Origin of the sequence: Pseudomonas sp. RV120224-01b, from assembly GCF_003208145.1 — a bacterium.
Lineage (GTDB): Bacteria > Pseudomonadota > Gammaproteobacteria > Pseudomonadales > Pseudomonadaceae > Aquipseudomonas > Aquipseudomonas monteilii.
The window spans coordinates 1-185070 of sequence record NZ_QKMQ01000008.1; the positions used below are offsets into that span (position 1 = coordinate 1).

The window sequence follows — 185070 nt, forward strand, 5'->3', positions numbered from 1 at the left end:
GCTGTTTGGCGCAGCGAGAGTCGATGCTCAAGCATGTGCTTGAGTACCTGCCGTTTGAAGTCCTCAGTGTAGCGCTGGCCATGTGGGCGGGGACTGAGGCTGGCGGTGGATCGGTAACTGGCAACCCAGCGCCGAAGCAAACTGAAATCGATGCCCAAGTGTCGGGCCACTTTGCGAAAGCCGTTGCTGCCTTCCAGATAGGCCGTGATCGCCGTGAGCTTGAACTGCTCTGAGTATTTGCCCATAAATCCCCCAAGGGTTGGATTGGTGTCCAACTTCTTGGGGGCAGTCCAGGTATTGCACAGCTTTCGAAGACTGTGAAAGACCTGTGGGAGCGGGTTCACCCGCGAAGAACCCAGCACCGCAACTAAATGTTACTCAGCAGCCGGCTTGCGCTTCTTCAGCGGCGCCAGGCCATCAGCGCTGGCCAGCGGTGCATTTGGCCGCGGTTTGGCGGTCGGCTTGCGCTTGGCGGCAGCTTTCTTGTCGCCGCCCTTCTTGTCGACCTTCTTCTTCTTGGCACCAGCCGCCTTGCCCGATGCCTTGACCTTCTTCGGCCCGCTGTAAGTACCCTTCACTTCCTTGATCACCCGGCGCTCGAACTGCTGCTTGAGGTAGCGCTCGATGCTCGACATCAGGTTCCAGTCGTTGTGGGTGATCAGCGAGATCGCCAGGCCTTCGCCACCGGCACGACCGGTACGGCCCACGCGGTGCACGTATTCATCACCGCTGCGTGGCATGTCGAAGTTGATCACCAGGTCCAGGCCGTCGATATCCAGGCCCCGGGCTGCGACGTCGGTGGCCACCAGCACCTTGGAGCTGCCTTGCTTGAAGCGCTCGATGGCCAGCTTGCGGTCCTTCTGGTCCTTTTCGCCGTGCAGCACGAACGCCTTCACGTCCTTGGCCACCAGGTGGCCGTAGATACGGTCAGCCAGGGCGCGGGTGTTGGTGAAGATGATCGCCTTGTCGAAGGTTTCGTTGGCCAGCAGCCACTGCACGATCGCCTCTTTGTGCTGGTCGTGGTCGGCGGTGATGATTTGCTGGCGGGTGCCTTCGGCCAGCTGCGACACGCTGTTGAGCATCAGGTGCTCAGGGTCTTTCAGCACCTTGCCGATGATGTCGCGCAGGGCCGCGCCGCCGGTGGTGGCCGAGAACAGCAGGGTTTGCTCGCGGTTCTCGCACTCCTTGCACAGGCGCTCCATGTCTTCGGCGAAGCCCATGTCGAGCATGCGGTCGGCTTCGTCGAGGATCATCACCTGCACGTGGGACAGGTCCAGGTTGCCGGCATTGAGGTGCTCCAACAGGCGGCCCGGGGTGCCGATCAGCACGTCCGGCACCTTGCGCAGCATGGCGGCCTGTTCCTTGAAGTCTTCACCGCCGGTGACCAGGCCCGCCTTGATGTAGGTGAACTGCGAGAACAGCTGCACTTGCTTGAGGGTCTGCTGGGCCAGCTCGCGGGTCGGCAGCAGGATCAGCGAGCGGATCTCTACCCGTCCACCTTTCAGGTCGACCAGGCGGTTGAGCAGCGGCAGCACGAAGGCTGCCGTTTTACCGCTACCGGTCTGCGCAGTCACGCGCAGGTCACGCCCTTGCAGGGCCAGGGGGATGGCCGCGGCCTGCACCGGGGTTGGCTCGACAAATTTAAGCTCGGCCACGGCTTTAAGCAGGCGTTCATGCAGGGCGAATTGGGAGAACACGGAGGTAACCTCGGGCAAGTGCGGGAAATTCAGTTGCATAGGGTAACGTTTTCTGCCGGCTTAGCCGAATTTCTTTTGGCAACTTTGCCGCCATCCGCGCTCTAATGGCACTTCGTTTCGCAACAAGACTGTACGCAAGCCCATGGATATCCAACGAATCTGGCGTGACTCCCTCGACCTGTGGGGCACCCTCGACCAACACCCCATGCTGCACGCGGCCATTGGCCTGGCGGTGCTGCTGCTGATTTCCCTGGTCATCGGCCGGCTGGCACGCTTCCTGGTACTGCACAGCGCCCGCCTGCTGGCACGCCAACCGGCGCTGAAGTGGCTGGACGACCTGCGCCACAACAAGGTGTTCCACCGCCTGGCTCAAACCACGCCGTCGCTGGTGCTGCAGTTTGGCCTGAAGCTGGTGCCAGAGCTTTCCGACACCGCCCAGCACTTCCTCGGCAATGTCGCCCTGGCCTTCACCCTGCTGTTCATGACCATGGCCCTGTCGTGCCTGCTGGATGCCCTGCTCGACATCTACGCCCGCACCGAGCACGCCCGCACTCGCTCGATCAAGGGCTACGTGCAACTGGCCAAGATGATGCTGTGGATTTTCGCCGCCATCGTCATCATCGCCACCCTGATCGACCGCTCGCCGCTGTTGCTGCTGTCGGGCCTGGGTGCCATGTCGGCGGTGCTGCTGTTGGTGTACAAGGACACCCTGCTGTCGTTTGTCGCTAGCGTGCAGCTGACCAGCAACGACATGCTGCATGTGGGCGACTGGATCGAAATGCCGCAGGTGGGTGCCGACGGCGATGTGGTGGACATCACCCTTCACACCGTCAAGGTACAGAACTTCGACAAGACCATCGTCTCCATCCCCACCTGGCGCCTGATGAGCGAGTCGTTCCGCAACTACCGCGGCATGCAGCAGTCCGGTGGCCGGCGGATCAAGCGCAGCCTGTTCATCGATGCGGCTGGGGTACGCTTCCTCACCCGTGAAGAAGAGCAGCGCCTAAGCCAGGTGCAGCTGCTGGGCGACTACCTGGCCGGCAAGCGCCAGGAGCTGCAAAACTGGAACGAGGCCCTGGGCCCGGTGGCGGAGCTGTCGGCCAACCGCCGCAAACTGACCAACATCGGCACCTTCCGCGCCTTTGCCCTGGCCTACCTGAAAAACCACCCCAACGTGCACCCGAACATGACCTGCATGGTGCGGCAGATGCAGACCACCGCCGAAGGTGTGCCGCTGGAGATCTACTGCTTTACCACCACCACGGTGTGGGCGGACTACGAGCGGATTCAGGGGGATATTTTCGACTACCTGCTGGCGGTATTACCGGAGTTCGGGTTGAGCCTGTATCAGCAGCCGAGTGGTAATGACATGCGGGCCGGATTGGCGGGGCGTGCGGCGCAAGAGCCTGTGTCGCGTCGGCTGGAAGAAATGAGCGAGGCTTGAGATTGCCGGGGCTGCTTTGCAGCCCATCGCCGGCAAGCCAGCTCCCACAGGTTCCGCACACAATTCAAGGCCTGTGCAGTACCTGTGGGAGCTGGCTTGCCGACGATAGGGCCATAACAGGCAGTACAAGCCTCAAGTCATGTGCAGTACTTCTGGAAGAGGCCAGCCGCTACCCCGCGTACCCCAGCAAGTACAACAGCCCGGTCAAGGTCACCAGCGAAGCCACGGTCGATAACAGGATCGTCCGCGATATCAGCCCCGCCTCGCGGTTGTAATACTCCGCCAGCATGAACGGCCCGGTCCCGGTCGGCAGCGCCGCCAACAGCACCGCCGAAGCCGCCCACATGCTCGGCAGGCTGAACACCTTGTATGCCAGCACCCAGGTCAGCGCCGGCTGCCCTACCAGCTTCAACCCCACCAACGGCCACGGGCTGGCCTGTGCTCCGGTACGCTTCTCCGCCAGGAACGCGCCCAGCGATATCAAGGCGCACGGCGTGGTCGCCAACGCCAGCATGTCGAGAAAGTGCATTACCGGCTCGGCCAGCCCCAACCCGGTCATGGCCCAGCCAGCGCCGGCCAGCGGCGAAATCACCAACGGGTTCTTCGCCAGCGCCTTGCCCACCACCACGATGGCGCGGCCAATATGCCGCTCTTCCTGCAAACCGATCTCGATCAGTGTCAGCGAAATGGCAAACACCAGGCACACGACGATCAACGACGAGATCAGGGCCGGCTGCAAGCCCGCCTGACCGAACAGCAACAGACACAACGGGATGCCGATATAGCCGGTATTGGCATAGCCCGCACTGAGCCCGTCGATGCTCGATGCCACCAGGCCATGGCCGCTGTACAGCCGCCACGCCAGCGTGACCACGAACATGGCCAGGGCACCTGCACCAAAAGCCACGATGAACCCAGGGTGCCAGATCTCGCTCCAGGTGGCGGTGGCGGTGACCTTGAACAGCAACGCCGGCAGGCACAGCCAGACCACCATCTTGTTGATTTCGGCAGCCGCCTTGTCGCCCAGCTTGTTGGTCTTGCGGCACAGGTAGCCGACCAGGATCAGAGCGAAGATCGGCGCAACAATGACGAAGATGGTGTGCATGTCAGGCCTTGCCGGCCAGCGGTGCCTGGGTCCGTGCACCCAGACGGCTCAACCACACCGACGCCAGGATGATCCCACCGCCGATGAACAGCCGCCCCAGCGGCTCGTGCTGGTTCCAGATCAACAGGTTCAGCAGCAGCCCTACCGGTACATGCAGGTTGTTCATCACCGCCAACGTACCGCCAGACACCAGGCACGCGCCCTTGTTCCACCAGTACAGGCCAAGCGCCGTGGGGCACAGACCCAGGAACAGCAGCACCAGCCATTGCACATCGGTGCTCGGCAGGTGCTGGGCGTTACCGAACAGCAGGAAGGCCGGCAACACCACCAGCAAGGCGCCCAGGTAGAAGTAGCCGAAGCGCGCGTAATGCGGCAGGTCGCTGGGGTGCCGCGCGACCAGGTGACGGTACAGCACCTGGCCAGCGGCATAGGTGAAGTTGGCCAGTTGCAGCAGCAGGAAGCCGATGAAGAACTCGCCGCTGATGCTGTCGAAGCGGATCACCGCCGCACCGGCCACGGCAACCAGCGCGGCCAGCAGCGCCCACGGGTTGAAACGCCGGTTCATGGCGTCTTCGATCAGCGTCACATGCAGCGGCGTGAGGATGGTGAACAGTAACACCTCCGGCACGGTCAGCACGCGGAAGCTCAGGTACAGGCAGACGTAGGTGATGCCGTACTGCAGCGCGCCGATCAACAGCATCGAGCGCATGAAGCGCGGCTCGACCTGGCGCCAGCGGGTCAATGGCAGGAACACCAGGCCTGCCAGCACCACCCGTGCGAGCACGGCAAAATAGCTGTCGACGTGCCCGGCCAGGTACTCGCCGATCAGGCTGAAGGAAAACGCCTGGATCAGCGCGACGATTATCAGATAGCCCATGGTTGCCTCTTGTGAATCAAGGCCGCGACCTTAGCGGGTTGCGGCGAATGAGTTCAACCATGAGGAATGTAAGGGCTGAACCGGCCCCCACAGAAGCCCAGGCATAAAAAAGCCCGGCCATTGGCCGGGCAGGTACACCCAAAGGAGCAACAAACAGGTGTCAGGGTTGGGAATTCGTTAAGCCTCAGGCCACCGCCGCCAGCTTGGCCTTGGCCTGGTTGACGCCCTTCTCATGGAACTCGCCGCTCATGTTCAGGCCTTCGGCATGGATGAAATCGACATCGTGAATACCGATGAAGGCCATCACCTGACGCAGGTACGGTTCCTGGTGGTCGCTGCTGGCACCGGCGTGAATGCCGCCACGGGCGGTCAGCACGATGGCGCGCTTGCCGGTCAGCAGGCCCTGCGGGCCGGTCGGGGTGTACTTGAAGGTGATGCCGGCGCGCAGTACGTGGTCCAGCCAGGCCTTGAGGGTGCTGGGGATGGTGAAGTTGTACATCGGCGCGGCCATTACCAGCACATCAGCCGCCAGCACTTCATCGGTCAATTCGTTGGAACGGGCCAGGGCCTCCAGTTCGGCGGCACTGCGCTGCTCTTCGGGCTTCATCCAGCCACCCAGCAGGTTGGCGTCCAGGTGCGGCACCGGGTTCACCGCCAGGTCGCGCACCGTGATCTGATCGGCCGGGTGGGCGGCCTGCCATTGCTGGATGAAATCACGGGTCAGCTGACGGGAAACGGAATCCTGCTGGCGGGCGCTGCTTTCGATGATCAGTACGCGGGACATGGGGTGCCTCCATCGACGAAAAGGGTTGCGATTCGATGGAGGTGAGATTAAGGCTTGACCTATCGATAAAAAAGCGTAAAAAGTGGGTTCAATCAATCGATTAATCAGTTTATTCCGCGCTACAGCTCAAGGCGATACGCAGTTTGATGATCTGCCGGTTGAATTTGGCGGTGACATCGACGCTTTTACCGGCCGGTACGTTCACCCGGCGAACCCTGGGGGCTTCGGGGCCATTGCGGAAGGTCACCTTGCAGGCCGCCGGTACCTGCCCATAGTTGTTGAGGGTAATGGCGCCAATGTCGTAGGCCGTGTCATAGGCGGTGTAGTCAAGCTTTACCCCGGTCAGTTCCTTCTCCACATCGATGGGGTAGGCCATGGCCCCGAGGGGCAGGCACATCAGTATTGCCGCACAACATTTCTTCATGGGCCGCTCTCCTTGAAAGAGGGCAGCTTAGGACAACAGGAGCGAAAGATGAAAGCGCCGCGCGTAACCCTTGACCAGTGGCGAACCCTGCAAGCAGTGGTCGATCACGGCGGGTTTGCCCAGGCCGCCGAGGCACTGCATCGCTCGCAGTCCTCGGTCAGCTACACCGTGGCCCGCATGCAAGAGCAACTGGGCGTGCCACTGCTGCGTATCGACGGCCGCAAGGCGGTGCTTACCGACGCCGGCAACGTGCTACTGCGCCGCTCGCGCCACCTGGTGAAGCAGGCCAGCCAGCTGGAGGACCTCGCCCACCACATGGAACAAGGCTGGGAAGCCGAGGTACGCCTGGTGGTCGATGCCGCCTACCCCAGCGCCCGCCTGGTACGTGCCCTGGCCGCGTTCATGCCGCAAAGCCGTGGCTGCCGGGTGCGCCTGCGTGAAGAAGTGCTGTCTGGCGTGGAAGAAGTCATGCATGAAGGCATCGCCGACCTGGCCATCAGCAGCTACAGCATCGGCGGCTACCTGGGCGCCGAACTGAGTGCAGTGGAGTTCGTCGCCGTCGCCCACCCTGAGCACAGCCTGCACCGCCTGGGCCGTGAACTCACCTTCCAGGACCTGGAAAGCCAGTTGCAGGTGGTGATCCGCGACTCCGGCCGCGCGCAGCCGCGCGACGTCGGCTGGCTGGGTGCCGAGCAGCGCTGGACCGTCGGCAGCCTGGGCACCGCCGCCACCTTCGTCAGCAGCGGCCTGGGCTTTGCCTGGCTGCCCCGGCACATGATCGAGCGTGAGCTGCGCGAAGGCGTGCTCAAGCCGTTGCCACTGGACCAGGGTGGCAGCCGCCACCCACTGTTCTACCTTTATTCGAGCAAAGAGAAGACCCTGGGCCCGGCCACGCAGATTCTCATCGACCTGCTGCGCAACTTCGACACCGCGCCACTGGACGTGCCCTTCGCAGCCCCCCCACAAGCCTGAGAGGACCGCGCCCATGGCCTATTTCGAACACGAAGGATGCGCACTGCATTACGAGGAATATGGCCAGGGCGAACCACTGGTACTGCTGCACGGCCTGGGCTCCAGTTGCCAGGACTGGGAACTGGAGGTGCCGGCACTCAGCCGCCACTACCGGGTGATCCTCATGGATATTCGCGGCCACGGCCGCTCCGACAAACCCCGCGACGGCTACCAGATCGCCACCTTCAGTGCCGACCTGCTCGCCCTGCTCGAACACCTGCACACGGGCCCCGTGCACTTCGTCGGCCTGTCCATGGGCGGCATGGTCGGCTTCCAGTTTGCCGTCGACCATCCGCAATGGCTGCGCAGCCTGTGCATTGTCAACAGCGCCCCCGAGGTCAAGCGCCGCACCCGCAGTGACTGGATATGGTGGCTAAAGCGCTGGGGCCTGGCGCGGCTGCTCAGTGTCGAAACCGTCGGCAAGGGCCTGGCTGAACGCCTGTTCCCCAAACCTCATCAAGCCGAACTGCGACAGAAGATGGCCCAACGCTGGGCCCGTAACGACAAACGCGCCTACCTCAAGAGCTTCGACGCCATCGTCGACTGGGGCGTGCAGGAACGCATCGGGCAGATCCACTGCCCTACCCTGATCATTGCCGCCGACCACGATTACACCCCGATACAACTGAAACAACGCTACGTCGCGCTGATGCCCAACGCCAGGCTGGTCGTCGTCGACGATTCCCGGCACGCTACGCCCCTCGATCAACCCGAGGTCTTCAACCAGACCCTGCTGCAGTTCCTCGCAGCCGCTTCCACCTCTCAAGGATCTTTGAGCCCATGCTGAAAAAACTCCTGCTCACCGCCTGCTCGGTCGCCCTCGCCACCAGCGTCATGGCCTCCGACAAGACCCCGCACGTTCTGCTGGACACCAGCTTCGGCCAGGTCGAAATCGAGCTGAACGCCGAGAAGGCGCCGGTCAGTACCAAGAACTTTCTGCAGTACGTTGACAGCGGCTTCTACAACAACACCATTTTTCACCGTGTGATCCCGGGTTTCATGGTGCAGGGCGGGGGTTTCACTGACCAGATGGTGCAAAAAAACACCAACGACCCAATCAAGAACGAAGCCAGCAACGGCTTGCTGAACACCCGCGGCACCCTGTCGATGGCGCGCACCTCGGACCCGAACTCGGCCACCAGTCAGTTCTTCATCAACGTGGCCGACAACGACTTCCTCAACCCCGGGCGTGACCGTGGCTATGCCGTGTTCGGCAAGGTGACCAAGGGCATGGAGGTGGTCGACCAGATCGTCAACTCGCCGACCACCATCAAGAAAGGCATGCGTGATGTACCGGCCGACCCGGTCTACATCAAGTCGGCCAAACGCATCGACTGACCGCAGGCTTCACAGGGACGTGAACCGCCTGAGGGCAGGATGGAACAGGAGTGTCGTTACCCATGCTGTACCGCCGTTTCGAACAACTGATCGATATTTTCCGCGAAGCACCCAGTGAATCGCCGCCGACTACCGTGTGGCCGTTCTACCTGTATTACCTGCGCCAGGTATGGCCCAGTTTTCTTGCCCTGCTGGTGGTCGGCCTGTTCGCTTCGCTGATCGAGGTGGCCATGTTCAGCTACCTCAGCCGCATCATCGACCTGGCTCAGGGCACGCCCAATGCCAACTTCTTCAGTGAGCACAGTGGCGAGCTGATCTGGATGCTGGTGGTGATCCTGCTGCTGCGGCCGGTGTTCTTCGGCCTGCACGACCTGCTGGTGCACCAGACCATCAACCCCGGCATGACCAGCCTGATCCGCTGGCAGAACCACACCTACGTGCTCAAGCAGAGCCTGAACTTCTTCCAGAGCGACTTTGCCGGGCGCATCGCCCAGCGCATCATGCAGACCGGCAACTCGCTGCGCGACTCCGCCGTGCAGGCGGTGGATGCGCTATGGCATGTGCTGATCTACGCCATTACCTCGCTGGTGCTGTTCGCCGAGGCCGACTGGCGCCTGATGCTGCCGCTGCTGCTGTGGATCGTCGGCTACATCGCCGCGCTCTTCTACTTCGTGCCAAGGGTGAAGGAGCGTTCGGTGATCTCTTCCGACGCCCGCTCCAAGCTGATGGGGCGTATCGTCGATGGCTACACCAACATCGCCACCCTGAAGCTGTTCGCCCACACCGACTACGAGCAGCAATACGCGCGCGAAGCGATCAGCGAACAGACCGAGAAAACCCAACTGGCGGCGCGCGTGGTCACCAGCATGGACGTGGTCATCACCAGCCTCAACGGCCTGCTGGTGGTCACCACCACGGGCCTGGCGCTGTGGCTGTGGAGCCAGTCGCTGATTACCGTCGGCGCCATTGCCCTGGCCACCGGCCTGGTGATCCGCATCGTCAACATGTCGGGCTGGATCATGTGGGTGGTGAACGGCATCTTCGAGAACATCGGCATGGTCCAGGACGGCCTGCAGACCATCGCCCAGCCGGTCACCGTCATCGACCAGCCCAATGCGCCAGCGCTGAAGGTGAGCCGCGGCGCGGTGCGGTTCGATGACGTGGACTTCCACTACGGCAAGGCTGCCAACGTGATCGAAGGGCTCGACCTGAACATCCGCCCGGGCGAAAAAATCGGCTTGATCGGCCCGTCCGGCGCGGGCAAGTCAACCTTGGTCAACCTGCTGCTGCGCCTGTACGACGTGCAGGGCGGGCGTATCCTTATCGATGGCCAGGACATTGCCCAGGTGAGCCAGGCCAGCCTGCGCGCACAAATCGGCATGATCACCCAGGACACCTCGCTGCTGCACCGCTCGATCCGTGACAACCTGCTGTATGGCCGCCCCGGCGCCAGCGAGGCGGAGTTGCTCGAAGCCGTGCGCCGCGCCCGCGCCGACGAGTTTATCCCGCAGCTGTCGGACGCCCAGGGGCGCACCGGCTTCGATGCCCACGTGGGTGAGCGTGGGGTGAAACTGTCGGGTGGCCAGCGCCAGCGCATCGCCATTGCCCGGGTACTGCTGAAGAACGCGCCAATCCTGATCATGGACGAAGCCACTTCGGCGCTGGACTCGGAGGTGGAGGCCGCCATCCAGGAGAGCCTGGAGACGCTGATGCAGGGCAAGACGGTGATCGCCATTGCCCACCGGCTGTCGACCATTGCGCGGATGGACCGGCTGGTGGTGCTGGACAAGGGGCGGATTGTCGAGAGTGGCAGCCACAGTGAGCTGCTGGAGCAACAGGGGTTGTATGCCCGGCTGTGGCATCACCAGACCGGGGGGTTTGTCGGGGTGGACTGATCCAGGCTACGGCGAGCTTCTGCGCTGTGTCGCGATGGGCTGCACAGCAGCCCTCGAAGGCCCGAAATGCAAAAAGCCCCCGGCTTTATCAGCGCGGGGGCTCTTCGCAGAATGTGGCGGTGAAGAAGGGATTTGAACCCTTGATACGATTTCTCGTATACACACTTTCCAGGCGTGCTCCTTCGACCACTCGGACACTTCACCGTTTCTCTTCAAGCCTTGCGGCCCGTCGAGGTGCGCTAATTTAGTGAAAGTGCTTTCCTTTGGCAAGCATTTTTTTCAGTTTTTTCATGTATTTGCATTTGAGCCCCGGTGAACGCTGACCGACCAGTCAGCCTTGCTGCTTTACCTGGCCTCTGGCGCTGGGTAACGTCGTCGCCACGCCAACAAAAGGACTCTGCCATGAGCGAGCTGATTACCTACCACGCCGAAGACGGCATCGCCACCCTGACCCTGAACAACGGCAAGGTCAACGCCATCTCGCCGGATGTCATCACCGCCTTCAATGCCGCGCTCGACCGCGCTACTGAAGAGCGTGCCGTGGTGATCATTACCGGGCAGCCAGGCATTCTGTCGGGCGGTTACGACCTCAAGGTGATGACCAGCGGCCCTCAAGCGGCCATCAGCCTGGTCACTGCTGGCTCCACCCTCGCCCGCCGCCTGCTGTCGCACCCGTTCCCGGTAGTGGTTGCCTGCCCGGGCAATGCCGTGGCCAAGGGCGCCTTCCTGCTGCTGTCGGCCGACTACCGCATTGGCGTCGAAGGGCCGTACAAGGTGTGCCTGAACGAAGTGCAGATCGGCATGACCATGCACCATGCCGGCATCGAACTGGCACGTGATCGCCTGCGTCGCTCGGCTTTCCATCGTTCGGTGATCAACGCCGAGGTATTCGATCCGGTCGCGGCAGTGGATGCCGGCTTCCTCGACAAGGTGGTGCCGGCCGAGCAACTGCAGGAAACAGCACTGGCTGCGGCGCGGGAGTTGAAGAAGCTGAACATGCTGGCGCACAAGAACACCAAGCTGAAGGTGCGCAAAGGGCTGCTGGAGGCATTGGACAAGGCGATCGAGCTGGACCAGCACCACATGGGTTGACCCGACAGGCTCACACCAAGGTTTGCCGCAGCCAGTGCACACCCGTACACTGCCCGGCGACTGTCTGGTGTGAGTCGTACCATGCTTTATTCGTTGCGCATGCTCCTGCTGGCGCTGCATTTTCTTGCCGTTGGCGCCGTGGGCCTGGTCATTGGCCTGTGCCGCCCCTTCAACCCCGATAACAGCCGGGTGTTTGCCCACCTGTACAGCCGGCCAGCCACCTGGCTGATGCGCATCAAGGTCAAGGCCGAGGTCGGGCCGCTGTGGGACCACCCTCCCGGGTGCGTGATTGTCGCCAACCACCAGTCCAACTTCGACCTGTTCGTATTGGGCCAGGTGGTACCACAACGCACCGTGGCCATCGGCAAGAAAAGCCTGGGCTGGATCCCGCTGTTCGGCCAGCTGTTCTGGCTGGGCGGCAACGTGCTGATCGACCGCAAGAACGCCTACCAGGCGCGCAAGGCGCTGCAAAAGACCACGCGGGTGCTGCAGGACGACACCTCCATCTGGATTTTCCCTGAAGGCACGCGTAACGCCGGCGAGCAGCTGATGGCCTTCAAGAAAGGCGCGTTTCACATGGCCATCGAGGCCGGTGTGCCGATCGTGCCGGTATGCGTCAGCCGCTATGCCAGGCGCATGAGCCTGAACAGCTGGCGCCAGCGCACGGTGATCGTGCGCTCGTTGCCACCCATCGTCACGGCGGGCATGACCCAACAGGACATCCCGGCGCTGATCGAGCAGTGCCGGGGGCAGATGCAGCAGTGCATCGACCGCATGGAACACGAGCTGGCCTGAAGCGGGTTGCTCTTGGGCCGGGTACGGCCCAAGCTGTAACCCGTGTTCAACCGGAATAAGCGGGCAACCATGGGTCGTGTCGTGGCATCGGCGGTGTACAGCGCCGGCAGAAAGGTCACCAACATCAGCATCGACGAAGGCAGCGAGTGGGCGCGCAAGCCGGGGCACTTCGTGTGGATCGGCCTGGAAGAGCCCAATGCCGAGGAGCTGGCCAACCTGCAGTGCCAGTTCAACCTGCACGAACTGGCCATTGAAGATGCCCTTGAAAAGCACAGCCGGCCCAAGCTGGAAACCTTCGGTGACGCGCTGTTCATCGTCACCTATTCGCCGGTGCGCCACGAAGGCAAGCTGGAGTTTATCGAAACCCATATCTTCGCTGGCAACGGCTACATCATCACCTGCCGCAACGGCCACTCCAAGTCCTACGCCATGGTGCGCCAGCGCTGCGAGGCACGGCCATTGCTGCTGGAGCACGGCGAAGACTTCGTACTGTACGCCCTGCTCGACTTCGTGACCGAAAACTATCAGCCGGTCAGCGAAGCCATTCATGGCGAGATCGAAGAGCTGGAACAAAGCGTGCTGGGGGGCTCGCTGCAGGAGGACGACATCCGCCGCCTGCACAGCCTGCGCCGCGACATCCTGCGTCTGCGCCGTTATGTGGCGCCGATGGTGGAAGTGAGCGAAGAGCTGCAACGCCTGAGCTTCCCGTTCATCGACAAGAACATGCGGCCCTACTTCCGTGATGTGCAGATACATGTGACGCGGCAGATGGAAGACCTGGCCGGCATCCGCGACATCGCCAGCCAGACCATCGAGATCGGCATGCTGCTGGAGTCGTCACGGCAAAGCATCGTTCAGCGCAAGTTCGCGGCCTGGGCAGCGATTTTGGCGTTCCCCACGGCCATTGCCGGGGTCTACGGGATGAACTTCCAGAACATGCCGGAACTGGCTTGGCACTATGGGTATTTCGGGGTGCTGGGTGTAATCGGGCTGGGGTGTGCGGGGTTGTACGCCAGCTTCAAGAAGTCGGGCTGGCTTTGAGATTGTGGGGGCCGGTTTGCGGCCCCCAGCTTCTTAAGCCGCGTCGTGCTTGCTCACCGGCTGCTGGATAAAGCGCAACATCCACTCCCCCACCAGGTCGCCCTGGTGCTCGGTGGCCAGGCTGGCCACGGCCTTGTGGTACACCTCATCTCCCAGGAATTCCTGACGCGCATCCAGCAGTGCGCGGGAATAGTCGTGCACGAACTCCGGGTGGCCCTGGAAGCACAGCACCTGGTCACGAATGTGGTACGCCGCATTCGGGCAGAAGTCGCTGGAAGCAATCACCGTGGCGCCTTCCGGCAACTCGGTCACCTGGTCCTGGTGGCTGATCAGCAAGGTCAGCTCCGACACTTCAGGGTCCATCCACGGCGCATGGGCCGCCAGCGAGTAGCGATGGATGCCCACGCCCCAGCCCTTGTCGGCCCGCTCGGCCTTGCCACCCAGGGTCAATGCCAGCAACTGGTGGCCAAAACACACCCCCAGCAGCTTCTCGCCACGTTCGTACAATTTCAGCAGGTAGGCCTTGAGGGTCTGGATCCACGGGTCGGAACCAAACGAGTCAGCCTTGCTACCCGTCACCAGGTAGGCATCGAACACTTCACTGTCGGCGGGATAATCGCCGTTCATCACGTTGTACACACGGAATTCGGCGGCGATCGGCTGACGCGAGAAGAGCTGCTCGAACATCCTGCCGTAGCCCTGGTACTGCGCGGTCAACTCCGGTCGCAGGACATCGGTTTCAAGGATGCAAACGCGTAACGACATAGGGGTAGTCCTGAACGACATGGGTGGGAATCTGCTGTAGAGACTGACGCGAAAGACACGTACAAGCAAGTAGGCTGCACTGACGAACGGTCACATTTCGTCGGCGCCCGCCTGGTACTTGCGCCACTGTCTAGCCAGAGCATGCCAGCCGACTGGCACATAGCCTCATAGCAAAAAGAAATCAACGACCAACATTATTAGAAGAAAGGGTTCTCAAACATGGATGCCACACACCCTACTGTTGGTTGTATATCCACTTTCAAGAGGCAGGCAGTTCAGGCGCCACGCGGCGTCGCTGCGATCGACCCGAAGTGCGACAAGGAAGCCAACGGGTATTCAGGAATAACAAAAAGAAGGCGGTCCGCCATGTTCAGACAATCGAAAATTCGCCAAGCTGGGCTCATTCTCTTCGCCACCACTTTACTGCTGATTTTGCCGAACCTGACACGCTTGTTCGGCTGACAGTGGCGATGGCGCCAACGGGCAGTACACAGGTAACCTGCTGGCCTTGATGGTCGGAGATTGCCCATGCGCCACTGCCTTGCCTTGTTAGCGTTGCTCCTGAGCCTGCCGCTGTCGGCGGCGCAGCTGCACCTTGAGCTGGGCGCCAATACGCGCCAGTGGAGCAGCGCCGAACTGCTTGGCCATCCGCAGGCTCGGGATATCAGCATCGAACAAGACGTTTCCTACAAGCGCCCCATGCACTATCGGGCGGTGCCGTTGGCCACGCTGCTAAAAGGCGTCAGCGCCAGTGATCACCTGCAGGCCGTGGCGCTGGATGGCTTTGCCGCTGAAATGCCCGCTGCGCCACTGCTGCAGCAAGGGCCGGCACAGGCCTGGCTGGCGGTGGAAGACCCAGGCCAGCCGTGGCCGGCACTGGGCCAGGGCAAGCCGAGCGCGGGGCCGTTCTACCTGGTGTGGACTGCGCCGCAGGCCAGTGGCATCCGCCCGGAGCAGTGGCCGTTCCAGATTTCCACCATTCGCAAGCTCGCGCCGGTGGCGCAGCGTTTTCCCGCGTTGCTGCCCGACCCCAAGCTGCCCGCCGACAGCCCGGTGCTGCAGGGTTTTGCATTGTTCCAGCAGAATTGCCTGGCGTGCCATCGGCTGAACGGTGCAGGGGATGCGCAGGTGGGGCCGGATTTGAATGTGCCGCACAACCCTACCGAGTATTTTCGGCCAGAATACCTGCGCAAGCTGATTCGGAACCCGCAAAGCCTTCGGCAATGGCCGCAAGCGAAGATGCCGGGGTTTGACGAACGTGTGTTGAGTGAACAGGAGCTGGATGCGTTGCTGGCCTATCTGGGGCATATGGCCAAGCGCAGGCCTTGACGCCCGCGTGTGCTTCTTCGCGGGCGAGCCCGCGAAAAAGGCAACACAATACACTCAGGCAATCGGTCGCTCATGCTTGACGCCCCACCCTTCCACCTCCCCCCCATAAGGTGTCACCAACTGCTCGAAGGCCTCTTCAAAGTCGCCAATCCCGCCATAGGTGGCATACATGACCTTGCTCAGTTCCAGGTGCCAGGCACCGTCGCCCAGCTCCTTCACCTGGGCATTGAGCGATTCGCCACGAAACTGCCCGGCCGCGCGGCGGGCCCCTGCTTCGTCGGGGAACACGGCATAGAACTCGATGGGGTGGATCTGGGTGAAGTCGAACCCGCCTGCTTTCATCTGGCGCAGGACGTTGCTGCTGATATCGTCGTTCTGGCTGCTCATGAATCGTCCTCCTGAATAATGCTATGGATAGACTTTCCGTGCACTACGCACCTGCCGGCAGTCATTGGCCGGGCAGTTCGAGCTGATGCAAGACGCGAATTGAAGCGGTGCCAACCCGCAGAATAGGCGGCACCTTCCAGTAGCGTAGTGCCTGCAAAGGCGCCACGCAAACGTGTGGGTCAGGGTGCTTCGTGAATGCTGGTGATGGTCACGCCGCTATGCTCTTTCAGCCAGCGGGCGGTAGGGGAAATGGTGCGGTCCTGGAAGTCGTTGAGGTCCAGCTCGTCCATCACCGGGAACAGGTGCGAACGGATGGCCCGCGCGGCGTCCTCTTCGCTGGGACAGTGCTCGGCCCGCAGGGTCATGGTGGACGGTTCGCCTTTCTGATCGGCAAAGATGACTTCCCACGCTTTCATTGAACGAGCCCTCTCAATTCAAGAACACCAGTTGGTGTGATGCCTGAATAACTGACCTTGAGGCTGAGAGAATGTTCAGTCAGGGAAGATTTGTGCCGGGCCCATCGCCGGCAAGCCAGCTCCCACAGGTACGGCACAGGATCTGAAACCTGTGCCGTACCTGTGGGAGCTGGCTTGCCGGCGATGGGCCGCATAGCGGCCCCCGCTTTACTTCGGTGTACCGTGCACTACACCGGCAGTGTTATCCAGCAGGCTCTTGGTCGCGGTCTGAATGTACGCTTCGAGCTTCTTGAGCATTTCCGGCTGGTCCGGGCTTTCGATCAGCTCAGCCTTGAACTCGCTGCCCAGCTGGTAGCGGTACATACGCGGGCTCATGTCCTTGGACTCGATCAGGATGCGGTCACCCTGTACCAGCCCCACGATCTGCTCGCTGCCCGACGGCTTGATCATGCCCACACCCTGGTCGCCTTCAGGCAGGTTGAGCAGGTCGCGGCCCCAGCACTGGTGACGGGTCTGGCCACCCAGGCGGCCCATGATGGTCGGCACGATATCGACCTGGGTACCCACGGTGTGATTCACCGCACCGAACTTCTCCTGAATGCCCGGGGCAATCAGCAGCAGCGGTACGTTGAAACGGCCCAGGTCCAACTCGGTGACCTGCTGGTGGTTGCCAAAGCCATGGTCGCCGACGATGACGAACAGGGTTTCCTTGAAGTAAGGCTCTTTACGCGCCTTCTCGAAGAACTGGCCCAGCGCCCAGTCCGAATAGCGCATGGCGGTCAGGTGCTCATCCAGGCGGCCCTGGCCTGTGACCTTCTCGACCGGCAGGTCTTTCGGCAGCGCATAAGGCGTGTGGTTGGACAGCGTCTGCAGCAGCGCGTAGATCGGCTTCTTGCCGTCGTGCTTGGCCAGTTCCTCGTTACCGCGGTCGAACATGTCCTGGTCGGACACGCCCCAGGTCGGGTCGGAGAACACCGGGTTGACGAAGTCGTTACGGCCGATGAAGGTGGTCATGCCCTGATTGCCGAAGAACCCGGACTGGTTGTCCCAGGCAAAGTCGCCGTTGTAGACGTACACATCGTCGTAGTCGCGGGCGCTGAGCAGGGCCGGCAGGCCAGACAGCTTGTGGCCGCCTTCCGGGGTTTGCATCAGGTACTCGAAGCCTGGCAGGTTGGGGAAGCACGCCATGGTGGCAAACATGCCCTGGTGGGTATGGGTGCCGTTGGAGAAGAAGCGGTCGAACAGCAGGCCTTCTTTGGCCAGCTTGTCGAAGTACGGGGTGATGTTGTTGGGGCTGCCCAGCGCGCCTACCGAATGGCCGGCGAAGCTCTCCATGAGGATCACCACCACGTTCTTGATCGGCAGGGTGCGGTCAGCCGGCGGCACGAAGTCGCGGCGGATGGCGGCCTCGTCGGCATCGACCAGGGTGTCGTTGGCGGTCAGCAGCTGTTCGCGCACGCTTTGCGTGGCCACGTTCTGCTCCAGCACCGGCTTCCAGATGTTGGCGCGGTCTTCGCCGAAGCGGCTCTTGGCGGCGTCGATCAGGGTCAGGGTGCCGTTCAGGCCCAACTGGTTGACGAAGTTGGAGTCGGTGGTGAAAGCATCACCCCAACGCATCGGCGGCCCTTGGCGCAGGGTGCCACGGGCAGCGACCACGGCCACCAGCAAAATCACCATGAACACCGCCAGGCGGTTGTACCACGGTGCAACGCGCTGCACGCCCTCACCCCGGGTGGCACGGTCGATACCCTTGAACAGCAGGCTCAACAGCCAGGTGCCGAAGGCCCAGGCCAGCAGGTAGCGCACCACCGGGAAACCGTACCAGAGCATGCTCATGACGGTTTTCGGGTCTTCCTTGATGTACTGGAACACCAGGCCGTTGAGGCGCTGGTGGAACTCGCGGTAGAAGTCCATCTCCATCAGGCCGAGGAACATCACCACGCTGGAGGTGAGGGTCAGCCAGAAGCGGAACACGCCACGCCGGGCCATGGCCCAGGGGCTGAGGATCGCCAGCAGCAGCGGGATGCTGAGGTACACCACCACCCGCAGGTCGAAGCGCAAGCCGTTGAGGAAGCCTTCGGCTACCGTGGAATACGGCGTATCGCCGACCATGTCGCTGTTGTAGACCAGCAGCGCCAGGCGCACCAGGCTGAGCATCAGCATGATCACCAGGCCACTGAGCAGCGTGTAGGCCAGGTGGGATTTCAGGGGCGGCGAAAACGACGTTCGCGCGCCCTGTTGCTTCAAGGCGTCCGTGTTAGCCATGAATGGGAAGGTCCTAGGATTGCGGTTTGCGAAGAGGCGCTGGCGCTAGACCAACGCAGCATTGTGCGGGTGCGGATTCTGTTTAAACCAATGTGAAAATTTTGTCACCGGGGTGTTGCGGGTTTTGTCTGTGCCGGCCTTTCAGATGCGCACATTTCCCCGCGGCCCCGCGATGGCCCAAATCACCAGGCCCACCACCGGCAGCAAAGCGATCAGCAAGATCCACAACACTTTGATGCCCACCTCGCTGCCACTCTTGATCACATTGAGGATGGCCCAGATATCCAGCGCCAGGATGATCAGCCCTACCAGGCTGTTGAATGTCGACCCCATGCTAAAACTCCTGTCAAAAGGCTTTGCTGCACAGCATAGTCAGCTATCGCGCCGATAGAAGCGAATCCTTGGCGATAGGCGCAGGTCTCTGAGTAGACTGCCGGTATTCATTGATTCGAGGTTCGTATGCCCCCCGCCCACACGCAAAGCGCCGCCCCACCCTCACTGCTGAACGCCTGGCGCCAGCAGGCCGTGAACACCCCTTGGCTCAGCGCCGGTCTCGGCCTTAGCCTGCTGGCGGTGGTCATGCTGCTGGGCGCCAGCGTGTGGAACGCGGTGAACGGCGACCACGCCGATAACCTGCACCTTGCCGTGCTGGGCGGGTTGTCCGGCTTTGGCGCTACCGCCCTGGGTGCTGTGCTGGCGGTGGTGCTGCGCGATGTCAGCGCCCGCACCCAGGATGTAATGCTGGGCTTTGCCGCCGGCATGATGCTGGCGGCCAGCTCGTTTTCGCTGATTCTGCCGGGCCTGGATGCGGCCCGCGAGATTACCGGCAACGGCCCGGCTGCGGCCTTTACCGTGGTGCTGGGCATGGTGTTGGGCGTGCTTTTGATGCTGGGCCTGGACCGCTTCACCCCGCACGAGCATGAAAGCACCGGTCCCTGCGGCCCCGAAGCCGAGCGCATCAGCCGGGTGTGGCTGTTCGTGCTGGCGATCACCCTGCACAACCTGCCTGAAGGCATGGCCATCGGCGTGAGCTTCGCCAATGGCGACATGAACATCGGCCTGCCGCTGACCAGCGCTATCGCCATTCAGGACATCCCTGAAGGGCTAGCAGTGGCCCTGGCCTTGCGCGCCACCGGGCTGTCGAGCCTCAAGGCAGCGCTGGTGGCTGTAGGCTCAGGATTGATGGAGCCGCTGGGGGCGGTGATCGGGCTGGGGATATCCACCGGCTTCGCCCTGGCCTACCCGATCAGCATGGGGCTGGCGGCAGGGGCGATGATCTTTGTGGTCAGCCACGAGGTGATACCCGAAACCCACCGCAACGGGCACCAGACGGCGGCGACGTTGGGATTGATGGGTGGGTTTGCGGTGATGATGTTTCTGGATACCGCGCTGGGCTGAAGTTTTGGGTTGGCTGTACAGGCCCTATCGCCGGCAAGCCAGCTCCCACAGGATCACCACAGGGCTTGAAACCTGCTCGTACCTATGGGAGCTGGCTTGCCGGCGATAGGGCCATCAGCCTTTAGATGTGTACAGCGACTTTCAAAGCTTCCAGGGCCGGTTCAACCTTGATACCCACCTCTGCCCCCAGCTCCAGCACCCGAGCCAGGTCTTGCTGCCCCACCATCACCATCTGCAGCTCGTCATCCAGCAACTGGCTGAAGTTCAGCAGCACATAACCCCCCGCCTCTTTGTTCAACGCCCCCATCTGCACCTGAATGCGGTTGAGCGCAGTCAGTGGCTCGGTACGGGCCAGCTGCTTGGGCTTGAGGGTGAACGGCACGCTATTGTCGAACGAGTCGCTGATCTGCTGGAACAGGTCCTGGTAGCTGTCGGCCTGGAACACCACGGTGTCTGGCAGGCTGCCCAGCACCACCCATTCACCCAGCGGAATCGGGAACGTGTCGTCGTAGTTGATATCGGGGTTGGCGGCCAGGAAAGCAGCCGGGTCGGCATAGGCCTGGGCGGCCTCGTCGGCGATACGCTCGATGTCGGCCTCGCGCATGCAGCCAGCGCCAATGAGGCTGATGAATTCGAGCAACTGAGTTTTCATGAAAGGGGGCCTGCGACGGGTGAAAAGTCGCCAAGGATAGCCGCAAATGCCCCCAGGTGGTTAGCCGGCCAGCGCTTGCAGGCGGGCGGCGGCGTCTACGGCCCCCATGGTTTGCGCCGCCATCAGCGCAGTGGCGCCGCGGGCATCCTGGCGCGCCGGGTCGGCGCCTTGGGCCAGCAGGTAGTCGAGGATCTCGCTGCGATTGAACATGGCCGCCAGCATCAACGCCGTGCGCCCGTCCTGCGCAGCAGCGTCTACAGGGACACCGTGCTCAAGCAACAACCGGATCATTGCCAGGTCTCCCTTGAAGGCGGCCCCGGCGATAGGCAGCTGGCCGTTGTCGTTGGCAATCAACGGGTCGGCATCGCGGGCCAGCAGCACGCGCACTGCTTCGTGGTGGCCGTGGTAGCTGGCCAGCATCAGCAGGGTATCGCCCTTATGGTTGCGCAGGTTGGCCGGCAGGCCGCTGGCGAGCAGGCGCTCAAGCATTTCGGCATCGCCCTGGCGGGCACGTTCGAATACCTGCTCGGCGAATGCGGCGGTTTCGTCGTCGGTCATGGTGGCGGGGGCGGTCTGGCGGGTCATCGGAACCTCCTGGCATAAATGATTGCCCAAGTGTTTGTCAGGCACGCCATTGGGGTCAAAGGTTCAGTTTCTATGGGGCCGATAGGCAATGCCTGACTCGTGCAAAATGCACTGTGCAAAATGCATGACCATGCAACCTGCACGGTGGCGCCTTCGTAGAGTTTCCGTAAAGCCCTGTATTTAATGGATTTTTCATGAAATTCAGATCTGGCACGGCTGCTGCAATTATCTACTCATGTCTGCCACACAACAGCCAGGAGTTGATATGGACCTCATCCAGCAAAAGTTCGTCTCGGTATTTTCTGCTTACCAGGTCAATACCCAGGCCCGCCCCGATGGCGGCGTGCTGCTGACCCTGCGCGCAGCCGATGGCAAGGTTACCCGCCGGGTGCTGACCTATGCGCAACTGCACAGTGCCGAGCAGCTGTCCTGGGCGATCAGTGCCATTCGCCGTGACCTGGCTGAACAGGCCAGTGAACTGCCGGTGATTTCGATGCTGCAAAGCCAGCAGCGGTTTGCTTTGCCGACCTACCGCTGAGTTTTGTGATGTTGCTACTGGCCTCATCGCCGGCAAGCCAGCTCCCACATTGACCGCGCCAACCTCAAGGCCTGCGCATATCCTGTGGGAGCTGGCTTGCCGGCGATAGGGCCGTCCAAGCAATTACAACTCGTCAATCCCCAGAAACGCCCGCGCAGTCACATCCCCGGTAAACCGCGCCTGCACACCCTGCTCGCTGCCATACAACCGCAGCGCCAGGCAAAACGGCGTATCCCCCAGCTCTACCCAACGCCGCGTCCCCGCAGGCACCACCAACCGGTCACCCTTCTCGCACAGCACCGAATACACCCGGTCGCCCAAACGCAGGCCAACCTGCGCACGCCCGCTGACTACGGCAAACACCTCTTCGGCGTCATGCACATGTTCATCGCGCACATCGACCTGCGCCGGGTCGTCACCGTCGCGGTTCAACAGCACGAATGCCTTGCTGCCATGCGCCGTCATCAACTGGTCCAGATGCTCACGGCATGCGTCCAGCACCTCGCCTTCGGCCGTACCAGGGCGCACCCGCAAGCCATGCCCGGCATGCACAAAACGCACGCCCTGCTCGGCCAGGGTGGCGACGATATCGTCGTGGTGCGTCAGCACCTTGTTCGGCAGTTCCGGGCTGGAGGGGTGGAAAACGCTGAGAATGCTCATCAGGGGCGGGTCCTGGTCGGTTGCGAACAAAGGGCAATGATAACGGCTGCGGCCAAGGCTGCGGCACTGGCCATACCAAAGGTGAAGGTGGGGCCCAGCAGTTTCCAGCTGTAGCCCGAATACAACGCCCCCAATGCGCCCCCGGTACCCGACAGCGCCGCATACAGCGCCTGGCCCTGGCCTTGTTGGCGGGCGCCAAAGCTGGCCTGCACGAAGGCGATGCTGGCGGCATGGAAGCAGCCAAAGGTGGCCGCGTGCAGCAACTGGGCAAAGATCAGCACGGCCGGCTCACCTGCCAGGTTGCCCAGCAACAGCCAGCGTACGGCCGCCAGCAGGAAACTGGCCAGCAACACCCGCTGCACGCTGAAGCGGGCAAACAGGCGGCTCATGACCATGAACATCAGCACTTCGGCCACCACCCCCAGCGCCCACAGCAAGCCGATGGCTCCACGGCTATAGCCCAGGTGCTCCAGGTGAAGGGTCAGAAAGGTGTAGTAAGGCCCATGGCTGAGCTGCATCAGCGCCACGCAAGCGTAGAACGCGATCACCCCGGGGGCGAGCAACTGCTGCAAAAAACCACCGGCGCTGCTGCGCTCACCTTGCTCCACCGGCTGGGCATTGGGTACCCACAGGCTGGCGGCGACAATGCCGGCCATGATGGTGACCAGCGCTACGGGGTAGATGTCCAGGCTCAGCCATTCGAACAGGCGGCCCAGGCCGACCACGGTCAGGATGAAGCCGATCGAGCCCCACAGGCGCACCTGGCTGTAGCGCGACGTTTGCCCGTGCAGGTGAGCCAGGGTAATGACCTCGAACTGGGGCAGTACCGCGTGCCAGAAGAACGCGTGCAGGGCCATTACCAGCGCCAGCCACGCGTAACTTTTGCCGAAGAAGATCAGGGCGAAGGTGGCCAGGGTGCACAACGCCCCCAGGCGCACGATCAGCAGGCGCTGGCCGGTGCGGTCGCCCAGCCAGCCCCACAGGTTGGGGGCAACGCAGCGCATCAGCATGGGGATGGCCACCAGCTCGCCGATGCGTGCCGGGGAGAAACCCAGGTGGTCGAAGTACAGCGCCAGGAAAGGGGCAGTGGAGCCTAGCAGAGCGAAGTAGAAGAGATAGAAGCTGGACAGGCGCCAGTAGGGGATCGGGGGCATGGGTTCAGCCAATCATGTTGTTACCTGTATCGGCCTCTTCGCAGGAGTGCCCGCGAAGAGGCCGATACAGGCGGATCAGAGCTGGCGCAGCACCGGGGTATTCACCTTCACATCAGCATTCTGCGCACGGTGACGCAGCAGGTGGTCCATCAGCGCGATGGCCATCATCGCCTCGGCGATCGGCGTAGCGCGGATGCCCACGCACGGGTCGTGGCGGCCTTTGGTGATGACGTCCACCGGGTTGCCGTCGATGTCGATCGAACGGCCCGGGGTGGTGATGCTGGAAGTCGGCTTCAATGCCAGGTGAGCAACGATCGGCTGGCCCGACGAAATGCCACCCAGGATGCCGCCGGCGTTGTTGCTGAGGAAGCCTTCCGGGGTCAACTCGTCACGGTGTTCGGTACCACGCTGGGCAACGCTGGCGAAGCCGGCGCCAATTTCCACGCCCTTGACCGCGTTGATGCTCATCAGCGCGTGGGCCAGCTCTGCGTCCAGACGGTCGAAGATCGGTTCGCCCAAACCCGGCATCACGCCTTCGGCCACCACGGTGATTTTGGCACCCACCGAATCCTGGTCCCGGCGCAGCTGGTCCATGTAGGCCTCGAGCTCCGGTACCTTGTCCGGGTCGGGGCTGAAGAAAGCGTTCTGCTCCACCGATTCCCAGGTCTTGAACGGGATTTCGATCGGGCCCAGCTGGCTCATGTAGCCACGCACGGTAATGCCCTGGGTGGCCAGGTACTTCTTGGCAATGGCACCGGCAGCCACGCGCATGGCGGTTTCGCGGGCCGAGCTGCGGCCACCACCGCGGTAGTCGCGGATGCCGTACTTGTGATGGTAGGTGTAGTCGGCGTGGGCCGGGCGGAACAGGTCCTTGATGGCCGAGTAGTCCTTGGACTTCTGGTCAGTGTTGCGAATCAGCAGGCCGATCGAGCAGCCCGTGGTACGGCCTTCGAACACGCCGGAGAGGATTTCCACCTCGTCGGCTTCCTGACGCTGCGTGGTGTGCCGGCTGGTGCCGGGCTTGCGCCGGTCGAGGTCGTGCTGCAGGTCGGCCAGGGAAATCTCCAGGCCCGGTGGGCATCCATCGACAATGGCGACCAACGCCGGGCCATGGCTTTCGCCAGCGGTGGTGACAGTGAACAGCTTGCCGTAGGTATTGCCGGACATGGACGCTCCGCGAGTTCTGCCTGAGGTGAACGAAAGCAGGCAGTATACAGATGGATTGCCCACCTGTGCTGGCCTCTTCGCGGGCTCGCCCGCTCCCACAGGTACCCCACAATGTTCAAGCCTGTGGTAATCCTGTGGGAGCGGGCAAGCCCGCGAAGAGGACGAACCTGCCATGCACTGCCAGAGAACCTTCCAGAAAACATTGGGTCAAACCACCATCTCCCCATGTAGTACCGCATGATGTCGCGCCTCGTCGCCCTGCTCTTCCTGCTGTGCACCAGCCTGGCCCAGGCCGCCGCCCCCACCGTGCTGCAACGCCCCATCGACCTGGACACCGGCCAGGGCGTGCTGCACGGCAGCCTGCTGTTGCCGCAACAGGCCACGCCGCCGCCGGTGGTGCTGATCATCGCCGGCTCCGGCCCCACCGACCGCGATGGCAACAACCCGGCGTCAGGCCGGGTCGACAACCTCAAGCGCCTGGCCCTGCTGCTGGCCAACGAGCACATCGCCAGCGTGCGCTACGACAAACGCGGGGTGGCCGCCAGCCAGCCGGCCACGCCTGACGAGCGCGACCTCAGCGTGGAGCGCTATGTCGCGGATGTGGTCGCCTGGAGCCACAAGCTGAAAGCCGACCCCCGCTTCGGCCAGCTGATCCTCGTTGGCCACAGCGAGGGCGCGCTGATCGCCAGCCTGGCCGCCGAGCAGGCAGGCGCCAGTGCGGTGATCACCCTCGCCGGCAGCGGGCGGCCGCTGGCCGAAGTCCTGCGCGAACAGCTGGCCCGTCGCCTGCCGCCAGCGCAACTGGCCGGTGGCAGCGCCCTGCTCGACCGCCTGCAAGCCGGGCAGACCAGCCTGGAAGTGCCCGCGCCGCTGCGCCAGGTGTTCCGTCCCAGCGTGCAGCCGTACCTGATTTCGCTGTTTCAGCAAAACCCGGCAGCCGCCTTTGCCCGTCTGCCCATGCCCGCCTTGATCGTGCAAGGGCGCAACGATGTGCAGGTGAATGTGGCCGATGCCGAACGGCTGAAGGCAGCCAAGCCGGATGCACAGCTGGTGCTGATCGACGGCATGAACCACATGCTACGCATCAGCCCCAAAAGCATGAGCCAGCAGCGCGACAGCTACCTCAACCCAGAACTACCGCTGGCACACGAGCTGGGTGAGCGAATTGTGACGTTCATCCAGCATTTGCCTTCCGCGTAAAGTAATCGGGCTCAGGTCCTTGGCAAGCCTGCCGATACAGCAGGCATAGCCGAGGACTTGCCCTGATGACAATTGCCCCCGCCGCCGTAGAGCCGGCCGAAGAGCCCCAGCCAAGCGCCGCCCTGCCCTGGGCCGACCTTGGTGCCGAACATTTCCAGCTGCTGCGCCTGGCAGCCCTGCCCACCGACCGCAGCACCGGCGCGCGGCCGCTGCGCTTTGTGCAGTTCGGCTATGCCGAGCGCCACGACAAGGCACACAGCCTGTTGCGCATGGAAATCCAGCTGCCCGGACAGAAAGTGCACAAAGAGCAGAACCGCCTGGACATCCGCGTCGACCATGCCGAGCGCCTGGTACGTATCGGCAATGAACATGGCCTGCAACTGGAACCGGTGAACCGTGGTATCGGCCGCTTCATGCTAGCCCAGGCCGTGCAGTGGCTGCAGCGCAAGTGGTCGCACTATCGGGTGGAGGGCATGGCGCTGCCGAGCAAGGATGCGTTGAACGAAGACTCGCGCCTGCGCCGTGACCACTGCTTGCGCGGGGTGGGTATCGAGGTGGAGTACGAGGACAGCCAGCATTTGAAGGGCCGTACCGTGGACATCACCGTGGGCCAGCTCAAGGCCGCCTGGAGCAGCGAGCGGCTGCAGCGGGTGGAGATTCTGGATGCCGCCAACCTGCTGCAGCAGGCCGACCAGCAGTTGCAGGAAAAGGAAGGGCAACTGCGCGAGCGTGATGAGCGGGTGGCCAAATACCAGCGCGAAGACGGCGGGTTGCGCTTTACCATTACCTGCCTGGTGGCGTTTGCGGTGTTTCAGGCGGGGTTGTTGATCTGGATCGCCACCCGCTGAAACCGCGTGAGCCGGTGGAAATTGGGGCCGCCTTGCGGCCCCGAATGGCTCAGACCCGGGCTTTGAACAATTCCTGATGCTGGCGGCACTGCTCGGCCGTCAGCATGAACACCCCATGCCCGCCGCGCTCGAATTCCAACCAGGCAAAGTCCACCTCAGGGTACAGCGCCTCGACATGCACCTGGCTGTTGCCCACCTCGACAATCAGCAAGCCCTTGTCAGTCAGATGGTCTGCCGCTTCAGCCAGCATGCGCCGCACCAGGTCCAGGCCGTCGTTGCCGCAGGCCAGGCCCAGCTCGGGCTCATGGTGGTACTCGGCCGGCATGTCATCGAAGTCTTCGGCATCGACATACGGCGGGTTGGACAGGATCAGGTCGAAACGCTGCCCCGGCAGGCCGCCAAAACCGTCACCCTGCACGGTGTACACGCGGCCGTCGAGGCCGTGGCGTTCGATGTTCTGGTTGGCCACTTCAAGCGCCTGGAACGACAGGTCAGCCAGCACCACCTCGGCCTCGGGGAACACGTCGGCAGCTACGATGCCGATGCAGCCCGAGCCGGTGCACAGGTCGAGAATGCGCGCAGGCTCGCTGGCCAGCCACGGCTCGAAGCGTTTTTCGATCAGTTCGCCAATGGGTGAGCGCGGTACCAGTACCCGTTCGTCGACGATGAACGACATGCCGCAGAACCAGGCCTCGCCCAGCAGGTAGGCGGCAGGCACGCGTTCTTCAATGCGGCGTTTGAGCAGGTGCTGCAGGCGTACCCGCTCGTCGTCCTCGAGCATGCAGTCCAGGTAGCTGTCGGCCACCTCCCATGGCAGGTGCACCGCACCCAGCACCAGCAGGCGGGCCTCGTCCCAGGCGTTGTCGGCACCGTGGCCGAAGAACAGGTCGTGCTCGTGGAAGCGGCTGACCGCCCAGCGGATGTAGTCGCGCAGCGTGCGCAGACGGGATGTGATCACGGGGTACTCCTATTTCAGACCGGACAAAAGTCTAACAGCCCCACCCGCACATTTGTTCCTTTGCCTTACCCAAAGGCTAGCCACAGGCCAGTAACCATGCCGCTTGCGTTGTCAACCATTCCCATTGGCGCCAAGGCAGGGGACAATAGGTATACAAAAGCCCTATCCAAGGAGCCCTTGATGTCCGTTCCAACCACGATGTTCCGCCTCACTGGCCGCGACTACCCGCCGGCCAAGCTGAGCCACGCCAGCCTGATCATCATCGATGCGCAAAAGGAGTACCTCAGTGGTCCCCTGCAGCTGTCGGGCATGGACGAGGCCGTGGCCAACATCGCCAGGTTGCTCGACGCCGCGCGCAAAAGCGGCCGTCCGATCATCCATGTACGCCACCTGGGCACTGTCGGTGGCCGCTTCGACCCACAGGGCCCGGCCGGCCAGTTCATTCCGGGGCTGGAGCCCCAGGAAGGCGAAATCGTCATCGAAAAGCGCATGCCTAACGCGTTCAAGAACACCAAACTGCACGAAACCCTGCAGGAGCTCGGCCACCTGGACCTGATCGTCTGCGGTTTCATGAGCCACTCCAGTGTCAGCACCACCGTGCGCCGCGCCAAGGACTATGGTTACCGGTGCACCCTGGTGGAAGACGCCTCGGCAACCCGCGACCTGGCCTTCAAGGACGGGGTAATCCCGGCCGCACAGATCCACCAGTGCGAAATGGCCGTGATGGCCGACAACTTCGCTTGCGTGGCCCCCACCGCCAGCCTGATCTAAGGGGCTGGGCACGACCGCCCGGCAGCCGGGCGGAACCCGATGGGCGGCAGCAGGTCGAATTCCGGATATCCACAGAGGAGAGCGGAATGAAGCTTAAAGGCAGTTTCGACGCCAAGCGCCTGCGCCCGCGCCAACCGCGTAACTGGGGCGCCCGCCTGGCGGCCGGCCTGTCGGCCCTGCTGGCGACCTTGGGCGTGCTGCTGGCCATGGCCGGTGTTGCCGGCCTGCTGGGTAACTACCCTGCCCTGCAAGAACTCAATGCCAACAAGCCGCTGTCCAGCATCCTCACCGGGGCTGGCTTGTTGCTGCTTTGGCTGGGTGTGCGGTTTTGGCGGCGCAGCCGTATTCGCTTGCGTCGCGGGCGGGAATTGAACCTCTCGCCACACCTGATGAAGAAGCATGATTGATGGCTTGGTATCACCTGCGCCCCACAGTCGCGTAAACTACGCCGCCAACGTGGAGGCATCATGCAAGACGACGATTTTTCCCTGTTCAAGGCCGAAGTGCGCGGCGTAAAGCAAATCCGCCACGACCGTGCCGAAGTCGGCAAGCCCAAGGCCGACCGCCAGCAGCTGGCTGGCCTTCGCCAGGCAGCGACAGTGCGCAGTGACAAGGCCCTGGTCATCGACGGCATGTCCGATCAGTTTGTTATCGACGTAGGCGCCGAAGACGAACTGATGTGGCGCCGCGACGGCGTGCAGGAAGGCCAGTTGCGCAAGCTGAAACTGGGGCAAATCCCGTTCGAAGGCAGCCTCGACCTGCACGGCATGACCGTGGAAAAGGCCCGCGAAACCCTGTGGGACTTCATCGCCGAAGCCACCAAGCTGGAAGTGCGCTGCGTGCGGGTGACCCACGGCAAGGCCGCACGCCTGGACGGCAAGCGCCCGATGATCAAGAGCCACGTCAACACCTGGCTGCGCCAGCACCCGCAGGTGCTCGGTTTTGCCTCGTGCAGCGCCCGCCACGGCGGCACCGGCGCGGTGTATGTGATGCTCAAGCGAACCATGCTCGAAGGCCGCGACGAGTAACGCCGCGCTTGCAGCGCCGCCCGCACCGCCGTACCCTTCGTTTTTGCGATTTTTTCCCACAGGTAGATCCATGTCCCTGGAACAGAACTACACCGAGATCCTCAGCCAGATTGGCGAGGACGTCTCCCGTGAGGGCCTGCTCGACACGCCCAAGCGGGCTGCAAAGGCGATGAAGTACCTTTGCCGCGGTTATGAGCAAACACTGGAAGAAGTCACCAACAACGCTTTGTTCAGCTCTGACAACAGCGAAATGGTGCTGGTCCGGGACATCGAGCTGTATTCGATGTGCGAACACCACATGCTGCCGTTCATCGGCAAGGCACACGTTGCCTACCTGCCCAAGGGCAAGGTACTGGGCCTGTCCAAGGTTGCGCGTATCGTCGACATGTACGCCCGCCGCCTGCAGATCCAGGAAAACCTCAGCCGCCAGATCGCCGAAGCCGTGCAGCAGGTAACCGGTGCCGCCGGCGTGGCCGTGGTGGTCGAAGCCAAGCACATGTGCATGATGATGCGCGGTGTCGAGAAGCAGAACTCGACCATGATCACTTCGGTGATGCTGGGTGAGTTCCGCGAGAACGCCGCCACCCGCAGCGAGTTCCTCAGCCTGATCAAGTGATTGGCTGCTGACCCCAAGCCGACCCCGCCGGGTCGGCTTTTTCATTTCAGGAGTTGCCCATGATCGTCAAAGCCCTGCGGGTTGGCCTCGGCCAGCTCATCGTGTTCGGCGACTGGATCAGCCGCCCGGCCAAGCGCAAACGCGACGCCGCAGCCCAGGCCCGCGTCGAGCAAGCGGCCAAGGGCCTGGCGCTGTACCAGTTCCACGCCTGCCCGTTCTGCGTCAAGACCCGCCGCACCCTGCACCGGCTGAACGTGCCGGTGGCGCTGCGCGATGCCAAGAACGACCCGGTGCATCGTCAGGCCCTGCAAGAGGGTGGCGGCCGGGTGAAAGTGCCGTGCTTGCGGATCGAGGAAGGTGACAAAGTGACCTGGATGTATGAGTCCAAAGCCATCATTGCCTACCTGGATGAGCGGTTTGCTTCAGTCTGATGATCTGTAGCTTTCCTGCACCGGCCTCTTTGCAGGTTCACCCGCGAAGAGGCCGGTGCAGGCTAAAGATCAACCCACCATCGGCACATGCCGCGGGTGGCTGCTGACCCGCTCCAGCCAGGCCCGTACCGCCGGGTAATCGGCCAGATCGAACCCGCCCTGCTGCGCCACATGGGTGTAGGCATACAACGCCACATCGGCAATCGAATACTGCTCACCTACCAGATACGGCGTCATCTGCAACTGCCGCTCCATCACCTTCAGTGCCTTGTAACCACCCTTGTGCAGCTTGCGGTACTCCTCCAGGCGCTCATCCGGCAGCCCCAGGTAGAACTGGATAAACCGGGCCACGGCAATGTACGGCTCATGGCTGTACTGCTCGAAGAACTGCCACTGCAGCACCTGGGTACGCAAACGCGGTTCGCTGGGCAGGAACTCGCTGCCATCGGCCAGGAAGTTGAGAATGGCATTGGACTCCCACAGGTAACTGCCATCTTCCAGTTCCAGCACCGGCACCTTGCCATTAGGGTTCATCGCCAGAAACTCGGGCGTTTCGGTCTCGCCCTTGAGGATATCCACCGGGTGCCATTCATACGGCCGGCCCAGCAGGCTCAACATCAGCTTGACCTTGTAGCAGTTGCCCGACTGGTAGTCGCCATAGACCTTGTACATTGCCCCTCCCCTTCCAAGCAGTTTTGCATTTGCGCCCAATAGTTGGCGACTGTACGGCTAAAAGCAATGGCCGCTGTATGGCAAGGATCAACCTTGCGCGCTGTAGTCTGAAAAAACTGCTTACACCTTTACAAGGACATTGTTCATGACCGATGCCACCTCCGCACGCCTGCGGCCCCTGGCAGACAGCTCCCCGTCGGCGGTCGTCGCCGGCTTTATTGCCATGCTCACCGGCTATACCAGTTCGCTGGTGCTGATGTTCCAGGCCGGCCAGGCAGCCGGGCTTACCACTGCACAGATTTCGTCCTGGATCTGGGCGCTTTCAATCGGCATGGCGGTGTGCAGCATCGGCCTGTCACTGCGCTACCGCACACCGATCACCGTCGCCTGGTCCACCCCCGGTGCCGCCTTGCTGATCACCAGCCTGGGCGGCGTGAGCTATGGCGAAGCCATTGGCGCCTACATCACCTGCGCCGTGCTGGTGCTCATCTGCGGCCTGACCGGCAGCTTCGAGCGCCTGGTCAAACGCATCCCGGCTTCGCTGGCCTCGGCGCTGCTGGCGGGCATTCTGTTCAAGATCGGCAGCGAAATCTTCGTTGCCGCCCAGCACCGCACGTTGCTGGTGCTGGGCATGTTCTTCAGCTACCTGCTGGTCAAGCGCCTGTCGCCGCGCTACTGCGTGCTGGCCGCGCTGCTGGTGGGCACTGCGTTATCCGGGGCCTTGGGCCTGCTGGACTTCAGCGGCTTCCACCTGGAAGTGGCCAAACCGGTATGGACCACCCCGAGCTTCTCGCTGGCAGCCACCATCAGCATCGGCATTCCGCTGTTCGTGGTAGCGATGACCTCGCAGAACATGCCCGGCGTGGCTGTGCTGCGCGCCGACGGCTACCAGGTGCCGGCCTCGCCACTGATCTCGGCCACTGGCTTTGCCTCGCTGCTACTGGCACCATTCGGTTCGCATGGGGTTAACCTGGCGGCGATCAGCGCGGCGATCTGCACGGGGCCGCATGCCCATGAAGACCCGGCCAAGCGCTACACCGCAGCAGTGTGGTGCGGGATTTTCTATGGCATTGCCGGGGTGTTCGGCGCGACCCTGGCGGCGTTGTTTGCGGCGCTGCCGAAAGAGCTGGTGCTGTCGATTGCCGCCTTGGCGCTGTTTGGTTCGATCATGAACGGGCTGACCGTGGCCATGAGCGAGGCGCGTGAGCGGGAGGCGGCGTTGATCACCTTTATGGTCACGGCTTCGGGGCTGACACTGTTTTCGATTGGCTCGGCGTTCTGGGGGATTGTGGCGGGGGTGGTGACCTTGATGATCCTCAACCCGCGTAAAGCCTGACGGTTTTATGTTGCCTGTGCCGCGAAGAGGCCGGCACAGGCAATAGACATTCCTGGCCCGGCTCACAACCTGAAATGCCCCACCATCCCTTTCAAATCCGTACCCAACTGCGCCAGCTCCACACTGGACCTGGCATTGTCCTGCATCGCCAACGCCGCCTGATCCGCACTGCCGCGAATCTGCGTGACACTGCGACTGATCTCCTCCGCCACCGAGCTTTGCTGCTCGGCCGCGGCGGCAATCTGCTGGTTCATCTGCTGAATCAACGAAACCGCCGCCGCAATGCTGCCCAACGCACTCTCGGTCTGTAGCGCATCTGCCACTGCCAGGCGCACCAGTTCGGTACTGCCGCGAATCTGCGCCACCGACTGCTGGGCGTTGCCACGCAGGCTGGCGACCAGTGTCTCGATCTGCTCGGTAGACTGCCGGGTACGCCGCGCCAAGGCGCGTACTTCATCGGCCACCACGGCAAAACCACGCCCCTGCTCACCCGCACGGGCGGCCTCGATGGCAGCGTTGAGCGCCAGCAGGTTGGTCTGCTCGGCCACGCTCTTGATCACTTCCAGCACATCGCCAATGGTGTGGATTTCGGCGCTGAGGCTGTCGATACCGGCACTGGCCGTTTCCGCCGCCGCCGCCAACTGCTCGATGCGCTGCATGCTCTGACGCACCACCTGTTGCCCCGACTCGACCTTGTCGTCCGCAGCCTGTGCCGCCTGCGCCGCTTCCTCGGCATTGCGCGCCACATCGTGCACAGTGGCGGTCATCTGCTGCATGGCGGTGGCCACCTGTTCGGTTTCCTCTTTCTGGCTGCCCACCTCGCGGTTGGTCTGCTCGGTCACTGCCGACAACGCCTGGGCATTGCCCGCCAGCTGCTCGATACCTTGCTGCAAGCCACTGACAATACCCGACAGGCCCGCCGCCATCTGCTGCATGGCCTGCATCAGTTGCCCCACTTCGTCACGACGTGGCGCCTGGGCGTCGAACCCCAACTCGCCAGCGGCAATGCGCTGGGCACGGGCGATCACATGCTTGAGCGGGCCGACGACCGCACGGGTAATCAGCCAGGCTGCCAGCAAGCCGACAACCAGCGCCAATGCCGTGGCCAGGCCAATAGCTATGGCATTGCGCTGCAGCTCACCCTGCAGCACCTGTTCCTGGCCCAGATAGGCCTGGTCGACCCGGCCGGTGACTTGCTCGGCGCTGGCTTGCAACTGGGCTTTGAGCCCCTGCTCACGGGCCAGCTGGTCGGTGTATTCGTTGAGTTTTTCCGAGAAGCTGCCAATGTGCCCCGCCACCTCGCCCAATACACTCTGGTAGCCGGCATCACTGACCGTACCCTGCAACTGGCCCACCAGGCTGGCGGCTTCCACCGTCTGGGCAATACGTTCCTGGCTTACGCCCTCTTCACCCTTGCGGCTTTTTTCCAGGCGCACCCGCGCTTCGTCCATGGCCTGCAACATCAGCCGCGACACCTGCGCCACCTGCGCAGCCTGCTCCAGAAACTCGCCGCCCTGCTGGCCCTGGGACTGCTTGAGGGTATACACACCGTCATCGGCCAGGCCGGCCTGCAGCACATCGAGGTTATTGGCCACGCTGGACACCGACCAGCTGGCCATGTCCAGCGCCAGCTCCTTGGCCTGCACAGCCTCCACAAAGGCCTCGAATGCCTCGCCGTAGGCGGTCAGGTCGCTTTGCGCCGCCGCCAGCGACGGCAAGCCACGGGCGCGCTCGGCAAGGCCCTGCAGGCCGTTGCGCAAAGCCTCGGCCTGCTGGATGTCGGAGCGCAAGGCAAACGCCTGCTCGTGCTGGCGCAAGCGCAGCAGGTCGGTATTGAACTGCGCCAACTGGCGCAAACTGTCAAAACGCTGGCCAACGCTGTGCAAGGCAGCAATGCCGATGGCCGCCACTGCCAGGGTAAGCACCAGCACCAGGGCAAAGCCTAAGCCGAGTTTGCGGGCCATGCCCAGGTTGGCCAGCACACCGTGCTTGCTCGCGCCCATCGCCGACTCCCCTTCTGCGTGTAAGGTTATCCCGAGGGCCAAGGGTGGCAACGTTGCCAACCGATGAACAAGGGCCTGGCGTCAGAATAGTGTCAAATAGCTATGAGCGTGTCGTTTTCAGCTTGGCAGAGGTCGCCCTGCATGCCGGAGGAAAGCCTGAACGCGGGAATCCTGCCCGTAAGCGACATTGATACGCAGCCAGGCTGCTGGCCTCGCCGTGGCATTCAACGGCGCTGCCAGGCACAGTATCGGCTCAGATCGCCGTCGCCCCACCGTCCACTGTCAGGCAATGCCCGGTGGTAAACGCCGCGCCGTCGCTGCACAGGTACAACACGGCGCTGGCAATTTCCTCGACCTTGCCGATCCGCCCCACCGGGTGCATGGCGGCGGCGAACTCGGCTTTGCGCGGGTCCGCCTCGTAGGCACGACGGAACATGTCGGTGTCGATCACTGCCGGGCAAACGGCGTTCACACGGATGCCCTTCTTCGCGTACTCGATGGCCGCCGACTTGGTCAGGCCAATCACCGCATGTTTGCTGGCACTGTAAATGCTCATCTTCGGTGCCGCCCCCAATCCCGCCACCGAAGCGGTATTGACGATTACCCCACCGCCCTGGGCCAGCAGCAAGGGCAGCTGGTATTTCATGCACAACCACACGCCCTTCACGTTCACACCCATGATGGCATCGAACTCGGCCTCGCTACCCTCTGCCAGGCGGTTTTGCTCTATCTCGATGCCGGCGTTGTTGTAGGCGTAGTCCAGCCGACCGTATGCGGTAATCAGCCGCTCATGCAACTGACGCACCTCGGCGTCGCGGGTAACGTCGCAGGCAATGAACAGCGCGTCACCGCCCGCCGCGTGAATCAGCGCTACAGTGGCTTCGCCGCCAATCGGGTCGAGGTCGGCTACCACCACTTTCAGGCCCTCACGGGCAAACGCCAGGGCAGTTGCCCGGCCGATACCGGCGGCGGCGCCGGTAACCAGGGCTACCTGGCCAGAAAAGGTCATGCTCATCGCGTGCTCCTGTGAGGGTTGGCTGGGGTTCAGAGCATAGTCAGCCACCGCAGGGCCGGGCAGCATCATCACACCAGCGGTTGGGCTACCATGCTTGTCAGTGATGTTACGGACCTGGCTACATCAACAAGGTAGATTGAACGCCTGACTCCCTCCACTGCCCACAAGGACCCGCCATGACCCAGACCAACCGCCGTTTCCTGCTCGCCAAACGCCCGGTCGGCGCCGTGCGCCGTGATGACTTCAACTTCGAGACCGTACCCACCGAACAACCCGGCGAAGGCCAGGTACTGGTGCGCAACCTGTACCTGTCACTGGACCCGGCCATGCGCGGCTGGATGAACGAAGGCAAGTCTTACATCCCGCCTGTGGCCCTGGGCCAGGTGATGCGTGCACTGGGCGTTGGCGAAGTGGTTGCCTCCAACCACCCCGCCTTCAAGCCGGGCGACCATGTAAGCGGCGCCCTTGGCGTGCAGGACTACTTCACTGGCGAGCCCCAGGGCCTGCACAAGATCGACCCCAACCTGGCGCCCCTGCCCCGCTACCTGTCGGCACTGGGCATGACCGGCATGACCGCCTATTTCGCCCTGCTGGACGTCGGCCAGCCAAAGGCCGGCGACACCGTGGTCATTTCCGGCGCGGCCGGTGCGGTGGGCAGCATTGTCGGACAGATCGCCAAGGTCAAAGGCTGCCACGTGGTCGGTATTGCCGGCGGCGCCGAGAAGTGCCAGTACCTGAAGGACGAACTGGGCTTTGACGGGGTGATCGACTACAAAGCCGAAGACGTGCTGGCCGGCCTGAAGCGTGAATGCCCCAAAGGCGTGGACGTGTACTTCGACAACGTGGGCGGCGACATCCTCGATGCCGTGCTGACCCGCATCAACTACAAGGCCCGTATCGTGATTTGCGGCGCCATCAGCCAGTACAACAACAAAGAGGCCGTCAAAGGCCCGGCCAACTACCTGTCGCTGCTGGTGAACCGTGCGCGCATGGAAGGCTTTGTTGTGATGGATTACAGCAAGGACTACGGCAAGGCCGCGCTGGAGATTGCCGGGTGGCTGGCCAGTGGGCAGGTGAAGAGCAAGGAGGATGTGGTGGAGGGGCTGGAGACGTTCCCCGAGACACTGTTGAAGCTGTTCAGTGGGGAGAACTTTGGCAAGTTGGTGCTGAAAGTCTAACGCCGGAAAGCCTGCGCCGCCCCCCCTGCAGGAGCGGCGCAGGCCCTTAAATCGGGCGTCAGCCCCGGTTGTGGCGCTTTCGCCGCTTGCAGTTTCCCCCGCCCGCCCTACATTCAGGCATCCACAGACACCCATTACGCAGGGCAGCGATAAGGTGGGCAACCCATGCAGCAACGCTTGAATGCCGGACTCGACTTTTGCAGGATCGCCGCCTGCTTCATGGTCATACTGCTTCACATTGCATCAGCCGGGGCAATGCAACTGGATGACAACTGGATGTCCTCCAACATCTACAACTCCTTGGTCAGGTCTTGCGTCCCCCTGTTCCTGATGCTGTCTGGCGCCCTGCTGCTTGAGCGGACAGAGGGTGCAATCACGTTCTACCAGAAACGCTTTGTGCGCATACTGCCGCCGTTGCTCTTCTGGTCGGTGTTCTACGCGCTGTGGCGGACTACCCTGGGCACCGGGTACGGCAGCATGTGGCAAGCGGCAGTGGCCATGCTCCACGGCCCTGTCTACTACCACCTCTGGTACCTGTACGCGATCATCGGCATCTACCTGTTCATGCCATTCATGGCCAAGGTCTACCAACATTGCGGATTGCAGGAAAAGCGTGTGTTCCTGGGCCTGTGGCTGGTGATCAGTTGCCTGCTGCCCACCGCCGCACAGTACAGCCCGGCGCTGGCCAACATGGTGCATACCTATGAGCTGTTTTCGTTCATGGGGTATGCGGGCTACGCGTTTCTGGGGGCTTATGTGTTTGAACAGATTCGCCAGCACGGCCCTGGCAACAACTGGGTAAATCTTGGCGGGTTCGCCATCAGCGGCCTCCTGACCGCCGCCGCCACGCATGCCATGTCCATGCTGCAAGGGCAGCCCAGCCAGATTTTCTATTCCTACGTATCTCCGTTGGTGGTACTGGCCGCCATCTTTGCCTTTCGCCTGCTACTTGCGCTGGGTGGCCAACTGGTACAGCACAGCAAACTGCTGGCCGAGCTGTCAGGTTGCACGTTGGGGCTGTACTGCTTGCACGTGTTCATCATGAACCGGGCCAGCCTCCTTTATGGTCCACTGATCGAGGGGCATTCGCTGGCGTGGTTGATTCCGTTGCTGGCAGTGGCGGTGTTCGTGCTGACATGGGTACCGATCTACTTGCTCAGGCTGTTCAAGCCAGTGCGCGTCGTAATCTGACCGCGGCTGCCGAAGTGGGGTGCAAACCCTGTCGGCGGCCAATAAAAAAGGCCAGCACACAGGTGCTGGCCTTTCTGTGACACACAGGCTACTTACCCGCGAATCTCCGCCACCACCGCCGCCAGCGCCTGCGCCGGGTCTGCCGCCTGGCTGATCGGACGGCCGATCACCAGGTAATCCGAACCTGCATCCAGCGCCTGACGCGGGGTGAGGATACGGCGCTGGTCATCCTGCGCACTGCCCGCCGGGCGAATACCCGGGGTCACCAGTTGCAACGACGGGTGCGCAGCCTTCAACGCCGGGGCTTCCAGCGCCGAGCACACCAAACCGTCCATGCCAGCCTTCTGCGCCAATGCCGCCAGACGCAGCACCTGCTCTTGCGGGTCGATATCCAGGCCGATACCGGCCAGGTCTTCACGCTCCATGCTGGTCAGCACGGTCACGCCGATCAACAACGGCTGCGGGCCGCTACGCTTGGCCAGCTCTTCACGGCAGGCGGCCATCATGCGCAGGCCACCGGAGCAATGCACGTTCACCATCCACACACCCATCTCGGCGGCTGCCTTGACCGCCATGGCGGTGGTGTTGGGAATGTCGTGGAACTTGAGGTCCAGGAACACTTCGAAGCCTTTGTCGCACAGGGTTTCGACAATGCCCGAAGCGCTGCTGGTGAACAGCTCCTTGCCAACCTTCACCCGGCACAGCGCAGGGTCAAGCTGGTCAGCCAGCTTCAGGGCGGCCTCACGGGTAGGGAAATCCAGGGCGACGATCAGGGGCGTCTGGCAGGCGGACATGGGCAGGGTCTCTTGGCAAGTCGAAAACGGCGCGCATTGTAAACGAAGTGACGCAGGCTTTGGGGCCCACGGGTCACGGAATTGGCCCGACGGCGGCTGGCTCCTATAATTGAACCAATGGAACGGGCTACTGCTCAAATTTTGTACAAGCAATGCTCCCCCCGTTTAAGGAGAACGACAATGCCCTGGTATGCCTGGCTGATCCTCATCATAGCCCTCGGCTCCATCGTCGGTGGGCTGATGATGCTGCGCGACACGGCAAAAAAACTGCCCCTGACCGAAGAACAATTGCGCAAGGTGCATGAGCGCAATGCCGAAGCGGATGCGAAGGATGCGCAGGACCGGTAAAAGGTTAAAGCAACGGGTTAAAACCCAAGATGACGGGCAATTTTTTGACGCCCACAAAAGCAATGGATAAGCCATTGTTTTATTGAATTTTTATTACTAATGGCGTTGCCCCCCTCAACATATAAAGCCGCCCCCACATAAACCACCCATTCAACAATGAACGTGGTGACTGCAGGAGCGGCCTTGAGCCACGATGGGCTGCAAAGCAGCCGTTGCCGCGCTCCTTACTCCACCATCACCTTATCCCGGTTGCGCTCCAGCAACGCATTCCCGATCCCTTTTATCTCCAACAGCTCATCCACCGAAGCGAACGGCCCATTGGCCTCACGGTAGGCCACGATGGCCTCGGCCTTGGCCTTCCCGATGCCGTTCAGCTCCTTCTGCAAGGTCAGTGCATCAGCCTTGTTCAGGTCAAGCCGTGGCGCCTCCTGCGCCTGCATCTGGGCCACAACCGGCACTGGCTCGGGCACCGCCGTGGCACTGGCAGGTGCCGCGCTAAGGGAGAACGACAGGCTGGCGAACAGCGGCAGCAGCAGGTACGACAGAACGTTGTTACGCATGAGTGAACACTCCTTGGGTTGGTCATTTTCCAGCAGCCGTTTTCCTTCGGCTGCGCAATCAACCCTAGCGGTTCTGCCATTTTGCAAACAGGCACTTGGCCTGGTTAATCGTTACCGAATCAAACATTAAAAAAACCAACTTCGACCACCCAAAAATGATGGCGTTCAGCCATGTTTCGAGTTAACTTCATGAAAAAAAAGCGATGGCAAATCGCCGCTAGGTAAATTCCCGTTTAACCTGGCTTTCATTCAGACCAAAAGCTGTTGTTTTTCCTACAAGCCTTGCCGGACAAGGCTCCCACCCGTTCGTCGCATACGATAGTTATATTGACTTCGTTGGCATGATGTCTGTATAGCATCAAACAATCGTTTTATCCGATATATATAACCAACATCGGATCCAATCTCTAGATGCTTAGGGGCAAATTCGCTCGATCAGGGGAAAAAAACGTGCCAGACGGGATGCCATACTGATGACAAAATGATAAATTCGCGGCCATAGGACAGCCGCTTCGCTTGAAGGATCCGAGCAGAATGAATTTTTTTTCACCTCCCCCCCACTGGCCCTGCCCGATTTCAGTCGTGCCGCGCCAGCCAGGCCCCCCTCGGCCGACCTGAGCAACACCCGGATCCTCACGTTTAGCAGTCGTTCCAACCGCCTTCACTCAATACACAGAAGACCGTCGCCGTGTCCCTCAAGACCCTCATCGTATTTGGCACCCGCCCAGAAGCCATCAAAATGGCACCACTGGCCCTCAACCTTGCCCAGGACGACCGTTTCGAGTCGCGCGTCTGCGTAACCGGCCAACATCGTCAGATGCTTGACCAGGTACTGGAGCTGTTCGAGATCACGCCCGACTACGACTTGAACATCATGAAGCCAGGCCAGGACCTGACCGACGTGACCACTGCCATCCTGCAGGGCCTGAAGCCTGTGCTGGCCGAGTTCAAGCCCGACGTGGTGCTGGTGCACGGCGACACTGCAACAACGCTGGCCACCAGCCTGGCCGCCTACTACCAGCAGATTCCGATCGCCCATGTGGAAGCAGGCCTGCGCACCGGCAACCTGTACTCGCCATGGCCGGAAGAAGGCAACCGCCGCCTGACCGGCGCCCTGGCCGCCCTGCACTTCGCGCCAACCTCCACCTCGCAGGACAACCTGCTGCGTGAAGGCACTGACGCCGCGACCATCTACACCACCGGCAATACGGTGATCGACGCACTGCTGGAAGTCGTCCGCAAGCTGGAAAGCCCGGCCCTGAAAAACCAGTTCGAAGCCCAGTTCAGCTTCCTGAACCCTGAACGCCGCATGGTGCTGGTCACTGGCCACCGCCGCGAAAACTTTGGTGGCGGCTTCGAACGCATCTGCCAGGCATTGGTGCAAACCGCGCGTCAATTCCCTGACGTGGATATCGTCTACCCGGTCCACCTCAACCCGAACGTGCGCGAACCAGTGAACCGCCTGCTGGCCGACGTCAACAACATCCACCTGATCGAACCGCTGGACTACCTGCCGTTCGTCTACCTGATGACCCGCTCGTACCTGATCCTCACCGACTCCGGCGGCATCCAGGAAGAAGCCCCTGCCCTGGGCAAACCGGTACTGGTCATGCGTGACACCACCGAGCGCCCGGAAGCCGTGGCTGCCGGCACCGTCAAGCTGGTAGGCACCGACGTGGAATCGATCACCGAGAACCTGGCAAAACTGCTCACCGACGATGCGACCTACCGCGAGATGAGCGTCGCCCACAACCCCTACGGCGATGGAAAAGCGTGCGCGCGAATCCTCGACGCACTTTCCTCATTCTCTAACTCCAAGGACGCAGCATGAGCTTCAACAAGATTTCCGTCGTAGGCCTGGGCTACATCGGCCTGCCAACCGCCGCCGTTTTCGCCGCCCGCAAGAAGCACGTGATCGGTATCGATGTGAACCAGCACGCGGTCGACACCATCAACCGTGGCGAGATCCACATCGTCGAGCCTGAGCTGGACATGGTGGTACACGCAGCGGTAACCGAAGGCTTCCTGCGCGCCTCCACCGTGCCAGAAGCTGCCGACGCCTTCCTGATCGCCGTGCCGACCCCGTTCATGGATGACCACCAGCCGGACCTGAGCTACATCGAGTCCGCCAGCAAGGCCATCGCGCCCGTGCTGAAAAAAGGCGACCTGGTCATTCTGGAGTCCACCTCCCCGGTCGGCGCCACCGAGCAGATGGCCTTCTGGCTGGCACAAGCCCGCCCAGACCTGAGCTTCCCGCAAACCCACGGCGAAGCCTCCGACATCCGCATTGCCCACTGCCCTGAGCGCGTACTGCCAGGCCACGTGCTGCGCGAGCTGGTAGAAAACGACCGCATCATCGGCGGTATGACCAAGAAGTGCTCGGACGCGGCCGTACGCCTGTACCGCACCTTCGTTGAAGGCGAGTGCATCGTCACCAACGCCCGCACTGCCGAAATGTGCAAGCTGACCGAAAACAGCTTCCGTGACGTGAACATTGCCTTCGCCAACGAACTGTCGATTATCTGCGACAAGCTGGACATCGACGTGTGGGAGCTGATTCGCCTGGCCAACCACCACCCACGCGTCAACATTCTGCAGCCTGGCCCGGGTGTTGGCGGCCACTGCATCGCGGTAGACCCATGGTTCATCGTCAGCCAGACCCCAGAGCAGGCTCGCCTGATCCGCACCGCGCGTGTGGTCAACGACAGCAAACCTGAGTGGGTGATCGACAAGGTCAAGATGGCCCTGGCCAACTTCCTGATCAAAAACCCGGGCAAGTCGGCCCAGCAAGTGAAAATCGCCTGCTACGGCCTGGCCTTCAAGGCCGACATCGACGACCTGCGCGAAAGCCCGGCCCTGAGCATCGCCGAGCGCCTGGGCAACGAGCTGGAAGCCACCCTGCAACTGGTCGAGCCGAACATCGAAGCCCTGCCGCAGCGCCTGGCGCGCCACGAGCACGTGGAATTCGACTTCGCCCAGGACAGCGCCGACATCCACGTACTACTGGTGAAGCACCGCGAATTCCGCGGCACCTTCAACGTACGCGACGCAGCCTTTGTGATCGACGCCGCTGGCGTTACCCAGGCCTGATGGACCCAACCGCATGAACAACCCCACGCTTGAGAAACCTACCGTGAACACAGAGCTGCCTTCACCTTTGGCCGATATTCATGACCGCGTGATGGAAGCCTATTACGGCAAGCTGGGGGATCAGTTCATGCGCGAAACGCAGTCCCGCATCCACTGGATCTGCGCCCAGGTCAAAGGGCGCCGGATCCTGGATGTGGGCTGCTCGCAGGGCATCGTGCCCCTGCTGCTGGCACGTGAGGGTTGCCAGGTCACCGGTGTGGACACCAGCCCGCAAGCCATCGAAGAGGCGAAGGGTTACCTGTCTACGGAACCTGCCCACATCCAGCAAAACGTCACGTATATCAATTCAGACTTCCTCGCGCTGGATACGCTCGAGGTTGAACCGGACACCGTTGTCATCAGCGAAGTGCTCGAACACCTGGTACGCCCGGAGCTGTTCGTCGAAAAGGCCTACGACCTGCTCAAGCAGGGTGGCCGGCTGGTGATCACCGTACCGTTCGGGGTCAATGACTTCATTGACCACAAGCACACGTTCTACCTGATGGAACCGTTCCGGCTGCTGGCCGAGCATTTGCAGATCATCGAAGTGAAGATGCTGGGCAAGTGGTTGGGGATTGTGGCCGTCAAGAACGAAGCGCATAAGCCAGGGACCATCGACTCGCTGACAGTCGAGCGCGTGCGCGAACTGGAAAAAGCATTTGAGTCCATTGAGCGCACACTGCGCGGGAACCTCGGCGACATCGGCAAGCGCCTGGAAGAGGCGAACAAGAAATATCGCACTGCTACTGAGCAGATTGCCCAACTGAAGCCTGACGCGCAGAAAGCTGAAGCGCTCGCCAAGCAACTGCAAACGCGTGACACAGATATTGCGACGTTGCAGCAGGCCAACCGCGACATTCTCGACGCCAAGGCAAAACGGGTGCAAGAGCTTGAGGAGATCAAGGAGCGCCTGGACGACGCTAACAGAAAGTATCGCCTGGCCACTGAGCAGCTCTCCCTGCTGAAGCCTGAAGCCCAGAAGGCTGAGGCACTGACTCGCCTGCTCCAGGATCGCGACGCGCATATCGTCTCTCTCGAGCAAACGAACCGGGAAGCCCTCGAAACCAGCGCTCGTAGCATTCAGGAACTGAATACTGAGCTGGACTCGCTTAAATCCCAACTGGGTGAGGCCAATGACAAATGCCTCGCGACTGCGGAACAGTATGCCCAGTTGCAACAGCAGATCGCAGTGCTTGAAGAAGCTCAGGGCCAACGAGATCAGGAACTCGACACGCTACAGCAGTCACTGCTTTCTCTAGAAGAACAATTGCTGGCCACCGACCAGCAACGAGCGACCGCAGAAGCGCTGGCGGCCAACGAGACGACAAAGATTGCAGCATTGCAGGCTCAACACGACGCGCTGGAAAACCAGCTTCTGCAAATAACTGAGCTTCAAGCCAAAGGCCAAGCTGACAATGCAGCACTGAACGAAACCGTATCAGGCCTTCAAAAGCAGCGTAACGAGCTGGAAAGCCAGCTTGAGGTGCTATCTGAACAGCTTGTCCAGGCTCAGCAGCTCAACGATGGTCACGTAGAAACCATCACAGTGCTCCGAGCGCAGCAGGCTGCCCTGCAAGCCAAACTGGAAAATCAGCGACAAGCTGCAGATGAACGGCAGTCGCAGGCCGAGCAGACCAATGCAGGCCATGTAGACACCATCACTGCTCTGCGCGCTCAGCAGGCCGCGCTGCAGGCTGCACTGGCAAACCAGCAGCAGGCTGCAGTTGAACTGCAATCGCAAGCTGAACAGACCAATGCAGATCACGTAGAGACCATCACTGCCCTGCGTGCTCAGCAGACCGCCCTGCAGGCTGCACTGGAAAACCAGCAGCAGGCTTTAGCCAGTACCCAGGCCAAAGCAGATGAGGAGAATGCAGCGCATGAAGGCACTATTGCAGCCCTGCAGGCACAACAAGTAGAGCTGCTAGCCGAATTGGAACATCGGGCTGAACTGCAGACTCAAGCAGAACAGACAAACACCGGCCATGTAGAAACAATCACTGCCCTGCGCGCCCACCGAGCAGCTTTGGAAGCTGAACTGGAAGGCCAGGCACAGGCAATGATTGAACTGCGCGAACATGCCGGGCTAGCCGATGCAGCCCGCCTGGAAACCATTTCTTCACTGCAATCCCGTGTCGAAGAACTGGATGCGTTGGTAGGCACTGTTGTCGAGTCAAGAGACAAGACACTCGAAGCCAACACGGATCACATCAATACCATTGCAAGCTTGCGCGAACTCCAAACGGCGATGGAGACCGCGCTAGAGCATCAGAAACAGGCATTGAGCATCCTGCAAACCGAGAGCAGCCAGGATATTGCCGAGAAAGACGAATGCATCGCCACGCTACGCAAGCGCCAAGCGGAACTGGAAGCCGAACTTGAAAGCGAGTTGGAGTATATGAACGAATTGCAGGCCCAAACCCAGCGGGCCGACGCTGCACAGGCTGAAACCATTGCCCTGTTGAAAACACGTCAAGCTGAACTGGAAGCCGATCTGGGTGATCAGCGCCAAGCGATGAGACAGGCTTATGCAGCCCATGCGGAGACAGTAACTGCACTGCAAAACCGCCAGACTGAACTGGAAAGTCAGTTGCTGGAAGTGAGCGAAGCACTAGCACGCGGCGAGCGCGAGCATGCTGCCCAGGCGAACACCATCAATACACTGGTGGAACTGCGCAATGGCTTTGAAGAGCAAGTGCATGCACTGACCCAGGCCAACGCGCAGGCGCAAGAAGCGCAGACTGAACAAGCTGAAACGATTGCCTCGCTGAATCAGACCAAGGACACACTGGTCGAACAGTTGATGCTCGAAACCGCCAGCCGTCAGGCAGCAGAAGCGAGCCTGGCAGCGACCAATGAGCAGTGGCAAGGCCTGCGCATGCAACTGGAGAACGAGCTCAACTCCTCGAAAGCAGGCTTGGGTGCGGCTAACATGAAGTACCGCACAGTCAGCACAGAGCAGATCCCTCAACTGAAAGCCAATCTCAATCAGTTGTTGGAGCGTAGCGCCGCGCAGCAGCGCAAGATCGACGAGCTCAATGCCAATCTCGAGCGAGCCAATACACAGCGCCATCTGGCAGAGCAGCGTCTGGTCAAGACGCGCACCAGCATGACCTACCAGTTGGGCTATCAGATCAAGAACAGCGCCAGCTCCCTGAGCGGGCTCGTCAGACTGCCTGTGCGCCTGCTGCGCCTGTACCGCAAGGCCAACCAGCAACGCCAGCAGAATGAACAAAAGCGCATCGCCAACGAGCCAATGAAGGCCCTGCTGCCTCCTGCGCCGGTCATTCAGGATGAGAACTACCTGAAATTGCCTGAAGCCCTGCCGACTAGCGAGCAGAGCCGCTCTATCCTGCTGCGCCAAGCCGACCAACCTGCAAGCCGCCTGAAGGTGGCATGTGTAATGGATGAGTTCACCTTCGGCTCCTACCGCTACGAATGTGATCTGATGCAGCTCACACCTGCCAACTGGAAAGCGGAGCTGGAAGGTTTCCGCCCTGAGCTGCTGTTCATCGAGTCTGCCTGGCGTGGCAAGGATGAGCTGTGGGGGAGCAAAGTTGGCCACAACAGCCAGGAACTGCAGGACATCCTGAACTGGTGCCGTCTGAACAAGGTGCCGACCGTATTCTGGAACAAGGAAGACCCGGTTCACTTCGAAACCTTCCTGACCACTGCCAAGCAGTTCGACCACGTGTTCACCACTGACATCGACTGCATTCACCGCTATAAAGGTGCGCTCGGTCACGACCGCGTCTACCTGCTGCCATTCGCTTGCCAGCCAGCGCTGCACAACCCGATCGAGCTGTACGAGCGCAAAGACGCATTCTGTTTCGCCGGCGCCTACTACGCCCGCTACCCAGAGCGTACCCGCGACCTGGGCAACTTCGTATGCGAGCTGCCTAAGTTCCGCCCGCTGGAAATCTTCGACCGCAACTTTGGCAAGAACGACGCCAACTACCAGTTCCCTGAGGAATACCAGCCGTACATCGTCGGCACCCTGCCCTTCGAAAAAATCGACACGGCTTACAAAGGCTATCGCTACGCGATCAACCTGAACTCGATCAAGCAGTCGCAATCGATGTTCGCACGTCGAGTGTTCGAGCTGCTGGGCTGCAACACGATCACCGTCAGCAACTTCTCGCGCGGCGTGCGCCTGCTGTTCGGTGACTTGGTAGTCACCACCGACAACGGCGAAGAAATGCTGCGCCGCCTACAACTGCTGGCCGAAGACCCACTCAACAGTGACAAGTTGAAGCTCGCCGCCCTGCGTAAAGTGATGCAAGAGCACACCTACACCCAGCGCCTGGAATACGTGCTCAGCAAAGTCACTGGCACCGCAAAGGCTCAGCGCCTGCCGGAAATCGTAGTTGTTGGCGAAGCACAAGATCGTCAGCAGTTCGACATGCTGCGTGCCCACCTGAACCGTCAGACCTACAGCCAAGTGCGCATGGTCATCATCACCGATGCTTACCAGAGCAGCATCGTGAGCGACGACCCACGCATTCTCGTGCTCAAGCCCGCCCAGCTGAAGAAAACCAGCCTTGGCGAGCTGGTCGGCAATACACCTTGGGTTGCCGGCTTTGTACCGGGAGACTACTACGGCCCTAATTACCTGCTGGACCTGGCGCTGGCTACCCGCTACAGCCAGGCGCAGGTTGTTGGTAAAGCGGCCCACTTCACCTGCAATGGGCAAAATGCACAATTGCAATCGAATGGATTGGCGTACCGCCCCGCTCAATCGCTGAGCGCACGTCGCTCTTTGGTAGCCACCGAGATCGTTGCCGGCCAACCGCTGCGCACCTGGTTAAAGAGCCTGCCGTCGCTGCAATACACCCACGAGCAAGGCTTGGCCATCGACCCGTTCAACTACTGCGAAAATGGGGCAGCACAGCACGAAGCTATCAGCGCCAAGGTGGACGACCTGGAGCTGAACCTTGGCATGACCATTGACCAGCTCCAGGCTCGCGCACAGGCCATCGCTCCTTTGGAAGACAGCCACGACTCTCCGGAAATCAACGGTCGTGAACTGGCTGAGATGTTCGGTGCCAAGCACAGCAAGTTCCTCAACTTGTCGGTCGATGTAGATAACTGGCGTGTCAGCTCCACGCTGGCAGATGGCAAGCATGAATATGTCTATGCCCTCAAAGAAGTCAGCCTGGACCAACTGAATCTCGAGGACCGCCAACTCAAGCTGTACCTCGACTGCTCGCCTGGCCTGAACCTGCAATTGGTGGTGCTGTTCCTCGATGCTGAAAAGCAGCGGATCAGCCATGTGATGCAGCATGCCAACCGCAACCAAACCTCCGAGGTACCACCGGAAGCGGCCTTCGTGCGCTTTGGTCTGCGGGCCTACGCGGCTGGCAGTAGCGAGATCAAGGCACTGGTGCTTGGCCACCGCGACCTGCAACCTTCGGAGATGCTGGGCCGCTCGAAACACCTGGTCGTTACCAACCACTACCCGGCTTATGCTGACCTGTATCGCAACGGCTTTGTACACAGCCGAGTGATGGCTTATCAGGAACAGAACCTGAATGTGGACATCTTCCGCCTGCGCAAGAACGAGGCTGTCAGCTATCACGAGTTCCAGAACGTAGACGTGGTAACCGGTTGCCAGTCCACCCTGACCAAGATGCTAGAAAGTGGTCAGTACAAGAGCGTACTGGTGCACTTCCTGGACCCTGAAATGTGGGAAGTGCTCAAGCGCTTCACCCACATGGTCAAAGTAGTGGTTTGGGTACACGGCGCGGAAGTACAGCCTTGGTGGCGTCGCGAGTACAACTACTCGGATGAGAGCCAGTTGGCAGTGGCGAAAATCGAAAGCGAGAAGCGCATGGCGTTCTGGCGCGAGACGCTGAAAAACGTGCCTGCAAATCTGAAATTCGTTTTCGTATCTCGCTACTTTGCAGAAGAGGTGATGGAGGACGTGGGCTTCCGGATTCCGGAGGAAAGCTACGAGATTATCCACAACCCTATTGACACCGATATTTTCGATTACAAGAAAAAGCCTGAAAACCAACGTTTCAAGGTTCTTTCCATCCGCCCTTATGCTTCAGCAAAATATGCGAATGACTTGAGCGTCGCGGCAATCAAGCTGCTTTCGAAAGAGCCATTCTTTGAGAAAATGGAGTTCCGAATGATTGGCGATGGCGCCCTGTTCGAGGAGACCCTGGAACCACTAAAGGGCTTCTCAAACGTCACTATCGAACGAGGCTTCTTGAAGCACAACCAAATCGCGGCATTGCATAAAGAGTACGGGATGTTCCTGTGCCCAACTCGCATGGATGCACAAGGCGTTTCTCGCGACGAAGCGATGTCATCCGGACTCATCTCAGTCACCAACGGTGTTACAGCCATTCCAGAGTTCGTGAGCAATGACTGCGGCATTCTTGCAGGTGCAGACGATGCACAAGGAATGGCGGATGGCATCAAGAGAGTTGTCGGCTCTCCAGAGCTGTTCAACAAGATGTCCGCTGCTGCTCACCACCGAGTCATGAGCCAAACAGCGAAGAAAAACATCATCGAAAAAGAATTGGCACTTATCGCCCAATAAAACCCACCCCTAACTTTTAATGACGAACAACACCACTATGAAAACCAACATCAAAACCGCAGCAGCACTTCTTATGTCACTGGCACTTTTCGGCTGCGGCGCTGAAAAAGAACAAAAAGCCACCCAAGCGCCTGCCTCGCAAAGCGCTCAAAGCAGCGCTATCGTTCTTCAGAACGGTGAAAAGCTGAATACCAACGGCGAGATTTCCAAAGAGTACGAGAAAGAAACCTCGAACGGTAAGATGAAACACTATGAAGTCAACACTAACACGCTTGCCAAAGTGGCTGAAAACGCCATCTACAATCAGTTGAAGAGCCAAGGCTTCCAGCGCACCGTAATGGAAGACAACCCAAGCCAATTCAAAGTTCACTACAAGAAAACCGGTTACTCTACCATTGGTGCCATTTACACAGAATCCAGCGCCAATAACGTCAACACGACGAAAATGAAAATCTACTGGACCGAGACCTGAGTCTTAGCAGAATAACGCCCTGAACACCCTAGCGGGCATAATCGAATAGCAGGTAAAGCAGTGAAAAAAGTTGCAATGATTGTGTGGAATGAATTCGTCAATGACGCACGAGTATTAAAAGAAGCACAAACACTTGCCAACTCAGATTATGCCGTTAGGGTCTTCGCATTACATACACCAGGGAAAACTGCGAAAACAGAGACCCTACAGAAAAACCTCGATGTATGCCGGGTAGAAAGGTCGCCTTTGTGGCGCTGGAGGAAATCGAAACAACTCGACTCCAAAACACCATCGCCTTCAGCAGGAACAATCTCTAATAACGCCCAGATCTCTGTTTTAAGGGTGATCAGTCGCGCATGGACTCATATGATGCTGCTTCTCAACATCATACGTTATCGGCCAACTGTCGTTCACTCCCATGATGTAAACACCCTTCCTACTGCCTGGCTAGCCTCAATCATCAGTCAAGCCAAACTCATTTATGATGCGCACGAAATAAGCACTAGCAGAGAGGGCTACGGAAAACTCTCAAAAATTGTTGCGCACATTGAAAAACTATTGATTCCTCGCGCATCCGCAGTTATCACGACAACTGAAACTCGAGCCAAATACCTTGCTCGACTCTATAAAATCGCAAGGCCTGCAGTACTTCAAAACCGCCCCAGATATGTTGCCGCCCAAAAAAGCCGCTTACTTCATCAAGCACTAGACATACCACAAGAGTGCCCTGTGATCCTTTACCAAGGTGGCCTTCAAAGCGGAAGAGGCTTAGAAAAATTAGTGCGTTGCACTTCACGCCTAAAAAACGCTCATGTCGTACTGATTGGCGGGGGACGTTTAACACAGCCCCTTATCGACTTACGTGACAGTCTAGATTTACAAGACCGTGTTCATTTTATTCCAACAGTAGCGCTGTCCGAACTCCCAAAATATACTGCAGCGGCCGACATCGCGGTACAGCCGATAGAGAACACTTGCTTCAATCACTTCAGCACTGACTCCAACAAGCTGTTTGAGTACATTATCGCAGGGGTACCATCAGTAGCCACTAACTTCCCTGAAATCCGGAAGATAGTAAATCAATATGGCATTGGACTGTTGGCTGCAGAAGGCAACGAAGACGACCTAGTGAACTGCCTGAACAGGCTCATCGAGGATCCTGAGTTACGTGCAAAGCTGGCCGAAAACTCAGTGATTGCGGCAAAGGATCTCTGTTGGGAAAGTCAGGAAAACCTCTTGGCAGAAATGTACAAAAAAGCCACCTCTACCGGCAAATTTGAAGCGGCCTGAACGTGAACATCCTGATACTGAGTTTTTATTATCCTCCTGATCTTTCTGCTGGCTCATTCAGGACGAAAGCATTAGTCAATTCACTTTTGCAGAATTCTCAGAAAAAAATCACGATAACCGTGCTGACGACCCAGCCGAGCAGATACGATAGCTATGCCCCGAGTGCTTCCTCTATTGAAAGCCGCGAGGGGCTAACGATCAAACGAATTCCAGTTATTTCGCGTGGCGGTGGAATTCTTGGCCAAGCCCATCTATTCGCCCAATATGCGCGAGGTGTGCTGAAAGCGGTCAAATCGAATGAGTATGATCTTATCTTTGCTACCTCATCGCGCATGATGACCGCTACCTTAGGGGCTTGGGTAGCCAAACGCGTCAACGCACCACTTTATTTGGATTTTCGGGACCTACTGACTGATATATTGCCGGATTTGCTACCTTATCCAATCGGAGCACCCACAGCATGGTTCTTCCGCCACATTGAGCGTTGGACAGTGAAGCAATCACACTCAGTCAATTTAGCCTCTCCAGGGTTCGTCAACTACTTTAAATCACAGTACCCGAACAAACCATTTACTGTTTACACAAACGGCGTTGATGATCTATTCATTGAAAACCCCGCTGCAATGGAAGAGCGCACCTCACGCCAGATCCGTATTTTATATGCAGGCAACATAGGCGCGGGACAAGGCCTGCATCATATCCTGCCAAAATTGGCAAATAGACTTGCAAACAAAGCAAAGTTTGTAATAGTCGGGAGTGGCAGTGCAATAAAGCAACTGAAAACAGCACTAACTCAGCATAACGTCACAAATGTAGACCTCATTGAACCCATGAAACGAACTGACTTGCTATCATACTACAACACGGCAGACGTTTTGTTTTTACACCTCAATGATCTTCCTTCACTGAAGAATGTAATCCCTTCAAAGTTATTTGAATACGCCGCCACCGAGAAACCTATTCTTGGAGGACTTAGCGGCTACTCCGCCAAATTTGCAACTGACAACATCAAAAACATGAGCGTCTTCCCCCCGTGCGATATAGAGTCAGCAATTACGGCTCTGGAAAGCCTAAACATTGAAACAACTGATCGACGCGACTTTGTAAAGAAATATTCGCGAAAATACATTGTAGCAAGCATGGCGACTGAACTTCTGAACCACACACAAAACACTTAATGTTTTTCTTATCGGGAAACACACTGAGAAGGAAAAGCATCGATGGCAACTAGAGATCTTAAGAGTGAAATTTCGTGAGCCATTCAAGTCGACGTACATATCTCGCACCGAAATACTGGCCATCTGTTAAGCAACCCATATGAAAGCACACCTTAATACAGAGCTAAGCCAATGCTTACGCTGGTCTTTTTCCTTAGGCAAAAAATTCCTGAGGAAAGCACCCTTGCACACCGTATCAGTGCAGTTCATCTATATATTTAGCCAATTACTTTTGCTTTTAGCCTTCTTCCTTCCTTTAAAAGCAATTATCGTCCTCAGCTCTGGCGGCATCCCGAGTTACTTTCCTGAGTTCCTGAAAGCTTACGCTCAGGACACCGTTGTAATCTGGTTGAGTTTAAGCTCCCTAGTTGCATTTGCAGCACACCTTACATTCGAACTAGTTGCTACAAAAATCACCGCAGCGGGCGCACGCTTACTCATAATCAGAACAAAGAAAATTGTTCTTTTCGACAACCAAGACTTCATTGCAGTCAACGCATACTCAAAGTTCACGCGCGGACTTTCAGAACTACTATTCTTTTTAATATCAGTCGCGATTCTATGCGCAATTTACCCACTAATTTTCTCCTTAGTCTCGACAAGCATCATAGTCTTTTATACATTTACCTGCCTGGCATACAACACTTCATCGAAAGCACGAAGCGCACTAACAACCCACCACCAAGCAATACTTAACTCAATATCCGGCTTTGTCTTTCTAGTCGTATTCTTCGGAATAATCGGAGACTTTCTTTATTTCCACCCACCTTCAGCATTCATGGCAATAATATCGCTACTACTTATCAGGCAAGCCCTGCAGCGACTCGTGGGCTTCTCTACCAAACTGATATTATTAAGATCGCAACACTCGCGAGTCAGTGCGCTATTCTTCCACAACCAGCCACTCTTACTGGAAAATACTCAGAAGAGTGACAAAATTCACGCTCTTTTCTCGCCCGAGCAGCGCGAGCGCTGGATTCCGCAGGTCTTATCCCCTCTTTTCAAAACCGCCTTCACTGTCGAAGGCGTTAAAAATTTTCAGTTAGGCCACCCCGATATATACTGCTACGAAGTTGACTGCCACTCCGAGAACACAGTTAAAACTTACATTATTAAACTATTTGACGAGAGCCGAACTTATCCCGCCGCTCAAGAGAGCGCACTAATCGCTCAGTTTAAAGACTTGCCCTGCCCGCCACTCAGAGAGACTGGGAAGTTACAGAATGTGACCTATCATATTTTTGAGTGGTCAAAAGAATGTAAAATGACTGGCAGGGAGTACAATCAAGGAACCTTGACGCTTCTCGGGGATTTAATGAAGCTAACGCCACCCAAGTCGCTTCTCAATAAATACGAGCGCTCCAAAAGCTATTTAGAATCTCGCCTAAATAGCGAGATGCTGGAAAGCCTAAAGCTCTACGCAGTTACCGCAGAAGACCAAAAAAACATAGAACAACTGGCAGGCAGTCTTGGCAGTATAAAACTAAACTTAAGCAAACTTCCCAGGCAGCTCATTGTCCTTGATCTCAACACTGATTCTTTGCTTAAGAAAGAAACCGGAGAGTTATCAGTTATCCATTGGGGAAACTGGCTTTTAGAGCCCGCAGGTACGTATTGGCCTCTTACCGCACATTCGAAACTTCTTGAGTGCACCCAAGAAGCTCAAGGCATCAGAAGTGACGCACAGAGCCTAAGCAGTGACGGCACCATACTTGCTTCCTATATGTTTTCCTTTGAAAGACATATCATCCGCAGAGATTACCAGGCGGCGCTTAACCTTATTCCGGATATTTTAAAACATACACAAAACCTCGACGAAAAAATAATGTAACTCCTCACCACATAGCCGAACGCCCTACGCAGCATCCTCTTTTGCTTGAGCGGCTTCCTGAGCAAATGAGGATGTGGCCACCGATTACTTATTGAGCTTCTGGCCATTACCAACTGCGCAGTAGACGCTGCGACCTGCACCTTCTACTTGACTATGCATCTGAAATTGATTAGGTGATTTCGATTAGAAACACCTCCTCCAGACGTAAGCCAGTGCAAACCATCGGGTACATTGCTGCGATGACTTGGCACTGACCACTATCAAGACTAATAACTACATGCCGTGAGTAAATTGCAGCACCTTTCAAAAAGAAGAGGCCAACGTTATACCCTCTTTAGAACATAGCTTCTCATCAAATTCGTCCTTATAAAACGCGGCAACTTCTAATTTTCCAGGATGATCAGGGATAGCAAAACGAGCTCTCGGTGATTTCTCATACCATCGCGCGGCATGACGAACACCATCAACCAAGAGATAAAATGCAAAATCACCGCACTCATACGCCTGATCATTCAGACTCAAAGAGCAGTGCGCATAGATTTTATCACCAACAATGTGTGCAGCCACATTGAGCTCCACCCCAGAAGAAACCGGAGGAGGCTTTATCGGCGCAAGTTCCACACGGAGGGATATCACAGCGCTATTTTTCTCAGATTTCTTTACAATCTGAGCCAGCGCTTCACGGTAATACATTTCGCAATAGTGAAATGGCGACACACCCCAACGATGGAATTCATCAGCGGTCAAAAGGGCATTATCAAAATTCAAAAACTGGCGACTATCAAGCACCCTTTCCATGGCGCCATACATCCACTCAAGATCTTCGTTAGCCTTATCGATTTCCACACGACCCACAGGAAAAACAGACTGAGTATCCAACTCAAAGCTCGAGGCCCAGTACACCTTATTGACCAGCACAGCGTCAAGTTTGTTTAAATCCTTCAATAAATTGAAAAACTTATGCATTCCTTGCAGCCACAGCTCACGGCGCTCGAAAGTACCTTGTGGTATATTCTTATACCCTTCAATACTCTCCTCAGCTAACAAGCCGCTTTCAGCAAGCTCATTTGAATGAGTAATCAACTCACCTGTAGGCAATGCTACGAGATCAAATCTCTCGTCAATCAAATCGATAAGAATCAAATCTGCCGACTCTAGCTTATCAACCGCAGCTAGCAAGTCTTTAGAAAAGTCATTGGCGACCATCCTTCGACGGAAAGCTGACTGGATACGCTCTAGTGCCTCTGTATTTTTGTATGGTGCGCTACACAACGAAGCCATCGAAGATCGAGCGAAATAATCTGAAATCTTGAAACCGGAACTCTCTTCCAGATTGAAAATATCTCTTGAAACACAGCTACCATAAATTAATAAATTCTTGACCACTACTAACGACCTTATAGGATTTATACTTTACAACTGCATCACCTAGCTAAATCGCAACATCAACAACCTACCAAGCCGCAGAGTTCCGCTCATCATTCAATTAAACAAAGACCGAATAGAAAATAAGCATGCGCTTGATTATAGCACCAAGCTCGCCCCTCCCTAACATCTTTGAGCTTCATCGGGAGCCAGATCCATGGTTATGTGCAAACCATGAACATCTTGCGTTTGGTATGAGAGCGGATGCCGCGGTGAGCGCATCAGCTATGTCACCAGACCAGCGAGGCCTAGCATGGGCCTATCTTGAGCCTTCCTGTTCCTATCAGCATTGATGGATTCCATCGAATGGCCACTGCCGTGTTGGTTGCTCGCTACGATGGGGGAGCGCTTTTTCCGAAAATTCCGATCACTGCCCCTGACAGCATACAGGCATCATCTGTAGAACTCGCACCTTCCTCCACCCTTTACCAGATCTGTGCTGACTTGATCGGAAAATCCTTAACTGTCTATACAACCGGGGGCCATTGAACCTGACAGGCGATCGGTTGAAAGGCGCTCGAATGCATGCTTAGAAAGCTGGCTCATTGTTGCACCCTCCGACAACTTCAATGCGACAGTGAAACTAGCGACAGGGTTGGTGGAAATAAATTCTAGACAAGAATTTTCAAGTATTTCCCCAAACTCAATGGAATGCCAACCACGAATGTCGGGGTCGGTCTGACCGAAAGTTAATCGACCACCGACGGAATTGAGCGAAAATAATTTCCCACTGATGCCGCTTCCGCGGAGGATGAATTCTCCTGGCTCGCATTGGCTGATCATGATATTCGGGCCAAAAAGAAACCTTTGGACTTTGGCCTCTGAAAATCGCCAAGAAGGTAAAGCTTTATGTATTTCAATAGTGTCGTTTATCCAGATTTCATCCGGCCAACAAGCTATTATCGTCCTACCCGCTGAAACAGTGCCATCCTGCGTTTTATAGTGGCACCTCAACTCAAAGCCTGAATCAGTCTCGCAGAAATAATCAATCCCCCCCAGAATCCCGCCGAAAGTCTTGACGATTTCTCTTCGGCGAAGGTAATCGAAAGCTAACGGATAAATCCCTGTGTGCCCAGTCGCAGACTCAATATATCTACCAAATCCAGTCTCTCTATCGTAAGAGTAAGAGCCCGCATCAATCAGAATATCTACCCCCTTATACCTTAGCGTAATGCTGGAGTCATCCATCTGCTTGTGGACTTCCGTCCTAGATCCGCACTGCAAAGAAAGATAGAAGTCTTCGTTCTTAACAACCGCAAATCCAGAGCGAGGAAAGAATTTTGACTGATTGATAGATGATTTTTTCGATAAATATGCGGGGGAATCGCCTACGGGGGGGACGCTGCCATCTTGGCGTACGCAATGGCGCAACGAGACTTCAGCGCGATTTATAATATTTCGTAAATTCGAGAACTCAGGTGATGTCAATTCTTCTGCATCAAGCAAATCACAAAAAACCTGATAAAGCTGAAGATTATAGTTATGATAGCCTATGGTATTTTCATTGCATAAACCGTCTTTACAAAAAGCTTTCTCTGCAAGCTTTAAGGTTCTTGATATGGAGATACCATAATACTTTTTCCTTAAATCACTGGAAAGAGAAAAACAACGACTTGCAGCGGCAAGTGCTATGTTGCACATGAGCCCGTGATTATTTTCGTGAAAGTTGTCATCAGATGAGAGCCATTCTAAACATCGATAAAGCTCACAAAAAACTTGAAGACGGATACCTTTGCATTCTACTTCAGAGTCTTGCGTCACTTGCAGATATTTGATAAAAACTTTAACGCGAGTGGCTGTTGAATGATCGCCAGATGCGATCGACTCAACATACAACCTATTTTCCGGCGTGGTGACGAACGTCAAGAAGCTCTCAATACTTTGAGTCGCCAATGAGAGAAAAACCGGATCTTTACTCACTTCAAATGTTGACAGTAAGCACCCTGCGAAGTTAAGGGAGAGCAGCCACATAACATTGGAATTGTTACTGGCTTCAAATTTGCGCCGCCAATCGATCCGTGTCAATTCCCCGATCTCAATTTTTTCGTAATATTTAGCTAGGGGGACGTGGAAAAATCCGCTCTCGTTGAAATTTTTATTGACGACGGGGTCGAAATCTTGCGGAACTTGAACGAATGGCCGAGAGAAAGAATATTTGAGCTCTGCGGTTAAATCTTGTAGAACTTTTTGCGAAAGACTAGTGTTAATTGAGCTATATAACCTCACGGAAACTCGATTAGATTTCTCTATCTCAATGGGCTCTTTTTCAACCCGCAAAAAACCTACAACATGATAATCGCCTGTAACTTTTTCGGTGTCAAAGCTAAATGATGGGCTTGACGAATACCAAGAGGTATGAATCCTTTCATTATCTCTAAAAATATAGTAGGCAAACTGGGCACCCTCTAGATTTTTATTCAGTAGAACTGAGCAATTTATCTTCCCGCCAATGAATTCTGCTTGCACCTTTTTTATTATTTTCATTTTCGTCCTTGCATGAATTTGAGTTCCTGATTGATCAAATTTATAGTACGAATCACCACCCAACGCAATGCTGCATGCGCTCTGATCGTATAGTGCGGAGCCGTTTACCGGAATCCTGCTGCGGGTCGATGAAAAGTTGCTGGGGTGGGATGGTCCACCTAGGGATTCTCCGATCAAGTCAGCACAGATCACCCGACCGGTGCTGAAGTAGTCCCCCGCTCAACCAGCCTACACAAACCTTGCCCATAGGTCAGATCAGCTTTTCCGATTTCGAGTACGCCGATAAGCACAAGCAGATCCGCCGTGAGCGCCCCCTGGCCGAGTTGGAGCAGGTCGTGCCGTGGGGCGGGTGGGTCGCGTTGATTGAGCCGCACTATCCAAAGGCCGGTGGAGGTCGTAAGCCTCACCCATTGGAAACGATACTGCGCGTTCACTTGCTGCGGAGCTGATTTTAGCCTAGTGGTCCAGCAATGGTGGAAGCGGTATACGAGATCACCTCGATACGCCAGTTTGCTCGGCTGACACTCAGACCTCGATTCCCGAGGACACTACGATCATGGACTTCCAACACCTGCTGGAGAAATACCAATTGGCGGCAGGCGTCCTGGAAACCATCAATGCCTACATGCAAATCAAGGGGCTGTCGTTGCGCCAAGGCACAATTATCCACGCGTCAAGTTCGACCAAGGCACAGAGAACATCGTTTGTGCCGATGCGGGCTATTTCGGGGTTGAGAATAGACCTGAGCATGTGCAAAGCCCACTATTAAAGCAACCGACGAAAAAGACTGAAACAGATCAAAAACCAAGAATACACTCAACATAAAAAACATGGACACATATTTAACGCAACAAAAATATGACCTTGAATATTACGCCCCACCAGAAGTACAAAAACCGAAACACCGACTCAAACCCAACATCTTTAATTAACAATAAAAGCACCGGAATCACACCTACTTTTATTTCACCACAATTTTCTTTGAGCAACACCTACACCACAAAGCCGCGATCAATGTGACAGACTTCGCATATTTCCCTGCGCTCATGCCTCCAACGACGGCAATTGCGGCCAGCACCCCGAAAAGCGACAATCTTCATGCCAATTGGTTCAAACAATCTCCAACACCCACATCAATTGGATCCGATATTTCAGATTTCTACTGTCCAACCAGAGAAATGATCAGGCGGTCGCAGGACTCGCGTTGCATTCCCTAGCCGTCTATGGATAATGAGATTACGCTACCGCTGCGTGACATTTGGGTTACTGCCAAGCTGTCTTCCACACTGGGCACGGAGCGAACTGAAAGGCCTGATGGAACAGGACCCACACCCATTTATGTGAAGCAAGAACAAAAAGGCTGAAGAATACAGTGATCAAAAACTTAACTATTTACGGCAGCTGCGTATCTAGAGACATTTTTAACCTAGAAGAAAGCCAGGCATTTAAGTTAACGGATTACTTTGCAAGATCTTCAATGGCCTCGCTATGCAGCCCTTCATACGAAAATGAAGAGGCACTTGAGCGCATACCTTCTGCATTCAGACGGCGTATGGTCGCATATGATTTTTCGAAACAAATTCTCACGCAGCCTAAAGCACTCCAGGATGCCGACATAATACTAATCGATCTAATCGATGAACGATTTGACCTTGCAATCCTACCCTCCGGCCACATCATTACAAACTCCAATGAACTGGCTGAAAGTGGTCTATTGAATGACGGTAATGTCAAAGGCTTCCAACTAATCAAACCCGGCACACCTGAGCGCCGAGACCTGTGGATTCAAGGAATGCACAAATTCCTTGCAGTCCTGGAGCAGCACAAAAAACTCGACTGCTTAATCATCAACAAAGTCTATTGGGCCTCACGCTTCGAACATGCAAGCAATACTAATTTCCCAGTTCCGTTAGCAACCATTGAGAAGGCCAACCAAGAACTGGAATGGATGTACAAGGCGCTGGAAAAAAAACTCGGCAAACATCAGTTTCTATATTTCCCACCACAGCTCTTAACATCAGACGAAGATCACCACTGGGGCGTGTCTCCCTTTCATTATTGCGAGCAGTATTACAAAGAAGCTCTCGCACAATTAAACTTGATAACATCTGAGAACAGCGCGAAGGGCGTGTTGCGTGAATACCTTACGCAGGAGAAATCGCTCCTTATCTCTGAAGGTGCAACCATCACTGTCGCTGCATACAAATCCGAGCATGGAATTTTTGCGCAGTGCTCATTGGTAATGGATGGAAGCATACATGAGGGTGGCGAATTCGCGTTCTATTTGCTCATCGACGGGGATCGACATGACGTCCGTTGGTACGACGCGTTACCGAATGCTTGCTTCCCTATTCCTGACACGCTTGGAGAGCTAACCGTAATAGCCTTCTACCAGGATTCTTCAGGTGAAAAGTTTTCATCCCAATGTATCGTAAGCCCCCTAAATCTTTAGATGATTAGCAATTGCATCGGCGACATTCAAGTGCTAGTCACTGCAGAACTTTAAGGATACTGGAAATAAGTCGCCCAGCAAACGACGATGGGCGACTTGGGACATCGGAAAAACTGAATACACAGGTGCTTACTCTTAAAAACCCGGACAATAGCCTGATTACCAGGCCATACGGGCGCACCTCTCCTGCAGCAGCCAATAAATTCCAGATCCGACAATGAGCAGACGATGAAGGCGCGCATGCAACTCCTATTTCATCGTCAACTTCAGATAGCCGCATAAATTAGCGTTAAAGGCCTGCTTCAATAAACCCTATCCCCCACCAACCGCTTCAAATACTGCCCATACCCATTCTTGGCCAACGGCTCAGCCAGCTTCAACAGCTGCTCAGCCCCAATCCACCCCTGCCTATACGCCACCTCTTCCGGGCAAGCCACCTTCAGCCCCTGCCGCCGCTCAATCGTGGCGATGTACCCGCTAGCCTCCAGCAACGAGTCGTGCGTCCCGGTATCCAGCCAGGCATACCCGCGCCCCATAATCTCCACCGACAGCCGGTTCTGCTCCAGGTACACCCGGTTCAGGTCGGTAATCTCCAGTTCACCCCGCGCAGACGGCTTGATGCCTTTGGCAATCTCGACCACGTCCTGGTCGTAGAAATACAACCCGGTCACGGCATAGCTGGACTTCGGCTTGGCAGGCTTTTCTTCCAGGCTGATTGCCTTGCCCTTGTCATCGAACTCAACCACGCCATAACGCTCGGGGTCATGCACATGGTAGGCAAATACGCTGGCGCCTTCGTCGCGGCCCATGGCATTGCGCAGCAACTGCTGGAAGTCGTGGCCGTAATAGATGTTGTCACCCAGCACCAGCGCCGACAGGTCGTTGCCGATGAACTCTTCACCAATCAGGAAGGCTTGTGCCAAACCGTCTGGCGAGGCCTGCACGGCGTAGGTGATGTTGATGCCCCACTGATGGCCGTCGCCCAGCAGTTGCTCGAAGCGGGGGGTGTCTTGCGGGGTGGAGATGATCAGGATGTCCTGGATGCCCGCCAGCATCAATGTGGTCAGCGGGTAGTAGATCATCGGTTTGTCGTACACCGGCAACAGCTGCTTGGAAATTGCCAGGGTCGCTGGGTGCAGGCGGGTACCCGACCCGCCCGCCAGAATGATGCCTTTACGCTTCATAGTGGTCATTTCTCGTGAATTTCCTTGAGCATGCGGGCCACTCCCTGGCGCCAGTCTGGCAGAGTCAGGGCAAAAGCCTTCTGCAGTTTGTTGGTATCGAGACGCGAGTTAGCCGGTCGCTTGGCCGGGGTCGGATAGGCATCTGTGGTCAACGGGTTGACCTGTTCGGCGTGGGCTTTCAGTGCCACGCCTTGGGCTGCTGACTGTTCCAGCACGTAGCGGGCGTAGCCGCACCAGGTGGTCTCGCCACCGGCCGCCAGGTGATACAGGCCAGCCAAAGACGGATTGGCTCGGGTGGCGGTGATGGCGTGTGCGGTAATGTCGGCGATCAGTTCGGCGCCAGTCGGGGCGCCGAACTGATCGTCGATCACACCCAGGCTGTCGCGTTCGGCAGCCAGGCGTAGCATGGTCTTGGCAAAGTTGTTGCCGCGGACGGCATACACCCAGCAGGTACGGAAGATCAGGTGCTGGCAGGCGGCGGCCTGGATGGCTTGCTCACCCGCCAGTTTGCTTGCGCCGTAGGTATTCAGCGGGCCGACAGTGTCGTCTTCGCGCCAGGCCTGGGCGCCCTGCCCCGGGAATACGTAGTCGGTGGAGTAATGCACCAGCAGTGCGCCGCAGTCGGCGGCAGCACGGGCGAGCACACCCACAGCCTCGGCGTTTACCTTGAAGGCTAGCTCGCGCTCGCTTTCGGCCTTGTCGACGGCGGTGTAGGCAGCGGCGTTAACAATCACATCGGGGGCATAGGCACGCACGGTTTCGGCCAGGCCTGGCAGGTTGGCCAGGTCGCCGCAGTGCGACTGGCTGCGGCTATTCAGCGCCAGCACCTCGCCCAGCGGGGCCAGGCTGCGTTGCAGCTCCCAACCTACCTGGCCGTCCTTGCCCAGTAGCAGAATTTTCATGCGGAGCGCCCTGCGTAGTTCTTTTCAACCCACTCGCGGTAGCTGCCAGACTGTACGTTCTGCACCCACTCCTGGTTGTCGAGGTACCAGGCAACGGTTTTGCGAATGCCGGTTTCGAAGGTTTCAGCGGGTTTCCAGCCCAACTCGCGTTCCAGCTTGCGGGCGTCGATGGCATAGCGGCGGTCATGCCCGGGGCGGTCGGTCACGTAGGTGATCTGTTCGGCGTAAGGCTTGCCGTCGGCGCGCGGGCGCAGTTCGTCCAGCAAGGCGCACACGCGGTTGACGATTTCCAGGTTGGGCTTTTCGTTCCAGCCGCCCACGTTGTACACCTCACCGGTGGTGCCGGCTTCCAGCACACGGCGGATGGCGCTGCAGTGGTCCTTGACGTACAGCCAGTCGCGAATTTGCTGGCCGTCACCGTACACCGGCAGTGGCTTGCCGGCCAGGGCGTTGACGATCATCAGCGGGATGAGCTTTTCCGGGAAGTGATACGGGCCGTAGTTGTTCGAGCAGTTGGTGGTCAGCACCGGCAGGCCGTAGGTGTGGTGGTAGGAACGCACCAGGTGGTCACTGGCAGCTTTGCTGGCAGAGTACGGGCTGTTGGGCTGGTACTGGTGGGTTTCGGTGAAGGCCGGTTCGTCGGCAGCCAGCGAGCCGTACACCTCGTCGGTGGACACATGAAGGAAGCGGAACGCGTGGCGTGCCTGTTCGTCCAGGCCTCCCCAGTAAGCGCGCACGGCTTCCAGCAGGCGGAAGGTGCCGACGATGTTGGTTTCGATGAAGTCTTCGGGCCCATGGATCGAGCGGTCGACGTGGGACTCGGCGGCGAAGTTGACGATCGCGCGCGGTTGGTGCTCTTGCAGCAGGCGGGCTACCAGGTCGGAGTCGCCGATATCGCCATGCACGAAGATGTGGCGCTTGTCGCCCTGCAGGCTGCTCAGGGTTTGCAGGTTGCCTGCATAGGTGAGCTTGTCGAGGTTGACCACGGGCTCGTCGCTACCGGCCAGCCAGTCCAGCACGAAGTTCGCGCCGATGAAACCCGCACCACCTGTTACCAGAATAGTCATTGTTCAGTTCTTCCCAATTCCTGCTTTCAAACTTCACAGCGTTTGAAGTTCATGTGGGCGCTCCTGTGCCGGCAACGCCTGTTCTATTTGTCAGTACCGCGTTCAGGGCTCCAGCCGCCGGCGCTGGTACAGCCAGTCCACAATTTCCCCGCCGGGCACGTAGCCGCTCACGGTGTCGCGCAGCAACTGGCGCACGGTGGCAAAGTCATCCGTAGAGGTTGCGGCCCTCAGTGCATCCAGGCGTTGCTTCAGCACATCCCAGGGCAGGTAGTCTTCGTTGGCGCTCATGATCATGGGGTGGCGTGTGGCAATCACGTTGTCGCCAATCAACAATTCTTCGTACAGTTTTTCGCCTGGACGCAGGCCGGTAAAGTTGATGGCGATATCACCCAGCGGGTTTCGCTCGGAGCGGATGCTGAAGCCAGACAGGTGAATCATTTTTTCGGCCAGTTCCACAATTTTTACCGGCTCGCCCATGTCCAGCACGAACACGTCGCCACCCTGCCCCATGGAGCCGGCCTGGATCACCAACTGCGCGGCCTCGGGGATTGTCATGAAGTAGCGGGTGATTTTCGGGTGGGTCACGGTCAGTGGCCCACCGTTCTTGATCTGTTTGTGGAACAACGGAATGACCGAGCCCGACGAACCCAGCACATTGCCGAAGCGCACCATGGTGAAACGGGTTTTGTTCACCTGCGACACATTGCCGGTCTCGCCCATCAGCACCGGCGCCAGCTCGTTGCTGAGGGCCTGCAGCACCATTTCGGCCAGGCGCTTGGTGCTGCCCATGACGTTGGTGGGGCGCACGGCCTTGTCGGTGGAAATCAGCACGAAGTTGGACACGCCAGCCTGCAGCGCCGCCTGGGCGGTGTATAGCGTGCCGAATACGTTGTTCGACAGGCCCTCGGCAATGTTGTGCTCGACGATGGGCACGTGCTTGTAGGCGGCGGCGTGGTATACGGTATCGACCTGCCAGGCACGCATCACGTCCAGCATCTTGGCCTGGTCACGGACCGAGCCCAGTATCGGGATCAGATGCACGGCCAGGCCTTCGCGCAGGATACGTTGCTCCAGTTCGCCAGCAATGGTGTACAGGTTGAATTCACTGTGCTCGAACAGCAGCAGCGTACGCGGTGTTTGCCCCAGGATCTGGCGACACAGCTCGGAACCGATCGAGCCGCCAGCCCCCGTCACCATCACGGTCTGGTCGATGATGCAGTGCTGCAACAGGTCGCCTTGTGCCGGTACCGCGTCACGGCCCAGCAGGTCGGCGATGTCCACTTCCTGGATATCGTCCACCTTCACCCGGCCGCTGGCCAGGTCCATGAAGCCGGGCACACTGCGCACGTGCAGCGGGTAGCCTTCAAGCAGGTTGAGAATTTCGCGGCGGCGGCTGCGGCTGACCGAGGGCAGCGCCAGCAGGATTTCTTCGGCGCCGGTGTCATCGATCATGCGTTGCAGCTGTGCTGGCTGGTACACCTGCAGGCCGGCGATCACCCGGTCGGTGATGCTGGCATCGTCGTCGATGAACGCCACCGGACGCATGGCCTTGCCCATGCGCAGGGCCGCCACCAGCTGGTTGCCGGCAGAACCGGCGCCATAGACGGCAACCCGTGGCAGGCCGTCGTCGCGGTTGGCGAAAGGCACATGTTGCACGGCGGTGGCGAACCAGTCACCGAGGAAGTACTGGCGCATGGCCAGGCGCAGGCCGCCGACCATGATCAGGCTCAGCCACCAGTAGTTGAAGGTGATCGACCGTGGCACCACGTTCTGGTGGTTACTGGCCCAGTAAATGATGAAGCCCAGAATCAGCGCCGACAGGGTCACGGCCTTGATGATGGCGATCAGCGCATCATTGCCGAAATAGCGCATCACCGCCCGGTACAAGCCGAAGCGGATGAATAACGGGATGGAGATGATCGGCGCCGTGATGAACAGCCAGGTGTGGTCACGAACAGGATTGGCCAGGTCGTCGATACCCAGGCGCACGACAAACGCCAGCCACAGCGCGAACCAGACCAGAATCACATCAGTCGCTACCTGAATCAGCCGTTTGTGGCGCCGAGGTAGTCCAAGCAGTCTTGAGCGCAGCTTATCCATAGAACCTCTGAGGGCTTTCCAAAGTGACATGTCTACAGTCTTCGTCCTATCACTTTAGCTAGTGTTCGAGCTCACCGGCGCGCCAGCGCACGGCCAGATACGCCAATGGCAGGTAGGCGATAATAACGCCCCACACACCGTCCAGGCCCAGCAACAGCACACACAGGGCCACGGGCAGCAGCCAGAACAGGTTGAGCGCGGCCACCGCCAAGGTCACGGGCAGGTGCTTGCCAAAGTGACGAGAGGCAAACTGGTAGGCGTGGCTGCGGTGCGCTTCGTACACCTTGTCACCGCGCAGCAAGCGGCGGATCAGGGTAAAGGTGGCATCTACCACGAACACGCCCAGCAGAATCAGCCAGCACCAGAACAATTGCGGTGAGGCCCAGGCAGCCTGCAGCGACAAGCCCGCCAGCACGATGCCAAGGAAGCCGCTGCCGGCGTCGCCCATGAAGATCTTGGCAGGCGGGAAGTTCCAGAACAGAAAGCCCAGCGTGGCCGCCGCCAGCAGCAGTGGCAGCACCATCAACTGCGGCACACCGGCCAAGGCCGATAGCAGCACCATGCCCAGGCAGGCGGTGACCGCTTCGATGCTGGCAATGCCATCGATGCCGTCCATGAAATTATAGAGATTGAGCATCCATACGGTGTAGAACGCCGCCAGAATGTAGCCGAACCACTGCAGGTCGAGGGTAAAGCCGAACACCTGCAACGGCGCCAGACCACCCAGCCAGTACAGCATCCACACGGCTGCGGCGAAGTGCCCGAGCAGGCGCCAGCGAGCGGCGATGTGGCCGTGGTCGTCCATGAAACCGATGACCGCAATCAGCGCCCCCGCACCACCAATGGCCACCAGCGCCGCCAACGGCACGGCATCGGCCATGCCCAGCACCGGCAGGCTGGCCAGAAAGCTCAGCACAATGGCCACACCGCCACCCCGTGGGGTAGGCACAGTATGAGAACTACGCGCATTGGGCACGTCGATGATCTGCTTGTTCAGTGCGTAGCGCCGCAGCGCTGCGGTCAGAAGCAGAGATGCCCCTGCGACCAGGGGAATAAGCCACCATGCCATCATTTGTCTTGCTCTTTCAAAAAGTTGAGTGCCGTGGCCCGCAGTGCCTGGTCCACATCCAGCGGGGGCTGCCAGCCCAGCAGCGTACGGGCTTTGCCACTGTCTACCTGCAGCGACCCGCACAGCCGCTGAGCCAGGCCACCCTTGCCGGCTAGCGTTGCCGCCCCCTTCAACCAGGTGGCGGGCACCGGCAGCAACCTGGCGGGCTTGCCCAGTGCCTTGCCCAACCGTTGCAGCAACTCGGTGGTGGACAGGTCGTGGCCGTCGCTGGCCAGGAAGGTCTGGTTGGCGGCCGCCGGGTGGTCGATGCAGGTCACCAGCAGGTCCACCAGGTTGTCCAGCGCCACCAGGCTACGCTTGTTGTGTATGGCGCCAAACGGCAGCGGCACACCTTTGCTCAGCCAGTTCATCATGCTGCGGAAGTTGGCTTTCACACCTGGGCCGTATACCAGCACCGGGCGCACGATCACCACTTCCAGGCCGGTTTGGGCCGCCAGTTGGCGCAGACCGTCTTCGGCTTCACGTTTGGAAATGCCGTAGGGGTCCGATGGCGCAGGTGCTTCGTCAGCGGTGAACGGCTGGCGGCCGTCGGTGGTTTCGCCATTCACCTTCACCGAGCTGACAAAAATGAAGCGCCGAACACCGGCCTGGGCCGCAGCACGGGCCAGGCTAAGGGTGCCATCCACGTTTACCCGCCGGAACTCGGCCAGGGGGTCGGCGGCGGTTTCGTGCATGACATGCACACGGGACGCCAGGTGGATCACGGTATCCACCTGCTCGAAGTGCCCGGATGCCGCGTCCACCGCGGTCAGTTCGCTAAACGAACGGTAGTCGACACCTGCCAGCTGCTGGGCGGGCAATCGCCGCACCAGCGCGCGCGGTGCCCAGCGCGCACCTTCAGCGAGCCGCTGCAGCAACACCTTGCCAACAAAACCGCTACCGCCGGTGGTCAGGACGCCTGGGCGCTGGGCGTTGTCTTGCCCGGCCATCAAGCTCTCCCCACGTGGCCCAGCAGGCGGGTGAACACGCTGCGGTACTGGTCTGCCACCACCGACCAGCGGTAACGGCGGTTGGCAATTTCATGCAGGCGCGCCGACAGTTGCGCCCGCGCGGGCTCATCACCCAGCAGTGCCTGCACGTGCTTGCGTAGCGAGGCGCTGTCGGCAAAGTACAACGCCTGGTCCTCGGTGGTGGCGCGGTTGAACGACACGTCGAAAGCCACCACCGGCAGGCCCAGCCACATGGCTTCGACAAGCGACGGGTTGGTGCCGCCAGCGCTGTGGCCATGCAGGTACACCGTGGCATTGCTGCGCAGCGGGCTTAACTGCTCCACATCGTAGATCGGGTCCAGCAGGTGAATGTTGCTCACCCCCTCATATTGCTTGCGCAGTTGTACGCCGTACTCGCTGTGGTTCCAGTTGCCGATGATCGCCAACGGCATGCCAGACCCGGCAAAGGCCTCGAGAATGACGTGGATGTTGTTCTCCGGTTCGATACGACACACCGTGAAAGCGTATGGTGCCCCCAGGAACGGGTACGCCTGGCGCGCTTGCCCGGTTGGCTCACCCGCACGGGCCTGATCACCACCATAGGCAATCAGTTCGCTGGGCTTGTTGTATTCGGCGGTCACGTACTCCTGCAGCACCTTGTTGTCGGTGATGACCGCATGGGCAAAGCGCACGGCCACGGCTTCAGAGAGCTTCAGGAACCAGCGAGCGAAGTTGGACCATTTGGCGCGTTTCCACTCATAGCCGTCGATGTTCACCACGATCGGCTTACGCGTCAGCAGGCGCATGAATGGCAAGGCGATACAGCCGGAAACACCCAGGATCAGCATCAGATCGTGCTTGCGGTAGGCGTGCAGCATGCTCAGCACGTCGTACGGAATGCTTTGCACGCCATTGGCCTTGAGGTTCAGGTAAACCAGGCGGGCACGCTCGAAAAACTGCGGGCGCTCGGGGTAATGCGGTGCGCTGCAATAGACGGTGAGCTCGCAGTCACCTGGCAGGTTGCGCACCAATTGTTCGGTCAACGTTTCCCAACCACCGTATTGGGCGGGCAAACCTACCGTACCAATTACTGCAATCTTATAGGTCATCAAACACCATCACGATATTTTTCTGGAAGTTGGCGGTGGAAAACTCACTCGCTTTCATGCGTGCGCGCTCGGACAGTGCCTGGCACAGCTGTGGGTCCTGCGACAAGTGCGCAACCGTACGCACCAGTTGTTGATGGTTTTTCGAGTCGATCTGATAGCCCTCTACCCCATCACTGACCAGCTCCACCGGGCCGCCTACCGGGGGCACGATAGTCGGGATGCCAAAAGCCATCGCCTCAAGTATGGTCAGGCCGAAGGTTTCTACCCACCCGTCGACATGGGACAGGTTCAGCACCAGGCTCGCCTCGCGGTAAAACTTCGCCACGTCGGCACTGGCGGGGCTGAGCGTGAGATTTTTCGGCAACGCCTTGCTGGCGAAATAGACGTCCACTTCCTCCGGGCTGGCATTGAGTACCAGCGTGAACGTCAGTGCCGGGTCCGCAGCCAATGCCGTGGCCAGCGCAACGAACTCGTCCACCCCCTTGTAGCCCTTCAGTGACGCCAGCATCAGTACATTGAAACGGCCACCATGCAGGTGCTGGTATGGCGTGGCCATCGCCTGCTGCTGAAACGCCTCGGCAAGGCCGTTGTACACAGTCACCCCCGCCACCCCGGCTACACCTTCCTGTACCTGCAAGTACTTCGACACATAGACCACCTTGCTGGCACAGCCGGCGATCACCCGGCGCAAAAACGCCTTGAGCGCCGCAGGCCGTATGGAGGTTTCATGCACGTGGTAAACCACCTTGGCACCACGCAGGCGGGCAGCAAGGGCAGCGCCAAACGGCAGCATGGTATTGACCAGCACAACCTGCCCCGGCCGCACTTTGTGTAGCAGGCTGAAAAACAGCGCCACTTGCGAACACGCGTAGGCCAGCAAGGTCAACCAGCGGTTGTCGAAGCGCTTGTAGGCGAACTTGCAGGTGCGCACCTGCAGTTCGTCGAGCACACCGTGGCCGCTGCTGCCCACATGCAGGGTGCAGTCAGCACCGCTTTGCTGCAGCGCATTGATGGTCTGGTTCAGTACCCGGGGGCTACCGCTGTAGTCATTCAGCAGATGGACAAAGTGCAACGTTTTCATGCCACCCCTTCTTCAGCGACGCGCGCCTTGATGAACTTGGCCGGCACACCACCGTAAATCGAGTTCTTGCGGTACACGCCCGCCGCTACCACCGCCCCTGCGGCGAACACGCAACCCTCCTCGATTACCGCGCCATCGAGCACGGTCACCTTGGCGCCGATCCAGCAGTTGCGGCCAACCTTGATGCCTTGGCGGGTTACGCCCTGCAGCCGAATGGGTTGCAGCGGGTCTTCGAAATTGTGGTTTTCCGAATGGAAGCTGACAAAGTTGCCGATGATGGTGTCGCTGCCAATCTCGATGCCACCGGCACAACCCAGGAAGCAACCGGCGCCCAGGCCGACGTTGTCACCTATCACCAGGCCCTTGCCGATGTTGGCCAGGCTGCCGGTGCATTCGATAATGATGTGCTTGTTCAACGACACGGCGGTGCCAAAGCGGATGCCGTCATTGGACAAGGCATCGACGAAGCAGCCCTGGTCGATCACCAGCCCCGGGCCATATTCGATCTTGCCCACTTCTTTCAGCGTCACCCCCGAGCCAATGAATGCCAGCCGCCGCCGGCGCAGGCGAATCACGCCGCGGCAGGCCATTATCAGCTTGGTCATGATCAGCCCCAGCAGATAGCCCGAAGAGATACGCCGGTCGATGACCATGGGGCGCTTCTTGATCAGCAACACCAGTTTTTCGAGCAAGGCATGCATCATTTCACAGCCCTCACCTGGGTAAACAAGGCTTTGACAAAGGCCGGGCTGCGGTAGGCCACGGCCTTGCGGATGGCGGCATAGACCAGGTACAGGTCAAGCAGGCCGCGCTGCAGCAGGCTGTGGGAATGGAAGCTGATACGCAGGCCGTGGATCATTTCCTCGAAGCGGAACAAGGCCCGCTCCGGGGTATCGGCACTGTGCTCGGACAGGTCGTGGGCTATTTCCACATCCAGCACGCAGGCTTTGGGGAAATACCCCTCGTAGCGAATGAAAAAGTCGGTATCGGTGGCATAGAAGCGCAGCCGCTCGTCATAGAACGGTTTCATGCGCTGAAAGCACTCGCGGGTGAAGATCAACCCGCTGTTGATGCCCAGCAGGTTTTTCGACGCCACAAGGCCGGGGGCCACATCGGGCGTAAGGCGGCCCATGAACAACCAGCGCTGGCCGGGGCTGACCAATTGCCCATGGCTGACCAGCCGGGGCATGAACACCCCCACCTGCTCGCCCTCCGCTGCGCTGCGCACCTGGCCAATCTGCGCCAGGCAACTGGACAGGCGTATGGTCGAGTAGTTGGTGTCGTCGTCCGAGATCATGAACAGCTCGACCCCGGAGGCGAATGCCTCCTTGGCCACCTGGTTGTAGATCACCGAAAGCCGTTGATTGTCCGCCTCGAACCAGCGTACGCCCGGGCACGGCTGCGCCACGCCGGGCGAGTTGTTCCAGACGTACAGTTGCAAGTCGATACCCTCATCATGCAGCAGTGCCTGTTGTGCGAGCAGCGACTGCAGGGCAATCGAGTCCTGGCTAGTTTTCCGATACAGAACGATCAGTACTGCCAAGCTCAACTTTTGTTCTTCTGTTTTCACCAATGATCACCATCACCACGATCGCGAAAATGTAAAGGACCACGCTGTTCGTATAGGACTGGAAAAAGAACGAGCTCAGGAAGAACGGGTAACTGGCAATCACGAAGTTGCCCAAACCGTTTTTCCACGCACTCGCATGTGGCCTGTCCCGGACGATGATCGCCACCAGCTTGTGATACCAAAGAATCAACCCGGCCATGATCAACGCCCCGACCCATCCGCAGGTGGCCAACAGGTTGAGCCAGAACGAATCGAACCAGTAAGGCTGGCCTGGGCCCACCGAGCCGAAGCCGTAACCCATGGGGTGCGCGTTCAGCACCTGGTACATGTGAAGCCACTGGCGTTCACGGTCCAACGCAGACAAATCCTGGGTGTAGCCCATCGACAGATAGGCGAAGATGGCAACAGTCAGGCCAACGAACTGCAGGTAGCCCAACAGCGAAATCAGCCAAGCCGTACGCAGCACACGGGCTACCACCAACATCGCGCAAATGCACACCAGGCCGATCATGGCCGTGCGTACCGAACCGATCACAATCAACCCGCACAGCAGCACAAACGCAGTGCCTAGCAACAGGCGCCGGGCAAGCGACCAGCTTCGCCCGCTGAGCAGCACGGCCAGCGTCATGGCGGCGGTGTTGAGAATGACTGCGGAAAACTCCAGGGTGCCGGTGAAAAAGCCGGAAACCCGCGGCAACCCATCACGCATCGAGTTGTAGGGCTGCAACTCGTAGCCTTTGGCGGAAAGCAGCGGCCAGTACCAGAACTGCTCGGCCGAAGAGATCGTCAGGTACTGGTACAACGCATACAGGCCGGTCAGCACGCTCATGGCCAGCACCGACCAGTACACATGGCGCAGCTTTTTCTCGGTCGACACCGCCTGCGCCCAGATGGCCACTGCCATACCGACGAACACTGGCACTGCCAATGCCCGGAACATGCGTACCGAACCTGCGCTCAAGTCGCCGAACAGCAGGTACAGGAAGGCGAAGAACAAGACGATCAGCAACGACCGCCCCACCTCGAGGTTGACCGTACCGCGCGCCGTAATGCTGGCCAAGGCACGCAGCAGCAGCCACATGATCATCAGCAGGCTGAGCATTTCGCGCCAACCGGCAAAGGCACTGCCCAGCCCCAGCGTCAGCACGGCAAAGTCGCTGAAGAACAACAGACAGAACAGCACGCCGATAAAGATCTTGATCACACTCACCCTCGCGCTCTGGCAAACCTGGCCAGCCGCAACAGCGTGACCTTGATCAGGATCTTGATGCGCGGCACCCAGGCGTAGGAAAGCAGCGCTCGCAACGCCAGGTTTGTGTCCGTACGGCACAGGGCGTCGAAGACATCCGCAGGGACCATGCTAGTGACCTTACCTGTCGGTTTCATGAAATCGAGGTTGCCCGACCACGGCAGCATGGCCGCCAGCTGGTTTTCGCTGTATTCACCCCGTTCGATGCAAGCCAGGTACCGCGCCTTCACCGCTTCTACCGAGTTCACCTGCTGCACGGCCTCGACCACCGATGCACTGGGCTGCGGCTGCTCGATGCTGGCCAGCAACTGATCGACGCTGGCCACCTTCAGGCTGTCGGCGGGGGAATAGCCCTGGATCGGCGCAACCAGCCCGACACAACGCCGGCCCTTGAGCAATTGCTCGGCGAACGCCGTGCCGCCGGGTATAGGGTAGCTGTCCAGGTAGAAGTCAGCTTTTTCGGCGAAGGCCAGGTAGTCCTTGTACGGCAGGTGCCGGCGGATGAAAAAGCGCGTGGGGTAACGCAGTTTCACTGTCCACCACCAGGTGTTGGTCAGCGGGTTGGCACCAATGATCCAGCATTCGGCCTTCGGAAACCTGTCAAGAATAGCCGTGATCGACGGGCGCATGTCCAGGCCACCATGGGGCTTGTACTTGGCAGCAGAGGCTGCGCTGAACACCTTGATCCGCTCATGCGTGGGCACAGCATCCGGTACTTTTGCGCCGCTGGTCTCGATCGGGATCGCCAGGAAGCTCTTCTGGCAGGTGAGGTGCTTTTTCTTGTCCAGATGGTGCCCGTAGGCGCTGATCTCGAAATACACATCGGCCACCGAAGCGCCGAAGCTGAAGACGTGGTCTGCGTGGTTGACGAAATACACCGTCACCGCAGCGCCGCGCTGCAGTTTCAGCAGGCCACACGCCACAGTGGTGATGATGTCGTCCGGGTGGATGTGCAGCACCACCTTGTCGTATTGGGCAAGGGTGTCGACGATGGATTGCAGACGGGCACACGGGTCATCGCCACGCGCCTGTTCGATATGGGCAAAAAAACCGGCCAGCCGTTCAAGCACCTGGGGTTTGGCGCTGCGTGTAACCAACAGGTCCACGGGCCCCTCGTGCATGTGCGCCAGGCGCTCCATCAGCCGGGTGTGCCCGCCTTGCAGGTAGGGCTCGCTGACCACATGCAGGCAGCCCCGCGATAGGCCATTGGTGGCCGGCACCGTGACCAGGCTGGCGCACTGGGCGGTCAGGTGGCGCTCCAGCGACGCTGCCTCGTAGATGTTCAAGTCCACGGCCCAGAGCAGCGCACCATAAACTTGCGCCTGAGCCAATGCCGGCCCGGGTGCGGCGTTCAGTATGCGTGCCTGCAGCTGCTCCACCACTTGTTTCATTGCTCAGCTCCGTGCCGAATCAGCGACAATCGACGGCAACCGGCGAAAGACCGCGAAATACATGACGATCGCGTACAACAGGTAGTTGACGGCGTAGGCAAGTGTGACCTTGTCATAACCCCAGAGTTGCGTGAGGTACACCGTCAAGGCGTAAAGCGAGAGCGTAGCGAGGATTTCCGTCACCAGGTACAGCCGCGTCAATGCCTTGCCCAGCATCAGGTAGGCCATCAGCCAACTGGCAATCTTCAGGCTGTCGCCCACCATCTGCCAGGCGAACAGTTCGCGCATTGGCAGAAACGAATCGGAAAACAGCACCTGGATGATGAAGTCGCGCAGCAGGTAGATAACCAGCCCGGCCAGGATGGTCATGGGCAGGATCAGTTTGTAGCCCTGCAAAATCTCCTTGCGCAGCTCGCCGGCATCCTTGATTTCGGACAACCGTGGCAGGTAATAAACCGCCAGGGTGGTGGTAATCAGCATCAGGTATGCCGAGCTCAGTCGCCACATGGCTTCCCAATAGCCCGCTTGCGCCCAGCCGAAGGTGTTACCCAGGTAGTCGCGCAGGAACACATGACACACCGGCAGGGAGCAGGCCGTGACCACGGCCATCAACGCAAACCTCGACAACCGCGCCAACGCCTGGCGATCCAGCCGTCCAAAGAAATCGGCAAGCTGGAACCAGGGCGTACGCATGCAGATCAGCAAGGTAGCCACGAAACTCAGCGACTGGTACACCGCCAAGGCCACCAGCGCACCGTACAGCCCAAGCTGAATGGTCAGTACACAGGTGACTACCAGCGAAATCAGGCTACCGAAGATATTGGCCAGCACATAACGCGGCACATCCTTCTTGCCGTTGAGCACGCCAAGCAACAACGAGTTGAAGGCAAAAAACACCAGGGTGGCGGCAAACCACAGCAGCACTGTCGCCAGCGATTCATCGTTGAAGAACCAACCGGCCAGGGGCTTACGCAGCACGATGATCAGCACCGCGAGCAGCAGCGAGACCAGTACCGACAGTGTACCGGCGGTTCTCCAGACCTTGCGTTGCTCTTCGGGCTGTTCGGCAAACTCCGCCGTGTACTTGGTTACGCCAGTGCTGACGGCACCGCTGGCCAAAGTGGTGAACATGGTCACCGCATTCTGCAGTTGGCCGATGGCCGCGTAACCGGCTGGCCCTACGTACAGGGCCAGCACTTTGTTCAGGCCAAGCAGGGTGGCCATCTTCACCGCAACCGCTATGGCATTGAGCAGGCTAGTTCTGATCAGGGTCATACCTGGCACTCAAGGACGCGAAAAGCTGTTGCAAGCGTCAATGACATGCTGGATAGAGTCCACAGTCAGGGTCGGGTCCATGGGCAGGCTCAGTACCTGCTCATGCAAACGTTCGGTCAGCGGTAGCGAAAGGTCGGCCAACTGCGGATAGGCCTGTTGCCGGTGCGGCGGTATCGGGTAATGCACCAGGGTTTGTACCCCCTGTTGTGCCAGATGCTGCTGCAACTGCTCACGGCACTCGCTGCGCACCACGAACAGGTGCCAGGCGTGCTGGCCGGCAACGCCCGGGTCAGGCAACTGGATGGCCGGGTTGTCGATGCCGGCCAGGTACTGCTGTGCAACCTGCTGGCGCAGGCGGGTCTCGCTGTCCAGGTACGCAAGCTTCACGCTCAACAGCGCAGCCTGTAGTTCATCCAGACGGCTGTTCACGCCCTGGTAAATGTTCATGTATTTCACATGCGAACCGTAGTTGCGCAGCGACTTCAGGGTCTCTGCCAACGCATCGTCGTTGGTGGTGACTGCGCCGGCGTCCCCGAGTGCCCCGAGGTTCTTGCCCGGGTAGAAGCTGAAGCCCGAGGCATCCCCCCAGGCACCTGCCCGCCGCCCGTCCAGCTCGGCACCGTGCGATTGAGCAGAATCTTCCAGCACCAGCAGGCCATGTTGCTTCGCGAACGCGTTGATCGCCGGCATGTCGGCAAGCCGGCCATACAGATGCACCGGCATGATCACGCGGGTGCGTGGAGTCAGCGCTTGTGCAAGGTTGTGCGCCCCCAGGTTGAAGCTGCCTTCATCAGGCTCAACCAGCACGGGCACCAGCTTGTTCTCGGTGATAGCCAGAATGGTGGCAATGTAAGTATTGGCGGGTACCAGCACCTCGTCGCCTTCGGCGATACGCCCCAACTGCTTCCAGGCACGCAAGGTCAGAATCAGCGCGTCCAGGCCGTTGGCTACACCAATGCAGTGCTTTACCCCACAGTAGCTGGCGAACTGGGCTTCGAACTGCTTGAGTTTCTCACCCATGATGTACCAACCCGAGTCGATGACCTCGGTGCAGGCATCGATCAATGCCTGACGGTATTGTGCGTTCACACCTTGCAGATCGAGAAACTTAACCATTGCGGTCTATCACCCTGATAATTTTTGCTGGATTCCCTACGACAACGGCATAAGGCGGGACGTCTTTGGTCACCACTGCCCCTGCCCCCACCATGGCGTACTCGCCAACGACGATGCCTGGCAACAACGTGGCATTGGCGCCAATACTGGCCCCACGCTCCAGGGTAATGCCATTGAACTGCTCCGGGTAAACCTTGGAGCGCGGCATCGCGTCGTTGGTAAACGTGGCATTGGGGCCGATGAACACGTCATCGGCAATGCGGGTACCGTCCCACAGATAAACGCCGGACTTGACCGTCACGTTATCCCCGAGCACCACATCACCTTCAATCAGGGTATGGGCGCAGATGTTGCAATTACGCCCGATTTTCGCACCGTTCATGATCACCACGAATTGCCAGACCCGGGTGCCTTCGCCGATAGCGTCGCTTTTCACATCGGCCAGTTGATGAATGCTAGGCATTGCGCTTCAGCTCCGTGAACGTGGTGTAGTCACGAATGTAGTCGCCCTCGTCGTAATGTGCGTCGGCCAACACCAACAGCACACAGTCGGGGCTGAAATCATGCATTTCGTGCCAGACCATGGGCGGAATCAAAATGCCCTTGTTGAAAGCGTCCAGCCAGTGATCTGTGCGGGTGGTACCGTCATCCATGAGCATCCGGCAACGCCCGGACACGCAGATGGCCAGCTGGTTGAGTGCCTTGTGCGCGTGGAAGCCACGGGAAACCCCTGGCAGCGTCTCGGTAAGGTAGTACACGCGCTGAATGGCGAATGGCACATTGTCCAGGGCTTGCAGGGCCACCAACTGGCCACGGTGATCACCCAGCACCTTGAACAGTTCGATCTGGGCCAGCGCCCCTTCTTCGGCGGAGTTCAGATGGTGCCGGAACGACGGGGCCTGGTTGTCTTTTTCACTGACGATGAGGCCGTCGCGCATTGGCCAGTCAATGGCCAGGTCAGGGTCATCCCAGTGAATACTGCCTTCGGCGTCCTTGTTGTACACATCCGTGGTTTTGTACAGAAAGTGCGTTTCGTCCTCCAGAGCGATAAAACCGTGCGCGAAACCTTCGGGAATCCACAGCATACGGTTGTTGCGCTCGGTCAACTCGACCCCTACCCACTGCCCGAATGTTGCCGAGCCTGGGCGGATATCGACAGCGACGTCATAGGCCGCACCGCGCACGACCCTGACCAGCTTGCCCTGCGCATGCGGTGCGCGCTGAAAATGCAGCCCGCGCAACACGCCACGATGGGACATCGAGTGGTTGTCCTGGACGAACGCACGGGGCTTGCTCAAGCCAAGCTCCAGCAGTGCGCCATGAAAGCGGGTTTCATTGAAGGTTTCCGTGAACCACCCGCGATCATCCTCGTACACGGCGGGTTCCACTATGACAACATCAGGAATGTTCGTTTGAACAAGCTTCATCGGTAAACCTTTGGCATGATTTTTTTTGTGAGGGCCCGTCGCGCCGCCCCCTTTATTCCTGCAGTTTCACCGTTTACACGGCAAAAGTCTCTCGCTAAATGCGACCTGCGCGTTGCTATTCATTTTTGGGTCAGGCCCGGCGCCTTTGCAAATTCTGCATGGCATATTTCAGGGTTGCAATCAGGCAACCGAGGGCCAACCCAACAATTACACCCAGGGCAATGATCAAGTTCCGCTTGGGTTTAATCGGTACATCAGGCTGCTCTATGGTGCCGTCAAGCTGATAAACACTGACATGGCGCTGCGCCCCTACCATCCCTTGATAAAACTGCTGTTTGGTTTGCACTTCCCTGAGCTCGGGAATGAACGCATCTTCACTTTTACGCTGCTGCAAACTGGCAATTTCGGCGGCCAGCGCCTTGCTACCGCGCATGTAAGTCAGCTCGCCGTCCATTTTGCCAGACAGCGCCTTGGAAACTTCACCACTTATCAGCGGCGGGTTTTGCAGGCCAATGGCCGTTGCAATCTGCAACGCCTCCTGTAAACGGGTGATCTTGTCCTCACGTTGCTGCTGGCCGCTTTCACGCAGGTTGTCGAGTTCCAGTTGCAGTGCATTGGCACGTACCTGAGCCTCCCTGGTGGCATCGTGCAGGACTTCGGCCTTGGCGGCGGCGCCGGCCTTCTCGACATAAGCGGTTGCCCACTGGGACGCCACGGCAGGGTCACGCCCACGGAAGGCGACATAGGCGCGCGGAGGCTCACCCGCCAGTTGCACGACATCAAAAGAGCCATTGAACGCAGCATACAATGCCCCTTGCGCCCCTTGCCCCGCCACTGCGGAGGGCATGTAAACTTCTTTGAAAAACTGACGTCGCAGTGTTTCACCGTTCAGATGTTCAACGAAGATGTCAAAAACCTTACGCGACGTGAATGGCTCCAACCCAGTCTGCTTGGTGCGGCCATAGTTGAGATCGGCTATATCACTTGTCGCCGGTGCCGCCAAAAATATTTTGGCCTCATAAACGGGCTTGGCCAACAGCGCATAAGCCAGTGCAACTGCCGTGACGACTACCGTGACCAGAAAGATGAGTAGCTTTTGCCGCCACACCCCTTCCAGAAACTCCAACAGGTCAACTTCTTCACTATTGCAACTGCGGCGCTCAAGGTCATTGCGCATTTCTTGTGTTTTTCCTTGGGTCTGACTGCGTACACGGTTTCTGGCATACCAAAACATCACGAGCGACTGCATCGAACTCGGCAAGGCGCACGCCCTCATGAGGGTAGCGGCATTATGCCAACATCTTACACATCCAGCGCCAGGGTTAGTCGCAGTAGATAAACGCTGCCGGGATTAGTTCCCACCTTGCGTCGGCCAGCTCACCGTTGTCAGACCAAGGGTTCAGGGGACGAAGACCTCCAGACTTTCACCCGCCCGCTCTGCATGCTGCATCAAGGCCTTGTGCAAAGCAGCCTTTGCGCCCCTCTCACCATGCACCAACAGCACCCTGCCAGGCTGCACCTGACCACCCAGCGCAAACTGCACCAAACCTGCCTGATCAGCATGTGCGGAATACCCCGATAGCGTCATGACTTTCGCCCGCACGTCGTACATTCTTCCGTCCAGATCAATCTGCACGAACCCTTCCGCCCCCTCGCTAGCCTGAATCACCGCCCCCGGTGTGCCCTTGGCCTGATAGCCCACAAACATCACCTCGTGCCGTGGGTCCCCCAGCATGGCCTTGAGATAATTGACGATGCGCCCACCCGAGCACATGCCATTGCCGGCGATCACGATCGCCGGGCGCCCGGTGCTCTTGAGGTAGTTGACCACCTGCTGGTGGCGCGCATGGGTGTCTACATTGATCAGCTGGCTGAACCCCAGCGGGTCGCGTCCCTCGGCCAGGCGCGCCCTGGCTTCGGCATTCCAGTAGTCGTGCAAGTTCCGATACACGCTGGTGATGCGCTGAGCCAAAGGCGAGTCGAGGATAATGGGCAGTTGCGACCAGTCAATCGGGTCGCCATCGGGGCCCGGGCCGGCGCTACCCAGCAATGCCTTGCGATGAAGTATGCCTTCCAGCTCGCACAGCAGCTCCTGGGTGCGACCCAGGCTGAACGCCGGAATGAGGAGGGTGCCCTTGTCAGCCAAGGCACGATCGATGGCCTCTTCCAGCCGCTGCCTGCGGTCGCCGACATGCGGTTGCAAGCGGTCACCATAGGTACTTTCCAGCACCAGCACGTCGGCGCGCTCTGGCGGCTGTAGCGGGCGCAACAAGGGATTGCCACACGCCCCCAGGTCACCAGAAAACACATAGCGGCTACTGGATTGCCCATGCTGCATGTCGCACTCGACATACGCCGAGCCCAGCAGATGGCCCGCGCGCTGCAAGCGAATGCGACAGCCAAGGCCTGGGCGCTCGACCAGCGTGTGCCACTGCTCGAACGGCAGGGGCACGATAAGGTCGCAGACGAATTCGAGGTACCGCGCCACCTGGGCAGGGTCACTGCTGACGCTCAGCTTGTAGGCGTCTTCCAGCACCAGCGGTAGCAGCTGTGCGGAAGGCTCACTGCAGAGGATGGGGCCGCGGTAACCGGCGGCCAGCAGCGCAGGGATACGACCAACGTGATCCAGATGCACATGCGTGATAATCAGGGCCTCGATGCCCTGCACGTCAAAGCCGAGCGGCGCAGCGTCTGCGCCTTGCGCTGCCTCGGCGCCCTGCTCCAGGCCGCAGTCGACCAGCAAACTGGTGAATGGGGCAAGATGCAGTTGGTGACAAGACCCGGTAACGCTGCGGGTACCACCGTGATGGGAAAGGCTGGGATAGTCCATGCTGCGCACACTCACCTGGGCCGAAAATGAAGTGCGCTATTACTCCACGACGACCAGTGCATGCATAGGTGACGCTTTCCTAAGCGAGCGTAGGAAATTTCCCTAGTTACCGCTCAGTGCCGCCTGCCGGGCAGACGCCCTGATCTTGCGCTTGCTGCGCTGCACGCCGTAGGCACCCAGCAATGGCCCGACTGCCAGGCCAATCACCAGCGCGGCCAGCACCAGCACGGCAACCGGCATTGCCGGGGCAGCCCAGCCGAACAGGACCAGCGACACGGTTTGCTGGTTTTCCAGCACGAAGAACAGCACCACGGCCGCCAACAGCAGCACGAATACCGCCGCCAGGGCGCGCTTGAGGTTACGCATCAGATTGCTCCTTGAGGGATCAGGTATGAACCTCATCATGCTCGTCTTCATTGACCCGATCGCGCAACTCTTTGCCGGGCTTGAAGTGCGGCACGAACTTGCCTTCGAGGCTGACCGACTGGCCGGTCTTCGGGTTACGGCCCACGCGCGGGGCACGATAGTGCAGCGAGAAGCTGCCAAAACCGCGGATCTCGATGCGATCGCCGGTAGCAAGGCATTGTGACATCTGCTCAAGCATGGTCTTGATGGCCAGCTCCACGTCCTTGGACGAGAGCAGCCCTTGATGGGTGACAATACGTTCGATCAGCTCCGACTTCGTCATATTTTTCCCTTCGTTATCAAGCAGCTAGATCATTGCTTAACCAGTTTGTAGCACGCCGGGAAGGTTTTGAACAGGGCGGTTCTTGACTTAATAAAAAAATTCAAGATTGAAGTTTTACAAGAATGGTCTAGCCAAAGGGGCCAACCAACACCGCCCAGCCAGGAGCAAGCCCCTTCATGCCAACTGCTGTCGAGCGCCTGCAGGTGAAAAACGCTTTCGCATTGCGAGCGCAGGCTTCTCCACCAACACCCACGACGCATACCCGGCAACCCAGGAAACGGGTACGGCAGCCAGCATCAACCAATAAGGCCCAGCCCACGGCATCGCCCCCGCCAGAAGCTGCTGGATCGGAAATGCATACAGGTAGATACCGTAGGAATAGTCCTGCACGACCGAAGGCAGCCTCAATTGCGGGCAGTAGGCGAAATAAAACGTGGCGTAAATGGTCAGGAGTGCGAACGTGAATACCTCAAAACGCCCACCCCTGCTCAGCAAGAACAAAGCGACGCAGGCAAACAACAGCCAACCTGCATGCGGAACAACCGCTCGGAACGAATAAAAGACCGACCCTGCCAGGAAACACACCACCAGCTTGAACGGGTACTCCGCAAAAGCCGGGTGCAGCGTATGCAACCCCAGCGCAACCAGCAGTGCCGCAAGCGCCAGCCCGCCTATTGGCCACCGGCAAAGCCTGGCCACAAGCACTAACGCGCCCAGCACCAGGTACATGCGCATCTCCAGCGGGATGGTCCACAAACTGCCATTGACCGAAACCCCTTGGAAACGCGGAGTAAAGGTCACCCCGGGCAGCACGAACTGGGCATCCTTGAAAATCAGCAACGGGCTATAGAAGTATTTATAGACCTGACCTTGCGAGAAATACTCCACAAGCGTCAGCGAGGTAACGATAGGCCCCAGCACGAACGCCATCAGAAACAGGCACACCAGCAGGCCAGGCACGATCCTGAGTGCACGTGCCAGGTAAAACTCCTTGGCACTATTTCTTTCACCACTGGCAGCGATCAAGAACCCGCTGACCATGAAAAACACTTCCACACCCAAGCTGTGAACGGGCACCGGCAATCCCAGCTGCATCCCCGGGTCAGCACAACTCAGGCACTCCAGATACGAGAGCGCGAAGGAGTGCCCAACCACCACCGCGGTTGCCGCCAGCAACCTGATGATCAGGAAATTATTGTCACGCCCGCGACCTTTTATTACGTCGCCAAACATCAACATACCCAACCCACCCCCGACCAACCCGTTTCAGACACAAAAAAGGGCGACCCGAGGGTCGCCCTTTTTTACCGATCAAACAGAACTCAGTTCTGCTTGGCCATTGCTTCGCGCAGCAGCGCAGCCATGGTGGTGTCGGCAGCCGCTTCCGGAGCGTTTTTCAGGCTCTGGATGGCTTCGCGCTCTTCAGCGTCGTCTTTCGATTTGATCGACAGGCTGATAACGCGGGACTTGCGGTCAACGCTGATGATCTTGGCTTCGATCTCTTCGCCTTCCTTCAGAACGTTACGCGCGTCTTCAACGCGGTCACGGCTGATTTCGGAAGCTTTCAGAGTGGCTTCGATGTCGTCGGCCAGGGTGACGATGGCGCCTTTGGCGTCAACTTCTTTCACGATGCCCTTGACGATAGCGCCCTTGTCATTGACAGCAACGAAGTTGGAGAACGGATCGTCTTCCAGCTGCTTGATGCCCAGGGAGATGCGCTCGCGCTCTGGGTCGACCGACAGGATGACGGTTTCCAGCTCGTCGCCCTTCTTGAAACGACGTACGGCTTCTTCGCCGGTTTCGTTCCAGGAGATGTCGGACAGGTGAACCAGGCCGTCGATGCCGCCGTCCAGACCGATGAAGATACCGAAGTCGGTGATCGACTTGATGGTACCGGTGATCTTGTCACCCTTGTTGAACTGGCCGGAGAAGTCTTCCCATGGGTTGGACTTGCACTGCTTGATGCCCAGGGAGATACGACGACGCTCTTCGTCGATGTCCAGAACCATGACTTCCACTTCGTCGCCAACCTGAACGACTTTCGACGGGTGGATGTTCTTGTTGGTCCAGTCCATTTCGGAAACGTGTACCAGACCTTCAACGCCTTCTTCCAGCTCAGCGAAGCAGCCGTAGTCGGTCAGGTTGGTAACGCGAGCCTGTACGCGAGTACCTTCTGGGTAACGGGCAGTGATAGCTACCCACGGATCTTCGCCCATTTGCTTCAGACCCAGCGAAACGCGGTTGCGCTCGCGGTCGAACTTCAGAACGCGTACGTCGACTTCGTCGCCAACGTTAACGATTTCCGATGGGTGCTTGATGCGCTTCCAGGCCATGTCGGTGATGTGCAGCAGGCCGTCGATACCGCCCAGGTCCACGAATGCGCCGTAGTCGGTGAGGTTCTTGACGATACCTTTGACTTGCTGGCCTTCCTGCAGGGTTTCCAGCAGGGCTTCGCGCTCGGCGGAGTTCTCGGCTTCCAGCACGCTGCGACGGGAAACGACAACGTTGTTGCGCTTCTGGTCCAGCTTGATGACCTTGAATTCCAGCTCTTTGCCTTCCAGGTGGGTGGTGTCGCGCACTGGGCGGACATCAACCAGGGAGCCCGGCAGGAACGCACGGATGCCGTTAACGTCGACAGTGAAGCCGCCCTTAACCTTACCGTTGATAACGCCCTTGACCACTTCTTCGGCGGCGAAAGCTGCTTCCAGAACAATCCAGCACTCGGCGCGCTTGGCTTTTTCACGGGACAGTTTGGTTTCGCCAAAGCCGTCTTCGACCGCGTCCAGCGCAACGTGCACTTCGTCACCGACCTTGATGGTCAGCTCGCCAGCTTCGTTGTAGAACTGCTCGAGCGGGATGACGCCCTCGGACTTCAGGCCAGCGTGTACGGTAACCCAGTCGCCGTCGATGTCGACAACGATACCGGTGATGATCGCACCCGGCTGAAGATTGAGGGTTTTCAGGCTTTCTTCAAAGAGTTCTGCAAAGCTTTCGCTCATTTTAATTCCTGTAAATTCGGGCGAAACAAACGCCCCTCGCCACATTCCAGACAATGTGGGTCTGTTTTAAGTAAAGGAAAGCCAGCAGGACGTTGACTGGTGCCCCTGCCTGCTCTCCTGGCTATCAGAGGAGGTCGCGCTGGGCGATCTCGCTCCTGATACGTTGCAACACCTGCTCGATGGACAACTCGGTAGAGTCCAACTGAATGGCATCGACCGCTGGTTTCAGCGGGGCCACTGCACGTTGGGTGTCGCGCTCATCACGCGCACGAATCTCATCCAGCAGACTCGACAGACTAACATCTTCACCCTTGCCCTTCAACTGCAGGTAGCGACGACGTGCACGCTCCTCCGCGCTGGCGGTAAGGAAGACCTTCAACGGCGCGTCGGGGAACACCACGGTGCCCATGTCGCGACCGTCGGCGATCAGGCCCGGCGCCTCGCGGAACTCACGCTGACGCACCAGCAGTGCATCACGCACCGCCGGCAGCGAAGCCACCATCGACGCACCCGCACCTACCGTTTCGGTACGGATGACGTTACTGACGTCTTCACCCTCAAGGATGATCTGTTGCAGCTTACCGGGCTCGGCGGCGATGAACTGCACATCCAGATGGGCGGCAAGCTTGGTCAGCAGCTCTTCGTTGGTGAGGTCGACGCCGTGATTACTGGCATTGAACGCCAGCAAGCGGTACAGCGCACCCGAATCCAGCAGCTTCCAGCCCAGCTCGCGAGCCAGCAGGCCGGCGACCGTGCCCTTGCCCGAGCCGCTAGGCCCGTCGATGGTGATAACCGGTGCCAGCGAATTCACGACTTGCCCTCTTCCGCCACGCGGATACCCACTTCGGCACACAGCGCCAGGAAGTTGGGGAACGAGGTGGCGACGTTGGCGCAGTCATGGATGCGGATGGGCGCGCTGGCGCGCAGCGAGGCCACGCTGAAAGCCATGGCAATGCGGTGGTCACCGTGGCCATGCACTTCGCCACCGCCCAACTGGCCACCGTCGATGATGATGCCGTCCGGGGTCGGTTCACACTTGATGCCCAGGGTGATCAGGCCGTCAGCCATCACCTGGATACGGTCGGATTCCTTCACCCGCAGCTCTTCGGCGCCACGCAGCACGGTACGCCCTTCGGCACAGGCGGCGGCCACGAACAGCACCGGGAACTCGTCGATGGCCAGCGGTACCAGTTCTTCCGGGATATCAATGCCCTTGAGTTTGGCGCCACGCACACGCAGATCAGCCACCGGCTCGCCGCCGACTTCACGCTGGTTTTCCAAGGTAATGTCGCCGCCCATCAGGCGCAGGATGTCGATCACGCCGGTACGGGTCGGGTTGATGCCCACGTGCTCCAGCACCAGCTCGGAGCCTTCAGCGATCGAAGCTGCCACCAGGAAGAACGCTGCCGAGGAAATGTCGGCCGGCACTTCGATGCGGGTAGCGGTGAGTTTGCCACCGGACTGCAGCGAGGCAACCGGGCCGTTCGACTCGACCGCATAGCCAAAGCCGCGCAGCATGCGCTCGGTGTGGTCACGGGTTGGCGCAGGTTCGGTGACGGTGGTCTTGCCTTCGGCGTACAGGCCGGCCAGCAACAGGCACGATTTGACCTGGGCACTGGCCATCGGCAGCGTGTAGGTCAATGCCTTGAGCTTGCTGCCGCCACGAATGGTCAGCGGTGGGCGGCCTTCCGGACCTGTCTCGACCACGGCACCCATTTCGCGCAGCGGGTTGGCCACACGGTTCATCGGGCGCTTGGACAGCGAAGCGTCGCCTGTCATGGTGACGTCGAACGGCTGGCCGGCCAGCAGGCCCGACAGCAGGCGCATCGAAGTGCCGGAGTTACCTACATACAGTGGCCCGGGTGGTGGCTTGAGGCCGTGCAGGCCAACGCCGTGAATGGTCACGCGACCGTGGTTGGGGCCCTCGATGACCACACCCATGTCACGGAATGCCTGCAGGGTCGCCAGCGCGTCTTCACCTTCGAGGAAGCCTTCGACTTCGGTGGTGCCTTCGGCCAGCGAGCCGAGCATGATCGAGCGATGGGAAATCGACTTGTCGCCCGGTACGCGAATACGCCCGTTCAGGCGGCCACCCGGTTGGGCCAGGAAAATCAGATCGTTGGCGTTCATAGCGTCCACATAGGCCCGGCGGGCCAGGATTTTACTGAAATGCTCGCGGGCAACCCGTGCGCGGGTGAATACACCCAGCAGCTGGTGCCCGTCCCCTTCAGCGATCGCGTCGCGCAAGGCGTCGAGATCGCTGCGATATGTATCTAGCGTGCGCAGGACAGCGTCGCGGTTGGCGAGGAAGATGTCGTGCCACATGGTCGGGTCGCTGCCAGCGATTCTTGTGAAATCGCGGAAACCTCCCGCAGCGTACCGGAAGATCTCGAGGTTTTCATTGCGTTTGGCCAACGAGTCGACCAGGCCAAAGGCCAGCAAGTGCGGCAAGTGACTGGTGGCTGCCAACACTTCATCATGGCGCTCGACCGACATGTGCTCCACATCGGCATCCAGCGCACGCCACAGGCGATCCACCAGGGCCAACGCGGCCGGGTCGGTTTCAGCCAACGGCGTGAGGATGACCTTGTGGCGGCGGAACAGGGCAGCGTTGGAGGCCTCTACCCCGCTCTGCTCGGAACCGGCGATGGGGTGGCCGGGGACGAAGCGCGACAGACGCTCACCGAGGACGGCACGCGCTTCACGGACGACGTTGCCCTTGGCGCTACCGACGTCGGTGATGATCGCGTCACCCAGGTCGAGCTGCGCCAGGCGGGCCAGCACTTTTTCCATGGCCAGGATCGGTACGGCCAGCATGATGACATCGGCACCGACACAGGCGACTGCAAGGTCTTCTTCGCAGCGGTCGACCACGCCCAGGGCCACGGCCTGCTTGCGCGAGGGGGCGTCCAGGTCGACACCGACCACTTCACGGCACAGGCCACTTTCACGCAGGCCTTTGGCGAAGGAGCCGCCGATCAGGCCGAGACCGACCACGACCAGGCGGTTGATGATGGGTGCGGGTTTGGTTTTTGCTGCATTTACCACTGGTGCGAACCCTGTTCAGAAATCTAGACAGCCCGTGAAGGCCATTGGGACTGCGTTGCAGCCCCAACACTTTCAAATCAAAGCACCGCCTTCGGATAAGAGCCCAGCACCTTCAGCGCCACAGCCTCCTGGCTGATCTGCTCCAGCACCGCCTTGATCAGCGGGTCGCGGTGATGGCCAACGAAGTCGATGAAGAACACGTAGGTCCACTTGCCGCTGCGCGACGGGCGGGTCTCGATGCGGGTCAGATCGATGCCGTTCTGGTGGAACGGCACCAGCAGCTCGTGCAAGGCACCGGGCTTGTTGCTCATCGAAACGATGATCGAAGTCTTGTCGTCGCCGGTCGGCGGCACTTCCTGGTTGCCGATCATCAGGAAGCGCGTGGAGTTGTCCGGGCGGTCTTCGATCTTCTCGGCCAGGCGAGTCAGACCATACAGGTTGGCCGCCATATCACCGGCGATCGCAGCCGAATTCCACTCACCCTTGACGCGCTTGGCGGCCTCGGCATTGCTCGATACAGCCACGCGCTCCACATTCGGGTAGTGCGCGTCCAGCCACTTGCGGCACTGGGCCAACGACTGGGCATGGGAGTAGATACGGGTGATGCTGTCGGTCTTGGTATTTTCGCCCACCAGCAGGTGGTGGTGAATACGCAGCTCGACCTCGCCGCAAATCACCATGTCGTGCTCGAGGAAGCTGTCCAGAGTATGGCTGACAGCGCCTTCGGTGGAGTTTTCCACCGGCACCACGCCAAAGTTGACAGCACCGGCCGCCACTTCACGGAACACTTCGTCGATGGCCGCCATCGGGCGGCTGATCACCGCGTGGCCAAAGTGCTTCATGGCCGCTGCCTGGGTGAAAGTACCCTCAGGGCCGAGGTAAGCGATTTTCAGCGGCTCTTCCAGGGCCAGGCACGAGGACATGATTTCGCGGAACAGCCGCGCCATCTCTTCGTTGCCCAGCGGGCCTTTGTTGCGCTCCATCACGCGCTTGAGCACCGCCGCCTCACGCTCAGGGCGGTAGAACACCGGCTTCTCGCCCTCTTTCAGCGAGGCGGTCTTGACCCGGGCCACTTCTTCGGCGCAACGGGCGCGGTCGCTGATCAGCTCGAGGATTTTCTCGTCGAGGCTGTCGATGCGTACGCGCAGCGCTTTGAGCTCCTGTTCGGACATCAGCCGTGCTCCTTCTCGAATTCAGCCATGTAGCCCACCAGCGCTTCCACTGCTTCCAGGCCCAGGGCGTTGTAAATGGAAGCGCGCATGCCGCCCACCGAGCGGTGGCCCTTGAGGTTGAGCAGGCCACGGGCATCGGCACCAGCGAGGAAGGCCTTGTCCAGGCGCTCGTCAGCCAGGCGGAACGGCACGTTCATCCACGAACGGGCGTTGTGGCTGATCGGGTTGGTGTAGAAGTCGCTGTTGTCGATGAAGCCGTACAGACGCTCTTTCTTGGCGCGGTTGCGCTGTTCCATGGCGTCGACGCCACCCTGCTCTTTCAGCCACTCGAAGACCAGGCCCGAGAGGTACCAGGAGTAAGTGGCCGGGGTGTTGTACATCGAGCCGTTGTCAGCCGAAACCTTGTAGTCGAGCATGGTCGGGCAGCTGCTGCGGGCGTGGCCCAGCAGGTCTTCGCGCACGATGACCACTACCAGGCCGCTTGGGCCGATGTTTTTCTGCGCACCGGCGTAGATCAGGCCGTACTGCGACACGTCGATGGGGCGCGAGAGGATGTCGGAGGACATGTCGACCACCAGCGGGACGTCACCGGTTTCTGGCACCCAGTCAAACTGCAGGCCACCGATGGTCTCGTTGGATGCATAGTGCACGTAGGCGGCGTTTTTGGTCAGGTTCCACTCGTTCTGGCCCGGGATCGCCAGGTAGTCGTAAGGCTTGGCGCTGGCGGCGACGTTGACATTGCCGAAGCGGCGCGCTTCTTCGATGGCTTTTTTCGACCAGATGCCGGTTTCGATGTAGTCGGCAGTGCCGTTTTCCGGCAACAGGTTCAGCGGGATTTCAGCGAACTGCTGGCTGGCACCGCCCTGCAGGAACAGCACCTTGTAGTTGGAGGGGACGGACAGCAGGTCACGCAGGTCCTGCTCGGCCTTTTCGGCGATGGCCACGTAGTCGTCGCTGCGATGGCTCATTTCCATCACCGACAAGCCCTTGCCGTTCCAGTCCAGCATTTCGGCCTGGGCGCGCTGCAGGACAGCGTCAGGAAGCGCGGCAGGGCCTGCGCAGAAGTTAAAGGCTCGTTTGCTCACATCCACTCTCGCTCTAATAGATCTAAACAGCTAGTTCTGCGGGAACCCTGTGGGAGCGGGCTTGCCCGCGAACACCGGCGAAGCCGGTGCCATAAACCGCGGCGCCTCATTCGCGGGCAAGCCCGCTCCCACAGGGCCAGGCAATGCCCGGCCTATTCAGTCAAACGGGGCGACCTTGGTCGCCCCGCTCGGGTTTACGCTTGCTTACTCCTGCGGGGCCTCTTCGGCGCCAGCAGCTTCTTCGTTGTCTGGCGCCTCGGCCTCGACACCCTCTTCGTCCGTCTCGATCACATCGTCGAGGTCGTCCTCGGAAGGCTCCTGGATACGCTCCAGGCCCACCAGCGTCTCGTCGGTAGCCAGCTTGATCAAGGTCACGCCCTGGGTGTTACGGCCCAGGCTGGACACTTCACCCACCCGTGTACGCACCAGCGTACCCTGGTCGGAGATCAGCATGATCTCTTCGCCTTCCTGCACCTGGATGGCGCCGATCAGCAGACCGTTGCGCCCCTTGGTACCCATGGCGATCACACCTTGGCCACCGCGACCGCGACGCGGGAACTTGGACAGCGGGGTGCGTTTGCCGAAACCACGCTCGGAGGCAGTCAGGATCTGCGCACCCGATTCCGGGATCAGCATGGAAATGATCTGCTGCCCCTTGCCCAGCTTCATGCCACGTACGCCACGGGCGTTACGGCCCATTTCGCGCACCACGCTTTCAGCGAAGCGGATCACCTTGCCGGCGTCGGAGAACATCATGACTTCCTTGGCGCCGTCAGTAATGGCGGCAGCGATCAGGGTGTCACCTTCTTTCAGCTTGAGGGCAATCAGGCCGTTGGAGCGCGGACGGGCGAACTGCACCAGCGGGGTCTTCTTCACGGTACCCGAAGCGGTGGCCATGAAGATGTAGGCGCCAGTCGGCTCGGCCACCCACTCAGGGGTATCGCCGTCTTCTTCGTCGACTTCCTCGGCCTCGACCACTTCGCCTTCGAGCACGGCGTCTTCCGCCTCGTCCAGCTCTTCTTCGGCGCCGGCGCTCTGCTGCAAGGCTTCGAGGTCGATCTGCAGCATGGCGGTGATGCGCTCACCCTCCTCCAGCGGCAGCAGGTTGACCAGCGGGCGACCACGGGCAGCGCGGGACGCTTCAGGGATGTCGTAGGTTTTCAGCCAGTACACCTTGCCCTTGCTGGAGAACAGCAACAAGGTAGCGTGGCTGTTGGCGACCAGCAGGTGCTCGATGTAGTCCTCGTCCTTCACCCCGGTGGCCGACTTGCCTTTGCCGCCACGGCGCTGGGCCTGGTAGGCGGACAGCGGCTGGGTCTTGGCGTAGCCGCCGTGGGAGATGGTGACCACACGCTCTTCTTCCGGGATCATGTCGCCGTAGTTGAGGTCGTGGCGCGCATCGAGAATTTCGGTACGTCGGGCATCGCCGTATTCGGCGCGGATGGCTTCCAGCTCTTCGCGGATCACTTCCATCAGGCGCTCGGCGCTGCTGAGGATGCGGATCAGCTCGCCGATCTGCTCGAGGATTTCCTGGTACTCGGCCAGCAGCTTCTCGTGCTCCAGGCCGGTCAGGCGGTGCAGGCGCAGGTCGAGAATGGCCTGGGCCTGCTCCGGCGACAGGAAGTACTTGCCGTCATGCAGGCCGTATTGCTCTGGCAGGTCTTCAGGGCGGCAGGAATCGGCGCCGGCGCGCTCGACCATGACCTGCACGGCACTGGATTCCCAGGGCGTGGAAACCAGGGCTTCCTTGGCTTCGGACGGCGTCGGCGAGGCCTTGATCAGGGCGATGACCGGGTCGATGTTGGACAGCGCAACCGCCTGGCCTTCAAGGATGTGGCCACGTTCGCGGGCCTTGCGCAGCTCGAACACGGTGCGGCGGGTCACCACTTCACGGCGGTGACGGACGAACGCTTCGAGCAGGTCCTTGAGGTTGAGCAGGCGCGGACGGCCGTCGACCAGGGCCACCACGTTGATACCGAACACACTCTGCAGCTGGGTTTGCTGATAGAGGTTGTTGAGCACCACCTCCGGCACCTCGCCGCGACGCAGCTCGATGACGATGCGCATGCCGTCCTTGTCGGACTCGTCGCGCAGCTCGGTGATGCCTTCGATCTTCTTCTCTTTTACCAGCTCGGCGATCTTTTCGATCAGGCGCGCCTTGTTCAGCTGGTACGGCAACTCGGTCACGACGATCTGCTGGCGGCCGCCGGCCTTGTCGATGTCTTCGATTTCGGAGCGGGCACGCATGTAGATGCGGCCACGGCCGGTACGATAGGCCTCGATGATGCCCTGGCGACCGTTGATGATGCCGGCAGTCGGGAAGTCCGGGCCCGGGATGTGCTGCATCAGCTCATCGATGGTGACTTCCGGGTTGTCGATCAGCGCCAGGCAGCCGTCGATGACTTCACCGAGGTTGTGCGGCGGGATGTTGGTCGCCATGCCCACGGCGATACCGCTGGAACCGTTGACCAGCAGGTTGGGAATACGGGTTGGCATGACCGCCGGGATCTGCTCGGTGCCGTCGTAGTTGGGCACCCAGTCGACGGTTTCCTTGTGCAGGTCGGCCAGCAGCTCGTGGGCCAGCTTGGTCATGCGCACTTCGGTGTATCGCATGGCTGCGGCGTTGTCGCCGTCCACCGAACCGAAGTTGCCCTGGCCGTCGACCAGCAGGTAGCGCAGCGAGAACGGCTGGGCCATACGCACGATGGTGTCGTAGACCGCAGTGTCGCCGTGCGGGTGGTACTTACCGATCACGTCACCGACCACACGGGCGGATTTCTTGTACGGCTTGTTCCAGTCGTTGCCCAGTTCGCTCATCGCATAGAGAACGCGACGATGCACGGGCTTCAAGCCGTCACGCGCATCGGGCAGCGCTCGCCCGACAATCACGCTCATCGCGTAGTCGAGGTAAGACTGTCTCAGTTCGTCTTCGATATTGACCGGGAGGATTTCTTTGGCCAGTTCGCCCATGAGAAGCCTGATTCCTTTTTCTGGTGAAACTTCGCAGCTCCATCAAGGGCCGAACGAAGCTCGCCGCCGCAGCGCATAAGGGTGCGACGACTTACGACAAATCAATGAGTTGTGCCATGGATCTGCGCAATGAAGGCCGCCGTGATGGGCGGTCTTGGAAACTGCCGGATGTTATCACAAAGGCGGGGGCGGTGGGGAGATCTGTACGGCGGTGCACGGTCATTGTGGGAGCGGCCTTGTGTCGCGAAAGGGCTGCGCAGCAGCCCCGGCAATTTTTGCGTCTTCGCCAAGATCCCGGGGCCGCTTTGCGGCCCAATCGCGACACAAGGCCGCTCCCACAAGGTACGCGTTTTTCAGGCTATCAATGCAACCGCTTGCGGCACATCAACTGCGCCAGTTTGGCGGTATCCGGGCGTTCGACAATGCCTCGCTCGGTCACGATCACGTCGATCAGGTCGGCCGGGGTCACGTCGAACACCGGGTTGAACACCTCCACATCCGGCGCCACCCGGGTACCGGCAATGTCCAGCAGTTCGTCGGCCGCGCGCTCTTCCAGCGGAATATCCTCGCCAGTGGCCAGGTTCAGGTCGATGCTGGTGCTCGGCGCCACCACCATGAAGCGCACACCGTGGTGCATGGCGCTGACCGCCAGCTGGTAGGTGCCGATCTTGCTGGCCACGTCACCATTGGCAGCGATGCAGTCCGCGCCCACCACCACCCAGGTGATGCCTTTGGTCTTCATCAGGTGGGCGAGCGCCGAGTCGGCGCACAGGGTGACCGGGATGCCTTCGTTGGCCAGCTCCCAGGCGGTCAGGCGCGAGCCTTGCAGCCAGGGGCGGGTTTCGCCGGCATACACCCGCTCGACCATGCCTTCGAGGTAGCCGGCGCGGATCACCCCCAACGCGGTACCAAAGCCGCCGCTGGCCAGCGCACCGGCATTGCCATAGGTGAGCAGGGTCTGGGCATTGCCCTGGTGACGACGAATCAGTTCGATGCCTTGCTGAGCCATGGTCAGGTTGGCTTCACGGTCGCTTTCATGGATGGCCACGGCTTCGGCCTCCAGCGCTGCCAGCACGTCTTCATCCGGGCGCAGGCGCTGCAGGCGCTCGCGCATACGGTTCAGCGCCCAGAACAGGTTGGCTGCGGTGGGACGCGCCTCGGCGAGGCAGAGGAAGTCCTCTTCAAGGTCCATTTCCCAATCGCCACCTTCGGCCAGCCGCTCTTCAAGGGCCAGCACCAGGCCGTAAGCGGCGGCAATACCAATGGCCGAGGCGCCGCGCACCGCCATGTCACGGATCGCCGCCGCCACCTGCGCGACATTGTCGCAGGCCAGCCAGCGTTCATCCGAGGGCAGCAGGCGCTGGTCGAGCAGGTGCAAGACGCCGCCCTGCCAGCGGATCCCGGTCACCTGCTCCGCCGCCAAAAGTCGCTCGCGCATCGCCTCTCCCCGTCGTTCGGATATCAAAAGCCGGCGATTATAGCGACCCTCGGGGCCGAGCGCTCGGGTATACTCCGGCGCAATTTTGCGAAGTTTCAGAGGACTGTTCAATGAGCAACGTCGACCGCGCCGAAATCGCCAAGTTCGAAGCGCTGGCCCACCGCTGGTGGGACCGCGAAAGCGAGTTCAAGCCGCTGCACGAAATCAACCCGCTGCGCGTCAACTGGATCGACGAACGCGCCAGCCTGGCCGGCAAGAAGGTGCTGGACGTCGGCTGCGGCGGCGGCATCCTCAGCGAAGCCATGGCCCTGCGTGGCGCCACGGTGACCGGTATCGACATGGGCGAAGCCCCCCTGGCCGTGGCCCAACTGCACCAGTTGGAGTCCGGCGTGCAGGTGGAATACCGGCAGATTACCGCCGAAGCCCTGGCCGAAGAGATGCCTGAACAGTTCGACGTGGTCACCTGCCTGGAAATGCTCGAGCACGTGCCCGACCCGTCTTCGGTGATTCGCGCCTGCTACCGCATGGTCAAACCGGGCGGCCAGGTGTTCTTCTCCACCATCAACCGCAACCCCAAGGCCTACCTGCTGGCCATCGTCGGCGCCGAGTACATCCTGAAGATGCTGCCGCGCGGCACCCACGACTTCAAGAAGTTCATCCGCCCATCCGAACTGGGCGCCTGGAGCCGCGCTGCCGGCCTTGAAGTCAAAGACATCATCGGCCTGACCTACAACCCGCTGACCAAGCATTACAAGCTCAACAGCGACGTCGACGTCAACTACATGATCCAGACCCTGCGCGAGGAATGAGCATGCGTTTGCGAGCAGTACTCTTCGACATGGACGGCACCTTGCTGGACACGGCGCCAGACTTCATCGCCATCTGCCAGGCCATGCTCGCCGAGCGCGGCCTGCCGGCCGTTGACGACAACCTGATCCGCGACGTGATCTCGGGCGGTGCCCGCGCCATGGTAGCCGCCACGTTTGCCATGGACCCGGAAGCCGAAGGCTTCGAGGCCCTGCGCCTGGAGTTCCTGGAGCGCTACCAGCGCGACTGCGCGGTGCACAGCAAGCTGTTCGACGGCATGGCCGAGTTGCTGGCCGACATCGAGAAAGGCAACCTGGTGTGGGGCGTGGTCACCAACAAGCCGGTGCGTTTCGCCGAGCCGATCATGCAGCAGCTGGGCCTGGCCGAGCGTTCGGCATTGCTGATCTGCCCGGACCATGTGAAAAACAGCAAGCCCGACCCCGAGCCGCTGATCCTGGCCTGCAAAACCCTGGACCTGGACCCGGCCAGCGTGCTGTTCGTCGGCGACGACCTGCGCGACATCGAGTCTGGCCGCGATGCCGGCACCCGCACGGCGGCGGTGCGTTACGGCTATATTCATCCAGAGGACAACCCTAACAACTGGGGTGCCGACGTGGTGGTGGACCACCCGCTGGAACTGCGCAAAGTGATCGACAGCGCGCTGTGCGGCTGCTGAACCCCGCCAACGAACACGAAGGACCTACCATGTTCGACTACACCGCCCGCCCCGACCTGCTGCAAGGCCGGGTCATTCTGGTTACCGGTGCCGGCCGCGGCATCGGTGCCGCTGCCGCCAAGGCCTACGCCGCGCTGGGCGCCACCGTGCTGCTGCTGGGCAAGACCGAGGCCAACCTGAACGAGGTCTACGACCAGATCGAAGCCGCCGGGCATCCGCAACCGGTGGTCATCCCGTTCAACCTGGAAACCGCCCTGCCCCACCAGTACGACGAACTGGCGGTGATGATCGAGGATCAGTTCGGCCGCCTGGACGGCCTGCTGAACAATGCCTCGATCATTGGCCCGCGCACGCCGCTGGAACAGTTGTCGGGCGACAACTTCATGCGCGTGATGCACATCAACGTCGATGCCACCTTCATGCTCACCAGCACCCTGCTGCCACTGTTGAAACTGTCGCAAGACGCGTCGGTGGTGTTCACCAGCAGCAGCGTCGGGCGTAAGGGCCGGGCCTACTGGGGTGCCTATGGCGTGTCGAAGTTCGCCACAGAGGGCCTGATGCAGACCCTGGCCGACGAGCTGGAAGGCGTGGCGCCGGTGCGTTCCAACAGCATCAACCCGGGCGCCACGCGCACGGCGATGCGCGCCCAGGCCTACCCCAGCGAGAACCCGCAGAACAACCCGCTGCCCGAAGAGATCATGCCGGTGTATCTGTACCTGATGGGGCCGGACAGCACCGGGGTGAATGGGCAGGCGTTCAACGCCCAATAAACCTGTCCCGGCCTCTTCGCGGGCTTGCCCGCTCCCACAGGTACTGCGCTGCCCTCGCGGGCGGTGATTATCCTGTGGGAGCGGGCAAGCCCGCGAAGAGGCCGGAACAGGAGAGCAGATCAGCCTGCTGCCAACGCCGGCCGCAACCGGCCTTGCTGGCGCCCTTCCAGCTGCATGCACCGCTCCAAAAACAGGAACATGCAGTCGTAACTCTTGCAAATCGCCCTGCGCAGCTCGGTGCGCAGCCCCAGCGTCGGGTTCTCGCCCGCCAGGGTACAGATGATCTCCAGCGCCTCCCACGGGTGCGCATCGTCATACTGGGCATGCATCTTCAGCCACTTCATCGCCCGCTTGCGCTGGTCCTCCGGGAAGCCCAGTGCGTAGGTATCGGTCGAGCACACCACCGCCGACCACTCCCCGGTAGCCCCCTCGATGGCGTAGTTGGTCGCTGCCATGGAAATGGCCAGGTTCTCGGTAGCACACACACGCCAGCACCAGTCGTTCAACCCGTTCAGCTCGGGTGGCACTTCCTGGGCCTGCAACTCATGCAGGTGTACGCCATGCGCCTGACACCAGTTCACCCAGTAGTCGGCGTGGTTCAGCTCAACCCGGATATTGCGCATCAACCAGCGCCGCGCCATGTCTTCGCCCTGGTGCCGCCCATAACGGGTCTTGGTCAGGTTGTGGGCCATGTACAGCGAAAACTGCTCCACCACCGGCCAGCCACCGATCAGGTACTGGCGAATGGTCGACTGCTTGAGCTGGCCATCGCGCAGGCGCGCATAGAACTCATGCTCGACCACCCGGCGCTTGCTTTCGCGACAGTCTTCAATCAGTTGCTGGGCCCACTGGGGGTAGCTGGCGGGGTCCATCAAAGGCCCGATACGAACGAATGCATCAATCACTTTCAGCTCCTTGATCCTTGTGATTTCTAGCTAGCGAAACGTGCCAGGTGCGCGCTGCAACAGAGGCCGGGCGGCGATCCGTTGGCGCTGCAGACTGTCACAGGTGAACACCTGCGGGCGTTCGATCAGGTAACCCTGGGCGTAATCCACGCCTATTTCCTGTAGGGCCTGCTCGATCAAGGGTGTTTCGACGAACTCGGCAATGGTGCGTTTCCCCATGACATGGCCGATATGGTTGATGACCTCGACCATGGCCCGGTTGACCGGGTCGTCGAGCATGTCCTTGACGAAACTGCCGTCAATTTTCAGGAAATCCACGGGCAAATGCTTGAGGTAGGCGAACGAAGACATGCCAGCGCAAAAATCATCGAGCGAGAAGCGGCAGCCCAGCCCCTTCAACTCGTTGATGAAGCGGATGGCGCTACCCAGGTTGGCAATGGCGCTGGTTTCGGTGATTTCGAAACAGATCATCCGCGGCGGGATGGCGTATTCGACAAACAGCCGCTGCAGGTACTCGAGAAACTTGTCATCGCCGATGCTCGACCCTGACAGGTTGATCGCGCAGATCGACAGCGGCCCTTCACGCCCTTCGTCCAGGCATTGGCGGATGACCTGGAACACATTGCGCACCACCCAGCGGTCCAGCGCGGTCATCAGGCCATAGCGCTCGGCTGCCGGAATGAAGCTGCTGGGCAGAATGGTACGGCCACTTTCGTCGTGCAGGCGCAGCAGGATTTCGATATGGCCCGGGCCTTCGAACGTTTTCAGCGGGGCAATTTCCTGGGCGTACAGGCAGAAGCGGTTTTCTTCCAGGGCCACATGCAAACGCTGGATCCAGGCCATTTCACCAAAGCGCATGGACAGCTCGCTGTCATCGGCGTGGTACACCTGCACGCGGTTGCGCCCCTTTTCCTTGGCCATGTAGCAGGCCATGTCGGCAGCGCGCAGCGAGGTTTCGAGGGTACCGGGGGCCTGGGCCATGTGCACCAGGCCAACACTGACCGTGGTGACGAACGGCCGCCCCTTCCACACGAAATGCAGGCTCTGCACCATCTGGCGTAACTGTTCGGCAATGCGCTCGGCCTGGTCGGGCGGGCAGTTTTCCAGCAGCACGCCAAATTCGTCACCCCCCAGCCGCGCCAGGGTATCGCCTTCACGCAGGCCGGATTGCAGCACGGCGCAGATGTGCCGCAGCAGCTCGTCACCGGCGGCGTGGCCGCAGGTGTCGTTCACCAGCTTGAACTGGTCGAGGTCAAGGAACATCAGCGAATGCCGCCCAGCCTGGCGCGCCAGGCCATTGAGCGCCTGCTCCAGGCGATACTCGAACTCGCGGCGGTTGGCCAGGCCGGTCAGGGCATCGTGAGTGGCCTGCCAGGACAGGTTGGCGATGTACTGGCGTTCCTGGGTCATGTCATGCAGTACCAGTACGATGCCGCTGACCTGGCCATCGCTGACGATGGGCGAACCTACCAGATTGATCGACACGGTACTGCCATCCAGGCGCTGAATCAGCCGGGCGTGCTCCGCGCCGCCTTTGAGGCTACCGCTAAGCACCTGCTCGACCAGGCTGCTGCCATCTTCTTCAGCCTGCTCATCCACCAGGCTGAACAGCGCTGACAACGGCAGGCCCTGGGCTTGACCAGACTGCCAGTGGGTCAGTTGCTCGGCGGCCGGGTTCATGTAGCCGATGCTGCCCTCCACATCGGTGGTGATCACCGCATCACCAATGGCCTGAAGGGTGATCTGTGCCCGCTCCTTTTCCTCCTGCAGCGCACTGGCGAAGGCTTGGCGCTGGGCCAGCAGCTTGCTGGAGCGGCGCCAGGCGATGGTAATCAGGAACATGGCCGTCAGCAGGTTGGTGATCAGCAACACCCGCAACAGCATCCGCGAGCCTTCACCCAGCGCATCACTGAACGCCTTGGCGGCGGGTGTGACACCCTCGTTGATGGTGACGATACGGGCTTTCCAGGCACTCACTGCCTGGGCGTCTACAGAGCCAGTGGCAAAGCTCTGGCGCATCTCGCCAGCCAGCACATCGAGCTTGGCCAGGTAATCGTCGCCGATGTCCCAGTAGTCGATGGCTGTCTGCATATAGCTGATGTTGCGGAAATTGCGGTAGAACCAGATGATCCGCTCGACATCGTCGGGGTGGTTGCCGCCCTGCAGCACCGCCCGGCGAGCGGCATCCAGATCAGGGTTGGGCTGGTCGAGCACCTCGCGCAACTGGTGGTCACCCTGCGGCACGGTAATGGCTTGGCGATAGCGCTGATAGGTGCTGTCGTCGCGGGTTTCGGCGTACAGGTTAAGGTAGTAGATGGCGTCTTTCTGCGCCTTGGACCACAGGCTTTCGCCCGCGACATAGGCGCGCACGGCCGACAGCGTATAAAGGCTGAGGCTGCCCAGCGCCACCTGGAAGACCACAACGGCGATGAAGGGCCAGGTGATGCCGAGCAACTTAGGCGCTTCTAGAGTGCGATGTCCCTTCATGGATTCCCTGTCACAGAGCAGATAAGGCGCAAATCAACCCAGACAAGCACAGCGTAGGCCATTTGCCATCGTTGTGGAGGGGATTTTTATGACAGGGAATCGGGGGATTTGTACAGTTTGAACGTCAGCTCTGCTGCAGGTGCCCATAAAGCTTGGCATACAACCCACCTTCGGCAATCAGCTGCTGGTGGTCGCCATCTTCGGCGACATGCCCACCATCGAATACCAGCACCCGGTCGGCCTGTTTCACCGCCGACAGGCGGTGGGCGATGATCAGCGTGGTACGGCCGCTGAGGAAGCGCGCCAATGCCTGATGCAGGTTGTACTCGGTGGCCGCATCCAGCGCCGAGGTGGCCTCGTCGAGAATCACCACCTTGGGCTCGGCCAACACCATGCGGGCGATGGCCAGGCGCTGACGCTGGCCGCCGGACAAGCGCACGCCAGAGCGCCCCACCACACTGTCCAGGCCCTGCGGCAAGGCCGCAATGGTGGCATCCAGCTGAGCGATACGCAGCGCTTGCCAGCAAGCGTCGTCGCTGCAGTCGCGGCCCATGGTCAGGTTGGCGCGCACGGTGTCGTTGAACAGTGACGGGTGCTGCAACACCACCGCCACGTTTTCACGCAGGGTTTCCAGGCCGATTTCCTGCAGGCTGGCACCGCCAAAGCGGATGGTACCGGCCTGGGCGCTATAAAGGCCCAGCAACAGCTGCACCAAGGTGCTTTTGCCGCCGCCACTGGCACCGACAATTGCCACCTTTTCACCCGGGGCGATGGACAGGTCCAGGTTATCCAGCACTGGCTCGTCGGCATAGGCAAAACGCAAGTCGCGCACCTCGATGCCCACCGTGTCGCGCCCGGCGAACGGGTCGCAGGCGGCCGGGTATTGCGGCTCGTCAGCACGCGCCAGCAGCTCGTTGAGGCGGCTCAGCGCACCGCCAGCGGCGTAGTAGGCGTATTGCAGGTTGAGCAGCTGTTCCACCGGGCCGATCATGAACCACAGGTAGCTGAACACCGCCAGCATCTGGCCGACCGACAGGTCGGAGAACAGCACGGTGAGCATGGCTGCTGCCCGGAAAATGTCGATGCCGAACTGGAACAGCAGGCCACTGGCACGGCCACTGGCATCGCTTTTCCACTGCGAATCCACGGCGTAGTCGCGCACTTCGCGGGCACGCAGGCCAAGGCGGCCCAGGAAGTAGCCCTGGCGGTTGCCGGCACGGATTTCCTGAATGGCATCGAGCGTTTCCGCCAGCGCCTGGGTAAAACGCGCGGTGCTGTCGTTTTCGAGCTTTTTCAGGTGTTTGACGCGCTTGCCCAGCTGCACGGTGAAGTAGATCACCAGCGGGTTGAACAGCAAGATCAGCAACGCCAGCTGCCAGTGCATCCAGATCAGGATCGCCGCCGTGCCGGTCAACGTCAGCATGGCCACCAGGAAACGGCTTAGGGTTTCGCCCACGAACTTGTCGAGGGTGTCCAGGTCGGTGACCAGGTGAGTGGTTACCGTGCCGCTGCCCAGGCTTTCGTATTCCTTCAGCGAAATGCGCTTGAGCCGCTCGATAAGACGAATTCGCAGGCGGTAGACGATGTCCTTGGCCAAGCCGGCAAACAGCTTGGCCTGGATCACGTTGAACGCCAGCGCCGCCAGGCGAAGGCACAGGGTGAGCACCAGCATCAGGCCGATGTAGCCGGCTGCCACCTGCCAGCTGGACGGCAGCAGGTGGTTCATCCACTTCAGCGCGGCATCGCCGTGGCCCAACAGCACTTCATCCACCAGCAACGGCAGCAGCAGCGGAATGGGCACGCTGCAACACGCCGCCAGCACAGCGATGAGGTTGGCGGACCAGAGGTTTTGCTTGTGGTGCAGGGCCAGGCGGCGGATTTCCGCCCAGCTCAGCCGATCGGCCGCAGTGTATGGCTTGCCCGGTACCGGGTCGGGTGACCCAGGCACATCAAGCACAGGCGGCCTGCTGCAGCCAACGGCCGAGCAAGGGTTGCAGGCGCTCCAGCGGCTGGTAGCCGTTGGTCAGCAAGGCCAGTTGGCCGTTGCGCTCGGCTAGCAAGGTCGGGAAACCGGCGATACCCAGGTCCTGGACCCAGCTGAAGTCGGCCGCAGTGGCCGCACGGGTGTCGGCACGGGCGAAGGTTTCGGCGAACACGGCACGGTCGAAGCCTGCCTGTTCGGCCAGTTCGACCAACTGCGGCGCGGTGGTCACATCCACGCCCTGCTCGTAGAACGAACGCTGAATCAGCGCCAGCAGCGGCCAGACGCGCTCGGCGTCCAGCTCGCGGGCTGTGACCAGGGCACGGCAGGCCGGTTCGGTGTCGTAGACGAAGCCGTCGGGCATGGCCCCCTCGAAGCGGAACGGCTGGCCGGTGGCATCGGCCACCGCCTGCCAGTGTTCGAGGATGTACTTGCGGGTAGAGCTGTCCAGCGCACTGCCACCGGTACGCAGCCCGCCCACCACCAGACGGGTGGCGATACCGGCCTCACGCGCCTGGGCGATCAGGGCCGCCGCCACTGGCGCGAAACCCCAGCACCAGGAGCACATCGGGTCCATCACATAGATCAGGCGTGCAGACATGCATCAAGCCTCGGCTTTGTAGTTGTAACCGATCGGGTGCGGCAGGTTGCGGGCCTTGGCCAGCTCGATCTGCTTCTGCCGGTCGATGGCACTGCGCCGGGTCTTTTCGCTCAGGGTGTCCCAGCAATGCGGGCAGCTGACCCCTGGCGAATAGTGCTCGGACGCGCGTTCCTCTGCATTGATCGGGTGGCGGCAGGCGTGGCACTGGTCGTACTCGCCTTCGCTCAGGTCATGGCGCACCGTGACGCGGTTGTCGAAGACGAAGCAGTCGCCGTCCCACAGGCTTTCTTCCTGAGGCACTTCCTCGAAGTATTTCAGGATGCCGCCCTTAAGATGATAGACCGCCTCATAGCCTTCACCGAGCATGTAGCTGGAGGCTTTTTCGCAACGGATGCCGCCGGTGCAGAACATGGCGACCTTCTTGTGCTTGCTCGGGTCGAAGTTGGCCTTGATGTACTCCGGGAACTCACGGAAGGTCTCGGTCTTGGGGTCGATGGCGCCTTTGAAGGTACCAATGGCCACTTCGTAGTCGTTGCGGGTGTCGATCAGCAGCACTTCCGGGTCGCTGATCAGGGCGTTCCAGTCCTTGGGCTCGACATAGGTGCCGACCGCCTGGTTGGGGTCTACGCCTGGCACGCCGAGGGTGACGATTTCTTTCTTGAGCTTGACCTTGGTGCGGTAGAACGGCTGTTCGTCGCAGTACGACTCTTTGTGGTCGACATCGACCAGACGCGGGTCGTTGCGCAGCCAGGCCAGCAGGCCATCGATGCCTTCGCGGGTGGCCGACACGGTGCCGTTGATGCCCTCGTGGGCCAGCAGCAGGGTGCCTTTGACGTTGTTGTCGAGCATGGCCTTGAGCAGCGGCTCACGCAGCTCGACGTAGTCTTCCAGGGTGACGAACTTGTACAGCGCCGCGACGACGATGGCTTGGGACATGAAGCAAGATCTCCAGGTGGTTGCCCTCGTAAGGGGCGGACCGGGTTACACAATAAACAAGGGGGCCGCTGCGCGCCCCATCGCCGGCAAGCCAGCTCCCACAGGTACTGCACCGCTTTCAAGAAGGGTGCTTTACCTGTGGGAGCTGGCTTGCCGGCGATGGGCTGCACAGCAGCCCCCTTTGGGATGAAGCGGATTCTACCAGAACAACAAAAAGGTTTCAGTGCCCGCCGCCCGCACACACCGGCGAGGCCGGTGCAACGCCGACCTTGGCCCACTCTTCGGCGGTGTAGGTGTGGATGGCCAGGGCGTGAATTTCGCCCATCAGCTCACCCATCGTGGCGTACACCTTCTGGTGGCGCTTGACACTGTTCAACCCGGCAAACTGCTCGCTGACGATCACTGCCTTGTAGTGGGTCTCCTGACCACGACTGTGCATGTGGCTTTCGTTGAGCACTTGCAGGTGTTCCGGCGCCAAGGCCGCCAGTTGCTGTTCAATGCGCTGCTGCATGGTCATTGCGGCGTACTCACTTCTTAGCCGGCGCGGCGGCCTTGCCAGCGTTCGGGTCCAGCTCTTTGGTCATGTCTTCCAGCAGCTTGTTTACCACCGGTACTGCGGGTTCCAGGCTCTGCTGGGTCAGCTGGGCCGACTGCTGGGTGACCTTGGGCATTTCACGCAGCACTTTCTTGCCCAGCGGCGATTCGTAGAACTTGACCAGGTCTTTCAGTTCCTGCTCGGTGAACGTCTGGGTGTACAGGTCGACCATCTTCGGCTTCAGCTTGTTCCAGCCGATGGCGTTGTCCAGTGCGGCGTTGGCCTTGGCCTGGTAGCTTTCCAGCACCGGCTGCTTGGCGGCCGGGGCCTTGGTCTGGGCGAAGCGCTGGGCGAACATCTGCTGCACTTGCATGTACACCGGGGTGCCCAGCTTGTCGGCGTTGGCCAGGGTCAGGAACTTCTCGGCAGCAGCGTTATGGCTGGCGGTGGCAGCGAGCACCTGGCCGCTGGCGCAAACCAGGGCAACGGCGGCACAAAGGACACGGAGACGGGTCATTGCATTTCCTTCAAAGAGAGGGAGGCGGGTACCTCAGAGTAGAGCATTCTGCGCCGTGGTGGCGATGTGCTCAAGTGGCACGACGAGCGACGGAACCGCTCTGTCGATTCAGGGCCTAAACTGCGAATTCGAACTACACAGGAGTGACTACAGAATGAGCCGTATCGAGACAGACAGCCTGGGCCCGGTCGAAGTTCCGGAGGACGCCTACTGGGGTGCGCAAACCCAGCGTTCGCTGATCAACTTCGCCATTGGCAAGGAACGCATGCCCCTCGCGGTGCTGCACGCCCTGGCGCTGATCAAGAAGGCCGCTGCACGCGTCAACGACCGCAATGGCGACCTGCCGGCCGACATCGCCCGGCTGATCGAACAGGCCGCCGACGAGGTGCTGGACGGCCAGCATGACGATCAGTTTCCGTTGGTCGTCTGGCAGACCGGCAGCGGCACCCAGAGCAACATGAACGTCAACGAAGTGATTGCCGGGCGCGCCAACGAACTGGCCGGCAAGGGCCGTGGCGGCAAGGCGCCGGTGCACCCCAACGACCACGTCAACCGCTCGCAAAGCTCCAACGACTGCTTCCCCACCGCCATGCACATTGCTGCAGCCCAGGCAGTGCATGAAAAACTGCTGCCGGCCATCATCGAACTGTCGTCGGGCCTGGCCGAGTTGTCGGCGCGCCACCAAAAGCTGGTGAAGACCGGCCGTACGCACATGATGGACGCCACGCCGATCACCTTCGGCCAGGAGGTTTCCGCCTTCGTCGCCCAGCTCGATTACGCCCAGCGAGCCATCCGCGCTACTCTGCCAGCGGTGTGTGAACTGGCCCAAGGCGGCACCGCCGTGGGTACCGGCCTTAACGCCCCGCATGGCTTTGCCGAGGCCATCGCTGCCGAGCTGGCGGCGGAATCCGGCCTGCCGTTCGTCACCGCGCCGAACAAGTTTGCCGCCCTCGCCGGCCACGAACCGCTGACCAGCCTGGCGGGCGCTTTGAAGACCCTGGCCGTCGCCCTGATGAAAATTGCCAATGACCTGCGCCTGCTCGGCTCCGGCCCGCGTGCCGGGCTGGCCGAAGTACGCCTGCCAGCCAACGAACCCGGCAGCTCGATCATGCCGGGCAAGGTCAACCCTACCCAGTGCGAGGCGCTGTCGATGCTGGCCTGCCAGGTACTGGGCAACGACGCGGCCATCGGCTTTGCCGCCAGCCAGGGGCACTTGCAGTTGAACGTGTTCAAGCCGGTGATCATCCATAACCTGCTGCAGTCGATCGAGTTGCTGGCGGATGGCTGTCGCAACTTCCAGGAGCACTGCGTGGCGGGCATTGAGCCGGATGCCGGGCAGATGGCTGAGCACCTGGAGCGCGGGTTGATGCTGGTGACGGCACTTAACCCGCATATTGGCTATGACAAGGCGGCGGAGATTGCCAAGAAGGCTTATAACGAGGGCAAGACCTTGCGCGAGGCAGCGCTGGAGTTGAAGTACCTGACCAATGAGCAGTTCGACCAGTGGGTAAGGCCGGAGAACATGCTGGCACCGGGTGGCAAGGGCTAAGTTCTTTATTGCCTGTACTGGCCCTATCGCCGGCAAGCCAGCTCCCACAGGTACCCCACAATATTCAGGCCTGTGGTGATCCTGTGGGAGCTGGCTTGCCGGCGATAGGGCCAGTACAGACGATCAATGAGCCTGAGCCAACCGAGCCTTGCGGGCCCGCCACCCGGCCACCAGCGACGGCCCCAGCGCCACCAGCGCCGAGCCGAACACCACTGTAACCGCCCCGACATAGCCCAGGGCATTGATGTCCTCAGCCTGAACAAATTCAGGCCACACCAAGGCCGCCACGGCCACCGCCACAAAGGTCACCAGCGGCGTCAACGCCAGCGTGGCGCTCACCCGCGATGCCTCCCAATGCGCCAGCGCTTCGGCAAACGCGCCATAGGCCACCAGCGTGTTCAGGCAGCAAGCCAGCAGCAACCAACCCTGCACCGGGGTCAGTTGCAACGCTTCCAGCGGATGCACCCAAGGCGTCAGCAGCGCGGCGCAACTGAGGTAAATCACCATCATCACCTGCTGCGAATGCCACACGGTCAGCAACTGTTTCTGGCTCAGTGCGTAGAACACCCAGATGCTGGTGGCCAGCAAGATGGTCAGCACGCCGGTGGTGTATGTGCCCAACGAGGTCAGCAGCTCTTCCAGGCGCTGGTTGAAGAACAACCCAAAACCCGCCAGCAGAATCAGCAAGCCCACGCCCTGCCCCAGGCTGAAGCGCTCACGGAACACGAACACGCTGGCCACCAGCAACAACACGGGGCCGATCTGCACCACCAGTTGCGCAGTGCCGGGGCTCAACAGGTTGAGGCCGATCAGGTACAGCACGTAGTTGCCCATCAAGCCAAGTACGGCGACCACTACCAAGCCTTTGCCCTTGGGCGCCAGTTTGCTGAACGACGGCAAGCGCCGCTGAGCTGCCAGCCAGGCGAACAGCAAGCCACCGGAAACCAGCAGGCGGTACCAGGTGACGGTGACCGGGTCGACCACTTGCAGCACCTGCTTGAGCTTGATCGGCAAAATCCCCCAGAGCAGCGCCGTCAGAAGTGCCAGGAACAGGCCATAGCCCCAGCGGCCGGAAGTGGTATGCATAAAGTCCTCGATCAAGCCCGTGGTGGGGGTGATTGAATTCTACGGGGTTGAAGGACTGAGGCGTGGGCGGATGCCGAGAAAATAATTCATCAGGTCATTCTTCCGGGGCATGGCTTGGCAGGTGAGGTGCCTGTACCGGCCTCTTCGCGGGCACGCCCGCTCCCACAGGGACTCCACAACATCCAGCTTTGTGGTAATCCTGTGGGAGCGGGCGAGCCCGCGAAGAGGCCAGAACAGACTGTTGAGAACTTCAGCTATTTCTTGTCCTTGGCAAACGCCGCCTCAAGCGCCTGGTTGATGGTCCGCAACACCTTCACCCGCGCCCAGCGCTTGTCGTTGGCCTCCACCAACGTCCACGGCGCGATCTCGCTGCTGGTGCGGTCGACCATGTCGCCTACGGCCTGGACGTAGTCGTCCCACTTGTCGCGGTTGCGCCAGTCGTCCTCGGTGATCTTGTAACGCTTGAACGGAATCTGCTCACGCTCTTCGAAGCGCTCCAGCTGGGTCTGCTGATCAATCGCCAGCCAGAACTTGACCACCACCACGCCGGCATTCACCAACTGCTCTTCAAAGTCGTTGATCTCGCTGTAGGCGCGCATCCAGTCGGCCGGGCTGCAGAAGCCCTCCACCCGCTCGACCAGCACCCGGCCATACCAGGACCGGTCGAAAATGGTGAACTTGCCGCGTGCCGGAATATGCCGCCAGAACCGCCACAGGTAAGGCTGCGCGCGTTCTTCTTCGGTGGGTGCGGCAATCGGCACGATACGGTACTGGCGCGGGTCCAGCGCCGCTGCCACCCGGCGGATGGCGCCGCCCTTGCCGGCGGCGTCGTTGCCTTCGAACACCGCCACCAACGCGTGCCTGCGCATGTGCTTGTCGCGCAGCAGGCCGGCCAGGCGGGCCTGTTCGGTGACCAGCTGTTCCTGGTAGTCGGATTTGTCCAGCCGCACGGTCATGTCCAGGGCACCGAGCAGGCTGCGCTGGTCGATGCTACGGCCCAGCGGGGCGACGTTGCCCTGATGCTTGCCCTTGGGGTTGTTGGCCAGCGCGGCTTGCAGGCTTTCCAGCAGGATGCGCCCGACCGCCAGGCTGCGGTAGTTCGGGTCGACGCCTTCGATGATGTGCCACGGCGCGTAGTCGCGGCTGGTGCGGCGCAGCACGCGTTCGCCAAAGCGCACGAAACGGTCGTAGGTTTCGGACTGCTGCCAGTCCAGCGGGCTGATCTTCCAGCTGTGCAGCGGGTCGTCCTTGAGCGATTTCAGCCGCGCCTTCATCTGCTTCTTGGACAGGTGGAACCAGAACTTGATGATCAGCGCACCTTCATCGCACAGCATCTGCTCCAGGCGCTCGGCGCCCATGATGGCCTGGTCGAGCACGGCATCCTTGAATACCCCGTGCACCCGCCCCTGCAGCATCTGGCTGTACCAGTTGCCGAAGAACACGCCCATCCGCCCCTTGGGGGGCAAGGCCCGCCAATAGCGCCAGGCCGGCGGGCGGGCCAGCTCTTCGTCGGTCTGCTGGTCGAAGGTGAGCACATCGATCATGCGCGGGTCCATCCACTCGTTGAGCAGTTTTACCGTCTCACCCTTGCCGGCACCTTCGATGCCGTTGATCAGCACGATCACCGGGAAGCGCGCCTGCTGCTTGAGTTCGTACTGGGCTTCGAGCAGGGCCTCGCGTAAAGCGGGTACCTCGGCGTCGTAAGCCTCCTTGTCGATGCTGTGGCCGATTTCGGCGGATTCGAACATGCACTGGCTCCTTCAATGGATAAGCAAGACTAGCGGATTTGTGGGCCGCCTGTGCCTGCGCAAAATCATCAGATGGCATAAAATCCCGCCCATCTGCTGCAACCGAGCCAACCATGTCCACCCTCCTCCAGCATGCCCAGATCGACTGGGACGACCAGGGCCGCCCCCACTCGCGGCAATACGACGACGTCTACTTCGCGGTCAACGAAGGCATCGAAGAAACCAAGCATGTGTTCCTCGGCCAGACCCGCCTGGCCGAGCGTTTTGCCAGCCTGGCCCCGCACGCCTGCCTGGTGATCGGCGAAACCGGCTTTGGCACTGGCATGAACTTTTTCTGCGCCTGGCAGCTGTTTGAAGAGCATGCCCACAGCAACGCGCGCCTGCACTTCGTCAGCGTCGAAAAATACCCACTCAGCCTGGCTGACATGGCCCGCGCAGTACACCTGTGGCCTGAGCTTGCCGCCTACACCGAACCGCTGCTGGAGCAGTACGTGGCGGTGCACCAGGGCTTCCAGCAGTTCACCTTCGCCGAGGGCAGGGTCACCCTCACGCTGCTGGTCGGTGATGTACTGGAACAGCTGCCGCAGCTCGATGCGCAGATCGATGTGTGGTTCCTCGATGGTTTCGCCCCGGCGAAGAACCCCGACATGTGGACCCCGGAGCTGTTTGCGCAACTGGCGCGGCTGTCGCACGCCGGCACCGTGCTGGGCACCTTCACTACCACGGGTTGGGTGCGCCGCAGCCTGGTCGAAGCCGGCTTCGCCATGAAGAAGGTGCCGGGCATCGGCAAGAAGTGGGAAGTGATGAGCGGCGCTTACGTCGGCCCCCGGCCCGGCCCCAATGCGCCTTGGTATGCGCGCCCGCCGGCCACTCCAGGGCCGCGTGAAGCGCTCGTGATCGGAGCCGGGCTCGCTGGCAGCACAACCGCGGCCAGCCTGGCCCGACGTGGCTGGCAGGTGACCATGCTGGAACGCCACGATGCGCCGGCCCGGGAAGCCTCGGGCAACCCGCAGGGGGTGCTGTACCTCAAGCTGTCTGCGCATGGCACCGCGCTGTCGCAAATGATCCTGTCCGGCTTCGGCTACACCCGTCGCCAGCTCGAGCGCTTGCAGCGTGGCCGTGAATGGGATGCCTGCGGGGTGCTGCAACTGGCCTTCGACAGCAAAGAGGCCGAACGCCAGGGCAAGCTGGCTGCCGCTTTCGAGCACACCTTGCTGCACACACTGGCGCGCACCGAGGCCGAAGCCATTGCCGGTGTGGCCCTGCCGGCCGGCGGCCTGTTCTACCCCGAAGGCGGTTGGGTGCACCCGCCGGCCCTGTGCCAGCAGCAGTTGCAGCACCCGGGGATTCAACTGGTGACACACCAGGAAGTGCTTGAGCTGCGCAAGGTGGATGGCCAGTGGCAAGCCTGGGCGGGTGAGCGCCTGCTGGCCAGTGCGCCTGTGGTGATCCTGGCCGGTGCCGCCGACGTTCGGCGTTTCGAGCCTTGTGCACAATTGCCGCTCAAGCGCATTCGCGGGCAGATTACCCGGCTGCCGGCCACCGCCAGCAGCCGCATGCTCAGCACCGTGGTATGCGCAGAGGGCTATGTAGCGCCACCCCGCGGGGATGAGCATACTTTGGGCGCAAGCTTCGACTTCCACAGCGAAGACCTGACGCCGACGGTTGCCGAACATCAGGGTAACCTGGCAATGCTGGACGAGATTTCCGTCGACCTGGCGCAGCGCTTGGGTGTGGCCGAGCTGGACGCCGAGCAGTTGCAGGGGCGTGCGGCGTTCCGCTGCACCAGCCCGGATTACCTGCCGATCGTGGGGCCGGTGGCTGATGCGCAAGGGTTTGCCGAGGCCTATGCGGTGCTGGCCCGCGATGCGCGGCAAGTGCCGGATGTGGCCTGCCCTTGGCTGAGCGGGTTGTACGTGAACAGCGGGCATGGCTCACGCGGGTTGATCACGGCGCCATTGAGTGGCGAGCTGGTGGCAGCCTGGATATGTGGCGAGCCATTACCGTTGCCTCGGGTTGTTGCAGAGGCTTGTCATCCGAACCGGTTTGCGCTGCGTAAGCTGATCCGCGGAAAGTGACCGGGTTACATATAACAGATTGTTCTAAAACTCTCACAAAGCACACAGGTCAGTTCCTGAAGGTGCCCTGATCCGGGGCACCCCCTCCCCAACGGAAAAACCGGTAAGGACCTATGTGCGGATTAGCAGGAGAGTTACGTTTCACCCCCCTCGACCAAGCCCCTCGCCCAGCCGACCTGGCTGCGGTAGAGCGCATTACCCATCACCTGGCCCCACGAGGCCCGGATGCCTGGGGCTTCCATAGCCAGGGCCCGATCGCCCTGGGCCACCGGCGCCTGAAAATCATGGACTTGTCCGACGGCTCGGCGCAGCCGATGGTCGACAACACCCTGGGCCTGTCACTGGCCTTCAACGGTGCCATCTACAACTTCCCCGAACTGCGCCAGGAGCTGCAGGACCTGGGTTATACCTTCTGGTCCGACGGCGATACCGAGGTGCTGCTGAAGGGTTACCACGCCTGGGGCGCGGCGTTGCTGCCCAAGCTTAACGGCATGTTCGCGCTGGCCATCTGGGAGCGCGATAACCAGCGCCTGTTCCTGGCCCGCGACCGCCTGGGCGTCAAACCGCTGTACCTGTCGCGCAACGGCGAGCACCTGCGCTTCGCCTCGACCCTTCCGGCCCTGCTCAAGGGTGGCGACATCGACCCGGTGCTCGACCCGGTGGCGCTCAACCATTACCTGAACTTCCACGCCGTGGTACCGGCACCGCGCACCTTGCTGGCCAATGTGCAGAAGCTGGAGCCCGGCACCTGGATGCGCATCGACCGCCATGGCGAAGTGGAACGCCAGACCTGGTGGCAGCTGAAATACGGCGCCAACCCGGACGAGCGCGAGCTGGACCTGGAAGGCTGGACCACCCGCGTGCTCGACGCCACCCGCGACGCCGTGGCCATCCGCCAGCGTGCTGCGGTAGATGTGGGCGTGCTGCTGTCCGGCGGGGTCGACTCCAGCCTGCTGGTCGGCCTGCTGCGCGAGGTGGGCGTGGACGAGCTGTCGACGTTCTCCATCGGCTTTGAAGACGCGGGCGGCGAGCGTGGCGACGAGTTCCAGTATTCCGACCTGATCGCCAAACACTACGGCACGCGCCACCACCAGCTGCGCATTGCCGAACACGAGATCATCGACCAGCTGCCGGCAGCATTCCGCGCCATGAGCGAGCCGATGGTCAGCCACGACTGCATCGCCTTCTACCTGCTGTCACGGGAAGTGGCCAAGCATTGCAAGGGCGTGCAAAGCGGCCAGGGTGCGGACGAGCTGTTCGCCGGCTACCACTGGTACCCGCAGGTGGACGGCGCCGACGACGCCTATGCCGCCTACCGCGACGCGTTCTTCGACCGCAGCCACGCCGAGTACCGCGACACCGTGCAGGCGCCCTGGCTACTGGAAACCGACGCTGCCGGTGACTTCGTACGCGAACACTTCGCCCGCCCCGGTGCCCGGGATGCAGTGGACAAGGCCCTGCGCCTGGACAGCACCGTGATGTTGGTGGACGACCCGGTCAAGCGCGTGGACAACATGACCATGGCCTGGGGCCTGGAGGCACGCACACCGTTCCTCGACTACCGCCTGGTGGAATTGTCGGCGCGCATTCCGGCGCGCTTCAAATTGCCCGACGGCGGCAAGCAGGTGCTCAAGCAGGCAGCGCGACGGGTGATCCCGCATGAGGTGATCGACCGCAAGAAGGGCTACTTCCCGGTGCCGGGCCTGAAGCACCTGGAAGGCGCCACTCTGGGTTGGGTGCGCGAGCTGCTGACCGACCCCAGCCAGGACCGTGGGCTGTTCAACCCGGCCATGCTCGACCGCCTGCTCAGCAACCCGCATGGCCAGCTGACACCACTGCGCGGCTCCAAGCTGTGGCAACTGGCGGCGCTTAACCTGTGGCTGAGCGAACAAGGAATCTGACCGATGAAAGCCCATGAAATCGCTTACGGTCAGCGCCTGTTGCGCGGGCAGGCGCCGTCCTACGAGCGCCTGCAGGCGCGCCTGGCCGGCGACGGCAGCCAGCCCCACGACCAGCCGCGTGCCGTGCATTGTGGCTGGGGCCGGCTGTTGATCGGCCACACCTACCCCAACCCGGTCAGCCTGGCGAACGACCTGCTGGACGAACGCCCCGGCGAACGCGATATCGCCCTGTACGTGGCCGCGCCACAGCAGTTGCTGGCCCAGGCGCCGCAGCAGCTGTTTCTCGACCCGTCCGACACCCTGCGCCTGTGGTTCACCGACTACCGCCCGGCGCAGCGGGTGTTCCGCGGTTTCCGCGTGCGCCGGGCGCAAAACCCCGCCGACTGGCAGGCCATCAACACCCTCTATCAAGCACGTGGCATGTTGCCGGTGGACGCCGCGCTGATCACCCCCCGGCACCTGGGCGGCCCGGTATTCTGGCTAGCCGAAGACGAAGACAGCGGCGCGGTGATCGGCAGCGTCATGGGCCTGAACCACGCCAAGGCCTTCGACGACCCGGAGCACGGCAGCAGCCTGTGGTGCCTGGCAGTGGACCCACAGTGCACCCGCCCCGGCGTGGGTGAAGTGCTGGTGCGCCACCTGATCGAGCACTTCATGAGCCGGGGCCTGGCCTACCTCGACCTGTCGGTGCTGCACGACAACCGCCAGGCCAAACGCCTGTACCAGAAACTGGGCTTTCGCAACCTGCCCACCTTCGCGGTCAAGCGCAAGAACGGCATCAATCAGCAGCTGTTTTTGGGCCCAGGCCCTGAAGCCGAGCTGAACCCCTACGCCCGCATCATCGTTGACGAGGCCCTGCGCCGGGGTATCGACGTGCAGGTAGACGACGCCGCTGGCGGCCTGTTCACCCTGAGCCTGGGCGGGCGGCGCATTCGCTGCCGCGAATCACTCAGTGACCTGACCAGCGCCGTGACCATGACCCTGTGCCAGGACAAACGCCTGACCCGGCACGCGCTGCACAACGCCGGGCTGCAGGTGCCGGCGCAGCAGCTGGCGGGCAATGCTGACGACAACCTGGCGTTTCTCGACGAGCATGGCGCAGTGGTGGTCAAGCCGGTGGATGGCGAGCAAGGCCAGGGCGTGGCGGTAAACCTGACCTGCATCGACGACATCACCCGCGCCGTGGCACACGCCCGCCAGTTCGACAGCCGGGTGCTGCTGGAGAGCTTCCATGCCGGGTTCGACCTGCGCATCGTGGTGATCGGCTACGAAGTGGTGGCCGCTGCCATCCGCCACCCGGCCCAGGTACTGGGCGACGGCAGGCATAGCATCCGCCAGTTGATCGATGCCCAGAGCCGCCGTCGCCAGGCGGCGACCGGTGGTGAAAGCCGCATTCCGCTGGACGATGAAACCGAGCGTACGTTACGGGCGGCAGGCTTTGGCTATGACGACGTATTGCCCGCCGACCAGCGCCTGGCCGTGCGGCGTACCGCCAACCTGCACACCGGCGGCACTCTGGAAGATGTGACCGAACGCCTGCACCCGGTACTGGCCGACGCTGCCGTGCGCGCTGCGCGGGCACTGGAGATACCGGTGGTGGGGCTGGACTTCATGGTGCGCGATGCCGGGCAACCGGAGTACGTGATCATCGAGGCTAACGAGCGTGCCGGGCTGGCCAACCATGAACCGCAGCCTACGGCCGAGCGCTTTATCGACTTGCTGTTCCCGCATAGCCGGCCTTTGGCGTAACCGCTGATGGCCTCTTCGCGGGTAAACCCGCTCCCACAGGTAAAGCGCTGCCCTCAGGGATTGTGAGGTCCCTGTGGGAGCGGGCTTGCCCGCGAAGAGGCCAGCACAGGAGTAAAGGAGTCCCAAACATGTCCAATCAGTATCCCGAACCCGATCTCGACTACCTCAAACGCGTGCTGCTGGAGATGCTCGCCATCCCCAGCCCCACCGGTTTCACCGACACCATCGTGCGCTACGTGGCCGAACGCCTGGACGAGCTGGGCATCCCCTTCGAGCTGACCCGGCGCGGCACCATCCGCGCCACGCTCAAGGGCCGGCAAACCTCCCCCGACCGTGCCGTATCCGCCCACCTGGACACCATCGGTGCCAGCGTGCGCCAGTTGCAGGACAACGGCCGTCTGGCCCTGGCACCAGTGGGCTGCTGGTCCAGCCGCTTCGCCGAAGGCAGCCGGGTCAGCGTATTCACCGATACTGGCGTATACCGTGGCAGCGTGCTGCCGCTGATGGCCAGCGGGCATGCCTTCAACACCGCCATCGACCAGATGCCGGTGAGCTGGGACCATGTGGAAGTGCGCCTGGATGCCTATTGCGCCACCCGTGCCGATTGCGAGGCGCTGGGCGTGAGCATTGGTGACTTCGTGGCCTTCGACCCCTTGCCCGAGTTCACTGAAAGCGGTCACATCAGCGCCCGCCACCTGGACGACAAGGCCGGGGTAGCTGCGCTGCTGGCGGCACTGAAGGCCGTGGTTGAAAGCGGTCAGCAACCACTGATCGACTGCCACCCACTGTTCACCATCACCGAAGAAACCGGCTCGGGCGCTGCCGGCGCCCTGCCCTGGGATGTCAGCGAATTTGTCGGCATCGACATTGCCCCGGTAGCGCCCGGCCAGGCCTCCAGCGAGCATGCAGTGAGCGTGGCCATGCAGGATTCGTCGGGGCCTTACGACTACCACCTTTCCCGGCACCTGCTGAAACTGGCCGGCGACCACGACCTGCCGGTGCGGCGCGACCTGTTCCGCTATTACTTCAGCGACGCCCATTCGGCGGTGACTGCGGGGCACGATATTCGTACGGCACTGGTGGCGTTCGGTTGCGATGCCACCCATGGGTATGAGCGCACGCATATCGACAGCCTGGCGGCACTCAGCCGCTTGTTGTCGGCTTACCTGCTGAGCCCACCGGTGTTCGCCAGCGATTCGCAGCCGGCCAATGCTTCGCTTGAAAGGTTCAGCCACCAGCTGGAGCATGATGCGCAAATGGAGAGCGACACACGGGTTCCGGCGGTGGACAGCCTGGTTGGCAATAAAAGCTGAGGACGTTTGGGGCTGCTGCGCAGCCCATCGCCGGCAAGCCAGCTCCCACACGGACTGCACAAAGGCCGGGCCTGTGGTGATCCTGTGGGAGCTGGCTTGCCGGCGATGGGCCGCAAAGCGGCCCCAAAATATCGAATGTTTCGCGTAGCATGCCTACACCTACTTCAGACAACGCCTACCATGCTGATCCCCTACGACCAACTGCAAGCCGAAACCCTGACCCGCCTGATCGAAGACTTCGTCACCCGTGACGGCACCGACAACGGCGACGATACCCCGCTGGAAACCCGTGTGCTGCGGGTACGCCAGGCATTGGCCAAGGGGCAGGCGTTCATCCTGTTCGACCCCGAAAGCCAGCAATGCCAGTTGCTGGCCAGGCATGATGTGCCCCGCGAACTGCTCGACTAGCAGGCCCGCGACGCGCCCCGGTACAGGCAACATCAGGCCTCGTTCTGCTTGGCTTCCTTGATGCGCTTGTACACCTCGGCCCGATGCACCGGCACCTCTCGCGGGGCCTCCACACCAAAGCGCACAATCCCTTCCCGGACATCCGCCACCATGATCCGGATGTCATCACCAATCACGATGATTTCGCCTACTTCGCGCCCTATTACCAGCATGTTCCGATCCTCCTGCCAACGGGAAAACCAGAGCCTGCCTCGTAGGCATTCGGCTACTCAATAGTTCCATCACTATTCAGAAGAGCCCTACATTGCCGGGTAACTTCTCCTACAGACCATTCATCGCGACTGGGCTTTTGCGCGCATTTTCACCGCCATTTCGGCCATCTCGTCATACAGCCGCTCAGGGGCCTGGCATTTCAGTTGCCAGGCTTGTCGACCTGCCTCGTGCGGCAGGATAAGGAACTCGCCAGCGGCGACCTGTTGATGGATGTAGTCGGCAATGTCCGCCGCGCTGATCGGCGAACCTTCCAGCAGCTTGCCAACCTGCGCTTTCATCGCCGGGTTCGGCCCACGGAACGAGTCCAGCAGGTTGGTCTGGAAGAACGATGGGCACACCACATGCACCGCCACCTCCAGCTGGCGCAGCTCCACCAGCAGGCTTTCCGACAGGGCCAACACACCGGCCTTGGCCACGTTGTAGTTGCTCATGCCCGGCCCCTGCATCAGCGCGGCCATGGAGGCGACGTTGATGATGCGGCCCTTGCTGCGCTCCAGCAGCGGCAAAAAGGCCTTGCAGCCCTTGACCACGCCCATCAGGTTGACCGCGATCTGCCAGTCCCAATCTTCCAGCGACAGTTCGGCGAAAAACCCGCCCGAGGCAACACCGGCATTGTTGACGATCACGTCGATGCCGCCGAACTGCTCGGTGCAGGCCTGGGCCAGGGCTGTCAGCTGGCTATAGTCACGCACGTCACAGCGCTGAACGAAACCATCGCCGCCCGCTTCGCGGACCAGCGCAAGTGTTTCGCGCAGGCCGGCCTCATTGACATCGGCCAGCGCCAGGCGCCAGCCCTCACACGCCCAGCGCAGGGCGATCTCGCGGCCGAGGCCGGACCCGGCGCCGGTGATCATGATGCGGTTTTGCATGGTGGCAGGCCTTGTTCCAAGTGGTTGTGCAGCGAGTCTAATCAAGACCAGGCGGACAGGCAGGGTTCATCAGGGTAGTGAATGGGTGGGCATGACTGCATGGTCAGTTCCGCCCGCCTGGCTGCACACAAATGGAATCTTTCCCGCGCGGCGCCGGTCCTTACTTACAAGAGGCCAGCAGTCAGAGGCCCTTGACCCTCAACCATGCAAGGATTCCGTCATGACCACGATTCTCATCATCATCCTGATCCTTCTGCTGATTGGTGGCTTACCGGTCTTCCCACACTCGCGCAGCTGGGGCTATGGCCCTTCGGGCATCGTGGGCGTGGTGCTGGTGATTCTGCTGGTGCTCCTGTTACTCGGCATGATTTGACCGCAGGGCGTGTGAGGCCAGTTGGCGATTGAGGTACAGCATCGCTTGGCGAAGTGCCTCCACGTCCCTTTTCAGGTTGACGGGTGCGAGCGTGTTGTCGGTACATCGGCGTTCCAGACGCTCGCACTGGTAAACCACCTCCCTGGCGCGGGCGATGCGCGCAGCCCCTTTGATGCGATGGGCGAGCACGCCCAAGGCTTCAACGTTCTCGTGTAACTTGCTCAGCTGCTGAAGGTCTTGAACGTTGCTGGTGCGCAACGCTTCCAGTAACGCGTGCAGTGCTGCCTTGTCGTAACCCACAAGGCGCTGCACATGTTCAATGTCGAGCACGGCAGGGCTGATCGGGGCCAACGTTTGCACCAGGCGCTTCAGGCTCAGCGGCTTCAACAGGCAGTCATCCATCCCGGCTGCCCGGCAACGCGCCCGAACCGCGGGCGTAAACGTAGCCGTCATGCCGATAACCCGGCACTGTGGCCGACCACTGCGCCGCTCGTGCTCCCGGATGGCGCGCGCCAGGGCATACCCGTCAAGCCGGGGCATGCTGCAGTCAGTGATCACCCCATCAAAATGACCACCAAGCCACAGGCGTAGCGCCTGCGCGCCGTCTTCGGCCAGTTGAACCTGATGCCCGAGGTGATCGAGCTGTTGTGACAGCAACAAGCGGTTGATCAACGCATCATCTACCACCAGTACACGCAACGACATGGATCAACGCCAACGACATGGCTTCAGGATCACGCAAAAGCACGTTCAGATCAGTTGATTACGGCGTGCGAAATCCGCCAGGTCAATGACCGAAGTGAGCCTGAGCTTTTCCAGCAGGCGGGTTTTGTAGGTGCTGATGGTCTTGTTGCTCAACAGCATCGCTTCACCGATAGCCTTGTTGCCATGACCACGGGCCAGGTACAGCAGCACCGTCAATTCACGGTCGGTGAGGCTGGCGATGCACTGGGCCTCGCTGGCGCGCAGGTCCTGCCTGCACACGGAGCTCATGGCCACTTCGGGGTAATAAGTGAAGCCCGACAGCACGGCAGCGACGGCCTTGCCCAGTTCGTCCAGGTCATCGGTCTTGGCCACATAACCTGCGGCACCGGCCTGCAGGCAACGCAGCGAATAAGCCTCGGCCAGTTGCGAGGTCAGCACCACGACCTTGCACGAAAGGCCGCAGGCCTTGATGCGGGCAATCACTTCCAGCCCGTCCAGGCCTGGCATCGCGATGTCGAGAATCACCAGGTCCGGCACCAGCTCGCGTACCAGGCGCACGGCGTCTATGCCGTTGTCTGCCTGGCCGACCACCTGCACACGCTGCTGGCGCAGCAGCATGCAGACGGTAGCGCGGATGAAGGGGTGGTCGTCGACCACCAGGGCTGTGTGCATGGGCGTCCTCGTCAAACGGTACGGCTAGGTCATAGTTCAGCATCGAAGACGACTGTGACCTGGCCCGTATAGGTGCTACCTGGGTGCGCCAGCATCAGCGGCACTTGGTCCTTGGGTACAACGAAATGCAACTGGCCTGGGCGGTTGAGGGTAGGCCCGGCCGACTCGAACGCTAGCGCCTGGGCCCGCCCGGTGGGCAGTGGCACCCGCTCCGCCGCCTGGCCTTGGTATTGAATACCGCCAGGCAGACTTAATGCGACCTGCACTGGCACCTCATCGCCATTGCCGTTCCTGATGCCACACCTGATATCAACCTCGTACTGGCATTTCTTGTAGGCTTTGAAAGGCCCGGTAGACCAGAGCCTGAACGGCATGTCTCGGTAGATGCGCTGAGGGGCACGACCACCGCCAAGCCATGCCAGCCACCCACCCGCTGGCTCCAGAACGGCACGGTCCGACCCAGGCGGGAAGCTGAACAGGAACAGGTGCTGGACATCGAGCACGAAGTCCAGGGTCAGGGTGCTCCCATTGAGTTGCGAGACATGATTGCCAAAATCGAAATCACCGCCAGGGCCTATGGTGTAGGTGACGCTACCCCGGTACATGCCTGGCGCCATCCGGTAGGGGGGCGGCATCGAGAGCCTGTAGACGATGCCCATCTCATCGGTATTTACCACCTGATGGTAGCTGGCGTCGCCGTCGTTGATGATGGAGTGACAAGGTGCTGGCGCAATAGGCGTATTGACGTTCCACAGATATCGTACAGTGCCAGAGCCTTGGGAATGCGCAGCCTCAATCGTACATCCCCCCCGCGGAGATGTATAAACAGGATTGAGTGAGGGTGCTGGTCCGCCCACTGCCTGGCTGACACCGCTGATCTCCAACTGGACGCGATGTGGCTCCCCCGTCTGCTCGTGGTAAATGTCCACTTCACGGCGAGAAGGCAGCTGTACGAAGTACTCGTCGCGCGTGTTCTGCGTACCACCGAATACCTCCTTGACGAACGTGATGGGTAAATCAACCACGCCAAACTCCGGGCATTGCTTTGGCCAGCGTTGGCAAAACAGCGCGGGAGGGGTGGTGTTCTCGAAGTGGCCCGAAGCCCCACCACGATATTGCGCCGAAATGGTGACTTGCAACGCCTGAGCCATGGGTAGCGCAAGCATCAGCGCAGCACCAAGAGCCAAGCGTTGCCAAGTGCCTGATATGCTCATCCTTCCGCCACCCATTGCTCACGCTGGTCACCCTGCAACATCTCGAACTGATGCACCTTGTCCTTCTGACCCTCGAACTGGCGACTACGCCCCGGTAGCAAGTGATGCTTGGTGGCCGGCTCGCACGCCTCCTGCGGCGCACGGCACTGGCGGAAGTGGTCAAGCACCACGGTGGCATTGCCCTCGTTGGCCACGGTCAACAACCCGCCCTCCCGCCGGACCGGCGTCTGGTAGTGCGCCTGCGCAGGCCTGACGAACAGTAGCGAGCCAAAGCCGGCCAGCAAGTTCACCCCCGCCCTGAGGCTGTCGCGGTACTGTTGCGCCTGCTGCTCATCCACGGCAAACCCGTCACCCAACTCCGGCAACACGGGCATGAAGCGCAGGCGGAAGTAGCGTTCCTCGGCCCGCGAGCCGCGATACAGCAGGCGCACCGCCTGCATGCCCTTGGCCGGAACGATCAACCGGGCAGGGCTGGCGACCAGGCCGCGTTGCTCCAGCGGCAGGCCTTCGGTGTCGATCTCCCGCGCTACACCAGCTTCGTCATACACCAGCTCGACGACACTGACCTTGACGAACGCCGTGCTGTCGCCGCCATTGCGCACCTTCTTGAGCAAGGTACTTTTATTGCCATCAAGGTAGTCATACAAACCGCCGATATTGAGCTCGGGGGCGGCGGCCGCAGCCAGCGGCAGGGACAACAGTACGATGGCCAGTAACTGGGGCACTCTCATTGCAAAGCTCCCTGGGTCCATTGGGTTAGGGTATTGCTCAACGCGGCTGGAGGCCACGATAAAAGCAGTAGGAAATTTCTGAAAAAGCGTGCACAAACACGCCTGCAAGCGTTCACGGTGCTTGCTCCCCCGTCATGCCCAGCGACGTCACATACTCGGGCAGGCAACGCTGATCGCCAGCCAGCAGCACGTCGCCCTCGCGAGGCAGTGCGGCCAGGTCCAGGCGCAGCAGACACAACGACTGGCCACCCTGGCGTATGTCCAGGGTGGGCGTGGCGTGGCTCATTTCCACGGCGAAAAAACCATCGGCCTCGCTGACACTGCGGCTGGCGTGGTTGACCACCTGGGCGCCGCGCAAAGGCTGGCCCTGGCCATCAAGCAAACGCCCCAGCACGGTCACCGTGCGCAATACCCGCAACTGGCGGTATTCGATGCCCCCGCGGTTGAGGTGATAGTCCATGCTCGACGGCTGGATCACCGCCGCCGTGGCGTCGCTACCGTCGAAATCGAACTGCACGTGCCCGGCCTTGTAAGGCGTTACCGGGATGATGTTGCGCCCTGGGTGCAGGTGGGCGCCCAGCGCATCGTCGGCACGCAACTTCAGGCCGTCGATGTCGCTGTCCACATCAACGATCAGTGCCGCCTGGTGAGGCAGGTACTGGCCACTGACGGCGGCTTTGCCGGCACCGATGGCGACCAGGCTCTCCAGGTTAAGGCCACCGCTGAATTCACCGTTGTACGAAGAACGCTGCACGTAAGCATCGCCATGCAGCACTTGGCTCTCGAACTGCGTATCGCCGCCCAGCCCGGCGCCATAGCGATCGGCACTGAGGGTGGCGCCAATGCTGCGCAGAGGCCCAAGCTCGACGTCCTGCTGATAGCCAAGCGATGCATTGAGATCGCGGCCACCATCGCGTGAGGTGCGGCTGCCAACACTGGCCGAAACACGCCGCCCACTGCCACCCAGGCTCATGCTCAAGCTCAGGTTGACGCCACGGCTGCGTGCATCGCCGGTGGCGCTGTTGCCGGGACGGTCGAACAGCGACAGGCGCCAGTTGGCGTCGGAGCCGAGCAGATGGCCGAAGTAGGACCAGCCTAGGTCGACACCGGTACCGGCGTCACCGCCACTGCTGTGGGACACGCGCACACTGGCGGTGTTGCGCGGGTCCAGCCGGTGGTTAAGTGACAAGGACGATTGCGTCTGGCGCGTCTGAAACGGCTGTGTGGGCTGACCGTCGCGTCGGTCCCACTCGGGCCGGGCCAGCCAGCTGCGGCTGTGGCTGGCAACCAGCGAACCACTCGCATAGGCGTGGATCAGTTGCAGGTCGTAGCCGTTGCCATGGCCTTGGGCCTGGAACAGGTTGCCATACACTTTGAAGCGGTCGCGCACGTCCCAGTCCAGCGACGTTCCGTACTGCATGGCATCGTCGATACGCTGGGCAGACAACCCTAGGACTGCGCGTGGGTGCAGCAGGTAATTGGCCAACACACCGGCGGCCAGGGTGTCGTCTTTGTCATGCTGCCAGTTGCTGAACTGGCTGGTCTGCTGGCCGAGGTACAGGTTATAGCGCCAAGGGGCATCGGTGCTGCGCCAGTTGCCTGGCTTGTAGATGAACGCCTGGCTGCGCGAGCTTTCCTGGCCATCTTCAACCAGGCGCACCTCGACTTCGTAAATGCCGCCCGGCAGCACCTTGGTATCGAGTGTCTGCAAACCGGGCTGCACGGGCTGGCTGTTGATCAGCACACCGTTGCGATAGATTTCGGCGATTGCCGGGCGGTTGGGGGTGACATAGATCGGTGTGGCGCTGGGCGCGGCGCTGTCGATCAGCAAGCTGTCGCTGCTGCCGAACATCACCCCCACGGTAGTGTCGGGGCTGGCTCCCATCAGCCTGGGCTGACGGGTCAGCCCTTGGGCGCCTGGGGTGAAATACCCCAGGCGGTAAAAATGGTCCTCTACCAGGCGCTCACCATACAGCTGGTCGACCCGGTAGCGGGTTTCCTGGCGGTTGTCACTGCCACGGTCGAGTTGGCCTTCGGCCAAGGCGGTCCATTGCCCGACACTGCCCTGCCCTTGCAAGGCATAGCGGCCACTGGTTGCCTGGCCGTCATGCAGCAGGTTGAGCTGGTTGCGCAGCAGCAGGCCATGGCTGCCCTGTTCGGGCAGGCGGTGATAACGCTGCGCGGCGTCGGAAACTTCGGCCTGATCGGTCAGCAAGGACAGCTGCGAGTTGACCAGGCTGTAATGCACGGCACGCAAGCCGTCGGGGCAGTCCGCCCGGCAATCGCCCAGGTCTCGGGGATTGTCCAGCCGCTCCCGCCAACGGCGGCGCAGGCTTTCAGGCTCTCGGCTTTCGAGGGTGTCGGTGAATTCCAGTAGCTGCACACGCTGGTCGCGGCTCAGGACCACCATGGCATCCCCGAGGTAGCGGCCATCGAGGTCCACCCGCACAGCCAGCGGCACATCGAAGAAATGCGCCTCGAATTCCTTTGGCAACCCTTCGGCCGCACCCAAGGTAGCGCTTACTGCGGGCGCTGTTACAGACAACAACGCGAGGACGGCGAACAGCGTCAGCCGACAGCGCGAGGTGGCGAGAGAAGAATGATCGGTCATGAGCAACGCTTGCAGGCAAGACCTGCCCGCCCTTCGCCGTCAGCGAAGGCCGGTGCAGGAAACGTGGGTGAACGCTAAGGGCAGCCTTAGGGCGCAGCGGTTTCGAAGATCATGCTTACCAAGCCTTGGTAGTTGCCTGGCTCATACCCGGTGGACGGTGCCGCCTGGGCCGCAACACTGAAGCCGATGGTAGCGCCTGGGGCTGCTTGCGCAGCGCTGACGACCTCAGCCGGCGTTGTCTGCAGGACGGTGTCGCCCACCGTCACGTCCAGGCCGATGTTGTGGGTGCCGCTGGCAATCACTGCAGGCGATACCAGATAGGCACTGATCGGGCCGACGGTGCTCTTGACCTGCAGCTCCTTGCGGATTGGGTCGAGCTTTTGCTGATAGGAGTTCCAGGCCATTTCTTGCGGGTCGTTCATCCAGTTGCCGCCGACTGGCTCGACGAAGAAGGCATCGGTCGGCACCTGCGCGACGATCTGCACTTGCTTCTCGATAGGGTCAACGGCAAAGGCGGCACCGGCAAACAGCAGGGTCAGGGGCAGGGCAAGCAGCGAACGTTTCACGGGGGACTATCTCCTTGACAAAGTAATGCCTACCGGACCTTTCCGGTGAGCAAGGAGATTGTTCAACTTTACAGCTCGCCGCTAACTAGGACCGTTCCGAACGGGCCTCGGAAATTTCCCAGCGGCTTGAATGACGATCAGCCAGAAACAACAACGCCCCGACTGGCGGGGCGTTGTGCATCAGCGTTCAAACGTTAGTGAGACACCGCCCCACTGGCACCCAGGCCCGTTTGCGAACGCACGAACTGCGGGTAGAACAGCGCACGCTCGTCGTCAGCCGCCTTGGACTTGTCGGTGACCGAGAAGAACCAGATGCTGACGAAGGCAATGGCCATCGAGAACAGCGCCGGGTACTCGTACGGGTAGATCGGTTTCTCGTGGCCGAGGATCTGCACCCAGATGGTCGGGCCGAGGATCATCAGCGTCACCGCACTTACCAGCCCCAGCCAGCCACCAATCATCGCGCCGCGGGTGGTCAGCTTTTTCCAGTACATCGAAAGCAGCAGTACCGGGAAGTTGCAGCTGGCCGCGATGGAGAACGCCAGGCCGACCATGAAGGCGATGTTCTGCTTCTCGAACAGGATACCCAGGCCGATCGCCAGCACACCCAGGGCGACGGTGGTGATCTTCGATACGCGGATCTCGTCCTTGTCGTTGGCCTTGCCCTTGCGCCATACGCTGGCGTACAGGTCGTGGGACACCGCCGAGGCACCGGCCAGGGTCAGGCCGGCAACCACCGCCAGAATGGTGGCGAAGGCGACCGCCGAGATGAAGCCCAGGAACACGCTGCCACCCACCGCATTGGCCAGGTGCACCGCTGCCATGTTGTTGCCCCCCAGCAAGGCGCCAGCGGCGTCCTTGAAGTCCGGGTTGGTGCTGACCAGCAGGATGGCGCCAAAGCCGATGATGAAGGTGAGGATGTAGAAGTAGCCGATGAAGCCGGTGGCGTACAGCACGCTCTTGCGCGCTTCCTTGGCGTCACTGACGGTGAAGAAGCGCATCAGGATGTGCGGCAGGCCTGCGGTACCGAACATCAGCGCCAGGCCCAGCGAGAACGCCGAGATCGGGTCTTTGACCAGGCCACCCGGGCTCATGATCGCTTCGCCCTTGGCGTGTACCTTGATGGCTTCGGAGAACAGGGTGTTGAAGTCGAAGCCCACGTGCTTCATCACCATCAGCGCCATGAAGCTGGCACCGGACAGCAGCAGCACGGCCTTGATGATCTGTACCCAGGTGGTGGCCAGCATGCCGCCGAACAGCACGTACAGGCACATCAGGATACCCACCAGGATCACCGCAACGTGGTAGTCCAGGCCGAACAGCAGCTCGATCAGCTTGCCGGCACCGACCATCTGGGCGATCAGGTAGAACGCCACCACCACCAGCGAACCGGACGCCGACAGGGTGCGGATTTCCTTCTGCCCGAGGCGGTACGAGGCCACGTCGGCGAAGGTGTATTTGCCCAGGTTGCGCAGGCGTTCGGCAATCAGGAAGAGGATGATCGGCCAGCCGACCAGGAAGCCGATGGAGTAGATCAGGCCATCGTAGCCAGAGGTGAACACCAGCGCGGAAATACCCAGGAACGAGGCGGCCGACATGTAGTCGCCGGCAATTGCCAGGCCGTTCTGGAAGCCAGTGATCTTGCCGCCGGCAGCGTAGTAGTCCGACGCCGACTTGTTGCGCTTGGAAGCCCAGTAGGTGATGCCGAGGGTGAAGGCGACGAAGGCCACGAACATGGCGATGGCGGAAACGTTCAGCGGTTGTTTCTGCACCTCGCCGGTCAGGGCATCGGCAGCCCACACGGCGGGTGCGAAGGCTCCGCAGGCCAGTACGGCCAGGGTTTTGGCGTGGCGAATCATTGTTGCGCCTCCTTCAGGATGGCCTTGTTCAGCTCATCGAATTCGCCGTTGGCGCGGCGCACGTAGATGGCGGTCAGGACAAATGCCGAAACGATCAGGCCGACGCCCAGGGGAATGCCCCAGGTAATCGACGACTCAGGGCTGAGCTTGGCGCCCAGTACTTGAGGACCGTAGGCGATCAGGAGGATGAAGGCGCAGTACAGGCCGAGCATGATCGCCGAGAGAATCCAGGCGAACCGTTCGCGTTTGGTGACCAGCTCCTTGAAACGGGGGCTGTTTTGTATCGAGAGGTAAATGCTGTCGTTCATTGTTTTTGTCCTAGCAGCACAGGTAGGGGATGAAACCCACGCCCTTACTTTATGCGGCTGTTGGACGGCAACCAGACGACCTTAGTCTTAGATGCAACGGTGTTTTACCGATTGCGTAACAAAGTGAAGACCCTTTCGCGGGCTCGCCCGCTCCCACAGGGACATCACTAGGCCTGAGGGCAGTGATATTCCTGTGGGAACGGGCAAGCCTGCGAAGAGCTAAAACTGGCCCTTGATAGTAATTACTTGCCAGTCCACTCCTTCACGCGATCAGGGTGCTTGGCCACCCAGTCCTTGGCCGCTGCTTCAGGCTTGGCGCCTTCCTGGATCGCCAGCATCACCTCGCCAATCTCGTCTTTGGACTGCCAGTTGAACTTCTTCAGGAACTCCGCCACTTCCGGCGCCTTGGTCGCCAGTTCCTTGCTGCCGATACTGTTCACGGTTTCCGCCGCGCCATATACGCCTTTCGGGTCTTCGAGGAACTTCAGCTTCCACTTGGCGAACATCCAGTGCGGTACCCAGCCAGTGACCGCAATCGACTGCTGCTTGGCATAGGCACGGCCCAGCTCCGCGGTCATGGCTGCACCGGAGCTTGCCTGCAGCTTGTAGCCTGTCAGGTCGTAGTCCTTGATGGCCTGGTCGGTCTTGAGCATTACGCCGGAGCCGGCGTCGATGCCGACAATCTTCTGCTTGAAGCTGCTGTCGGTCTTGAGGTCGGCAATGCTCACCGCCTTGACGTACTCGGGCACGATCAGGCCGATCTTGGCGTCCTTGAAGTTGGCGCCGTAGTCGACCACGTTGTCCTTGTTCTTGGCCCAGTACTCGCCATGGGTGACGGGCAACCAGGCCGACAACATGGCATCGAGCTTGCCGGTTGCCACGCCCTGCCACATGATCCCGGTGGCCACGGCCTGCAACTTGACGTCGTAGCCGAGCTTCTGCTTGATCACCTCTGCAGCCACGTTGGTGGTGGCCACACTGTCGGCCCAACCATCCACGTAACCGATGCTTACTTCTTTGGCCATTGCCTGTGCAGCGCTCATGGCCATTACCAGGGCGGTGCCCACACCCAGTAAACGTCGCATTCTTTTTATCGCAGCCATCAAAGCATCCCCTCGTCAGGTCTAGGAGATTCCATCATCTGCCTGCAACACCGGGCGACCTGATCCAGCTGCGACCTGTAGCCGCCCCATATGCGACAGCACTGTGCCATTAGCGCCATCGGCTTACGCCGGCCTGCGCGATCCTTGCATGCCAAAGCGTTGGCGCCGGGCTACTATCTACCCTTTTGCGCCTGACGATGGACCGCCCGATGCCCAGCTCTGCCCGCCTGCTGTTGCCGTTGTACCTGCTTGCCTGCCTGTTGGCCCTGCTCGGGCTTGCAGGGCTCTGGTACGGGCTTGGCAAGCCGGTGCACCTGCCGGATGCAGCCAGCCCGACGCACAAGTTGCAGTGCGCGTCCTACACGCCGTTCGACAAGGACCAGTCGCCCTACGACCAGCCGTTTCGCCTGCGCCCGGCACGCATGGACGCCGACCTTGCGTTGCTGGCTGAGCGATTCCAGTGCATCCGCACCTATTCCATGACCGGTCTTGAGGCAATCCCCGCGCTGGCGCGCAAGCATGGCCTGAAAGTGATGCTGGGTGCCTGGGTCAACGCCCACCCGGCCGATACCGACAGGGAAATCGACCTGCTGATTGCCGCCGCCAACGCCAACCCGGATGTGGTCAGCGCGGTGATCGTCGGCAACGAAACCTTGCTGCGCAAAGAGGTGACCGGCGCACACCTGGCCAAGCTGATCGCCCGTGTGAAAAGCCAGGTGAAGGTGCCGGTGACCTACGCGGATGTGTGGGAGTTCTGGCTGCAGCACCCGCAGGTAGCGCCGCAGGTGGACTTCTTGACTATCCACCTCTTGCCCTACTGGGAAGACGACCCACGCGGTATCGACGAAGCCTTGGCCCATGTAGCCGATGTGCGCAGGGTGTTCGGCACACGCTTCGCACCCAAAGACATCCTGATCGGCGAAACCGGCTGGCCCAGCGAAGGGCGCCAGCGGGAGACCGCAGTGCCCAGCCGGGTCAACGAGGCGCGTTTCATTCGCGGCTTTGTGGCCATGGCTGAGAGCAACGGCTGGCGCTACAACCTGATCGAAGCATTCGACCAGCCCTGGAAACGTGCCAACGAGGGGGCCGTCGGCGGTTACTGGGGGCTTTACGATGCCGACCGCCAGGACAAGGGCGTGCTGGAGGGGCCGGTGAGCAACCTGCATTACTGGCCACAGTGGTTGCTGGCCAGTGCATTGTTGATGCTGGCCATGCTGTTACTCGCCGGGCGCCCCGCAACGGTTCAGGCAGCCTTGCTGCTGCCAATGCTGGCGGCATTTGGCGCCGGATGCCTGGGGTTGTGGGGTGAGCTGATGCGCACCCATGCGCGTTTTGCCGGGGAGTGGATATGGGCGGTGGCGCTGGCCGGGTTGAACCTGCTGGTGCTGGCCCACGCGCTGCTGGCCCTGGCGCAGCGGGCCGGCTGGCGCGAGCGCTTGTTCGCCTGGCTACAGGCACGGGCAGGCTGGCTGTTGCTGGCGGCGGGCTTTGCTGCAGCGGTGAGCATGCTGGCGATGGTGTTCGACCCGCGCTACCGCAGCTTCCCCAGTGCGGCGCTGGCGTTGCCGGCGCTGGTCTATGTGCTGTGGCCGGTGCGGGCACGCCGGGCCGAGGTGGCGCTGCTGGCGTTCATTGTCGGGGCCGGCGTGGCGCCACAGTTGTTTGTGGAAGGATTGGAAAACCAACAGGCCTGGGCTTGGGCGGTGGTCAGTGTGCTGATGACGGCGGCTTTGTGGCGAAGCTTGAGGTTGCGCCCGGCTACCTGACCAGCCGCAACCCCGCCAGCACGAGCGCAAACACCGCAATGCTGGCGGTATACAGCACCAGCGCTGGTACCGCAAAGACCAGGGCCAGCACCGCCAGCCACCAGCCGGTGCGGCCGGTCACCACCTGCGCCAGTAACGCAAGGCCCAGCCCGGACCAGGCCATCACCTGATGGTGAATGCCCAACCCCAACAACGACCGCACCTCACACTGCCAGTACGCCGTCGGCACCGTGCACAGCCCAACCCACTGGCCATCCTCCATCAGCCCATAGCGCACGCCATAACTGGCCGCAAGCCACAGCCCCAGAAACAGCACAAGCAGCGCAGCCGGCAGCGTACGAGACATCCCGTTCTCCAATAGCGGTAATCGAAAGCATCCATGATCGCTTATGCCCCGATGTAAGGCAAAATCACAACCCTGCAGCTATGTTGCAGATAACCAGCACACCAAAGGCCATCGCGCCAGGCAACTTTGCCTGCGTTGATGTGGTCCTAGCCTGCACACCGCTCGACCTTGCGTTCTTTTGGGGGACTACATGCTTCGATCTTTGCGCCTCGCTGCCCTGCTCGGCAGCCTGCTCATGGCTGTGGCCGCTTCGGCGCGGGACATCGACGCCGCCAGCTACGGCTTCCCCTTGACCAACCCGTTCGAGGCCACCATCGCCACCACGCCGCCGGACCAGCGCCCGACCCTGCCCAGCGACGACGAAATCACCCAGTCCGACTACAGCCTCAACTTGCGCCCGGAGCGTGAGTTCACCCTGCCCGACAACTTCTGGGCAGTGAAAAAACTCAAGTATCGCCTGGCCCGCCAGGACCGCGAGGCGCCGCTGATCTTCATCATTGCGGGTACCGGCGCACCGTACACCAGCAGCATCAACGAATACCTGAAAAAGCTGTTCTACCAGGCCGGTTTCCACGTAGTGCAATTGTCGTCGCCCACCAGCTACGACTTCATGAGCGCCGCTTCGCGCTTTGCCACCCCCGGTGTCAGCAAGGATGACGCCGAAGACATGTACCGGGTGATGCAGGCCGTGCGCGCCCAGCACCCGCGCCTGCCAGTCAGTGACTTCTACCTCACCGGCTACAGCCTGGGTGCGCTGGATGCGGCCTTCGTCAGCCACCTGGACGAAACCCGCCGCAGCTTCAACTTCAAGCGCGTGCTGCTGCTGAACCCGCCGGTCAACCTGTACACCTCGATCAACAACCTGGACAAGCTGGTGCAAACCCAGGTCAAGGGCATCGACCGCAGCACCACCTTCTACGAGCTGATGTTGCAAAAGCTCACGCGCTACTTCCAGGACAAGGGCTACATCGACCTCAATGACGCCCTGCTGTACGACTTCCAGCAGTCGCGCCAGCACTTGTCCAATGAACAGATGGCCATGCTGATCGGCACCTCGTTCCGCTTCTCGGCGGCCGACATTGCCTTTACCTCCGACCTGATCAACCGCCGTGGCCTGATCATTCCGCCGAAGTTCCCGATCACCGAGGGCAGTAGCCTCACGCCGTTCTTCAAACGTGCCCTGCAGTGCGACTTCGACTGCTACATGACCGAGCAGGTGATCCCCATGTGGCGCGCCCGCACCGACGGCAACAGCATCCTGCAACTGGTCAACCAGGTGAGCCTGTATGCCCTGGAAGACTACCTGCGCAGCAGCGACAAGATTGCCGTGATGCACAACGCTGACGACGTCATCCTTGGCCCCGGCGACATCGGCTTCCTGCGCAAGGTGTTTGGTGACCGGCTGACCCTTTACCCCCATGGCGGCCATTGCGGCAACCTCAACTACCGCGTCAACAGTGACGCCATGCTGGAGTTCTTCCGTGGTTAACAAACTCCTCTTCGCCACTGCCCTGCTTGCCGCCGGCCACGCGCTGGCCGCCGAAACCGCCCCACGGGCCAGCGTGGTAGAAGCCGACCCTCAGGTGACTGCCGCACCACTGGCGCCCGAAGCAGACGGCTTTCTCGACCCGCTGCGCGAGTTGAAATTCAACCCCGGGCTGGACCAGCGCGAGTTCGAGCGCTCTACCCTGGAGGCGCTGAACGTGTACGACCCGCTGGAGTCGATCAACCGGCGCATCTACCACTTCAACTACCGGCTGGACCAATGGGTGCTGCTGCCGCTGGTGAGTGGCTACCAGTACGTCACCCCGCGCTTCGTGCGTACCGGGGTGAGCAATTTCTTCAACAACATCGGCGATGTGCCGAACCTGTTCAACAGCGTGCTGCAGCTGAAAGCCAAGCGCTCGGCGGAGATCACGGCGCGGCTGATGTTCAACACCATCATTGGTGTGGGTGGGCTATGGGACCCGGCCACCAGCATGGGCCTGCCGCGTCAGAGCGAAGACTTTGGCCAGACCCTGGGCTTCTACGGCGTGCCGGACGGGCCGTACCTGATGCTGCCGGTGCTGGGGCCATCGAACCTGCGTGATACCACCGGGTTGGTGGTGGACTATGCGGGCGAGCAGGCCATCAATTACCTGAACGTGGCCGAAGCCAGCACCGACCACCCGGAAATCTTCGCCTTGCAGGTGGTGGACAAGCGCTATACCACCAAATTCCGCTATGGCCAGCTGAACTCGCCGTTCGAGTATGAAAAGGTGCGGTATGTGTATACCCAGGCGCGCAAGTTGCAGATAGCCGAGTAAACCTGCACTGGCCCTATCGCCGGCAAGCCAGCTCCCACAGGTTCACCACAGGCCCGGGTATTGGTGCGGACCTGTGGGAGCTGGCTTGCCGGCGATAGGGCCAGAACAGGCAACATCAAATCCCCAGGAACTGACACAACTCCCGCTTCTTCGCCAAGGCATCCCGCCGCCCAAGCTCGATCAGCTCACTGCAATAGCTCGCCTCGAACAGCAAATAGCTCAACACCCCCGCCCCGCTGGTCCGCGTCGCCCCCGGCCCACGCAGGAACAAGCGCAACGCCGCCGGCAGCTCACGCCGGTGCCGCGCGGCAATCTCGTCCAGCGGCTGGCTGGGCGCCACCACCAGTACGTCGATCGGCGCCAGCCCCAGGCGACGGGCATCCAGGTGCGCCGGTAGCAACCGGCTCAAATGATTGAGCCGCTGCAGCAGTTCGATATCGTCTTCCAGGCTGTCAATGAACGTGCTGTTGAGCATGTGCCCGCCAATCTGTGCCAGGCTCGGCTGCTGTCCGCTGAACACCCGCTGGGTCGGCAACGGCGGCGCTGGCCGCTGCGGGTTGCCACTGACCCCGACCACCAGCACCCGGCTGGCGCCCAGGTGCAAGGCCGGGCTGATGGGCGCCGACTGGCGTACTGCACCGTCGCCGTAATACTCGTCGCCCAGTTGCACCGGGGCAAACAGCAGCGGAATGGCCGCACTGGCCAGCAGGTGGTCGATGGTCAGCGGCGTGGGTACGCCAATGCGGCGGTGACGCAGCCAGGCCTCGATGCTGCCACGGCCCTGGTAGAAGGTGACCGCCTGGCCAGACTCGTAGCCAAAGGCCGTGATTGCCACGGCGCGCAACTGTTCGGCGGCCAGGGAATGGCCGATGCCGTCCAGGTTCAGGTGTGCCTCCAGCAAACCTCGCAATGGACTGCTGTCCAGCAGCGCCACGGGTGCCGGGCCACCAATACCTAACAGGTTGTGGCCAACGAAGCGACTGGCCTGGCGCACCACCCCGGGCCAGTCGCTGCGGATGACCAGGTGGCTGCGAAAGTTCTGCCAGAAGGTGGTAAGCCGTTGCACGGCGTCGTTGAAATGAGTGGCACCGCTGGCCAGGGTGACCGCGTTGATGGCCCCGGCAGACGTGCCGACAATGACCGGAAAGGGGTTGTGCGCCCCGGCGGGCAGCAGCTCGGCGATGCCCGCCAGTACGCCGACCTGATAGGCAGCGCGGGCGCCACCGCCAGAAAGGATAAGACCGGTTACCGGAGGTGGGGCCATGGCATCCTTCCTGGATCAGCTGCTTTCAGCGCTTTTTCTTGTCATAGAGCCGCGGCGCACCCTCAGGCCGCGACTTGAACCGGCGGTGCGCCCACAAGTATTGCTCAGGGCACTCGCGCAACACACTTTCAACCCACTGGTTGATGCGCAGGCAATCAGCCTCTTCACTCTCCCCCGGGAAGTCTTGCAGCGGCGGGTGGATCACCAGACGATAGCCGCTGCCATCCTCCAGGCGCTTCTGGGTGAACGGAATCACCTGCGCCTTGCCCAGCCGGGCAAACTTGGTAGTGGCGGTTACCGTCGCTGCCGGGATACCGAACAGCGGCACGAAAATGCTTTGCTTGGCGCCGTAGTCCTGGTCCGGTGCGTACCAGATCGCACGGCCCGAACGCAGCAGCTTGAGCATGCCGCGCACGTCCTCGCGCTCCACCGCCAGCGAGTCGAGGTTATGCCGCTCACGGCCACTGCGCTGGATGAAGTCGAACAACGCATTGCCATGCTCGCGGTACATACCGTCGATGGTGTGCTGCTGGCCCAGCAGCGCCGCGCCGATTTCCAGCGTGGTGAAGTGCACCGCCATCAGGATGGCGCCCTGCCCCGCCTGCTGGGCGGCCTGCAGATGCTCCAGCCCTTCGACATGGGCCAGGCGCGCCAGCCTGGCCTTGGGCCACCACCAGCTCATGGCCATTTCGAAGAAGGCGATACCGGTGGACGCAAAATTGGCCTTGAGCAAACGCTGCCGTTCGTCGACCGACAGCTCCGGGAAACACAGCTCCAGGTTGCGTGCGGCAATGCGCCGGCGCTCTCCGGCAAAGTGATACATCACGGCACCCAACCCGGCACCGATTTTCAACAGCACCCGGTACGGCAACTGGACCACCAGCCACAGCAGGCCCAGGCCCAGCCACAGGCCCCAGAACTTGGGATGAAGGTAATAGGGACGAAAACGCGGGCGTTCCATTGAAGCATCCGGAAAGACAAAGGCCGCGCATTCTACAACGGATCAGTGCATGTTGCGGGCAACCGGTGTTCTCGTTATAAGTCAGGGCACTTTTTTCGCAACAAGCCGTCTATGCAGACCATGAGCCCAAACCACACACCCGACACCGCCTCCGTGTTCCAGCTCAAGGGCAGCATGCTCGCCATTACCGTACTGGAACTGGCGCGCAATGACCTTGAAGCCCTCGACCGCCAGCTGGCGGCCAAAGTCGCCCAGGCACCGAACTTCTTCAGCAACACGCCGCTGGTGCTGGCGCTGGACAAACTGCCAGCCGACGAAGGGGCAATCGACCTGCCCGGCTTGATGCGGATCTGCCGCCACCACGGCCTGCGTACCCTGGCCATCCGCGCCAACCGCATCGAGGACATCGCTGCCGCCATCGCCATCGACCTGCCGGTACTGCCGCCTTCCGGCGCCCGCGAGCGGCCACTGGAGCCCGAGCCCGAGGTGGTCAGGAAGCCCGAGCCGGCCCCGGCACCACCACCGGCACCGGAACCCGAAGTGCGCCCGACCCGCATCATTACCTCGCCGGTACGCGGCGGCCAGCAGATCTACGCCCAAGGTGGCGACCTGATCGTTACCGCTTCGGTCAGCCCGGGTGCGGAACTTCTGGCCGATGGCAACATCCATGTGTACGGCGCCATGCGCGGCCGCGCCCTGGCCGGCATCAAAGGTAACACCAAGGCGCGTATCTTCTGCCAGCAGATGACCGCCGAAATGGTCTCGATCGCCGGCCAGTACAAGGTCTGCGAAGACCTGCGCCGCGACCCGCTGTGGGGCACCGGCGTGCAAGTCAGCCTGTCTGGTGACGTGTTGAACATCACCCGTCTTTAACGGATACTTGCCAGCATTTTTAGAGCAACTTTTTTACCGTTGCCGTTATTTAAGCTATTTCAGTTATTTGCAGGGACCCGTGTCCCGACTATTTTAGGGGTGAAACACCTTGGCCAAGATTCTCGTGGTTACTTCCGGCAAGGGGGGTGTGGGCAAGACCACCACCAGCGCCGCCATTGGTACCGGCCTCGCACTGCGTGGCCACAAGACCGTCATCGTCGACTTCGACGTGGGCCTGCGTAACCTCGACCTGATCATGGGCTGCGAACGCCGCGTGGTGTACGACTTCGTCAACGTGGTCAACGGCGAAGCCAACCTGCAACAGGCCCTGATCAAGGACAAGCGCCTCGAGAACCTGTACGTGCTGGCCGCCAGCCAGACCCGTGACAAGGACGCGCTGACCCAGGAAGGCGTTGAAAAGGTGCTGATGGAGCTGAAGAAAGACTTCGACTTCGTCATCTGCGACTCGCCAGCCGGTATCGAGAAAGGCGCGCACCTGGCCATGTACTTCGCCGACGAAGCCATCGTGGTCACCAACCCGGAAGTGTCCTCGGTACGTGACTCCGACCGCATGCTGGGCATCCTGTCGAGCAAGTCGCGCCGCTCCGAAAACGGCGAAGAGCCGATCAAGGAACACCTGCTGATCACCCGCTACCACCCCGAGCGCGTGGAAAAGGGCGAAATGCTGAGCATCGCCGACGTCGAAGAAATCCTGGCGATCAAGCTCAAGGGCGTGATCCCCGAGTCCCAGGCCGTGCTGAAGGCTTCCAACCAGGGTATCCCGGTCATCCTCGATGACCAGAGCGATGCCGGCCAGGCCTACAGCGACACCGTCGACCGTCTGCTGGGCAAAGAGAAGCCCCTGCGGTTCATCGAAGTGCCGAAGCAAGGATTCTTCGCGCGCCTGTTTGGAGGCAAGTAAACCATGAACCTTTTTGACTTCTTTCGTGGCAGACAGAAACAGACCAGCGCGTCGGTAGCGAAAGAGCGTCTACAGATCATCGTGGCGCACGAGCGCGGCCAACGCAGCGAACCGGACTACCTGCCGGCGCTGCAGAAAGAACTGCTGGAAGTCATCCGCAAGTATGTGAACATCGGCAACGATGACGTGCATATCGAGCTGGAAAACCAGGGCAGCTGCTCGATTCTGGAGCTGAACATCACCCTGCCGGATCGCTGATTCAGCGACCTGGCCTGGATCATTGGGGCTGCTTTGCAGCCCATCGCCGGCAAGCCAGCTCCCACAGGGTCCGCGCTTTACCTGTGGGAGCTGGCTTGCCGGCGATGGGCCGCAACGCGGCCCCAATGGTTTTCCCCGATATCTCAGAGATACTGCAATGCCGCTGTCGAACATCCAGATCCTGCACGAAGACGCCGCCATCCTCGTGATCAACAAACCGACCCTGCTGCTGTCGGTGCCCGGCCGCGCCGAAGACAACAAGGACTGCCTGATCACCCGCCTGCAGGAAAACGGCTACCCCGATGCGCTCATCGTGCACCGCCTGGACTGGGAAACCTCCGGTATCATCCTGCTGGCCCGCGATGCCGACAGCCACCGCGAGCTGTCCCGCCAGTTTCACGACCGCGAAACCGAAAAGGCCTACACCGCGTTGTGCTGGGGCCAACCGGCGCTGGACAGCGGCAGCATCGACCTGCCGCTGCGCTACGACCCGCCAACCAAGCCACGGCATGTGGTGGACCACGAACAGGGCAAGCACGCACTGACCTTCTGGCGCATCGTCGAGCGCTGTGGCGATTACTGCCGGGTGGAACTGACGCCGATTACCGGGCGTTCTCACCAGTTGCGTGTGCACATGCTGTCGATCGGGCACCCGCTGCTGGGTGACCGGCTGTATGCCAACCCCGAGGCACTGGCGGCCCATGAGCGGCTGTGCCTGCATGCATCCATGCTGAGCTTTACCCACCCGGTGTCCGGGGAACGGTTGAAGTTCGAGTGCCCTGCACCTTTCTGATTTCTGCGTGGCTGCACCGGCCTCTTCGCGGGCTTGCCCGCTCCCACAGGAATACCACTGCATTCGGAACCTGTGCAGTCCCTGTGGGAGCGGGCGAGCCTGCGAAGAGGCAGACACAATTTGTCGACTTAATACGCTAAACTCGCGCCACTGCTGTCTGGAGTGAGCTATGCGCGACGTACTGAATTCTGGCCTTATCGACTTCCTCAAGGCCTCCCCCACGCCCTTCCACGCCACCGCCAGCCTGGCCCAGCGCCTGGAAGCGGCCGGCTACCAGCGCCTGGACGAGCGCGACAGCTGGGCCACCGTGCCTGGCGGCCGCTATTACGTCACCCGTAACGACTCCTCGATCATCGCCATCAAGCTGGGCAAGCAAGCCCCCCTGCTGAACGGCATCCGCATGGTCGGCGCCCACACCGACAGCCCGTGCCTGCGGGTGAAACCGCAGCCCGAGCTGCAGCGCCAGGGCTTCCTGCAACTGGGTGTCGAGGTGTATGGCGGTGCCCTGCTGGCGCCGTGGTTCGACCGCGACCTGTCGCTGGCCGGGCGCGTTACCTACCGCCGTGACGGCAAGGTTGAAAGCCAGCTGATCGACTTCAAGCTGCCGATCGCGATCATCCCCAACCTGGCCATTCACCTGAACCGCACCGCCAATGAAGGCTGGGCGATCAACCCGCAGAACGAGCTACCGCCCATCCTCGCCCAGGTGGCCGGAGACGAGCGCATCGACTTCCGCGCCCTGCTCACCGAGCAACTGGCCCGCGAGCACGAGCTGATCGCTGACGTGGTGCTGGATTACGAGCTGAGCTTCTACGACACCCAGGACGCCGCACTGGTCGGCCTGAACGGCGACTTCATCGCCGGCGCCCGCCTGGACAACCTGCTGTCGTGCTACGCCGGCCTGCAAGCCTTGCTGGCCGCCGACAGTGATGAAACCTGCGTGCTGGTGTGCAACGACCACGAAGAAGTCGGCAGCTGCTCGGCCTGCGGCGCCGATGGCCCGATGCTGGAGCAGACCCTGCAGCGCCTGCTGCCGGATGGCGACGCCTACGTGCGCACCATTCAGCGCTCGCTGATGGTGTCGGCAGACAACGCCCACGGCGTGCACCCCAACTACGCCGACAAGCACGACGGCAACCACGGGCCCAAGCTGAACGCCGGGCCGGTAATCAAGGTGAACAACAACCAGCGCTACGCCACCAACAGCGAAACCGCCGGGTTCTTCCGCCACCTGTGCATGGCTGAAGAAGTGCCGGTGCAGAGCTTTGTGGTGCGCAGCGACATGGGCTGTGGTTCGACCATCGGGCCGATTACCGCCAGCCACCTGGGTGTGCGCACGGTCGACATCGGGCTGCCGACCTTTGCCATGCATTCGATTCGTGAACTGTGCGGCAGCCATGACCTGGCGCACCTGGTGAAGGTGCTGACTGCCTTCTACCGTAGCCGCGAGTTGCCTTGATGTAGACAGGTCCGGCCCTATCGCGGTTTTATCCGCAAAGGGCCGGACCTGCTCAAGGTCAATCCCGCCTCGCTTGCCAAGCGCTATGCTTGATACATGGCCCCACTGCAAAAGGATTGCTGTCCATGTCCCCGTTTCTGTCCCTGTTCGTGCCGGTGTTCCTGTTCCTGATGCTGCTGACCATCGGCTTCAGCATGCGCGAACGCAATATCGGTGTACTGATGATGTGGATCGGCACCTTGGGTATCTTCGGCCTCACCTGCTGGAAGATCCTTGAGAAACTGCCGTCATAAACCTCTACACTCGGTCAATCGTTTGACCTGAGGTAGATTTGCCAGTGCCTGCCCTCCTGCGTTACCTGTTCCTGCTGCTGTTGCTGTTCATCACCCCGGTACAGGCGGCGGGCCTGCCTGGCCTGCTGGGTGGCAGTGCGCCTGCGCAACCGGAGGCCACCGAGCCGCTGGGCAAGTCGCTGGACGAGGTGATCAAGAACCTCGAAAACGACCAACAGCGGGCCAAGCTGCTGGCCGACCTGAAAAAGCTGCGCGACGCGACCAAGCAGTCGCAACCCAGCGTCGAACAGGGCGTGCTCGGGCTGATCGGCGGTGCCCTGCATGACTTCGAAAAACAGTTCAGCGGCGACGCCAGCCCGTTCCATCGCTGGGCGGCGGAAATCGAACAGGCCCAGGCGGAACTGACCGAACTGATGGTGCCGGTGCACCAGTGGCCAGCCATCCTGTTCGGCTTTGCCGCTGTCATTGCCGTGTGGAGTGTGCTGGCCTACGCCTTCAACTGGGTCGGGCACCGGATACGCCTGCGCTTTGGCCTGAGCGAAGAACTGCCGCAACACCCGCGCACCTGGGACCTGGTGCGCTTTGCCTTGCGCAAGCTCGGCCCATGGCTGGTGGCGCTGGTATTCACCGTTTACCTGAGCTTCGTGCTGCCGCCGTCGTTAGGCAAATCGCTGGCCATGGTGCTGGCCTACGCACTGGTCGTGGGCACTTGCTTCTCGGCCATCTGCGTCATCGCCTTCTCGCTGCTGGACGGCCCGCACCGCCACCGCGCCCTGCACATCCTGCGGCGCCAGGCATTCCGCCCGCTGTGGCTGATCGGCAGCTTCGCTGCGTTTGGCGAGGCCATGAGCGACCCGCGCATGCTGGTTGCACTGGGTACCCACCTGGCCCATGCCTTGGCCACCCTGGCCAACGTCATCGCCGCGCTGTGCACCGGGCTGTTCATCCTGCGCTTTCGTCGCCCCATCGCCCACCTGATCCGCAACCAGCCGCTGTCGCGGCGCCTGACCCGGCGCACCCTGAGCGACACCATCGAGATTCTCGGCAGCTTCTGGTTCATTCCGGCACTGATTCTGGTGGCCGTCTCGCTGTTCGCCACCTTCGTCTCGGCAGGCGACACCAGCACCGCCCTGCGCCAGTCACTGATGTGCACGGTGCTGGTGGTGGTGTGCATGGTGCTGAACGGCCTGGTACGCCGCCATGCGGCCAACCCCAAACGCGCCAACAAGCGCCAGGCCGTGTATGCCGAGCGCCTGCGCAACTTTGGCTACCTGCTGGTGCACCTGTTCATCTGGCTGGTATTCATCGAACTGGGCCTGCGCGTGTGGGGCCTGTCGATGATCAGCTTCGCAGAGGGCGACGGCCACGACATCAGCCTGCGCCTGCTGGGCCTTGCCGGCACACTGATCGTCGCCTGGCTGGTGTGGATCCTTGCCGACACCGCCGTGCACCATGCCCTGGTGCGCTCGCGTCGGGGCCTGGCCAACGCCCGTGCGCAAACCATGATGCCGTTGATCCGCAACGTGATGTTCGTGGTCATCTTCATCATCGCGGTGATCGTCGCCCTGGCCAACATGGGCATGAACGTCACCCCACTGCTGGCCGGTGCCGGTGTGATCGGCCTGGCCATCGGCTTTGGCGCGCAGTCGCTGGTGGCGGACCTGATCACCGGGCTGTTCATCATCATCGAGGACTCGCTGGCCATCGACGACTACGTCGACGTGGGCGGGCACCTGGGCACGGTGGAGGGGCTGACCATTCGTACCGTGCGCCTGCGGGACATTGACGGCATCGTGCATACCATCCCGTTCAGCGAGATCAAGAGCATCAAGAACTACTCGCGGGAGTTTGGCTATGCGATTTTCCGCGTGGCGATTCCGCACAGCATGAACATCGACCAGGCGATCACGCTGATTCGCGAAGTGGGGCAAAAGCTGCGCAATGACCCGCTGATGCGCCGCAACATCTGGTCGCCACTGGAACTACAAGGGGTGGAGAGTTTCGAGTCGGGGTCGGCGATTTTGCGGGCGCGGTTCAAGACGGCGCCGATCAAGCAGTGGGAAGTGTCGCGGGCCTTCAACCTGGCGCTGAAGCGGCAGCTGGATGAGGCAGGGCTGGATTTGGCGACACCACGGCTGTCGGTGCAGGTGGTGACTGCGGGTGGTGGTGGAACGGCGCAATCCGACGCCTCCAGCTAGGGCCTAACCCGCCACGGCACGAATGCGGATGGCATCATGCCGCCAATACTCCAGGTCACAGTCGATCAGGTGCCCATGCTGGTCGCTGTTGACCCGGGTGATGTGCAGCCCCGGGCTGCCCGCCGACACCTTCAACGCCCCCGCCGCCTCTACCGGCAACGCCGTCGGCAGGATCTCGAAACACACCTGCCCGTACCGGATGCCATACACCCGCCCATATATCTCGGTAAGCGACTGCGCCAGGTCCTGTTCGAGAATCCCCGGAAAGTACCGGGGGTTCAGGTAATGCTCGGCATACAGCACCGCCCGCCCATCAATCCGCCGTAACCGGCAGATACGCACCACACTGGACAAGGCCGGCAGCTGCAAGCGTGCGCAGATGGCAGCTGAGGCTGGCTGCAAGCGCGCCGACAGCAGCTCGGTACTGGCCACCCGCCCCTGGTCGCGCACCATGGCATGGAAGTGACTGCGCTCGATCAGGTCGTAGGTCAGCCGCTCGGGTGCAACGAACCAGCCGCGGCGTTCTTCACGGTAGATCAGGCCTTGGGCCTCCAGCTGCGCCAGCGCCTCACGCAGGGTGATGCGCGTCGTGTCGAACACCTCACTGAGTTTGCGCTCGGCCGGCAGCTTGCCCCCCGGGGCCAGCAGGCCGTGCTCGATCTGCTCCTGCAGGGCATGGCAGATGGCTGTTACCGCACGCGGTGGCATCGACTGCATCAAAGGTTACCTATCTGGACTAGTCCAGCCCCATAACAGGGCACCTGGAGAATAGTGCAAGCCTAGGCAGGGCTGATGAACATCCCGTGACAACGCTGCAACCGTGCCGTTGCCAGAATCGGGCCAGCCCAGCAAAACCGGGGGTTCACCATGGTCTACGCTGTAGAGCCAAGGGCCTTTGACACGCTGAGCGCGCCCTCCCCTACATCAAACTGTCACGCAAGCGGCCTACCTTGGCTCAAGGTTTGCTGACCTAGACCAAAGGTTCCAGGCAACGGCTTCACTCATAACAACGATCGTAAAAAGGCACCCACCCAAGGAGCTACGGATGAAAAAGTTGTTCATGGCGTCACTGCTCGGTTCGGCCATCGCGTTCTGCACCTCGGCCATGGCCGCGGACCTCAAGGCCCTGGAAGACGCCGCCCGCAAGGAAGGCACCGTCAACAGCGTGGGCATGCCCGATGCCTGGGCGAACTGGAAAGGCACCTGGGAAGACCTGGCCAGCAAGTACGGCCTCAAGCACAGTGACACTGACATGAGCTCGGCGCAGGAAATCGCCAAGTTCGAAGCCGAGAAGGACAATGCCAGCGCCGACATCGGCGACGTGGGTGCCGCCTTCGGCCCCATCGCCGTGACCAAGGGCGTCAGCCAGCCGTACAAGCCCAGCACCTGGGACCAGGTACCGGAATGGGCCAAAGACAAGGACGGCCACTGGGCGCTGGCCTATACCGGCACCATTGCGTTCATCATCAACAAGGACCTGGTGAAGGAAGGCGAACGCCCGACCTCCTGGCATGACCTGGAAAAAGGCAAGTACAAGGTCGCCATCGGTGACGTCGGCACCGCCGCACAAGCCGCCAACGGTGTACTGGCGGCGGCCATTGCCTACAAGGGCGACGAAACCAACGTGGCGCCGGGCCTGCAGCTGTTCACCAAGCTGGCCCAGCAGAAGCGCCTGTCGCTGGCCAACCCGACCATCCAGACCATCGAGAAAGGCGAGGTCGAGGTCGGCGTGGTGTGGGACTTCAACGGCCTGAGCTACCGCGAGCAGATCGACCCCAAGCGCTTCGAAGTGCTGATCCCGTCGGACGGTACGGTGATCTCCGGCTATACCACCATCATCAACAAGTACGCCAAGCACCCCAATGCGGCCAAGCTGACGCGTGAATACATCTTCAGCGATACCGGGCAGATCAACCTGGCCAAGGGGCATGCCCGGCCGATCCGTGCCGAGCACCTGACGCTGCCGGCGGATGTGCAGGCCAAGTTGCTGCCAAACGAGCAGTACAAGGCGGCGCAGCCGATCAAGAATGCCGAAGCGTGGGAAGCGACCTCGAAGAAACTGCCGCAGATGTGGCAGGAGCAAGTGATCATCGAGATGGAGTAAGGGGCCGGCTTTTGTAGTGCCTGATCCGGCCCATTCGCGGGCACGCCCGCTCCCACAGGGACCGCGCCGCTCTCAAGGGTTGCGCTAAACCCTGTGGGAGCGGGCATGCCCGCGAAGAAGCCAACGCGGTTTATGACTGGAGCCACCATGCAACACAACGTCATCCTGGTCCTGCTCGACGGCCTCAACTACCAGGTCGCCCACCACGCCATGGGCCACCTGCACGCCTACGTCGAGGCCGACCGCGCCGCGCTGTACCGCGTGGAATGCGAACTGCCGTCGCTGTCGCGGCCGCTGTACGAGTGCATCCTCACCGGCGTGCCGCCCATCGACAGCGGCATCGTGCACAACAACGTCAACCGCCTGTCCAACCAGCGCAGTGTGTTCCACTACGCCCGCGAGGCCAACCTGGGCACCGCAGCAGCGGCCTATCACTGGATGAGCGAGCTGTATAACCGCTCACCCTTCGACCCGCAGCGCGACCGCCACACCCACGCGCCGAAGCTGCCGATCCAGCATGGTTTGTTCTACTGGGACGACCGCTACCCCGATTCGCACCTGCTGGCCGACGGTGAGTACCTGCGCCGCCGCCACGCACCCAACTTCCTGTTGGTGCACCCGATGAGCATCGACGACGTCGGCCACCGCCACGGCCTGGACAGCAGCCAGTACCGCAACGCCGCACGCAGTGCCGACATCCTGCTGGCCGACTACCTGCCAGGCTGGCTGGAAGAGGGTTACCAGGTGCTGGTCACCGCCGACCACGGCATGAACAACGACCGCTCGCACAACGGGCTGCTGACCGAGGAGCGCGAAGTGCCGCTGTTCGTCTTCGGCGACGCCTTCAGCCTGGACCCGGCGGCCAAGCCGCTGCAGACCGAGCTGTGCGGAACCATCTGTGAACTGCTAGGCGCCGCGCACGACAAGACGGTGTGCCGGGAGTTGCTCAAGTGAACCGTGGCCGCTATCTGGCCCTGCTCTGCCTGCTGCCGTTCGCCGTGTTCTTCGTCATCTTCCAGGTCGCCCCGCTGGCCTGGGTGGCGATCAACAGCCTGCAATCGGAGGCGGGCTGGGGCGTGGACAACTTCAGCAAGGTATTCACCTCGAAGTTCTATTTGCAAGCGCTGCAACGCAGCCTGGAGATCAGCTTCTGGTCGAGCCTGTTCGGCATCGTCATCGCCACCCTCGGCGCCTACTCGCTGCGCCAGGTGGACTCGAAACTGCGCGATTTCGTCAGCGCCTTCGCCAACATGACCAGCAACTTTGCCGGGGTGCCGCTGGCGTTCGCCTTCATCATCCTGCTCGGTTTCAACGGCGCGCTGACCCTGCTGCTGAAGCAGATCGGCCTGCTGGAAGACTTCAGCATCTATTCCAAAAGCGGGCTGATCCTGGTGTACACCTACTTCCAGATCCCGCTGGGTGTGTTGCTGCTGTACCCCGCCTTCGACGCCCTGCGTGAAGACTGGCGCGAGTCGGCCGCGCTGCTGGGCGCCAGCCACTGGCAGTTCTGGCGGCACATTGGTCTACCCGTACTCACTCCGGCACTGCTGGGCACCTTCGTCATCCTGCTGGCCAACGCGCTCGGTGCCTATGCCACCGTGTACGCGCTGACCACCGGCAATTTCAACGTACTGCCGATCCGCATCGCCGGCCTGGTGGCTGGCGACATCAGCCTCGATCCGAACCTGGCCAGCGCCCTTGCGATGGTGCTGGTGGGGCTGATGACGCTGGTCACGGTGGTGCACCAATGGCTGTTGAAGAGGAGCTACCATGCGCGCTGACGCCCGTTCCGGCGGCTGGTACCACCGCGCCGTGGTCTACCTGCTGTTCCTGATCCTGCTGCTGCCACTGGCCGGCACCCTGCTCTACTCGCTAGCCACCAGCTGGTCGGCCAGCCTGCTGCCCAGCGGCCTGACCCTGAAATGGTATGCGGCGCTGTGGAGCGAGCCACGCTTCCTGGCCGCTTTCGGCCAGTCGTTGCTGGTGTGCGTGGGCGCACTGCTGCTGTCGGTGGTGCTGATTCTGCCGCTGCTGTTCGTGGTGCACTACCACTTCCCCAGGCTGGACGCGCTGATGAACATTCTCATCCTGCTGCCCTTCGCGGTGCCGCCGGTGGTGTCGTCGGTGGGGCTGTTGCAGCTGTACGGCAGCGGGCCGATGGCCATGGTCGGCACGCCGTGGATCCTGATCGGCTGCTACTTCACCATCGCCCTGCCGTTCATGTACCGGGCCATCACCAACAACCTGCAAGCCATCAACCTGCGCGACCTGATGGACGCTGCCCAACTGCTGGGCGCCAGCACCTGGCAGGCCGCGCTGCTGGTGGTGCTGCCGAACCTGCGCAAGGGCCTGATGGTGGCGTTGCTGCTGTCGTTTTCGTTCCTGTTTGGCGAGTTCGTGTTCGCCAACCTGCTGGTCGGCACCCGTTACGAGACCCTGCAGGTGTACCTGAACAACATGCGCAACAGCAGCGGCCACTTCAACAGTGCGCTGGTGATCTCCTACTTCGCCTTCGTGCTGGTACTGACCTGGGTCGCCAACCGCCTGAACAAGGACAAGACCTGACATGAGCTTCGTCAGCGTACAGAAACTGCAAAAAAGCTACGCCGGCAGCCCGGTGTTCGAGAACATCGACTGCCACATCGAACGCGGCGAGTTCGTCACCCTGCTGGGCCCGTCCGGTTGCGGCAAGTCCACGCTGTTGCGCTGCATCGCCGGGCTGACCCCGGTGGACAGCGGGCAGATCCTGCTGGACGGCCAAGACATCGTGCCCGTAAGCCCGCAAAAGCGCGGCATCGGCATGGTGTTCCAGAGCTACGCACTGTTCCCCAACATGACTGTGGAGCAGAACGTAGCCTTTGGCCTGCGCATGCAGAAGGTCAAGGCCGACGAAAGCCAGGTACGGGTGCGCGAAGCGCTGGACCTGGTGGAGCTGGGCAGCTTTGCCGGGCGTTACCCGCACCAGTTGTCTGGCGGCCAGTGCCAGCGCGTGGCCCTGGCCCGTTCGCTGGTCACCCGCCCTCGCCTGCTGCTGCTGGACGAGCCGCTGTCGGCACTGGATGCACGTATTCGCAAGCACCTGCGCGAGCAGATTCGGGCCATCCAGCGTGAGCTGGGGCTGACCACCATTTTCGTCACCCACGACCAGGAAGAAGCGCTGACGATGTCCGACCGCATCTTCCTGATGAACCAGGGACGCATCGTCCAGAGCGGCGATGCCGAAACCCTCTATACCGCACCGGTGGACCTGTTTGCCGCCGGCTTTATCGGCAACTACAACCTGCTCGATGCCGACAGCGCCAGCCGCCTGCTACAACGCCCGGTGGCCAGCCGCCTGGCGATCCGCCCGGAGTCGATCACACTGGGCATACACGGCGAACTGGATGCCCAGGTACGCAGCCACAGCTTGCTGGGCAACGTGATCCGCTACCGCGTGCAAGTGCGCGACGTGGAGCTGGTGGTCGACGTGCTCAACCGCTCGCCTGCCGACCTGCACGCGGATGGAAAACGGGTAAGCTTGTCGATCGACCCCACGGCGCTGCGGGAAGTGGCCTAAGGAGATTCAACACAATGGCACTGGCAATTTTCGATCTGGACGAAACCCTGATCCACGGCGACTGCGCGTCGCTGTGGAGCGAGCAGATGGCCCGGCTGGGCTGGGTCGACGGCAAGGACTTCCTGCGCCGCGATCGTGAACTGATGGAAGCCTATGGCAAGGGCCACCTGCAGATGGAGGACTACATGGCCTTCAGCCTGGAACCGATGGCCGGGCGTACCCTGGAAGAAGTCGAGCATCTGGTAGAACCGTGGGTTGAAGAGGTGATCGAGCCGATCATCTATGGCGACGCCTGCCGCTGCATTGCCGAACACCGCAAGCGCGGGGACCGCATCCTGATCATTTCCGCTTCGGGTACGCACCTGGTCGGGCCGATTGCGGCGCGCCTGGGGGTGGACGAGTACTTGGCGATCGAGCTGGAGGCGGTGAACGGGGTGTATACCGGCAAGACCCATGGGGTGCTGACGTATCGTGAAGGCAAGATTACGCGGCTGCTGGAGTGGCTGGACCAGGAGCAGGAGAATCTGGAGGGGGCGAGTTTCTATTCCGATTCACGGAATGATTTGCCGTTGTTGTTGAAGGTGGACCATCCGCATGTGGTGAACCCGGATGCGGTGTTGCGGGAGCATGCCCAGACCAATGGCTGGCCGATTTTGAGCTGGACCTGAAGATTTGTGTGAGCCTCTTCGCGGGCACGCCCGCTCCCACAGGGATCACCACAAGTTCGAAAACTGTGGGGTCCCTGTGGGAGCGGGCGTGCCCGCGAAAGGGCCGGGCCTGCTTATGCCAGGCTCGGGTCTATGATCATCACCAGCTTGCCCGACACCTGGTTGCTTTCCAGCTCGGCATACGCCGCCTGGGCAAACTCGACCGGGTAGGTATCGACCAGTTGCGGCGACAAGCGCCCTTCGGCAAACAACGGCCACACCTGCTGTTGCAACTCACGCAGCAGCTCGGCCTTGAAGCCGTCATCGCGGTTGCGCAGCGTGGAGCCGGTAATCTCCAGGCGCTTGCCCAGCACCAGCGCCAGGTCCAGCTCGAACTTGCGCCCGCCCATCAGGCCGATGATCACCCAGCGCCCGTCGCGGGCCAGCAGCTTGAGGTTGAGTTCGCCGTAGCTGGCACCCACCGGGTCGAGAATCACGTCGAACGGGCCGAAACCTTCCAGCGCGTCCAGGTTCTCGTTACGTACCACGCCCCCTGTCGCGCCCAGCGCTTCGCAATAAGCCAGGCGGTCCTGCGAACCGACACTGACCCACACCGGGCTGCCAAACGCCTTGCACAGCTGGATGGCGGCCGAGCCAACGCCACTGGCGCCCGCATGCACCAGCACTTTCTCGCCAGCCTTCACAGCGCCGAGCTGGAAGATGTTCAACCAGGCGGTGGCATACACCTCTGGCAACGCTGCGGCTTCATGCAGGCTCAGGCCCTCGGGCACAGGCAGCACGTGACGCGCATCGACCACCACTTCCTCAGCCATGGCGCCGCTGGCCAACAGCGCGCACACACGGTCGCCCACGCGCCAGTCGGCACCGGCGCCCACTTCTTCAATCACCCCGGCACACTCCAGGCCCATGTACGGGCTGGCACCTGGCGGTGGCGGGTACAAACCTTTCATCTGCAGCAGATCGGCGCGGTTCAGGCCCGCAGCAGCCACGCGAATGCGCACTTGGCCCGCGTCACAGGCCGGGCGTTCGGCCTCGACCCACTCCACATGTCCGTCAACGCCTTGCAATGCCTTCACAGTGCCTCCATAGTTGAATCATGACTGGGCCTGGGGTTGCTTACCTCAGGCTTTTTGCAGTATTTGCCCGGCTCCATGGAACCGGCAACGGAAAAGACGGCCTACTATGCGTGATCAATTGCCTCCACGTCGAATCAGCATGAAGCATTTCCTACCAAGCACCGCCCTCGCCGTCATGATCGGCCTTGGCAGCCTCACGCTCGGCGGCAATGCGGCGGCCGCCAACAAATGGGACAGCCTGCAGCCGGACCGCGACGAGATCGTCGCCAGCCTCAACGTGGTGGAATTGCTCAAGCGCCACCACTACAGCAAGCCGCCGCTGGACGATGCCCGTTCGGTCATCATCTACGACAGCTACATCAAGCTGCTGGACCCGGCGCGCAGCTACTTCACCGCCGCCGACATTGCCGAGTTCGACAAGTGGAAAACGCAATTCGACGATTTCCTCAAGAGCGGTAACCTGGACCCGGGCTTCACCATCTACAAACGCTACCTCGACCGCGTCAAGCAACGCCTGGACTTCGCCCTGGCCGAGCTGAATAAAGGCGTGGACAAGATCGACTTCACCACCAAGGAAACCTTGCTGATCGACCGCAAGGACGCACCGTGGATGAAGGACCAGGCCGAGCTCGACGACCTGTGGCGCAAACGCGTCAAAGATGAGGTGCTGCGCCAGAAGATCGCCGGCAAGGAACCCAAGCAGATCCAGGAAACCCTGACCAAGCGCTACAAGAACCAGCTGGCGCGCCTGGACCAGACCCGTGCCGAGGATATCTTCCAGGCCTACATCAACACCTTCGCCCAGTCCTACGACCCGCACACCAACTACCTGTCGCCGGACAACGCCGAAAACTTCGACATCAACATGAGCCTGTCGCTCGAAGGCATCGGTGCGGTGCTGCAAAGCGACAACGACCAGGTCAAGATCGTGCGCCTGGTGCCGGCAGGCCCGGCAGCCAAGACCAAGCAGGTGGCCCCGGCCGACAAGATCATCGGCGTGGCCCAGGGCAACAAGGAAATGGTCGACGTGGTCGGCTGGCGCCTGGACGAAGTGGTCAAGCTGATCCGTGGCCCGAAAGGCTCGGTGGTGCGCCTGGAGATCATCCCCGCCAGCAATGCACCTAGCGACCAGACCAGCAAGATCGTGTCGATCACCCGTGAAGCGGTGAAGCTTGAAGAGCAGGCAGCCAAAAAGTCGGTGCTCAAGCTGAAGCAGGACGGGCGTGACTACAAGCTGGGCATCATCGAGATCCCGGCCTTCTACCTGGACTTCAAGGCCTACCGCGCCGGTGACCCTGAGTACAAGAGCACCACGCGTGACGTGAAGAAGCTGCTCACCGAACTGCAGAAAGAGAAAGTCGACGGCGTGGTCATCGACCTGCGCAACAACGGTGGCGGCTCGCTGCAGGAAGCCACCGAGCTGACCAGCCTGTTCATCGAAAAAGGCCCGACCGTGCTGGTGCGCAACAGCGACGGCCGCGTCGACGTGCTGGAAGACGAAAACCCGGGCGCCTTCTACAAAGGCCCGCTGGCGTTGCTGGTGAACCGTCTGTCTGCCTCGGCTTCGGAGATTTTCGCCGGTGCCATGCAGGACTACCACCGCGCGCTGATCATCGGCGGCCAGACCTTCGGCAAAGGCACCGTGCAGACCATCCAGCCGCTCAACCATGGCGAGCTGAAGCTGACCCTGGCCAAGTTCTACCGGGTTTCCGGGCAGAGCACCCAGCACCAGGGCGTGCTGCCGGACATCGACTACCCGTCGATCATCGACACCAAGGAAATCGGCGAGAGCGCCCTGCCCGAGGCCATGCCGTGGGACACCATCCGCCCGGTGGTCAAGCCTGCGGCCGACCCGTTCAAGCCGTTCCTGGCCCAGCTCAAGGCGCAGCATGAAGCGCGCAGCGACAAGGATGCCGAGTTCACCTACATCCGCGACCGCCTGGCCCTGACCCAGAAGCTGATGAACGAAAAAACCGTCAGCCTCAACGAGCAGGAGCGCCGTGCGCGCCACGATGACATCGAGGCCAAGCAGCTGGCACTGGAAAACATCCGCCGCAAGGCCAAGGGTGAAGAGCCGCTCAAAGAGCTGAAGAAAGAAGACGAGGACGCGCTGCCGACCGAGGATGAAAACACCAAGCCGGAAGACGACGCCTACCTGTCGGAAACCGGTCGCATCCTGATCGACTACCTCAGTGCCAGCACCAAGGTGGCCAAGAAGTAAGGCGTTGCAACGATGATGGCAGAATAATGTGACCTGTCATCAAACAGTCATCGCGCTGTCGTGAAATACGAGGGCCGGGCATGCAGATGCCCGGCCCTTTCATTTTCAGGAATACGTCATGACCGTTGCCGAACAGCTCAGTGCCTTGAGTGCCATCCTGGCTCAACGCAGTATTCACAGCCTGTTCCAGCCGATCATGTGCCTGAGCGAACAGCGGGTGTTCGGCCATGAAGCGCTGAGCCGCGGCCCGTCCAACAGCCCGCTGCACGCGCCGTTGAACCTATTTACCATCGCCCGCCAGGCTGGCCGCCTGACCGAACTGGAAGCCGTCTGCCGGGAAAGCGCCTGCCGGCGCTTCAGCGAGCAGCAATTGCAGGGCAAGCTGTTTCTCAACATCTCGCCAGAATCGCTGCTGGAGCCACACTACCCGTCCGGCCTGACCCTGAAACTGCTGGAACAGGTCGGTCTGCCGCCCAGCCGGGTAGTGATCGAGCTGACCGAACACACCCCCACCGACGACTTCCAGCTCTTGTCCAATGCCCTGCACCATTACCGCGACATGGGCTTTTCGATTGCCATCGACGACCTGGGGGCGGGCTATTCCAGCCTGCGGCTGTGGTCGGAGCTGCGCCCTGAGTACGTGAAGATCGACCGGCACTTCATCGACGGTATCCACCGCGACCCGCTCAAGCGCGAGTTCGTTGGCTCGATCCTGCAGATTGCCCGGGCGTCGAAGGCGCAGGTGATTGCCGAAGGGATTGAGCTTGCGGAGGAACTGGCGGTGCTGAGGGAGATGGGGGTGGACCTTGTGCAGGGGTACCTGCTGGGGCGGCCGCAGGAGTTGGGGGTGCGCGAGCTACCGATACTGATGAACACGCCGGCGGCCGAGCAACCGACGGTGCGTTTGAATGCCACGATCGGGCAGTTGCTGGAGCTGTTTGGCCGACACCAGCACCTGGATGTATTGGAGGTGGTTGATGCCGATGGCAGGCCTTGTGGCTTGATTCACAGGCATTCCTTACCTGTTCCGGCTCTATCGCCGGAACAGGCAAAGAATCAGGCTGTTTCGGGGTAGCTGTACTCAAACACCCGAACCACTTCGGATGCATGCCAGGAAGCGGCCTCCATGCCATCGACCGGCCCGGCAAACCGCCCCAGCCGTTCGACACATTCAAAAAAGCCGGTACGCGGCAAGCGGCTGGCGCCTTGGCTGATCACCAGCGAGCTGCGCAGCGGCTGCTCGGCACGGGCATCCAGCACTGCCAGGTATTCCAGCGCGGCGGTCAGCGTCTGCATGGCCGGGCTGGGCAGTTGCAAGCGCTCGATCAGCGCTCGGTAGGTCAGCAAGTGACGTTGACGGCGGGCCAGGTCAAGCTCGCCCAGCAGGTTGTCCCAGTGCTGACGGCTGATCCTGACCTGGCTCATGATGGCTCGCTCCAGCCAGCCACCCCCAAGTGCCAGGCCAAGGCGCGGCGGATGGCTGCATCCGGCTGGCGCTCGCCTGATTCGATCATGGCCAGGTAAGCCGGGCTTACCCCGACATTGCGCGCCAGCTGCTCAGGGGCGATGCCCTTGGCCTGGCGAATCTGTGCAACTTCACTGAACGCCGGCAACGGCGCAACGGCGGCGGCCTGTTCGCTGACAACGGCCTCGGCAGGTGCCTGCCCTGCGGCCTTGAGCAGCGCCTGGTACTGCTCCCAGGGAACGACTGCGTACTCGGGTTGACCGTCCCGGCTGATGACCTGAATACCCATTACAAACCCCTTTAAAAAGGATTACAGCATGTAATCCGTAGGCATAACCCTTATGCCAATTATATTACCAACTCCGGGGTCTGTCCGGTTGAGGTGCAGTTCAGGCGTTTTTCACTGCGTATTGCGCTCCAGGCGCAGCGCTTCGGGGCTTGCGGGCAGGCGCTCGACCACACGCAGCCGCTCGGGTGCCTGGCTGTCGCGCCAGGCCCGGAAGCGCGCCAGCTCATCGGCCACGGTCTTCAATACCCAGCCCAACACTGCAATGTCATCAAGGAAGCCCACGCCCAGCAGCCAGTCGGGGATGGCATCGATAGGGCTGACAAAATACAGCAGGCCGGCCACGATGGTGACCAGGGCCTTGGGGCTGATGGCACGGTATTCGCCGCGCCACCATGCCAGGCACAGCGACTGAAGCAGTTTCACGTCCTCGCGCAACTGGCCGATGCGCGGGCCTTTGCGGGCCACGGCGAACAGCAGGGCCGGCAACCGGCCACGGCTGAGCAAGCGCTCGGCCAAGGGCAGGAAACGGGCGAAATTCCAAGGTGCGCTCATGGAGCCTCCACGCGGAACAGGTTATCCACATTTATTGTGGATAACCTTGTGAACAGGGCCACGTTTCTGACCCCGGGTGCCTGCCAGGCAAGGGCCCCGGTCAGATCGGGCGTTTTTTACACAGCCGTTTCAATACGTGGGTAGCTGGCCGCAAACGATTTGCGCCAGAAACATCCTACAGCAACAAGCTGCATTTCCTCGGACAGTATCAGCAGTTACAGGTTCGTCCAATCGTCGTAAACGAAAACGCCCCGTCAGGACGGGGCGTTTTGCAAGAACCTGCCAGTATTACTTGGCGGGTGCTTCAGCGGGCGCTTCTGCAGGAGCTTCGGCCGGGGCCTCGGCTTCCGGCTCGGCGCCTTGCAGCTGGGCCGGGTCCTTGATGGCGATCAGTTCCAGATCGAACACCAGTACCGAGTTGGCCGGGATCAGCGGGCTTGGGCTTTGTGCACCGTAGGCCAGTTCAGCCGGGATGAACAGCTTGTACTTCTCGCCAACGTGCATCAGTTGCAGGCCTTCGACCCAACCCGGGATCACGCCGCTGACGGGCAGGTCGATCGGGCTGCCGCGCTCGACGGAGCTGTCGAACACCTTGCCATCGATCAGCTTGCCTTCGTAGTGGACGGTAACCACGTCAGTAGGCTTGGGCTGAGGGCCGTCGGCCTTCTTGACCACTTCGTACTGCAGGCCCGAGGCGGTAGTGACCACGCCTGGTTTCTTGGCGTTTTCTTCGAGGAACTTCTTGCCAGCAGAGGCCGCTTCTTCGCTGGCCTTGGCCAGGCGTTCTTCGGCGCGCTTCTGCAACGCGGTGAAGGCTTCTACCAGCTCTTCATCCTTGATGCGCTGTTCTTTCTTGCCAACGGCGTCTTCGATACCGAGTGCCACTGCTTTCGAATCAAGGTCTTCCATGCCTTCCTGAGCCAGGCTCTTGCCCATGTTCAGGCCGATACCGTAGGAGGCTTTCTCTGCCGGAGTCTTCAGCTCGGGGCTGCTAGCTTGTTGGTCGCAGCCAGCCAGTACCAAGCCTACCAGGGCAACCGCAGCCGCCAAACGATGCTGTTTCATGCTATTTCCTTGTTCATGCGCCATAAGGGCAATCAGGGTAAAGCCGCGAGCTTAGCAGGCGGCCATGACCAATGGCTACCGGCATAGGAGCGGGTTTTGGTAAGGAAGTTCAGTAGTTAAACGCTTATTCATCCAAGTCAATACAGCCACTGGCCAGTATTGACGCTTGGCGCACAAATCGCCTGGGGTTTGCCGCAATTTTTTGTCGCACTGCCCTCCATTCCCGGGGGCAAGAGACCTGTCATTTATGCCAGTAGATCGGATGAGGGCCGGCGCTTTCAATAGTGCGGGTAGGCACAAATCGTGACCAGCCAGAGGTTAACCCCAATGACACGACCAACCATCTCATCTCTTCTTCAACAATCCACGCCTGAGCGCAACTCATTGAAAGCACTTAGTGGTGCCCCTATAGACCAGAGCTTCGGTAAAGACGGCTACGCCTACCTGCTGGAACAGGAGACTAAATCAACTGGCGTGTGCACTGACATCCTGAAAAGCCACGTTCGACAAGACCGCTACTATGCGTGCGCACTTCAATCGCATAAAGAAACCCAGGTGTTCAAAAGCGCCGTCTGGCTGCTGGATGGCGACGGCAAGCGAGATCACAGCTTCACTGTCGACTTTGGATCGCTCATGGGCGAGGACAAGACCTTTACGCCCTCCAGCCTCATGGAAGATCACGAGGGCAACCTGCTCTGCCTGGGTGGAGTGTCCGAAGCCGCCAACCGGCTCTGGAGATTCAAGAACACAGGAGAGCTAGACAAGGGTTTCGCCAGCACTGGATTTGTCGATAGCGACCAACTGACCGCCGAGCGGCTGACGTTTCTCTTCGCCGCCACACTCTCTGATGGCTACGTCATTGCCTGCCACACGCCCGGATTCAAGGCCGTCCTCGTCGCCCTGTCAGCGGACGGCGCCCTGAACCCGAACTTCGGTAATGGGGGGGTGCTAGACCTTGAGTCGCACTTACCTGGGTACGGTGCCGGCATAACCAGCCTTATCGCTACAAAGCATGCTGAAAGCGATCGCATCCTGTTGCTGAGTTTGAGAGGCGAAGGCGCCGACATGTTTTCGGTCTTGAGCGCCATCAACAGTAGAGGCCAACTGGACACTTCCTTTGGCGAAGGTGGCCATTTCAAATCAGAAAACGCCACCTTCTATCGGGGCCTGTCGTGCAGCAATGTGTCGTCACTGGTCACGCTATGCGGAGGGCATATGCTCGCGGATGAAAGCGTGCAGCCAGAGATTATCCGGTTGACCAGCAACGGAGCGCCCGACCAGGTATTCAACAAGGGGATACCTGTCCGCTTCGACGCCAACGCCGGGATGTGGCACCACATGATCGAGCACGAAGGGCGCCTGGTGGGGGTAGGCAGCTTCTATAACCATAACCGGGCGGTCCGCTACCTGGCCGATGGCACACTCGACACTACGTTCGTTTCGCCTTGGGGACATGGTTCGTTTGGGGCTACCCCACCGAACCCTGGTTTTTACATGGATGGCAACTCATCGATCGCCTTCGTTCCCGCCAGTAAACGCCTGCTGGTTTGTGGCGATGTGAATGTCACAGCGCAAAATCAGGTGGCTGCTGTAGTGCTCGCCTTGGCATTGGGTTAAGAGATACTCAGGGGTAGTTACCCTCGCGGTATTGCCCCGCCACCTCACGCAGCACCTCGCACACCCACTGCCCCGGCAGGCTCTGCGGCAAGGCGGCATTGCGACAAATGCCCACCGAGCCACCTGGTTCACGCACGCCCAGGTCTAGCTCGACCAGCTCGCCACGGCGCAGGTCGAGCAACACCGCATCGCGTGGCGCTACCCACAGCCCATCGCTGCCCAGCAGGTAGCGCCGGCTCAACGCCAGCGACAGGGTTTCCAGGCGCTGCGCCGGCATCTGGATGCCGCATTGCACGAACAGGCTGTCGGCATGCTGGCGGATGGTGGTGCCCGCTGGCGGCAACACCAGCGGATAACGCCCCACCTGGGCCCGCTCGACGGGTGTGCCGGCCAGCAGCGGATGGCCCGGGCGTACCACCAGGCTCATCGACTCGCTGTACAGGTGCTCGAACGACAGGCCCTGGATCTGCGGGCTGTCGGTCATGCGCCCGACCACCAGTTCCAGCTCGCCCAGGCGCAGTTGGCCAAGCAGCTGAGCGCTGACCCCGGTGACTACACTGATCACCAGCGCTTCATGGCGCTGGTGCAGGCGGCACAGCACCTCGGGCATAAGCAGGCCCTCGACCGTCGACAGCACGCCGATGCGCACCTGCGACGGCGCCCGCGCCTCACCACGCAGGCTGCTGACGCCATCGCGCAGGGCCTGCACACTGGGCCCGGCATACCGCATGAAGCGCGTGCCGGCCGGGGTCAGTTCGACACCCTGTCGGCTGCGCGCAAACAGGCGCGTTTCCAGCAGGTCTTCAAGTTCCTTGAGGGTTTTGGAAATGGCCGGCTGGCTGATGGCGAGCACGTCGGCAGCCCTGGCCAGGCTGCCCTGCCGGGCAATCTCCAGAAAGCACAGCAGGTGGCGGTATTTGATGCGGGTGTCGAGGTTCATGCGGCAAGCTTAACGCATTGCCGCATGCAGATGACCTATGCAGGCAGATGAACGTCAGGCGACTGCCAGCTCCACAGCCTCACCGTTCAAGCGCACCGGCCACACCCGCAGCTGTTGCCCGGCGTCCTCCAGGCACACCCCGCTCTGTAGGCTGAAATGCTGTTTGTACAGCGGCGCCGCCACCACCAGCTCGCCCTGCACACTGCCCACCAGCCCACGGCCAATGATATTGGCGCCGGAACGCGGGTCGCGGTTGTCCACCGCGTACAGCGGCTGGGCCTGCCCCGGCAGGTAAAACAACGCCACCTGGGCCCCGTCGAGCCACACCACCACCCCGGAGTCGGCGACCAGGTCTTGCGCGTGGCACACCGCTTGCCAGTTCTCCCGGGTTTGCACAACAGCATTGGACAGGTTCATCAGACAGCCTCCTCTACAGTGGGGATCAGGTGCAGCGGCGCAGCGGGCCGGCGTTGTTCGCGTTCACGCACGAAGTGCACGTCCGGATCGGCGCGCCGGTCGTTGACGAAGGTGCGGAAGCGCTTGAGCTTTTCCGGGTCGTTGAGGGCGTTGGCCCATTCGCATTCGTACTGGTCCACCACATGCTGCATCTGCGCTTCAAGCTCGCCGGCCAGGCCCAGGCTGTCATCGATGATCACCTGTTTCAGGTAATCAAGCCCGCCCTCCAGGTTCTCGCGCCACACCGAAGTGCGCTGCAGCTTGTCGGCCGTGCGGATGTAGAACATCAGCACGCGGTCGATCAGGCGTACCAGGGTTTCGTCGTCCAGGTCGGTGGCGAACAGCTCGGCATGCCGTGGGCGCATGCCGCCGTTGCCGCACACGTACAGGTTCCAGCCTTTGTCGGTGGCGATCACGCCGATGTCCTTGCTTTGCGCCTCGGCGCATTCGCGGGTGCAGCCCGATACCGCGAACTTGAGTTTGTGCGGGCTGCGCAACCCCTTGTAGCGGTCTTCCAGGCGCAGGGCCATACCGACACTGTCCTGCACACCGTAGCGGCACCAGGTGCTGCCGACGCACGACTTCACCGTGCGGGTCGACTTGCCATAGGCGTGGCCGGTTTCGAAGCCGGCCTCGATCAATTCTCCCCAGATCAGCGGCAGTTCGTGCAGCTGGGCGCCGAACAGGTCGATGCGCTGGCCGCCGGTGATCTTGGTGTACAGGTCGTACTTCTTGGCCACCTGGCCAATGACGATGAGCTTGTCAGGGGTGATTTCACCACCGGGGATGCGCGGCACTACCGAGTAGGTGCCGTTCTTCTGCATGTTGGCCATGAAGGTGTCGTTGGTGTCCTGCAGTGGCACCAGCGCCGGGTCCATGATCGGCTGGTTCCAGCACGAAGCGAGGATATTGCCCACTGCCGGCTTGCAGATGTCGCACCCCACATGGCCCTTGCCATGGCGTTCGAGCAGTTCGCTGAAGGTGCGGATGCCCTCCACCCGCACCAGCCCGTACAGCTCCTGGCGGGTGTAGGCGAAGTGCTCGCACAGGCTCTTGTCCACCGCGACGCCACGGGCCGTCAGTTCATGCTCGAACACCTGCTTGAGCAAGGCGGCACAACCCCCGCAGCCCGTGGCAGCCTTGGTGCACCCCTTGACTGCGGCAAGGTCGCTGCAGCCGCTGTCGATGGCGGCGCACACCGCCCCCTTGCTGACGTTGTGGCAGGAGCAAATGGTCGCGCTGTCCGGCAGTGCATCGGCGCCCAAGGCCGGCGCGCCACCGCCTTGCGGCAGAATCAGCGCGGCCGGGTCGGCCGGCAGGGCGATGCCGTTCTGGGCATACTGCAGCAAGGTATCGTAGTAGCTGTTGTCGCCCACCAGCACCGCACCCAGCACATGCTTGCCGCTGGCATCCACCACCAGCCGGCGGTAGGCACTGTTGGCTTCGTCGATGAAGCGGTAGCTGCGCGCACCTGGTGTGGCGCCGTGGGCATCACCGATCGAGCCGACATCCACGCCCAGCAGCTTGAGCTTGGTCGACATGTCGGCACCGGTGAACGCGACCGCTGCTTCCCCCATCAGCAACGCTGCCAGGTTGCGTGCCATGCTGTAGCCTGGGGCGACCAGGCCGAACACGCTGCCGTTCCACGAGGCGCACTCGCCGATGGCAAAGATGCGCGGGTCGCTGCTGCGGCAGTGGTTGTCGATCACCACCCCGCCACGCGCGGCGATGTCCAGGCCACTGGCACGGCCCAGGGCATCCTGCGGACGAATACCGGCAGAGAACACGATCAGGTCGGTTTCCAGGTGCTCGCCACCCTCGAAGTTCATACGGTAGCGATAGGCTTCACCATCGCTGATCGACTGGGTGGCGCGGGACAGGTGCACGCCCACGCCCAGCGCTTCGATCTGTGCCTTGAGCGCGGCACCGCCCTCGCCGTCCAGCTGCACCGGCATCAAGCGTGGGGCAAACTCAACCACGTGGGCTTCCAGGCCCAACGATTTGAGCGCGTTGGCGGCTTCCAGGCCAAGCAGTCCACCACCAACCACCACGCCACGGCGGGCACTGGCAGCGGCAGCCCGGATACCATCGAGGTCGTCGAGGGTGCGGTAGACCAGGCGGGCGTTGCCGCTGGAGCCTTCGATCGGCGGTACGAAGGGGTACGAACCGGTGGCCAGTACCAGTTGGTCGTAGCCGTACCGGCCTTCGGCGGTAACCACTTCGCAGCGTTCGCGGTCGATTTCCAGCACGCATTCGCCAAGGTGCAGGTGCACGCCGTTGGCGGTGTAGAAATCATGCTCGCACAGGGCCAGGGTTTCGGCACAGCTGCCGCCGAAGTATTCGGACAGGTGTACGCGGTCGTAGGCGCGTTGGCGCTCTTCGCCGAACACGTGCAGTTCGAAGCGCTCGTGGGCGCCGCGGCTGACCAGTTGCTCGACGCAATGGTGGCCGACCATGCCGTTGCCGACGATGACCAGTCGCTCTCGTTGCCCGCTGCTCGCTGTTGCCTTCATAAGCCGATCCTCGATCAAAAAAAAAGCGCCTGGAGCCGAAGCTCCAGGCGCCTTTGCCTGTATTCATCACGGTAGGGGGCCCGGGTTGATCGCCGTTGATCAGTGGGCTTTGTTGTAGCTGGGGTAAAGCAGGGAGTGTGCCAATTGCTGTTTCCTGTTCCGGCCCTATCGCCGGCAAGCCAGCTCCCACAAGGTCCGCCTCAGGTTTCAAGGGCAGTGACAAACCTGTGGGAGCTGGCTTGCCGGCGATAGGGCCAGCACAACAAATGCACATTCAAGGTGCAACGCTCCCCATCCTGGAGCACTTCAGTAAACATCCCGCCGATACCGCTTGGCCTTGCTCAAGCCCTCCATATAAGCATCCGCATCCACACCGCCATGCTCGGCAATGACTTCACGCAACGCCGCATCCACATCCTTGGCCATGCGCTGGGCATCACCACACACGTAGAAGTACGCCCCCGCCTCCAGCCATTGCCACATCTGCGCGCCCTGTTCGAGCATGCGCTGCTGCACATAGATCTTCTCGGCCTGGTCACGGGAAAACGCGGTATCCAGCCGCAGATGGCCGCTTGCCTGCCAAGCCTGCAACTGGTCTTGGTAGTAGAAATCGGTCGCCGCGTACTGCTCGCCAAAGAACAGCCAGTTGCCCCCTTTCGCGCCCCGCGCTTCCCGTTCTTCCAGAAACGCACGAAACGGTGCAATGCCAGTCCCAGGGCCAACCATGATCACCGGCACGCTGTCGTCCTCGGGCAGCCGGAAGTGCTTCGACACCTGCGGGAAGATGGCTACCTTCAGCGCCTGGGCACGGTCGGCCAGAAAGCTGGAACACACGCCTTTACGCTCGCCATAACGCACGGTGGAAACGGTCAGGTGCACCTGATCCGGATGCGCCAATGGGCTGGAGCTGATCGAATAAAGCCGTGGCTGCAACGGCTTGAGAAGGTCGAGCCAGCTGGCCAGCGGCAGTTGCTGGGGGAAGGCACGCAGCACATCGACCAGCTGCCGGCCCCACAGCCAGTCCTGCAGCTCGGCTTTGCACTCGGGCTGTAACAGGCGCTGCAGGTCCGGGGCACTGCCGGCAAAGGCCTGCAGTTGTTGCGGGGTCACCTTGGCAATCTCCAGATGCGCTTGCAGGGCTTCAGCCAGTGGCATGGCAGGCTGGCCTTTCAACTCGACCATGGCCTGGCCATCGAGCTGCGTCAGCGCCAGCAGTTCATCGACCAGCGTCGGGCAATTGCGCGGCCATACGCCCAGGGCATCGCCAGCGGCGTAGCTGAAGCCGCTGCCGCTCAGGTCGAACACCAGTTGCCGGGTTTCCTTGCTTGCACCGGGCCCATTGAGCAGGCGGTTTTCCACCAGGGCGGCGGCCCAGGGTTGCTGCTTGCCATAGATCGTGACCGGCGCAGGCTCATTGACCGTTTGTGGTGCGGCAGCAGTGCCCAGCGAGGGCAGCAGCGCTTCGAGCCAGCCGGCGAACGCTTCGTCAAAGTCGGGCTCGCAGTCCACCCGCTGCAACAAGCGCCGCCCACCCAGCTCAGCCAGGCGCTGGTCGAGTTTGCGGCCAAAACCGCAGAACTGGTCGTAACTTGAGTCACCCAAGGCCAGCACAGCATAGGGGAGCTCGGCGCAGAGGGTGCCCTCCTCGCCCTGCAAGGCCTGCCAGAATGCCCCGGCGCTGTCGGGCGCGTCGCCATCGCCAAAGGTGCTGGCGATCAGCAGCACGCTGGCGGCGCCTTGTAGCTGGCGCGGGCTGACGGCCTCCATGCAACTGAGCTGCACCTCCAGGCCGGCACCGCGCAAGCGTTCAGCACAGCGCTCGGCCAACAGTTCGCCGTTACCGGTCTGCGAGGCCCACAGCACTTGATGCCGTGGCGCCGGCAACGCCGCAGCGGACAACGCCGCAGGCTGGGCAAACAGACCGGCCAGCAAGCCGTCGACGAACAACCGACGGCTGGCGGCCAGCGGTGCACTGGCCGGCAGGCTGGGTACGCCTTCGGCATGGCTTTGGTCCAGGCCCAGCAGAAAACCTTGCAGGTAATGGCGCTCTTCTTCTGCCAACACCGGGGCTGGCAGGGTGTCCAGGCCAAGCAGACGAGACAGGGTGGCAGTTGGCATACGGGCTGGCTCCGCAATGGCAGTGTTCAGTTCAAGGGTATCGATGCGTTCGCCTGCGACCCGCTCCAGGGCCACGGCGCAGTGTTTGAACGCGGGTTGCAGCGACAGCGGGTCAACCGCATCGCAGGTGACGGCATTGATTGCCAGTTGCTCGCCGACCACATCGTTCCAGTGGAACGGTGCAAAGCAGTTACCTGGCATGACCCGGTCGCTGACGCGTGCGGGTAGCACGGCCTGGCCACGGCGCGAACGAATGGCCACCTGGTCTTTCTCGGCAACGCCCAGCCGGGCGGCATCTTCGGGGTGAATTTCGACGAAAGGGCCGGGCTCGAGCTTGTTCAATGCCGGCACCTTGCCGGTCTTGGTCAGGGTGTGCCACTGGTGCTGCACACGGCCGGTATTCAGCACCATGGGGTAGTCGTCATTAGGCAACTCCGGTGCCGGCAACCAAGGCCGGGCGAAGAAACGGGCTTTGCCACTGGCGGTGGGGAAGGCCAACGCCGGGCGCTGGCCCTGGGCATCGTGCAGCAGCGCCTGGCTGCTGCCGTCATTCAGGTAGCGCAACGGGCTGCGGTCGCTGTCACGGCCAGGCGCGCAAGGCCACTGGCGCGGTTGCTCACGCAGTTCGGCATACCCGATACCGCGCAGGTCGTACCCGGTGGCAGGGTTATGGAAGCGACGGATTTCCTCGTACACCGCTTCGGCATCGGCGTAATCGAAGGCGTCGGCATAACCCATGGCGCAAGCCACGCGGGCAATGATCTGCCAGTCCGGCAGGCTCTGCCCTGGCGGCTCGACGGCGCGCGGCATCAGGGTAAGGTTGCGCTCGCTGTTGATCATCACGCCCTCGCCTTCGGCCCACAGCGCGGCCGGTAGCAGAATGTCGGCGTAGCGATTGGTTTCGGTGTCGAGGAAAGCGTCCTGAGTAATCACCAGCTCGGCCTGATGCAGGCCGTCGATCACTTGCTGGCGGTTGGCAACACTGGCCACCGGGTTGCTGCAGATGATCCAGCAAGCCTTCACTTCGCCGGCCTTCATCTGTTCGAACAGCGCCACCGTGCCCTCGCCGCCTTCGCGGCGCAGGCTGCCAGGTGCCAGTTGCCATTGCTGTTCGACAAAGGCGCGGTCGTCTTCCGCCAGCGCCGAGCGCTGGCCTGGCAAGCCCGGCCCCATGTAGCCCATCTCACGGCCGCCCATGGCGTTGGGCTGACCGGTCAGCGAGAACGGCCCGCTGCCGGGGCGGCAGATGGCGCCGGTGGCCAGGTGCAGGTTGCAGATCGCATTGGTGTGCCAGGTGCCGTGGATGCTCTGGTTCAGGCCCATGGTCCAGCAGCTCATCCAGTTGCCGGCACCGCCGATCCATTCGGCGGCCTTGATGATGTCGGCCTCGGCCAGCCCGGTGATGGCAGCCACGCGCTCGGGGCGGTAGTCGTCGAGAAAGGCTGGCAGTTCATCCCAGCCTTCGGTATGGCAGGCAATGAAGTCAGGGTTGGTATGGCCGTTGCGGTGTAGCAGGTGCAGCAAGCCGTTGAGCAAGGCCATGTCGCTGCCGGGGCGTACCTGCAGGAACAGGTCGGCCTTGTCGGCGGTGGCGCTGCGCCGAGGGTCGACCACAATCAGCTTCGCACCGGCCTTGATCCGGTCGAGCAAACGCAGGAACAGGATCGGGTGGCAGTCAGCCATGTTGGCGCCAATCACCAGGAATACGTCGGCGTGCTCGAAATCCTGGTAGCTGCCGGGTGGGCCATCGGCGCCAAGCGACAGCTTGTAGCCACTGCCGGCGCTGGCCATGCACAGGCGCGAGTTGGACTCGATGTGGCGGGTGCGGATAAAGCCCTTGGCCAGTTTGTTTGCCAGGTACTGGGCTTCCAGCGACATCTGCCCGGACACATACAGCGCCACGGCGTCGGGGCCGTGCTGGTCTATGATGCCGCGCAGGCGTGCGGCTGTTTCGGCGATGGCCTGATCGATACCGGTGCGTACCGGCTGCTGGTTACGCTGCTGGCGTACATAGGCGTCTTCCATACGCCCGGCAGCGGTCAGCGGCAGGTGCGCAGTGAGGCCTTTGGTGCACAGGCGGCCGAAGTTGCTGGGATGCTGCTTGTCGCCGCTGACCTTGCTGACCTTGCCGTCGGCAACGCTCATGACGATGCCACAGCCGACGCCGCAATAGGGGCAGACGCTGCGTACTTCGCTGTTGGCCATGGGCGGGCTCCTGTGGGGAACGCAAAAAGGCGCCGGCTGCCCCGGCTTGCTGATGCAAGCGAGGGGCAACACGGCGCCTTTGTCGTGAGGTTTTGTGGGCTGTCGACGTTGATGGCCCTGAATGAAGAGTGAGTCAGCAATTAATGGGCCAGCTGTACCGGCCCTTTCGCGGGCACGCCCGCTCCCACAGGGATATTGCAAGGCCTGAGGGCGGCGCCGTACCTGTGGGAGCGGGCGTGCCCGCGAAAAGGCCAGCACAGGTTTCGCACCACGCGGTGGCAACCCGAGGTCCCCTGGCGCTATGCTGGGGCACATTCCAGCATGAGCAACCGCCCTCTCCCCATGTCCCAGGTGATCCTCAAGACCCCCGCCCAACGCGACCTGATGCGCCGCGCCGGCCAACTGCTGGCCCAGGTGTTCGCCGACCTCGACAGTTTCATCCGCCCCGGCATCACGACGATGCAAATCAACGACCGCGCCGATGCGTTCATCGTCGACACACTCAAGGCGCGGCCTGCGAGCAAGGGCCAGTACGGCTTCCCCTACTCACTCAATACCTCGGTGGATCACGTGGTGTGCCACGGCATACCCAAGGTCGATGAAGTGTTGAAGGAAGGCTCGATCGTCAACGTCGACATCACCCTGGAGCAAGGCGGCTACATCGCCGACTCATCGAAGATGTACTGCATCGGGAAAATCAGCGACGAAGCCCGGCGCCTGGTCGACACTACCTACGATGCGCTGTGGAAAGGCATCGAACAGGTACGCCCCGGGGCCACGCTCGGCGATATCGGCCATGCCATCCAGGCCCATGCCGAAGCAGCGGGCTACAGCGTGGTGCGCGAATACTGCGGGCACGGCATTGGCCAGCAGATGCATGAAGCGCCGGAAGTGCTGCACATCGGCCAGCGTGGCATGGGTATGAAGCTCAAGCCGGGAATGGTGTTTACCATCGAGCCGATGATCAATCAGGGTGGGCGTGGGACGCGCACGTTGAAGGATGGCTGGACGGTGATTACCCGAGACCACTGCCTGTCGGCCCAGTGGGAGCATACGGTAGCGGTGACTGAGGAAGGGTTTGAGGTGCTGACGCTGCGGGAAGAAGAACACTGACACCTGAAATTCAGGCACAAAAAAAGCGACCCTAAGGTCGCTTTCTTTGTTACTTCCGGGTGTTCAGTAGGCCCTGGAAGTGGAATATGGCGCAGCGGACGGGACTCGAACCCGCGACCCCCGGCGTGACAGGCCGGTATTCTAACCGACTGAACTACCGCTGCGCTATACATCGAGTGGTGGGTGATGACGGGATCGAACCGCCGACCCTCTGCTTGTAAGGCAGATGCTCTCCCGGCTGAGCTAATCACCCATGTCTCTCGGTGTGGCGCGCATTCTACGGGCGAGTTGGCGCTCTGGCAAGCACTTATCGCAGTTTTTTCAAAAAACGATCAAGCACTTAATTTCAGGCACAAAAAAAGCGACCCTAAGGTCGCTTTCTCTGTTACTTCCGGGTGTTCAGTGGGCCCTGGAAGTGGAATATGGCGCAGCGGACGGGACTCGAACCCGCGACCCCCGGCGTGACAGGCCGGTATTCTAACCGACTGAACTACCGCTGCGCTATACATCGAGTGGTGGGTGATGACGGGATCGAACCGCCGACCCTCTGCTTGTAAGGCAGATGCTCTCCCGGCTGAGCTAATCACCCTTCGTCTCGGTGTGGCGCGCATTCTACGGACGCCCCTGCACCCTGGCAAGCTCTTTTTTAACTTTTTTCAAAAAAAACCTTATGCCTTTCAAAGACCTAGCGTTGCCGGGTGTTTCTTTGAAGCAGAAGCCGCTGCTGGCCCTGAGACAGGGCTGGTCTCAGATCACTACACGGAGAATAATGCCCGCCTTATGCATTAAGGAGAGTTGCCCCTCATGTGGTTCAAGAACCTGCTGACCTACCGCCTGACCCAGGAAGTCCCGTTCGAGCCTGAAGCGCTGGAAGCCGCCCTGGCCAGCAAGCCGGCCCGCCCTTGCGCCAGCCAGGAGCTGACCACCTATGGTTTCGTCGCGCCGTTCGGCAAAGGCGAAGACGCTCCCCTGGTGCATGTCAGCGGCGAGTACCTGCTGATTGCCGCGCGCAAGGAAGAACGCATCCTGCCAAGCAGCGTGGTCAACGACGCGGTCAAGGAAAAGGTCGAAGAGATCGAGACCGAGCAGATGCGCAAGGTCTATAAAAAGGAACGCGACCAGATCAAGGACGAGATCATCCAGGCCTTCCTGCCGCGCGCGTTCATCCGCCGTTCGATGATCTTCGCTGCCATCGCCCCACGCCAGGGTGTGATCCTGGTGAACTCGGCCAGCGCCAAGCGTGCCGAAGACCTGCTGTCGACCCTGCGTGAAGTGATGGGCTCGCTGCCGGTACGCCCGGCCACGGTAAAAATTGCACCGGTTGCCACCATGACCGACTGGGTCAAGTCGCAACAGGCCGCCGAAGGCTTCTATGTGCTGGACGAGTGCGAACTGCGCGACACCGCCGAAGACGGCGGCATCGTGCGCTGCAAACGCCAGGACCTGACCGGCGAGGAAATCCAGCTGCATCTGAGCACCGGCAAAGTGGTGACCCAGCTGGCCCTGGCCTGGCAGGACAAGCTGTCGTTCATCCTGGACGACAAGATGGTGATCAAGCGCCTGAAGTTCGAAGAGCTGCTGCAGGAGCAGGCCGAGCAGGATGGTGGTGATGAGGCGGCGCAGCAGTTCGATGCCAGCTTCCAGCTGATGATGATGACCTTTGCCGAGTTCCTGCCGGTGCTGTTCGAAGCGCTGGGTGGGGAGGAGATTCCGCAAGGGGTCTGATGTGTCTTGAAATGCCGGTGCTGCCTGAGGAATGTCCTCAGCCAGTACTGGCCCTATCGCCGGCAAGCCAGCTCCCACAGGTACACCATAGGTTCTGAACACTGTGGCGTACCTGTGGGAGCTGGCTTGCCGGCGATAGGGCCCTCGAAATTCACAAAGCTATAAATAGAAAAGGAATTGCCCCCATGCGTGCCCTCGCCGCCCTCAGCCGCTTCGTCGGCAATACCTTCGCCCTGTGGGTGCTGGTATTTGCCGTGCTGGCCTTCCTGCAACCGCAATGGTTCATCGCCCTCAAGGTCGCTATCGTGCCGCTGCTGGGCCTGGTGATGTTCGGCATGGGGCTCACCCTCAAGCTCGACGACTTTGCCGCCCTCGCCCGTCAGCCCTGGCGGGTGATGCTGGGGGTGGTCGCGCACTTCGTGATCATGCCGGGCATGGCCTGGCTGCTGTGCCAGCTGTTCCACCTGCCACCGGAAATTGCCGTGGGCGTGATCCTGGTCGGCTGCTGCCCGAGTGGTACGGCGTCGAACGTGATGGTGTGGCTGTCCCGCGGGGACCTGGCGCTGGCGGTGGCGATTGCTGCGGTGACCACGCTGCTGGCCCCGTTACTGACCCCGGCGCTGATCTGGTTCCTGGCCTCGGCCTGGTTGCCGGTGTCCTTCATGGACATGTTCTGGTCGATCCTGCAACTGGTCATGCTGCCAATCGTGCTCGGCGTGCTGGCTCAGCGCTTGCTCGGCGCACGGGTGCAGGCAGCGGTGCAAGTATTGCCGCTGGTGTCGGTGGTGAGCATCGTGATGATCGTGTGCGCCGTGGTAGCGGCCAGCCAGGCGAAAATCGCCGAGTCCGGCTTGCTGATCATGGCGGTGGTGATGCTGCACAACAGCTTCGGCTATTTGTTGGGGTACCTGACCGGCAAGCTGTGCAAGCTGCCGCTGGCCCAGCGCAAGTCGCTGGCGCTGGAGGTAGGCATGCAGAACTCCGGGCTGGGCGCGGCACTGGCGGCAGCGCACTTCTCGCCGCTGGCTGCAGTGCCGAGTGCGTTGTTCAGTGTTTGGCATAACATTTCAGGGGCGTTGCTTTCGACCTGGTTCCGGCGGATGGATGCGCCTGCAGGCGAGCCCGAAGGTGGTGAACCAGCCAGGCATTGATGTTGCCTGGAAGGCCACACATGTGCACTATATTGCCCACTGTGAGGACGACCTCACGACGCACCGCGTGACCATTCCGGGGACGGCCCCATCATTCAAACGATGGAGACACACCAATGTCCTGGATCATCCTGTTCTTCGCCGGCCTGTTCGAGGTCGGCTGGGCCGTTGGCCTGAAATACACCGACGGCTTCAGCAAGCCGATTCCCACCGTGCTTACGGTTGGCGCCATGGTCATCAGCCTGGGCCTGCTGGGCCTGGCCATGAAAGAGCTGCCGCTGGGCACCGCCTATGCCATCTGGACCGGCGTGGGTGCCGTCGGCACGGTGATCGCCGGCATCATCCTGTTCGGCGAATCCATGGCCCTGGTACGGCTGGTCAGCGTGGCGCTGATCGTCTGCGGCCTGGTCGGCCTCAAAGTCAGCGCCAGCTAACCCTCTCCCCTAACGCAGGTTGCCGCGCAAGCGGCTGACCTGCTCGCGCAATGCTTCTGGCTGCGCTGCCTCCACCGGGATGGCGGCGCCGGCCACGATGGTTACCCGCGACCACAGGCGCTTGAAAAAGCCCTTGGCCGGGTCGCGGCTGAAGAAGCTGCCCCACAGCCCCTGCAAGGCCAGCGGAATCACTGGCACCGGCGTTTCTTCCAGGATGCGGTTGACGCCGCCCTTGAACACATCGATCTCACCATCGCCGGTCAGCTTGCCTTCCGGGAAGATGCACACCAGCTCGCCGTCGGCCAGGTACTCGGCAATGCGCGCGAAGGCCCGTTCATAGGTGGCCAGGTCTTCGTTACGCCCGGCAATCGGGATGGCGCCAGCGGTGCGGAACACGAAGTTGAGTACCGGCAGGTTGTAGATCTTGTAGTACATGACAAAGCGGATCGGCCGACGGATCGCCCCACCCAACAGCAGCGCATCGACGAACGACACGTGGTTGCACACCAGCAGCGCCGCACCTTCATCGGGGATGCGCTCCAGGTCGCGATGCTGCACGCGGTACATCGAATGGCTGAGCAACCAGATCAGGAAACGCATGGTGAACTCGGGCACGATCCTGAAGATGTAGGCGTTGACCGCGATGTTGAGCAGCGACACCACCAGGAACAGCTGCGGGATGGTGAAGCCCGCCAGGCCCAGCAGGATGATGGTGAGCACCGCCGACACCACCATGAACAAGGCATTGAGGATGTTGTTGGCCGCGATCACCCGCGCGCGCTGGTCCTCGGCCGTGCGGGCCTGGATCAGCGCATACAGCGGCACGATGTAGAAGCCGCCGAACACGCCCAGGCCAACGATCGACAGCAGGATCCACCAGGCCTGCCCCATGCCCAGCAGCGTCAGCCAGTCGTGCGGGGCCGCTGCAGCCGGCACATCGCCGGAGTGCCACCACCACAGCAGGCCGAACAGGGTCAGGCCGAACGAGCCGAACGGCACCAGGCCGATCTCCACCTTGCGCCCGCTAAGCCGTTCACACAGCAGCGATCCCAGGGCAATGCCCACCGAGAACAGTGTCAGCACCAGAGTCACCACCGTGCCGTCGCCGTGCAGCCAGTCCTTGGCGTAGGCCGGGATCTGCGTGAGGTAGATGGCACCGACGAACCAGAACCACGAGTTACCCACGATCGAACGCGACACCGCGGGTGTCTGGCCCAGCCCCATGCGCAGGATGGCCCACGACTGTTTGAAGATGTTCCAGTCCAGCGGCATGTGTGGCGAAGCAGCGGCAGCCCGCGGAATCCAGCGGCTGGCCAGGTAGCCAAGCACTGCGGTACCGACGACACCGCCGGCCACCACCGTGGCGTAGCTGTCGGCCGACATCATCACCCCGGCGCCGATAGTGCCGGCGAGAATGGCCAGAAAGGTGCCGGTTTCCACCAGCCCGTTGCCGCCCACCAGCTCTTCTTCGCGCAGGGCCTGCGGCAGGATCGAGTACTTCACCGGGCCGAACAGCGCCGAGTGAGTGCCCATGCCAAACAGGGCCACCAGCATCAGCGTCAGGTGATTGGTGATAAAGCCCAGCGCACCGATCGCCATGATCACGATCTCGGCCAGCTTGATCGCACGGATTAACGCGTCCTTGGCGAACTTCTCACCAAACTGCCCACCCAGTGCCGAAAACAGGAAGAACGGCAGGATGAACAGCAAGGCGCACAGGTTGACCCAGATCGAACGGTCACCGTCGCCCAGGCTGAGCTTGAACAGGATCGCCAGGATCAGCGACTGCTTGAACAGGTTGTCGTTGAAGGCACCCAGTGACTGAGTGATGAAAAACGGCAGGAAGCGCCGCTTGCCGAGCAAGGTGAATTGCGAGGAGTGACTCATCGTCCTTGGTCCTGAGGGCTTTTCAATTGGAGGCGCGCCGGGCGCGTCAGGCCACAAATCTGCATGGGAAATGCGTGCACTGGCAAGCGCCTTCACGCCCACAATGACCAGGTCGCCTCAGAAACAGCCCATCATTCGAAGCCGAACAACGCTCGCGCTGTATCCACCAACAGCGCCCGGCGCAACTCCGCCGAACAACCCAGGGCCTCAAACTGTTCCAAAGCCGTACTGAAACCCACCGCCGACTCATGCTGGGTATGCGGCCAGTCACTGCCCCACATAAGCCGCTCGGCGCCGTAATGCGCTTCCAGCGCGCACAGCGCCTGCCGGGCGAAGGCGAGGTTCTGTTCCGGCGAGCCTTCCAGCCGATAAATGCCCGATACCTTCACCCATACCTTGCCCCGCCCACCCAGGGTCAGTAACTCGGCAAACCCCGGTTGCCCCAGACCACGGCGGGCATCAGGCCGGCCGAAATGATCGACCACGATGTCCAGCCCATAAGGCTCAAGCGCCCGCACCAGCGCTGGAATGTCCGCCACATGGCGGTGCAGCTCCAGGTGCCAGCCCTGCTCGCCAATACGCTCCAGCAAGGGCCGCCACTGGGCACCGGCGAGGTCGGGCAACGCCTGGCCCATGAGGTTCAGGCGCACACCCCTCACGCCTAGCCGGGCCATCTCGTCCAGCGTCTCACGTTCGACGTCCTGCTCCAGCATCACCACCCCGCGCAGCTGCCCCGGCACCGTTTGCAGGGCGCTGAGCAAGTAGCGGTTATCGGTCCCCAGGAAGCTGGGCTGAACCAGCACGCCATGGCTGAAACCATGGGCCAGCAGCTGGCCCAGATAGTCGCCCAGCGGCGCATCGTAGCTGGGCGCGTAACGCCGCTCGCTGGCCAGGTTCAGCCCGCGGCTGAATACGTGGGCGTGGGTGTCGATGGCGGTCAGGTGCAAAGCAGGAGCGTCGGGCATGGTTCTCATACAAACAAGGTGAAGTTACTTGGTGACAGCGCCAGCCATTTCCGGCGCAGGTGCAGATTCAAGGTTGCGACCACGGGTTTCCGGCAGGCAGAGGGCGGCGATCACCGCCACGCCATAGGCAATGCCGGCGTCGATGCCGATGGCACTGCCCAGCGACATCGACTCACTCATGTGGCCGACCAGGAACGGAAACACCGCCGACAGCACGCGGCCGAAGTTGTAGCAGAAGCCCACCCCGGCACCGCGCACATCGGCCGGGTACAGTTCATTGAAGAACGCGCCCAGGCTGGCCGGGATACCGGCGGCGAAGAAGCCCAGCGGGAAGCCGAGGAACAGCATTTGCGTGTTGGTCAGCGGGAAGAACACATAAGCCTGCACGGTCAGCACACAGCACAGGGCGAACAGCAGAATGTTCTTGCGCCGACCGATGCGGTCGATCAAAAGGCCGCTGACCACGCAACCACACCAGAACGCCAGGATGATCACCGCCAGATAGCCGCCCGAGTTCAGCACCGAGAGGTTGCGTTCGGTCTTGAGGAAGGTCGGCAGCCAGGTCATCACCGCGTGGTAGCCACCGTGGGCACCCAGGCCGAGCAAACCGCCGAGCAGGGTCACGCGCAGCAGTTCCGGGCGGAAGATGCCAGCCATCGATTGCAGGAAGCTGGCGGGGATGGCCTTTTCTTTTTGCAGGCGCTGAAAGCTGTCCGGCTCTGGCACGTTGCGGCGTACCCAGATGATCAACAGCGATGGCAACAGGCCGACAAAGAACATCACCCGCCAGGCGAACTCCTGCGGCACCAGCGAGTAGATCAGCGTGAACAGCGCCACCGCCAGGCCCCACCCCACGGCCCAGGCGCTTTGCACCGTGCCCATGACCTTGCCACGGTATTTCGGGTTGATGGTTTCGGCCATCAGCACCGCGCCAGCCGCCCATTCACCACCAATGCCGAAGCCTTGCATGGCCTTGACGAACAGCAGCGGGTAGAAGCCGGTGACGAACGCCGAAAGGAAGGTGAAGAAGGAGAACCAGAGAATCATCCATTGCAAGGTACGCACGCGACCGTAGCGGTCGGACAAGGTGCCACCCAGCCAGCCGCCAATCGCCGAGGTCACCAGGGTCAGGCCGCTGATCAGGCCGGCATCGCCCTTGGTCAGGGAGAAGGCAGCGATCAGCGCGGGGATGGCCAGGCCGAACATCTGCACTTCCAGCGCATCAAGCGACCAACCGCCGAAGCAGGCCCAGAACGTCTTGCGTTCCCGTGAGGTGATCTGGCGATACCAGCTGAACATGATTTTTATCCTTCTTGGTCGTGTGTGTTACGGGCAGGCGAAGCCACTGCGCCGTGGCAGCACGGCGCAGACGGGTAAAACGGGTGAAGCGGCCGGCTTAGCGGATATCGATGCGGTAGCGGAAGTGCTGCGCATGGCCGCGCGAGCGGCGCCATTCCAGGGGCTTGCCGGCGTAGTCACGGGCCAGACGCTCGATCACCACCACCGGGCTGTCGGCTGGCAGTTGCAGCAAGCGGCCATGCACTGCGTCGACCGCTTCGGCGGTCAGGGTCTCTTCGGCGTAGGCGACCACCTGGCCGCACAGTGCTTCATAGATCGGGTACAGCAGCGGCCCCTTGCTGTTCAGCTCCACGTCCAGCAATGGCTGGAAGGTCTGGCGCGGCAGCCAGATTTCTTCGGCCAGGACGGGCTGGGCACCCAGCAGACGGGTACGGATGATGCGGATTACTTCGGCGCCCGCCGCCAGGCCCAAGGCCTCGGCCACCGCCGATGGCGCTGCGAGCGGCTCGATGGACAGGATGCGGCTTTCTGGCACCACACGCTCGCCATTGGCGGCCTCAAAACGGAAGAAGCGGAACAGCGAAGACTGGAACTGCGGGCGGCGGATGAAGGTGCCGCGACCCTGCTGGCGTTCCAGCACGCCTTCGGCGACCAGCACATCCACGGCCTTGCGCACGGTGCCGACCGACATGTCGAATTCGCTGGCCAGGGCCGCTTCGGTCGGGATTGCCTCGCCCGGGCGCCAGCGGTTATTGGCAATCTGCTCGACCATGTGGTCGCGCAATTGTTGGTAGCGGGGCAGTCGAGCATCACCGGTCAATGGGTGCATGGGTCTCGCTCTCGTCTTGTTATCTAAACATATATATGAATTTTGCCAGAGTATTCCCCGCGGGTGGCGGGCTGTCAATCCTCCGCCTGTCGCCAGACACAATGCCTGGCTTATGCTTGTGGCCGGGAAAACCAGAACAACAAGGACGTGGCAATGCTCGCCGCCATCAAACGCTACCCGCACACCGTGCGCCTGCTGCTGCTCACCACCTTTACCCTCACCGTCGCCCGTGCCCTTACCCTGCCCTACCTGGTGGTGTACCTGGCCGACAACTTCCAGTTGCCGATAAGCCAGATCGGCTTGCTGATCGGTGGCGCGCTGATCATCGCCTCGCTGCTGAGCCTGTATGGCGGCCACTTGGTCGACACCTTGCGCAACCACACCCTGGTCAGCGCCAGCACCCTGTTGTTCGCCCTGGCCTTCGTCGGCGCGGTCGCCAGCCGTTCAGCGTTGCTGTTCTTCCTGTGCCTGGTACTGATCAACCTGGCCCTTGCGGTGGTCGACATCGCCGCCAAGGCCGGCTTCTGCGCCCTGCTGCCGGTAGAGGAACGGGCCGAAGTGTTCGCCATCAAGTACACCCTGAGCAACGTTGGTTACGCCGCCGGCCCGCTACTGGGCGTGGCCATGCTGGAGCTGAACGACCACATGCCATTCATCGCCTCTGCCCTGCTTGGGCTGGCCATGTGCCTGGCCTACTGGCGCTTGGGCGACCGCAGCCTGCAGGCAAGTGCAGACAAGCCTGCGGCGGGTTTCGGCCAAGTGGCGCTAGGGCTGGCGCGTGACCGCCGGCTGGTGTGTTTCACGTTGGGCGGGGTGTTGAGTGCGGTGGTGTTTGGCCAGTTCACGGCCTACCTGTCGCAGTACCTGGTCGTCACCAGCAGCCCGACCGAGGCGGCGCGCCTGGTGGGCTATCTGGTGACCACCAACGCCGTAACGGTGATTGCCCTGCAGTACCTGATTGGCCGGCGTATCAGCCGCCAGCGCCTGATGCCCTGGTTGCTGGCCGGCATGGCCCTGTTCATCGCCGGGCTGCTGGGCTTTGCGTCGGCAGGCTCGGTGCTGGCATGGTGCCTGGCGATGCTGGTGTTCACCCTGGGCGAAATCATCGTGATCCCCGCCGAGTACATGTTCATCGACCTGATTGCGCCGGAGCACTTGCGCGGGGTGTATTACGGCGCGCAGAACCTGTCCAACCTTGGCGCGGCACTGGGGCCGGTGATGGTGGGGTTTGCCCTGGTACACCTGTGGCCGGGGGCGATCTTCTACCTGTTGGTATTGTCGGTGATACTGGCGGGGGTGTTTTACGGGTTGGGTACCCGAAAAGATTGATGTGTTGTTTCAGGTCAATCGCGAGCAAGCTCACGCCTACAACCATCGTCTGCGCTGACGAAGCGGCACCTGCGTGCCAGACTGATTGATCGGGACCGCGTTATCTTTTTTGCTTCGGAGTCTTCATGTCGTTGTCCAGCGGGCTGATCGCCGTGGTCGCCCTGGCCTATATGGCCGTCATGTTCGCCATCGCCTTCTATGGCGACCGCCGCAGCACGCCGTTGCCGCCGAAACTGCGTGCCTGGGTGTACAGCCTGTCACTGGCCGTGTACTGCACCAGCTGGACCTTCTTCGGTGCGGTCGGCCAGGCTGCCGAACAGCTCTGGGCGTTCCTGCCGATCTACCTGGGCCCTGTATTGCTGCTGATCTTCGCGCCCTGGGTGCTGCAGAAGATGGTGCTGATCAGCAAGCAGCAGAACATCACCTCGATCGCCGACTTCATCGCCGCCCGCTACGGCAAGTCGCAATCCCTGGCGGTAGTGGTGGCGCTGATCTGCCTGGTCGGTGTGCTGCCATACATCGCCTTGCAGCTCAAAGGCATCGTGCTGGGCGTGAACCTGCTGATCGGCGCCAACGCCGATGCCACCGGCACCCGCGTGCAGGACACCGCACTGGTGGTGTCGCTGGTGCTGGCGCTGTTCGCCATTGTGTTCGGTACGCGCAGCCTGGATGTGACCGAACACCACCGCGGCATGGTGTTGGCGATTGCCTTCGAATCGCTGATCAAGCTGCTGGCCTTCCTCGCGGTGGGCATTTTCATCGTCTTCAACCTGTATGACGGCTTCGACGACCTGTTCAGCCAGGCCCGCCAGTCGATCCACTTGCAGGACTATTGGCAGGAGACCATCAACTGGCCATCAATGGTGGTGCAAACCGCCGTGGCGATGATGGCGATCATCTGCCTGCCGCGGCAGTTCCATGTCACCGTGGTAGAGAACATCGAACCCCAGGACATGCGCCTGGCGCGCTGGGTGTTCCCGATGTACCTGGCACTGGCCGCGCTGTTCGTGGTGCCGATTGCCCTGGCCGGGCAGATGTTGCTGCCGGGCACGGTGATTTCCGACTCGTTCGTCATCAGCCTGCCACTGGCCGAGGCGCACCCGAGCCTGGCCCTGTTGGCGTTCATTGGCGGCGCTTCGGCGGCCACCGGCATGGTCATCGTCGAAGCCGTAGCGCTGTCTACCATGGTGTCCAACGACATGCTGCTGCCCTGGCTGCTGCGCCGCAACAACGCCGAGCGGCCGTTCGAGGCGTTCCGCCACTGGATGCTCTCGGTGCGCCGGGTAACCATCGTGGTGATCCTGTTGCTGGCCTACGTCAGCTACCGATTGCTGGGGTCCACCGCGAGCCTTGCGACCATCGGCCAGATCGCCTTCGCCGCCGTGACCCAGCTCACCCCGGCCATGCTTGGTGCGCTGTACTGGAAGCAGGCCAACCGCCGCGGCGTGTTCGCCGGCCTGGCCGCGGGTATCTTCCTGTGGTTCTACACCCTGGTGCTGCCGATTGCCGCCCATAGCCTCGGCTGGTCGCTGCAACTGTTCCCGGGGCTGGCGTGGCTGCACGGCAACCCGCTGAACCTGCCAATCAGCCCGCTGACCCAGGGCGTGGTGTTGTCACTGGCGGGCAACTTCACCCTGTTTGCCTGGGTCTCGGTGCTTTCGCGCACGCGGGTGTCCGAGCACTGGCAGGCCGGCCGCTTCATTGGCCAGCAAACCGCGCGGCCCAGCAGCAAGCCGCTGCTGGCGGTGCAGATCGACGACCTGCTGACCCTCGCCTCGCGCTTTGTGGGTGACGAGCGTGCACGCCAGAGTTTCATCCGCTTCGCCTACCGCCAGGGCAAGGGCTTCAACCCCAACCAGAACGCCGACGGCGACTGGATCGAGCACACTGAACGCCTGCTGGCCGGGGTACTGGGCACCTCGTCGACCCGCGCCGTGGTCAAGGCCGCCATCGAAGGCCGCGACATGCAGCTGGAGGATGTGGTGCGCATCGCCGACGAAGCCAGCGAAGTGCTGCAGTTCAACCGCGCCCTGCTGCAAGGCGCCATCGAGAACATCAACCAGGGCATCAGCGTGGTCGACCAGAACCTGCACCTGGTGGCCTGGAACCGGCGCTACCTGGAGCTGTTCAACTACCCCGACGGCCTGATCAGCGTGGGCCGGCCCATTGCCGACATCATCCGCTACAACGCCGAGCGCGGTCTGTGCGGCCCGGGCGAAGCGCAAGTGCATGTGGCGCGGCGCCTGCACTGGATGCGCCAGGGCCGCGCGCATTCCTCCGAACGGCTGTTCCCCAATGGCCGGGTGATCGAGCTGATCGGCAACCCGATGCCAGGCGGCGGCTTTGTCATGAGCTTCACCGACATCACCCCGTTCCGCGAGGCCGAGCAGGCCCTGCGCGATTCCAACGAAGGTTTGGAGCAAAGGGTGGCAGAGCGCACCCAAGAGCTGTCGCAGCTCAACCAGGCGCTGTCGGAAGCCAAGAGCCATGCCGAAGCGGTGAGCCAGTCCAAGACCCGCTTCCTGGCTGCGGTCAGCCATGACCTGATGCAGCCGCTTAACGCCGCCCGGCTGTTCTCCGCCGCCTTGTCGCAGCAGGCCGAGGGCATGAACGAAGAGGCCCAGCAGTTGGTGCAGCACATGGACAGTTCGCTGCGCTCGGCCGAAGAGCTGATCAGCGACCTGCTGGACATCTCGCGCCTGGAAAACGGCAAGATCACTCCGGATGCCAAGCCCTTTGCCCTCAACGAACTGTTCGACACCCTAGGGGCAGAATTCAAAGTACTGGCGGCCGAGAAAGGCCTGGAGTTCCGCCTGCGTGGCAGCCGCCTGCGGGTGGACAGCGACATGAAGCTGCTGCGGCGGGTACTGCAGAACTTCCTCACCAATGCCCTGCGTTATGGCAAGAGCCCGATCCTGCTGGGCGCGCGCCGCCAGGGCGAACGCCTGTGGCTGGAAGTGTGGGACCGCGGGCCGGGCATTGCCGACGACAAGCTGCAGGTGATCTTCCAGGAGTTCAAACGCCTGGACAGCCACCAGACCCGCGCCGAAAAAGGCCTGGGCCTGGGCCTGGCGATTGCCGACGGCCTGTGCCGGGTGCTGGGGCACCCGCTGGAAGTGCGCTCATGGCCGGGCAAAGGCACGGTGTTCCGGGTCTGCGTGCCGATTGCCCGTCAGCCGGCACCGGCGCCGAGCGCCCCGGTGGAACAGGGTGGCCAACCGCTGGCCGGGCTGCAGGTGCTGTGCGTGGACAACGAAGACAGCATCCTGATCGGCATGAACAGCCTGCTCAGCCGATGGGGTTGCCAGGTATGGACCGCGCGTAACCAGGCCGAATGCGAGGCCCTGCTGGCCAAGGGCATGCGCCCGCACCTGGCATTGGTGGACTACCACCTGGATGACGGCGAGACCGGCATCGGGCTGATGGGCTGGCTACGCGCGCGCCTGGGTGAACCGGTGCCAGGGGTGGTGATCAGTGCCGACGGCAGCAAGGAAACCATCGCCATGGTCCATGCATCAGGCCTGGACTACCTGGCCAAGCCGGTCAAGCCGGCGGCCCTGCGCGCCATGCTCAACCGCCATCTGAGCCTGGTTCAGTAACCGCTGCATCCGGCACCTCGTCGGACAGCGCCCGCTCCAGCAAGTCTGCCGGCAGGCTCTTGCTGGCACGGGCGCCCAGCAGTTTCAGCTGTTCGCTGCGGCTGACCAGGTTGCCGCGCCCTTCACACAATTTGTTGCGGGCAGCGGCATAGGCCTTGTCCACCTGCTGCAGGCGGCTGCCCAGCTCGTCCAGGTCCTGGATGAACAACACGAACTTGTCGTACAGCCAACCGGCGCGCTCGGCAATCTCGCGGGCGTTCTGGCCTTGGCGCTCCTGTTTCCACAGGCTGTCGATTACCCGCAGGGTCGCCAGCAAGGTGGTGGGGCTGACAATCACGATTTGCCGGTCGAATGCTTCCTGGAACAGGTTGGGCTCAGCCTGCAAGGCTGCCGAGAAGGCCGCCTCGATGGGCACGAACAGCAGCACGAAATCCAGGCTGTGCAGGCCTTCGAGGCGATTGTAATCCTTGCTCGACAGGCCTTTGACGTGGCTGCGCAGCGACTGCACGTGCTGCTTGAGCGCGGCCTCGTCGTTGCCGGCGACGAACTGCTGGTACGCCGTGAGGCTGACTTTGGCGTCCACCACCACCTGCTTGTCGCCGGGCAGCATGATCAGCACATCAGGCTGAAAACGCTCGCCGTCGGCACTCTTCAGGCTGACCTGGGTCTGGTACTCGCGGCCCTTTTCCAGGCCCGCATGCTCCAGCACCCGCTCAAGAATCAGCTCACCCCAGTTGCCTTGGGTTTTCTGGCCCTTCAAGGCCTGAGTGAGGTTGGTGGCCTCGTCCGACAAGCGCAGGTTGAGCTGTTGCAGGCGCTCCAGCTCCTTGCCTAGCGAGAAGCGCTCGCGGGCCTCTTGCTGGTAGCTTTCTTCCACGCGCTTTTCGAAGGCATGAATACGCTCCTTGAGCGGGTCGAGCAACTGGCCCAGATGCTGCTGGCTGGTCTGGGCGAAGCGCTGCTCGCGCTCGTCGAAGATCTTGGTGGCCATGTCGGCGAACTGGGCACGCAGGGTATCGCGAGCTTCCTGCAGGTCTTCGAGGCGCTGCTGATGGCTTTCCTGCTGCTCGCGCAGCTCGGCCTCCAGGCGTGCGGTCTGGGCCTCTAGGCGGCGCAGTTCGGCCTCCCGGTTGGCGCGCTCCAGGCTCCAGGCGTGGGCGGCATCGCGGGCATTGTCGCGGTCGACTTGCAACAGTTCCAGCTCACGGCCCTGGGCGGCCAGTTGGGTCTGCTTGACGGTGTTGGCTTCGCTGAGGTCGCTGACTTCGTCGCGGCTGGCCTCCAGCTGCGCTTGCAGGCCAGCCTGTGCCAGCTGGGCGGCGTTGAGGCGTTCTTCAAGCAACGCCTGCTCACCTTGCCGCGCGCCCTGGCGGCGCTGCACCTGCATGACCCACCCCAGGCAAGGTAACGCGCCTGCCACCAAGCCCAGCAGAATGCTGGCCAGATCCACTGTCATGCTTACCCCGAACGATCCTGGATGATTGATGCGCAGCTTATCAGCCCGGCGGGCGTGTTGCCTGTTGCAGCCCGAGTGCTCAGCCCGAGAACCACTGGCGCAGCAACCGCCGCGCCTCCTGTGACCCCTGCCCCGCCGCCAGTTCCAGCCAGTACCGCGCCTGCTCAGGCTCGCTGTGCTGGCACAACCGCGCGTACTCCAGTTGCGCCCGACGATCCCCGGCACGGGCGGCCTGACGCAGCAGTTCATGGCCAATCCGCCGGTCACGGGCATTGCCGCAATCACGGCACAGCATCTGCCCCAGGCGGCTTTGTGCGACCACCACGCCCTGGCGCGCCGGCTGTTTCAGCAGGCGCCCGGCCAAGTGCTTGACCTGGGGCTTGTCACCCAGGCGCGGGCTGTCGAGCAACCACAAGGCAACTTTAAGCGAAAAGCGTTTGGGGGGAGGCGTCGATGCCGCGGGGCTGGCGAGGTGTTTGCTGCGGAACTTCATGAGTAACAGGTTTGGCAACTCGAAAGGCGCGCCACTCTACTCTTTTTTTTCCGCCCCGGCCTGTCGATTTCTGGAGAATTGAAAAAAATTTAAATGATCTTTTCTTGACGTTTTCGAGGGGATGACCAAGCAGTCTGTCGAGGCATGTCGATTGTCGGACAGTTCACGCCTTTGCTAGCACGCCCGTCCTAGAGCAAGCGCTCGGGACAATCCACAGTTCCTGTGGATAACTCGGTGGACAACCCCCTTGCACACCCCGCAAAGCCCCGTGAATTGGGGCTTTGTGTCAAACTGACGATTTTTTCACCAGCTAAAAATAGTGTTTTTTTTCATTGACTTAACCGCGCAGTCAAGGCATTGGCGAGGCTGTCGATGCGTGTTGCCGGGCTGTTACAACCACTGCCCCGAATGTGAACAAGTGCACCATAAACCTCCATTCGAGTGCACGAAATGGGCACATCAGCCTGGATACGGGCCATTTGCCCCCTCTTCACAGCAACGCAAATACGCGCCATACTGCGCGGCTAACCTGAACGAACGTAGTGCTTGCCAAGCGCCTGAATTTCCAGTAAGGTGCGCCTCGTTAGTACCAAGCTGAAAGTCAATTCTGGCCGCAAGCGTCCTTGCAACCCCCTCCTCCCAAGAGTGGCGCTGCTGAAAGCAGGACCGGCCCAATCGATGATTCCCTCGCCAGCCTCAGGCTGCTCAAGCACGAATCACGTGACAGATTGATCAGGATTCCACCCCGACGGCCTAGAACCTTGGCCCCGGCGTGCTGCCTGCCTTCCGAAGTACCTACCAGTCAGCCCAAGCGCCCACCTTTGATTGCGCCCCCTCTGGCTGCCCTGTTCCAGTCAGGTTCGTTCGTCCCTTAATAAAGGCGTCACTGGAACGTTTCTATCATGCACGGATCATAACCCCCGTGTTTAAAGCAGGAACCTCCAACAATATGCATACTCATCATCAAATTCAGGCTGCCATTGGCACCCTCTCCCAGGCCTTCTCGCCGTTGAAGTGCCTTATCGTTGCCCCACGCAAGGGCAGCTTCAGCTTCACCCTGGTAGACGAACACGGCGTCGCCTGCCACACCGAGCGCCTGTACCCTGAACAGTACAGCCGTAGCGAGCCGCTGCAGGCGGTCATTGCCCGTACTCGCCAATCGCTTACCGCGTGAGCGGCGAATACTGCGGTATTCAAGCGCTGAATCTCCCCATCGCCAGTCTGCCTGAACGTTCCCGGCGTAATTGCCTTAGGGCATATAGCCCGGTACGTCAGGCAGCAAACGATTTAAAAACAGCTCTTTACACCACGATTATCACACTACACTTCAACTCGAGCGGTCCTTGCCGCTTCCGGCGGGCCTGATCATTCACCAGCTGCCAAGCTCCAGCGCCCGTCCGGCCCTTATCTGCTCGAGGGCATCATGGGTATCGCGGCGAATGAATTGTGTCAGTATGTGATCCGACCCACCCTGGTCTACCTGAACCGTCACTGCGCCAGCGCCGAGGCCTTGTTGCTGGGCATCGCCGCCAGCCAATCGGCACTCGGGTCCGCTCTGCACGACCGACGTGGGCACGGCCTTTACCGCATTGGCGAACACCGCCATCAGGCGCTCTGGGACGACTACCTGGCCCGTGATCCCGACCTGGCCAGCCTGGTCCGCGGCCTGGCCAGCCAGCACGCCTTCCTTGGCGGGCCGCACCTGGAGCTCACCGTCAACCTGCGCTACTCCACCGCCATTGCCTGGATGCTCGTCGAAGAACAGGCCACAACGCTGCCCGCCGCAGATGACCTGTTGGCGCTGGCACGCATCTGGCGACAGGTATTCAACCCCCAAGGTCGCCTGCGCGACTTCACCTCAGCCTGGCACACCTGCATAGATCAGAGATTGCCACAGGCATCTTAAGACACGTCCTACAACATTACCGGAAAAAAGGGAATTTTGGTCGGATTGTCCTACAAAACCGCTCTATCTTCTGCGATTGAGGCTATGGCGCGGCGCGTGATTTGTTGGTAGCTTTTCGCCCCGGAGATCCCAAGGAGTTTTCTAATAATGAAAAAAGTAATGCTCAAAACCTCCCTCGGCGTAGCCGTTGCTCTTGCTTCCAGCCAACTGCTCGCCAGCGGCTTCGCGCTCAACGAACAGAGCATCAGCAGCATGGGGACAGGTTTCGCGGGACGTTCTTCTTCTGCCGAAGATGCCAGCACCGTGTTTGGCAACCCGGCAGGCATGTCCCGCCTCAAACGCGAACAATTCACCGTGGGCGGCGCTGCCGTCATCGCCAAGTCCGATATCTCGGGCCGGGGCAGCAACCTCGGGGGGGAAACCGATGGTGACATGGTGCCTTTCGTTGGCGTACCGATGGGTTACTACGTCAAGCCGATCGACGACCACTGGAGCGTCGGTTTCGGTGTTTACGTACCCTTCGGCCTGGTAACCGACTACGGCAGCGATGACGCCGCACGCTACTGGGGCAAGAAGAGCCACGTCGAGGTTGTCACCTTCCAGCCGACTGTCAGCTATGCCTTCAACGACAAGGTCTCGATCGGCTTCGGCCCTACCATCAACCGCATCAAGGGTGAGCTGGGCTCAAGCCTGATCAACCCGTTCACGCCTGGCCGTAACGATGGCGAAGTGAAGATCAAGGGCGACGATACCGCCGTTGGCTACAACATCGGCATCCTGGTACAAGCCACCGACCGCACCCGCGTCGGCCTTACCTACCACTCGATGGTCGACTACAAACTCGAAGGCAAGACCCGCGTCAGCACGCCGCTGATCGGGCCATTCAACGGCAACAAGTTCGACGCCAGCCTGAAGATCAAGACGCCCGAGTCTGTCGACCTTTCGGTTACCCATGAGCTGGACGACCAGTGGACCCTGTACGCAGGTAGCACCTGGACCCGCTGGAGCCGCCTGAAAGACATCACCGTGCAGAACGATGTGCCGGCCCCACTGGCAGGTTCGGCGTTCCAGACCATCACCGAAGAACAGAACTGGCATGACACCTGGGCCCACGCCATTGGTGCGTCGTACAAGGTCAACAAGGAGTGGGTACTGCGTACCGGCTTCACCGTCGACCAGTCGCCGACCAACAACCACGACCGCTCGCCACGCATCCCGACCGGCGACCGCAAAGTGTTCAGCCTGGGTGCCGGCTGGAGCCCGAACGACGACATGACCATCGACGTGGCCTATTCCTACCTGTGGGAAGAAGACACCAAGGTCAATCAGGTAAGCGCAACCAAAGGCAGCTACCAGGCCAAGTACGAGAACAGCGCCCACGGTATCGGTGCTTCGCTCACCTACCGCTTCTGATTCGTACGCGCCACACAAAAAACCGCCCTCGTGGCGGTTTTTTCATGCCTGCACCTGCCAACTGTCACCCAGGCACTCGCGCAGATAATCCATGAACACACGTACCTTGGTGGTCATGGCGAAACGGTCAGCCAGGCACAGGTAGATATCCATTGGCTCGGTCTGGGCGTAGGCTTGGCCGTTGTCGCTGTATTCAAACAAGGGCACCAGCGTGCCGGAGGCCAGGTGTGGCCGCACGATGAACTCGGCCAGGCGGGTGATGCCACCGTCGTGCAGGGCCATCTGGGTCAGGGCATCGATGTCATCGCTGATCAATACGCTGCCGAATTCCGCCTCGAAGCGCAGGCCGTCGCGCATGAAGCCCCAACGCAGAAAGCGCCCGTCCACCGGATAGCGAAACACCAGGCAGCGGTGCTCGCGCAGGGCCTCAGGCGTGACGGGTACGCCGGCGCTTTGCAGGTAACCGGGTGAGGCGCAGCAGATGAACGGGATACGGGCAATGTGCCGGGCCATTAGCTGGTCTTCCAGCTGAGGGGCAATCCGCAGGCTCACGTCGACGTCTTCACGGGCATGGTTCACCCGGCGATCAGTCGTTATCAACTCTATCGAAAGCAATGGGTAGCGGGCACTGAAGGCAGGTATCAGCGGCGCCAGCACGTGGCGACCGAAGGCGGAAGTCGAGGCAATGCACAGCCGCCCCTGGGGCTCGCTGTCCGGGGTGGTGACCGCCTGTTCGGCCAGCGCCAGGTCACGCTCGATGTGCTTCACACGCTCGTAATACTGGGCGCCAGCGGGGGTCACAGCCATGCTGCGTGTGGTACGGCTGAGCAGTCGCACCTGCAAGTGGCTCTCCAGCCGAGCCAGGTTCTGGCTGACTGCTGCCGGGCTGAGCCCCAGATTGCGGGCACCAGCGGCAATGCTGCCGGCTTCGACAACCTTGATGAAACTGCGGATGGCGTTGAGCAGGTCCATGTGAGCCCTTGGATTCGTAAGAATCTCTTTATAAAGAACTCAATCCTGCGGGTCTACAGGTGCAGGAGGATGCATTGCTAACCTGCGCCTCCACTCACCTTTCAGGAGTTCGCATGAGCAACCTGTCCCAGTCGCGCAGCCGACGCAAGTTACACCCGGGCGCCACGCCTTACGTTTTCGCCTTTTACATGTCGTCGATCATGGCACTGCTGATGTGCTTCGTGATCACTGCGGCCAATGCCGGAGTTAACCCGGAGTACCTGAGCAATGTGCTGAAGGCCTATCAATTGGCAATGCCGGTGGCGTTTGTATGTGTGTTGATGGTGAGGCCGGTGGTGGTAAGGCTGGTGGCGATTACGGTGCATGCGAATTGAAGTAGCCCGAGAACCAGACGCACTCCCCGCTCTTGACGTTGATCTTGATCTTGATCTTGATCTTGATCTTGATCTTGATCTTGATCTTGATCTTGATCTTGATCTTGATCTTGATCTTGATCTTGATCTTGAT

At 61.2% G+C, this 185070-nt stretch carries 161 protein-coding genes, 5 tRNA genes and 3 pseudogenes; 70 read left to right on the plus strand and 99 right to left on the minus strand.

Annotated features, from left to right (window positions below):
• Both N436_RS13965 and N436_RS13970 read right to left on the minus strand, forming a co-directional pair.
• The coding region (locus N436_RS13965) for a transposase (RefSeq protein ID WP_256589893.1) at positions 1-245 on the minus strand (245 nt) is incomplete at its 3' end.
• Positions 246-374: 129 nt separating this feature from the next.
• Positions 375-1736, minus strand: a complete 1362-nt coding sequence (locus N436_RS13970; RefSeq protein ID WP_110741363.1) for a DEAD/DEAH box helicase — start codon at positions 1734-1736, stop codon at positions 375-377.
• 103 nt (positions 1737-1839) lie between these two features.
• On the opposite strand from N436_RS13970, the gene N436_RS13975 reads away from it, so the two are divergent.
• Positions 1840-3141 (plus strand): mechanosensitive ion channel family protein, encoded by a 1302-nt coding sequence (locus tag N436_RS13975; RefSeq protein ID WP_110741364.1) that lies wholly within the window; start codon positions 1840-1842, stop codon positions 3139-3141.
• Positions 3142-3310: 169 nt separating this feature from the next.
• On the opposite strand, the gene N436_RS13980 is transcribed toward N436_RS13975, so the two are convergent.
• The 4 genes from N436_RS13980 to N436_RS13995 form a co-directional block, all read right to left on the minus strand.
• Complete coding sequence (locus N436_RS13980) at positions 3311-4246, minus strand: AEC family transporter (RefSeq protein WP_028699601.1); 936 nt, start codon at positions 4244-4246, stop codon at positions 3311-3313.
• Position 4247: 1 nt separating this feature from the next.
• On the minus strand, positions 4248-5123 hold the full coding sequence (locus N436_RS13985) for a carboxylate/amino acid/amine transporter (protein ID WP_105946024.1): 876 nt from the start codon (positions 5121-5123) through the stop codon (positions 4248-4250).
• Positions 5124-5307: 184 nt separating this feature from the next.
• Positions 5308-5907 carry an FMN-dependent NADH-azoreductase gene (locus N436_RS13990; RefSeq protein WP_019099146.1) on the minus strand — a complete coding sequence of 200 codons (600 nt, stop codon included), beginning with the start codon at positions 5905-5907 and terminating at the stop codon, positions 5308-5310.
• A gap of 109 nt (positions 5908-6016) precedes the next feature.
• Positions 6017-6331, minus strand: a complete 315-nt coding sequence (locus tag N436_RS13995; RefSeq protein WP_025753884.1) for a hypothetical protein — start codon at positions 6329-6331, stop codon at positions 6017-6019.
• 48 nt (positions 6332-6379) lie between these two features.
• On the opposite strand from N436_RS13995, the gene N436_RS14000 reads away from it, so the two are divergent.
• The 4 genes from N436_RS14000 to N436_RS14015 all read left to right on the plus strand — a co-directional run bounded on the left by N436_RS14000 (position 6380) and on the right by N436_RS14015 (position 10575).
• The gene (locus N436_RS14000; RefSeq protein ID WP_016711896.1) at positions 6380-7303 is read left to right on the plus strand and encodes a LysR family transcriptional regulator; all 924 of its coding nucleotides are present in this window, start codon (positions 6380-6382) and stop codon (positions 7301-7303) included.
• 13 nt (positions 7304-7316) lie between these two features.
• The gene (locus N436_RS14005; RefSeq protein ID WP_110741365.1) at positions 7317-8129 is read left to right on the plus strand and encodes an alpha/beta fold hydrolase; all 813 of its coding nucleotides are present in this window, start codon (positions 7317-7319) and stop codon (positions 8127-8129) included.
• Positions 8123-8680 (plus strand): peptidylprolyl isomerase, encoded by a 558-nt coding sequence (locus N436_RS14010; protein ID WP_110741366.1) that lies wholly within the window; start codon positions 8123-8125, stop codon positions 8678-8680. The genes N436_RS14005 and N436_RS14010 overlap by 7 nt, the downstream gene beginning before the upstream one ends.
• A 62-nt stretch (positions 8681-8742) precedes the next feature.
• The gene (locus N436_RS14015; protein ID WP_105946021.1) at positions 8743-10575 is read left to right on the plus strand and encodes an ABC transporter ATP-binding protein; all 1833 of its coding nucleotides are present in this window, start codon (positions 8743-8745) and stop codon (positions 10573-10575) included.
• Positions 10576-10689: 114 nt separating this feature from the next.
• Here the strand turns inward: N436_RS14015 and N436_RS14020 are convergent.
• Positions 10690-10779, minus strand: a tRNA-Ser gene (locus N436_RS14020).
• 198 nt (positions 10780-10977) lie between these two features.
• Here N436_RS14020 and N436_RS14025 point away from each other — a divergent pair.
• From N436_RS14025 to N436_RS14035, 3 genes are all read left to right on the plus strand, one after another.
• Positions 10978-11667: a crotonase/enoyl-CoA hydratase family protein gene (locus N436_RS14025; RefSeq protein ID WP_105946020.1), complete on the plus strand. Its 690-nt coding sequence runs from the start codon at positions 10978-10980 to the stop codon at positions 11665-11667.
• Positions 11668-11748: 81 nt separating this feature from the next.
• Positions 11749-12462: a 1-acyl-sn-glycerol-3-phosphate acyltransferase gene (locus tag N436_RS14030; protein WP_105946019.1), complete on the plus strand. Its 714-nt coding sequence runs from the start codon at positions 11749-11751 to the stop codon at positions 12460-12462.
• Positions 12463-12531: 69 nt separating this feature from the next.
• Complete coding sequence (locus N436_RS14035; RefSeq protein ID WP_016715080.1) at positions 12532-13503, plus strand: magnesium and cobalt transport protein CorA; 972 nt, start codon at positions 12532-12534, stop codon at positions 13501-13503.
• 33 nt (positions 13504-13536) lie between these two features.
• Here N436_RS14035 and N436_RS14040 read toward each other — a convergent pair whose 3' ends face one another.
• A complete protein-coding gene (locus tag N436_RS14040) occupies positions 13537-14268 on the minus strand; it encodes an amidotransferase (protein WP_019096934.1) in 732 nt (243 codons plus the stop codon).
• A 528-nt stretch (positions 14269-14796) separates the two neighbouring features.
• Here N436_RS14040 and N436_RS14045 point away from each other — a divergent pair.
• The gene (locus N436_RS14045; protein ID WP_110741367.1) at positions 14797-15597 is read left to right on the plus strand and encodes a cytochrome c; all 801 of its coding nucleotides are present in this window, start codon (positions 14797-14799) and stop codon (positions 15595-15597) included.
• Between the two features lie 54 nt (positions 15598-15651).
• On the opposite strand, the gene N436_RS14050 is transcribed toward N436_RS14045, so the two are convergent.
• The 4 genes from N436_RS14050 to N436_RS14065 form a co-directional block, all read right to left on the minus strand.
• Positions 15652-15984 carry a ribonuclease E inhibitor RraB gene (locus tag N436_RS14050; protein ID WP_016715077.1) on the minus strand — a complete coding sequence of 111 codons (333 nt, stop codon included), beginning with the start codon at positions 15982-15984 and terminating at the stop codon, positions 15652-15654.
• Between the two features lie 179 nt (positions 15985-16163).
• On the minus strand, positions 16164-16400 hold the full coding sequence (locus N436_RS14055; RefSeq protein ID WP_016715076.1) for a hypothetical protein: 237 nt from the start codon (positions 16398-16400) through the stop codon (positions 16164-16166).
• A 207-nt stretch (positions 16401-16607) separates the two neighbouring features.
• Positions 16608-18665, minus strand: coding sequence for an LTA synthase family protein (locus N436_RS14060; RefSeq protein WP_110741368.1), 2058 nt, complete (start codon positions 18663-18665; stop codon positions 16608-16610).
• A gap of 141 nt (positions 18666-18806) precedes the next feature.
• Entirely contained in the window at positions 18807-18998 is a 192-nt protein-coding gene (locus tag N436_RS14065) for a PLDc N-terminal domain-containing protein (RefSeq protein WP_012271091.1), read from the minus strand.
• Positions 18999-19124: 126 nt separating this feature from the next.
• Here N436_RS14065 and N436_RS14070 point away from each other — a divergent pair, with 126 nt between their 5' ends.
• Positions 19125-20063 (plus strand): ZIP family metal transporter, encoded by a 939-nt coding sequence (locus tag N436_RS14070; RefSeq protein WP_177410884.1) that lies wholly within the window; start codon positions 19125-19127, stop codon positions 20061-20063.
• 121 nt (positions 20064-20184) lie between these two features.
• Here N436_RS14070 and N436_RS14075 read toward each other — a convergent pair whose 3' ends face one another.
• Positions 20185-20715 (minus strand): hypothetical protein, encoded by a 531-nt coding sequence (locus tag N436_RS14075; RefSeq protein ID WP_110741369.1) that lies wholly within the window; start codon positions 20713-20715, stop codon positions 20185-20187.
• 60 nt (positions 20716-20775) lie between these two features.
• Positions 20776-21300, minus strand: a complete 525-nt coding sequence (locus N436_RS14080) for an ankyrin repeat domain-containing protein (protein WP_105946016.1) — start codon at positions 21298-21300, stop codon at positions 20776-20778.
• A 265-nt stretch (positions 21301-21565) separates the two neighbouring features.
• Between N436_RS14080 and N436_RS14090 the strand changes: the two genes are divergently transcribed.
• Entirely contained in the window at positions 21566-21838 is a 273-nt protein-coding gene (locus N436_RS14090; protein WP_016715071.1) for a DUF3509 domain-containing protein, read from the plus strand.
• A gap of 123 nt (positions 21839-21961) precedes the next feature.
• Here N436_RS14090 and N436_RS14095 read toward each other — a convergent pair whose 3' ends face one another.
• The 3 genes from N436_RS14095 to aroC form a co-directional block, all read right to left on the minus strand.
• Positions 21962-22498, minus strand: a complete 537-nt coding sequence (locus N436_RS14095; RefSeq protein WP_110741370.1) for an oxidase — start codon at positions 22496-22498, stop codon at positions 21962-21964.
• On the minus strand, positions 22498-23652 hold the full coding sequence (locus N436_RS14100) for an MFS transporter (protein ID WP_110741371.1): 1155 nt from the start codon (positions 23650-23652) through the stop codon (positions 22498-22500). Before N436_RS14100 ends, N436_RS14095 begins: the two co-directional genes overlap by 1 nt.
• Before the next feature lie 75 nt (positions 23653-23727).
• Positions 23728-24819, minus strand: coding sequence for a chorismate synthase (gene aroC, locus N436_RS14105; RefSeq protein WP_110741372.1), 1092 nt, complete (start codon positions 24817-24819; stop codon positions 23728-23730).
• A 237-nt stretch (positions 24820-25056) separates the two neighbouring features.
• On the opposite strand from aroC, the gene N436_RS14110 reads away from it, so the two are divergent.
• Positions 25057-26019 carry an alpha/beta hydrolase gene (locus N436_RS14110; protein ID WP_105946013.1) on the plus strand — a complete coding sequence of 321 codons (963 nt, stop codon included), beginning with the start codon at positions 25057-25059 and terminating at the stop codon, positions 26017-26019.
• Between the two features lie 65 nt (positions 26020-26084).
• The gene (locus N436_RS14115) at positions 26085-26867 is read left to right on the plus strand and encodes a hypothetical protein (RefSeq protein WP_110741373.1); all 783 of its coding nucleotides are present in this window, start codon (positions 26085-26087) and stop codon (positions 26865-26867) included.
• 49 nt (positions 26868-26916) lie between these two features.
• On the opposite strand, the gene prmB is transcribed toward N436_RS14115, so the two are convergent.
• A complete protein-coding gene (gene prmB, locus N436_RS14120; protein ID WP_016715065.1) occupies positions 26917-27825 on the minus strand; it encodes a 50S ribosomal protein L3 N(5)-glutamine methyltransferase in 909 nt (302 codons plus the stop codon).
• Positions 27826-28005: 180 nt separating this feature from the next.
• Between prmB and N436_RS14125 the strand changes: the two genes are divergently transcribed.
• From N436_RS14125 to N436_RS14145, 5 genes are all read left to right on the plus strand, one after another.
• A complete protein-coding gene (locus tag N436_RS14125; protein ID WP_016715064.1) occupies positions 28006-28596 on the plus strand; it encodes a cysteine hydrolase family protein in 591 nt (196 codons plus the stop codon).
• An 86-nt stretch (positions 28597-28682) separates the two neighbouring features.
• Positions 28683-29003 carry a hypothetical protein gene (locus N436_RS14130; protein ID WP_016715063.1) on the plus strand — a complete coding sequence of 107 codons (321 nt, stop codon included), beginning with the start codon at positions 28683-28685 and terminating at the stop codon, positions 29001-29003.
• A 60-nt stretch (positions 29004-29063) separates the two neighbouring features.
• Complete coding sequence (locus N436_RS14135; RefSeq protein ID WP_016715062.1) at positions 29064-29624, plus strand: Smr/MutS family protein; 561 nt, start codon at positions 29064-29066, stop codon at positions 29622-29624.
• A 70-nt stretch (positions 29625-29694) separates the two neighbouring features.
• Positions 29695-30240 carry a GTP cyclohydrolase I FolE gene (gene folE / locus N436_RS14140; RefSeq protein ID WP_012271077.1) on the plus strand — a complete coding sequence of 182 codons (546 nt, stop codon included), beginning with the start codon at positions 29695-29697 and terminating at the stop codon, positions 30238-30240.
• A 59-nt stretch (positions 30241-30299) separates the two neighbouring features.
• Positions 30300-30671: a glutaredoxin domain-containing protein gene (locus N436_RS14145; RefSeq protein ID WP_105946012.1), complete on the plus strand. Its 372-nt coding sequence runs from the start codon at positions 30300-30302 to the stop codon at positions 30669-30671.
• A gap of 69 nt (positions 30672-30740) precedes the next feature.
• Here the strand turns inward: N436_RS14145 and N436_RS14150 are convergent, their stop codons facing one another.
• Entirely contained in the window at positions 30741-31343 is a 603-nt protein-coding gene (locus N436_RS14150) for a glutathione S-transferase family protein (RefSeq protein ID WP_012271075.1), read from the minus strand.
• A gap of 145 nt (positions 31344-31488) precedes the next feature.
• On the opposite strand from N436_RS14150, the gene N436_RS14155 reads away from it, so the two are divergent.
• The gene (locus N436_RS14155) at positions 31489-32679 is read left to right on the plus strand and encodes a benzoate/H(+) symporter BenE family transporter (protein ID WP_105946011.1); all 1191 of its coding nucleotides are present in this window, start codon (positions 31489-31491) and stop codon (positions 32677-32679) included.
• Between the two features lie 62 nt (positions 32680-32741).
• On the opposite strand, the gene N436_RS28950 is transcribed toward N436_RS14155, so the two are convergent.
• The 3 genes and pseudogenes from N436_RS28950 to N436_RS14165 all read right to left on the minus strand — a co-directional run bounded on the left by N436_RS28950 (position 32742) and on the right by N436_RS14165 (position 35697).
• A complete protein-coding gene (locus tag N436_RS28950) occupies positions 32742-33623 on the minus strand; it encodes a methyl-accepting chemotaxis protein (RefSeq protein WP_371920908.1) in 882 nt (293 codons plus the stop codon).
• Between the two features lie 27 nt (positions 33624-33650).
• Positions 33651-34682: pseudogene (locus N436_RS28955) on the minus strand (methyl-accepting chemotaxis protein); the annotation flags it as partial.
• Positions 34683-34935: 253 nt separating this feature from the next.
• Positions 34936-35697, minus strand: a complete 762-nt coding sequence (locus N436_RS14165; RefSeq protein ID WP_105946009.1) for an SDR family oxidoreductase — start codon at positions 35695-35697, stop codon at positions 34936-34938.
• 176 nt (positions 35698-35873) lie between these two features.
• On the opposite strand from N436_RS14165, the gene N436_RS14170 reads away from it, so the two are divergent.
• A complete protein-coding gene (locus N436_RS14170) occupies positions 35874-36875 on the plus strand; it encodes an NADP-dependent oxidoreductase (RefSeq protein ID WP_110741374.1) in 1002 nt (333 codons plus the stop codon).
• Positions 36876-37040: 165 nt separating this feature from the next.
• Complete coding sequence (locus tag N436_RS14175) at positions 37041-38066, plus strand: acyltransferase (protein ID WP_105946007.1); 1026 nt, start codon at positions 37041-37043, stop codon at positions 38064-38066.
• A gap of 92 nt (positions 38067-38158) precedes the next feature.
• Here N436_RS14175 and pyrF read toward each other — a convergent pair whose 3' ends face one another.
• Positions 38159-38860, minus strand: a complete 702-nt coding sequence (gene pyrF, locus N436_RS14180; RefSeq protein ID WP_019096946.1) for an orotidine-5'-phosphate decarboxylase — start codon at positions 38858-38860, stop codon at positions 38159-38161.
• A 180-nt stretch (positions 38861-39040) separates the two neighbouring features.
• Here pyrF and N436_RS14185 point away from each other — a divergent pair, with 180 nt between their 5' ends.
• Positions 39041-39208 carry a DUF2897 family protein gene (locus tag N436_RS14185; RefSeq protein ID WP_003252762.1) on the plus strand — a complete coding sequence of 56 codons (168 nt, stop codon included), beginning with the start codon at positions 39041-39043 and terminating at the stop codon, positions 39206-39208.
• Between the two features lie 224 nt (positions 39209-39432).
• On the opposite strand, the gene N436_RS14190 is transcribed toward N436_RS14185, so the two are convergent.
• Positions 39433-39768: a ComEA family DNA-binding protein gene (locus N436_RS14190; protein WP_016715053.1), complete on the minus strand. Its 336-nt coding sequence runs from the start codon at positions 39766-39768 to the stop codon at positions 39433-39435.
• A 688-nt stretch (positions 39769-40456) separates the two neighbouring features.
• Between N436_RS14190 and wecB the strand changes: the two genes are divergently transcribed.
• The 7 genes from wecB (at position 40457) to N436_RS14225 (ending at position 54257) form a co-directional block, all read left to right on the plus strand.
• On the plus strand, positions 40457-41599 hold the full coding sequence (wecB, locus tag N436_RS14195; protein WP_110741375.1) for a non-hydrolyzing UDP-N-acetylglucosamine 2-epimerase: 1143 nt from the start codon (positions 40457-40459) through the stop codon (positions 41597-41599).
• Positions 41596-42858, plus strand: coding sequence for a UDP-N-acetyl-D-mannosamine dehydrogenase (gene wecC, locus N436_RS14200; RefSeq protein WP_110741376.1), 1263 nt, complete (start codon positions 41596-41598; stop codon positions 42856-42858). The genes wecB and wecC overlap by 4 nt, the downstream gene beginning before the upstream one ends.
• A 13-nt stretch (positions 42859-42871) precedes the next feature.
• Positions 42872-49447, plus strand: coding sequence for a glycosyltransferase (locus N436_RS14205; RefSeq protein ID WP_110741377.1), 6576 nt, complete (start codon positions 42872-42874; stop codon positions 49445-49447).
• A gap of 37 nt (positions 49448-49484) precedes the next feature.
• Complete coding sequence (locus tag N436_RS14210) at positions 49485-49919, plus strand: hypothetical protein (protein WP_110741378.1); 435 nt, start codon at positions 49485-49487, stop codon at positions 49917-49919.
• Positions 49920-49979: 60 nt separating this feature from the next.
• Positions 49980-51209 carry a glycosyltransferase gene (locus tag N436_RS14215; protein ID WP_110741379.1) on the plus strand — a complete coding sequence of 410 codons (1230 nt, stop codon included), beginning with the start codon at positions 49980-49982 and terminating at the stop codon, positions 51207-51209.
• A 2-nt stretch (positions 51210-51211) separates the two neighbouring features.
• Positions 51212-52387, plus strand: a complete 1176-nt coding sequence (locus N436_RS14220; protein WP_256589963.1) for a glycosyltransferase family 4 protein — start codon at positions 51212-51214, stop codon at positions 52385-52387.
• 139 nt (positions 52388-52526) lie between these two features.
• Positions 52527-54257, plus strand: coding sequence for a hypothetical protein (locus N436_RS14225; RefSeq protein ID WP_146232430.1), 1731 nt, complete (start codon positions 52527-52529; stop codon positions 54255-54257).
• 303 nt (positions 54258-54560) lie between these two features.
• On the opposite strand, the gene N436_RS14230 is transcribed toward N436_RS14225, so the two are convergent.
• Both N436_RS14230 and N436_RS14235 read right to left on the minus strand, forming a co-directional pair.
• Positions 54561-55643 carry a DUF6270 domain-containing protein gene (locus tag N436_RS14230; RefSeq protein ID WP_110741382.1) on the minus strand — a complete coding sequence of 361 codons (1083 nt, stop codon included), beginning with the start codon at positions 55641-55643 and terminating at the stop codon, positions 54561-54563.
• Positions 55644-56141: 498 nt separating this feature from the next.
• Entirely contained in the window at positions 56142-58166 is a 2025-nt protein-coding gene (locus N436_RS14235) for a heparinase II/III family protein (protein WP_110741383.1), read from the minus strand.
• 245 nt (positions 58167-58411) lie between these two features.
• On the opposite strand from N436_RS14235, the pseudogene N436_RS14240 reads away from it, so the two are divergent.
• Together N436_RS14240 and N436_RS14245 are read left to right on the plus strand one after the other, a co-directional pair.
• Positions 58412-58854: pseudogene (locus N436_RS14240) on the plus strand (transposase); the annotation flags it as partial.
• 684 nt (positions 58855-59538) lie between these two features.
• Entirely contained in the window at positions 59539-60618 is a 1080-nt protein-coding gene (locus N436_RS14245) for a DUF6270 domain-containing protein (RefSeq protein WP_110741384.1), read from the plus strand.
• 302 nt (positions 60619-60920) lie between these two features.
• Here the strand turns inward: N436_RS14245 and rfbA are convergent, their stop codons facing one another.
• The 29 genes and pseudogenes from rfbA to mtnA all read right to left on the minus strand — a co-directional run bounded on the left by rfbA (position 60921) and on the right by mtnA (position 94377).
• A complete protein-coding gene (gene rfbA / locus N436_RS14250; protein WP_110741450.1) occupies positions 60921-61802 on the minus strand; it encodes a glucose-1-phosphate thymidylyltransferase RfbA in 882 nt (293 codons plus the stop codon).
• A gap of 5 nt (positions 61803-61807) precedes the next feature.
• Positions 61808-62704: a dTDP-4-dehydrorhamnose reductase gene (gene rfbD / locus N436_RS14255; RefSeq protein ID WP_110741385.1), complete on the minus strand. Its 897-nt coding sequence runs from the start codon at positions 62702-62704 to the stop codon at positions 61808-61810.
• Positions 62701-63771, minus strand: coding sequence for a dTDP-glucose 4,6-dehydratase (gene rfbB / locus N436_RS14260; protein ID WP_110741386.1), 1071 nt, complete (start codon positions 63769-63771; stop codon positions 62701-62703). Before rfbB ends, rfbD begins: the two co-directional genes overlap by 4 nt.
• A 102-nt stretch (positions 63772-63873) precedes the next feature.
• Positions 63874-65871 carry a nucleoside-diphosphate sugar epimerase/dehydratase gene (locus tag N436_RS14265; RefSeq protein ID WP_110741387.1) on the minus strand — a complete coding sequence of 666 codons (1998 nt, stop codon included), beginning with the start codon at positions 65869-65871 and terminating at the stop codon, positions 63874-63876.
• A gap of 58 nt (positions 65872-65929) precedes the next feature.
• Positions 65930-66943, minus strand: coding sequence for a glycosyltransferase family 4 protein (locus tag N436_RS14270; RefSeq protein ID WP_110741388.1), 1014 nt, complete (start codon positions 66941-66943; stop codon positions 65930-65932).
• A complete protein-coding gene (locus N436_RS14275; protein ID WP_110741389.1) occupies positions 66940-67929 on the minus strand; it encodes an SDR family oxidoreductase in 990 nt (329 codons plus the stop codon). The genes N436_RS14270 and N436_RS14275 overlap by 4 nt, the downstream gene beginning before the upstream one ends.
• The gene (locus tag N436_RS14280) at positions 67929-69038 is read right to left on the minus strand and encodes a DUF1972 domain-containing protein (protein WP_105945992.1); all 1110 of its coding nucleotides are present in this window, start codon (positions 69036-69038) and stop codon (positions 67929-67931) included. Before N436_RS14280 ends, N436_RS14275 begins: the two co-directional genes overlap by 1 nt.
• Positions 69028-70119: a glycosyltransferase family 4 protein gene (locus N436_RS14285; protein ID WP_110741390.1), complete on the minus strand. Its 1092-nt coding sequence runs from the start codon at positions 70117-70119 to the stop codon at positions 69028-69030. The genes N436_RS14280 and N436_RS14285 overlap by 11 nt, the downstream gene beginning before the upstream one ends.
• Positions 70116-70823 (minus strand): acyltransferase, encoded by a 708-nt coding sequence (locus tag N436_RS14290; RefSeq protein WP_105945990.1) that lies wholly within the window; start codon positions 70821-70823, stop codon positions 70116-70118. The genes N436_RS14285 and N436_RS14290 overlap by 4 nt, the downstream gene beginning before the upstream one ends.
• Positions 70820-71662, minus strand: a complete 843-nt coding sequence (locus N436_RS14295) for a hypothetical protein (protein WP_256589964.1) — start codon at positions 71660-71662, stop codon at positions 70820-70822. The genes N436_RS14290 and N436_RS14295 overlap by 4 nt, the downstream gene beginning before the upstream one ends.
• A complete protein-coding gene (locus N436_RS14300) occupies positions 71628-72893 on the minus strand; it encodes a hypothetical protein (protein WP_177410258.1) in 1266 nt (421 codons plus the stop codon). The genes N436_RS14295 and N436_RS14300 overlap by 35 nt, the downstream gene beginning before the upstream one ends.
• A gap of 2 nt (positions 72894-72895) precedes the next feature.
• Positions 72896-74329 carry a hypothetical protein gene (locus tag N436_RS14305; protein ID WP_110741392.1) on the minus strand — a complete coding sequence of 478 codons (1434 nt, stop codon included), beginning with the start codon at positions 74327-74329 and terminating at the stop codon, positions 72896-72898.
• A 3-nt stretch (positions 74330-74332) separates the two neighbouring features.
• Positions 74333-75604, minus strand: coding sequence for an O-antigen translocase (locus N436_RS14310; RefSeq protein WP_104834156.1), 1272 nt, complete (start codon positions 75602-75604; stop codon positions 74333-74335).
• A gap of 9 nt (positions 75605-75613) precedes the next feature.
• A complete protein-coding gene (locus N436_RS14315) occupies positions 75614-76720 on the minus strand; it encodes a DegT/DnrJ/EryC1/StrS aminotransferase family protein (RefSeq protein ID WP_105945986.1) in 1107 nt (368 codons plus the stop codon).
• Positions 76713-77183 carry an acyltransferase gene (locus N436_RS14320; RefSeq protein WP_105945985.1) on the minus strand — a complete coding sequence of 157 codons (471 nt, stop codon included), beginning with the start codon at positions 77181-77183 and terminating at the stop codon, positions 76713-76715. The genes N436_RS14315 and N436_RS14320 overlap by 8 nt, the downstream gene beginning before the upstream one ends.
• Positions 77176-77550, minus strand: coding sequence for an FdtA/QdtA family cupin domain-containing protein (locus tag N436_RS28755; RefSeq protein ID WP_225850706.1), 375 nt, complete (start codon positions 77548-77550; stop codon positions 77176-77178). Before N436_RS28755 ends, N436_RS14320 begins: the two co-directional genes overlap by 8 nt.
• 57 nt (positions 77551-77607) lie before the next feature.
• Positions 77608-78147, minus strand: a pseudogene (gene rfbC, locus N436_RS28760) (dTDP-4-dehydrorhamnose 3,5-epimerase); the annotation flags it as partial.
• A gap of 130 nt (positions 78148-78277) precedes the next feature.
• On the minus strand, positions 78278-79396 hold the full coding sequence (locus N436_RS14330) for a Wzz/FepE/Etk N-terminal domain-containing protein (RefSeq protein ID WP_177410885.1): 1119 nt from the start codon (positions 79394-79396) through the stop codon (positions 78278-78280).
• 150 nt (positions 79397-79546) lie between these two features.
• Positions 79547-80977: an MBL fold metallo-hydrolase RNA specificity domain-containing protein gene (locus tag N436_RS14335; protein ID WP_110741393.1), complete on the minus strand. Its 1431-nt coding sequence runs from the start codon at positions 80975-80977 to the stop codon at positions 79547-79549.
• Between the two features lie 102 nt (positions 80978-81079).
• Positions 81080-81343, minus strand: coding sequence for a lipopolysaccharide assembly protein LapA domain-containing protein (locus tag N436_RS14340; RefSeq protein WP_016715026.1), 264 nt, complete (start codon positions 81341-81343; stop codon positions 81080-81082).
• 19 nt (positions 81344-81362) lie between these two features.
• Positions 81363-81665, minus strand: a complete 303-nt coding sequence (ihfB, locus tag N436_RS14345; protein WP_016715025.1) for an integration host factor subunit beta — start codon at positions 81663-81665, stop codon at positions 81363-81365.
• 174 nt (positions 81666-81839) lie between these two features.
• Entirely contained in the window at positions 81840-82904 is a 1065-nt protein-coding gene (locus N436_RS14350) for an acyltransferase (protein WP_110741394.1), read from the minus strand.
• A gap of 83 nt (positions 82905-82987) precedes the next feature.
• A complete protein-coding gene (rpsA, locus tag N436_RS14355; RefSeq protein WP_003252673.1) occupies positions 82988-84664 on the minus strand; it encodes a 30S ribosomal protein S1 in 1677 nt (558 codons plus the stop codon).
• Positions 84665-84788: 124 nt separating this feature from the next.
• Positions 84789-85475, minus strand: coding sequence for a (d)CMP kinase (gene cmk, locus N436_RS14360; RefSeq protein WP_016715023.1), 687 nt, complete (start codon positions 85473-85475; stop codon positions 84789-84791).
• Positions 85472-87712 carry a bifunctional prephenate dehydrogenase/3-phosphoshikimate 1-carboxyvinyltransferase gene (locus N436_RS14365; protein WP_110741395.1) on the minus strand — a complete coding sequence of 747 codons (2241 nt, stop codon included), beginning with the start codon at positions 87710-87712 and terminating at the stop codon, positions 85472-85474. Before N436_RS14365 ends, cmk begins: the two co-directional genes overlap by 4 nt.
• Before the next feature lie 77 nt (positions 87713-87789).
• The gene (pheA, locus tag N436_RS14370) at positions 87790-88884 is read right to left on the minus strand and encodes a prephenate dehydratase (RefSeq protein WP_016715021.1); all 1095 of its coding nucleotides are present in this window, start codon (positions 88882-88884) and stop codon (positions 87790-87792) included.
• Positions 88884-89969 (minus strand): 3-phosphoserine/phosphohydroxythreonine transaminase, encoded by a 1086-nt coding sequence (gene serC, locus N436_RS14375; protein ID WP_026020335.1) that lies wholly within the window; start codon positions 89967-89969, stop codon positions 88884-88886. Before serC ends, pheA begins: the two co-directional genes overlap by 1 nt.
• Positions 89970-90173: 204 nt before the next feature.
• Positions 90174-92939, minus strand: a complete 2766-nt coding sequence (gyrA, locus tag N436_RS14385; RefSeq protein ID WP_105945979.1) for a DNA gyrase subunit A — start codon at positions 92937-92939, stop codon at positions 90174-90176.
• Positions 92940-93300: 361 nt separating this feature from the next.
• Entirely contained in the window at positions 93301-94377 is a 1077-nt protein-coding gene (mtnA, locus tag N436_RS14390) for an S-methyl-5-thioribose-1-phosphate isomerase (protein WP_110741397.1), read from the minus strand.
• A gap of 110 nt (positions 94378-94487) precedes the next feature.
• Here mtnA and ubiG point away from each other — a divergent pair, with 110 nt between their 5' ends.
• Genes ubiG through N436_RS14405 form a run of 3 tightly spaced genes read left to right on the plus strand, consistent with a single transcriptional unit; the run spans position 94488 to position 96630 of the window.
• The gene (ubiG, locus tag N436_RS14395) at positions 94488-95186 is read left to right on the plus strand and encodes a bifunctional 2-polyprenyl-6-hydroxyphenol methylase/3-demethylubiquinol 3-O-methyltransferase UbiG (RefSeq protein WP_016715017.1); all 699 of its coding nucleotides are present in this window, start codon (positions 94488-94490) and stop codon (positions 95184-95186) included.
• A 2-nt stretch (positions 95187-95188) separates the two neighbouring features.
• Positions 95189-95860, plus strand: coding sequence for an N-acetylmuramic acid 6-phosphate phosphatase MupP (mupP, locus tag N436_RS14400; protein WP_110741398.1), 672 nt, complete (start codon positions 95189-95191; stop codon positions 95858-95860).
• A gap of 29 nt (positions 95861-95889) precedes the next feature.
• On the plus strand, positions 95890-96630 hold the full coding sequence (locus tag N436_RS14405; protein ID WP_020371284.1) for a YciK family oxidoreductase: 741 nt from the start codon (positions 95890-95892) through the stop codon (positions 96628-96630).
• 119 nt (positions 96631-96749) lie between these two features.
• Here the strand turns inward: N436_RS14405 and N436_RS14415 are convergent, their stop codons facing one another.
• The 7 genes from N436_RS14415 to N436_RS14445 all read right to left on the minus strand — a co-directional run bounded on the left by N436_RS14415 (position 96750) and on the right by N436_RS14445 (position 104592).
• Positions 96750-97535: a TenA family transcriptional regulator gene (locus N436_RS14415; RefSeq protein ID WP_016715014.1), complete on the minus strand. Its 786-nt coding sequence runs from the start codon at positions 97533-97535 to the stop codon at positions 96750-96752.
• A gap of 30 nt (positions 97536-97565) precedes the next feature.
• Positions 97566-100022, minus strand: coding sequence for an EAL domain-containing protein (locus tag N436_RS14420; protein WP_105945977.1), 2457 nt, complete (start codon positions 100020-100022; stop codon positions 97566-97568).
• A gap of 124 nt (positions 100023-100146) precedes the next feature.
• The gene (locus N436_RS14425) at positions 100147-101979 is read right to left on the minus strand and encodes an ABC transporter ATP-binding protein (protein ID WP_110741399.1); all 1833 of its coding nucleotides are present in this window, start codon (positions 101977-101979) and stop codon (positions 100147-100149) included.
• Positions 101972-102604 (minus strand): DsbA family protein, encoded by a 633-nt coding sequence (locus N436_RS14430; protein WP_110741400.1) that lies wholly within the window; start codon positions 102602-102604, stop codon positions 101972-101974. The genes N436_RS14425 and N436_RS14430 overlap by 8 nt, the downstream gene beginning before the upstream one ends.
• 3 nt (positions 102605-102607) lie before the next feature.
• Positions 102608-103540, minus strand: coding sequence for a rhodanese-related sulfurtransferase (locus N436_RS14435; protein ID WP_105945975.1), 933 nt, complete (start codon positions 103538-103540; stop codon positions 102608-102610).
• Positions 103541-103760: 220 nt separating this feature from the next.
• A complete protein-coding gene (locus N436_RS14440) occupies positions 103761-104057 on the minus strand; it encodes a BolA family transcriptional regulator (RefSeq protein WP_016715010.1) in 297 nt (98 codons plus the stop codon).
• A 10-nt stretch (positions 104058-104067) separates the two neighbouring features.
• Positions 104068-104592 carry a DUF2059 domain-containing protein gene (locus tag N436_RS14445; protein WP_003252642.1) on the minus strand — a complete coding sequence of 175 codons (525 nt, stop codon included), beginning with the start codon at positions 104590-104592 and terminating at the stop codon, positions 104068-104070.
• Between the two features lie 154 nt (positions 104593-104746).
• Between N436_RS14445 and N436_RS14450 the strand changes: the two genes are divergently transcribed.
• Positions 104747-106141: a class II fumarate hydratase gene (locus N436_RS14450; RefSeq protein WP_110741401.1), complete on the plus strand. Its 1395-nt coding sequence runs from the start codon at positions 104747-104749 to the stop codon at positions 106139-106141.
• A 123-nt stretch (positions 106142-106264) separates the two neighbouring features.
• On the opposite strand, the gene N436_RS14455 is transcribed toward N436_RS14450, so the two are convergent.
• Together N436_RS14455 and pap are read right to left on the minus strand one after the other, a co-directional pair.
• Positions 106265-107227 carry a DMT family transporter gene (locus N436_RS14455; protein WP_110741402.1) on the minus strand — a complete coding sequence of 321 codons (963 nt, stop codon included), beginning with the start codon at positions 107225-107227 and terminating at the stop codon, positions 106265-106267.
• Between the two features lie 254 nt (positions 107228-107481).
• The gene (gene pap / locus N436_RS14460) at positions 107482-108975 is read right to left on the minus strand and encodes a polyphosphate:AMP phosphotransferase (protein ID WP_060497562.1); all 1494 of its coding nucleotides are present in this window, start codon (positions 108973-108975) and stop codon (positions 107482-107484) included.
• A 113-nt stretch (positions 108976-109088) separates the two neighbouring features.
• Between pap and mnmC the strand changes: the two genes are divergently transcribed.
• The 5 genes from mnmC to N436_RS14485 all read left to right on the plus strand — a co-directional run bounded on the left by mnmC (position 109089) and on the right by N436_RS14485 (position 116424).
• Positions 109089-111053 carry a bifunctional tRNA (5-methylaminomethyl-2-thiouridine)(34)-methyltransferase MnmD/FAD-dependent 5-carboxymethylaminomethyl-2-thiouridine(34) oxidoreductase MnmC gene (gene mnmC, locus N436_RS14465; protein WP_110741403.1) on the plus strand — a complete coding sequence of 655 codons (1965 nt, stop codon included), beginning with the start codon at positions 109089-109091 and terminating at the stop codon, positions 111051-111053.
• A gap of 113 nt (positions 111054-111166) precedes the next feature.
• Positions 111167-112954 (plus strand): N-acetylglutaminylglutamine amidotransferase, encoded by a 1788-nt coding sequence (locus tag N436_RS14470; RefSeq protein WP_110741404.1) that lies wholly within the window; start codon positions 111167-111169, stop codon positions 112952-112954.
• Positions 112955-112957: 3 nt separating this feature from the next.
• Positions 112958-114703 (plus strand): N-acetylglutaminylglutamine synthetase, encoded by a 1746-nt coding sequence (ngg, locus tag N436_RS14475; protein WP_110741405.1) that lies wholly within the window; start codon positions 112958-112960, stop codon positions 114701-114703.
• Positions 114704-114831: 128 nt separating this feature from the next.
• Complete coding sequence (locus N436_RS14480) at positions 114832-116016, plus strand: osmoprotectant NAGGN system M42 family peptidase (RefSeq protein WP_105945968.1); 1185 nt, start codon at positions 114832-114834, stop codon at positions 116014-116016.
• A gap of 180 nt (positions 116017-116196) precedes the next feature.
• Complete coding sequence (locus N436_RS14485) at positions 116197-116424, plus strand: YheU family protein (RefSeq protein WP_051099660.1); 228 nt, start codon at positions 116197-116199, stop codon at positions 116422-116424.
• A gap of 32 nt (positions 116425-116456) precedes the next feature.
• Here N436_RS14485 and csrA read toward each other — a convergent pair whose 3' ends face one another.
• Both csrA and N436_RS14495 read right to left on the minus strand, forming a co-directional pair.
• On the minus strand, positions 116457-116636 hold the full coding sequence (gene csrA, locus N436_RS14490) for a carbon storage regulator CsrA (RefSeq protein WP_060497567.1): 180 nt from the start codon (positions 116634-116636) through the stop codon (positions 116457-116459).
• Between the two features lie 120 nt (positions 116637-116756).
• On the minus strand, positions 116757-117566 hold the full coding sequence (locus N436_RS14495; RefSeq protein ID WP_105945967.1) for an SDR family oxidoreductase: 810 nt from the start codon (positions 117564-117566) through the stop codon (positions 116757-116759).
• A 220-nt stretch (positions 117567-117786) separates the two neighbouring features.
• Between N436_RS14495 and N436_RS14500 the strand changes: the two genes are divergently transcribed.
• Positions 117787-117939 (plus strand): DUF3309 family protein, encoded by a 153-nt coding sequence (locus N436_RS14500; RefSeq protein WP_012271016.1) that lies wholly within the window; start codon positions 117787-117789, stop codon positions 117937-117939.
• Here the strand turns inward: N436_RS14500 and N436_RS14505 are convergent.
• The 9 genes from N436_RS14505 to N436_RS14545 form a co-directional block, all read right to left on the minus strand.
• On the minus strand, positions 117922-118644 hold the full coding sequence (locus tag N436_RS14505) for a response regulator (RefSeq protein ID WP_105945966.1): 723 nt from the start codon (positions 118642-118644) through the stop codon (positions 117922-117924). The genes N436_RS14500 and N436_RS14505 overlap by 18 nt on opposite strands.
• Before the next feature lie 45 nt (positions 118645-118689).
• The gene (locus N436_RS14510) at positions 118690-119316 is read right to left on the minus strand and encodes a response regulator transcription factor (RefSeq protein WP_105945965.1); all 627 of its coding nucleotides are present in this window, start codon (positions 119314-119316) and stop codon (positions 118690-118692) included.
• 29 nt (positions 119317-119345) lie between these two features.
• Complete coding sequence (locus tag N436_RS28590; protein ID WP_256589624.1) at positions 119346-120530, minus strand: hypothetical protein; 1185 nt, start codon at positions 120528-120530, stop codon at positions 119346-119348.
• Entirely contained in the window at positions 120527-121261 is a 735-nt protein-coding gene (locus N436_RS14520; RefSeq protein WP_105945964.1) for a pilus assembly protein, read from the minus strand. The genes N436_RS28590 and N436_RS14520 overlap by 4 nt, the downstream gene beginning before the upstream one ends.
• Before the next feature lie 112 nt (positions 121262-121373).
• Complete coding sequence (locus N436_RS14525) at positions 121374-123872, minus strand: CS1-pili formation C-terminal domain-containing protein (protein ID WP_110741406.1); 2499 nt, start codon at positions 123870-123872, stop codon at positions 121374-121376.
• An 86-nt stretch (positions 123873-123958) separates the two neighbouring features.
• Positions 123959-124438, minus strand: a complete 480-nt coding sequence (locus N436_RS14530; protein WP_110741407.1) for a CS1 type fimbrial major subunit — start codon at positions 124436-124438, stop codon at positions 123959-123961.
• 194 nt (positions 124439-124632) lie between these two features.
• On the minus strand, positions 124633-126297 hold the full coding sequence (locus tag N436_RS14535; RefSeq protein WP_105945961.1) for a cation acetate symporter: 1665 nt from the start codon (positions 126295-126297) through the stop codon (positions 124633-124635).
• Positions 126294-126605 (minus strand): DUF485 domain-containing protein, encoded by a 312-nt coding sequence (locus tag N436_RS14540; protein WP_016715535.1) that lies wholly within the window; start codon positions 126603-126605, stop codon positions 126294-126296. The genes N436_RS14535 and N436_RS14540 overlap by 4 nt, the downstream gene beginning before the upstream one ends.
• Positions 126606-126847: 242 nt before the next feature.
• Complete coding sequence (locus N436_RS14545; protein ID WP_110741408.1) at positions 126848-127708, minus strand: glycine betaine ABC transporter substrate-binding protein; 861 nt, start codon at positions 127706-127708, stop codon at positions 126848-126850.
• Positions 127709-127905: 197 nt separating this feature from the next.
• Between N436_RS14545 and N436_RS14550 the strand changes: the two genes are divergently transcribed.
• Positions 127906-129474, plus strand: coding sequence for a beta (1-6) glucans synthase (locus N436_RS14550; RefSeq protein WP_110741409.1), 1569 nt, complete (start codon positions 127906-127908; stop codon positions 129472-129474).
• Here the strand turns inward: N436_RS14550 and N436_RS14555 are convergent.
• Complete coding sequence (locus N436_RS14555) at positions 129467-129820, minus strand: hypothetical protein (RefSeq protein WP_105945959.1); 354 nt, start codon at positions 129818-129820, stop codon at positions 129467-129469. The two genes, N436_RS14550 and N436_RS14555, sit on opposite strands and share 8 nt — an antisense overlap.
• 190 nt (positions 129821-130010) lie before the next feature.
• On the opposite strand from N436_RS14555, the gene N436_RS14560 reads away from it, so the two are divergent.
• Both N436_RS14560 and N436_RS14565 read left to right on the plus strand, forming a co-directional pair.
• Positions 130011-131309 (plus strand): serine/threonine protein kinase, encoded by a 1299-nt coding sequence (locus tag N436_RS14560; protein WP_105945958.1) that lies wholly within the window; start codon positions 130011-130013, stop codon positions 131307-131309.
• Positions 131302-132126: a VacJ family lipoprotein gene (locus tag N436_RS14565; RefSeq protein WP_016715530.1), complete on the plus strand. Its 825-nt coding sequence runs from the start codon at positions 131302-131304 to the stop codon at positions 132124-132126. Before N436_RS14560 ends, N436_RS14565 begins: the two co-directional genes overlap by 8 nt.
• Before the next feature lie 115 nt (positions 132127-132241).
• On the opposite strand, the gene N436_RS14570 is transcribed toward N436_RS14565, so the two are convergent.
• Both N436_RS14570 and N436_RS14575 read right to left on the minus strand, forming a co-directional pair.
• Positions 132242-133390, minus strand: coding sequence for a patatin-like phospholipase family protein (locus N436_RS14570; protein ID WP_060497578.1), 1149 nt, complete (start codon positions 133388-133390; stop codon positions 132242-132244).
• A gap of 25 nt (positions 133391-133415) precedes the next feature.
• Complete coding sequence (locus N436_RS14575) at positions 133416-134351, minus strand: lipid A biosynthesis lauroyl acyltransferase (protein ID WP_104834137.1); 936 nt, start codon at positions 134349-134351, stop codon at positions 133416-133418.
• A 111-nt stretch (positions 134352-134462) separates the two neighbouring features.
• On the opposite strand from N436_RS14575, the gene minC reads away from it, so the two are divergent.
• From minC to N436_RS14605, 7 genes are all read left to right on the plus strand, one after another.
• A complete protein-coding gene (gene minC / locus N436_RS14580) occupies positions 134463-135224 on the plus strand; it encodes a septum site-determining protein MinC (RefSeq protein WP_019097103.1) in 762 nt (253 codons plus the stop codon).
• 109 nt (positions 135225-135333) lie between these two features.
• Positions 135334-136146 (plus strand): septum site-determining protein MinD, encoded by an 813-nt coding sequence (gene minD / locus N436_RS14585; RefSeq protein WP_016715526.1) that lies wholly within the window; start codon positions 135334-135336, stop codon positions 136144-136146.
• 3 nt (positions 136147-136149) lie between these two features.
• On the plus strand, positions 136150-136404 hold the full coding sequence (minE, locus tag N436_RS14590) for a cell division topological specificity factor MinE (RefSeq protein ID WP_003252572.1): 255 nt from the start codon (positions 136150-136152) through the stop codon (positions 136402-136404).
• Between the two features lie 157 nt (positions 136405-136561).
• Positions 136562-137197 carry an RluA family pseudouridine synthase gene (locus tag N436_RS14595; protein ID WP_011532730.1) on the plus strand — a complete coding sequence of 212 codons (636 nt, stop codon included), beginning with the start codon at positions 136562-136564 and terminating at the stop codon, positions 137195-137197.
• A gap of 169 nt (positions 137198-137366) precedes the next feature.
• A complete protein-coding gene (locus N436_RS14600) occupies positions 137367-138656 on the plus strand; it encodes a M18 family aminopeptidase (protein ID WP_105945953.1) in 1290 nt (429 codons plus the stop codon).
• Between the two features lie 125 nt (positions 138657-138781).
• Positions 138782-138949: a hypothetical protein gene (locus N436_RS28595; protein ID WP_016715524.1), complete on the plus strand. Its 168-nt coding sequence runs from the start codon at positions 138782-138784 to the stop codon at positions 138947-138949.
• A gap of 44 nt (positions 138950-138993) precedes the next feature.
• On the plus strand, positions 138994-141147 hold the full coding sequence (locus N436_RS14605; protein ID WP_105946108.1) for a mechanosensitive ion channel family protein: 2154 nt from the start codon (positions 138994-138996) through the stop codon (positions 141145-141147).
• Positions 141148-141150: 3 nt separating this feature from the next.
• On the opposite strand, the gene N436_RS14610 is transcribed toward N436_RS14605, so the two are convergent.
• Entirely contained in the window at positions 141151-141864 is a 714-nt protein-coding gene (locus N436_RS14610) for a UTRA domain-containing protein (protein WP_105945952.1), read from the minus strand.
• 328 nt (positions 141865-142192) lie between these two features.
• Between N436_RS14610 and N436_RS14615 the strand changes: the two genes are divergently transcribed.
• The 6 genes from N436_RS14615 (at position 142193) to N436_RS14640 (ending at position 147475) form a co-directional block, all read left to right on the plus strand.
• Positions 142193-143251 (plus strand): ABC transporter substrate-binding protein, encoded by a 1059-nt coding sequence (locus tag N436_RS14615; RefSeq protein WP_110741410.1) that lies wholly within the window; start codon positions 142193-142195, stop codon positions 143249-143251.
• Positions 143252-143398: 147 nt separating this feature from the next.
• On the plus strand, positions 143399-144205 hold the full coding sequence (locus tag N436_RS14620; protein ID WP_027609476.1) for an alkaline phosphatase family protein: 807 nt from the start codon (positions 143399-143401) through the stop codon (positions 144203-144205).
• Positions 144202-145032, plus strand: a complete 831-nt coding sequence (locus tag N436_RS14625) for an ABC transporter permease subunit (protein ID WP_105945951.1) — start codon at positions 144202-144204, stop codon at positions 145030-145032. The genes N436_RS14620 and N436_RS14625 overlap by 4 nt, the downstream gene beginning before the upstream one ends.
• Positions 145022-145816, plus strand: coding sequence for an ABC transporter permease (locus tag N436_RS14630; RefSeq protein ID WP_019097098.1), 795 nt, complete (start codon positions 145022-145024; stop codon positions 145814-145816). The genes N436_RS14625 and N436_RS14630 overlap by 11 nt, the downstream gene beginning before the upstream one ends.
• A 1-nt stretch (position 145817) precedes the next feature.
• Positions 145818-146807 carry an ABC transporter ATP-binding protein gene (locus N436_RS14635; protein WP_110741411.1) on the plus strand — a complete coding sequence of 330 codons (990 nt, stop codon included), beginning with the start codon at positions 145818-145820 and terminating at the stop codon, positions 146805-146807.
• 14 nt (positions 146808-146821) lie between these two features.
• Positions 146822-147475 (plus strand): HAD family phosphatase, encoded by a 654-nt coding sequence (locus N436_RS14640; RefSeq protein WP_110741412.1) that lies wholly within the window; start codon positions 146822-146824, stop codon positions 147473-147475.
• Positions 147476-147588: 113 nt separating this feature from the next.
• On the opposite strand, the gene N436_RS14645 is transcribed toward N436_RS14640, so the two are convergent.
• Positions 147589-148551 (minus strand): NAD(P)H-quinone oxidoreductase, encoded by a 963-nt coding sequence (locus N436_RS14645; protein WP_105945947.1) that lies wholly within the window; start codon positions 148549-148551, stop codon positions 147589-147591.
• 139 nt (positions 148552-148690) lie between these two features.
• On the opposite strand from N436_RS14645, the gene N436_RS14650 reads away from it, so the two are divergent.
• Positions 148691-150772, plus strand: coding sequence for a carboxy terminal-processing peptidase (locus N436_RS14650; protein ID WP_177410256.1), 2082 nt, complete (start codon positions 148691-148693; stop codon positions 150770-150772).
• Between the two features lie 118 nt (positions 150773-150890).
• A complete protein-coding gene (locus N436_RS14655; protein WP_110741413.1) occupies positions 150891-151847 on the plus strand; it encodes an EAL domain-containing protein in 957 nt (318 codons plus the stop codon).
• Here N436_RS14655 and N436_RS14660 read toward each other — a convergent pair.
• From N436_RS14660 to N436_RS14675, 4 genes are all read right to left on the minus strand, one after another.
• Positions 151829-152197 (minus strand): hypothetical protein, encoded by a 369-nt coding sequence (locus tag N436_RS14660; protein ID WP_016501064.1) that lies wholly within the window; start codon positions 152195-152197, stop codon positions 151829-151831. The genes N436_RS14655 and N436_RS14660 overlap by 19 nt on opposite strands.
• Positions 152194-152526, minus strand: coding sequence for a helix-turn-helix transcriptional regulator (locus N436_RS14665; RefSeq protein WP_016715512.1), 333 nt, complete (start codon positions 152524-152526; stop codon positions 152194-152196). The genes N436_RS14660 and N436_RS14665 overlap by 4 nt, the downstream gene beginning before the upstream one ends.
• A gap of 111 nt (positions 152527-152637) precedes the next feature.
• Positions 152638-153078 carry a YkvA family protein gene (locus tag N436_RS14670; RefSeq protein WP_104834133.1) on the minus strand — a complete coding sequence of 147 codons (441 nt, stop codon included), beginning with the start codon at positions 153076-153078 and terminating at the stop codon, positions 152638-152640.
• A 288-nt stretch (positions 153079-153366) separates the two neighbouring features.
• Positions 153367-154143 (minus strand): FKBP-type peptidyl-prolyl cis-trans isomerase, encoded by a 777-nt coding sequence (locus tag N436_RS14675; RefSeq protein WP_019097094.1) that lies wholly within the window; start codon positions 154141-154143, stop codon positions 153367-153369.
• Between the two features lie 327 nt (positions 154144-154470).
• Between N436_RS14675 and N436_RS14680 the strand changes: the two genes are divergently transcribed.
• Entirely contained in the window at positions 154471-155760 is a 1290-nt protein-coding gene (locus N436_RS14680; RefSeq protein ID WP_256589969.1) for a delta-60 repeat domain-containing protein, read from the plus strand.
• Between the two features lie 7 nt (positions 155761-155767).
• Here the strand turns inward: N436_RS14680 and pcaQ are convergent, their stop codons facing one another.
• The 4 genes from pcaQ to N436_RS14700 form a co-directional block, all read right to left on the minus strand.
• Positions 155768-156700: a pca operon transcription factor PcaQ gene (gene pcaQ / locus N436_RS14685; protein WP_105945944.1), complete on the minus strand. Its 933-nt coding sequence runs from the start codon at positions 156698-156700 to the stop codon at positions 155768-155770.
• 54 nt (positions 156701-156754) lie between these two features.
• Positions 156755-157117, minus strand: coding sequence for a nitrite reductase small subunit NirD (gene nirD, locus N436_RS14690; RefSeq protein ID WP_110741414.1), 363 nt, complete (start codon positions 157115-157117; stop codon positions 156755-156757).
• A complete protein-coding gene (nirB, locus tag N436_RS14695; protein ID WP_105945942.1) occupies positions 157117-159669 on the minus strand; it encodes a nitrite reductase large subunit NirB in 2553 nt (850 codons plus the stop codon). The genes nirD and nirB overlap by 1 nt, the downstream gene beginning before the upstream one ends.
• A 306-nt stretch (positions 159670-159975) precedes the next feature.
• Complete coding sequence (locus tag N436_RS14700) at positions 159976-163992, minus strand: bifunctional nitrate reductase/sulfite reductase flavoprotein subunit alpha (protein WP_110741415.1); 4017 nt, start codon at positions 163990-163992, stop codon at positions 159976-159978.
• 321 nt (positions 163993-164313) lie between these two features.
• On the opposite strand from N436_RS14700, the gene map reads away from it, so the two are divergent.
• The gene (gene map / locus N436_RS14705; protein ID WP_110741416.1) at positions 164314-165105 is read left to right on the plus strand and encodes a type I methionyl aminopeptidase; all 792 of its coding nucleotides are present in this window, start codon (positions 164314-164316) and stop codon (positions 165103-165105) included.
• 87 nt (positions 165106-165192) lie between these two features.
• Here the strand turns inward: map and N436_RS14710 are convergent.
• From N436_RS14710 to N436_RS14725, 4 genes are all read right to left on the minus strand, one after another.
• Positions 165193-165269, minus strand: a tRNA-Asp gene (locus N436_RS14710).
• A gap of 13 nt (positions 165270-165282) precedes the next feature.
• Positions 165283-165358, minus strand: a tRNA-Val gene (locus tag N436_RS14715).
• A 170-nt stretch (positions 165359-165528) separates the two neighbouring features.
• Positions 165529-165605 (minus strand) — tRNA-Asp (locus tag N436_RS14720).
• Between the two features lie 13 nt (positions 165606-165618).
• Positions 165619-165694, minus strand: a tRNA-Val gene (locus tag N436_RS14725).
• A gap of 215 nt (positions 165695-165909) precedes the next feature.
• On the opposite strand from N436_RS14725, the gene rdgC reads away from it, so the two are divergent.
• From rdgC to sugE, 3 genes are all read left to right on the plus strand, one after another.
• On the plus strand, positions 165910-166830 hold the full coding sequence (gene rdgC, locus N436_RS14730) for a recombination-associated protein RdgC (protein WP_016715497.1): 921 nt from the start codon (positions 165910-165912) through the stop codon (positions 166828-166830).
• Positions 166831-167015: 185 nt separating this feature from the next.
• Positions 167016-167981: a bile acid:sodium symporter family protein gene (locus N436_RS14735; RefSeq protein WP_110741417.1), complete on the plus strand. Its 966-nt coding sequence runs from the start codon at positions 167016-167018 to the stop codon at positions 167979-167981.
• 116 nt (positions 167982-168097) lie between these two features.
• Positions 168098-168415 carry a quaternary ammonium compound efflux SMR transporter SugE gene (gene sugE / locus N436_RS14740; protein ID WP_012270979.1) on the plus strand — a complete coding sequence of 106 codons (318 nt, stop codon included), beginning with the start codon at positions 168098-168100 and terminating at the stop codon, positions 168413-168415.
• A gap of 9 nt (positions 168416-168424) precedes the next feature.
• On the opposite strand, the gene N436_RS14745 is transcribed toward sugE, so the two are convergent.
• From N436_RS14745 to N436_RS14760, 4 genes are all read right to left on the minus strand, one after another.
• Positions 168425-170302, minus strand: coding sequence for a 1-acyl-sn-glycerol-3-phosphate acyltransferase (locus tag N436_RS14745; protein WP_105945938.1), 1878 nt, complete (start codon positions 170300-170302; stop codon positions 168425-168427).
• Positions 170303-170433: 131 nt separating this feature from the next.
• On the minus strand, positions 170434-171267 hold the full coding sequence (locus N436_RS14750) for an amidohydrolase (RefSeq protein WP_110741418.1): 834 nt from the start codon (positions 171265-171267) through the stop codon (positions 170434-170436).
• A 24-nt stretch (positions 171268-171291) separates the two neighbouring features.
• Positions 171292-172566 (minus strand): MFS transporter, encoded by a 1275-nt coding sequence (locus N436_RS14755; RefSeq protein ID WP_105945936.1) that lies wholly within the window; start codon positions 172564-172566, stop codon positions 171292-171294.
• Between the two features lie 97 nt (positions 172567-172663).
• Entirely contained in the window at positions 172664-173395 is a 732-nt protein-coding gene (locus N436_RS14760) for a GntR family transcriptional regulator (protein WP_105945935.1), read from the minus strand.
• 153 nt (positions 173396-173548) lie between these two features.
• Between N436_RS14760 and N436_RS14765 the strand changes: the two genes are divergently transcribed.
• Entirely contained in the window at positions 173549-174724 is a 1176-nt protein-coding gene (locus tag N436_RS14765) for an MFS transporter (RefSeq protein ID WP_105945934.1), read from the plus strand.
• A 125-nt stretch (positions 174725-174849) separates the two neighbouring features.
• The gene (locus tag N436_RS14770; protein WP_105945933.1) at positions 174850-178323 is read left to right on the plus strand and encodes a hybrid sensor histidine kinase/response regulator; all 3474 of its coding nucleotides are present in this window, start codon (positions 174850-174852) and stop codon (positions 178321-178323) included.
• On the opposite strand, the gene rmuC is transcribed toward N436_RS14770, so the two are convergent.
• A complete protein-coding gene (gene rmuC / locus N436_RS14775; protein WP_164525269.1) occupies positions 178295-179665 on the minus strand; it encodes a DNA recombination protein RmuC in 1371 nt (456 codons plus the stop codon). The genes N436_RS14770 and rmuC overlap by 29 nt on opposite strands.
• A 193-nt stretch (positions 179666-179858) precedes the next feature.
• Entirely contained in the window at positions 179859-180272 is a 414-nt protein-coding gene (locus N436_RS14780; RefSeq protein WP_060500754.1) for a tetratricopeptide repeat protein, read from the minus strand.
• Positions 180273-181221: 949 nt separating this feature from the next.
• On the opposite strand from N436_RS14780, the gene N436_RS14785 reads away from it, so the two are divergent.
• The 3 genes from N436_RS14785 to N436_RS14795 all read left to right on the plus strand — a co-directional run bounded on the left by N436_RS14785 (position 181222) and on the right by N436_RS14795 (position 183591).
• The gene (locus N436_RS14785) at positions 181222-181446 is read left to right on the plus strand and encodes a hypothetical protein (protein WP_016715487.1); all 225 of its coding nucleotides are present in this window, start codon (positions 181222-181224) and stop codon (positions 181444-181446) included.
• Positions 181447-181695: 249 nt separating this feature from the next.
• A complete protein-coding gene (locus N436_RS14790; RefSeq protein WP_060500756.1) occupies positions 181696-182178 on the plus strand; it encodes a hypothetical protein in 483 nt (160 codons plus the stop codon).
• A gap of 147 nt (positions 182179-182325) precedes the next feature.
• Positions 182326-183591, plus strand: a complete 1266-nt coding sequence (locus tag N436_RS14795; protein ID WP_016715485.1) for an OmpP1/FadL family transporter — start codon at positions 182326-182328, stop codon at positions 183589-183591.
• Positions 183592-183633: 42 nt separating this feature from the next.
• On the opposite strand, the gene N436_RS14800 is transcribed toward N436_RS14795, so the two are convergent.
• Positions 183634-184563, minus strand: a complete 930-nt coding sequence (locus N436_RS14800; RefSeq protein ID WP_110741419.1) for a LysR family transcriptional regulator — start codon at positions 184561-184563, stop codon at positions 183634-183636.
• Positions 184564-184676: 113 nt separating this feature from the next.
• Here N436_RS14800 and N436_RS14805 point away from each other — a divergent pair, with 113 nt between their 5' ends.
• On the plus strand, positions 184677-184937 hold the full coding sequence (locus N436_RS14805; protein ID WP_060500762.1) for a DUF2798 domain-containing protein: 261 nt from the start codon (positions 184677-184679) through the stop codon (positions 184935-184937).
• The last annotated feature ends 133 nt before the right edge of the window (positions 184938-185070 follow it).

What these genes read in the sequence shown, in the direction of transcription:
- N436_RS13970 (WP_110741363.1), bottom strand. Translation starts at nt 1,736, where the DNA reads ATGCAACTGAATTTCCCGCACTTGCCCGAGGTTACCTCCGTGTTCTCC.
- N436_RS13975 (WP_110741364.1), top strand. Translation starts at nt 1,840, where the DNA reads ATGGATATCCAACGAATCTGGCGTGACTCCCTCGACCTGTGGGGCACC.
- N436_RS13980 (WP_028699601.1), bottom strand. Translation starts at nt 4,246, where the DNA reads ATGCACACCATCTTCGTCATTGTTGCGCCGATCTTCGCTCTGATCCTG.
- N436_RS13985 (WP_105946024.1), bottom strand. Translation starts at nt 5,123, where the DNA reads ATGGGCTATCTGATAATCGTCGCGCTGATCCAGGCGTTTTCCTTCAGC.
- N436_RS13990 (WP_019099146.1), bottom strand. Translation starts at nt 5,907, where the DNA reads ATGTCCCGCGTACTGATCATCGAAAGCAGCGCCCGCCAGCAGGATTCC.
- N436_RS13995 (WP_025753884.1), bottom strand. Translation starts at nt 6,331, where the DNA reads ATGAAGAAATGTTGTGCGGCAATACTGATGTGCCTGCCCCTCGGGGCC.
- N436_RS14000 (WP_016711896.1), top strand. Translation starts at nt 6,380, where the DNA reads ATGAAAGCGCCGCGCGTAACCCTTGACCAGTGGCGAACCCTGCAAGCA.
- N436_RS14005 (WP_110741365.1), top strand. Translation starts at nt 7,317, where the DNA reads ATGGCCTATTTCGAACACGAAGGATGCGCACTGCATTACGAGGAATAT.
- N436_RS14010 (WP_110741366.1), top strand. Translation starts at nt 8,123, where the DNA reads ATGCTGAAAAAACTCCTGCTCACCGCCTGCTCGGTCGCCCTCGCCACC.
- N436_RS14015 (WP_105946021.1), top strand. Translation starts at nt 8,743, where the DNA reads ATGCTGTACCGCCGTTTCGAACAACTGATCGATATTTTCCGCGAAGCA.
- N436_RS14025 (WP_105946020.1), top strand. Translation starts at nt 10,978, where the DNA reads ATGAGCGAGCTGATTACCTACCACGCCGAAGACGGCATCGCCACCCTG.
- N436_RS14030 (WP_105946019.1), top strand. Translation starts at nt 11,749, where the DNA reads ATGCTTTATTCGTTGCGCATGCTCCTGCTGGCGCTGCATTTTCTTGCC.
- N436_RS14035 (WP_016715080.1), top strand. Translation starts at nt 12,532, where the DNA reads ATGGGTCGTGTCGTGGCATCGGCGGTGTACAGCGCCGGCAGAAAGGTC.
- N436_RS14040 (WP_019096934.1), bottom strand. Translation starts at nt 14,268, where the DNA reads ATGTCGTTACGCGTTTGCATCCTTGAAACCGATGTCCTGCGACCGGAG.
- N436_RS14045 (WP_110741367.1), top strand. Translation starts at nt 14,797, where the DNA reads ATGCGCCACTGCCTTGCCTTGTTAGCGTTGCTCCTGAGCCTGCCGCTG.
- N436_RS14050 (WP_016715077.1), bottom strand. Translation starts at nt 15,984, where the DNA reads ATGAGCAGCCAGAACGACGATATCAGCAGCAACGTCCTGCGCCAGATG.
- N436_RS14055 (WP_016715076.1), bottom strand. Translation starts at nt 16,400, where the DNA reads ATGAAAGCGTGGGAAGTCATCTTTGCCGATCAGAAAGGCGAACCGTCC.
- N436_RS14060 (WP_110741368.1), bottom strand. Translation starts at nt 18,665, where the DNA reads ATGGCTAACACGGACGCCTTGAAGCAACAGGGCGCGCGAACGTCGTTT.
- N436_RS14065 (WP_012271091.1), bottom strand. Translation starts at nt 18,998, where the DNA reads ATGGGGTCGACATTCAACAGCCTGGTAGGGCTGATCATCCTGGCGCTG.
- N436_RS14070 (WP_177410884.1), top strand. Translation starts at nt 19,125, where the DNA reads ATGCCCCCCGCCCACACGCAAAGCGCCGCCCCACCCTCACTGCTGAAC.
- N436_RS14075 (WP_110741369.1), bottom strand. Translation starts at nt 20,715, where the DNA reads ATGAAAACTCAGTTGCTCGAATTCATCAGCCTCATTGGCGCTGGCTGC.
- N436_RS14080 (WP_105946016.1), bottom strand. Translation starts at nt 21,300, where the DNA reads ATGACCCGCCAGACCGCCCCCGCCACCATGACCGACGACGAAACCGCC.
- N436_RS14090 (WP_016715071.1), top strand. Translation starts at nt 21,566, where the DNA reads ATGGACCTCATCCAGCAAAAGTTCGTCTCGGTATTTTCTGCTTACCAG.
- N436_RS14095 (WP_110741370.1), bottom strand. Translation starts at nt 22,498, where the DNA reads ATGAGCATTCTCAGCGTTTTCCACCCCTCCAGCCCGGAACTGCCGAAC.
- N436_RS14100 (WP_110741371.1), bottom strand. Translation starts at nt 23,652, where the DNA reads ATGCCCCCGATCCCCTACTGGCGCCTGTCCAGCTTCTATCTCTTCTAC.
- aroC (WP_110741372.1), bottom strand. Translation starts at nt 24,819, where the DNA reads ATGTCCGGCAATACCTACGGCAAGCTGTTCACTGTCACCACCGCTGGC.
- N436_RS14110 (WP_105946013.1), top strand. Translation starts at nt 25,057, where the DNA reads ATGATGTCGCGCCTCGTCGCCCTGCTCTTCCTGCTGTGCACCAGCCTG.
- N436_RS14115 (WP_110741373.1), top strand. Translation starts at nt 26,085, where the DNA reads ATGACAATTGCCCCCGCCGCCGTAGAGCCGGCCGAAGAGCCCCAGCCA.
- N436_RS14125 (WP_016715064.1), top strand. Translation starts at nt 28,006, where the DNA reads ATGTCCGTTCCAACCACGATGTTCCGCCTCACTGGCCGCGACTACCCG.
- N436_RS14130 (WP_016715063.1), top strand. Translation starts at nt 28,683, where the DNA reads ATGAAGCTTAAAGGCAGTTTCGACGCCAAGCGCCTGCGCCCGCGCCAA.
- N436_RS14135 (WP_016715062.1), top strand. Translation starts at nt 29,064, where the DNA reads ATGCAAGACGACGATTTTTCCCTGTTCAAGGCCGAAGTGCGCGGCGTA.
- folE (WP_012271077.1), top strand. Translation starts at nt 29,695, where the DNA reads ATGTCCCTGGAACAGAACTACACCGAGATCCTCAGCCAGATTGGCGAG.
- N436_RS14145 (WP_105946012.1), top strand. Translation starts at nt 30,300, where the DNA reads ATGATCGTCAAAGCCCTGCGGGTTGGCCTCGGCCAGCTCATCGTGTTC.
- N436_RS14150 (WP_012271075.1), bottom strand. Translation starts at nt 31,343, where the DNA reads ATGTACAAGGTCTATGGCGACTACCAGTCGGGCAACTGCTACAAGGTC.
- N436_RS14155 (WP_105946011.1), top strand. Translation starts at nt 31,489, where the DNA reads ATGACCGATGCCACCTCCGCACGCCTGCGGCCCCTGGCAGACAGCTCC.
- N436_RS28950 (WP_371920908.1), bottom strand. Translation starts at nt 33,623, where the DNA reads ATGCAGGCCATGCAGCAGATGGCGGCGGGCCTGTCGGGTATTGTCAGT.
- N436_RS14165 (WP_105946009.1), bottom strand. Translation starts at nt 35,697, where the DNA reads ATGAGCATGACCTTTTCTGGCCAGGTAGCCCTGGTTACCGGCGCCGCC.
- N436_RS14170 (WP_110741374.1), top strand. Translation starts at nt 35,874, where the DNA reads ATGACCCAGACCAACCGCCGTTTCCTGCTCGCCAAACGCCCGGTCGGC.
- N436_RS14175 (WP_105946007.1), top strand. Translation starts at nt 37,041, where the DNA reads ATGCAGCAACGCTTGAATGCCGGACTCGACTTTTGCAGGATCGCCGCC.
- pyrF (WP_019096946.1), bottom strand. Translation starts at nt 38,860, where the DNA reads ATGTCCGCCTGCCAGACGCCCCTGATCGTCGCCCTGGATTTCCCTACC.
- N436_RS14185 (WP_003252762.1), top strand. Translation starts at nt 39,041, where the DNA reads ATGCCCTGGTATGCCTGGCTGATCCTCATCATAGCCCTCGGCTCCATC.
- N436_RS14190 (WP_016715053.1), bottom strand. Translation starts at nt 39,768, where the DNA reads ATGCGTAACAACGTTCTGTCGTACCTGCTGCTGCCGCTGTTCGCCAGC.
- wecC (WP_110741376.1), top strand. Translation starts at nt 41,596, where the DNA reads ATGAGCTTCAACAAGATTTCCGTCGTAGGCCTGGGCTACATCGGCCTG.
- N436_RS14205 (WP_110741377.1), top strand. Translation starts at nt 42,872, where the DNA reads ATGAACAACCCCACGCTTGAGAAACCTACCGTGAACACAGAGCTGCCT.
- N436_RS14210 (WP_110741378.1), top strand. Translation starts at nt 49,485, where the DNA reads ATGAAAACCAACATCAAAACCGCAGCAGCACTTCTTATGTCACTGGCA.
- N436_RS14225 (WP_146232430.1), top strand. Translation starts at nt 52,527, where the DNA reads ATGAAAGCACACCTTAATACAGAGCTAAGCCAATGCTTACGCTGGTCT.
- N436_RS14235 (WP_110741383.1), bottom strand. Translation starts at nt 58,166, where the DNA reads ATGAAAATAATAAAAAAGGTGCAAGCAGAATTCATTGGCGGGAAGATA.
- rfbA (WP_110741450.1), bottom strand. Translation starts at nt 61,802, where the DNA reads ATGAAGCGTAAAGGCATCATTCTGGCGGGCGGGTCGGGTACCCGCCTG.
- rfbD (WP_110741385.1), bottom strand. Translation starts at nt 62,704, where the DNA reads ATGAAAATTCTGCTACTGGGCAAGGACGGCCAGGTAGGTTGGGAGCTG.
- rfbB (WP_110741386.1), bottom strand. Translation starts at nt 63,771, where the DNA reads ATGACTATTCTGGTAACAGGTGGTGCGGGTTTCATCGGCGCGAACTTC.
- N436_RS14265 (WP_110741387.1), bottom strand. Translation starts at nt 65,871, where the DNA reads ATGGATAAGCTGCGCTCAAGACTGCTTGGACTACCTCGGCGCCACAAA.
- N436_RS14270 (WP_110741388.1), bottom strand. Translation starts at nt 66,943, where the DNA reads ATGATGGCATGGTGGCTTATTCCCCTGGTCGCAGGGGCATCTCTGCTT.
- N436_RS14275 (WP_110741389.1), bottom strand. Translation starts at nt 67,929, where the DNA reads ATGGCCGGGCAAGACAACGCCCAGCGCCCAGGCGTCCTGACCACCGGC.
- N436_RS14280 (WP_105945992.1), bottom strand. Translation starts at nt 69,038, where the DNA reads ATGACCTATAAGATTGCAGTAATTGGTACGGTAGGTTTGCCCGCCCAA.
- N436_RS14285 (WP_110741390.1), bottom strand. Translation starts at nt 70,119, where the DNA reads ATGAAAACGTTGCACTTTGTCCATCTGCTGAATGACTACAGCGGTAGC.
- N436_RS14290 (WP_105945990.1), bottom strand. Translation starts at nt 70,823, where the DNA reads ATGATGCATGCCTTGCTCGAAAAACTGGTGTTGCTGATCAAGAAGCGC.
- N436_RS14305 (WP_110741392.1), bottom strand. Translation starts at nt 74,329, where the DNA reads ATGAAACAAGTGGTGGAGCAGCTGCAGGCACGCATACTGAACGCCGCA.
- N436_RS14310 (WP_104834156.1), bottom strand. Translation starts at nt 75,604, where the DNA reads ATGACCCTGATCAGAACTAGCCTGCTCAATGCCATAGCGGTTGCGGTG.
- N436_RS14315 (WP_105945986.1), bottom strand. Translation starts at nt 76,720, where the DNA reads ATGGTTAAGTTTCTCGATCTGCAAGGTGTGAACGCACAATACCGTCAG.
- N436_RS14320 (WP_105945985.1), bottom strand. Translation starts at nt 77,183, where the DNA reads ATGCCTAGCATTCATCAACTGGCCGATGTGAAAAGCGACGCTATCGGC.
- N436_RS14330 (WP_177410885.1), bottom strand. Translation starts at nt 79,396, where the DNA reads ATGCAGTCGCTCGTGATGTTTTGGTATGCCAGAAACCGTGTACGCAGT.
- N436_RS14335 (WP_110741393.1), bottom strand. Translation starts at nt 80,977, where the DNA reads ATGGACTATCCCAGCCTTTCCCATCACGGTGGTACCCGCAGCGTTACC.
- N436_RS14340 (WP_016715026.1), bottom strand. Translation starts at nt 81,343, where the DNA reads ATGCGTAACCTCAAGCGCGCCCTGGCGGCGGTATTCGTGCTGCTGTTG.
- ihfB (WP_016715025.1), bottom strand. Translation starts at nt 81,665, where the DNA reads ATGACGAAGTCGGAGCTGATCGAACGTATTGTCACCCATCAAGGGCTG.
- N436_RS14350 (WP_110741394.1), bottom strand. Translation starts at nt 82,904, where the DNA reads ATGTTGATGTTTGGCGACGTAATAAAAGGTCGCGGGCGTGACAATAAT.
- rpsA (WP_003252673.1), bottom strand. Translation starts at nt 84,664, where the DNA reads ATGAGCGAAAGCTTTGCAGAACTCTTTGAAGAAAGCCTGAAAACCCTC.
- pheA (WP_016715021.1), bottom strand. Translation starts at nt 88,884, where the DNA reads ATGTCCGAACAGGAGCTCAAAGCGCTGCGCGTACGCATCGACAGCCTC.
- gyrA (WP_105945979.1), bottom strand. Translation starts at nt 92,939, where the DNA reads ATGGGCGAACTGGCCAAAGAAATCCTCCCGGTCAATATCGAAGACGAA.
- mtnA (WP_110741397.1), bottom strand. Translation starts at nt 94,377, where the DNA reads ATGCGCGAGCGACTTTTGGCGGCGGAGCAGGTGACCGGGATCCGCTGG.
- ubiG (WP_016715017.1), top strand. Translation starts at nt 94,488, where the DNA reads ATGAGCAACGTCGACCGCGCCGAAATCGCCAAGTTCGAAGCGCTGGCC.
- mupP (WP_110741398.1), top strand. Translation starts at nt 95,189, where the DNA reads ATGCGTTTGCGAGCAGTACTCTTCGACATGGACGGCACCTTGCTGGAC.
- N436_RS14405 (WP_020371284.1), top strand. Translation starts at nt 95,890, where the DNA reads ATGTTCGACTACACCGCCCGCCCCGACCTGCTGCAAGGCCGGGTCATT.
- N436_RS14420 (WP_105945977.1), bottom strand. Translation starts at nt 100,022, where the DNA reads ATGAAGGGACATCGCACTCTAGAAGCGCCTAAGTTGCTCGGCATCACC.
- N436_RS14430 (WP_110741400.1), bottom strand. Translation starts at nt 102,604, where the DNA reads ATGTCTGCACGCCTGATCTATGTGATGGACCCGATGTGCTCCTGGTGC.
- N436_RS14435 (WP_105945975.1), bottom strand. Translation starts at nt 103,540, where the DNA reads ATGTCCCAAGCCATCGTCGTCGCGGCGCTGTACAAGTTCGTCACCCTG.
- N436_RS14440 (WP_016715010.1), bottom strand. Translation starts at nt 104,057, where the DNA reads ATGACCATGCAGCAGCGCATTGAACAGCAACTGGCGGCCTTGGCGCCG.
- N436_RS14445 (WP_003252642.1), bottom strand. Translation starts at nt 104,592, where the DNA reads ATGACCCGTCTCCGTGTCCTTTGTGCCGCCGTTGCCCTGGTTTGCGCC.
- N436_RS14450 (WP_110741401.1), top strand. Translation starts at nt 104,747, where the DNA reads ATGAGCCGTATCGAGACAGACAGCCTGGGCCCGGTCGAAGTTCCGGAG.
- N436_RS14455 (WP_110741402.1), bottom strand. Translation starts at nt 107,227, where the DNA reads ATGCATACCACTTCCGGCCGCTGGGGCTATGGCCTGTTCCTGGCACTT.
- pap (WP_060497562.1), bottom strand. Translation starts at nt 108,975, where the DNA reads ATGTTCGAATCCGCCGAAATCGGCCACAGCATCGACAAGGAGGCTTAC.
- mnmC (WP_110741403.1), top strand. Translation starts at nt 109,089, where the DNA reads ATGTCCACCCTCCTCCAGCATGCCCAGATCGACTGGGACGACCAGGGC.
- N436_RS14470 (WP_110741404.1), top strand. Translation starts at nt 111,167, where the DNA reads ATGTGCGGATTAGCAGGAGAGTTACGTTTCACCCCCCTCGACCAAGCC.
- ngg (WP_110741405.1), top strand. Translation starts at nt 112,958, where the DNA reads ATGAAAGCCCATGAAATCGCTTACGGTCAGCGCCTGTTGCGCGGGCAG.
- N436_RS14480 (WP_105945968.1), top strand. Translation starts at nt 114,832, where the DNA reads ATGTCCAATCAGTATCCCGAACCCGATCTCGACTACCTCAAACGCGTG.
- N436_RS14485 (WP_051099660.1), top strand. Translation starts at nt 116,197, where the DNA reads ATGCTGATCCCCTACGACCAACTGCAAGCCGAAACCCTGACCCGCCTG.
- csrA (WP_060497567.1), bottom strand. Translation starts at nt 116,636, where the DNA reads ATGCTGGTAATAGGGCGCGAAGTAGGCGAAATCATCGTGATTGGTGAT.
- N436_RS14495 (WP_105945967.1), bottom strand. Translation starts at nt 117,566, where the DNA reads ATGCAAAACCGCATCATGATCACCGGCGCCGGGTCCGGCCTCGGCCGC.
- N436_RS14500 (WP_012271016.1), top strand. Translation starts at nt 117,787, where the DNA reads ATGACCACGATTCTCATCATCATCCTGATCCTTCTGCTGATTGGTGGC.
- N436_RS14505 (WP_105945966.1), bottom strand. Translation starts at nt 118,644, where the DNA reads ATGTCGTTGCGTGTACTGGTGGTAGATGATGCGTTGATCAACCGCTTG.
- N436_RS14510 (WP_105945965.1), bottom strand. Translation starts at nt 119,316, where the DNA reads ATGCACACAGCCCTGGTGGTCGACGACCACCCCTTCATCCGCGCTACC.
- N436_RS28590 (WP_256589624.1), bottom strand. Translation starts at nt 120,530, where the DNA reads ATGAGCATATCAGGCACTTGGCAACGCTTGGCTCTTGGTGCTGCGCTG.
- N436_RS14520 (WP_105945964.1), bottom strand. Translation starts at nt 121,261, where the DNA reads ATGAGAGTGCCCCAGTTACTGGCCATCGTACTGTTGTCCCTGCCGCTG.
- N436_RS14525 (WP_110741406.1), bottom strand. Translation starts at nt 123,872, where the DNA reads ATGACCGATCATTCTTCTCTCGCCACCTCGCGCTGTCGGCTGACGCTG.
- N436_RS14535 (WP_105945961.1), bottom strand. Translation starts at nt 126,297, where the DNA reads ATGATTCGCCACGCCAAAACCCTGGCCGTACTGGCCTGCGGAGCCTTC.
- N436_RS14540 (WP_016715535.1), bottom strand. Translation starts at nt 126,605, where the DNA reads ATGAACGACAGCATTTACCTCTCGATACAAAACAGCCCCCGTTTCAAG.
- N436_RS14545 (WP_110741408.1), bottom strand. Translation starts at nt 127,708, where the DNA reads ATGGCTGCGATAAAAAGAATGCGACGTTTACTGGGTGTGGGCACCGCC.
- N436_RS14550 (WP_110741409.1), top strand. Translation starts at nt 127,906, where the DNA reads ATGGACCGCCCGATGCCCAGCTCTGCCCGCCTGCTGTTGCCGTTGTAC.
- N436_RS14555 (WP_105945959.1), bottom strand. Translation starts at nt 129,820, where the DNA reads ATGTCTCGTACGCTGCCGGCTGCGCTGCTTGTGCTGTTTCTGGGGCTG.
- N436_RS14560 (WP_105945958.1), top strand. Translation starts at nt 130,011, where the DNA reads ATGCTTCGATCTTTGCGCCTCGCTGCCCTGCTCGGCAGCCTGCTCATG.
- N436_RS14570 (WP_060497578.1), bottom strand. Translation starts at nt 133,390, where the DNA reads ATGGCCCCACCTCCGGTAACCGGTCTTATCCTTTCTGGCGGTGGCGCC.
- N436_RS14575 (WP_104834137.1), bottom strand. Translation starts at nt 134,351, where the DNA reads ATGGAACGCCCGCGTTTTCGTCCCTATTACCTTCATCCCAAGTTCTGG.
- minC (WP_019097103.1), top strand. Translation starts at nt 134,463, where the DNA reads ATGCAGACCATGAGCCCAAACCACACACCCGACACCGCCTCCGTGTTC.
- minE (WP_003252572.1), top strand. Translation starts at nt 136,150, where the DNA reads ATGAACCTTTTTGACTTCTTTCGTGGCAGACAGAAACAGACCAGCGCG.
- N436_RS14595 (WP_011532730.1), top strand. Translation starts at nt 136,562, where the DNA reads ATGCCGCTGTCGAACATCCAGATCCTGCACGAAGACGCCGCCATCCTC.
- N436_RS14600 (WP_105945953.1), top strand. Translation starts at nt 137,367, where the DNA reads ATGCGCGACGTACTGAATTCTGGCCTTATCGACTTCCTCAAGGCCTCC.
- N436_RS28595 (WP_016715524.1), top strand. Translation starts at nt 138,782, where the DNA reads ATGTCCCCGTTTCTGTCCCTGTTCGTGCCGGTGTTCCTGTTCCTGATG.
- N436_RS14610 (WP_105945952.1), bottom strand. Translation starts at nt 141,864, where the DNA reads ATGCAGTCGATGCCACCGCGTGCGGTAACAGCCATCTGCCATGCCCTG.
- N436_RS14615 (WP_110741410.1), top strand. Translation starts at nt 142,193, where the DNA reads ATGAAAAAGTTGTTCATGGCGTCACTGCTCGGTTCGGCCATCGCGTTC.
- N436_RS14620 (WP_027609476.1), top strand. Translation starts at nt 143,399, where the DNA reads ATGCAACACAACGTCATCCTGGTCCTGCTCGACGGCCTCAACTACCAG.
- N436_RS14630 (WP_019097098.1), top strand. Translation starts at nt 145,022, where the DNA reads ATGCGCGCTGACGCCCGTTCCGGCGGCTGGTACCACCGCGCCGTGGTC.
- N436_RS14635 (WP_110741411.1), top strand. Translation starts at nt 145,818, where the DNA reads ATGAGCTTCGTCAGCGTACAGAAACTGCAAAAAAGCTACGCCGGCAGC.
- N436_RS14640 (WP_110741412.1), top strand. Translation starts at nt 146,822, where the DNA reads ATGGCACTGGCAATTTTCGATCTGGACGAAACCCTGATCCACGGCGAC.
- N436_RS14650 (WP_177410256.1), top strand. Translation starts at nt 148,691, where the DNA reads ATGAAGCATTTCCTACCAAGCACCGCCCTCGCCGTCATGATCGGCCTT.
- N436_RS14655 (WP_110741413.1), top strand. Translation starts at nt 150,891, where the DNA reads ATGACCGTTGCCGAACAGCTCAGTGCCTTGAGTGCCATCCTGGCTCAA.
- N436_RS14660 (WP_016501064.1), bottom strand. Translation starts at nt 152,197, where the DNA reads ATGAGCCAGGTCAGGATCAGCCGTCAGCACTGGGACAACCTGCTGGGC.
- N436_RS14665 (WP_016715512.1), bottom strand. Translation starts at nt 152,526, where the DNA reads ATGGGTATTCAGGTCATCAGCCGGGACGGTCAACCCGAGTACGCAGTC.
- N436_RS14670 (WP_104834133.1), bottom strand. Translation starts at nt 153,078, where the DNA reads ATGAGCGCACCTTGGAATTTCGCCCGTTTCCTGCCCTTGGCCGAGCGC.
- N436_RS14675 (WP_019097094.1), bottom strand. Translation starts at nt 154,143, where the DNA reads ATGAAACAGCATCGTTTGGCGGCTGCGGTTGCCCTGGTAGGCTTGGTA.
- N436_RS14680 (WP_256589969.1), top strand. Translation starts at nt 154,471, where the DNA reads ATGACACGACCAACCATCTCATCTCTTCTTCAACAATCCACGCCTGAG.
- pcaQ (WP_105945944.1), bottom strand. Translation starts at nt 156,700, where the DNA reads ATGAACCTCGACACCCGCATCAAATACCGCCACCTGCTGTGCTTTCTG.
- nirD (WP_110741414.1), bottom strand. Translation starts at nt 157,117, where the DNA reads ATGAACCTGTCCAATGCTGTTGTGCAAACCCGGGAGAACTGGCAAGCG.
- nirB (WP_105945942.1), bottom strand. Translation starts at nt 159,669, where the DNA reads ATGAAGGCAACAGCGAGCAGCGGGCAACGAGAGCGACTGGTCATCGTC.
- N436_RS14700 (WP_110741415.1), bottom strand. Translation starts at nt 163,992, where the DNA reads ATGGCCAACAGCGAAGTACGCAGCGTCTGCCCCTATTGCGGCGTCGGC.
- map (WP_110741416.1), top strand. Translation starts at nt 164,314, where the DNA reads ATGAGCAACCGCCCTCTCCCCATGTCCCAGGTGATCCTCAAGACCCCC.
- rdgC (WP_016715497.1), top strand. Translation starts at nt 165,910, where the DNA reads ATGTGGTTCAAGAACCTGCTGACCTACCGCCTGACCCAGGAAGTCCCG.
- N436_RS14735 (WP_110741417.1), top strand. Translation starts at nt 167,016, where the DNA reads ATGCGTGCCCTCGCCGCCCTCAGCCGCTTCGTCGGCAATACCTTCGCC.
- sugE (WP_012270979.1), top strand. Translation starts at nt 168,098, where the DNA reads ATGTCCTGGATCATCCTGTTCTTCGCCGGCCTGTTCGAGGTCGGCTGG.
- N436_RS14745 (WP_105945938.1), bottom strand. Translation starts at nt 170,302, where the DNA reads ATGAGTCACTCCTCGCAATTCACCTTGCTCGGCAAGCGGCGCTTCCTG.
- N436_RS14750 (WP_110741418.1), bottom strand. Translation starts at nt 171,267, where the DNA reads ATGCCCGACGCTCCTGCTTTGCACCTGACCGCCATCGACACCCACGCC.
- N436_RS14755 (WP_105945936.1), bottom strand. Translation starts at nt 172,566, where the DNA reads ATGTTCAGCTGGTATCGCCAGATCACCTCACGGGAACGCAAGACGTTC.
- N436_RS14760 (WP_105945935.1), bottom strand. Translation starts at nt 173,395, where the DNA reads ATGCACCCATTGACCGGTGATGCTCGACTGCCCCGCTACCAACAATTG.
- N436_RS14765 (WP_105945934.1), top strand. Translation starts at nt 173,549, where the DNA reads ATGCTCGCCGCCATCAAACGCTACCCGCACACCGTGCGCCTGCTGCTG.
- N436_RS14770 (WP_105945933.1), top strand. Translation starts at nt 174,850, where the DNA reads ATGTCGTTGTCCAGCGGGCTGATCGCCGTGGTCGCCCTGGCCTATATG.
- N436_RS14780 (WP_060500754.1), bottom strand. Translation starts at nt 180,272, where the DNA reads ATGAAGTTCCGCAGCAAACACCTCGCCAGCCCCGCGGCATCGACGCCT.
- N436_RS14785 (WP_016715487.1), top strand. Translation starts at nt 181,222, where the DNA reads ATGCATACTCATCATCAAATTCAGGCTGCCATTGGCACCCTCTCCCAG.
- N436_RS14790 (WP_060500756.1), top strand. Translation starts at nt 181,696, where the DNA reads ATGGGTATCGCGGCGAATGAATTGTGTCAGTATGTGATCCGACCCACC.
- N436_RS14795 (WP_016715485.1), top strand. Translation starts at nt 182,326, where the DNA reads ATGAAAAAAGTAATGCTCAAAACCTCCCTCGGCGTAGCCGTTGCTCTT.
- N436_RS14800 (WP_110741419.1), bottom strand. Translation starts at nt 184,563, where the DNA reads ATGGACCTGCTCAACGCCATCCGCAGTTTCATCAAGGTTGTCGAAGCC.
- N436_RS14805 (WP_060500762.1), top strand. Translation starts at nt 184,677, where the DNA reads ATGAGCAACCTGTCCCAGTCGCGCAGCCGACGCAAGTTACACCCGGGC.